The organism is Thermosynechococcus sp. NK55a (assembly GCF_000505665.1).
Taxonomy (GTDB): domain Bacteria; phylum Cyanobacteriota; class Cyanobacteriia; order Thermosynechococcales; family Thermosynechococcaceae; genus Thermosynechococcus.
The window spans coordinates 2,036,795-2,267,480 of record NC_023033.1; the positions used below are offsets into that span (position 1 = coordinate 2,036,795).

At 53.8% G+C, this 230,686-nt stretch carries 210 protein-coding genes, 3 tRNA genes and 10 pseudogenes (2 of these 223 cut by a window edge); 122 read left to right on the top strand and 101 right to left on the bottom strand.

The genetic code is table 11. The annotated features are described in order from the left end of the window. Positions 1–530, top strand: partial view of an N-carbamoylputrescine amidase gene (aguB, locus tag NK55_RS09955; RefSeq protein WP_024125587.1) — the 3' portion only. Its footprint begins 328 nt before the window's first position; only the last 530 of its 858 coding nucleotides appear in the window; the start codon falls outside the window, past its left edge; the stop codon is at positions 528–530. A gap of 441 nt (positions 531–971) precedes the next feature. Here the strand turns inward: aguB and NK55_RS09960 are convergent, their stop codons facing one another. Together NK55_RS09960 and NK55_RS09965 are read right to left on the bottom strand one after the other, a co-directional pair. After that, positions 972–1,343, bottom strand: a complete 372-nt coding sequence (locus tag NK55_RS09960; protein WP_024125588.1) for a ferredoxin-thioredoxin reductase catalytic domain-containing protein — start codon at positions 1,341–1,343, stop codon at positions 972–974. 77 nt (positions 1,344–1,420) lie between these two features. Continuing rightward, positions 1,421–1,493, bottom strand: a tRNA-Ile gene (locus tag NK55_RS09965). 111 nt (positions 1,494–1,604) lie between these two features. Here NK55_RS09965 and NK55_RS09970 point away from each other — a divergent pair. Both NK55_RS09970 and NK55_RS09975 read left to right on the top strand, forming a co-directional pair. Next, positions 1,605–2,762, top strand: a complete 1,158-nt coding sequence (locus NK55_RS09970; RefSeq protein ID WP_024125589.1) for a cysteine desulfurase family protein — start codon at positions 1,605–1,607, stop codon at positions 2,760–2,762. Between the two features lie 266 nt (positions 2,763–3,028). Then, the gene (locus NK55_RS09975; protein WP_024125590.1) at positions 3,029–3,382 is read left to right on the top strand and encodes a hypothetical protein; all 354 of its coding nucleotides are present in this window, start codon (positions 3,029–3,031) and stop codon (positions 3,380–3,382) included. Here NK55_RS09975 and NK55_RS09980 read toward each other — a convergent pair. From NK55_RS09980 to NK55_RS10000, 5 genes are all read right to left on the bottom strand, one after another. After that, entirely contained in the window at positions 3,379–3,651 is a 273-nt protein-coding gene (locus NK55_RS09980; RefSeq protein WP_024125591.1) for a DUF3143 domain-containing protein, read from the bottom strand. The two genes, NK55_RS09975 and NK55_RS09980, sit on opposite strands and share 4 nt — an antisense overlap. Continuing rightward, on the bottom strand, positions 3,648–4,127 hold the full coding sequence (locus NK55_RS09985; protein ID WP_024125592.1) for a J domain-containing protein: 480 nt from the start codon (positions 4,125–4,127) through the stop codon (positions 3,648–3,650). Before NK55_RS09985 ends, NK55_RS09980 begins: the two co-directional genes overlap by 4 nt. An 8-nt stretch (positions 4,128–4,135) precedes the next feature. After that, a complete protein-coding gene (locus tag NK55_RS09990) occupies positions 4,136–5,356 on the bottom strand; it encodes a type II secretion system F family protein (RefSeq protein ID WP_024125593.1) in 1,221 nt (406 codons plus the stop codon). Between the two features lie 53 nt (positions 5,357–5,409). Next, entirely contained in the window at positions 5,410–6,507 is a 1,098-nt protein-coding gene (locus NK55_RS09995) for a type IV pilus twitching motility protein PilT (protein WP_024125594.1), read from the bottom strand. Between the two features lie 66 nt (positions 6,508–6,573). Beyond that, positions 6,574–8,598: a GspE/PulE family protein gene (locus NK55_RS10000; protein WP_024125595.1), complete on the bottom strand. Its 2,025-nt coding sequence runs from the start codon at positions 8,596–8,598 to the stop codon at positions 6,574–6,576. 267 nt (positions 8,599–8,865) lie between these two features. Here NK55_RS10000 and NK55_RS10005 point away from each other — a divergent pair, with 267 nt between their 5' ends. From NK55_RS10005 to NK55_RS10015, 3 genes are read left to right on the top strand one after another with little or no spacing between them, the layout of a single operon-like run. Beyond that, positions 8,866–9,090, top strand: coding sequence for a hypothetical protein (locus tag NK55_RS10005; RefSeq protein ID WP_024125596.1), 225 nt, complete (start codon positions 8,866–8,868; stop codon positions 9,088–9,090). Next, positions 9,091–9,288, top strand: coding sequence for a lipopolysaccharide assembly protein LapA domain-containing protein (locus NK55_RS10010; RefSeq protein WP_024125597.1), 198 nt, complete (start codon positions 9,091–9,093; stop codon positions 9,286–9,288). Further along, positions 9,252–10,826, top strand: a complete 1,575-nt coding sequence (locus NK55_RS10015) for a right-handed parallel beta-helix repeat-containing protein (RefSeq protein WP_162147186.1) — start codon at positions 9,252–9,254, stop codon at positions 10,824–10,826. The genes NK55_RS10010 and NK55_RS10015 overlap by 37 nt, the downstream gene beginning before the upstream one ends. On the opposite strand, the gene NK55_RS13575 is transcribed toward NK55_RS10015, so the two are convergent. Together NK55_RS13575 and NK55_RS13580 are read right to left on the bottom strand one after the other, a co-directional pair. Next, positions 10,823–11,134, bottom strand: coding sequence for an SPOR domain-containing protein (locus NK55_RS13575; protein WP_041429237.1), 312 nt, complete (start codon positions 11,132–11,134; stop codon positions 10,823–10,825). The two genes, NK55_RS10015 and NK55_RS13575, sit on opposite strands and share 4 nt — an antisense overlap. 432 nt (positions 11,135–11,566) lie before the next feature. Continuing rightward, the gene (locus NK55_RS13580) at positions 11,567–11,797 is read right to left on the bottom strand and encodes a hypothetical protein (RefSeq protein WP_041429238.1); all 231 of its coding nucleotides are present in this window, start codon (positions 11,795–11,797) and stop codon (positions 11,567–11,569) included. 109 nt (positions 11,798–11,906) lie between these two features. Between NK55_RS13580 and NK55_RS10030 the strand changes: the two genes are divergently transcribed. The 3 genes from NK55_RS10030 to NK55_RS13715 all read left to right on the top strand — a co-directional run bounded on the left by NK55_RS10030 (position 11,907) and on the right by NK55_RS13715 (position 13,164). Then, a complete protein-coding gene (locus NK55_RS10030) occupies positions 11,907–12,566 on the top strand; it encodes a glycosyltransferase (RefSeq protein WP_162147187.1) in 660 nt (219 codons plus the stop codon). Between the two features lie 9 nt (positions 12,567–12,575). Next, entirely contained in the window at positions 12,576–12,848 is a 273-nt protein-coding gene (locus NK55_RS13585; protein ID WP_051372845.1) for a hypothetical protein, read from the top strand. A gap of 178 nt (positions 12,849–13,026) precedes the next feature. Further along, positions 13,027–13,164, top strand: coding sequence for a hypothetical protein (locus tag NK55_RS13715; protein WP_024125599.1), 138 nt, complete (start codon positions 13,027–13,029; stop codon positions 13,162–13,164). On the opposite strand, the gene NK55_RS10040 is transcribed toward NK55_RS13715, so the two are convergent. Then, positions 13,161–15,923 (bottom strand): AAA family ATPase, encoded by a 2,763-nt coding sequence (locus NK55_RS10040; protein WP_024125600.1) that lies wholly within the window; start codon positions 15,921–15,923, stop codon positions 13,161–13,163. The two genes, NK55_RS13715 and NK55_RS10040, sit on opposite strands and share 4 nt — an antisense overlap. Before the next feature lie 354 nt (positions 15,924–16,277). On the opposite strand from NK55_RS10040, the gene NK55_RS10045 reads away from it, so the two are divergent. After that, positions 16,278–16,637, top strand: a complete 360-nt coding sequence (locus tag NK55_RS10045; RefSeq protein ID WP_024125601.1) for a hypothetical protein — start codon at positions 16,278–16,280, stop codon at positions 16,635–16,637. A gap of 22 nt (positions 16,638–16,659) precedes the next feature. Here NK55_RS10045 and menD read toward each other — a convergent pair. The 3 genes and pseudogenes from menD to ftsH3 all read right to left on the bottom strand — a co-directional run bounded on the left by menD (position 16,660) and on the right by ftsH3 (position 20,465). After that, a pseudogene (menD, locus tag NK55_RS14245) lies at positions 16,660–18,347 on the bottom strand (2-succinyl-5-enolpyruvyl-6-hydroxy-3-cyclohexene-1-carboxylic-acid synthase). Between the two features lie 153 nt (positions 18,348–18,500). Then, a tRNA-Gly gene (locus NK55_RS10055) sits at positions 18,501–18,571 on the bottom strand. A gap of 55 nt (positions 18,572–18,626) precedes the next feature. Continuing rightward, positions 18,627–20,465 carry an ATP-dependent zinc metalloprotease FtsH3 gene (gene ftsH3, locus NK55_RS10060; protein WP_024125602.1) on the bottom strand — a complete coding sequence of 613 codons (1,839 nt, stop codon included), beginning with the start codon at positions 20,463–20,465 and terminating at the stop codon, positions 18,627–18,629. 110 nt (positions 20,466–20,575) lie between these two features. On the opposite strand from ftsH3, the gene NK55_RS10065 reads away from it, so the two are divergent. Next, positions 20,576–21,415 (top strand): pentapeptide repeat-containing protein, encoded by an 840-nt coding sequence (locus NK55_RS10065; RefSeq protein WP_157869717.1) that lies wholly within the window; start codon positions 20,576–20,578, stop codon positions 21,413–21,415. Here the strand turns inward: NK55_RS10065 and hisB are convergent. Beyond that, entirely contained in the window at positions 21,412–22,044 is a 633-nt protein-coding gene (hisB, locus tag NK55_RS10070) for an imidazoleglycerol-phosphate dehydratase HisB (RefSeq protein WP_024125604.1), read from the bottom strand. The genes NK55_RS10065 and hisB overlap by 4 nt on opposite strands. Positions 22,045–22,050: 6 nt before the next feature. Then, complete coding sequence (locus NK55_RS10075; RefSeq protein WP_024125605.1) at positions 22,051–22,659, bottom strand: hypothetical protein; 609 nt, start codon at positions 22,657–22,659, stop codon at positions 22,051–22,053. A gap of 127 nt (positions 22,660–22,786) precedes the next feature. Between NK55_RS10075 and NK55_RS10080 the strand changes: the two genes are divergently transcribed. Continuing rightward, on the top strand, positions 22,787–23,701 hold the full coding sequence (locus NK55_RS10080) for a cell division protein FtsQ/DivIB (RefSeq protein WP_024125606.1): 915 nt from the start codon (positions 22,787–22,789) through the stop codon (positions 23,699–23,701). A gap of 49 nt (positions 23,702–23,750) precedes the next feature. Next, positions 23,751–24,482 (top strand): peptidylprolyl isomerase, encoded by a 732-nt coding sequence (locus NK55_RS10085; RefSeq protein WP_024125607.1) that lies wholly within the window; start codon positions 23,751–23,753, stop codon positions 24,480–24,482. Here NK55_RS10085 and NK55_RS10090 read toward each other — a convergent pair. Further along, positions 24,442–24,978, bottom strand: coding sequence for a DUF2062 domain-containing protein (locus tag NK55_RS10090; protein WP_024125608.1), 537 nt, complete (start codon positions 24,976–24,978; stop codon positions 24,442–24,444). The genes NK55_RS10085 and NK55_RS10090 overlap by 41 nt on opposite strands. Before the next feature lie 78 nt (positions 24,979–25,056). Next, positions 25,057–26,268: a tetracycline resistance MFS efflux pump gene (locus tag NK55_RS10095; RefSeq protein WP_024125609.1), complete on the bottom strand. Its 1,212-nt coding sequence runs from the start codon at positions 26,266–26,268 to the stop codon at positions 25,057–25,059. 326 nt (positions 26,269–26,594) lie between these two features. Here NK55_RS10095 and NK55_RS14250 point away from each other — a divergent pair. Continuing rightward, positions 26,595–27,997 (top strand): annotated as a pseudogene (locus tag NK55_RS14250) (BCD family MFS transporter). Between the two features lie 6 nt (positions 27,998–28,003). On the opposite strand, the gene NK55_RS10105 reads toward NK55_RS14250, so the two are convergent. Both NK55_RS10105 and NK55_RS10110 read right to left on the bottom strand, forming a co-directional pair. Beyond that, the gene (locus NK55_RS10105; protein WP_024125610.1) at positions 28,004–29,254 is read right to left on the bottom strand and encodes a hypothetical protein; all 1,251 of its coding nucleotides are present in this window, start codon (positions 29,252–29,254) and stop codon (positions 28,004–28,006) included. Between the two features lie 309 nt (positions 29,255–29,563). Further along, positions 29,564–29,968 carry a hypothetical protein gene (locus NK55_RS10110; protein ID WP_024125611.1) on the bottom strand — a complete coding sequence of 135 codons (405 nt, stop codon included), beginning with the start codon at positions 29,966–29,968 and terminating at the stop codon, positions 29,564–29,566. 427 nt (positions 29,969–30,395) lie between these two features. Between NK55_RS10110 and NK55_RS10115 the strand changes: the two genes are divergently transcribed. Further along, complete coding sequence (locus tag NK55_RS10115; RefSeq protein ID WP_024125612.1) at positions 30,396–31,037, top strand: L-threonylcarbamoyladenylate synthase; 642 nt, start codon at positions 30,396–30,398, stop codon at positions 31,035–31,037. A gap of 53 nt (positions 31,038–31,090) precedes the next feature. Further along, positions 31,091–31,859: pseudogene (gene cobA / locus NK55_RS10120) on the top strand (uroporphyrinogen-III C-methyltransferase). On the opposite strand, the gene NK55_RS10125 reads toward cobA, so the two are convergent. After that, on the bottom strand, positions 31,833–33,722 hold the full coding sequence (locus tag NK55_RS10125) for a chloride channel protein (RefSeq protein ID WP_024125613.1): 1,890 nt from the start codon (positions 33,720–33,722) through the stop codon (positions 31,833–31,835). The pseudogene cobA and the gene NK55_RS10125 overlap by 27 nt on opposite strands. A 67-nt stretch (positions 33,723–33,789) precedes the next feature. After that, on the bottom strand, positions 33,790–34,515 hold the full coding sequence (locus NK55_RS10130) for an NnrU family protein (RefSeq protein WP_024125614.1): 726 nt from the start codon (positions 34,513–34,515) through the stop codon (positions 33,790–33,792). Between the two features lie 141 nt (positions 34,516–34,656). Between NK55_RS10130 and NK55_RS10135 the strand changes: the two genes are divergently transcribed. The 4 genes from NK55_RS10135 (at position 34,657) to NK55_RS10150 (ending at position 37,829) form a co-directional block, all read left to right on the top strand. Beyond that, positions 34,657–35,625, top strand: a complete 969-nt coding sequence (locus NK55_RS10135; protein WP_024125615.1) for an AI-2E family transporter — start codon at positions 34,657–34,659, stop codon at positions 35,623–35,625. A 203-nt stretch (positions 35,626–35,828) separates the two neighbouring features. Then, complete coding sequence (gene rpsD, locus NK55_RS10140) at positions 35,829–36,437, top strand: 30S ribosomal protein S4 (RefSeq protein WP_024125616.1); 609 nt, start codon at positions 35,829–35,831, stop codon at positions 36,435–36,437. A gap of 18 nt (positions 36,438–36,455) precedes the next feature. After that, positions 36,456–37,550, top strand: a complete 1,095-nt coding sequence (prfA, locus tag NK55_RS10145; RefSeq protein WP_024125617.1) for a peptide chain release factor 1 — start codon at positions 36,456–36,458, stop codon at positions 37,548–37,550. Positions 37,551–37,559: 9 nt separating this feature from the next. Further along, on the top strand, positions 37,560–37,829 hold the full coding sequence (locus NK55_RS10150) for a YciI family protein (RefSeq protein ID WP_024125618.1): 270 nt from the start codon (positions 37,560–37,562) through the stop codon (positions 37,827–37,829). Between the two features lie 25 nt (positions 37,830–37,854). Here the strand turns inward: NK55_RS10150 and chlP are convergent, their stop codons facing one another. Next, positions 37,855–39,063, bottom strand: a complete 1,209-nt coding sequence (chlP, locus tag NK55_RS10155) for a geranylgeranyl reductase (protein WP_024125619.1) — start codon at positions 39,061–39,063, stop codon at positions 37,855–37,857. A gap of 285 nt (positions 39,064–39,348) precedes the next feature. Between chlP and gpmI the strand changes: the two genes are divergently transcribed. After that, positions 39,349–40,944, top strand: coding sequence for a 2,3-bisphosphoglycerate-independent phosphoglycerate mutase (gene gpmI / locus NK55_RS10160; protein ID WP_024125620.1), 1,596 nt, complete (start codon positions 39,349–39,351; stop codon positions 40,942–40,944). A gap of 70 nt (positions 40,945–41,014) precedes the next feature. Next, positions 41,015–42,835: an ABC transporter ATP-binding protein gene (locus NK55_RS10165; protein WP_024125621.1), complete on the top strand. Its 1,821-nt coding sequence runs from the start codon at positions 41,015–41,017 to the stop codon at positions 42,833–42,835. Here the strand turns inward: NK55_RS10165 and NK55_RS10170 are convergent. Together NK55_RS10170 and NK55_RS10175 are read right to left on the bottom strand one after the other, a co-directional pair. Further along, a complete protein-coding gene (locus NK55_RS10170; RefSeq protein WP_024125622.1) occupies positions 42,828–45,308 on the bottom strand; it encodes an HAD-IC family P-type ATPase in 2,481 nt (826 codons plus the stop codon). The two genes, NK55_RS10165 and NK55_RS10170, sit on opposite strands and share 8 nt — an antisense overlap. A gap of 3 nt (positions 45,309–45,311) precedes the next feature. After that, complete coding sequence (locus NK55_RS10175; RefSeq protein WP_024125623.1) at positions 45,312–45,743, bottom strand: universal stress protein; 432 nt, start codon at positions 45,741–45,743, stop codon at positions 45,312–45,314. 919 nt (positions 45,744–46,662) lie between these two features. Between NK55_RS10175 and NK55_RS10180 the strand changes: the two genes are divergently transcribed. Genes NK55_RS10180 through NK55_RS10190 form a run of 3 tightly spaced genes read left to right on the top strand, consistent with a single transcriptional unit; the run spans position 46,663 to position 49,526 of the window. Beyond that, on the top strand, positions 46,663–47,817 hold the full coding sequence (locus NK55_RS10180; RefSeq protein ID WP_024125624.1) for a Re/Si-specific NAD(P)(+) transhydrogenase subunit alpha: 1,155 nt from the start codon (positions 46,663–46,665) through the stop codon (positions 47,815–47,817). A 24-nt stretch (positions 47,818–47,841) separates the two neighbouring features. Further along, positions 47,842–48,120, top strand: a complete 279-nt coding sequence (locus tag NK55_RS10185) for an NAD(P) transhydrogenase subunit alpha (protein ID WP_024125625.1) — start codon at positions 47,842–47,844, stop codon at positions 48,118–48,120. Positions 48,121–48,125: 5 nt separating this feature from the next. Then, positions 48,126–49,526: an NAD(P)(+) transhydrogenase (Re/Si-specific) subunit beta gene (locus NK55_RS10190; protein WP_024125626.1), complete on the top strand. Its 1,401-nt coding sequence runs from the start codon at positions 48,126–48,128 to the stop codon at positions 49,524–49,526. On the opposite strand, the gene NK55_RS10195 is transcribed toward NK55_RS10190, so the two are convergent. After that, complete coding sequence (locus tag NK55_RS10195) at positions 49,523–50,236, bottom strand: HAD family phosphatase (protein ID WP_024125627.1); 714 nt, start codon at positions 50,234–50,236, stop codon at positions 49,523–49,525. The two genes, NK55_RS10190 and NK55_RS10195, sit on opposite strands and share 4 nt — an antisense overlap. 2 nt (positions 50,237–50,238) lie before the next feature. After that, a complete protein-coding gene (gene trpC / locus NK55_RS10200) occupies positions 50,239–51,162 on the bottom strand; it encodes an indole-3-glycerol phosphate synthase TrpC (RefSeq protein ID WP_024125628.1) in 924 nt (307 codons plus the stop codon). Between the two features lie 117 nt (positions 51,163–51,279). Between trpC and NK55_RS10205 the strand changes: the two are divergent. The 7 genes and pseudogenes from NK55_RS10205 to malQ all read left to right on the top strand — a co-directional run bounded on the left by NK55_RS10205 (position 51,280) and on the right by malQ (position 58,469). Continuing rightward, positions 51,280–52,778: pseudogene (locus NK55_RS10205) on the top strand (cryptochrome/photolyase family protein). Between the two features lie 488 nt (positions 52,779–53,266). Further along, positions 53,267–54,439 (top strand): chemotaxis signal transduction system methyl-accepting receptor, encoded by a 1,173-nt coding sequence (locus tag NK55_RS10210; protein ID WP_024125629.1) that lies wholly within the window; start codon positions 53,267–53,269, stop codon positions 54,437–54,439. Positions 54,440–54,521: 82 nt separating this feature from the next. Then, entirely contained in the window at positions 54,522–55,448 is a 927-nt protein-coding gene (locus NK55_RS10215; protein WP_024125630.1) for an isoaspartyl peptidase/L-asparaginase, read from the top strand. Between the two features lie 119 nt (positions 55,449–55,567). Further along, the gene (ndhK, locus tag NK55_RS10220) at positions 55,568–56,281 is read left to right on the top strand and encodes a photosynthetic/respiratory NAD(P)H-quinone oxidoreductase subunit K (RefSeq protein WP_024125631.1); all 714 of its coding nucleotides are present in this window, start codon (positions 55,568–55,570) and stop codon (positions 56,279–56,281) included. Positions 56,282–56,319: 38 nt separating this feature from the next. Continuing rightward, positions 56,320–56,549, top strand: a pseudogene (gene ndhL, locus NK55_RS10225) (photosynthetic/respiratory NAD(P)H-quinone oxidoreductase subunit L). Between the two features lie 5 nt (positions 56,550–56,554). Beyond that, positions 56,555–56,887, top strand: a complete 333-nt coding sequence (locus NK55_RS10230; protein ID WP_024125633.1) for a DUF3007 family protein — start codon at positions 56,555–56,557, stop codon at positions 56,885–56,887. 25 nt (positions 56,888–56,912) lie between these two features. Beyond that, positions 56,913–58,469: a 4-alpha-glucanotransferase gene (gene malQ, locus NK55_RS10235; RefSeq protein WP_024125634.1), complete on the top strand. Its 1,557-nt coding sequence runs from the start codon at positions 56,913–56,915 to the stop codon at positions 58,467–58,469. Here the strand turns inward: malQ and NK55_RS10240 are convergent. Then, on the bottom strand, positions 58,466–59,815 hold the full coding sequence (locus NK55_RS10240; RefSeq protein WP_024125635.1) for a pentapeptide repeat-containing protein: 1,350 nt from the start codon (positions 59,813–59,815) through the stop codon (positions 58,466–58,468). The genes malQ and NK55_RS10240 overlap by 4 nt on opposite strands. 140 nt (positions 59,816–59,955) lie before the next feature. On the opposite strand from NK55_RS10240, the gene NK55_RS10245 reads away from it, so the two are divergent. From NK55_RS10245 to NK55_RS10255, 3 genes are all read left to right on the top strand, one after another. Continuing rightward, positions 59,956–61,110 carry a DegT/DnrJ/EryC1/StrS aminotransferase family protein gene (locus tag NK55_RS10245; protein ID WP_024125636.1) on the top strand — a complete coding sequence of 385 codons (1,155 nt, stop codon included), beginning with the start codon at positions 59,956–59,958 and terminating at the stop codon, positions 61,108–61,110. Positions 61,111–61,339: 229 nt separating this feature from the next. Beyond that, positions 61,340–62,344, top strand: coding sequence for a 2-hydroxyacid dehydrogenase (locus NK55_RS10250; protein ID WP_024125637.1), 1,005 nt, complete (start codon positions 61,340–61,342; stop codon positions 62,342–62,344). 97 nt (positions 62,345–62,441) lie between these two features. Beyond that, positions 62,442–63,647 carry an argininosuccinate synthase gene (locus NK55_RS10255; protein ID WP_024125638.1) on the top strand — a complete coding sequence of 402 codons (1,206 nt, stop codon included), beginning with the start codon at positions 62,442–62,444 and terminating at the stop codon, positions 63,645–63,647. On the opposite strand, the gene NK55_RS10260 is transcribed toward NK55_RS10255, so the two are convergent. Beyond that, the gene (locus NK55_RS10260; RefSeq protein WP_024125639.1) at positions 63,644–63,916 is read right to left on the bottom strand and encodes a YciI family protein; all 273 of its coding nucleotides are present in this window, start codon (positions 63,914–63,916) and stop codon (positions 63,644–63,646) included. The genes NK55_RS10255 and NK55_RS10260 overlap by 4 nt on opposite strands. Before the next feature lie 93 nt (positions 63,917–64,009). On the opposite strand from NK55_RS10260, the gene NK55_RS12525 reads away from it, so the two are divergent. After that, entirely contained in the window at positions 64,010–65,329 is a 1,320-nt protein-coding gene (locus NK55_RS12525; protein WP_157869719.1) for a pentapeptide repeat-containing protein, read from the top strand. Further along, positions 65,329–66,609, top strand: coding sequence for a CCA tRNA nucleotidyltransferase (locus tag NK55_RS10270; protein ID WP_024125641.1), 1,281 nt, complete (start codon positions 65,329–65,331; stop codon positions 66,607–66,609). The genes NK55_RS12525 and NK55_RS10270 overlap by 1 nt, the downstream gene beginning before the upstream one ends. Here NK55_RS10270 and NK55_RS10275 read toward each other — a convergent pair. Both NK55_RS10275 and NK55_RS10280 read right to left on the bottom strand, forming a co-directional pair. Continuing rightward, complete coding sequence (locus NK55_RS10275) at positions 66,606–67,652, bottom strand: extracellular solute-binding protein (RefSeq protein ID WP_024125642.1); 1,047 nt, start codon at positions 67,650–67,652, stop codon at positions 66,606–66,608. The two genes, NK55_RS10270 and NK55_RS10275, sit on opposite strands and share 4 nt — an antisense overlap. After that, positions 67,652–69,241, bottom strand: coding sequence for a glucose-6-phosphate isomerase (locus NK55_RS10280; RefSeq protein WP_024125643.1), 1,590 nt, complete (start codon positions 69,239–69,241; stop codon positions 67,652–67,654). The genes NK55_RS10275 and NK55_RS10280 overlap by 1 nt, the downstream gene beginning before the upstream one ends. A 157-nt stretch (positions 69,242–69,398) precedes the next feature. Between NK55_RS10280 and NK55_RS10285 the strand changes: the two genes are divergently transcribed. From NK55_RS10285 to NK55_RS13285, 3 genes are all read left to right on the top strand, one after another. Continuing rightward, positions 69,399–72,884: a helicase-related protein gene (locus tag NK55_RS10285; protein ID WP_041429246.1), complete on the top strand. Its 3,486-nt coding sequence runs from the start codon at positions 69,399–69,401 to the stop codon at positions 72,882–72,884. Next, complete coding sequence (locus NK55_RS12530) at positions 72,881–76,417, top strand: Eco57I restriction-modification methylase domain-containing protein (RefSeq protein ID WP_024125645.1); 3,537 nt, start codon at positions 72,881–72,883, stop codon at positions 76,415–76,417. The genes NK55_RS10285 and NK55_RS12530 overlap by 4 nt, the downstream gene beginning before the upstream one ends. Positions 76,418–76,545: 128 nt before the next feature. Continuing rightward, on the top strand, positions 76,546–76,683 hold the full coding sequence (locus NK55_RS13285; RefSeq protein WP_157869721.1) for a hypothetical protein: 138 nt from the start codon (positions 76,546–76,548) through the stop codon (positions 76,681–76,683). A gap of 231 nt (positions 76,684–76,914) precedes the next feature. Here NK55_RS13285 and NK55_RS14315 read toward each other — a convergent pair whose 3' ends face one another. Further along, positions 76,915–77,325: a hypothetical protein gene (locus tag NK55_RS14315; RefSeq protein WP_157869722.1), complete on the bottom strand. Its 411-nt coding sequence runs from the start codon at positions 77,323–77,325 to the stop codon at positions 76,915–76,917. Between the two features lie 23 nt (positions 77,326–77,348). Between NK55_RS14315 and NK55_RS14320 the strand changes: the two are divergent. After that, positions 77,349–77,621 (top strand): annotated as a pseudogene (locus tag NK55_RS14320) (transposase); the annotation flags it as partial. Between the two features lie 289 nt (positions 77,622–77,910). On the opposite strand, the gene ndhD1 reads toward NK55_RS14320, so the two are convergent. Both ndhD1 and NK55_RS10310 read right to left on the bottom strand, forming a co-directional pair. Then, positions 77,911–79,512 (bottom strand): photosynthetic/respiratory NAD(P)H-quinone oxidoreductase subunit D1, encoded by a 1,602-nt coding sequence (gene ndhD1, locus NK55_RS10305; protein WP_024125646.1) that lies wholly within the window; start codon positions 79,510–79,512, stop codon positions 77,911–77,913. Positions 79,513–79,561: 49 nt separating this feature from the next. Then, the gene (locus NK55_RS10310) at positions 79,562–81,541 is read right to left on the bottom strand and encodes an NAD(P)H-quinone oxidoreductase subunit 5 (RefSeq protein ID WP_024125647.1); all 1,980 of its coding nucleotides are present in this window, start codon (positions 81,539–81,541) and stop codon (positions 79,562–79,564) included. Positions 81,542–81,901: 360 nt separating this feature from the next. Between NK55_RS10310 and NK55_RS10315 the strand changes: the two genes are divergently transcribed. The 4 genes from NK55_RS10315 to NK55_RS10330 all read left to right on the top strand — a co-directional run bounded on the left by NK55_RS10315 (position 81,902) and on the right by NK55_RS10330 (position 84,440). After that, positions 81,902–82,621: a lipid-binding SYLF domain-containing protein gene (locus tag NK55_RS10315; RefSeq protein ID WP_024125648.1), complete on the top strand. Its 720-nt coding sequence runs from the start codon at positions 81,902–81,904 to the stop codon at positions 82,619–82,621. A 61-nt stretch (positions 82,622–82,682) separates the two neighbouring features. Then, entirely contained in the window at positions 82,683–83,030 is a 348-nt protein-coding gene (locus NK55_RS10320) for a YbaB/EbfC family nucleoid-associated protein (protein WP_024125649.1), read from the top strand. 18 nt (positions 83,031–83,048) lie between these two features. Continuing rightward, complete coding sequence (locus NK55_RS10325; protein WP_024125650.1) at positions 83,049–83,678, top strand: response regulator transcription factor; 630 nt, start codon at positions 83,049–83,051, stop codon at positions 83,676–83,678. A gap of 243 nt (positions 83,679–83,921) precedes the next feature. Then, positions 83,922–84,440, top strand: coding sequence for a DUF4330 domain-containing protein (locus tag NK55_RS10330; RefSeq protein ID WP_024125651.1), 519 nt, complete (start codon positions 83,922–83,924; stop codon positions 84,438–84,440). Here NK55_RS10330 and NK55_RS10335 read toward each other — a convergent pair. Beyond that, positions 84,427–84,825 (bottom strand): RidA family protein, encoded by a 399-nt coding sequence (locus NK55_RS10335; RefSeq protein WP_041429250.1) that lies wholly within the window; start codon positions 84,823–84,825, stop codon positions 84,427–84,429. The two genes, NK55_RS10330 and NK55_RS10335, sit on opposite strands and share 14 nt — an antisense overlap. 414 nt (positions 84,826–85,239) lie before the next feature. On the opposite strand from NK55_RS10335, the gene psaA reads away from it, so the two are divergent. The 4 genes and pseudogenes from psaA to NK55_RS14095 all read left to right on the top strand — a co-directional run bounded on the left by psaA (position 85,240) and on the right by NK55_RS14095 (position 91,808). After that, positions 85,240–87,447: a photosystem I core protein PsaA gene (psaA, locus tag NK55_RS10340; RefSeq protein ID WP_398508331.1), complete on the top strand. Its 2,208-nt coding sequence runs from the start codon at positions 85,240–85,242 to the stop codon at positions 87,445–87,447. Between the two features lie 23 nt (positions 87,448–87,470). Then, positions 87,471–89,696 carry a photosystem I core protein PsaB gene (psaB, locus tag NK55_RS10345; RefSeq protein ID WP_024125654.1) on the top strand — a complete coding sequence of 742 codons (2,226 nt, stop codon included), beginning with the start codon at positions 87,471–87,473 and terminating at the stop codon, positions 89,694–89,696. A 450-nt stretch (positions 89,697–90,146) separates the two neighbouring features. Next, positions 90,147–90,638 (top strand): annotated as a pseudogene (locus tag NK55_RS14090) (hypothetical protein); the annotation flags it as partial. 111 nt (positions 90,639–90,749) lie between these two features. Continuing rightward, positions 90,750–91,808 carry a mechanosensitive ion channel gene (locus NK55_RS14095; RefSeq protein WP_255325349.1) on the top strand — a complete coding sequence of 353 codons (1,059 nt, stop codon included), beginning with the start codon at positions 90,750–90,752 and terminating at the stop codon, positions 91,806–91,808. 93 nt (positions 91,809–91,901) lie between these two features. On the opposite strand, the pseudogene ftsH2 reads toward NK55_RS14095, so the two are convergent. The 3 genes and pseudogenes from ftsH2 to NK55_RS10365 form a co-directional block, all read right to left on the bottom strand. Next, positions 91,902–93,796, bottom strand: a pseudogene (gene ftsH2, locus NK55_RS10355) (ATP-dependent zinc metalloprotease FtsH2). A gap of 61 nt (positions 93,797–93,857) precedes the next feature. Beyond that, positions 93,858–96,272, bottom strand: a complete 2,415-nt coding sequence (gene recG / locus NK55_RS10360) for an ATP-dependent DNA helicase RecG (protein WP_024125656.1) — start codon at positions 96,270–96,272, stop codon at positions 93,858–93,860. A 15-nt stretch (positions 96,273–96,287) separates the two neighbouring features. Then, positions 96,288–97,133, bottom strand: coding sequence for a hypothetical protein (locus tag NK55_RS10365; RefSeq protein WP_024125657.1), 846 nt, complete (start codon positions 97,131–97,133; stop codon positions 96,288–96,290). Between the two features lie 143 nt (positions 97,134–97,276). On the opposite strand from NK55_RS10365, the gene NK55_RS10370 reads away from it, so the two are divergent. The 4 genes from NK55_RS10370 (at position 97,277) to NK55_RS10385 (ending at position 101,832) form a co-directional block, all read left to right on the top strand. Further along, positions 97,277–98,098, top strand: a complete 822-nt coding sequence (locus tag NK55_RS10370; RefSeq protein WP_024125658.1) for an undecaprenyl-diphosphate phosphatase — start codon at positions 97,277–97,279, stop codon at positions 98,096–98,098. Positions 98,099–98,302: 204 nt separating this feature from the next. After that, a complete protein-coding gene (locus NK55_RS10375) occupies positions 98,303–99,088 on the top strand; it encodes an RNA polymerase sigma factor SigF (RefSeq protein WP_041429251.1) in 786 nt (261 codons plus the stop codon). A 19-nt stretch (positions 99,089–99,107) separates the two neighbouring features. Then, positions 99,108–100,136, top strand: a complete 1,029-nt coding sequence (gene ldpA / locus NK55_RS10380) for a circadian clock protein LdpA (protein WP_024125660.1) — start codon at positions 99,108–99,110, stop codon at positions 100,134–100,136. After that, the gene (locus NK55_RS10385) at positions 100,129–101,832 is read left to right on the top strand and encodes a R3H domain-containing nucleic acid-binding protein (RefSeq protein ID WP_024125661.1); all 1,704 of its coding nucleotides are present in this window, start codon (positions 100,129–100,131) and stop codon (positions 101,830–101,832) included. Before ldpA ends, NK55_RS10385 begins: the two co-directional genes overlap by 8 nt. Here NK55_RS10385 and cheB read toward each other — a convergent pair whose 3' ends face one another. The 8 genes from cheB to NK55_RS12535 all read right to left on the bottom strand — a co-directional run bounded on the left by cheB (position 101,833) and on the right by NK55_RS12535 (position 111,265). Continuing rightward, on the bottom strand, positions 101,833–102,867 hold the full coding sequence (gene cheB / locus NK55_RS10390) for a chemotaxis-specific protein-glutamate methyltransferase CheB (protein WP_024125662.1): 1,035 nt from the start codon (positions 102,865–102,867) through the stop codon (positions 101,833–101,835). Between the two features lie 493 nt (positions 102,868–103,360). After that, complete coding sequence (locus NK55_RS10395) at positions 103,361–103,783, bottom strand: response regulator (RefSeq protein WP_024125663.1); 423 nt, start codon at positions 103,781–103,783, stop codon at positions 103,361–103,363. Further along, complete coding sequence (locus tag NK55_RS10400) at positions 103,770–106,043, bottom strand: response regulator (protein WP_024125664.1); 2,274 nt, start codon at positions 106,041–106,043, stop codon at positions 103,770–103,772. Before NK55_RS10400 ends, NK55_RS10395 begins: the two co-directional genes overlap by 14 nt. 15 nt (positions 106,044–106,058) lie before the next feature. Then, positions 106,059–107,408 carry a methyl-accepting chemotaxis protein gene (locus tag NK55_RS10405; RefSeq protein ID WP_024125665.1) on the bottom strand — a complete coding sequence of 450 codons (1,350 nt, stop codon included), beginning with the start codon at positions 107,406–107,408 and terminating at the stop codon, positions 106,059–106,061. 59 nt (positions 107,409–107,467) lie between these two features. After that, positions 107,468–108,520, bottom strand: coding sequence for a chemotaxis protein CheW (locus NK55_RS10410; RefSeq protein ID WP_162147188.1), 1,053 nt, complete (start codon positions 108,518–108,520; stop codon positions 107,468–107,470). Then, entirely contained in the window at positions 108,504–109,265 is a 762-nt protein-coding gene (locus NK55_RS12795; RefSeq protein WP_071823309.1) for a response regulator, read from the bottom strand. The genes NK55_RS10410 and NK55_RS12795 overlap by 17 nt, the downstream gene beginning before the upstream one ends. Continuing rightward, the gene (locus tag NK55_RS10420; protein WP_041429254.1) at positions 109,262–109,639 is read right to left on the bottom strand and encodes a hypothetical protein; all 378 of its coding nucleotides are present in this window, start codon (positions 109,637–109,639) and stop codon (positions 109,262–109,264) included. Before NK55_RS10420 ends, NK55_RS12795 begins: the two co-directional genes overlap by 4 nt. A gap of 243 nt (positions 109,640–109,882) precedes the next feature. Then, positions 109,883–111,265: a CheR family methyltransferase gene (locus NK55_RS12535; RefSeq protein ID WP_024125667.1), complete on the bottom strand. Its 1,383-nt coding sequence runs from the start codon at positions 111,263–111,265 to the stop codon at positions 109,883–109,885. Between the two features lie 159 nt (positions 111,266–111,424). Here NK55_RS12535 and hemE point away from each other — a divergent pair, with 159 nt between their 5' ends. From hemE to NK55_RS10440, 3 genes are read left to right on the top strand one after another with little or no spacing between them, the layout of a single operon-like run. Further along, positions 111,425–112,456 (top strand): uroporphyrinogen decarboxylase, encoded by a 1,032-nt coding sequence (gene hemE / locus NK55_RS10430; protein ID WP_041429255.1) that lies wholly within the window; start codon positions 111,425–111,427, stop codon positions 112,454–112,456. Further along, positions 112,456–113,403 (top strand): NAD(P)-dependent oxidoreductase, encoded by a 948-nt coding sequence (locus tag NK55_RS10435; RefSeq protein ID WP_024125669.1) that lies wholly within the window; start codon positions 112,456–112,458, stop codon positions 113,401–113,403. The genes hemE and NK55_RS10435 overlap by 1 nt, the downstream gene beginning before the upstream one ends. Positions 113,404–113,425: 22 nt before the next feature. Further along, a complete protein-coding gene (locus tag NK55_RS10440; protein WP_024125670.1) occupies positions 113,426–113,893 on the top strand; it encodes an EVE domain-containing protein in 468 nt (155 codons plus the stop codon). Here the strand turns inward: NK55_RS10440 and NK55_RS10445 are convergent. The 5 genes from NK55_RS10445 to NK55_RS10465 all read right to left on the bottom strand — a co-directional run bounded on the left by NK55_RS10445 (position 113,890) and on the right by NK55_RS10465 (position 118,252). Beyond that, a complete protein-coding gene (locus NK55_RS10445; protein WP_024125671.1) occupies positions 113,890–114,432 on the bottom strand; it encodes a hypothetical protein in 543 nt (180 codons plus the stop codon). The genes NK55_RS10440 and NK55_RS10445 overlap by 4 nt on opposite strands. 35 nt (positions 114,433–114,467) lie before the next feature. After that, positions 114,468–115,559 (bottom strand): glycine cleavage system aminomethyltransferase GcvT, encoded by a 1,092-nt coding sequence (gene gcvT, locus NK55_RS10450; protein WP_024125672.1) that lies wholly within the window; start codon positions 115,557–115,559, stop codon positions 114,468–114,470. Next, complete coding sequence (locus NK55_RS10455; protein WP_024125673.1) at positions 115,552–117,603, bottom strand: thioredoxin domain-containing protein; 2,052 nt, start codon at positions 117,601–117,603, stop codon at positions 115,552–115,554. Before NK55_RS10455 ends, gcvT begins: the two co-directional genes overlap by 8 nt. Beyond that, a complete protein-coding gene (gene folB, locus NK55_RS10460; RefSeq protein ID WP_024125674.1) occupies positions 117,587–117,976 on the bottom strand; it encodes a dihydroneopterin aldolase in 390 nt (129 codons plus the stop codon). The genes NK55_RS10455 and folB overlap by 17 nt, the downstream gene beginning before the upstream one ends. A 195-nt stretch (positions 117,977–118,171) precedes the next feature. Then, positions 118,172–118,252 (bottom strand) — tRNA-Leu (locus NK55_RS10465). Between the two features lie 280 nt (positions 118,253–118,532). Between NK55_RS10465 and NK55_RS14325 the strand changes: the two genes are divergently transcribed. Further along, the gene (locus NK55_RS14325; protein ID WP_255325350.1) at positions 118,533–118,685 is read left to right on the top strand and encodes a hypothetical protein; all 153 of its coding nucleotides are present in this window, start codon (positions 118,533–118,535) and stop codon (positions 118,683–118,685) included. Between the two features lie 44 nt (positions 118,686–118,729). On the opposite strand, the gene pxcA is transcribed toward NK55_RS14325, so the two are convergent. Further along, positions 118,730–120,115, bottom strand: coding sequence for a proton extrusion protein PcxA (gene pxcA, locus NK55_RS10470; protein ID WP_024125675.1), 1,386 nt, complete (start codon positions 120,113–120,115; stop codon positions 118,730–118,732). An 83-nt stretch (positions 120,116–120,198) separates the two neighbouring features. Here pxcA and NK55_RS10475 point away from each other — a divergent pair, with 83 nt between their 5' ends. From NK55_RS10475 to NK55_RS10510, 8 genes are all read left to right on the top strand, one after another. Then, complete coding sequence (locus tag NK55_RS10475) at positions 120,199–122,214, top strand: recombinase family protein (RefSeq protein ID WP_162147189.1); 2,016 nt, start codon at positions 120,199–120,201, stop codon at positions 122,212–122,214. A gap of 64 nt (positions 122,215–122,278) precedes the next feature. Then, positions 122,279–123,868: a methionine--tRNA ligase gene (metG, locus tag NK55_RS10480; RefSeq protein WP_024125677.1), complete on the top strand. Its 1,590-nt coding sequence runs from the start codon at positions 122,279–122,281 to the stop codon at positions 123,866–123,868. A 65-nt stretch (positions 123,869–123,933) separates the two neighbouring features. Then, complete coding sequence (locus NK55_RS10485) at positions 123,934–124,629, top strand: NYN domain-containing protein (protein WP_081711789.1); 696 nt, start codon at positions 123,934–123,936, stop codon at positions 124,627–124,629. Beyond that, complete coding sequence (gene lptC, locus NK55_RS10490; RefSeq protein ID WP_024125679.1) at positions 124,616–125,842, top strand: LPS export ABC transporter periplasmic protein LptC; 1,227 nt, start codon at positions 124,616–124,618, stop codon at positions 125,840–125,842. The genes NK55_RS10485 and lptC overlap by 14 nt, the downstream gene beginning before the upstream one ends. Before the next feature lie 27 nt (positions 125,843–125,869). Next, positions 125,870–126,463, top strand: coding sequence for a 2OG-Fe(II) oxygenase (locus tag NK55_RS10495; protein WP_024125680.1), 594 nt, complete (start codon positions 125,870–125,872; stop codon positions 126,461–126,463). Positions 126,464–126,505: 42 nt separating this feature from the next. Further along, positions 126,506–127,036 carry a hypothetical protein gene (locus tag NK55_RS10500; protein WP_024125681.1) on the top strand — a complete coding sequence of 177 codons (531 nt, stop codon included), beginning with the start codon at positions 126,506–126,508 and terminating at the stop codon, positions 127,034–127,036. A gap of 25 nt (positions 127,037–127,061) precedes the next feature. Then, positions 127,062–127,520, top strand: coding sequence for a hypothetical protein (locus NK55_RS10505; protein ID WP_024125682.1), 459 nt, complete (start codon positions 127,062–127,064; stop codon positions 127,518–127,520). Positions 127,521–127,732: 212 nt separating this feature from the next. Continuing rightward, positions 127,733–129,751, top strand: coding sequence for an IMS domain-containing protein (locus NK55_RS10510; protein WP_024125683.1), 2,019 nt, complete (start codon positions 127,733–127,735; stop codon positions 129,749–129,751). Here NK55_RS10510 and NK55_RS10515 read toward each other — a convergent pair. The 5 genes from NK55_RS10515 to glgA all read right to left on the bottom strand — a co-directional run bounded on the left by NK55_RS10515 (position 129,744) and on the right by glgA (position 135,964). After that, a complete protein-coding gene (locus NK55_RS10515; RefSeq protein WP_024125684.1) occupies positions 129,744–130,622 on the bottom strand; it encodes a carbohydrate ABC transporter permease in 879 nt (292 codons plus the stop codon). The two genes, NK55_RS10510 and NK55_RS10515, sit on opposite strands and share 8 nt — an antisense overlap. Then, the gene (carA, locus tag NK55_RS10520; RefSeq protein WP_024125685.1) at positions 130,619–131,767 is read right to left on the bottom strand and encodes a glutamine-hydrolyzing carbamoyl-phosphate synthase small subunit; all 1,149 of its coding nucleotides are present in this window, start codon (positions 131,765–131,767) and stop codon (positions 130,619–130,621) included. Before carA ends, NK55_RS10515 begins: the two co-directional genes overlap by 4 nt. Before the next feature lie 264 nt (positions 131,768–132,031). Beyond that, the gene (gene hrcA / locus NK55_RS10525; protein WP_024125686.1) at positions 132,032–133,090 is read right to left on the bottom strand and encodes a heat-inducible transcriptional repressor HrcA; all 1,059 of its coding nucleotides are present in this window, start codon (positions 133,088–133,090) and stop codon (positions 132,032–132,034) included. A gap of 113 nt (positions 133,091–133,203) precedes the next feature. Next, positions 133,204–134,502 (bottom strand): recombinase family protein, encoded by a 1,299-nt coding sequence (locus tag NK55_RS10530; protein ID WP_024125687.1) that lies wholly within the window; start codon positions 134,500–134,502, stop codon positions 133,204–133,206. Between the two features lie 37 nt (positions 134,503–134,539). Then, positions 134,540–135,964 carry a glycogen synthase GlgA gene (gene glgA / locus NK55_RS10535; protein WP_024125688.1) on the bottom strand — a complete coding sequence of 475 codons (1,425 nt, stop codon included), beginning with the start codon at positions 135,962–135,964 and terminating at the stop codon, positions 134,540–134,542. Between the two features lie 147 nt (positions 135,965–136,111). Between glgA and NK55_RS10540 the strand changes: the two genes are divergently transcribed. From NK55_RS10540 to cbiD, 4 genes are all read left to right on the top strand, one after another. Further along, on the top strand, positions 136,112–137,407 hold the full coding sequence (locus NK55_RS10540; RefSeq protein ID WP_041429257.1) for a glutamate-5-semialdehyde dehydrogenase: 1,296 nt from the start codon (positions 136,112–136,114) through the stop codon (positions 137,405–137,407). 348 nt (positions 137,408–137,755) lie between these two features. Continuing rightward, positions 137,756–140,194: a phosphoenolpyruvate synthase gene (ppsA, locus tag NK55_RS10545; protein ID WP_024125690.1), complete on the top strand. Its 2,439-nt coding sequence runs from the start codon at positions 137,756–137,758 to the stop codon at positions 140,192–140,194. Positions 140,195–140,297: 103 nt separating this feature from the next. After that, a complete protein-coding gene (locus NK55_RS10550) occupies positions 140,298–140,984 on the top strand; it encodes a HEAT repeat domain-containing protein (protein ID WP_024125691.1) in 687 nt (228 codons plus the stop codon). 13 nt (positions 140,985–140,997) lie between these two features. Further along, entirely contained in the window at positions 140,998–142,125 is a 1,128-nt protein-coding gene (cbiD, locus tag NK55_RS10555) for a cobalt-precorrin-5B (C(1))-methyltransferase CbiD (protein ID WP_024125692.1), read from the top strand. Positions 142,126–142,807: 682 nt separating this feature from the next. On the opposite strand, the gene NK55_RS10560 is transcribed toward cbiD, so the two are convergent. From NK55_RS10560 to NK55_RS10580, 5 genes are all read right to left on the bottom strand, one after another. Beyond that, complete coding sequence (locus NK55_RS10560) at positions 142,808–144,439, bottom strand: CTP synthase (RefSeq protein WP_024125693.1); 1,632 nt, start codon at positions 144,437–144,439, stop codon at positions 142,808–142,810. 80 nt (positions 144,440–144,519) lie between these two features. Beyond that, positions 144,520–144,864, bottom strand: a complete 345-nt coding sequence (locus NK55_RS10565) for a helix-turn-helix transcriptional regulator (protein ID WP_024125694.1) — start codon at positions 144,862–144,864, stop codon at positions 144,520–144,522. Positions 144,865–144,983: 119 nt separating this feature from the next. Beyond that, the gene (locus NK55_RS10570; protein WP_024125695.1) at positions 144,984–146,669 is read right to left on the bottom strand and encodes a B12-binding domain-containing radical SAM protein; all 1,686 of its coding nucleotides are present in this window, start codon (positions 146,667–146,669) and stop codon (positions 144,984–144,986) included. 69 nt (positions 146,670–146,738) lie between these two features. Next, on the bottom strand, positions 146,739–147,524 hold the full coding sequence (cpdA, locus tag NK55_RS10575; protein WP_024125696.1) for a 3',5'-cyclic-AMP phosphodiesterase: 786 nt from the start codon (positions 147,522–147,524) through the stop codon (positions 146,739–146,741). A gap of 43 nt (positions 147,525–147,567) precedes the next feature. Next, entirely contained in the window at positions 147,568–148,509 is a 942-nt protein-coding gene (locus NK55_RS10580) for a DMT family transporter (protein WP_398508334.1), read from the bottom strand. A 244-nt stretch (positions 148,510–148,753) separates the two neighbouring features. On the opposite strand from NK55_RS10580, the gene NK55_RS13295 reads away from it, so the two are divergent. From NK55_RS13295 to NK55_RS10605, 6 genes are read left to right on the top strand one after another with little or no spacing between them, the layout of a single operon-like run. Next, positions 148,754–149,005: a hypothetical protein gene (locus NK55_RS13295; RefSeq protein WP_162147190.1), complete on the top strand. Its 252-nt coding sequence runs from the start codon at positions 148,754–148,756 to the stop codon at positions 149,003–149,005. Next, positions 148,942–149,277, top strand: a complete 336-nt coding sequence (locus tag NK55_RS13590; RefSeq protein WP_162147191.1) for a hypothetical protein — start codon at positions 148,942–148,944, stop codon at positions 149,275–149,277. Before NK55_RS13295 ends, NK55_RS13590 begins: the two co-directional genes overlap by 64 nt. A 32-nt stretch (positions 149,278–149,309) precedes the next feature. After that, on the top strand, positions 149,310–150,626 hold the full coding sequence (locus NK55_RS14105; protein WP_162147192.1) for a hypothetical protein: 1,317 nt from the start codon (positions 149,310–149,312) through the stop codon (positions 150,624–150,626). 53 nt (positions 150,627–150,679) lie between these two features. Further along, positions 150,680–152,488, top strand: coding sequence for a proline--tRNA ligase (locus NK55_RS10595; RefSeq protein ID WP_024125698.1), 1,809 nt, complete (start codon positions 150,680–150,682; stop codon positions 152,486–152,488). Then, positions 152,485–153,114, top strand: coding sequence for a class I SAM-dependent methyltransferase (locus NK55_RS10600; protein WP_024125699.1), 630 nt, complete (start codon positions 152,485–152,487; stop codon positions 153,112–153,114). The genes NK55_RS10595 and NK55_RS10600 overlap by 4 nt, the downstream gene beginning before the upstream one ends. After that, the gene (locus NK55_RS10605) at positions 153,114–153,686 is read left to right on the top strand and encodes a hypothetical protein (protein ID WP_024125700.1); all 573 of its coding nucleotides are present in this window, start codon (positions 153,114–153,116) and stop codon (positions 153,684–153,686) included. The genes NK55_RS10600 and NK55_RS10605 overlap by 1 nt, the downstream gene beginning before the upstream one ends. On the opposite strand, the gene murA is transcribed toward NK55_RS10605, so the two are convergent. Next, positions 153,642–154,961 carry a UDP-N-acetylglucosamine 1-carboxyvinyltransferase gene (murA, locus tag NK55_RS10610; RefSeq protein WP_024125701.1) on the bottom strand — a complete coding sequence of 440 codons (1,320 nt, stop codon included), beginning with the start codon at positions 154,959–154,961 and terminating at the stop codon, positions 153,642–153,644. The two genes, NK55_RS10605 and murA, sit on opposite strands and share 45 nt — an antisense overlap. 112 nt (positions 154,962–155,073) lie before the next feature. Here murA and NK55_RS10615 point away from each other — a divergent pair, with 112 nt between their 5' ends. From NK55_RS10615 to aroB, 4 genes are all read left to right on the top strand, one after another. After that, positions 155,074–155,505 carry a hypothetical protein gene (locus NK55_RS10615; protein WP_024125702.1) on the top strand — a complete coding sequence of 144 codons (432 nt, stop codon included), beginning with the start codon at positions 155,074–155,076 and terminating at the stop codon, positions 155,503–155,505. A 162-nt stretch (positions 155,506–155,667) separates the two neighbouring features. Continuing rightward, positions 155,668–158,253 (top strand): glycogen/starch/alpha-glucan phosphorylase, encoded by a 2,586-nt coding sequence (locus tag NK55_RS10620; protein ID WP_024125703.1) that lies wholly within the window; start codon positions 155,668–155,670, stop codon positions 158,251–158,253. Between the two features lie 71 nt (positions 158,254–158,324). After that, a complete protein-coding gene (locus tag NK55_RS10625) occupies positions 158,325–159,590 on the top strand; it encodes an AmpG family muropeptide MFS transporter (RefSeq protein WP_024125704.1) in 1,266 nt (421 codons plus the stop codon). A gap of 47 nt (positions 159,591–159,637) precedes the next feature. Continuing rightward, positions 159,638–160,744: a 3-dehydroquinate synthase gene (gene aroB / locus NK55_RS10630; RefSeq protein ID WP_024125705.1), complete on the top strand. Its 1,107-nt coding sequence runs from the start codon at positions 159,638–159,640 to the stop codon at positions 160,742–160,744. On the opposite strand, the gene NK55_RS10635 is transcribed toward aroB, so the two are convergent. After that, complete coding sequence (locus tag NK55_RS10635; RefSeq protein WP_024125706.1) at positions 160,741–160,983, bottom strand: hypothetical protein; 243 nt, start codon at positions 160,981–160,983, stop codon at positions 160,741–160,743. The genes aroB and NK55_RS10635 overlap by 4 nt on opposite strands. Before the next feature lie 260 nt (positions 160,984–161,243). Between NK55_RS10635 and NK55_RS10640 the strand changes: the two genes are divergently transcribed. Continuing rightward, positions 161,244–161,678, top strand: a complete 435-nt coding sequence (locus NK55_RS10640; RefSeq protein WP_024125707.1) for a hypothetical protein — start codon at positions 161,244–161,246, stop codon at positions 161,676–161,678. Here NK55_RS10640 and nusB read toward each other — a convergent pair. The 9 genes and pseudogenes from nusB to NK55_RS10685 form a co-directional block, all read right to left on the bottom strand. Further along, a complete protein-coding gene (gene nusB / locus NK55_RS10645) occupies positions 161,657–162,295 on the bottom strand; it encodes a transcription antitermination factor NusB (RefSeq protein ID WP_024125708.1) in 639 nt (212 codons plus the stop codon). The genes NK55_RS10640 and nusB overlap by 22 nt on opposite strands. A gap of 23 nt (positions 162,296–162,318) precedes the next feature. Next, positions 162,319–162,990: a DUF502 domain-containing protein gene (locus tag NK55_RS10650; protein WP_041429265.1), complete on the bottom strand. Its 672-nt coding sequence runs from the start codon at positions 162,988–162,990 to the stop codon at positions 162,319–162,321. A 33-nt stretch (positions 162,991–163,023) separates the two neighbouring features. After that, a complete protein-coding gene (locus tag NK55_RS10655) occupies positions 163,024–164,133 on the bottom strand; it encodes a tetratricopeptide repeat protein (RefSeq protein ID WP_024125710.1) in 1,110 nt (369 codons plus the stop codon). A gap of 42 nt (positions 164,134–164,175) precedes the next feature. After that, complete coding sequence (gene dnaJ, locus NK55_RS10660; protein WP_024125711.1) at positions 164,176–165,297, bottom strand: molecular chaperone DnaJ; 1,122 nt, start codon at positions 165,295–165,297, stop codon at positions 164,176–164,178. Positions 165,298–165,314: 17 nt separating this feature from the next. Continuing rightward, positions 165,315–167,270 (bottom strand): molecular chaperone DnaK, encoded by a 1,956-nt coding sequence (dnaK, locus tag NK55_RS10665; protein ID WP_041429267.1) that lies wholly within the window; start codon positions 167,268–167,270, stop codon positions 165,315–165,317. 167 nt (positions 167,271–167,437) lie between these two features. After that, complete coding sequence (locus tag NK55_RS10670; RefSeq protein WP_024125713.1) at positions 167,438–167,977, bottom strand: DUF2854 domain-containing protein; 540 nt, start codon at positions 167,975–167,977, stop codon at positions 167,438–167,440. A gap of 13 nt (positions 167,978–167,990) precedes the next feature. Further along, positions 167,991–168,482 carry a YajQ family cyclic di-GMP-binding protein gene (locus NK55_RS10675; protein WP_024125714.1) on the bottom strand — a complete coding sequence of 164 codons (492 nt, stop codon included), beginning with the start codon at positions 168,480–168,482 and terminating at the stop codon, positions 167,991–167,993. A 2-nt stretch (positions 168,483–168,484) separates the two neighbouring features. After that, positions 168,485–169,770, bottom strand: a pseudogene (locus tag NK55_RS10680) (ABC transporter substrate-binding protein). Positions 169,771–169,911: 141 nt separating this feature from the next. Beyond that, complete coding sequence (locus NK55_RS10685) at positions 169,912–170,262, bottom strand: hypothetical protein (protein ID WP_024125715.1); 351 nt, start codon at positions 170,260–170,262, stop codon at positions 169,912–169,914. Positions 170,263–170,561: 299 nt separating this feature from the next. Here NK55_RS10685 and petB point away from each other — a divergent pair, with 299 nt between their 5' ends. Both petB and petD read left to right on the top strand, forming a co-directional pair. After that, entirely contained in the window at positions 170,562–171,209 is a 648-nt protein-coding gene (petB, locus tag NK55_RS10690) for a cytochrome b6 (protein ID WP_011056639.1), read from the top strand. A 105-nt stretch (positions 171,210–171,314) separates the two neighbouring features. Next, a complete protein-coding gene (petD, locus tag NK55_RS10695) occupies positions 171,315–171,800 on the top strand; it encodes a cytochrome b6-f complex subunit IV (protein WP_024125716.1) in 486 nt (161 codons plus the stop codon). Between the two features lie 54 nt (positions 171,801–171,854). On the opposite strand, the gene NK55_RS10700 is transcribed toward petD, so the two are convergent. Both NK55_RS10700 and NK55_RS10705 read right to left on the bottom strand, forming a co-directional pair. Continuing rightward, the gene (locus NK55_RS10700; protein WP_041429269.1) at positions 171,855–172,394 is read right to left on the bottom strand and encodes an NYN domain-containing protein; all 540 of its coding nucleotides are present in this window, start codon (positions 172,392–172,394) and stop codon (positions 171,855–171,857) included. 389 nt (positions 172,395–172,783) lie between these two features. After that, positions 172,784–173,257 carry a hypothetical protein gene (locus tag NK55_RS10705; protein ID WP_024125718.1) on the bottom strand — a complete coding sequence of 158 codons (474 nt, stop codon included), beginning with the start codon at positions 173,255–173,257 and terminating at the stop codon, positions 172,784–172,786. Positions 173,258–173,439: 182 nt separating this feature from the next. On the opposite strand from NK55_RS10705, the gene NK55_RS10710 reads away from it, so the two are divergent. The 6 genes from NK55_RS10710 to NK55_RS13600 all read left to right on the top strand — a co-directional run bounded on the left by NK55_RS10710 (position 173,440) and on the right by NK55_RS13600 (position 178,078). After that, a complete protein-coding gene (locus tag NK55_RS10710; RefSeq protein ID WP_024125719.1) occupies positions 173,440–174,891 on the top strand; it encodes an ATP-dependent DNA helicase RecQ in 1,452 nt (483 codons plus the stop codon). 120 nt (positions 174,892–175,011) lie between these two features. Further along, on the top strand, positions 175,012–175,710 hold the full coding sequence (locus tag NK55_RS13595; protein ID WP_024125720.1) for an FxLYD domain-containing protein: 699 nt from the start codon (positions 175,012–175,014) through the stop codon (positions 175,708–175,710). Between the two features lie 49 nt (positions 175,711–175,759). Next, a complete protein-coding gene (locus NK55_RS10720; protein ID WP_041429271.1) occupies positions 175,760–176,545 on the top strand; it encodes an HAD family hydrolase in 786 nt (261 codons plus the stop codon). A 62-nt stretch (positions 176,546–176,607) separates the two neighbouring features. Further along, on the top strand, positions 176,608–176,889 hold the full coding sequence (locus NK55_RS10725) for a hypothetical protein (RefSeq protein ID WP_024125722.1): 282 nt from the start codon (positions 176,608–176,610) through the stop codon (positions 176,887–176,889). 150 nt (positions 176,890–177,039) lie between these two features. Further along, entirely contained in the window at positions 177,040–177,606 is a 567-nt protein-coding gene (locus tag NK55_RS10730; RefSeq protein ID WP_024125723.1) for a DUF2808 domain-containing protein, read from the top strand. A gap of 124 nt (positions 177,607–177,730) precedes the next feature. Beyond that, complete coding sequence (locus NK55_RS13600; protein ID WP_051372848.1) at positions 177,731–178,078, top strand: 1-acyl-sn-glycerol-3-phosphate acyltransferase; 348 nt, start codon at positions 177,731–177,733, stop codon at positions 178,076–178,078. 149 nt (positions 178,079–178,227) lie between these two features. Here the strand turns inward: NK55_RS13600 and NK55_RS13875 are convergent, their stop codons facing one another. From NK55_RS13875 to hslO, 3 genes are read right to left on the bottom strand one after another with little or no spacing between them, the layout of a single operon-like run. Continuing rightward, the gene (locus tag NK55_RS13875; RefSeq protein WP_225871754.1) at positions 178,228–178,407 is read right to left on the bottom strand and encodes a hypothetical protein; all 180 of its coding nucleotides are present in this window, start codon (positions 178,405–178,407) and stop codon (positions 178,228–178,230) included. Between the two features lie 12 nt (positions 178,408–178,419). Continuing rightward, positions 178,420–179,793 carry a 1-acyl-sn-glycerol-3-phosphate acyltransferase gene (locus tag NK55_RS10740; RefSeq protein ID WP_024125724.1) on the bottom strand — a complete coding sequence of 458 codons (1,374 nt, stop codon included), beginning with the start codon at positions 179,791–179,793 and terminating at the stop codon, positions 178,420–178,422. Positions 179,794–179,817: 24 nt separating this feature from the next. Then, on the bottom strand, positions 179,818–180,717 hold the full coding sequence (hslO, locus tag NK55_RS10745) for an Hsp33 family molecular chaperone HslO (RefSeq protein ID WP_024125725.1): 900 nt from the start codon (positions 180,715–180,717) through the stop codon (positions 179,818–179,820). 189 nt (positions 180,718–180,906) lie between these two features. Between hslO and mazG the strand changes: the two genes are divergently transcribed. Beyond that, positions 180,907–182,025, top strand: a complete 1,119-nt coding sequence (mazG, locus tag NK55_RS10750) for a nucleoside triphosphate pyrophosphohydrolase (RefSeq protein ID WP_024125726.1) — start codon at positions 180,907–180,909, stop codon at positions 182,023–182,025. Here mazG and NK55_RS10755 read toward each other — a convergent pair. Genes NK55_RS10755 through trxA form a run of 3 tightly spaced genes read right to left on the bottom strand, consistent with a single transcriptional unit; the run spans position 182,022 to position 184,346 of the window. Further along, positions 182,022–183,770, bottom strand: coding sequence for an ABC transporter substrate-binding protein (locus NK55_RS10755; RefSeq protein ID WP_024125727.1), 1,749 nt, complete (start codon positions 183,768–183,770; stop codon positions 182,022–182,024). The genes mazG and NK55_RS10755 overlap by 4 nt on opposite strands. Continuing rightward, positions 183,770–183,991 carry a sulfur carrier protein ThiS gene (gene thiS / locus NK55_RS10760; RefSeq protein ID WP_024125728.1) on the bottom strand — a complete coding sequence of 74 codons (222 nt, stop codon included), beginning with the start codon at positions 183,989–183,991 and terminating at the stop codon, positions 183,770–183,772. The genes NK55_RS10755 and thiS overlap by 1 nt, the downstream gene beginning before the upstream one ends. A 31-nt stretch (positions 183,992–184,022) precedes the next feature. Then, a complete protein-coding gene (trxA, locus tag NK55_RS10765; protein WP_024125729.1) occupies positions 184,023–184,346 on the bottom strand; it encodes a thioredoxin in 324 nt (107 codons plus the stop codon). Positions 184,347–184,559: 213 nt separating this feature from the next. Between trxA and psaX the strand changes: the two genes are divergently transcribed. Continuing rightward, positions 184,560–184,670, top strand: a complete 111-nt coding sequence (gene psaX, locus NK55_RS10770) for a photosystem I protein PsaX (protein ID WP_081711791.1) — start codon at positions 184,560–184,562, stop codon at positions 184,668–184,670. A gap of 50 nt (positions 184,671–184,720) precedes the next feature. On the opposite strand, the gene NK55_RS10775 is transcribed toward psaX, so the two are convergent. From NK55_RS10775 to NK55_RS10785, 3 genes are all read right to left on the bottom strand, one after another. Further along, the gene (locus tag NK55_RS10775; RefSeq protein WP_024125730.1) at positions 184,721–185,089 is read right to left on the bottom strand and encodes a YccF domain-containing protein; all 369 of its coding nucleotides are present in this window, start codon (positions 185,087–185,089) and stop codon (positions 184,721–184,723) included. 50 nt (positions 185,090–185,139) lie between these two features. Next, positions 185,140–186,801, bottom strand: coding sequence for a mechanosensitive ion channel family protein (locus NK55_RS13605; protein WP_051372849.1), 1,662 nt, complete (start codon positions 186,799–186,801; stop codon positions 185,140–185,142). Between the two features lie 75 nt (positions 186,802–186,876). Further along, positions 186,877–187,611, bottom strand: coding sequence for a glutathione peroxidase (locus NK55_RS10785; RefSeq protein WP_024125732.1), 735 nt, complete (start codon positions 187,609–187,611; stop codon positions 186,877–186,879). Between the two features lie 44 nt (positions 187,612–187,655). Here NK55_RS10785 and NK55_RS10790 point away from each other — a divergent pair, with 44 nt between their 5' ends. Continuing rightward, on the top strand, positions 187,656–189,497 hold the full coding sequence (locus NK55_RS10790) for an HMA2 domain-containing protein (protein ID WP_024125733.1): 1,842 nt from the start codon (positions 187,656–187,658) through the stop codon (positions 189,495–189,497). 18 nt (positions 189,498–189,515) lie between these two features. Here NK55_RS10790 and NK55_RS13315 read toward each other — a convergent pair whose 3' ends face one another. Next, a complete protein-coding gene (locus tag NK55_RS13315; protein WP_024125734.1) occupies positions 189,516–189,692 on the bottom strand; it encodes a hypothetical protein in 177 nt (58 codons plus the stop codon). A 398-nt stretch (positions 189,693–190,090) separates the two neighbouring features. On the opposite strand from NK55_RS13315, the gene speY reads away from it, so the two are divergent. Continuing rightward, the gene (gene speY / locus NK55_RS10795; protein WP_024125735.1) at positions 190,091–191,254 is read left to right on the top strand and encodes a homospermidine biosynthesis protein; all 1,164 of its coding nucleotides are present in this window, start codon (positions 190,091–190,093) and stop codon (positions 191,252–191,254) included. Here the strand turns inward: speY and NK55_RS10800 are convergent. Then, entirely contained in the window at positions 191,251–191,997 is a 747-nt protein-coding gene (locus tag NK55_RS10800; RefSeq protein ID WP_024125736.1) for a metal ABC transporter ATP-binding protein, read from the bottom strand. The genes speY and NK55_RS10800 overlap by 4 nt on opposite strands. Continuing rightward, positions 191,994–192,932: a metal ABC transporter substrate-binding protein gene (locus NK55_RS10805; protein ID WP_024125737.1), complete on the bottom strand. Its 939-nt coding sequence runs from the start codon at positions 192,930–192,932 to the stop codon at positions 191,994–191,996. The genes NK55_RS10800 and NK55_RS10805 overlap by 4 nt, the downstream gene beginning before the upstream one ends. Before the next feature lie 71 nt (positions 192,933–193,003). On the opposite strand from NK55_RS10805, the gene NK55_RS10810 reads away from it, so the two are divergent. From NK55_RS10810 to NK55_RS10880, 16 genes and pseudogenes are all read left to right on the top strand, one after another. Beyond that, positions 193,004–194,182: a peptidylprolyl isomerase gene (locus tag NK55_RS10810; RefSeq protein ID WP_041429273.1), complete on the top strand. Its 1,179-nt coding sequence runs from the start codon at positions 193,004–193,006 to the stop codon at positions 194,180–194,182. Positions 194,183–194,234: 52 nt separating this feature from the next. After that, the gene (locus NK55_RS12545) at positions 194,235–195,122 is read left to right on the top strand and encodes a glycosyltransferase family 2 protein (RefSeq protein WP_024125739.1); all 888 of its coding nucleotides are present in this window, start codon (positions 194,235–194,237) and stop codon (positions 195,120–195,122) included. 408 nt (positions 195,123–195,530) lie between these two features. Beyond that, positions 195,531–196,304 carry a glucose-1-phosphate cytidylyltransferase gene (gene rfbF, locus NK55_RS10820; RefSeq protein ID WP_024125741.1) on the top strand — a complete coding sequence of 258 codons (774 nt, stop codon included), beginning with the start codon at positions 195,531–195,533 and terminating at the stop codon, positions 196,302–196,304. After that, positions 196,301–197,376, top strand: a pseudogene (gene rfbG, locus NK55_RS10825) (CDP-glucose 4,6-dehydratase). Before rfbF ends, rfbG begins: the two are co-directional and overlap by 4 nt. Continuing rightward, positions 197,373–197,933, top strand: a complete 561-nt coding sequence (rfbC, locus tag NK55_RS10830; RefSeq protein WP_024125743.1) for a dTDP-4-dehydrorhamnose 3,5-epimerase — start codon at positions 197,373–197,375, stop codon at positions 197,931–197,933. Before rfbG ends, rfbC begins: the two are co-directional and overlap by 4 nt. Continuing rightward, positions 197,930–199,171: a class I SAM-dependent methyltransferase gene (locus tag NK55_RS10835; RefSeq protein WP_024125744.1), complete on the top strand. Its 1,242-nt coding sequence runs from the start codon at positions 197,930–197,932 to the stop codon at positions 199,169–199,171. The genes rfbC and NK55_RS10835 overlap by 4 nt, the downstream gene beginning before the upstream one ends. Beyond that, positions 199,168–200,049: an NAD(P)-dependent oxidoreductase gene (locus NK55_RS10840; RefSeq protein WP_024125745.1), complete on the top strand. Its 882-nt coding sequence runs from the start codon at positions 199,168–199,170 to the stop codon at positions 200,047–200,049. The genes NK55_RS10835 and NK55_RS10840 overlap by 4 nt, the downstream gene beginning before the upstream one ends. Continuing rightward, a complete protein-coding gene (locus NK55_RS10845; RefSeq protein ID WP_024125746.1) occupies positions 200,046–201,215 on the top strand; it encodes a class I SAM-dependent methyltransferase in 1,170 nt (389 codons plus the stop codon). The genes NK55_RS10840 and NK55_RS10845 overlap by 4 nt, the downstream gene beginning before the upstream one ends. 102 nt (positions 201,216–201,317) lie before the next feature. After that, positions 201,318–202,103, top strand: a complete 786-nt coding sequence (locus NK55_RS10850; protein WP_024125747.1) for a cephalosporin hydroxylase family protein — start codon at positions 201,318–201,320, stop codon at positions 202,101–202,103. A 10-nt stretch (positions 202,104–202,113) separates the two neighbouring features. Continuing rightward, complete coding sequence (locus tag NK55_RS10855) at positions 202,114–203,616, top strand: MATE family efflux transporter (RefSeq protein WP_041429274.1); 1,503 nt, start codon at positions 202,114–202,116, stop codon at positions 203,614–203,616. Positions 203,617–203,821: 205 nt separating this feature from the next. Then, a complete protein-coding gene (locus tag NK55_RS10860; RefSeq protein WP_024125749.1) occupies positions 203,822–204,982 on the top strand; it encodes a glycosyltransferase family 2 protein in 1,161 nt (386 codons plus the stop codon). 9 nt (positions 204,983–204,991) lie between these two features. Further along, positions 204,992–206,125 carry a glycosyltransferase gene (locus NK55_RS10865; protein ID WP_024125750.1) on the top strand — a complete coding sequence of 378 codons (1,134 nt, stop codon included), beginning with the start codon at positions 204,992–204,994 and terminating at the stop codon, positions 206,123–206,125. A gap of 154 nt (positions 206,126–206,279) precedes the next feature. Continuing rightward, positions 206,280–206,966, top strand: a complete 687-nt coding sequence (locus tag NK55_RS10870) for a class I SAM-dependent methyltransferase (RefSeq protein ID WP_398508337.1) — start codon at positions 206,280–206,282, stop codon at positions 206,964–206,966. A 260-nt stretch (positions 206,967–207,226) separates the two neighbouring features. Beyond that, on the top strand, positions 207,227–207,688 hold the full coding sequence (locus NK55_RS10875; protein WP_024125751.1) for a pentapeptide repeat-containing protein: 462 nt from the start codon (positions 207,227–207,229) through the stop codon (positions 207,686–207,688). 3 nt (positions 207,689–207,691) lie between these two features. Then, positions 207,692–207,844, top strand: coding sequence for a hypothetical protein (locus NK55_RS13320; RefSeq protein WP_157869728.1), 153 nt, complete (start codon positions 207,692–207,694; stop codon positions 207,842–207,844). Continuing rightward, complete coding sequence (locus NK55_RS10880; protein WP_024125752.1) at positions 207,837–208,913, top strand: Era-like GTP-binding protein; 1,077 nt, start codon at positions 207,837–207,839, stop codon at positions 208,911–208,913. The genes NK55_RS13320 and NK55_RS10880 overlap by 8 nt, the downstream gene beginning before the upstream one ends. On the opposite strand, the gene dcd is transcribed toward NK55_RS10880, so the two are convergent. From dcd to petN, 5 genes are all read right to left on the bottom strand, one after another. Then, a complete protein-coding gene (gene dcd / locus NK55_RS10885; RefSeq protein ID WP_041429276.1) occupies positions 208,880–209,461 on the bottom strand; it encodes a dCTP deaminase in 582 nt (193 codons plus the stop codon). The two genes, NK55_RS10880 and dcd, sit on opposite strands and share 34 nt — an antisense overlap. Positions 209,462–209,530: 69 nt before the next feature. Then, entirely contained in the window at positions 209,531–209,872 is a 342-nt protein-coding gene (locus tag NK55_RS10890; protein WP_041429277.1) for a hypothetical protein, read from the bottom strand. A 67-nt stretch (positions 209,873–209,939) separates the two neighbouring features. After that, on the bottom strand, positions 209,940–211,694 hold the full coding sequence (gene argS / locus NK55_RS10895; protein ID WP_024125755.1) for an arginine--tRNA ligase: 1,755 nt from the start codon (positions 211,692–211,694) through the stop codon (positions 209,940–209,942). Continuing rightward, positions 211,694–211,849 carry a hypothetical protein gene (locus NK55_RS13720; RefSeq protein ID WP_024125756.1) on the bottom strand — a complete coding sequence of 52 codons (156 nt, stop codon included), beginning with the start codon at positions 211,847–211,849 and terminating at the stop codon, positions 211,694–211,696. The genes argS and NK55_RS13720 overlap by 1 nt, the downstream gene beginning before the upstream one ends. A gap of 17 nt (positions 211,850–211,866) precedes the next feature. Further along, on the bottom strand, positions 211,867–211,956 hold the full coding sequence (gene petN / locus NK55_RS10905; protein ID WP_011056671.1) for a cytochrome b6-f complex subunit PetN: 90 nt from the start codon (positions 211,954–211,956) through the stop codon (positions 211,867–211,869). Positions 211,957–212,038: 82 nt separating this feature from the next. On the opposite strand from petN, the gene NK55_RS10910 reads away from it, so the two are divergent. Both NK55_RS10910 and NK55_RS10915 read left to right on the top strand, forming a co-directional pair. Beyond that, positions 212,039–212,518, top strand: coding sequence for an ankyrin repeat domain-containing protein (locus NK55_RS10910; protein ID WP_024125758.1), 480 nt, complete (start codon positions 212,039–212,041; stop codon positions 212,516–212,518). Beyond that, on the top strand, positions 212,515–214,296 hold the full coding sequence (locus NK55_RS10915; protein ID WP_024125759.1) for a mechanosensitive ion channel domain-containing protein: 1,782 nt from the start codon (positions 212,515–212,517) through the stop codon (positions 214,294–214,296). Before NK55_RS10910 ends, NK55_RS10915 begins: the two co-directional genes overlap by 4 nt. A 6-nt stretch (positions 214,297–214,302) precedes the next feature. Here NK55_RS10915 and NK55_RS10920 read toward each other — a convergent pair whose 3' ends face one another. From NK55_RS10920 to lipB, 3 genes are all read right to left on the bottom strand, one after another. After that, complete coding sequence (locus NK55_RS10920; RefSeq protein ID WP_024125760.1) at positions 214,303–214,812, bottom strand: cupin domain-containing protein; 510 nt, start codon at positions 214,810–214,812, stop codon at positions 214,303–214,305. Continuing rightward, the gene (locus NK55_RS10925) at positions 214,793–215,770 is read right to left on the bottom strand and encodes an RNA polymerase sigma factor, RpoD/SigA family (protein ID WP_157869729.1); all 978 of its coding nucleotides are present in this window, start codon (positions 215,768–215,770) and stop codon (positions 214,793–214,795) included. The genes NK55_RS10920 and NK55_RS10925 overlap by 20 nt, the downstream gene beginning before the upstream one ends. Positions 215,771–215,990: 220 nt before the next feature. Then, positions 215,991–216,671, bottom strand: coding sequence for a lipoyl(octanoyl) transferase LipB (gene lipB, locus NK55_RS10930; RefSeq protein ID WP_024125762.1), 681 nt, complete (start codon positions 216,669–216,671; stop codon positions 215,991–215,993). A 148-nt stretch (positions 216,672–216,819) separates the two neighbouring features. Between lipB and hpf the strand changes: the two genes are divergently transcribed. After that, on the top strand, positions 216,820–217,449 hold the full coding sequence (gene hpf / locus NK55_RS10935; RefSeq protein ID WP_024125763.1) for a ribosome hibernation-promoting factor, HPF/YfiA family: 630 nt from the start codon (positions 216,820–216,822) through the stop codon (positions 217,447–217,449). Positions 217,450–217,513: 64 nt separating this feature from the next. Here hpf and NK55_RS10940 read toward each other — a convergent pair whose 3' ends face one another. From NK55_RS10940 to NK55_RS10950, 3 genes are all read right to left on the bottom strand, one after another. Next, the gene (locus NK55_RS10940) at positions 217,514–218,020 is read right to left on the bottom strand and encodes a hypothetical protein (protein ID WP_024125764.1); all 507 of its coding nucleotides are present in this window, start codon (positions 218,018–218,020) and stop codon (positions 217,514–217,516) included. 93 nt (positions 218,021–218,113) lie between these two features. After that, complete coding sequence (locus NK55_RS10945; protein ID WP_024125765.1) at positions 218,114–218,806, bottom strand: HEAT repeat domain-containing protein; 693 nt, start codon at positions 218,804–218,806, stop codon at positions 218,114–218,116. 141 nt (positions 218,807–218,947) lie between these two features. Continuing rightward, positions 218,948–219,079 (bottom strand): photosystem II protein Y, encoded by a 132-nt coding sequence (locus NK55_RS10950; protein WP_081711794.1) that lies wholly within the window; start codon positions 219,077–219,079, stop codon positions 218,948–218,950. A gap of 239 nt (positions 219,080–219,318) precedes the next feature. On the opposite strand from NK55_RS10950, the gene NK55_RS10955 reads away from it, so the two are divergent. Beyond that, on the top strand, positions 219,319–220,500 hold the full coding sequence (locus NK55_RS10955; RefSeq protein ID WP_225871755.1) for a pentapeptide repeat-containing protein: 1,182 nt from the start codon (positions 219,319–219,321) through the stop codon (positions 220,498–220,500). An 84-nt stretch (positions 220,501–220,584) separates the two neighbouring features. Next, a complete protein-coding gene (locus NK55_RS10960; RefSeq protein ID WP_024125768.1) occupies positions 220,585–221,301 on the top strand; it encodes a pyridoxine 5'-phosphate synthase in 717 nt (238 codons plus the stop codon). On the opposite strand, the gene NK55_RS10965 is transcribed toward NK55_RS10960, so the two are convergent. Next, a complete protein-coding gene (locus NK55_RS10965; protein ID WP_041429281.1) occupies positions 221,291–221,752 on the bottom strand; it encodes a YbjN domain-containing protein in 462 nt (153 codons plus the stop codon). The genes NK55_RS10960 and NK55_RS10965 overlap by 11 nt on opposite strands. 26 nt (positions 221,753–221,778) lie before the next feature. Beyond that, positions 221,779–222,216: a hypothetical protein gene (locus NK55_RS10970; RefSeq protein ID WP_024125770.1), complete on the bottom strand. Its 438-nt coding sequence runs from the start codon at positions 222,214–222,216 to the stop codon at positions 221,779–221,781. 196 nt (positions 222,217–222,412) lie between these two features. Between NK55_RS10970 and NK55_RS10975 the strand changes: the two genes are divergently transcribed. From NK55_RS10975 to scpB, 6 genes are all read left to right on the top strand, one after another. After that, positions 222,413–223,021 (top strand): DUF3038 domain-containing protein, encoded by a 609-nt coding sequence (locus NK55_RS10975; RefSeq protein ID WP_024125771.1) that lies wholly within the window; start codon positions 222,413–222,415, stop codon positions 223,019–223,021. After that, positions 223,021–223,680 carry a DUF4335 domain-containing protein gene (locus NK55_RS10980; RefSeq protein ID WP_024125772.1) on the top strand — a complete coding sequence of 220 codons (660 nt, stop codon included), beginning with the start codon at positions 223,021–223,023 and terminating at the stop codon, positions 223,678–223,680. Before NK55_RS10975 ends, NK55_RS10980 begins: the two co-directional genes overlap by 1 nt. Positions 223,681–223,724: 44 nt before the next feature. Further along, positions 223,725–224,258, top strand: a complete 534-nt coding sequence (locus NK55_RS10985) for a gamma carbonic anhydrase family protein (protein WP_024125773.1) — start codon at positions 223,725–223,727, stop codon at positions 224,256–224,258. Between the two features lie 183 nt (positions 224,259–224,441). Further along, positions 224,442–225,467, top strand: a complete 1,026-nt coding sequence (gene plsX, locus NK55_RS10990) for a phosphate acyltransferase PlsX (protein WP_024125774.1) — start codon at positions 224,442–224,444, stop codon at positions 225,465–225,467. After that, positions 225,467–226,456 (top strand): beta-ketoacyl-ACP synthase III, encoded by a 990-nt coding sequence (locus NK55_RS10995; protein ID WP_024125775.1) that lies wholly within the window; start codon positions 225,467–225,469, stop codon positions 226,454–226,456. The genes plsX and NK55_RS10995 overlap by 1 nt, the downstream gene beginning before the upstream one ends. Before the next feature lie 3 nt (positions 226,457–226,459). After that, positions 226,460–226,981, top strand: coding sequence for an SMC-Scp complex subunit ScpB (gene scpB / locus NK55_RS11000; protein ID WP_024125776.1), 522 nt, complete (start codon positions 226,460–226,462; stop codon positions 226,979–226,981). On the opposite strand, the gene NK55_RS11005 is transcribed toward scpB, so the two are convergent. Together NK55_RS11005 and NK55_RS11010 are read right to left on the bottom strand one after the other, a co-directional pair. After that, positions 226,941–227,819: an FHA domain-containing protein gene (locus NK55_RS11005; RefSeq protein ID WP_024125777.1), complete on the bottom strand. Its 879-nt coding sequence runs from the start codon at positions 227,817–227,819 to the stop codon at positions 226,941–226,943. The genes scpB and NK55_RS11005 overlap by 41 nt on opposite strands. A gap of 51 nt (positions 227,820–227,870) precedes the next feature. Next, positions 227,871–228,092 (bottom strand): hypothetical protein, encoded by a 222-nt coding sequence (locus tag NK55_RS11010; protein WP_255325261.1) that lies wholly within the window; start codon positions 228,090–228,092, stop codon positions 227,871–227,873. A gap of 209 nt (positions 228,093–228,301) precedes the next feature. On the opposite strand from NK55_RS11010, the gene NK55_RS11015 reads away from it, so the two are divergent. The 3 genes from NK55_RS11015 to cysE form a co-directional block, all read left to right on the top strand. Further along, the gene (locus NK55_RS11015) at positions 228,302–228,856 is read left to right on the top strand and encodes a late competence development ComFB family protein (RefSeq protein WP_024125779.1); all 555 of its coding nucleotides are present in this window, start codon (positions 228,302–228,304) and stop codon (positions 228,854–228,856) included. Next, a complete protein-coding gene (gene cimA / locus NK55_RS11020; RefSeq protein WP_024125780.1) occupies positions 228,853–230,463 on the top strand; it encodes a citramalate synthase in 1,611 nt (536 codons plus the stop codon). Before NK55_RS11015 ends, cimA begins: the two co-directional genes overlap by 4 nt. A gap of 75 nt (positions 230,464–230,538) precedes the next feature. Further along, positions 230,539–230,686: the beginning of a serine O-acetyltransferase gene (gene cysE / locus NK55_RS11025; protein ID WP_024125781.1), read on the top strand. 593 nt of this gene lie beyond the right edge of the window; only the first 148 of its 741 coding nucleotides appear in the window; it begins with the start codon at positions 230,539–230,541; its stop codon lies beyond the right edge, outside the window.

A 230,686-nucleotide genomic window follows, 5' to 3' on the forward strand; every position in this document is an offset into this window, starting at 1 on the left:
ATCTGGGTGTCTATCGCAAAAGTCATATTCCCGATGGCCCCGGCTATGAGGAAAAGTTCTACTTTCGACCGGGAAATACAGGCTTTCGGGTCTGGCGCACCCGCTACGGCAGAATCGGTGTCGGCATCTGCTGGGATCAGTGGTTCCCCGAGGCAGCACGGGTGATGACCCTCATGGGGGCAGAGGTGCTAGTGTATCCCACCGCCATTGGCAGTGAACCCCATGATCCCACACTGGACACCAAAGACCCTTGGCAACGGGTGATGGTTGGCCATGCAGTGGCAAATGTAATTCCAGTGGTGGCAGCGAACCGTGTTGGTGATGAAGGGGGGCAAGTATTTTATGGCAGTTCCTTTATTGCCAATCCAAGGGGAGATCTGGTGGCTACAGCCGATCGCTCCCAAGAAGCCGTGCTTGTTCATCAATTTGATTTAGAGGAAATTGAGCGCCTGCGGGCGGCCTATGGCTTCTTTCGCGATCGCCGACCCGGACTCTACAAAGCCTTGTTGACTGCCGATGGGGTTATTTAATCTACGGCGCGATGATCATCGGCGTGGGTTATTCTTAAAGATCTTAAAGATTTGTGAAGGGGCCAGCTACATTTCAGTGTCCTGGTCGCGATCGCCAGCGGCCTAACTCCACCGATAGCTGCGTTTGCTAACGATGCCACAGGTCAAATTATCTTCCTCTGCAGGAATGTCCAAGATGCAATTACGGTTTGCCTCAGCATTGGCAATGCCGGTGTTTTATCCCTGATTGATAAATAAGCTCCCGCAGGGGGCGCCTTGACTACGATCTTTGCAATACAATCTTCACAGTGACGCCGCTTGCAGCTACCTCTGGGGAGAGGGAACCAGCGAGAGCAGCTTACCTACCCTCGTGCCTGTGAATCATGCCCCTAGCTGATATTTTTGGCCGCCTTCCCACCCGTCAGTTTGTGTCTGCGGGCATCCACAGCGATAGGATGAAGACTAAGCAACTGTAAAGCGATTGGTTTCCTCCCGAATTTGCTCGAAGGTAATCTCTTGAGCCGTACCCGCAAAGGGATGATCTGGGGCTAGAAAGAGGAGACAGTGACACTCCCGCCGTTCCCGCATGGGCACACAGGGACAGTTCCAGTAGGCGGCTGCCACCTCTGCTTCTTTGTCTTCATAGTGGCGACAGGGACACAAGGGGGAGCCGTAGTCGTCCTTATGTTTAGCTAATCCTTCGAGAACAACTGCTGTTGTCCCTAGATCTGAGCAAAAGTAGGTTCCAGTGCGCTTGGCATAGGTTTCCGCAAACTTGCGCATGGCTTCAAGGTTTTTGTCGGAGGCCTGTTGGGGTTTGTAGCTGCTACTCATGGCAAAATTTGCGACACGAAACTTCTTTCAGTGTAGCGGAAGGCGATCGCTCAATTGGCCTCCCGGGGATTAAAAGATCCAGGGTGCTGGAGTTGAACCAGCCTATGGCGAATTATGAGTTCGCTGCCTCATCCGCTCGGCCAACCCTGGGAAAATCCCTATCATTTCCAATATAGTCCCCCTTGGTGCCTTCTACTGCTCGGTTGCTTGAATAGCCATTGAGTGGGGGATTCCTTGCTAGAGTTTTTGGGAAGATTGGGAATGAAGCCAATTTACTTAGATGGACTGGCCACTACACCGGTGGACCCCCAAGTGTTAGCAGCAATGTTGCCCTATTTTAGCGATCGCCCTGGCAATCCCAGTAATCGTGGCCATGCCTACGGTTGGGAGGCCGCCGCCGCCATTGAGGTTGCCCGCGCAACCATTGCCGCAGCCATCCATGCCCGTCCAGAGGAGATTATTTTTACCAGTGGTGCGACCGAGGCCAACAATCTGGCCATTAAGGGGGTGGCGGAAGCCTACTACAGTCGCGGTCGCCATATCATTACCGTACAGACGGAACACAAGGCGGTGCTTGCTCCCTGCCGCTATTTGGAGTCCCTGGGCTTTCGGGTGACCTATCTGAGGGTGAATGAAAAAGGGTTGATTGATCTCGCTGAGTTAGAGCAAGCCTTTACGCCCGAGACCCTCCTGGTGTCCGTGATGGCTGCCAACAATGAAATTGGCGTGCTACAACCCTTGGCTGAGATTGGTCGCTGCTGTCGCGATCGCGGGGTACTCTTCCACACCGATGCCGCCCAGGCTCTAGGCAAAATTCCCTTGGATGTTCAGGCGCTTCAGGTGGATCTCATGTCCCTGACTGCCCACAAACTCTATGGACCCAAAGGTATTGGTGCCCTCTATGTGCGGCGCGATCGCCCCCGGGTGCAACTGGCGCCTCAACTCCACGGCGGTCCTCAAGAACAGGGCTGGCGATCGGGAACCCTAGCCACTCCCCTCATTGTCGGCTTTGGAGTAGCGGTGCAGCTGGCTCAGGAACGTCAAGCAACGGATATTCCCTATTTGTGGCATCTCAAGGAACGACTGTGGCAGGGGTTGGTTTCCTTGGGGGATATCTATCTCAATGGTGATTGGCAGCAAAGTTTGCCCAACTGTCTCAATATCAGTATTGCTGGGGTTGACGGCAATGCCCTTCTGCGCTCCATTTATCCCTATGTCGCCCTCTCGACGGGGGCAGCCTGTAGTAGTGAAAAACCTACCCCCTCTCATGTTCTCCTTGCCTTGGGGCGATCGCCCACCCTGGCCCGCGCTTCCTTGCGCTTTGGCCTATTGCGCACCACGACAGAGGCTGAGATTGATTTGGCTCTTCAGTGTATTCGTGACAGCATTCAGCAGTTGCGCCAAGTGTCCAAGGTCTAGCAAACAACTTTTGTTACATTTATTAACAAAATCCAATTGTTTATATAACTTTACAATATCCGCAAATGCCCATAATTCCATGGTTTTTGTGGGCTAAATCACAACAAATTCAGTAGAGTTACGGATGATCCCCAAGTTCTAAAGTCTATAGAATAATAACGTATGGTAATTCAAACTTTACAAATTAGTTATATACCCTTTTGATGTCTAAAAAAATCGCTGATAGGCGGAAATACAGAAGGGAAAGTGATTTGGGGGTAACGTAAATGACGAAATTACTGCCTATTACTGCCTACACTATTCGCCGTCTGTTGCGGCAGTATCAAGGCCAGCTCAAATCCGTGGTCGCAGAGGGTGCTTCCTTGACTGCCAATCCGGAAGTGGACTTGAATGCAGTGCTGGAAAGTCTCTATTTAGATGAGGAAGAAATCCGCACCCAAGTGGCCGAAATTGAAAGGCTGATGCTGACCTATCAGCTCCTCTTGAAAGTGGGCACGAAAGAACAAGCTGCAGCCATTGAGGAGCGAATTCTCTGGATTTTCGGTCTGAAACGGATCGGCAAGCCATCCAGTGAAACAACACCAGAAATACCCACTATGGCCCCACTATATAGCGTTTAAGGGGCAGCAAAAATCGCTTCTTCCACATCCGCGCGCGGGCAGGAGTACTTAAAAGAACGCTGACTCACACTGCCCGCAAGGCGATCGCGATAGACCACCTGTAACTCCTCAATATCCAAGCAAATCCGAACTGACCACTGGGGATACTCTAACTCCCAACAGTGGATATCTGTTTCGTCCCGCACACAGCCCTTTTGCTGTAGCCATGCTTCAATTTGGGGCAGGGCATGGTTGTAGAGAGGAGTTTGGGGGTTAGGCAGGTTATTCATCCGACTTCTGAGATGCGACTGACAATTTGCAAGATCCATTCTTGCCCCTGTTGGGACAAACCGACAATCACCGCCAGAACCAGACAGCTAACAAAGGTGAGCCCCAAGATAAACAGGGCAAAAAGCTCCCCCGGCGAGAGGGGGCGATCCTCTGGGGGAATGCTGGTAGAACGCCCAGAGCTTTGGGAGCGAGAGCCCCCCCCTCCCCCTGTCCTATGGGGTGGCTTCAACTGAGACTGGCCACGCAAGCGCAATTGCAAGTCATACCACTGCCGTTGCTCTGGGTTGGTCAGCACTGCGTAGGCTTCATTGAGGCGATGAAACTCCTCGCGGGCGATCGCCAGCGGCAATGTCGTCGTATCAGGGTGGTAGAGCTTACTCTTTTCCCGATAAGCACGGCGAATCTCTGCCAACGAGGCCGTGGGCGCCACCTCGAGAATGTCGTAGTGGGTTCGCGACGGGGATAGATGTGCCATGGCAAGGTTTACTTGACCAGATCGAAGATCTTGAACATGGGCAGGTACATCGCCACCAGAATTGACCCTACCATACCCCCTAACACCGCAATCATCAAGGGTTCCATCACACTGGTCAGAGCCTTCACTGCCTGCTCCACTTCATCTTCGTAGAAGTCGGCCACCTTCATAAGCATCTTATCCAATTCCCCTGTCTCCTCGCCCACGTTAATCATCTGGGTGGCTAGAACCGGAAAGACCCGTTCCTGTTGCAGTGCAAGGCTCAACATCCCCCCTGTCTGGACTTGCTTCGCAGCGCGATCAATGGCATTGGAGATGACTTGGTTACCCGCTGTGGCACTTACAATCTCAAGGGAGCGCAAAATCGGCACCCCAGAACGGGACAATGAGCCAAAGGTGCGGCAAAACCGTGCCACCGCCGTTTTTTGGATCAAATCTCCAAAGAGGGGCAACTTTAGCAGCAGACCGTCAATCGTTAGGCGGCCGTTAGGTGTTTTGTAATAGAAACGAATCCCTAAGACCAAACCAATGATAGCAACAATGAGCAACGCCATATACTGGGGCGTGCGCAGGAATTGACTAAGAGCCACCATCATGGCCGTAAAGGGAGGCAGCTCACCTCCCAACTGTTTGAAAATCCCCTCAAACACAGGAATCAGAAAAATCACCATCCCTAGGAAGATGCCCACAGCCAACAGACCCACCACCACAGGATAGGTCAAAGCCGACTTAATCTGGTTGTTAAGGCGAGCCTGATCCTCCAGCAACTTTGAGAGACGGTTGAGCACTTCGTCGAGAACCCCCCCTGTTTCCCCCGCTTGGATCATGGCCACAAATAGGTTATCAAAGGCCTCTGAATGGGGGCGCATGGCATCGGCTAGAGTACTCCCCTGTTGAATATCATTGTTAACTGCCATGAGGATTTTTTTCAGTTTGGGGTTGGTACATTGGTCAGCCAAAACAGCGATCCCGCGCACTAAGGCCACACCAGCATTCACCAGTGCCGCAAACTGACGAGCAAAGATTGCCCGATCCTTCACTGTAATTTTGGAGAGGAAGCTCAGGTCGAGATCCGACTTGAGAGTAAATTTCTGAGCCTCTTTGACCTCTAGAACCTGTACCCCTTGCAACTGCAAAGCCATGCGGGCTTCTCGAGGTGTTGATGCTTCCTCGCGTACCGTTCTGTATTTGCCTTGGGCATCTCGTATCCGCACCTCATAGGTTGCCATGACTCAATACCTCTTTGCTCTCAGATTCATCTGGTGTGCTCGCTGACGGTTCCCTAGCGCACTGCCGCCGCAGGTGCACCTGCCCCAATAAGACGTTGCAGCTCATCTGGACGTGAAGATTTAGCCATTGCTGCCTCATAGGTAATCACCCCCGCCCGATAGTAATCGGCCAAGACTTTTTCGAGGGTTTGCATCCCCAGCTTACCGCCCGTTTGAATTGCCGAATAAATCTGCGATGTCTTGCCTTCGCGAATCAGGTTGGAGATAGCAGGGGTCACTACCATGATCTCTTGGGCCATAACCCGCCCGAATTCACCGGGCTTGGGATTTTTCTTAGGAACCAGTGTTTGGCTGAAGACCGCCACCAACGAGTTGGACAACTGGACGCGAATTTGCTGTTGCTGCTCAGGGGGAAACACATCCACCATGCGGTCAACGGTTTGAGCTGCTGAACTGGTATGCAAAGTGCCCATGACCAAGTGACCCGTTTCCGCTGCTGAGATGGCAAGCTGAATCGTTTCCAGGTCACGCATCTCACCCACAAGGATAATGTCGGGGTCTTCCCGCAGCGCTGCCCGTAGGGCATTGGCAAAACTCTTGGTGTCTTCCCCCACCTGCCGCTGGTGGATCAGGCTCTTGATTGGTTCATAGACAAACTCAATGGGGTCTTCAATCGTCAGAATATGCTCAGCGCGGGTTTTGTTGATCAGGTCAATCATTGCCGCCAAGGTTGTGGTTTTGCCTGATCCCGTCGGCCCAGTCACCAGAATCAAGCCCCGGGGCCGCTCACTCATTTCGCGAACAATGTTGGGCAATCCCAACTGCTCAAACGTGGGAATTTTGGAACTTAAGGCCCGCAAGCAAGCAGCATAGGTACCCCGATCTTTATACACATTGACGCGGAACCGCGCCAAACCCCGCACACCATAGGAGCAGTCCAACTCCCAGTTTTGCTCTAGGTGCTTGCGTTGGGTATTGTTGAGCATGCTGAAGATCAGGCGCTGGCATTGCTCTGGGGTGAGGGGCTCGTAATCCATAGGGGTTAATTTACCGCTGATGCGCACGTAGGGGGGGATACCTGCTGAAATGTGCAAGTCTGAACCACCGTTGGCCACGACCTGCTCCATGAGATCCTCAATCATCAACTCCATAGGGTGCTCCTCGTTTGGTCGTTAAAAGGTTGTCTAGCTTTAGTTTCCTGCTACTTCACTGCTGGTTTAATCCACAAAGCGGGGAGTCATGCAATAGGGACAATCCAGCCACTCAGGCGCCAGTTCAGCGCCACAACCGCGACAGGTCAGCGAGCTCTTCCGCTTGGCTTTCAGCTCTGCCTCTAGCCCGGTGTCTGTAAAGGTAACCCGCTCCACCTCCTCAAGGGTCGTCAGTCCCTGTTTAACAAGCTCCAAGCTGTAGGCCAATAGGGTTTTCATCCCCTCTTCGACGGCAGCTTCTTTAATTTGCTCGGTGGGGGCACCTTGTGTAATCAGGCCTTGTAGCCGTTCGGTCACCCGCATGATTTCGTATACACCAACACGGCCTTTGTAGCCTACACCACCACATTTACTACAGATGGGCTGGCCACTGGCTTTGGCCGCTTGAATCTGCTCGGGTGTGAGTTTATTGGCTTTGTAGAGGGTGAGGTTGACATCCTTGGAGGCGGACAAGCCAAAGCGTGCCAGTTCCTCGCGGGTGGGCGTATAGGGAATGCGACACTCACTACATACCCGTCGCATGAGGCGCTGGGCAACAACACCGATTAAGGAAGCGGAGACCATGAAGGGTTCCACCCCCATTTCCGAGAGACGAGCAACCGCACTGGCTGCGTCGTTGGTGTGCAGGGTGGTTAACACCAAGTGACCGGTCAAGGCAGCCTCAATAGCGGTTTTTGCTGTTTCTTTATCGCGGGTTTCCCCCACCAGAATCACATCCGGGTCTTGGCGGAGAAAGGCGCGCAGAATTGAGGCAAAGTCCATCCCTTTTTCCCGAATAACCTGCACCTGCGTCAAGCCGGGTAGGGTGTATTCAATCGGGTCTTCCGCAGTACTGATATTGACGCCGGGGCTATTGCACTCGGCAAGGGCAGAGTAGAGGGTTGTCGTTTTCCCTGAACCCGTGGGACCGGTCACTAGGATCAAGCCAAAGGGGCGCTTCGTCATTTCCCGGACAATGGCCAGACTCTCTGGGTCGGTGATGAGTTTATCGAGGCCTAACTGGGTAGCGGAATTATCAAGGATCCGCAAACAGACTTTTTCGCCCCAGCGGCTGGGTAGGGTGTTCACCCGGAAGTCTACACGTCGCCCCTGGAACATTTTGCGAATGCGGCCATCTTGGGGGGCACGCCGCTCGGCAATGTCGAGGTCAGCCAGGATTTTGAAGCGAGAAACCACTGCTGGCACGATTTTCTTCGGCAGGGGGTCAAAGGCTTGGTGCAGCACCCCATCTTTGCGGAAACGAATCCGTAGGTATTCTTCCTGGGGTTCTACGTGGATGTCAGACACCCCTTCGGTGAGGGCTTTGGCTAGGATTTTGTTCACAAGGGCAATAATCGGCGCGTCCTCTGCCCCCCTTAGGGCTTCGGCTAGGTCAACCTCCTGCTCCCCTTCAATCTCTTCAAGGCCACCCATGGCTTCAATGTCTTCTTCGATGTTGATTTCACCGATCGCCGCGGGGGCATTTCTGCTGGCGGTGGTTTCTGCTACCTGTTTATTGAGAATCGGATCAATGAGGCGCTGGTAGTCCTCTAGGGTGATCACCATCCGCTTGAGCGTGAGGTTGTGACTCCGCAGCAGACGGGTGAGGTTGTCAATAGCTTGGAGGTTGTCGGGATCTACCATCGCCACCAATAGATAGGGGGGGTCGGCATCAAGGTGCTTGGCAATGGGGATGACTTGGTAGGTGCGGCAGGTATCAATCGGTACAATCGTGTTGATCAATTCCTCGATTTGCTCGGTGGGGAAACGATTCAGTTCGGGATCGAGGCAATCAACCCCATAGATCACTTTCAGCTCAAAAAGCTGTTGTTTGTGGTACTGGCGTAACACATCGGGGGGCATGGTGTTGCCTGTAATCTCCTGCAACACGGCTACTAGGGACTTGCCGGTTTTGCGGGCGGTGTTCATGGCTTCCCGCACTTGATCGATACTGGCGTAACCGGAGGCAACAATGGCACGTTCTGTGGGGCTAGCGGCTCTACCCCGCACGGTAAGGGCTTTGCGAGAGGAAGAGGGGGATGTGTTGACCATAGGGCGTCTTGGGGTCTGGATGACTTGCCTACTATAGTAGCAACAACCTTCCCAAAGATTTAATGGGTATTTTCACGATTTATTTTATTGATATTTTTATTGACAATTCTTGTTATGAACGTTTCCCAACCGCGATCGCCAGGTTTTGCATAGGCTGAAAATGATTGCCAGTCCTGCGGCACATTAGGAACTACTAGAACTACTAGTTATCTTTTTCCCTGTTAGCGCGTCCTCGCAATTCCCTCATGACCTGTGGAGGTTTGCCCTATGCGTGTCAAAGACGTGATTTTGCCCCTACTGGTGGTTGGTTTGGTCTTTGTTGGTTTTGGCGATCGCTTTTTGCCAGCACCTTTGAGCACAGCGAGTGCCAGTACCCGCGAGCAATTGAATGGCTTTCTCAAGGGAATCTTTACGGGGTTTTCCACCTATAACCGCTACCATAAGACGGAGGAGATGATTCGCCAAGCAGAACAAGCTGAGAGAAAAAAATAAATGCGTCGCTTTTTGCTCTTTTTACTCTGGATGATCAGCAGTGGGGCGATCGCCCTCTTTTCAGTACAGAACGCAAAAGCGGTGTCCCTAAAATTTTTATTTTGGCAATCCATTGAGATGCCCCTTGGCTTGCTGCTGATCTTTGTGGCAGCGATCGCCCTGTGGGTGCCCTATTTAGCCCGTCCGCTGCGGCGATGAAGGGGCAATCTCTGCTGTGCATTGTGCTGGTGATGGTCTTATTCTTGATTGGGCAACCCAAAATTGCGGCAATTTCGGCCGCAGCCCTAACCCTAGAAGTCAATCCAGCCGATCCCCAAGCCAGTGATGCTGGCACGGGAATGCCAACAACTCCTTTTCGCACCATTGGTGCTGCCTTGGCGTGGGCCCAGGCCCACGATCGCCCCACAGAGATTTACATTCATGGCGGGATTTATCGGGAGGCCCTAGGAACAATTCGTCATCGGCAGACGCCCCTTCGACTGCTGGCTAAGGCGGGCGATCGCGTGATTTTGCGCGGCAGTCAACGATGGTCAGATTGGCAAGTGGTCTCTAGTACTCCGAACTTCACCATTTACCGTCACCCTTGGACCTTGGCTTGGGGCTTTTCGGGTAATCCATGGACGGCATTTCACATTGAGTTACCCCCTGTGGCGCAGCGGGGCGAGCTGGTGTGGTGGCAAGATACTCCCCTGCGGCAGCGGCTCTCCTTCCTAGAGTTGCAGGGCAATGATTTCTACGTGGATGATCCAGAGCAGCAACTGTATGTGGCATTGCCTGCGGGCGTCTCACCCAGTGAATTAGAAGTAGCTGTTCACCGTGAGGCTTTACGAATTTTAGACAGTGGTTTGATCAGTTTGGTGGGGCTACGCTTTGAACACTATGGCGGCACATTTACCCAGGCGGTGCGCATTGAACGCAGCCATGACATCGAGGTCAAAGACTGTACTTTTTGGGCAAATAATTGGGGCGGCCTCGAAAGTCATCGGAGCGATCGCCTGCGGGTGGAGCGAACGCAGTTTCTGCAAAATGGCTGGCGGGGCATGGCGGGGGTTCGCTTGCGGGACTTCACAGCCCAACAGGTGCTTGTCCACGGGAATAATTGGCGGGGGGGATGGGCAGGCTTTTACGATTGGGATGCGGGGGAGAAGTACTTTCATCTGCGCGGCGCCGTCTTTGATCGCTACCGCGCCATTGGGAATCAAGCAGCCGGTCTGTGGCTTGACACCGATAATCAAAACGTCGAGATTCGGCGATCGCAATTTGTCGGTAATGCCGTGGTTGGTCTTTTCCTAGAGGCGGGCACGGGGCCCGTCACAATTGAAGATTCCTTAATTGCCTATAACTACAGCATCGCCCCCAACTATCTGCAAACTCCCGGCATTTTTGGCTGGGCGGCTGCCCATGTGACCCTGCGCCGCAACTGGATTTGGGAAAACCAAGGGGCACAAATTGGCGTCCGCGATCCTTCGCCCCGAACCGTCACCCTACCCGAAACTGGTGAGGAGGTCACGATTACGTCTCAAGATTGGCACCTAGAAGGGAATTGGATTGGCAGCCACCAAGAGCTGCTCCTGACAACCCTCAAGGGGGAAGCCTTCCTGCAGACACTAAGACTGGAGGATAACCACTGGTGGACTGACGCTCCCTACCCCTTTCGCCTAGAGGGGGAAAATGTCACTTGGTTACAGTGGCAGGAACGATATGGCCATCCCAGCGATCGCTGGCTTCTTCCCTAGAGGCGATCGCGCAACTGGTTGACCATTGCTTGGGCCGAGGCCTCCTCCACAAACATCCCCAGTTGAATCTTGGTTTGATCGCCATTCCCCACTAAAAAGGCATCGGGTACGACGGCTTGGGCCTTTTCTAAATCCGCCGGTGCCTTGTAGGGAGCCAGCACATAGTAGCGACCATTGGTTTTTTTCGATAAAGAGCTGTGTCCTCTGTTCAGGTTCAGATGAGGTTGGGCTGGTCGCAGGAGTGGGTAATGCACTCGGAGCTGGAGTGGCCGCAGGTTCCAATTGAGCAAGGGTGCTGCGGTTGACATCGGGAAATTCCCGTGCAGTCATATCAGGACCGACGGGGGGCGTGGGTGATTCTGCTTTTGGGGTTGAAGGTATGGAGACAGGTGATTCAGTGGCAACGGGAGCGAATTGGCGGTTGAACCACCACAGGGCTGCGCCACCTAACCCGGCAAGAATGCCAACAACAACTAACCAGCGTTGCACAAGATGTTGACTATTGCTTTCGCGCCGCTGCAACCAAGGACGCTGTTGATTTTTGCGTGCCTGCTTGAGCAGCTCACGGGTGGAGGCAAAGGGGCGCTTTGTTGGGGTTGGCGTTTGGGGGGCAGGGGGATCACTCGAATAAGACTGGGGTAACAGTTTTGCTAAATCTGTGGGATCAAACTCAAAAAATGGATCCGCAAGTCCCTCATTGGTGTGTTCATCGGTGGCGGGTGCTGTTTCAGGAGTCGGAGCTAAAGAACCGATGACGGGAGGAGCGGTTGGGGCAACAGGTTCTGGGGCAGCGGTCGGGGGAACACTCGGTTGGGGGGGATCGCAGATGGGTCAACAGGCAGCGCCTCAAAGGGGGAATGGGCTTGCACCATGCGATGGCAGCGATATTGGGTGAGTTCTGCCTCTAAACTAAGGTGAAGGCAAGCCAAAGCCGCTTGCAAACGCTGGCGATCGACGGTGGCAGAAGTCATAGCAATCGCTCCGAAAACAGTGCCCTAGAGTTGTTTGAGTTAACGCACTCTCCCGATGGATTATGCAACAGACGGTGCAAGTTCGCCAAAATGGCGCAAACTCCCACTCTTGAGTGTTTGCATTCCCGCCTATAACCGCCCCCAAGGACTGGTGGAAGGGGTGCGCTCAGTGGTGGCAGCGCTGCCCCGTGAGTACCACGATCAAGTGGAAATCATCATTACCGATGATTCTGCCACGCCAACAGCAGTACACGACTTGCTCGCTCCCTGGTTAGGCCACTGGCACTACCAGCACAATGCCCAACGCCTAGGAATGGTGGCCAACTGGAATGCGAGTTTAGCCAAGGCCGCTGGGGAGTTTATCCTGCTGTTGCACGATGATGATTACCTACTACCCCAAGGAATTACGACGATTCTAGCAACCCTCAGGAAGTACGGTAGCCAGTTTGATGTCTTTCTCTTTGGGGTGCATCTGGTAGATTCCCATCAGCGCTGTTGGCGACGGCAGATACCCCGCCGGCAAGGATGGCTCCCTCCGGCTCAAGCCCTCAGGCAATTGCTGCGTCATTCCTCATTTGTGCGGTTTCCAGCCTTGATCTGGCGGCGATCGCTCCTAGACGAGGTCGGCGATTTTGATCCCGCCTACGGCGAAGCCACAGACCTCTACCAGTGGCTACGATTCTTTGCCCAAAAGGGTGTTTACACCGTTCCTTGCGCCACCGCCGCCTACACGATCCACGATCAAGCCCTGACGATGGGAATGTTCTAGGCCCAGACCTTGGCCACTTTAGGGCGTATTTTTGCCGCCGCCGCTGATTTATCCATTCTCTCACCAGCGGAACTACGGCAGTGCCAGTGTGACTTTTTTCACCAGTTTATCTTGGCCGGAACATGGCGATTTTTGCGCCGACGGCAGTGGCAACGGGCACAGGCGGTGTACCAGCTTTTGAATCTACCAGAGGTGGTTGCCTTGGGGCGATCGCGCCGCTGGCAAGGCTTGCGTTGGCTCTTGGGGACTTGGCTGTGGCTACTGCAACAGGTTAGCTCCTAGGCGGGAGCCCCACCCTCTACCGTTGCACAGCCGGCCCATCGGGCAGCGGTGAGCGTTGGGAGTCTGTCGCGGACTGCCATCAATCGTAACAACTCGTTATCCTGAGGCCCACTCCCAGAAAAGCAGCCTAAAATTAATTTGGTTACTGTGGATTCAATGGTGCTTGGAGTTTATTCCTATGGCCACGGATTTTAATCGCGGCATTATGAAGTTTGATGGTGCCGACAGCCCGGCGATGATCGCGATTTCTGCTGTTTTGATTCTTGGCTTTATTGCAGCACTGATTTGGTGGGCACTCCACACCGCTTACGCCTAAAGGCGCGATCGCTCCAGGTGGATCGTGTGCTCGGTGAGGGCTTCAAAGGTTTCATCGTGGCTAATGACAAAAAGTTGATGAAAACTTTTGAGGTTGCTGAGGTTCTCCGCCAGTTGTTGGCGGCGCACTTGATCCATATTGGTGGTTGGCTCATCAAAAAAGGCAATGTCGGTGTTCACGAGTACCCGTAGCAGGGCAAGGCGCACCGCAAGGGCAGCACACATTTGCTCACCCCCCGAGAGGCTTTTGAAGGGTCGCCAGTAGCCGCCTTCATTCACTTGAATTTCGTAGTCCGATGTCCATTGGAGCGCTACATCAGGGCGGTTAAGAAGCTCCCGCAGTAGGCGATCGGCTTCGGCAGAAACGGTGTGCAGATAGGCTGCACTGACCCGAGGACCGCTCCTTCTGAAAATGTCGCGGGCGGTCTCAATTAGATGGTGGTGGTTGCGCGCCGCTGCCAGATGCTGCAGCGTTTTTTCCTTTGCGGCGGCAACTTCATCAAGATGCTTGAGGGTTGCAAGGCAGTTTTGGTACTGCTTTTCCTTTTCGGGAATGGCACCAAGGTGCCGTTGATACTCACGGTGTAGGGTCTCGTAGCGATCGCGGACGGCCTCGAAAGCAGCTAAATCCAGCTTCTGCTCTTGGGCCTTGTACGCTGCTTGAGCTTTGGCAAGGTCGGCGTTTAACTGATTGGCTTCTTGGGTCGCTGTTCTCAGGGCAGCTTCATAGGTCTCTACTTGGGCAGCCTGCTGTTGATGTTGGAGATAGGTATCATAGCTGGAACGTAGTCTGGCTAGTTCATCGCTAAGCTGTTGCCGCTGTTCTTCGAGGGCGGCGTAGCGTTGGCGTTCTCCGTAGAGGGGAATGAGGCGGGCTTGCAGGCTGGCCTGTTGGCTGCACAAACGCTCGTAGTCCGCTTCCAGTTGGGGGGCTGCTGCCTGCTGCTCCAGTAACAGTTGCCGCTGGGCATGGGGTTGACCAAGCTTGGCTCGTTCTTGACGTAATTTGTGCAGGCGGCGCTCGAGATCAGCCAGTTCTTGGCTGAGGGGTTCTAGGGCCTGCTGGCGATCGCCCAACTGTCTAAGCTCTGTTTCCAAACGGCTGCGTTCCTCCTCAAGGGCTTGGGCTTGCAAGAGCGATCGCTCTGCTGCGGCAGCCAGGGCAATGTCAGCTTCTAACTGTTTTAACCTCTGGTTGAGGGCAGGAATAGCTGCGGGATCGGTGAGGGTTTGTCGCAGGGCCATGAGTTGATCCAAAAGCCAGTGATAGTTCTGCTGAAGCTGTTGGAGTGCCCCTAGCCCCTCTTGAATAGCGGCGGCAACGAGGGAAAATCCCTGAGCTGCCGTGAGGCCTGCAATGGCTGCCGTCACAAGGGCATCGCTTACCGCAGCTTGGCTTTGAGCTGTATTGAGAATGGGATCCAGGGTGGCGGCAAAGGCATGGGCGGCGCTGGCATGGTTGAGTTGGGCCTGGAGTTGCTCCCGTTGTGCTTGTTTAGCGCTCAGGGTGGCGGCTAAGGGACGCTGTTGCTCTAGGGCTTGCACCTGTTGGTCAATTTCCGCAAGGCGCCTTTGCAGCGTTGCCGCTTGTTGCTTGAGGTGGCGCAGTTGTTGGTCCGCCTGTTGGGCTTGCTGGTAGCGTGCCTCAAGGGGAGCAATTTCGGCATCGAGGGCGTCGGCGGCGGCAATTTGGGGTTCTAGGGCGGCGAGTTGGCTGGCAATGGTGGCGATTGCTTGGCGTTGGCTTTCAATACTGGCCAATTGGGTGGCTAGCTTTTGTTGCTGCTGCTCCAGTTTGCGAATGTTTTGCTCAAGGGCAGCCCGTTCCCGCAGTTGCTGGTCGAGCTCTTGGTAGTAAGCCTCCTGCTGACGATAGCGATCGTAGTCGGATTGCAATTGCTGGCACTGGGCTTGACTTTCGCGGGCAGCGGTCAACTGGCGCTGGCGATCGCGACACAATTCCTCCTGCTGACGCAGTTGGGCTTCCAGGCGTTCGCAGGTTTGCTGAAGACGGTTCAGCGTTTCAACGGCAGCTTCGTATTCCTGTTTTTCAGCGGCCAAGGCCTGGCATTCCTGTTGTAATTCCTCGCACCGCTGGCGATCGCGCTCTAGCTCCGCGGCTAAGGCTGTTGCCTGTTGTTCGTACTGCGATTGCGTGGCCAATTCCTGGTTCTGGACAGCCAACTGACGCTCTAGGGATGCCACCTGCTCTTGAGAAAAATTCACAAGGGCAAGGGCATTGTCAAAGGCTTGGCGATAATCACTCACCTGCAAAATGGGTTCAAAAATTTGACGCCGCTGCGCTGGCGGTTTGAGAAAATCCGCTGTCATCATTCCTTGGGGAATGCCAATGATCTGCTCAAAGAGATCTTTGAGGGGAAAGGCACTGCGGATACCGAGGTGTTCCTGCAGCCAAGCGTGGACATCTTCACGCAAAGACAGACCCAGTTCCCCCACTTGCGGATCAACAATTGAGTAGCCCGTCTGCGTATTGCGGCGCACGATGTAGGAGCGACCATCGGCTGCGGAGATAAACTGGACGATGGCTTCGGCACGCTGAGTGCCCCTGCGAATAATGGCCTTATTAAAGCCACTGCCATAGCCCGATGTTGCATCAAAGAGGACCCAAGCGATCGCTTCAAAAATACTGGTTTTGCCTGCACCATTCTCACCACAGATGACATTTACACCGGGCATAAACTCAAAGGTGCGCTCGCGGTGGGTCTTAAAGTTTTTTAGGGTCAGGCACTGAATTTCCACCGGATATCTCCATTAGCAGGGATTTGACATGTAGAAAACGATCCATACTTTTACAAAAGTTTACTAGGGCTTAAGTCTTCTTGAAAAAGTTGCCATTGTCTGATGATTTTCCTTAGGCTGGATCCCAGTCATCTATGGTAGTGATTGATATTCCTAACTTCCTAGGAAAGCTTCCTAGGAAAGCTAAGTCTCCGCACCCTATGCCCCCCATCCTAGGTAGCTGCTGCGCACGGATAATGTTTGCTTTATCAAGCGTATTTCTAGTGCCTAGGGTTAAGGAATCCCACTTCCCTATTTTCCCAAGAGGCAGTTGAGTTGACAACTACAGCATTCCACCGTGAGAGGATTTGAACCGTGGATTTATTACATAAGCAGATTCTGGTTCTGAGTAACAAAATTGATGCTTTGTACCAGATCGTTGAACAACTCAACCAAAAGGTTTCTAAGGCCTTAGAGGAGGGGCGGCTCAAGCCGCTGCCGACCACCCCTGCGGAGCAGACCCCCCTGCCAAAACCTCGCCCCTTGGTGAGTACCCTAGAGCACAAGGATATTCTTGTGGATGATGACTATGGCCAGGTGCGTCACCTCAGTGGCGATCGCCCCCTGAGTCCTGAGATTCAAATTCAACGGCTCACGGCACAACTCACAGCCGCCTATAACCAAATTGCTGCCCTTGAGGAGCAGTTGCTTTCCCACCACAGTCACAGTCACTAAAGGGGCACTAAAGGAGCAAAACTCAGCCCCCAAGATGGGCGAGTACCTGCTGTCGCCATTGGGCGTTCTGGTGGCGATCGCTCCTAAATTCCAAAAGCCGTATCTTTGGCCAAGGGGTCTGGCGAAGCTGTACCGCCACATCAGCCCAGTCCTTCAGACAGTGGTAGGGAATGCCGTAGGCAGCGGCAAGGCAACTAAAATCCACCTGCTGTGGTGTGGCAAAAAAGGCTTCGAAGGGCGGATCAAACTGGCGAATCGGCAAATGCTCAAAAATACCGCCCCCCCTATTGTTGATCAGCAGCACGGTCAGACATCCTTGAAACTGAGGTGTGATCAGCCAGCCATTGGTATCGTGCAAGCAGGCCAAGTCCCCAGTGATCAAGAGAGTTGGTTGACCGCGATGGGCAACCCCCAAGGCACTGGACAATGTGCCATCAATGCCGTTGGCCCCCCGATTAAAGTAAAAGCGATGGCGGCGATTGCTCCCATGCCAGACACTCTCAACATCGCGCACGGGCATACTACTGGCAACAAAGATCGCCGTTTGCGATGGCAACCACTGGGGCAGATGGTAAATTAGCTTGGCCTCCGAGAACCAATCAATGGCCTCAAATGTCCGCTTCAGCTGCTCCCGTACTCGTTGATCCTGGTCTTGCCAGTCCTTGAGGTAGGGGTTAGGGGGCAGGGGGCCGGGGGGCAGTCCACCGCTTGGGGGGCGATCGCCAACATCTGACAGCGGCCATGGAGGGGATTGTTGTTGTCGCCCGTGGGGTCAAGGCACCAAATCAGGGGATCGCAGGCACTCAGCCATTCCCGCAGGGCTTTACTGGTGGGCAGCGGTCCCAGTTGAATCACCCCTTCAGGACGCAGATATTCCCGAAGGTGGGCATCTCGCAGCAGCAGATCGTAATGGCTAATCCCGTGGGGCAGTCCCCGCGCCGAAGAGAGGGCATCGGCAAGCACCGGCCACTGAAGAAAGCGACTCAGGCGATCAATCGCGGCAGCTTCCGCCAGAGGATCCACCCCATGACTGGGCCCCGCAATAATCAACCCCCGCTGTATCTGTTGCCATGTTTGCCAAGGGAGAGAGGTGACAACCCGAGGCGGTACAAAGGGCTGCACCTGATCAAAGAAGCCTTTTGGAAGTACCCCATGAAAATTGGCCTCAGAGCGCAGGTCAAGGGGATCCCGTAGAGGAATATTCAAATGTACTGGCCCCGGATCCGGCCAGAGGGCAGTTTGCCAGCTATGGCAGAGGGTTTGCCGTAGGTAGGGCAGCAGGGGGAGTTCCGGCAGACTCACTTCGCGATAGTGACGTACTGCATGACCATAGAGATGCACCTGATCAATGGCTTGCCCCGCTTGGCAAAAGCGCAATTCGGGGGGGCGATCGGCAGTCAGCACAATTAGCGGTAAATGACTGAGGCTTGCTTCAATAATGGCCGGGTAGAAATTGGCAGCGGCAGTGCCTGAAGTGCAGACAAGGGCAACCGGTCGCCCCTGCTGTTGAACAAGGCCAAGGGCAAAAAAAGCCGCCGAGCGTTCATCAAGAATCGGCACAGCCTCAAGATGGGGATGGGCAGCCGCCGCGATCGCCAACGGTCCAGAACGCGATCCCGGCGAGAGAACCACTGTCCGCAGTCCCAAACGGTAGAGGGTTTCAAAGAGGACACTGGCCCAGAGGACATTCAGATTTTCAGTGAGAATCATCCATCCATCCATCCAGAAGTACTGTCCTAGCCTACGGGGCTGAGCCCTAGGCCATAGAGTTCTAAATCCAGTTTGAAATTTGAGACCCTCAGAGAGCCTCTCAGAATCTCTGAAATGCCCTCAATAGCTTGGTTTTGGGGGTTTTGAGTCCTAAGCGGGCAGCGGGAATCGAACCCGCGTCTCTAGCTTGGAAGGCTAGGGTTTTACCATTAAACCATGCCCGCAGCCCCAGGGAATACTACATTAGCACGACCCTTGGGGCGATCGCAAAGGACCATCCTAGGGAATCGTTGCCATCTTGACGTCGTTGCGATCCAAGATGCTTTGGAGTTCCTCAGCATCGATCGTCTCTTTTTCAATGAGCACTTGGGCAATTTGGTCAAGGACGTGGCGGTTGTTCACCAGTACCTCTTTGGCACGGCGATAGGCCTGCTCCACTAGGTTGCGCACTTCGTCATCAATGGTGGCAGCGGTTTCCTCAGAGAAGTCCCGTTCCGCCATAATGTCGCGGCCCAGGAAGACATTCCCCGTTTGCCGTCCCAAAGCCACAGGCCCTAGGCGATCGCTCATCCCAAAGCGGGTAACCATTTGCCGTGCCACCCGCGCCACCTGTTGCAGATCGTTTGAAGCACCCGTTGTCACCTCATCCTCGCCAAAGACAATTTCCTCAGCAATGCGACCCCCAAGGGCAACGGCCATTTGGTTTTGTAGGTAGGCACGGCTATAGAGACCCGAATCCATCTGATCTTCGTTGGGGGTAAACCAAGTTAGCCCCCCTGCCCGCCCCCGCGGAATGATGCTCACTTTTTGCACAGGATCGTAGTCCGGCATCAGGGCACCCACAAGGGCATGACCCGCCTCATGGTAGGCGACTAACTTCTTGCGGCGATCGCTCATGACGCGGTCTTTTTTCTCAGGCCCTGCGAGGACGCGATCAATGGCATCGTTAATCTCATCCATTGAGATCTCGGTGAGGTTACGGCGAGCCGCAAGAATGGCGGCTTCATTGAGCAGGTTCGAGAGATCCGCACCCGTAAAGCCGGGCGTACGGCGTGCAATTTTATCGAGATCCACATCCTTAGCGAGGGTTTTGCCGCGGGCATGGACTTTGAGAATATCAAGCCGACCTTTGTAATCGGGGCGATCCACCACCACTTGACGGTCAAAACGACCGGGACGCAACAGCGCTGCATCCAAAACATCTGGACGGTTGGTCGCGGCAATAATAATAATGCCCGTATTCCCCTCAAAGCCATCCATTTCCGTCAGCAGTTGGTTGAGGGTTTGCTCCCGTTCATCATTGCCACCCCCTAGGCCGGCACCGCGCTGGCGACCAACGGCATCAATCTCATCAATAAAAACGATACAGGGGGCATTGGCTTTGGCTTGTTCAAAGAGGTCGCGCACCCGTGAGGCACCCACCCCAACAAACATTTCCACAAACTCAGAACCCGAAATTGAGAAGAAGGGAACACCTGCCTCACCGGCAACGGCACGGGCAAGGAGGGTTTTACCTGTTCCTGGCGGCCCCACCAGCAAGACACCCTTGGGAATTTTGGCACCGACTTCCGTAAAGCGATCGGCATACTTAAGGAATTCCACCACTTCCCCCAGTTCCAGCTTGGCCTGATCAATCCCGGCCACATCATTAAATGTCACTTGGGTTTGGGGCTCCATCTGTACCCGGGCCCGCGACTTACCGAAATTCATCGCTTGGTTGCCAGGACCCGCTTGGGCACGCCGCAACAGGAAAAAGAGCAGTACCAAGAGGCCAATGGGAACGAACAAGCTGCTGAGGGCGCGGAACCAGAAGCCATCATTGCTTTGCGGCAAAACAGCAATGTCCACATTGTTGCTTGTGAGAATGTCGAGGAGTTCGGGGTCATTGGGAAGATTCACCAGAACTCGCGTGCCATCTTGGGTAATCGCTTGAGCTTGAGAGCGATCAGGGGTGATACTGACTTTGGTGATTTGCTTACTTTCGACCTGTTGAATGAACTCACTGTAGGGCCATGTTTGTTTGGTCGTGGGTTGGCGATCAAAGAAGGCCGTGGCCAAGGCCAGCACCACGATTGCCAGAAGCACGTATAAACCTGCGTTTCGCCATTGTTTATTCACCGATCGCCATCCTCCGCTAGGAAAACTGAAAAGTCTTTACATAAGTTCATACTAACGCATTCTTTCGCAACCCTAGGTGAGCAGTCCCGTGGTTAAGATCATCAATATCCATGATAAGCCGTCAGAAAATGCTCGATTTAGACACCTGCTACCGGGTACTGGAGTTGGAGCCGGGGGCAACCCTAGAGGAGGTCAACCGAGCTTATCGGGATTTGGTGTTTATTTGGCATCCCGATCGTATCCCCAAGGACAACACACGGCTAATCGAGAAGGCACAGGAGAAGATTAAGCAGTTTAATGAAGCACGGGATCAACTGCGACAGCATATTGCCCGACAGGGGAGGCAAAGCTCCCAGCGAGCTGCTAGCCAGCGGCAGGCCTATCGCGCTTCGCCTCCCCCCCACTCACCGCCGCCGCACTATCAGTCAAATCCCTACACCTATCGCAGCTATCATGGAACCCATGGGCCGCAGCAAGCTACACAGCACAGCTATGCTCAACACCACAACCCCACCTACAGCACCTATCAACGCCAACGGACTGCTGCCCCGCCGCCCCCAGAGCCACCCCGCACGACGCCACCCCATAAGGATATGTCGGGGGTCAATTTACAGGGGGCCAACCTCAGTGAAAAGGACTTTGAAGGCCGTAACCTCAGCCATGCCAATCTCAGCCATGCCGATCTCAGTGATGCCTTTTTGCATCGGGTGATTCTCCACCGCGCCAACCTGCGCCATGCCAATCTCTTCCGCGCCAATTTGCTGCAGGCGGATCTCAGCTATGCTGACCTCCAAGGGGCCAATCTCATTGGTGCTGACTTGAGTGGTGCCGATCTGCGGGGTGCCGATCTGCGGGGAGCAAAGATGAGTCAAGGCAATCGTCTACTCGTCAAACTAACCGGGGCACGCCTCACAGGAGCCATTATGCCCGACGGACACGTCCACACCTAGGCTTGGATCACACCCTTAGAACTGGGAATTTGCTGAGTGCGGCGCGGGTCAAGGGCGATCGCCATCCGCAGGGCACGGGCAAAGGCTTTGAATGTCGCTTCAATAATGTGGTGGGAGTTAATGCCGTCCAATTGGCGGATATGCAGCGTCATGCGGCTGTGATTCACCAAGGCCACAAAAAATTCCCGCACCAGTTGCGTATCATAGGTGCCAACCCGCTGCGTCGGAATCTGTAACCCATAGTTAAGGTGGGGACGTCCCGAAAAGTCTAGGGCAACTTCCACTAAGCTTTCATCAAGGGGCGCCACAAAGTGGCCAAAACGATGAATTCCGCGGCGATCGCCCAAGGCTTGATCCAAAGCCATCCCCAAGGTAATGCCCACATCCTCATTGGTGTGGTGGTCGTCAATATGGGTATCTCCACTGGCCTGCACCCGCAAATCCACAAGGCCGTGGGTGCAAAGCTGATCCAGCATGTGATCCAAGAAGGGAATCCCCGTGTGATTGTCCGCTAGACCATGGCCATCAAGGGTAAGTTCAATGTGAACCTTGGTTTCTTTAGTCTGGCGATCGACCGTGGCTTGGCGCAACGGAGGTGCGTGGCCATTACTGAGGAGAGAATCATTCATGAAGAATTACTGACGCGGTTGGGGATTAGTAGGGGTGGCTGGTGGCGAGGTTGCCGAAGGAATTGCCCCCGTACGCGGAAAGGGCACATCCACAAAACCTAATTCTAGCAATTGCTGATAGGCTTTTTGTCCCAGTTCACGGGTGGGGTTTTGGCTCCGGATAATTTCCACTAAAAGGGGCACTGCAAGCTCGGGTTGGTTATTGGCGCGATAGACCAACGCCAGTTGAAAAGTCGCTTGATCGCGCAGTTGTGCTGCTTCTAGGGCACGGCGACGGTTACTGTCTGCCGCAGTATTATCAATTCCCAAAAAGCTAGAGTTGAGGGACTGATAAAAGTTCGAAAGTTGGTTCATCGCCGTACGCGCCTCCAGTAGCTTGCGAGCGGCGACGGCATAATTTTGGTTATTGACTGCGGCGGCAGCCTCATCTATCAAGCGCTTGCCCCCTTCAAGGGTATAGATTGAAAGGCTGGGTGGGGGTGTGGGATTCACAATCTGGACATCGGGGCGATTAGACTGATTCTGGGCAAATACCGCCCGAGGCAGTCCCCCTAGCAGTAGCACCCCAAGGAGCAGGGATGGTCTTGACCAACGAGGAAGTGTATTCAGAGGCATGGTGTAAAGCCTTTACTAAGATAGAGGCAGTTCAGCGGACAATCAACATGGCGTATCTTATCACCAAGTAATGACAGCCCGTGCAGGATCATAGGTTCCAATTTTCCTCAACACTAGGGCCGTGGCCATGGTAAATCCCACCCCTCAGGGGACAACTGCCCATGATGCTATTCGTGAACGGCGCCGCCAGCTGCAAAGTAAACGCCGCTGGCGCCAACTGGCAGGGCTTTGGCGTACCAGTGTTCTTTTGACCCTAACGGGAGGGCTAGTCTGGGGACTGACGCTGCCGTACTGGATCATCCGCGGCCCTGAGCAAGTGGTGATTCGTGGCAATCAACTGCTGAAGAGGGAAGCGTTGCAGGCACAATTGCCCCTTCAGTATCCTGAGTCGCTGCTCCGTTTGCGGCCACAGGAGATCATTCATGTCCTAGAGACCACGCTGCCTCTGCAACGAGTGACGATCGCCCGCCAACTCTTTCCGCCCACCCTGATTGTTGAAGTTCAAGAACGCAAGCCTGTCGCCGTTGCCACCTGTAATCAATGCTGGGTGATGAGTGAAACGGGTCGGCTTCAAGGGCCTGCCAGTCGCTGGTTGGTGGATGGCCTCGGATTTGTTGCGCCGCTGAGTAGTTATCAAGCCAGTGCCGTAAAGCCAATGCCGACCCTCCAGTTGCAGGGGTATTTTGTACCAGTTAAGGAGGCGCCGCGTCCGCAAACATTGGCGGTGGATAGCGATCGCCAGCAGCAGTGGCAGCAGATTCACCGGATTCTCCAGCAGCAGGATTTACCCATTACGGGCTTAGATTGGCGCAATGAACAGAATCTTGTGGTCCAAACTCCCCTCGCGCCGGTTCACCTTGGGGTCGTGCAGTGGAATAGTCCCACCTTCAATAAACAACTCAGTGCCTTGGCCCGTCTCAAGGAGTTGCCCCAGTATTTGGATCCTCGGCAAATGGCCTTTATTGATCTGGTGAACCCCGATGAACCCTTGGTACAACTGCGGCAACAACCAACACAGCAGCCGCTTCCCCGCAGCAATTAAGGGTCAACAGTACAGCATAATAGAGAGGTTAGCTTGGAGTGGCTGGTCAATGAAACCCCTGAAGTGCGGCACAGGATTGCCACGATTTCTGCAACGGTTGGTGATGGTGCTCAGTGTGCTTCTGCTGGTGAGTTGTGCGTCACTCTCTTCAGTGGCTGACACGAGTTCAATTCCAGGAGCACAAAGCCCAACCCCTATGGCCAACTTACCTCGACTCAATGGCGATGCAACGGTTGTGCTGACGGTCAACGATCGCCCGATTACGATTCAAGTGAAGGGGGATGCTGCCCCAATTACTGCTGGCAACTTTGTGGATTTAGTGAATCGGGGGGTCTATGATGGCACGATTTTTCACCGCGTCGTCCGTGAACCCCGACCCTTTGTGGTTCAAGGGGGAGATCCCCAAACTAAAGACCCCAAGGTATCGCCGCAACTTTACGGTACGGGTTCATTTATTGACCCAGCAACCAATCGCCCCCGCTATATTCCCCTAGAAATTCTTGGTCAGGGCAGTGACACCCCCACCTATAGCCAAGCGGGCAAAGTCTCACCCATCCTGAAGCACACGCGCGGTGCGGTGGCCATGGCGCGATCGCAACTACCGGACTCGGCCTCAGCCCAGTTTTACATTGCCCTCGATCAACTGGACTTTCTGGATGGCAATTACGCCGTTTTCGGCTATGTCACCGATGGTATGGACGTAGTGGACAGGATCCAACAGGGCGATCGCCTGCAGTCTGCTAAGGTTGTGGCCGGTTTGGAAAATTTACAGCAGCCCTAGCAGAATGCCGGCGAAAGCGTTGCCGCAGGGGGGGTAGCAGACGCAAACACAGGGCATAGGTGAAGAGTCCAGCTATGATGCCCACCCAAACGCTGCCAAAAATGAGAATCATTGCCATTTGCCCCCCTTGTTCTAGGAGCTTTTCCCAAGATTGCCATTCACCAAAAGATAGGGCAGGCTGCCCCATCAGCCACCAACCCACCTGAAAGTTAAACCAAAACAAGGGCACATAGGTGAAAGGGTTGCTCACCCAAGTGGCAAGGGCGGCCAAGGGCTTATTTCCCCGCACTAGGAGCGCTAGGGTAACGGCAATGAGCATCTGACCACCAAACAGAGGCAGCATGCCAGCAAAGACCCCTGCCCCGAGACCACGGGCAATACTCTCGATGCTGCTGTGGGAGCGCATCAGGCGCAAATAGTGATAGCGGAGCGATCGTCGCCAACAGTAGAGCCAACGGGGCTGTCGAGAAGGCTGAGGAAAAGACAACCGCATCATAGGTGAGCTGCGAGAGGGTGCAAAGGTTGGAAAAATAAGGGAATGATAGTCTTTGCTTAGCAGTTTGACATATTTTGCTTAGAGAGTGCTAGGGGTCGCATCCTTGGGCTTGCCCAACCCCAGCGCTAAAAAGCCAAGGGCGATCGCCATCATCACACTGCTTTGCCAAGCGGGTGCCACGCCACCCCAGCGATCGAAGGCCCATCCTGCCCATGCAGGGCCAGCAATTCCCGCCACACTTTGGAGGGATTGGCTAGCGCCAAGAATTTTTCCCTGATCTTGATCCCGCACCCGATTGGAGATCACTCCCCGCAGCGAGGGCAACATGATGCCCACACCAAAGGCCAAACCGATCACACACGTGTAGAGTAAAGGCACACTCAAGCTGCCCACAGTGGGAATGGCGGCAATCCCCAACAGGGCCAAGGCCACCAGTAGCAGTCCCCCCAAGCTCAAGCGCTGCTCACCAAACCGAGGAATCAAGGATCGAATCAAGCCCGCCTGCACAATCGTACTGACAACGCCAATGATCACAAAAATGATCCCAGCTTGGGCGGGTCCCCAATTCAATTGTCGCTTCAAAAAGAGGACGAAAATACTGGTAAAGCCCGCAAAGGCAAAGTTGAAGATAAAAAAGGCCATTAGTAAGGCTTGCAGTGTGCGTTGATTGAATAGCGCCAACCACTGCTGCTGCAAGGCAAAACTCTTTAGGGTCAGGGGCGATCGCTGGGCTGCGGGCAATGACTCCGGCAAGATAAAGTAAGCCAAAACCACATTGACCAGTGCCAAAACAGCGGCAAACCAAATCGGCCACTTGAGATCAATGGCTGCTAGGCTGCCGCCAAGGGCCGGCCCAAAAATGAAGCCAATCCCAAAAGCCGCCCCCGTTAAACCAAAATTCTTAGCCCGATTTGCCGGAGCTGAGGTATCGGCAATATAGGCCTGAGCCGTTGAAACCACGCCCCCAGTAAGGCCATCAATAATCCGCGAGACAAAGAGCAACCATGGCGCTGTGGCCACAGCAAAGAGAATGTAGGACGCAGCAGTGCCGGCAATACAAATCAGCAACACCGGACGACGTCCCCAGTGATCCGAGAGGGCACCTAGTAGCGGAGCAGCAATAAATTGAGCAGCAGCGAAAGCAGAGAATAGCAGTGTCAGGCTCAACGCATCAAAGTTAAATCGCTCTACGAGGAAGGGCAAAATGGGGAGAATCAGACTCTCACCCAAGCGGTCGATGACAATTGTGAGCAAAACAATAAATAATGGTGAGCGTAGGTTTATCCCCATTGATTCTGATCCGTCCTCAACTGTGATGGATGCCTGCCCTGTAGAGTTTTGGCCCTGAGAAAAAGGCAGTACAATAAAAGACTACAAGTTAACACAATACCGCCCTTTTTCCATCGATCGAAGACTGCACAAACCATCCTACTGATGAGGTGATGCAACCCATGTCCGCTTATATAGAATCTTTGAAGCGATCGCTCTTTTTGACCCTGATTGCCCTAATTGTATCATTGACGATTTCGTTCTTGATGGCAATCTAAGTTTGCTCTGAAAATCATTTATCATCTTCTATTATTGATGTGAGTTTAGTGATGTGAGTTGAGTGAGGTATGGCCACTCCTTCTGCCGCTGCACCCCCGCCGCTGCCCCTCTGGGTCATGTTTCGCTTGGGTCTCTTTCAGATGGGACTGGGCATGATGTCGATTCTGGTGTTGGGGGTTCTCAACCGCATCTTGATCAAGGAATTGGCGGTGCCAGCGACATTGGTGACCCTCACGATCGCCATGCATCAACTTGTCGCACCGGTGCGAGTGTGGTTTGGTCAGCTCTCTGATGCCCATCCCATTGGTGGCTATCATCGCACGGGGTATGTCTGGGGTGGGGCTTTGGCCTTTACCTTGGTCACCTATGCCATTGTTCAAGTGATCTGGCAGGTGGGACAAAGTTTAGATCAAACGGGCTGGAGTCTGTTCACTCAAGGATGGATTGCCCTGTTGGGATTACTCTTTGCCGCCTATGGCATTTGTGTTAGCAGTAGCTCGACTCCCTTTGCTGCCCTGCTAGTGGATGTCTCTGAAGAAGAGGATCGAGGCAAATTGGTGGGCATTGTCTGGTCCATGTTGACCGTGGGCATTGTTGTCGGTGCCATTCTCACTAGCGTGCTGCTGCGGCAATTGGAGCTAGATGCCCCCATTGAACTTCTGCAACAAAGTGTCAATCGTCTTTTTTGGTGGTTTTGACGGTGGTCTTTGCTCTCGCGATCGCCAGCACCTGGGGAGTTGAGGCCAAGTATTCCCGCTACCATGTGCGCAGTTACACCTGTAACAACCCTGAAAACATTACCCTTGGTCGCGCCCTAAAAATTCTTACTGCTAACTCCCAAACATGGCGCTTTTTTCTCTTTCTTGTCCTGATGACCCTGAGTTTATTTATTCAGGAGCCGATTCTTGAACCCTTTGGCGGTGAAGTCTTTGGTATGACGATCGCCGAAACCACCCGCTTGAATGCCTATTGGGGCATGGGCACCCTTGTTGGTTTGAGTTTCACAGGATTTTTGATTGTGCCGCGCCTTGGCAAGATTCGAACCACCACCTATGGCTGTTGGGGGGTGGCCTTGATGTTTTTACTACTCATCATCTCAGGGGTCACGCACCAGGTGTGGCTCTTTCAGTTGCAACTCTTTCTCTTTGGCATTGCCGCGGGAGTAACAACAACAGGAGCCCTGAGTCTGATGCTGGATTTAACGGCGGCAGAAACGGCAGGGACATTCATTGGGGCTTGGGGCTTGGCCCAGGCCATTGCCCGGGGATCAGCTACCATTGTCGGCGGGACGGCCCTCGATATTGGTCGTCAACTGTTTGGCGTGCCGATCCTCGCCTACGGCTTTGTCTTTTGTCTGCCGATGCTAGGAATGCTGGCCGCTGTTTTGCTGCTCAAACGAGTGGATGTGAGTCAATTTCGGCAACAATCTCAGGTGGCGATCGCCAAGATTTTGGCTGAGGACTTGGAATAGAGGAGCCTACCAGCGGGCAAAAAAGGAGAAATCCAATTTGCCAAAGTGGGTGGCATGGGCAATATTAAAATGCTCTAGGCAATTCACCAGCCAGCGCACCTTGCCCCGACTAAAAGATTGATAGTGGTTAAACAAGATGGCAAAGCGTTTTTCAAGGTAGGGTTTCACTTTCCGGCTGAGGAGAACAATCTTGAGCAATAGGCCAATGGTTGCCGCCGTGCCGATGTTATTGAGCAAGTCAACAAAAACCAGATGGTTGGGGTTCTGGGCGCTCTCGACAACCAGGTAGTTGAGGGTCTGGCTACAGGTGCGCACAATGGTAAATTCATTTAGAGGCTGTGGCTGCTGAAAGAGGGGCAGCGTTTCCAAATACTGGTAAAAGCGCTGGCGAAACCGACCCCGACCCACATTCGCCGTGGTGTCCGTCAAGTAGTGGAAGAAGGCATCCCGAAAGTCGCGGGTGGATTTCATCCGTTGCAGCCGCTGCTCAAATTGACTGGCCAAGTCGCGATAGGTGTGGCGGCCATCCACCTTACCGACAAAATGCTGAATTGAGGTTCTGACTTCCTCTGTAGAGAGCAAGGTGGGATTTTTGATAGGGGGGATATTTTGATGTCCCTGGGCACGGCGAAACTCACTGGTGAGGTAGTGACTCAGGTTCATTTCAAATTCCTGTGTGGCTTTTTGCTGAACCTCTTGAATGTAGCGCAGCTCTTCCGGTGGGGTGTCATCCCCCACTAGGCAGTGGTTGTAAAGATAGGGGTAGCGGCGAATGAGGGTGGCAAGGGGGCGATCGCCATTTCGTTGAATCTGTACAGTATCCTGGGCATCTTCTTGAAAGAATTGCACTATGCGCTGCAGCTTTTGAAAGGCTTCACTCTCTAAATAATCCTTGACGAGTAGCCGCAGCTTACGCACCACTGGTGCCCGGCTCAGACCGCCTGCGGGCATTCCCACAGGGGTTTGCAACATGGCCAGAAATTCCGGAACAGCCCCTTGCAGCAAAGGACGCGACTGCCAGCGGTTAATTAAAATGTGGCAGCAGCGGTTCATGAAGGGACGGAAACGGTCTGCCACCTGTGCTTCAGTCACAATCCGATCCATCGCCCCTTGAATCTGGCGATCGGGATAGGTATAGCCCATAAGAAAAAGGGCACGAAACCGCTCAATGACTTGCTGCGGGCTCTCATGTTGCACGCATTCCAGCAAGTGATCGTAAATCAGTTGGTAGTCGTTGCCCTTGATCCAAGTATTCATAGGGAGGAATGCGCTCCTAAGCCACGCCGCTACCGACAGTGCTGGAATTCGGGGGCACAACTGAAAGGTCCTAACATATCTGCATGATAGAAGGCAACATTTCGTTAGCCTGTGATCGAAACTACGTTTTTGTCGTGATCCTAATCACAAGAATGCCCTGGGTTCTTTCGATTGCCCAATAGTGCAAACGCTCTACTCCCTTGTGAGGATAAGCAACAGAGCAATCAATTGACAATTGACTATAAAAGTTTGACTATAAAAGTTAGTGCTAAATTCTCTCCCCAAAAGAGTTTTTAGGCCTCGAGAGCATCAGCGCCCCTGATACCCCGAGAGCTGAGCTAGACCCTCTAGGGGATAGACGCCCTCATAGCGTTTACCGTTGATTTCCCATGTGGGATAAGCACGGATATTGGCCTCTTTGCACAGTTCTGGTTGGCCATTGGTACCGCGTGCATCGCACTCAATGTAGTTAATTCTCTTAAAGGCGCTGCCAAAGAGCTCCTTTTGCTTCATACAGGCAGGACACCAGTAGGCACCGTACATTTTGGCATTGATTTTCTTCAGGTGGTTTGCCAGCCCTTGGGGAGAAATAGTCCGACTAGTTCCCTGTGCCATAACCATGTCGGCAGGTTGAAAAACAGGTAACCGCGGTACAAGGGCGATCGCCAGCCCCACACCCAAGGCAAACAGGAGATAGTGCAAGGAGTGTTTCATCGAGAACCATCCACTAACCCGATACAGTGTACTGCATTCTACACAGTGCTAGAGCTAGAGACCGCGAGCAACGTCCGGTGGTTCCGCAGCACCGCTTTAATAGTTAGGTGGGATGCGATCATGGATGCCCCCACTCAAATTGAGCGATGATAGCTGATAGTCCTCCCTTGCGGGATGACCCAGCTCGCTAAGCTTGCTACAGGCTATGGACATGCTCACCGCCAAGCAGCAGAGCAAACGGGTTGACCACTAAGCCCCTTTCCTGACACCTTGCCATAGCTCCTAGAGGGGTTTTGACCCAGAATTGGCTCCCCCAAACGTAGTCAGCCGAAGATTCGCTGGAAAGACTGTATGGGCTACATTCGCGCATGCTGTTGCCGTTAAACTAAAACTACACTATAGCGGTAGTGCCTTTGCGAATTGTTTAATGGCAGCAATTTTTGAGCTTCATCCTGTCAACCCCCAGCCCCGCACCATCGCCCAAATTGTTGAGGCGCTCAAAGAAGGGGCAGTCATGCTCTACCCCACGGACACGGTCTATGCCATTGGCTGCGACATGAACCACAAGGGAGCGGTGCAACGGGTACGCCAACTCAAGCAACTCTCTAACGATAAACCCGTCACCTTTTTGTGCTCTTCTCTCTCCAACATTGCCCAGTATGCCTATGTCAGTGATTCCGCTTATCGCCTCATGCGTCGCCTGATTCCGGGACCCTACACCTTTTTGCTGCCCGCTACCAAACTGGTGCCCCGCCTTGTCCAAAATCCCAAACGCAAAACTACGGGGATCCGTGTGCCTGACCACGTAGTGAGCCAAGCGCTGTTGACCGCCCTGGGGAATCCAATTATTTCCACCTCAGCACGACTACCCGAGGACGAGACCTATTATGTGAATACTGCAGATCTCTTCGATGCCTTTGACAAACGGGTGGATTTGATTATTGATACGGGGGAAGGGCCGGGACAACAAATGTCGAGTATTCTTGATCTCACCGTCGAACCACCGCTGCTGGTGCGCAAGGGACAAGGGTGGGAAGCACTACCGGCAGAAATGGTGACTGTTGAGTGAGCCACTCTAGCTCTTCGGTAGGTAGAAATCGCTATGCAAGGTTGAATTCAAGAATGAGTTCATCACAATTGATTGGCAAAGTATATTTGGTGGGCGCAGGCCCCCGGAGATGTCGGGCTGCTCACGCTTCGCGCCAAAATGCTTCTGGAATGTGCCGATGTGGTGCTCTACGATGCCCTGATTAGTCCGGAGATCCTAGGACTAATTAATCCCCAAGCGGAAAAAATTCATGTGGGCAAGCGGCGGGGTAACCATACCCTTTGTCAGGCTGAGATTTGCCGCCTATTGATTGAGTTGGCAGGGCGCCATGCCGTCATTGTGCGCCTCAAAGGTGGTGATCCCTTTGTCTTTGGCCGTGGCGGCGAAGAGTGTCTTGCCTTGGTTGAGGCAGGTATTGCTGTGGAAGTAGTCCCCGGGGTTACCAGTGGCGTAGCTGCACCTGCCTATGCCCGAATTCCCTTAACCCATCGGGACTTTAGCTCTTCGGTAGTCTTTGTTACGGGCCATGAGGCGGCTGGCCGCTATCAACCGCGCGTCAATTGGTCAGCTTTGGCAACTGCGGTGGATACGCTTGTGATTTACATGGGACTTCACCATCTGGGGGAAATTGTGCCGCAATTGCTGGCAGGGGGGCGATCGCCCCAGACTCCCTTAGCCTTTATTGAATCCGGAACAACACCGCAACAACGGGTGGTGGTGACAACCCTAGAGCGAGCGATCGCCACCTATGACGAGGCAAAGATTCAAACACCTGCCTTGATTGTCATTGGTGAGGTCATTCACCTGCGCTCCCAGTTAGGGGGAAGTCTCCACGAGGTCTGAAGCAACCGGTTCAGGTTCTAGGGGCAATGACAGCATCGCCCGCTCCAAATAGGGCAGTAGCTTACGTCGGGTTTGATCCAGAGAATAGGCAAGGCGGATATTCTCTCTGGTGAGTAGTCCTAACACCCGTTGGGGGTAATTGCGATCCACCACAGGCAACTGCCTTAAATCCCGCGCCGCCATGCGATCGATAGCATCCTTCAGGGGTTCATCACTATAGGCCAGCAACAGCTCCCGCGTACAGACACTCCCTACCGTTTGGGTTTGATAGGCGGTTGTTTCCTGATCCGCTTCCCAACGGGTCAGCACCCGATTAATATCCCCAAGGGTGATCAACCCCAGCAAGTTCTGCTGACTATCGGTCACAAAGGCACAGTAGACTTTTTTTTGAATGAGTTGTAAGCCCGCTTCGACCACAGGCGTCGCTTCGCTGAGAAACAGCACCTGCGATTGCATGGCCTCTGCCACAAAAAGGTTGGGGAGACTTTCCTCCTGCTCCTCCTTGTGGGGCTCAATGCTGCTGGGTGCCAAGGCGGGCAGCTCACCCGGTTTTTGCACACTAAAACTATTCACTAACCAGACACTTAAGCCCACCGCTGCCATCAGGGGCAAAATAATGCGATAGTCCCGCGTCATTTCAAAAAGCAGCAAAATAGCGGTTAAGGGTGCATTGACACTAGCAGCAAGGACGGCGGCCATTCCCACGGTTGCATAAGCGGCAGGAGCAGCAATACTGTTGGCAAACATCGGTAAGAGAATAGGTAACACCTTACCGTAGGCAGCCCCAAGGGAGGCTCCCAAAAAGAGTGCCGGCGCAAAGATGCCCCCCACGAGACCACTGCCTAGACTCACTGCCGTTAAGAGCATCTTGGTAACGAGCAACACCAACAGCAAGCCAAGGGAAAAATTCACATCCCTGAGGATTGCTTCCACTGTTTCATAGCCAATGCCCAGCACTTGCGGCAAATACAGGGCAACCAAGCCAACGCAGAGGCCCCCCATCAAGGGACGCACTGGTAGGGGAATGCAACCTAAAAACTGCAGAGGTGGAATCCTCCCCTGAAAGGCTTGCGGGAGCCACTGAAGTAACTGGGTATAGACAATGGCAACGCCGTAGGCCAACAGTCCCAAGCCCAAATACAAGGGCAACTCAAGGGAACTGCGTACCTCATAGGCGGGCAGCTCAAAGGCGGGTTGTGACCCCAAGCCAATTTGGGTAATTAGGGCAGAAATCACAGCGGCCAAAAGCACCACACTCACAGCCGTTGTTTCAAAGGTGGTTCCTAAGACCACCTCTAGGGCAAAGAACACGCCAGCGATCGGAGCATTGAAGCCTGCTGCTAAACCTGCCGCTGCCCCTGCCCCAAGGAGCAGCTTTTGCCGTTCTCGCGAGACCTTCAACCCTTGACCAAGGAGAATGCCGATGTTGGCGCCCACTTCCACACTGGGTCCTTCTGGACCAAGGGACGCACCTGTACCCAGGGAAATTGCCGCCGCAAGGGTTTTGGCAATGGGGCGAATAAGGGGAATTTCCTTACCAGCTTCGACAGCACCCATCAATGACATCAGGTTGGGACTAAACTCTTGGACAAGCCAACGGACAATCCCCACCAGCAAGCCCCCAAGGGTGGGAACACAGGCAAGTGTCCACCTCCCCCAGCGACCAATGATCCCCATCAAGTTTTCAAGGGCAAGGTAATGAATTGTTTCAATCAGGTAACGAAACAGCAGCACACTGAGGCCAGCGCTGCCGCCAATGAGCACTGCCAAGACCAGTACGACTGTTTCCGGAGGGGGGTGCAATTGATTGAAAAGACGAGTGAGGCGAGATTCAGCAGTAGAAAGGGGGAAGAGGGAGGACACTGGTGGAAAAATTTTTCCTGAAACGGGATAGCTCTAACTCAATTATGCGCAATTTCCAGGGGAGAGGCTAAAAGGGCAAGAGTTGCTGTGTCACATGGTAAAAGGAGGGATGCAGCCACCACAGCAGGGCGACAAAAATAACCACTCCCCCATAGGCGGGGCGCAAAAATTCCTGCCATACCAGTTGTTGCTTACCCTCCCAAATGGCTTTGAAGGGAATGATGGAAGTGCGGTTTTTCAGGGCAGCAAATGCTTCTCCATGCCGTGCGTACCAGCGGCGATCGCCATGCCAAACCCCAAAGCAGTGATGGGCAATCAGACCAAGGGAGGTCAGCAGGCTAAAGGACGTGCCCAACCATAGGGTATGAGCCACACACCAGATCACCTGTCCCCACAACTGTGGGTGGCGGGTAATGCGAATAATGCCCGTCTCGTAGAGGTGCACCTCTGGCTTTTGCACAGCGGCAATTTCCAGCAGGTTAAATGTGGCTGGATAAAGAAAGAGAAACGAGAGCGCCGATAGTCCCCACACTAGCGCCCCCATTCCCGGCACCCCTTGAAGTTGCCACAGTTGGACGCCGTCGTAGCGATGCGCTAGAAAGTAGAGAATCAAGATTGTGGCCAAAGGCAGACTCACTAAGGCGAAAAAAATGCGATAGGCGCGGGCACCCACCTGCTTTTCTGCCCAAGGACGTAAGCTGGCCAAGCCACTGTGGGCGATCGCAAACAGGAGCAATAGCCCCACCATGATCCACTGCGAACTGGTTTGCCAACTGTGGTGATCCACGCTCATCTACTCCCGACGATTGAGATCCCTTCCCATGATCCCAAAGGGGCAGACCATTTGTAAAGCAATGTAACTGGACAGAAAAACCAAGCCTATGAGCTATAGTCAAAGCGTTGGGGGCATCCGGCATGAATTTTAATCAATTTTATGTTTAATTGGCTCGATCGCCTCGAAAACCGCCGCCTACTGCGCTTGCTCCTGCTCTTTGCTTTGGGCTGGATTGGCGTGCAACTTTTGCACTACTTTGCCTACGTCTTACTCATCTTTCTTTCTTCGTCTATTTTGGCGTTTTTACTCAACTATCCTGTGCGCTGGCTCAAACGTTACTTGCCCCATGGTTTTGCGGTTACCATTGTGTTTCTGGGGACATTGGCACTGCTCATCGGCTTGGGGATTACTCTTGGGTTGGCGATCATTGGCCAGTTGCAGGACTTAATCACCCATTTGCCCAGCCAAGTTGATCTGTGGATTGACTCCCTTGAGAGAATGCAGCAGTTTCTGGCGCAATGGAATCTAGACATCAATTTTCAGCAACTGGAGTCAGAATTACGCAACTTTGCCCTTGCTGGGATTCAGTTTGGGTTTGGTAAGCTCCAGTCTATCTTTGCCCTCTTGCTGGGGGGCATGATTGTTGCTGTGATTACTTTCTTTATGCTGTTGGAAGGGGAACAGCTATGGCAGTACCTGTTGAGTTTTTTGCCCGACCCGTGGCGCGATCGCCTGCCCCAAGCCTTAAAGCGGAACTTTTTGGGCTTCTTGAGTGGCCGTTTCCTTCTATCTCTATTCTTTGGTACCGCTACATTTATTGTCTTGCTGGTGTTAGGTGCCCCCTACGCCCTTGCCCTTGGGGCGATCGCCGGCGGCTTGGATCTCATTCCAGGGATTGGCTCAACGATGGGCATTTCCCTACTCTGTTTGATCCTGTTGCCCAAGAGCATTGCCCTGAGTGTACAAGTTCTGATCAGCTGTATTCTGCTCCAACAGGTAGAGGAAAATATCCTCATGCCCCGTGTGATGCGCAACTCCGTCAACCTCAATCCGGTGGTTCTATTTTTTCCCTCCTGGTGGGGGCAACGGTCGCAGGAATTGTTGGTATCTTCCTGGCCATTCCCATGACGGGGACGATCGTCAGTTTGCTGGATCTCAAAGCCTTGCAGGCAAGCCGTGAGGCTGCTCCAAAATCCTCGTCCTAGGGTTGCGATCGCCCCCATCCCGTTGATATACTAGACAAGCTGATTAAGGTGCCCTCGGCACATCAGTGTATTTTTTGCGCATTTCTTGGTTGGACACCATCATCACTGTAGGTTGGGTATAGTTGCATGGCTCGATATCGTGGCCCTCGTTTGAGAATTGTCCGTCGTCTGGGTGAACTGGCTGGTCTCACCCGCAAAGTCCCCAAGCGGAGCTATCCCCCCGGTCAACATGGCCAAGCCCGCAAAAAGCGTTCGGAATACGCCCTGCGCCTTGACGAAAAGCAAAAACTACGCTTCAACTACGGGGTCTCGGAGCGACAACTCGTGCGCTATGTGCGCAAAGCCCGCCGCGTGAGTGGTTCCACCGGACAAACCCTCCTGCAGTTGTTGGAAATGCGGCTAGACAACACCGTTTTCCGCCTTGGAATGGCACCCACGATTCCAGCAGCTCGCCAATTGGTGAATCATGGCCATATTCTGGTCAATGGTCGCACTGTTTCTATTCCTAGCTATCAGTGCCGTCCCGGGGATGTGATTACTGTCCGCGATAACGAGCGATCGCGCCGTCTGGTGGAAACCAACCTTCAAAATCCCGGGCTTGCCAATCTCCCCAGCCACTTGGAACTCGATAAAAGTACCCTCACCGGCAGAGTCACCGGTATCGTTGAGCGCCAATGGGTTGCTCTCGAAGTGAATGAACTCCTCGTGGTTGAGTACTACTCCCGCAAAGTTTAGAGTATCGCCGCCTTTCCTATGGCAGAAGCCTATCTTCTGGAAAAACTCCGCACTGTCGAGCAAACCTTTACGGAACTTACCCGTCGCTTGGCGGATCCGGATGTGGCAGTCAATCCAACCGAATTTCAGAAGATAGCCCGCTCCCGTGCTGCCCTAGAGGAGACGGTAAACGCCTACCAGGAATGGCAAAGGTTGAATCAGCAACTGCTGGACGCACGTCAGCTTCTCAAGGAAGCCATCAATGAGCCTGAGCTGCGGCAAATGGCTGAGGAAGAAGTGGCGGATCTCAGTCACCGCATTGCCAAACTCGAGGAACGCCTGAAAATTCTGCTGCTGCCCCGTGATCCCAATGATGAGAAAAACATTATGCTGGAAATTCGGGCAGGTGCAGGGGGTGATGAAGCAGGGATTTGGGCCGGCGATTTGGTACGGATGTACTCCCGCTATGCCAAAACCCAAGGTTGGCAAGTGACCCTCGTGAGTGAATCCCTCGCTGAAATGGGCGGCTTCAAAGAAGCCATCCTTGAAATCAAGGGCGATCGCGTCTATAGCAAGCTGAAGTATGAATCGGGTGTCCACCGGGTACAGCGGGTACCAGCAACAGAAGCTGGCGGCAGAATTCATACCTCCACTGCCACCGTCGCTGTAATGCCTGAGGTGGATGAGGTGGAGGTCGAAATTGATCCAAAGGACATTGAACTCACCACCGCCCGATCTGGCGGAGCCGGCGGCCAAAACGTCAATAAGGTGGAAACCGCTGTTGATTTATACCACAAGCCAACGGGAATTCGTATTTTCTGCACCGAAGAGCGGAGTCAACTGAAAAACAAAGAGCGAGCGTTCCAGATTCTCCGTGCCAAACTCTACGAAATAAAGCTGCGGGAACAACAGGAAGCCATTACTTCCATGCGCCGCTCTCAGGTGGGCACTGGCGATCGCTCCGAAAAAATCCGTACCTACAACTACAAAGATGACCGCGTGACCGATCACCGTCTGGGACAAAACTTTAGCCTCAGCAGTGTCCTAGAGGGGGATTTGGAACCGATTATCCAAGCCTGCATCAGCCGTGATCAGCAGGAACAACTGGCGCAACTTGCTGCCGAACAAGCCTAGGAGGATCAAATGACCAAATTTGTGGCTTGGGGATGCTACTGTGAAGATGTCCGCGAACGGCGTGCCCCCCATCGCCAGGCACACCTCGATGGCCTTGCAGCTCAAAAAGACCAAGGGCTGCTCATCACCATTGGCCCTACCAAAGACCTGCGCTACTTTTTTGCTATTTATGAGGCGGATAGTGAAGAGACCGTGCGCCAACTAATTGAAAACGACCCCTACTGGCAGCATCAGGTGTGGACAGACTACAGTATTCATGAGTGGATCCAAGCCCTCTAAGGGCGAGGGCGGATCCGAAACTCACCTAGGGCGCAAGGGCATTGCCCCGCATCAGGCTCCCAATCGTTTTTGCCGTAATTTTCAACTGCACTAAGGGATTAGCGGGCACAACAGTCTTGTAGAGGTAGCTATCGAAGGTGAGCTTTTGCACATCAAGATCACTACACATCTCCACAAAAGCCTCACGGGTGGCATCGGAGCGATAAAAGACCCGCTGCAGCAGATCCAAAACAAGATAGGTCATGCCGTAGGCTTTGTCCCAGCGCTTCAGGTAGAGCTTGAGATCGGCTTCGGTAGGGATACGGCGACCGCCGTTGGAGGTCTCGACAATCGTTTCAGCACACAGGCGGGCTGACTTGGCGGCAAAGTAAATGCCTTCTCCGGAGGACTTGGTCACGGTACCCGCCGCATCGCCCACAAGGGCCACGCGGCCGACCACTCGCCGAGGTCGAGGATGCTCAGGAATGGGGTGGGCTTCCACTTTAATAATTTGCCCCCCCTCCAGTTTGGCGGCAGCGCGGTGGCGGATTCCTGCTTGCAATTCCCGAATACGGTCTTTATTGACCTTCATGGTGCCCGTACCCACGGCTACATGGTCATATTTCGGGAAAACCCACGCATAAAAGTCAGGGGACACGTCATCCCCCACGTACATTTCTGCTAACTCGTTGTAGTAGGCCATTTTGTCCTCAGGCAGGCGAATCCGCTCCTGGTAGGCAATGGCGTAGTTGTAATCGCCGGCATCAATTTCCTTGGCAATGCGAGAATTTGCGCCATCGGCACCAATCACCACATCCACTTCGAGGGTCTGAACTGCGCCATCCTCTTGGACATAGTGGAGGGTGTAGGGCTGATCGCTGGTGATGGGCTGCTCTAGCTTAAAGACAGTGCCATTGATCAAGTTGGCGCCCAAAGCCGCTGCCCGATTGCGCATAAAGCTATCGAGGACTTCGCGGCGGCACATACCGATATACTCGTGCTCCTTGAGGGTATGGCCAATGTTCACCTCAATGTTGGAGGGGGATATCATTTTCATTTTGCGCACGCGGCGGTCAATGATTTCCGGGGGTAAGTCAAATTCACTGACCATGCACAGGGGGATCGCACCGCCACAGGGCTTGGCATTGTCTAATTTACGTTCAAAGAGATAGGTTTGGATTCCGGCTTTGGCTAAGGTTTCGGCGGCTGAGGAACCCGCTGGACCACCACCGACTACTGCTACCCGAAGTGACAACGGACGACTCCCAAATTTTGGCTAACAAACAACAGTTTGGATACTATCACGGGAATTTTTTGTCTTCAAGGATTTAATCCCGAAAAGCCGTATCTGTAACAGTTTTCAACATTTGGTTATCCTTAGTGATCTGCTAGGATAGATCCATCTATTAGCTAATAATTGATCCAACCTGGGGACTGGAGCGGAAGTGACCCAATTTGTCTCTCGCGGTCGAGAATGGTATCATTTGCGAGGTTGTAAAATTTACGCCATTTCCCAGAGAGGTTAAGGTAGGGCATTCACATGGCATCGTCTCCTGTTGCGCCCGTTGTTTTGGTGATTTTGGATGGCTGGGGCTATCGCGAAGACACCTACGGTAATGCGATCGCCAGCGCCAGTACCCCTGTGATGGACAGTTTGTGGGAAGCCTATCCCCACACATTGATTTACACGTCTGGGAAGGCGGTGGGACTCCCCAAGGGACAAATGGGTAACTCCGAGGTGGGGCACTTAAATATCGGTGCCGGTCGCATTGTTCCCCAAGAATTGGTACGCATTTCCGATGCTGTCGAAGATGGCAGCTTCTTTAGCAATCCGGTCCTTGTGCATCTGTGTCAAACCGTGAAGGAACGCAACGGTAAGCTGCATTTTATCGGTCTGTGTTCTGCTGGGGGGGTGCATTCCCACATTGAGCATCTTTACGGCTTGGTGGAACTAGCCAAACGCCACGGGTTGCCCGCCTGTATCCATGCTATTACCGATGGTCGTGATACGCCCCCCCGTGATGCCGCAGGGGTCCTTGAGGAATTGGAGCAGCGCCTGAAAACCGCCGGCTGCGGACGAATTGTGACGGTAAGTGGTCGCTACTATGCCATGGATCGCGATCGCCGCTGGGACCGCACCGAGGCGGCCTACCGCGTTATGACCAGCAATGAGCATATTCAACCCCTCCGGGCAGTGGATGTGGCCCGTAGGGCCTACGCGCAGGATATTGGCGATGAATTCATTGGGCCCACACGCATTGCTGAAGGAGCCGTTGAACCTGGCGATGGGGTGGTGTTTTTCAACTTCCGTCCCGATCGCGCTCGCCAGCTGACCCAAGCCTTTATTGATCCTGACTTCAGCGGTTTTGAACGGACGCTGATTACGCCCCTTGAGTTTGTCACCTTTACCCAGTACGACGCTAGCTTTAACTGTGGGGTTGCTTTCCCGCCGCAAAATCTCAGCCACATCCTCGGAGAAGTTATTGCTGAGCACGGCCTGAAGCAACTGCGGGCAGCCGAAACAGAAAAATATGCCCACGTCACTTACTTCTTCAACGGTGGCCTTGAGGAACCCTTTCCCGGCGAAGATCGCATTCTCATCCCCAGTCCCCTGGTGGCCACCTATGATCAAGCCCCAGCCATGTCTGCCCTGGCTGTAACCGAATCCGTCAAGAAGGCCATTGAGAAGCAGGAGTATGCCCTAATTGTAGTTAACTTTGCCAACCCCGATATGGTGGGGCACACGGGGCAGTTGGCGGCGACGATTCAAGCCATTGAAACCGTGGATCGCTGTGTGGGGATCTTGGTGGAAGCGGCCACAAAAGTGGGGGGAACTCTGCTCATCACTGCAGATCACGGCAACGCCGAATACATGATTGATGAGGACGGCAACCCCTGGACGGCTCACACCACCAACCCGGTTCCCTTCATTTTAGTGGAAGGGGAGAAACGCAAAGTTCCTGGCCATGGTGGCAATGTGATCCTTCGGGAAGATGGCTGTCTGGCGGATATTGCCCCTACGATTCTTGAAATTCTGGAGCTGCCCCAACCCCCCGAAATGACGGGGCGATCGCTAATTGTCAGTGCACCCTATGAAACGCGCCTAAATCGCACCCCTGTTTCCCTCAAGATCTAAAGCCTTCTCAAGGGCGACGGCACAAAATTTTAAGAAATCTTAAAATGGGAATAGTGCTTGTCGTATTTTTATGGCCTCATTTCGCTCCATTCTGGGTTACTATCGCGCCTATCGGGGGATAGCGATCGCCAGCATTACCGCAGCCAGTCTGTGCGAGATGGTGGATTTGCTGGTGCCCTATGCCATTGGTCAAATTCTCAACCTGCTCTCCCAACAACCCCTTGACCCGCCAGTGGTGGCGATCGCCCATAGACTCCAAACATGGACAGGCTGGAGCGATACCTTTAGTGCTCATCTCGCCGTTCTCGGCAGTATTGTTTTTTTGGCCACTGTGGTGCGTGCCCCGATTCAACCGTGGCTAGGGGTATGGTTCCACTGGTGGATTGCCTTGGCTGCCCGTCGCGACCACGCTCGCAAAGCAATCGAGAAAATCCTGACCCTTCCCCTAGAATTCTTTGAGGAAAATAATCCTGGCCGCATTGCCAACCGTGTTAGTAAAGGGATTTCCAACCATACGTGGAGCTACCCGGAAATTGCCGGTCAACTCATTCCCAAACTTGTACGGGTCCTGGGGATTGGTGTTATTGTTTGGTGGTTGGATTGGCCAATCGCCCTTGGGCTCTTGATCTCCTTTACAGTCATCTTGTTGCTGACCCTGCGCACCCTAAGGCGCATTATTCAAAAGGAAGAAATCCTCGACAGCCACATCGAAAGCACGGAAAGCCGCACCTCAGAGATCATCACCAATATCAAAACCGTCAAGGCCTTTGCCACTGAAGCCCGTGAACTGGCTCGCCAGAAGCAGCGGCTGGATCGCGAGTTCAAGATGGTGATTGACCGCATCCATCGCGGCTACATGCATCTAATCACTTGGCAGGGAGCGGTGGTGCAGTTTTGCCTTTTTAGTGTGTTGGGGTTTTCCCTAGCAGCGACCATCGCTGGACGGGTCTCCATTGGCCACTTTATTACGATTTACACCCTTGCCAGTATGGCCTATGCCGAAATTACGCCCCTCTCGCAGGTGTCTGAGGTGTTTGCGCGGCGCTATGCCTCAATTTTACGCTTCCATGAATTTATGGAATTGCCCGCCGGTCGCGATGCCATTGATCTTGAGCAACAGGAAATTCCTAGCCTGCAGTTTTCTGGCAAGGTGGATTTTCAGCATGTTTGGTTTGGCTACACACCAGGGCGTCCCATTCTGCGGGATATTAACTTACTCATTGAACCCTGCCAAACGGTGGCCCTAGTGGGGCGATCGGGGTCGGGGAAATCCACCCTAATCAAGCTCCTCTTTCGTTACTTCCAGCCGGATCAGGGGCAAATTCTCATTGATGGCCAAGATATTCAAACCCTCGATGTGCGCGCCTATCGCCGCCGGCTGGCTATTGTCCACCAAGAAGTCGATGTCTTTAATGGCACCCTCTGGGATAACCTGACCTATGCTAACCCCGAGGTCAGTGCCGACGCGGTCTATGAGGCCTGTGCCATTGCGCGGGTGGATGAATTTGTGCAGCAGTTGCCCTTGGGCTATCGCACGATTGTTGGTGAACGGGGGTTGCGGCTTTCGGGGGGACAGCGGCAGCGCTTAGGGATTGCCCGTGCCCTCTTGGCGGATCCTGATGTGCTGATTTTTGATGAGGCAACCTCAAGTTTGGATTACGAATCAGAGCGGGAAATTCAGCTAGCCCTACGCGCCATTACGGGTACTCGCACCATGATTGTGATTGCCCACCGCCTGAGTACAGTGCGGGATGCCCATCAGATTGTGGTGCTGGATCAGGGCACGATCCGTGAGCAGGGCGATCATGACACCCTCCTTGCCCAAGGGGGATTGTATGCCCATCTCTATTCGATTCAGCGCGATCGCCCCCCCGTTGCTGCAACTAACTGAGATTTATCCCCAAGAAGCGATCCAAGAGCCGATACCGCCAAAAGCTGCGCAAAAGAATCACCCAGAGTAGGACAATTAGCACAATGAGTGCCCACAATGACCAGGAGAGGGGTTCTAGCTCCGCCACCGATCGCAGGGTGGGCGATGTGCTAATGATGACAAAGCCAGCCAGTAGGATAACTACAACTGCAACATACCGCCAGTTGCCCACTAAGGGAGCACCGCCGACCCATACGGGATGGGGAGGTTTTAGGAAAAGCACTAAACAGAGGGAGGCCAAGATCAGGCTCGTCACCAAGGCCGTGCGCGCGATCGCCACACTGTGGCCCAATTCCGAGAGCACCTCGCGATCATTCACCAGGGCTGGATCAAACCGTCCTTGGAGCAATTCCACAAGGGGTGTCAGTTCCCGTGCTAAAACCCCTAAGTACATGAAAATGGCTAACAGCGCCAGGCTCAGGGTGGCGGGGATGACAAAGTGCAGCAATGAACGAATCAAGGAGCGATGGGGACGGGGCCCCGGCACTGCCCAAAAAGCCACCGCCAGTGTGGGTAAACCCACTCCCCACAGCGTTAGCAGGCTGTTGTGCTTAATCAGCAGCGGAAAGGCGCGCCCTGCCATAACAGTGACAAGGCACAGTAAACTAAAGCTAAAGACCCGTACCAAAAAGAGCTTGCTGACATCTTGAATACCGTTGTAGATGCGCTGCCCTTCGCGAAAGGCTGCTGGTAAGGCTGCAAAGGAATCCGCAAGCAGCACAATATCAGCCACATTGCGGGTAATGGCACTGCCACTTTCCATAGCGATTCCCACATTAGCTTGCTTCAGGGATAGGACATCATTCACACCATCACCAATCATTGCCACCTGATGCCCGAGGGCACGCAAGCGAGTGACGAGTTTAGCCTTTTGCTCTGGTGTAATGCGACCAAAAACCGTGGCTTTCTCAGCCATTTGATCAAAGCTGGAATCATCCATAGCGGCCAGTTCTGCCCCGGAGATGGCGATCGCCCCCCCATCGAGGCCAACTTGCTTGCCAAGGGCAACAACGGTTTCCGGATGATCCCCGGAGATAATTTTGACTTGAATTCCAGCTTGCTGAAAACGCGCTAGAACCTCACGGCATTGGGGTCGCAGGCGATCGCCCACCCAAATCACTGCCAAGGGTTCCAACTCTGAGGGCAACAGAGGCGTTTCCTGCCGCTCATCCCAAGTGGGATCACTGCCACTGCGGGCAAAGAGGAGCACCCGCAATCCCTGCTGTCGCCCTCGCTGGAGCAGCTCAACCACCCTAGGGGAGAGGTCCTCACTTTTGAAGAGGACATCCGGTGCCCCCAAAATAAACGTTTCCGAGTCGTGCCAGGCCACTGCACTCCACTTGTAGGTGGAGGAAAAGGGAATTTCGAGGCGCATCGGTTGGGGCGTTCCCGCAAAAGCCTCCGTTAGGGCAACAATGGTACGGTTGGGACTGCTGACACTGGCCGCAAACTTCCCCAGGGTTGCTGCCGTTTGCTCCTTCGCTTCGCTGAGAGGGTACCAGCTATGGAGTTCAAGGGCATTGGCCGTTAGGGTTCCCGTTTTATCAAGGCAGAGAATATCCACCCCACTGAGGGACTCAATGGCATTCACCTGCTGCACCAAGACGTTGGCACGGGAAATGCGCAGCGCCCCCAGGGCATAGGTGAGGGTAATCGTAAGGTACAGGCCCACAGGGACAAGGCCCGCAATTACGGCTGCGGTTTGCACGCTCATTTGTAGAGTGGTCAGGCGCACCAAGAGCGAGAATAGAACCAATAGCCACAGGAAAACCGCCAGGGCAAGAATCACGCGGATAATCAGGTTAATTTCCTGCTGAAGGGGTGTGAGTTTATGGTGGTGGGTTTTGGCGGCAGCAGTCAGTTGATGGGCAGTGCTCTTTTCCCCCACCTGCTCGGCAACATAGGCAGCGGCACCGCGCACACAAAAGCTGCCGGAATAGAGGCGATCGCCCGCCCGCTTGGGAACGAGATCCGACTCCCCTGTGAGCAATGACTCATCTACTTGAATCTGTCCATCGCCAACCACCCTACCATCAGCAACGATTTGATCCCCAGGCGTCAACAGGAGAATATCCCCTTCTACGACCTCTGCAGGATCGATAATCACCTCTTGGCGATCGCGCAGCACCTTAACGCGGGGTCGGCTTAAAAGGCTAATGGCATCCAGTTGGCGTTTGGCGCGAATTTCTTGAATGATACTGATGATGGCATTGAGAAACACAACAACGACGATCGCCACCACATCCCCTGGGCGACCTAAAAAGATCAAGATAAGGCTAATAAAAGCAAAAACCCCATTGATAAACGTGAAGAGGTTTTCCCGCAAAATCTCGCCATAGGTGCGATTGCTTTCACTCACCTGACGGTTAATGCGGCCCCTGGCTTGCCGCTCCGCTACTTCCGCTGTAGTAAGACCGATTAATGGGGTTGTCATATTTCAGGTTTCCGCTGACTTCACCACCAATACCGAACAGGGGGCATCGGCAAGGACGGCACTACTGACGGAGCCCTGCACCACGCGCTCCACGCCGGTGAGGCCACGATTGCCCAGCACAATCAAGTCAGCACGGTAGATATTTGCAAGGCGTAAAATTTCCTCTACGGGGTCACCGCTAACAATTTCAATTTCTGAATCACAGGAAAGCTGGCGTTGAAACCGTTGTAAATGCTGCTCAATACTGCGGTAGGTTCCCATTTGGGGATGCAAGGAGGGGCGATCAGCGCTGACCCCAAACCCCGACTCCACCGGTGAAATCACATGACTGAGAATCACTTGGGCATCTGGGTCTAAGTTTAACTGTGCCACCGCCGCCATCACCCGTGCCGATAACTCACTGGTATCGAGGGCAACTAAAATTGTTTTGAACATGCCTGTGACTCTGTACTTGCAATCTCCTAGTCTGCCACAAGAGCGTGAGTAGCAGTCAAACTCCCCTTCTGGCTACTTTCTTGCGCTGATGATTAACCACACCTATCGATTCATTTTCCTGAAAACTCGTAAAACTGCTGGCGTCAGTAAATTGCCCTCTGCCAGTTTTGTGGTAGTGAGGTATCATTACACCGATTTGCTGCCAGGATGAGTACATTCATCCTCAATTGGGTTATCCGTGGCCGCGCAATTTTTCTGCTCCTTTGGTTAACTGTTCGCTATCAGGCTGGCTCGCTCTCTTTTATCAAGGGGTTAAGGCAAGCTTAATAGCCACTTCACGGCTGCCCAAGTTAGGTTTTGCTTTGAATGTAATCCCCTTGATAAGGCAATTCGTCAGTCTGGGGCATTGATACCATCGGCGATGAAATCCCTGTGGACTTTGTTGACCGGTATGAGGGCTTGAATGAAAACTTGGCACTCATCTGTGAAAAACTGGGACTGCTAGCCCCCTGAAAGTTGCCAAAGGGGGGATAGCGTAAAAACTACGACCACCATAGTCAAGTGCTCAATCAAAGCGCCTGCAAACAGGGGAAGGAATTGCAAAGGAATTGAAGCAGTATGCCCGGAAGGAGATTGCTGCTTTTGGCTACTATTGGGAAAGCATTAGCTAAGTAAAAGTACTCAATAATAGTGTCAAGATTTGTTACAAAGGTTACTGGAGATCATAAGACTTGTAGAGAATCCCCATGAAATGCTGACATTTTCTCGCATTCCCGAGGGGATCGCAGTAGCGTGAGGATCAGTACAGAACAGTATGTGCATGGGTTGTGATGGTGTCGGGCTGTTATAAAACAGAAGTCCTGATGACTACACCAAGGAAGTGTTCTGTAAAGCGTGCAAACCCTATCCAAGAGTGCCTATGAAAGTTGGGGTCGTTAAGGAACGCGAAGTGGGGGAACAACGGGTTGCCCTGATTCCCGAAGTTGTTGCCAAGCTAGTGCAGCAGGGGTATCACCTCTGTGTGGAGTCCGGTGCAGGGGATATGGCTCACTTTAGCGATGATGACTACCGTGCCGCAGGTGCAGAAATTGGTTACTCCATTGAAGAGATTTGGGGCGGTGTCGATGTCCTGCTTAAGGTTGCGCCGCTGCGCGATCGCGAGGTGGAGTGGATTCGCCCCGGCACCACCCTCATTAGTTTTCTCAATCCCCTAGGGAATCCGTGGCAGATGCAACACTTGGCAGAGCGGCACATTACTGCCTTTGCCCTCGAGTGTATTCCCCGCACCAGTCGGGCCCAAACTATGGATGCCCTCTCTTCCCAAGCGGCAGTGGCGGGCTATGGGGCGGTGTTATTGGCGGCTTCCCATTTGCCGCGCTTTTTCCCCATGCTGACGACAGCCGCGGGTACGATTCCCCCCGCCAAGGTGTTTGTGATTGGGGCAGGGGTGGCTGGCTTGCAGGCGATCGCGACCGCCCGACGTTTAGGCGCGGTTGTTGAAGCCTTTGATATTCGCCCTGCGGTCAAGGAAGAGGTGCAAAGTCTCGGTGCCAAATTTGTTGAAGTCAACCTTGAGGAGGACACGGGGGCGGCCGGCGGCTATGCCAAAGAGGTTTCTGAGGCCGCAAAGCACAAAACCCAAGAGGCGATCGCTGCCCATGTCCACAGGGCCGATGTGGTCATTACCACGGCCCAAGTTCCCGGTAAACCGGCTCCCCTGTTAGTTACAGAACGTATGGTGGCCAGCATGAAACCGGGTTCAGTCATTGTGGATTTAGCCGCTGAACAGGGGGGCAACTGTGCCTGCACAGAACCGGGGCGCTCCATTTGTCATCAGCGGGTTACCATTATTGGCCCGATTAATCTGCCCGCCACCATGGCGGTGCATGCCAGTCAAATGTATGCCAAAAACATTTCAACGCTCCTGAAGTACCTTGCTCCCCAGGGGGAATTGGTGTTGAACTTTGGCGATGACATTGTGGATGCCGCCTGTGTTACCCATGAAGGGCAGGTCCGCAACCCACGGGTGCTGCAACTGCTGCATCCTGCCCAAACCTTGGCACCAATGCTTTAGTTCTTTTCTCAGGGGGTTAGTTCAATGACAGAACCTGTACTTGTGGGTCTAATGATTTTTGTCCTGGCCAGTTTCATTGGCTTTGAGGTGATTAACAAAGTCCCACCCACGCTGCATACTCCCCTCATGTCTGGCTCCAATGCCATTTCTGGGATTGCTGTGATTGGTGCCCTGCTGATGGCGGGGAGTGGACACACCACTTTAACAGTGGTCTTGGGATTCATTGCGACGGTGCTAGCCACAATTAATGTGGTGGGCGGTTTTTTGGTTACGGATCGCATGTTGCAGATGTTTAAGCGGTAGGAACCATGGATTGGCTAACACGCATTGAAGAATTGAGCTATTTGGGGGCTGCGGCGCTCTTTATCTTTGGTTTAAAAAAGTTGGGCTCGCCAGCGACGGCACGTCAAGGAAATCGCCTTGCCGCCTTGGGGATGTTGATTGCGATTGTGGTCACGCTCCTCGATCGCCAGATTATGAGCTACACGGGTGTCCTAGCGGCCATTGGCCTCGGCAGTGTCATTGGCGCGATCGCTGCCTACAAAGTGGAAATGACGGCCATGCCCCAGATGGTGGGGTTACTCAATGGCTTAGGAGGGGCGGCCTCTGCCCTGGTGGGCATTGGTGAATTTTGCCGCACTGTGGCCATGGGTGAACCACTGACCCCCAGCACACTTATCACCATTATTTTGGGGGTGCTCATTGGCGGGGTCACCCTCACTGGTAGCCTTGTTGCCTTTGGTAAACTTCAGGGACTGATTTCAGGAACCCCGATCATTTTTCCGATGCAGCAGGTCATTAACCTCGGCTTGCTGGTGGCTTTCTTGGTTGCCAGTGGCTGGGTGGGGTTGCATCCGAGTCAGCTGCCGATGTTCTGGGGCTTGGTGGCGATCGCCAGCATTTTGGGGGTGCTCTTTGTCCTGCCCATTGGTGGTGCCGATATGCCAGTGGTGATTTCCCTCTTGAACTCTCTCTCAGGGCTGGCTGCCAGTGCCGCTGGCTTTATCGTTGGCAACAGTATGTTGATTATTGCGGGTGCCTTGGTGGGGGCTTCAGGGCTGATTTTAACGCAGATTATGTGCAAAGCCATGAATCGCTCCTTGGCCAATGTCCTCTTCGGTGGTTTTGGCAGTACGACGACCGGTAACGCGGCGGTGGCGGCTCACGCCACGGCGAAGTCAGTGCGCACCATTGACCCTGAAGAAAGTGCAATGATGCTCGGCTATGCCAAGTCGGTGGTCATTGTCCCCGGCTATGGAATGGCGGTGGCTCAAGCGCAGCACAGCGTCAAAGAACTAGCGGATCAATTGGAGCGGCTCGGTGTTGATGTCAAATACGCGATTCACCCCGTTGCCGGTCGCATGCCGGGACACATGAATGTGCTGCTGGCCGAGGCAAATGTCCCCTACCCCCAACTCAAGGACATGGAGGACATCAATCCAGAATTTGAGAATGTGGATGTGGCACTGGTGATTGGTGCCAATGATGTTGTCAATCCCGCTGCCCGCACCAACCCCGGCAGCCCCGTGTATGGAATGCCCATTCTCGATGTGGATCGGGCACGGCACACAATTGTGATCAAGCGCAGCCTCAATCCGGGCTTTGCTGGCATTGACAATGAGTTATTCTACAAAGATAAAACCCTGATGCTTTTTGGCAATGCCAAGGAAGTACTCAATCAACTCATTGCCGAGGTGAAACACCTCTAGGAGGGGGTGGAGGCCACCCTGCGCTCAAACACTGGGGCAATTTCCGCAAGGTCAAACTGATCCAGGCGATCAAGTACCCAATGACAGCGACGCTGAAGCATATGGAAGGGATAGGTGTGGGCTACCCCCAAGACTTTGACACCAGCTTCGCGGGCGGATTGAATCCCCACCAAGGTGTCCTCGATCGCCAGACAATCAGCGGCTGTGAGATCACTCCCTAGGGCTTGCAAGGCCTCAACGGCACGTAGATAGGGGTCAGGATAAGGTTTGCTGCGCTCCCCGCTTTCGGCACTGATAATGCAGTCCACAATCGAGTGGAGCTGGCCACGCTCAAGGGCTAAGTCCACATCGGATCGCACAGCACCGGTGACAATGGCGATTTTCAATTGCGCAGCATGGAGTTTCTGCAGTAGGGCGATCGCCCCCGGAAAAAAGGGAAACGGTTCGATACTAGCCAAGCGGGTACGGTAGGCGGCTGCCTTTTGAGCCACCAGTTTATCCAAATAGGCCGGGGTCACTGCCCGTCCACGGCGGCTGAGGAGGTTATCCAAACAGGCGCGATCGCTCCGTCCCAAGCAAAAAAGGTCGTACTCCCCCCGCTGTGGCCGCAGGTTCTCTTGCAAGAGGATCTCATCAATGAGGGCAGCATGAATGGCCTCATCATCGAGAATCACACCATTGAAGTCAAACAAAACCGCCGTCAGGGGCATACCTAGGGGGCTAACTCTGGGAATAACTGCTGAATCCGCGCTTGGAGTTGCTCCGCCTCACTGAAGTGCGCCATCTCCGCTGGGGGGCGCATGAGGGATTCTCCGACTAAAATGGCTTGGGCGCCGGCTTGTGCCACCCGTTCGACATCGGCACGCTGATGAATGCCCGATTCGCTGACCACAAGAATGTTGCGATCGCGCAGCTGCGCCCCATACTTGGTCAAAAGTTTTTCAGTAGTGGCCAGATCAACACTAAAATCCGTCAGGTTGCGATTGTTGATTCCCACAAGCTGTACCTCCTCCAGTGCCAGCACTCGTTCCATCTCCTCGGCGGTGTGTACCTCCAGGAGAGCCGTTAGACCCAACCCACGGGCAATCCGCAGAAAATAGCGCAAATCCTTGTCCGAGAGGATAGCCGCGATCAGTAGCACCGCATCGGCACCCCGCAGCCTTGCCAGAAACATCTGGTAGGGATAGAGGATAAAGTCCTTGCACAGCAGCGGCACCTCCACCACTTGGCGAATTTGGGCGAGGTATTCAAAGCTGCCCTGGAAAAACTCACTGTCCGTTAGGACGGAAAGGCAGGTGGCACCCGCGGCAACGTAGCCTTGGGCGATCGCCACCGGGTTAAAATTGGGCCGAATCATGCCTTTACTGGGGGAGGCCTTCTTGACCTCAGCAATCAGCGCTGGCTGGGTAACAGGATTCTGGAGAGCCGCCAAAAAAGAACGCACCGGCGGCGCATCCAGTACCTGGCGCTGTAAATCAGCCAAGGGCAGGACTTCCCGCAGTTGCTCCACCTCCTGTTCTTTGTGCCAAACAATCTTCTCAAGAATGTTGCGAGGGGCATCATCGGCCACCGGCACTTGGTAGTGGAGGTTGTGAACAGTAACAGCGGGATTGGGAGGACGGCGGCGAATTTGCATAGTCAGCTTCGTAGGGAGTTGCAATCGTTGACCATAAGAATAAACCACAAAGACAACCCTTAACCACCCTGTCTAACCCTGCTATGGTGTCAAAGGAGCAGTAGGAAACCACCGTTGATGGCCATTGGCGTTTGGGTTTTAGGGGATCAACTGTCGCTACAGCAGGCCGCGCTGCAAAGTTGCGCCCATCCTGTCCCCGTCATCCTCATTGAGTCCCACCAGTGGGTCAAACAACGCCGCTACCATGCCCAAAAACTGGTGCTGGTGTGGTCGGCCATGCGGCACTTTGCCCAAGACCTCGAAGCGGCCGGTTGGCCAGTGACCTACGCGATCGCCCCCGACTTTGCCACCCCGCTGCGGCAGTGGATCAGTGCCCACAACATCCACGAAGTGCGGATCATGCAACCTAGCGATCGCCCCTTTCGTGACTGCATTGCCACCTTTGACCTGCCCTGTGCCATTAAATTGCTGCCGAACAATCACTTTCTCTGGTCAGAAGCGGACTTTCAGCAGTGGGCAGCCGGTCGCAAAACCCTTGTCCTGGAGCACTTTTACCGTGCAGGGCGGCAGCGGTTTCAAATCCTGATGGAGGGCAAATCTCCTGCCGGCGGCAAATGGAACTACGATGCTGAGAACCGCCAAGGGCCCGCTGCTAACCTCAAACCCCCACCACCACTGCGCTTTTGTCCCGATAGGATTACCCAAGAAGTCATTGAAACAGTGCGCCAAGGAAACTTTGACACCTATGGCCACATCGAACCCTTTTACTGGGGGGTTAGCCGCGCCCAAGCCCTGCAAGTCTTGGAAAACTTTATTGAATACCGCTTGCCCCAGTTTGGCCCCTACCAAGATGCCATGGTGGTAGGAGAAGAGACCCTGTGGCACAGCCTCCTTTCCCCCTATTTGAATTTAGGCCTACTGTCTCCCCAAGAAGTGATTGATGCGGCCTTAGTGGCCTACGGTGAACGGCAACTCCCCCTAAATAGCGTTGAGGGGTTTATTCGCCAAATTCTTGGCTGGCGCGAGTATATGTATGGCCTTTATCACTACCTCGGTGCCGACTACTGTCAGCGAAACTTCTTTCAGCACCACCAATCTCTGCCGGCTTTCTTTTGGCAGAGCGATCGCGCTACAATGAGCTGTCTGCGCTACGTTCTTAAGCAAATTGAGTGCACTGGCTATGCCCACCACATTCAGCGGCTGATGATCCTGGCCAACTTTGCTCTCATTACTGGCTTAGCTCCTCAGGAAGTGGAAAACTGGTTCCACAGTGTCTTTATTGACGCCTATGATTGGGTGATGCAAACCAATGTCTTGGGAATGGGCTTATTTGCCGATGGCGGACTCTTGGCCTCCAAACCCTATGCCGCCTCCGCTAACTACATTCAGCGCATGAGTAATTATTGCCAAGGATGTGCCTATAACCCAAAGCAACGCGTGGGCGATCGCGCTTGCCCCTTTAACTTTTTTATTGGCATTTCCTAGCACGCCATCGAACAGTCCTGAGTCGGCAAGGACGCATGGCCATTGCCCTTAAAAATCTGGAAAAATTGAGCGCCTTGGAAATGGCCGCAATTCAACAGGAGGTAGAGCGGTGGTATTTTGAAAATTCATAGATCGAGAAGATATCAATTGTATTTCAGATTACATTTACTTGTAAAACTTGAACCCACCTTTTCTGAGTCATCCACTCATCTATTGATGATCTATACTCCATAGCTGTTTCGAAAGGGAGTGATATATTACAAAGAGAGATAAATTACCCTTGAAGAATCCGCTGGCATCCTTAAAAAACATGAGCGATAGCTTAGACTACAAGAGCCGGTTATCTCCTATGCTAAGCAAGGTAGCGAATGATGATGAGGTGATTTGCAATTATTCTGCCTATTCTGCTGCCTAATGTCTCATTCTTTGTTGGAATAGCTATAATTCAAACCTAAGGCATTTTTCAAATCCATTAGGGAAAAGCTTAACCAAAAGATAACCGAAAAATAATGTTCTCCTATGCTGAATTCGACATAATTTAGACAGGTGGCATCAAGTGTAAGTACAGTTGCCGCTTTCAAGCAATTCAATTCGATGCTCATTCCGGGGGGATACGCAAATGAATGAGACACTAAAGGGCACATCCAAAGTTCACCTTGCCGCCGCCACCACCTTAGCAGACCTGCCCTATTTTTCCTATCAGGTTTCCCCCGAGACCATTGCCGAAGAGGTGGCTGAGCAATTTCAACGTGATCCTGAGCTACCAGGGGTCTTGGTGGTGGCGGGCGATCGCGTCATCGGCATGATCTCCAAGGTCAAGTTTTTTGAGCGCATGAGTCAGCAATTTGGCCGGGATCTATACTTGCCGCGCCCCATTAAGTTAATGCCGGAAATTGCCAATCCCAAAGTTCCTCCGCTTGTCTTGATGGCACGCACCCCCGTTGAAGAAGCTGTGGAGCAGGCCTTGAATCGCCCCCCTGCCTTTGTCTATGAACCCATTGTCGTGCGCACGGGCAAGCAACTGGTCTTGGTGGATATGCGGGTCGTCCTAATTGCCCAGGCTCAAGTCCTGAGTAGGAAAAATCTTTTTATTCAGCAGCAGCACCTCCACACCCAGCAAATCCTTGAGAGCCTAAGAGTGGAAAAAGAGCGCAACCAGGACTACGCCAAGCGCCTTGAAAGCGAGCTCACCCGCACTCAACAGATGAATGAAGCCCTAGAGCAGCAGGAGCGCTCTGTCCGTGAGCAAGCAGAGCGGATTGCTCAACTGAACCAACGGTTTATTTCCATCAGCCAAGTGCTCTCAGAGCGCGGCCAAAAGGCCTTTCAGGAAACCTTCACAGGGGTTAACCAAATTACCCGCCACACCGCGGAGGTCTATCGTCTCAGTGAAAGGCTGAAGCGGGACGTGGAAATTATTGACCAAGCCACCCATCAAATTGCCGAGATTACCCGTCAGGTGAAGCACCTTGCGGTGCAAGCGGGGTTGATTGCCAATCGCAGCGGCCAGCGGACGGTGGGCTTTGATTTTATTACTGAGGCAATTAACAAACTGGCCAACCAAGTGGTTGTTGCCAACCAGCAGGTGGAGGAAATGGCCAATCATTTTCGCCATCACATCCGCGAAGTGGTGCAGTCCACCGCCTCTGGCGAAAAAATCGCGCGATCGCTCCTCAGTCAAGTAGAAACGACTCAGCAAGCCATCCAAGAACTGCAAACCCTCCTGGATGCTGAGGGTACAGCCGCCGCCGAAACCGAGAAGGAAGTTCTGCCAACCGCTGTGGTTGCTTAAGGCGGTAGATTTAGGCCATGGCCACAGGCTATCTTGGAGCTAGAACACTTTTAATTTCTAGGCTTAATTTTTAGGATTGAGGATGCCCCGACCCACTGTTATTCTCCATGGCGGCGCCGGCAGGTCGCTCCAAGATAAAGGTGGTCTCATTCCTGTCCGCCAATCCCTCCATGGCATTGTCACCCAAGTAGTTCAGGCCCTCAAAGAAGGAGCAACGGCGATTGAGGCAGTGGTTTTGGGGTGTCGGCTCCTAGAAGATGAACCGCGCTTCAATGCCGGCACAGGCTCGGTGCTGCAGTCCGATGGGCAGATTCGCATGAGCGCCTCTTTAATGGATGGGCAGCGGCAGCGCCTTAGTGGTGTCATCAACGTCTCGCGAGTAAAAAATCCCATTGATCTTGCCCACTGGCTACAACAGTGCCCCGATCGCGTTCTGTCCGATGTGGGGGCAGCAGAATTGGCTCGTGAATTGCAGCTTCCTGTGTATCAACCCCTAACGGATCAGCGACTCTACGAATGGCTGGAGGAACGCAAGGGGAATTTCTCAAAATCAATGGCGAGGGTGGTGGCCGAAGAGGCAGGACGGGGCACGATTGGTGTCGTGGTTTTAGATCAGCAGGGACACTTGGCTGTGGGGACTTCCACTGGCGGCAAGGGTTTTGAGCGTATTGGGCGGGTGAGTGACTCCGCAACCCCAGCTGGAAACTATGCCAACAGCTTAGCAGCGGTCAGTTGTACAGGCATTGGTGAAGACATTCTCGATGAGGCGCTGGCCACGCGGATTGTGGTGCGAGTAACCGATGGCCTGTCCCTCGGGGCGGCCTTTGAAAAATCCTTCCGGGAAGCCGCCAGTCGGCAACGGGATTTTGGCGCCATTGGCTTGGATCATCAGGGGGCGATCGCCTGGGGTAAGACCTGTGATGTTCTTCTTGCGGCCTACTGGGATGGCACGACCATTGGCGATACCTTGGAATTACCACCGGGGCTACAGGTGGGCAGTCAAAAATAATTTATCCTTGATGTCAAGTTTTTTATTGCTTGCTGGAGCGGATTGGGTGCATCCGTTGGGGCAAACCCCTATAATCTTAAGTGTTTTTACATTTGGCCGATGTCCCTTGAGGGAACCCTATGACCAATACGACCTCGCCTGCTATTCTCAATCCGATTGCCCGTCCTGAAGTTCCCCAAGAACTTGCTGAAAATATCATCCTCACATCCCTCAATGATGTCTATGACTGGGCACGGCTATCGAGCCTCTGGCCGCTCATGTATGGCACCGCCTGCTGCTTCATTGAGTTTGCTGCCATGATTGGCTCGCGCTTCGATTTTGATCGCTTTGGCTTGGTGCCCCGCAACAGCCCCCGTCAGGCAGATTTGATCATCACCTCCGGCACAATCACGATGAAGATGGCACCGGCTTTGGTACGCCTTTACGAGCAAATGCCCAACCCCAAATACGTGATTGCCATGGGTGCCTGCACGATCACAGGGGGCATGTTTAGCTCTGATTCTTATTCCGCTGTGCGTGGTGTGGACAAGCTGATTCCCGTAGATGTCTATTTGCCTGGCTGCCCACCCCGTCCAGAGGCAATCATGGATGCCATTATCAAGCTGCGCAAGAAAATTGCCAACGAACATATCAACGAGCGGGGTAACCTTGCCCAAACCCATCGCCTCTTTACCGCCAAGCACAAAATGAAACCCGTGCCGCCCATTCTGACGGGCCAATATCTCAATGCTCCTACTCGTCAAGCGCCTCCCCCTGCCCTTGCGGCAGCGATGGGAATAGCCGTTCCTGCCCTTGGAGAAGCCGTGAGCGAAACCAGCAGCACTGGAGAATAATTCAAATTCAATCCTTCTTGGCAAAGAGGTAGCAAGCAATGGCAGTTTCAACAGAGCTTTTAGTTCTTGGTGTGTATGTGGCCTTGGCGGGGCTGTATCTGCTGGTGGTGCCGGCGATTGTCTATGCCTATTTGAAAGCGCGCTGGTATGTGGCTAGCTCCTTTGAGCGGGCGTTTATGTACTTTCTAGTTACTTTTTCTTTCCGGGATTACTCCTGCTCGCACCCTTTATTAACTTTCGCCCACAACCGCGCTCTCTCAATTCCTAGGTGCTATGCGCCGCATTGATGTTCTAGGAATTGGTGTTGGTCTTTTCTTTGGCGGTGGTTTGGTCTATCTCCTGTTGCGGATGGCCGGGGTTGAGCCACTTCAGGCGGGTGTTTGGAGTCAGGCTATTTTTGTCTTGGGAATTCTTGGCTGGCTCTCCACTTACCTACTGCGGGTTGTTACGGGGCGGATGACCTACCACCAACAACTCAAAGACTATGAAGAGGCACTTCTTAGCGATCGCCTAGCACGGCTGTCGCCAGAGGAGCGAGCGGCCCTCGAAGCTGAGATTCTCGCAGAAACCAACCCTACAGCTGATCCTGAATTGGGAGATAATTAGCTCAAGTTTCCCCTATGGCTTGGCAATGCACTTTCCCCGCTCCTGTGGTTTACTGCTCCATCCCACCTCCCTTCCCGGTGGTCACGGCATTGGTGAGTTGGGTGCCGCTGCCCGTGAGTTCTTGGAATTTTTAGTGGCCAGTGATCAGCAGTACTGGCAAGTGCTGCCCCTAGGCCCCACCGGCTTTGGGAATTCTCCCTATATGTGCTATTCCGCTATGGCGGGTAACCCGCTGCTGATTAGCTTGGAGGAGGTCGCAAAAGCCGGTTGGTTAACGGAGGCTGATCTAGCGCAGATTAACCTTGAGAATCGCGATCGCGTGGATTTCGACGCTGTGATCAACCAGAAACTGCCGCTCCTACGCCTTGCGGCGCAACGTTTTCAGAGTCAAGCTACCCCAGGAGACTGGCAGGCCTTCCGCGACTTCCAAGCCCTTGCTCACTACTGGCTGCCCACCTATGCCCTCTTTATGGCAATTAAGGAGCACCATGAGGGACAGCCGTGGTATGAATGGCCCGCTCCTTTGCGCGATCGCGAACCAACCGCCCTTGCCGCTATCCAAGTTGTTCTCAAAGACCGCATTTTTGAGTACGAGTTTCAGCAATTTCTCTTTTACCAACAGTGGCACGCCCTCAAGGAAGCCGCCAATCAACGGGGGATTCAAATTATCGGTGATATTCCCATTTACGTTGCCCACGACAGTGCCGATGTCTGGGCCTTTCCTCAATTTTTTGAACTCAATCCAGAAACAGGTGCGGCTGCCCTCATGGCCGGTGTGCCCCCCGACTACTTTAGCGCCACAGGACAACTGTGGGGCAATCCCATTTACAACTGGAAAGCCCTTGCTGCCGATGGCTACTCTTGGTGGATTGAGCGCTTCCGTGCTCTCCTTTCCTATGTGGACATTATCCGTGTCGATCACTTTCGCGGCTTTCAGGCCTACTGGCAAGTACCGGAAGGGGAGAAAACAGCTGTCAACGGCGAGTGGCAACCAGGTCCTGGTGCTGCCTTCTTTGAAGCTTTGCAAGCGGCCTTGGGACGACTGCCTATTCTAGCGGAGGATTTAGGGGATATTACCCCCGATGTCATTGCCCTGCGGGATCAGTTTCAGTTTCCGGGGATGAAAATTCTCCAGTTTGCCTTTGGCGGTGGTTCAGATAATCCGTTTTTGCCCTTTAATCAAGAGCGCAACTGCGTGGTGTATACCGGCACTCACGACAATGACACAACTGTGGGCTGGTATCGCAACCTGAGTGACTGGGAACGGCAGCGTTTTATTGACTATTTGGGCTATACCCCCAGCGAACCCCACTGGGCATTGATTCGCATGGCCTTGGGAACCGTGGCTAACCAAGCCATTATTCCCGTTCAAGATTTGCTCGGCCTCGATAGCCATGCCCGCATGAATTTTCCTGGGACTGGCGAAGGCAACTGGGCATGGCGACTGACTGCTGGTCAACTCACCCCTGAACTTGCCGCTCATTTGAAGCACCTGGTACATCTCTTTGGCCGCCAAGCGCCCCCCAGGCCTCAACCTAGTGAAGCCGAGGCAGGATCCCTCGGAATTGAGACGCAGCCCTAAGCTCGCCGTCGGCCATCGGGCATAATCGTGCCCCGCAAATCCACTTCACTGAGATTGGCACCACTCATATCTGCAGCAGTCAGGTTGGCCCGCGTCAAATCGGCCCGCGACAGGTTCGAGCCTGAGAGGTTGGCATCTCCTAAGTCTGCGCCACTCAAGTTAACACCGCTGAGGTCTACGGTTCCCAGCAAGCTGCCGCTAAAGGTTGCCCGGCTTAGGGTGGCTCCACTCAGGGTGGCGCGGCTCAGGTTTGCTTCGGAGAGGGTAGCACGACTCAGGTTGGCTCCCACCAAGCGGGCGCGGCTGAGATTGGCTTCTACTAAGTCGGCACGGCTAAAGTTAGCTTCCGTTAAGTCCACCTCGCGGAGATTGGCACCGCTCAGATTAGCCCCCCGCAGCTTCACCCCATTAAAGACTAGGCCACTGAGATTGGCACTGCGTAGATCCGTTTGACTCAAATCCGCATTATCCAGCAATGCACCCTGCAGATTTGCCCCTTGGAGATTCGCTCCCCGCAGATTGGTGCCCACCAGTTTAGCATGGCTGAGGTTGGCGCCCTGCAAATTTGCGCCACTGAGATTCGCACGGCTCAGGTTGGTATGACTCAGGTTCGCGCCACTGAGATTGGCACCACCAAGGTTGACCTCTGATAGCTCTAGGGACGATAGATCCGCCTTTGCCAGTTCGGCGCCGACAAGTTTGGCCTTGGTAAGGTTGGCTTCACTGAGCTTGACTTCCGTGAGATCAACGCGACTCAGATTGGCACCTGTAAGATTTGCCGCCGTTAAATTAGCACCCCTCAGGTTGGCACCGCTGAGGTTTGTGCCACTGAGATTGGCATTGCTGACATCCGCCTGAATTAAATCCACACGGGTCAGGTTTGCCTGCTTTAGCTCTGTTCCATGCAAATTGGCGCCCTGTAAATTTGCTCCCGAAAGGTTCACGCCGTCGAGGGTCAATCCCCGCAGATCTGCATTGGCCAAATCCACACGGGAGAGGTTTGCACCCTGAAGCACTGTTCCCCGCAGTGTGGTTTCACTCAGTTCAGCGCGGCTGAGATTAGCTCGTGTCAGGTTTGCCCAACTGAGATCACTACGACTCAAGTTTGCGCCAGCGAGGTTGGCATCCACCAATTCTGCTTTGATGAGCATCGCATTGACAATTTCTGCACCACATAGCACGGCGCCACTGAGATTTGCCCCGCTCAGGTTGACCCACTCCATGTCGGCACGGGAGAGAATAATCCCCCGTAGATCAGCGTTAATAAACTCGCCATTTGTCAAACTGGCGCGATTAAAGTCCCGTTCACCGCTGGCGTAGCGTTTTAACAACTCTTGGGGATTCATCAAAAAAAATTGGCTCTGGAACTCCGCCCCTGAGAGCGGCTCTACACTCTAAGCCTAGCTTAATTCGCTAAAACCACACTACGCTCGTGAGAGGATGACTCGTGAGAGGATGATAATAAAGACTTGCGCTCGATGCTCTCATGGATACCATTCCTATTCTTGATCTCAAAGCCCAATATCAGTCCCTCCAACCAGAGATCGATCGCGCAGTTGCCCGGGTACTCGCATCAGGTCAGTTCATTCTAGGGCCAGAGGTACAGGCCTTTGAGGAAGAGGTGGCCGCCTATTTAGGGGTGCGCCAGGCGGTAGCCGTTAATTCAGGAACAGATGCATTGGTGATTTCCCTGCGCAGTTTGGGGGTGGGTGCTGGGGATGAGGTGATTACAACCCCTTTTTCGTTTTTTGCCACGGCAGAGGCGATTAGTTTGGTGGGTGCCCGCCCAGTTTTTGTGGATGTGGAATTGGACTCCTTTAACCTTGATCCCAGTAAAGTTGCTGCAGCGATTACCCCTCGCACCAAGGTGATTTTGCCTGTGCATTTATTTGGCCGACCGGCAGCGATGGGGGCAATTATGGAACTTGCTCAGGCTCATGGGTTAGCGATCCTTGAGGATTGTGCCCAGTCTTTTGGGGCCCGCTATTGCCCGCCCTGTGAAAATTGCCAATGTGAAGCGGCAACTCAAGAAGCCTTGGCCCATCGGTTCACGGGCGCGATCGGTACGATGGGTGCCTTTTCCTTTTTCCCCACCAAGAATTTGGGTGCCTATGGTGATGGCGGTCTGATTACTACCAATGATGAGGATTTAGCAGAGCGATCGCGCATGCTGCGGGTTCACGGCGCCCGTCAACGCTACCACCACGAAATAATTGGCTACAATTCCCGCTTGGATAGCCTCCAGGCAGCAATTCTACGGGTGAAGCTGCCCCATATCGATCGCTGGAATCAACAGCGACGGCGAGTCGCCCAAACCTATAACCAAGCCTTGGCTGGTCTTGAGGCAGTAGTGACCCCAGCCGTGTCTGCGGGGCATGTGTTTCATCAATATACGATTCGGGTGCTGAATGGCCAGCGGGATGCGCTTGTGGCTTACCTAAAGGAGGCTGGCATTAGTTCAATGATTTACTACCCCATTCCCCAAGATCACTTTCCGATGTACAAGGGGCAATCTCCTCCCAATCCTGTGAGCGATCGCCTTGCTAGCGAGGTTCTTAGCTTGCCCATTTGGCCTGAATTAAGCGATGCCACCATTGAGTATATTGCGGCAACCATTCGGCAGTTTTTTCACCCGTCCTGAGGCGTTTCTGTGAGTATCTCTTCAGGTGTTGCCTTAGCATCTGCACTAAGGCAGTCTTTGCCGCAACTTAACAGAACCTTAAACTGAGACTCGCTAGGCTAGCTACAGCTCTTTGCCAAGATGGGGCGTTACAAACACAACACGGGACATGGTTTCCTAATTATGGGTATTGGCTGTGTTTACCCCCTCTGGAAAGGGCTGTCCTGTTGCTTACCCGAGGAGATCCCCCATGAAGGTTGCGGTTTTTAGTGCGAAATCCTACGATCGCCAGTTTTTGGATGCTGCCAATGCGGCTCAAGGCTATCCCCATATTCTAACCTATTACGATTTGCTGCTGCGGCCTCAAACAGTGTCCCTGGCTGAGGGGCACAATGCAATCTGTGCCTTTGTCAATGACGATCTTGGGGCACAGACCCTAGAGCGACTCGCACAGTTGGGGGTGCGTCTAGTCACCCTGCGCTGTACGGGCTTTAACAATGTGGATTTAGCTACGGCGGCCAACGTGGGCATAACGGTTACCCGCGTGAGTACTTATTCCCCCTATTCGGTGGCAGAGCATACGGTGGGGCTGATCCTGATGCTCAACCGCAAACTCCACCGTGCCTACAACCGGGTGCGCGATGATAACTTTTCCCTAGAGGGACTGATGGGCTTTGACCTCCATGGTTGTACCGTTGGCATCATTGGCACGGGTAAAATTGGCCGAGTTGTTGCTCAGATTCTGCATGGTTTTGGCTGCCACCTTTACGGTTACGATCCCTACCCTAGTGAAGCTTTTAGGGAGATTGGTACCTACACAACCTTAGAAACATTGCTGGCGGCATCCGACATTATTACCCTCCATTGCCCCCTGCTTCCCGAAAATGAACACCTGATCAACGCCACCACGATCGCCCAAATGAAGCGGGGCGTCATGCTAATCAATACCAGTCGCGGCAAACTGGTGGACACCAAAGCCGTCATTGAGGGCATTAAAAGCGGCCAAATTGGTTATCTGGGCATTGATGTCTATGAAGAGGAAGACTCCCTCTTTTTCCAAGACCTCTCGGACACCATCATCCAGGACGACACCTTCCAACTCCTGCAATCCTTCCCCAATGTGGTGATTACTGCCCACCAGGCCTTCTTTACCCGCAATGCTCTCACGGATATTGCCCGTACCACGATTGAAAATTTGACCTGTTTTGAGCAAGGCCTGCCCCTAGCAAACGAAGTGAAACAGCCCTCACCCTGAGGCTCAACCAACTCAACAGGGGGACTAATGACTTTTCGGGCAAACAGATCCGCTATAGTAGCGATCGCGTTTGTTTCAGACAAGTCAGGAAAGACTCATGGGGTGTGCAGAAAAAGTCATTTTGGCCTATTCGGGGGGGGTGGATACCTCCGTATGTATTCCCTATCTCAAGCACGAGTGGGGAGTGAAGGAAGTTATTACCCTCGCAGTGGATTTAGGACAGGGGGATGAACTGGAGCCCATTCGCCAAAAGGCCCTTGATGCAGGTGCCAGCGCCTCGTTAGTGGCTGATGCCAAAGCTGAGTTCATCCGCAACTATGCTTTTCCAGCCATTCAAGCCAACGCCCTCTACGAAAATCGCTATCCCCTCTCGACGGCCCTTGCTCGCCCCTTGATTGCCAAGCTCTTGGTGGAGGCGGCTACCCAATACGGTGCTGACGCTGTTGCCCACGGCTGTACTGGGAAAGGGAATGATCAAGTCCGCTTTGATGTGGCGATCGCTGCCCTCAATCCCCATCTCAAGGTCTTGGCACCCGCGCGTGAATGGGGCATGAGCCGTGAAGAAACCATTGCCTACGGCGAACGCTTTGGCATTCCTGCGCCTGTCAAGAAATCTTCCCCCTACAGCATTGACCGCAATCTTTTGGGACGCAGTATTGAAGCTGGCCCCCTTGAGGATCCGTGGATTGAACCCCTTGAGGAGGTCTATTTGATGACCCAAGCCATTGAACACACCCCCAACTCCCCGGAGTATGTGGATATTGGCTTTGAAGCAGGGGTTCCTACCAGCCTCGATGGTCGCCCCCTTGATCCTGTGACATTGGTCAGTGAACTCAATGAGCGAGTGGGTCGCCACGGCTTTGGCCGCATTGACATGATTGAAAATCGCCTGGTTGGCATTAAATCCCGTGAAATTTACGAAGCCCCTGGTCTACTGGTGCTCATTGACGCCCACCGCGATTTGGAAAGTTTGACTCTGACTGCTGATGTGACGCAGTATAAGCGGGGCATTGAGGAAACCTACAGCCGCTTGGTCTATAACGGCCTCTGGTACAGCCCCCTCAAGGAAGCCCTCGATGCCTTTATTCAACAGACTCAGCAGCGGGTCACAGGTACCGTGCGCGTCAAGCTCTTTAAGGGGACTGCACGGGTGGTGGGGCGGCAATCTCCCTACTCCCTTTATACGCCTGATTTGGCCACCTATGGCAGGGAGGATCAATTCGACCACAGGGCAGCTGAGGGCTTTATCTATGTGTGGGGGCTACCCACCCGTGTCTGGGCAGAAAAACTGCGCCAAGGCTAGTCGGGGGCTTCGACAATACACCACTCATGGAGTTCGTAGTGGACGCACTGGTGTTGGACGAGGGGATCACGGGCAACAATTTCCTCAGCCGCCTTGCGGGAATCGGCCTGAAACAACAGCATGCCACCCCCTCGCTCAGCCCAGTATCCCGTGCGGGCTTGATGGCCGGCGGCAATGAGGGAGCGTACATAGGCCCGATGGGCAGGAACATAGCGATCAAAGGTTGCTTTGTCCACAATGCCGCGCTCAATTTTGACAAACCATGGCATTGGTGATTGGCTCCTGTGGATTCGAATCAAGACCTAGAATAGCTATAAGCAGTGTGCCTGAGTGACGCTGTTGTGCCCTGATTGTGAGCGGCTATGAGCAAAGCCATGACCCTTGAAACCTTGTTAAGTGAATTTGCCCGTGGAGTGCGGAATTTCCGTGGTGTTAATTTGGCAGGCAGTGTGTTTCCTTTAGTACAACTCAGCCATGTTGATCTGGCGGGAGCCAATCTGCAGGGCATTAATTGGAGTGGGGCGGATTTGATCAAGGCTAACCTGGCCAATGCCAATCTGCGGGGAGCTAACCTGATTGGTGCAGATCTCAGTGGGGCTAACCTCACCGATGCAAACTTGCAGGACGCAATCCTAAGTGGTGCTGTTTTGGTGGGAGCCTACCTCTCCCGAGCCAATTTGCAGCGAGCAGTCCTCAGCGGTGCCATCCTCAAGGGGGCAGTTCTCCACGACAGTAATCTCAAGGATACGAATGTGGTGGGCGCAGATTTATCGGAGGCGGATTTGACTGGGGCGATCGCCCGCCGCCAAGACCTGGAGGAGGCCAAGCTCGCAGGCACCATCCTACCCAACGGCGAAGTGGTTTTGGAGGATGGAGACATTCAAGAGATACCGTTGCCACCCCCAACCACCACTCCCCAGCCAATGGCGGTTGCTAACGAAACTACTCTCATTGAGTGGACAAATGAGCAGGTGATTCAAATGCTGATCCTGCAACAGCACCCCTTGCCCAGTACCTATCAAAGTGCCGATTTGAAGGTGGTGGATTTGGGCAATCACAGTTATCAACTGCGCACTGTCACTGACACGGTCGTTGCGGTGGTGGAGGGAGCCAGTGTGGCCGATGAAAAAGTAACCCTTTTTACCGAGGCACCCTTTGCAGATTTAGTGGCCAGTGTACTCCAAGCCCATTCATTTTTGCCCACCCAATACGTCAGTGAACCGCTGCCGGCATGGCGGTACGAGCAGGTACCGATTCCCCAGGGGGGCGAGGTGCGTTTAGGAACGGCACGGCAACTCTGGAAGACCTGGTGGCTGCTGCTGAAGTCGGCTGCTGCTGCGCAAGAGCCGTCGCAATTGCAACTTTTGGTGGGTAAGGAGTGGCAACCCATTCGGGAGATTGCCTTTTCAGCCGCGGCAGCGGGGGGGCTGATCATTAAGACATCTGGGGGCGATCGCCACTATCCTGGGGATGCCTCACTGATTTGGCTAGAAAAGATATCCCCGGCATCCCTAGCAACGGGTACCCCAGCGCCAACTCTGACCGTCCCTCCTTGGAAGGGGCTACTGAGATTTGATAATAACCGCTTGACTATTCAAACTGCGGCTGGACCCGTCTGTGTTGAGGGGGAAAATCTGAGGGTTATCATTGGTGGGCAAGCGATCGATCTCAACCAGCTCTGATGGTCGTTGTTCAACCCTTTGATTTTAGCCGCTGGCCCATTGCTGTCAGTGATTTACCCGCCGATACTTACCTCGTGGGGGGGGCGGTGCGGGATGCTCTCCTCGGTCGGACAACGTTGTACCCCGACTGGGATTTTATTGTGCCGAGGGATGCCATTGCCCTGAGCAAAAAACTGGCGGATCAGTACAAGGCTGGATGGGTTCTTTTGGATCGCGATCGCGGGGTTGCCCGCTTAGTCTTTTCCCATACGACGGTGGACATTGCCCAGCGGCATGGTGAGACGCTCTTAACCGATTTGAGCGATCGCGATTTTCGGATCAATGCCATTGCCTACGACATTCATCACCACCACATTGTCGATCCCCTCGGTGGCCTCTTAGATTTGCAACGCCGCCAAATTCACTATGTAGCGCCAGAAAATCTTGCTGCTGATCCATTGCGACTCCTACGCGCCTATCGCCAAGCCGCTCAACTCCAATTTACGATTACGCCCGAAACACGGCAGGTAATCCAAGCCCTTGCCCCCCAACTGCGGCGAGTGGCAGCAGAACGGGTACGGGTAGAACTCAGTTATCTCCTGAGTGCTGTTGAGGGTGCGGCTCAAGTGACCCTCGCCTTTCGCGATGGGGTATTGGCGGTGTGGTTGCCTTCGGTAACCGAGGAGCGGATGACCCACTACCATGCCCTTGAATCTACCCTAGCGAATTTCCCTTTCCCTGCCCTGTGGCCGGCGCTGACGAAATCCATTGCCGCAACGAATGCCCCCGGTGAGCCCCAACGGCGAACCCTAGCGGCTTTGGCCAAGCTCACCTGCCTCGTGAATGCCAGCGATCGCCAAGCTGCCGAGGAATTGACTGCACTCACCTACACCACCGATGAAATTCGCATTGTCCAAGTTCTATGCCGCCTCCTCAGCCACTGGCTAGTCCCCCTCCAACAGCCCCTGAACCGTGAGCAAGCCTTTTATCTATTCCGCGCAGCAGGCAGCTATTTTCCAGCCTTTGTTGCTCTGGCCCTTAGCCGTGGCATCCCCAAAGCGCATCTGGTACCCCTGGTCAGAGGGTGGTTAGACCCTAAGGATGCCATTGCCCATCCCCCCCAGTTGGTGCGAGGTGCTGATCTGGTGGAAGCGTTTCAGGTCTTGCCAGGGCCGCGTGTGGGTGAATTGTTGCGAGCGGTGGAAGCAGCCCAAGCGCGGGGGGAAATTAGCGATCGCCCCCAAGCCCTAGCCTATGTGGCCCAACTCCTCAAGGGGTCAACGGAACCAAGGCCGAGTTAGGAACTCCTTAGAAAAATCTCTTGCCAAAGGGTGTCATAGGCCTTTTGGGTCGCCCCATCGAGGGGAAGCAGGACTTCACTCTTGGCAAAGGCCGTTGGCGTTGCAAAGGGAATATAGCGGCTGAACAGGGTTTCCCTGAGATTCCTGACAAGGGGTGAAGGAGCATGGCTAAACTGACTCAGTTGTTCAGCAACCTGGGGTTGCCACCAGTAGTTCAACCAAGCCAGTGCTGCGGCATTGGGCTCCTGAGGACAGACCCACAGGTCCACCCAAAGGGCTGTGCCACTGGCTGGAAACACTGCCCCGTAGGTCCGGGGATCTTGCTGCAGGAGCGGCAGTAGATCCGTTGACCAACCCACTGCCAATTGCGTGCTGCCGAGCATTAGGGGCTGCAAGTAGGCGTCAGAACTAAAGAAACGACAGCCTTGGCGCAGCTGCTGCAAGCGTTCCCGCAATTTGGGGTGGGTGGTTGGGCCGTTGTAGGATAGCCCCAAGGATTTCAGGGTTAAGCCAATCACTTCGCGGGGGGTATTCAAGAGGCTGTAGTGTCCCTGCACTGCGGGGTGCCATAGAACGTCCCAATCGGTGGGCTGCCAGCCTAAATCCGCAAAGAAATCGCGGCGATAAATGAGGGCGGTTGCCCCCCAGCGATAGGGAAGACCCCAAAAGGCGTCCCCTTGGCTGATGGCTTGGAGAAGTGGCTGCCACGGTTCAGCCCAGTCAAGCCGGTTTTGAATTCGGGTTTTGGAAATAGGGGCGATCTGGTGTTGGCTCATCGCCTGATTTAGCCAAGCGTCCCCGAGACTGAGAACGGCTGACCCTAGGTTGCCGGCTGCAAGGGTATGGGCTAAAGCTTGGGGGGTTTCCTGAAGGCGCAGATGAATACGGACGTCCGCTTGTTGACGAAATCGCTGAATCAGTTGAGGTGGTAAGGATTTGCGCAGCAGATGAACGGTTAGCCCGCTATTGGCACTTGCTTGGCCACCACTGAGGGCGATCGCCCCCAGGGCAAACAACCCCTGACAAAATTGCCGCCGCTGCATTAGCGTTGCCACCGAAAGTGTAATTGACTCGGCTGAGCGGGATCCCCCAGTTGCTCAATGCCGCGATCGTTGGCCACCAAGTGCCGCAGAATCAGGTAAATTCGCTCCAGTTGATCGGGAGCATTGACGGCGCGGGCGATCGCCCCCAAGTCGAGGGGCTCGTCACTTTGTTCTAAAACTTTGACAATCTGGCGTTGCAGTGCCAAGTTTGCCGCCGCTGCTTTTTTCCCAGCTTCCACCCCCGGCTGATGGTAGGCATTGATATTCACCAAGAAGCCATAGAGACCCACCGCTCGCTCGTAGAGGGCAATCAGGGCACCCACTGTTTTGGGGGTCACCTCTGGAATAGTGACCGTCAGAGAGGGGCGATTCTTTTCATAGAGAGCTTGGCGCGTGCCCAGGAGCAGGCCACTGAGGTAATCCCCCGCGGTAATCCCTGGCTCCACATCAATGCTGGGTTCTTGACCATCCCGCAACACTTCAATAAAGGTAACAAAAAAGTTAGGTAGGCCATCCCGCAACTGCTGCACATAGGCGTGTTGATCGGTGGTTCCCTTGTTGCCATAGACGGCAATCCCTTGGTGGACTATGTTGCCGTCGAGATCTTTTTCCTTGCCGAGGGACTCCATGACCAACTGCTGCAAGTAGCGGCTAAACAGCAGCAGACTGTCTTTGTAAGGTAGGACAACCATATCTTTTTCCCCCCGACCCTTGCCTACATGGTGCCAAGCTAAGGCGAGTAGGGCGGCGGGATTTTGGCGGATATTCGGCACACGAGTTGCCTGATCCATTAATTTCGCTCCCGTGAGGAGGTCATCAATGTCAATCCCTTGGAGGGCAGCGGGCAAGAGGCCCACCGTTGAGAGTTCGGAGGTGCGTCCCCCCACCCAGTCAAACATCGGGAAAATGGCGAGCCAACCGTTTGACTCCGCCACTTGGGCAAGGCCACTGCCGGGCATGGTGATGGCCACGGTGTGATCGGCAAAGGCCAGACCGGCGCGTTGGAAGCGGGCTTGGGCTTCTAGCATGCCGTTGCGGGTTTCCGGTGTCCCCCCCGATTTGGAAATGACCAGCACGAGCGTGGTGCGCAGGCGATCGCCCAACTGCGCAAAAACCCGTTCAAAGCCTGCCGGATCGGTGTTGTCCAAAAAATGAATGTTCAAGGGAGGATTCACGGGCGCGAGGGCGGCGGCCACAAACTGCGGACCTAGGGCAGAACCCCCAATGCCAATCGAGAGAATATCCGTAAAGTGACCCCCTTGGGGTGGGGCAATGGCGCCGCTGTGGACTTGCTGGCTAAACTGCTTTACTTGGGCGATCGCAGCGCGGATTTGTGAGCGTAACTCCGGACTAGGGGCTAAGTCTGGATCCCGCAGCCAGTAGTGACCCACCATGCGTCCTTCATCGGGGTTGGCGATCGCCCCCCCTTCCAATTCCGCCATTTGCTGAAAGGCGCGTTCAAAGGCTGGCTCTAGGCGACGAACCCCTTCCGGAGTCAGCCCCATGCGACTGACATCCACATAAAATTCCAGTTCGGGGTGATAGTACAACCACTCTTGGTAATGCTGCCACAGAGCCAACGCATCCATAAAAACATTCCTGCCCTACGATCTCAGCGTACCTCAACAACCGTCCCTTGCTGATTCTAAGTAAGATAGTCCTACTGAGGTCAAAGGTGTGCCCCTTGTAGTTACCGGTCCTCCTCTACCTCAGCAGCTCTCCCTTTGGCCGCACAAAGAGATAGCAATGCCCCAGATTTACGACAACACCAGCCAAGTACTTGCCGATGGGCTGCGCCAGTTCATCGGCAGCGCCCAGTCCTGCGCCTTCTGCGTTGGCTACCTCAACCTACGGGGTTGGGACCAATTGGCCGACCTCGTGGACAAGTTGCCGGGAAGAACAGAAAACGCCGCCTGCCGCGTGCTGGTTGGTATGCACCGTCCCCCCGAAGAAGAAATGAAAGTGCTCGCCAGCCTCAGGCGCGGCGATGAGATAGTGGACGGTCCCACGCTCGCCCGACTCAAGCGCCACATGACCGAAAGCTTCAAGCAGCAACTGGAGTTTGGTGTACCATCGGCCCAAGCCGAACGCACGCTCCGCCAGTTGGCTGCCCAGCTTCGCGCGCGCAAGGTCTTCCTGAAAGCGTTTCTCCGCTATCCGTTGCATGCCAAGCTGTACCTCGTGCGGCGCAACGATCCCGTCACACCCCTCATCGGCTTTGTCGGCAGCAGCAACCTTACCCTGGCCGGCCTGTCGCACCAGGGCGAGTTGAATGTGGATGTCGTCGAACAAGATGCTGCCACGAAATTGCAAGCCTGGTTTGATGAGCGGTGGCAGGATGGATTAGCGATCGACCTGAGTGATACGCTCGCTGAACTCATTGAGAGAAGTTGGGCGCGTACCGATTTGGTTCGCCCGTATCTGCTCTATCTCAAGATCGCCTACCACCTCTCCGAGGAGGCGCGCCAAGGTGAGCGCGAGTTCCGCCTCCCTCGCATTTTCACTGAGAAAGGCACACCGTTGCTCGATTTTCAGGAGCGGGCCGTTTCCCTGGCGGCCCATTATCTCTACCGCCGGGGTGGTGTGTTGCTTGGCGATGTGGTAGGGCTGGGCAAGACGTTGATGGCGACGGCCATTGCCCGCATCTTTCAGGAGGATGACCAGAGCAACACGCTAGTCGTTTGCCCGCCGAAGCTCGCGCCCATGTGGGAGCAGTATCTGCAGACCTACGAAATCCACGGCCGCGTGCTCTCACTCGGCAAAGTCGAAACGTTGGGGCGCGACGACGGGCCGCGCTACCGCCTCCTCATCATTGACGAAAGCCACAACCTGCGGAACCGTAAAAGCAAGCGCTACCGCGCCTTGCGCGACTACATCGAGCGCAACGAGCCACGGGTGCTCTTGCTTACCGCCACACCTTACAACAAACACTTTACCGACCTGGGCAACCAACTGCGGCTTTTTCTGGACGAAAACCAAGACCTGCACGTACGACCCGAACGGTTCTTCCAAGCATGGGCAGCGGATGGAAAAAGCGAAATGGACTTCATCGCGCGCTTCCAAACCTCACCGCACTCATTGCGTGCCTTTGAGCAAAGCCCCTACGCGGAGGACTGGCGCGACCTGATGCGCCTCTTTCTAGTACGACGCACGCGCCAGTTCATCATGAGCCACTACGCGACGTTCGACGAGGAAAAGCAGCGTTACTACGTCCTACTGAACGACAGGCCTGCATACTTTCCGCTGCGCGTGCCCAAGCGTCTCGAGTTCCCCATCCGAGAAAACGATCCCACCGACCAGTACGCACGGCTCTTCCGCGATGATGTCGTGGAGGTCATCGAGCGGCTCACCATCCCTCGCTATGGCCTGGCGCAGTACCTCGTCGATCATGCCGATCGCGATGCGAAAGGCGATGAAAAGCGCATCCTCGATAACCTCAACCGTGCGGGCCGCCGCCTCATCGGCTTTTGCCGGACCAACCTCTTCAAGCGGCTCGAATCGAGTGGCCACAGTTTTCTGCTCTCCGTGCGCCGGCACATCCTGCGCAATCTTGTCACGTTGTATGCGCTCGAACACGGTCTGCACATTCCCATCGGCACGCAGGATGCCGCCATGCTCGATACGGCGGTAAGCGACAGCGACGCCGATGAAGAGTTCGCGGTAACCCAAGAAAACCTCGCAGCAACAGCCAACGACAGCATTCCAGAAGAGGCAGCCCTTGAGAGTACATCCAGACCTTTTGAGGCGTTTCGGAATCGTGCTCGTTCGATCTACTATACCTATGCGACGCAATTCCGAAATCGCCGAAATCGCCGAAATCGCTTCGATTGGCTTGACCTGAAGTTCTTCCGCCCTGAACTCCGGCAGGCGCTCGAAGAGGACACCACTGCGCTGCTGGGCATCCTCGCACGTATCCGTACGTGGAACCCCAACCGCGATGCCAAGCTTGAAGAACTTACCAGGCTGCTGACCACACAGCACAGCAATGATAAAGTGCTGATCTTTACCCAGTTTGCCGATACTGCGCAGTACTTGAAACGCGAGCTGAGCAGAAGAGGCCTCCGCGATCTCGAGGTCGTGACCAATCAGGCCAACGATCCGGTGGCACTGGCACGGCAGTTTAGCCCGTCCTCGAACGGCGGCCTGCGTCCGGGCGAACAGGAGCTGCGCATCTTGATTGCCACCGATGTGCTGGCTGAGGGGCAGAACCTGCAAGACGCCCACATCATCGTCAATTACGACCTCCCCTGGGCAATCATTCGCCTTATCCAGCGTGCCGGCCGCGTGGATCGTATCGGTCAGCAACATGACACGATCCTGGTGTACTCGTTCCTGCCTGCCGAGGGGGTTGAGCGGCTCATCCGGCTGCGTCAGCGACTTTTCCTTCGGCTTCAGCAAAACCGGGAAGTCATCGGCACCGACGAAACCTTCTTCGGCGAGGAAGCGGCTAACAAACTGCGCGATCTCTACACCGAAAAAGCCGGCACACTCGACGACGACCAAGCCGACGAAGACATTGACCTGGCCAGTCTGGCATTCCAAGTTTGGAAGAGCGCTTCCGAGCCCGATCAAAAGGAAGCCATCGCCCTGCCGTCTATTGTCTCTGCCACACGCGCACTCCCAGAGACCGCCGATCCAGCGCAGCATCCGCCTGGTGTGATTACCTACCTCCGCTACCCCGATGGCACCGACGTCCTTGTGCGTGTGGATGAACGCGGTGAACTGGTGTCCCAGTCCATCTCAGCCATCTTTAGCGCGGCTGCCTGCGCACCAGACGAGCCAGCGCTGCCGCGGGCAGTAAACCATCACGAACTCGTTGCCCGTTGCGTGGGCATTGCCACTGAGGAGCAAACCGCCCTCGGCGGTCAACTCGGTTCGCTGCGCAGCGTGCGCCACAAGCTCTACGAACGGCTCAAGCGCTATCGCCAGCAGCTTCAGGCCAAGCCCACCCCCTCCTCTTCAGCCATCCTGCCAAAGCTCGATAGCGTGCTCGATCGGATCTGGCGATACCCGCTCAAGCAGGCCGCTAAGGAAGCCCTCAGCCGGCAGATGCACCTGGACATCACCGATGAAGCACTGCTCGAGCTGGTGCTGCGCCGCGCAGCGGACGAGAACCTCTGTGAAGTCACCACCGAGGACGATCACGTGCCAGCCGAACCGCGCATCATCTGCTCGATGGGACTGGCGCTTGCTTCAACCATGCCAGCAAACACGGGAGATGACAAGCAATGAACACCCTTCTCCAACGCATCGAATCGTGTTTGAATGCCGCTGGCTCACCGCAGAAGCTCGGCGAGCTCTTCTGCCAAACCCTCCACTGGAGCGCACCGCGAGGCTTGACGCCGCGCACGCTCGATCTCGGCGCGCCCATCAGAGCGAGCATCACGCTCCATCCGGTCGCGCAGCTTTCGGGCCTGCCGGTCTATCGCGTCGTCTGGCCTGAGGATCGGCTGCCGGGCATCACCGCCCGCCGCGCCGTGCAGCGTGCGCTCAAGCCGATGCACGCCGAGCACCTCCTCTGCTACGTCACCTCTGACCAGCGGCAAGTGGCCTTCACCTGGACGCGCGAGCGACCCGACGGCAAAATCGAACTCCGCACCCTGCCGTACGAGCTCGGCTCCCCTGCCCGCACTACCGTCGAGCGCCTGGCCGAACTCGCCTTCACCCTGGAGGAACTCCAACACGGCGAACCTCCCCTCCCCACCCTCACCGACAAACTCAACCGCGCCTTCGATGTGGAAGCGGTCACGAAAAGGTTTTATCAGGAACTCGCCAACTGGTTCTTCTGGGCGCGCGGGCACGTGCGGTTCCCGATGCCGCCGACCGAAAAGAACCGCGACGCCTACATCTCCCAGAGCCTCATCCGTCTCATCACGCGCCTCATCTTCTGCTGGTTTGTGAAAGAAATGGGGCTGATTCCCCGCGAACTCTTCGATCTAGGTACACTCTCGAAGCTTCTCAAAAACGGCGACAAGCTACCGCAAAGCAAGCAGACTACCTTCTACAAGGCGATCCTGCAAAATCTTTTCTTCGCCACGCTCAATCAGGAAATCGGAAAGCGGCAGTTCCGCAAACGCAATAAAGACCCGCGCGGGCGCGACCCGCATTGGGGAATTACCAATCTCTACCGGTACGAGGACCAATTCACCGATCCAAACGAGTTCCTGCGACTGGTCGAGCGCATCCCCTTTCTCAACGGTGGCCTGTTTGAGTGCCTGGACCAGGTCTTTCGCGCCGAGGAAAACCGCCCCGACATCCGCATTGACGGCTTCTCCGATCATCCGAAAAACCCGCTCTCCGTGCCCGATTTCCTGTTCTTCGGCGACGAACGCACGGTGGACCTTTCCGAGGCCTATGGGCAAGCCAAATACAAACGCGCCACCGTGCGCGGTTTGATCCACATCTTCAACCGGTACAACTTTACGGTCACCGAATCCACACCCCTCGACCAGGAAGTGGCGCTCGATCCCGAACTGGCTGGCAAGGTCTTCGAGAACCTGCTGGCGGCCTACAACCCGGAAACCGCCACGACCGCGCGGAAAGCCACAGGCTCCTACTACACCCCGCGCCCCATCGTCGAATACATGGTGGATGAGGCGCTGCTGGCGTATCTCAAGACGAAGCTCGATGAGGCCCACCCGTCAGACACCAACGAAGCCCGCCTTCGCCACCTGCTGGCTTACAATGACGATTCGCATCAGTTCAGTCAGGCGGAGGTCGAGAAGCTCATCGCCGCCATTGACAACCTCAAGGCGCTCGACCCGGCCTGCGGCTCCGGCGCGTTCCTGATGGGACTCCTGCACAAGCTGGTCTTCATCCTCGGCAAACTCGACCCGCACAACGAACGCTGGAAACAACGGCAGATTGCCAAAGCCAGCGAAATCCCCGACGCTACCGTCCGCGAAAAGACACTGGCTGACATTGAAAAATCGTTCGCCGCTGGCGAACTCGACTACGGACGCAAACTCTACCTCATCGAGAACTGCATTTACGGCGTGGACATTCAGCCCATCGCCGTCCAGATCGCCAAGATGCGCTTCTTCATCTCGCTGACGATTGACCAAAAAATTGATCCGTCCGCGCCCAACCTCGGCATCCGCCCGCTGCCGAACCTCGAAACCAAATTCGTCGCCGCCAACACCCTCATCGGCCTCGAGCGACCGGCCCAAAAGATGCTGCGCAACCCGCAGATTGACGCCAAGGAAGCCGAGCTGCGGCAGGTGCGCGAACGCCACTTCACCGCCCGCACCCCGGCCACGAAGGCCGAGTGCCGGGAACTCGACGCCAAACTCCGCGCCGAAATCAGAGACCTGCTTCGCGCCGACGGTTTCCCACGCGAAACCACCGAGAAACTCGCCAACTGGAATCCCTACGACCAGAACGCCTCCGCCGACTTCTTCGACCCGGAGTGGATGTTTGGGATACGGGATGGGTTCGACATTGTGATCGGGAATCCGCCGTATCTCGAGTCCCGTAGCCGTGCGTTTCCGAGCGAATTCAAGGAGAGCCTCTTGGCTGCCGTAGAACGACGATGGCCAGACATCGACGTTTCCTCTTACGTCACACGCGGCGCTGACCTACTTGTGTACTTCCTTGAGACGAGCCTTGCGCTGATTCAGCAACATGGGAATGTCGTACTCATCACGCAAAACGCTTGGTTGGATACTGAGTATGGCAAACGTTTTCAGGAATTCTTGCTTCGGGTAACACACGTCAGTTTGGTAGTGGACAGCGATTTTAAGCACTTTGACAGCAGCGCTGGGCCGAATGTCAATACCGTGATTACGTTTTTTCGCGGTCGCAACCCGGAAGCGCAAAAGGCAATCACGTTTGCCAGATTCACAGGCCACCTTGAAGCTGGTGTGATTCCTTCTTCTGGTGAGATGGTTGCTGAGACAACCGCCAATGTTCGGTTTCGCCAATACCGATACGATTCAGGGACACTCCGAACAACGAAATGGGGCATATTGCTCTCCTTGGATGACGCAGCTTTGGATTTGCTTTCAATTTTGGAAAAACAGGGCACGCTTATAGAGCGTATTCCAAAAGCACAACTGTCAGTCGGTCAGGGGCTGAACTTGACGAAGGAATTCTTTTTGGGACATGCTGAGGTGGAAAAGTTGTCATTCGTGCGCAAGGCATTAATTCCTATCCTAACGGCGGCAGATGGAGCCCCGTTCGAAATCAGCGGCACGCACCACCATCTAGCCGACGCGCGGCGGCTAAGCAAAAGTGAAATTGCAGAACTCCGCAAGAATGGCATCGAAGCTTTTGATCCGACCGCAACGACCAAAATTCCACCTGTGCTGATACTGCCGCGTGGAATTGGAAGGCATTTTTGCGCCTTTAACCCAGTAAAAGCATACTCTGCGAGTGCAGTCGATATCTATCCAACGACAGGCGGTGTTCCTGAGGTCGTGCTGCTAAACCTCTGGGTAATTTTGAATTCGTCCGCGACTTGGTTGCTGCGGGAAGTGGCTGGCCGAAAAAATCTTGGTGGTGGCATGTTAAAAGCAGAAGCCACAGACCTTGCGACTCTGCCCTTGTACATCGAGATTGGGGAAACTCGCCGAATCCTAAAAATAGCCGACGCTCTCCGTAGGCGTCAATCTTACGAGCCACTTGCTGAACTAGAAACCGAAGAACATCAGGCAATAGACGCACTGGTTTTCGAAGCCCTCGGCTTAACCGTCGCCAAGCGCAGCCAAATCGTCGACAGTCTGAAGAGGAGCCTTTATGAACGTGCAAGGAAGGCCCGGACTTGAACCCTGGCGGCGAAGCGTGCCGACCCGGCGGCGGACACCAGCGCCTGGGAGCGGGAGATAGACCAAATCGTCTATCGCCTCTACGGCCTGACGCCGGAAGAGATCAAGATCGTTGAGGAGGGCACCTAATGAGCCGACACGATCGTCGCGCCTTGGACGAGGTGGTGTTTGATGTGTTGGGTTTGACGGCTGGGGAGCGGGAGGCGGTGTATGAGGCGGTGGTGGCGCTGGTGCGGGCGCGGCTGGAAAAGGCCAAAAGCGTATAGCCATGCCCTACGATCCGGAAAGGCACCATCGGCGCAGCATCCGGCTGAAGGGGTACGATTACACCCAGCCGGGGGCGTATTTCATCACCATTTGCACCCACGATCGGGCATGCCTGTTTGGCGAGGTGGTGGAGGGCCAGATGCGGTTGAATGAGGCGGGACACATCGCACAACAATGTTGGACGGACATACCGAACCATTTCCCGCATATCCAATTGGATGAATTCATCATCATGCCGAACCATGTTCATGGCATTCTGGTGATTGTCCATCATGTTCATCATGTGGGGGCACGGCATGCCGTGCCCCCACATGGTATGCCCCCACATGGTATGCCCCCACATGGTATGCCCCCACATGGTATGCCCCCACATGGTATGCCCCCACATGGTATGCCCCCACATGGTATGCCCCCACATGGTATGCCCCCACATGGTATGCCCCCACATGGTATGCCCCCACATGGTATGCCCCCACATGGTATGCCCCCACATGGTATGCCCCCACATGGTATGCCCCCACATGGTATGCCCCCACATGGTATGCCCCCACATGGTATGCCCCCACATGGTATGCCCCCACATGGTATGCCCCCACATGGTATGCCCCCACATGGTATGCCCCCACATGGTATGCCCCCACCCCCAATGGCCTCCCCTAACCCCACCGTGGAACAGTTCGGCAAACCCGTTCACGGTTCCCTACCCACCATCGTGCGGTCGTTCAAATCCGCCACCACCCGCCACATCAACATCCTGCGTGGCACGCCCGGCGCCCCCGTCTGGCAACGCAATTATTACGAACACATCATCCGCAACGAAGACGCCCTGCATCGCATCCGCCAGTACATCGCCACCAATCCCCTGCGCTGGCATCTGGACCGGGAGAACGCCGACCGCACGGGCAGAAACCCCGACGAGAAAATGTGGTTTGGCTAGTGCGGGCGCAGCTGGAAAAGGCCAAAAGCGTATAGCCATGCCCTACAACCCGGAAAGGCGCCATGCATGTAGGGACGACGCGCTGCGTCGTTCCCCCTACGATCCGGAAAAGCACCATCGGCGCAGCATCCGCCTGAAGGGGTACGATTACACCCAGCCGGGGGCGTATTTTGTGATCCTTAGTTACGAATGATCAGGCCCGTCTTTTTGGGAAGGTGGTGGCAGCGGAAATGTAAACCGATGCTGGCAAGAAATTGCTATTTTTTCTATGGCGCAGTGGATGCGTTTGTTACAACTTGCTCCAATCACTCACAGCGTCCAAGCTGGGCGCCACCATTGGCAGGATTCCCAGGGGCTGCTCTCTCTGCTGGGCCAGTGTCGGTACCACCTCCCGCACGCGCGCAATCACCTGACCGGTTGTGGCATCGTAAATTTGCGTCAATAGCTTCGGATAGAGGCCAATGCCAATAATCGGCACCAACAGGCAGGCAATGATAAATACTTCACGGGGTTCAGCATCCACAAGGGCTTCATGTTCGACCAGTTCCTTATTTTCGGGGCCGTAGAAAATTTCCCGCAGCATCGAGAGCAGGTAAATCGGCGTCAAAATCACCCCCACTGCCGCCAAAAAGACCACAATCACACGGAAGGGCAAAGAATAGGCATCGCTGGTGGCAAAACCAATAAAGACCATCAGTTCAGCCACAAAGCCACTCATCCCCGGCAAAGCAAGGGAAGCCAACGAGCAGGCTGTAAACATAGCAAAGATCTTCTTCATTTTCTGACCAACGCCGCCCATTTCCTCCAAAATCAGGGTATGGGTACGGTCATAGGTAGCCCCTACCAAGAAGAAAAGGCTGGCCCCAATTAGGCCGTGGGAGACCATTTGCAGCACCGCCCCACTCATGCCCAAATTGGTAAAAGAGGCAATACCAATCAGCACAAAGCCCATGTGGGAAATCGAGGAGTAGGCAATTTTGCGCTTGAGATTTCGCTGGGCATAGGAGGTCAGCGCCGCATAGATGATGTTGACGACACCCAAAATCACCAAAACGGGGGCAAACTTGGCATGGGCGGCTGGCAGCATATCCACGTTCATACGAATAAGGGCATAGCCTCCCATCTTCAGGAGAATCCCCGCCAGGAGCATGTGCACTGGCGCTGTTGCTTCACCGTGGGCATCCGGCAGCCAGGTATGTAGGGGGACAATCGGCAGCTTGACGCCATAGGCCACCAAAAAGCCTGCATAGACCAGCAGTTGAAAACCAATGGCATAGTCCTTGGCCGCCAAGGTTTGCATATCAAAGCTGACGGTGTCGCCATAGAAGGCCATGGCCAAGCCCGCCACCAAAATAAAGAGGGAGCTACCAGCGGTGTAGAGAATGAACTTTGTTGCCGCGTATTGACGCTTGTGGCCGCTCCAAATTGCCAAGAGCAGGTATACCGGGATGAGTTCCAGTTCCCACGCCAGGAAAAACACCAGCATATCCTGCACGGCAAAAACAGCAATCTGGCCACCGTACATCGCCAGCATCAAAAAGTAAAACAGTCGCGGTTTCAGGGTCACTGGCCAAGCCGCCAAAATCGCCAGTGTGGTAATAAAGCCCGTGAGTAAAATCAGCGGCATTGAGAGCCCATCTGCCCCCACTGACCAGCGCAGGCCAATTTCGGGAATCCAATCATAGCTTTCCCACAGTTGTATGCCGGGGATGTTCAGGTCATAGAAATTGGTGAAGGCATAGACAATCAAGGCAAAGTCAATCAACCCCACCGTCAGGGCATACCAGCGGATTGGGCGTCCTTTGCCCGTGGGATCTGGAATGAAAGGAATCGCCAGGGCAGCCACAATGGGAAACAGGATAATTGTTGTCAGCCAAGGAAACGTACTCATGGCAATCGTGTTTACTCCTCCAGCAGTTGGGAAAGAACGATGACCGGGGCTAGGCTTGCACTGAGAAGATGACAAATCCCAACACCGCCAGTAGCACAATTAGGGCATAGAATTGGGCACGGCCATTTTGGAAGTATTTCAGCCCTTCACCGGTGACCATCGTGACAAAACCCGTGAGGTTAACCACGCCATCCACAACGTTGTAGTCCACTTCCAAAACCTGACGCGCTAAGCGCCGACAGCCTTTGATAAAGACCGCTTCATAGAGTTCGTCGAAATACCATTTATGCAGTGAGAACTGGTACAGCGGTTGAATGGCTTTGGCGATCGCCTGCGGACGGGGGGTGCCCTTGACATACATCAGGTAGGCCACAGTGATGCCAATCAGGCCAATCCCCACAGAGCTACCCCCAAGGATGAGGAACTCCGTCAAATCCACTGCGTGCTCCGCCACCCTCTCCTCACCGGGGGCATAAATAAAGACCTCAAAGAGGTTATTGAAGGGAGTGCCCACAAAGCCAATCAAAGTCGAGGGAATTGCTAGCACCACCAAAGGCAGCGTCATTGTCCAAGGAGATTCATGGGGTTCAGCAGCGTGGTGATCCGGGTGGGCAGCGTGATCATGGTGCTCCTGTAGCTCTGGGGGCGCATTGCGGAACTTGCCCTCAAAGGTCATGAAGTACATGCGGAACATGTAAAAGGCGGTTAAGCCAGCCGTGAGCCACGTCAGCAGCCACATTGCCGGGTTGGCATGAAAGACGGCACCTAAAATCTCATCCTTTGACCAAAAGCCGGCAAAGGGAGGCACGCCAGAGATGGCCAAGCACCCCACTAGAAACGTTGCCCCCGTAATGGGCATATACTTGCGGAGCCCCCCCATGTAGCGCATATCTTGAGCTAAGTCTGGGTTATGGCCAACCACCCCTTCCATGCTGTGAATCACTGACCCCGATCCCAGGAAGAGCATCGCTTTGAAGTAGGCGTGGGTCATCAGGTGGAAGAGGCCGGCGCTGTAGGCACCTACCCCCATCCCCATGACCATGTACCCCAGTTGGGAAATGGTGGAATAGGCCAAGCTCTTTTTGATGTCGTTTTGAGTGATGGCAATAGTTGCCCCCATAAACGCCGTAAAGGCGCCCGTCCAAGCAATGATCCCCATGACTTGGGGCAATTGCTCAAACACAGGGAACATCCGCGCAATCAGGAAGACCCCGGCGGCCACCATGGTTGCGGCGTGAATCAGGGCAGAAATCGGTGTCGGACCCTCCATGGCATCCGGTAGCCACACGTGCAGGGGAAATTGGGCAGATTTGGCCACCGGCCCTAGAAAGACCAAAATAGCAAGAAGGGCGGCAAGACTAGGAGAGAGTAGCCCGCTGTTCACCAGGTCTGTCAGGCGATCGCCCATGCCGGCAAAGTCAAATGTGCCCGTTGCCCAAAAGAGGCCCACCATCCCCAACAGCAGGCCAAAATCCCCAACTCGGTTGGTGACAAAGGCCTTTTGTGCCGCTTCTGCAGCGCTTTTGCGGTCATACCAGAAGCCAATTAGCAGGTAGGAACACATCCCCACCAGTTCCCAAAAGATATAAACCTGCACCAAGTTGGGACTGACCACCAACCCCAGCATTGAGGAACCAAACAGGCTCAAGTAGGCAAAAAAGCGCACGTAGCCGGGATCATGAGCCATGTAACCATCGCTGTAGAGCATGACTAAAAAGGCCACCGTTGTGACGATGACCAACATCAAGGCCGCTAAGGGATCAATCACGTATCCCATGGCAATGTGGAGAGTGCCCGCCGCAGCCCACTCAATCATTTGGGTATAGGGGACGTGGCCTTGGACTTGGCTCCAGAAGAGACTCAGGGAATGCGCCATGGCGATCGCCATCAACGCCATGATGAAAATGGCACTGGGACGCCGCAGTTTCGAAGTGGTCTCTGAGAAGGCAATCAAACCAAAGCCAACAATCAGCGCTCCCAACAGAGGTAAAACGGGAATCAGCCAAGCGTACTGATACAGGGGTTCCATGCGTGCCACCTAACTTTTCATGAGAGCTGCCTGCCTAGACAACCAAATAGGTATGAATCGCTAGTGTAGGCAAAGCCCTTTACATTCTGCCATATCCCTTTTAGTAAGCAACGAGGGGTACCAGTTACAGAAAATTAAAAATATGGATTTTCTTTAGCTTTGCCGCCAGACCTGATGACACCCCTCCCTGAAAGCCGGCGTACATCTAACAAAAATGAGATGATCGGTTGATGAGCTTTGACAGTCACTTTGACAGCGTTGTGTCCCTTGCAGCCTTGGGAAAAGGGCTGTAGGGATGGAACAAGTAAGAAAGGCTCACCTGTCTAAGGATACATTGAGGCAGCGATGAGGGAGACCGCGATGGAATTGCATTTTGTAATGGGACGCTTGCACTGGCTAGGGTCTGTCATTGGGGGGGCGATCGCCCTGATTTTCATCCCCCCTACTGCCCTTGCCCAAAATGCCCCCGATTCGCGCATGGTGCAGCGGGTCGAAAACGCCACATTTGTCCTCGGCGAGTTTACATTCAATAGCAGCAATCGCATTCCCCCAACAATTATCCAGCGTGCCCAAGGGATTGCCATTATTCCCAATGTGGTTCAAGCTGGCTTTATCTTTGGTGGTCGGCGTGGTGCCGGCGTTCTGCTTGTACGCAATGAAAAGAACCAATGGACTAAGCCTGCCTTTATTACAATGACCGGTGGGAGCTTTGGCCTGCAAATCGGCGCCCAATCCACCGATGTCGTGCTGGCCTTCATGGATAAATCCGTCATCATGCGCAGCTTGGCGCGGTCCTTTCGCTTAGGGGGCAATGTCTCCGTTGCCGCAGGCCCTGTGGGTGGAGAAGTCATCAGTCCTACCGACCCTAGTCCCCAAGTCTTTTCCTACACGCGCAGTGCAGGTCTTTTTGCCGGCGTTGCCCTTGAGGGCGCCAACATTAGTTTTGACCGTGGCGCCAGTACCCGCTTCTATGGCCGCTCCAACCTGACCCCGACGCAAATTTTCGAGAACTCGCCACCCCTCCCTTCCCCTCCCGTCCTCAATGGTCTCTACAATGCCCTTGCCCGTGCCGCTCGCTGATCCCTCATCAAGACAGTGATAAGATAGCAGTCAATAGTCCGCACTGTATAGAGAGAACACTATGGGACAGGGACAGGGTTTTGGCTTCGGCCTTGGCAAAATGAAGGAGCTGGCCGCCGCTATCCAAAAAGCGCAGCAAGTTCAAGAGGGCGCCAAGAAGCTTCAAGAAGACCTTGAAAAAATGGACATTGAGGGTCAAGCCGCCGGTGGTGCCGTGAAAGTGATTATGAGTGGTACCCAAGAGCCGCGGCGGGTAGAAATCAGCCCCGATCTGCTGAGTGAAGGGGCTGAAGTGCTCTCCGATTTGGTGACAGCTGCCATGCGCGATGCGTACCAAAAATCCACCGCCACTATGCGGGAACGGATGGAAGAGTTGACGGGTAATTTGAACGTTCCGGGTCTTGGTTAATGCACTTTTGCGCCCACCATGGCACCCAAGCTGCAGCTCCTGATTGTTGAGGATGACCCAATGATGCAACTGGGGCTAGGACAAGCCCTAGGGGAACAGTTTGCTGTGGTGGGTTATGCCGAAGATGGCTATAGCGCCATTGATTTGACACGGCAGTTACAGCCGCAAGTGGTTCTTATGGACATTGGCCTACCAAGGTTAGATGGGATTGCAGCTACCCAGCGGCTGAAGCGAGAGTTTCCTGACATTCATGTGGTGATGCTCACCTCTCACCAATCTGCCCTTGAAGCTGTTGCTGCCCTGTCTAGTGGTGCCGACGCCTACTGTATCAAGGGGGAAAGGGTTGAGCGATTACTGATGGCGATCGCGGCTGCCCAAGAGGGAGCCACCTACCTTGATCCCCAGATTGCTCGCCATGTCATCCAGCACCTGCATTCTCCCCAGCCGACAATGGACTATCACCTTTCACAGCGGGAACTGGATGTCCTGAAGCTAATGGTGGAAGGTTACAGTAATCCTGAAATTGCCGGCAAGCTATTTTTGAGTCCGAATACCGTCAAGACCCATGTGCGCGGTATTTTGAACAAGTTGGCGGTGGATGACCGGGTGCAGGCGGCAGTTGTTGCCCTCCGTAACGGTTTAGTCTAGGTCTTTCACAAGACTGAAGCACACTTGTTATGGTGAAGGGGAACCGTCGGTGTGTAGAGCCTGTGTCCTATGGCATCCCAGAGTCATGAGGCAACGGCTTTAGCCTCCGATGACTTCACCACCATTGCCTGGCACCCCAAGGGAGCGTAGCAAGGGGTACCCAGGGGGAACTCTGGGTTGGGCAAGCCAGTTAGGGAGAACCTGTGTGATAAAATCTTGCTGCGGGTTTAAGCGAGAGTGCCGATGAAACTCATTGATCGCTATGGCCGCCTTTTTGGCAAGGTGAGTCTTTTAGACCTTGGGGCAGGGCTTATTCTCCTGTGTGTTTTGGCGGGGTTATTCCTCCTGCCGGGGCGATCGGGCACCTCCTTGGCACAAATGACCGCTGCACAACCGATTGAGGTGGATATTCTAGTCCTAGGCCTAAGCACCCCTACCCCCCAAGATCTGATCCCGAAGGGCAGTACCGCCAACTTTATTATTCGTAACCAGCCCTACGGCCAAGTCACCGTGAAAAATGTCCAGGTTCTACCGCGCACGGTTACCGTTTCCCAGCCCGATGGGTCGGTTAAAGCCCTGCCAGATCCCCGTCCAGAGATGGCCTTTAGCAGCAACCTGCTCTTGACTCTCGAAGGCCGCGGCCAAATTACGAACAATGGTCCTGTACTGGGGAATACTGCCATCAAGGTAGGGACGCCCGTAGAACTAGAGGGCAAAGAATATAATTTCCGTGCCTCAGTGGTTGCTGTTAGGCCGTTGTAGGACAGTAGGCAATGCAGTCAATTTCAACCTTGACCCCCTTCGGCAGCCGCGATACCTCCACACAGGCACGGGCAGGTGCCGCCTCAGTATCCATGTACTGAGCATAGATTTCATTCATGGCTGCGAAGTCATTGAGGTCGGCAAGATATACAGTTGTTTTCACTACCTGTGACCAATCGCTGCCAGCGGCCTTGAGGACAGCACTGAGGTTCTCCATCACTTGGCGGGTTTGCTCCCTGATATCTTCGCCACCAACAATCTCACCCGTTTTTGGATCAAGGGCAATTTGCCCCGCAAGAAAGATCCAGTCCCCTTGCCGCACGCCTTGACTGTAGGGACCAACGGGCATAGGCGCATCAGTAGTATAAATAATCACTTTCGTCATAAAACTTAAAACAATTACTATCGAGGGCGCGATCGCCCCAACTGCTCATTCTACAGGGGATTGAGCCACATCTACCCGTATCAAATCAATGGATATGATAGCCCATATATTATGCATTTATACCCCCACAATCATGTCAAGAATTCAAGCATCTTAAATAATGTTAATTATCGGCAAAGTCTGTACTCCCCTTCTATAATGCTGAATTGAGCATTCGCCTCCTGAACGGGCTTTATTGTTCCATTGTGGGTCTTTAGATTCACGATTCTTCACAATCACTGATCTAAAGATCTTTGTATATTCTCGAGGTGAATGCCCTCGTTCCTTCCTTGCCTAAGAGAGAGGAGAGACTCGATGACCATCAGTCCACCGGAGCGAGAGCCAAAGGTCAGAGTCGTGGTTGATAATGACCCGGTGCCCACATCTTTTGAAAAATGGGCAAAACCTGGGCATTTTGACCGCACCTTGGCCCGAGGACCCCAAACCACCACCTGGATTTGGAACCTCCACGCTCTTGCCCACGATTTTGATACACACACGAGCGACCTTGAAGATATTTCCCGCAAAATCTTCAGTGCACACTTCGGCCATCTGGCTGTGGTGTTCATCTGGCTGAGTGGGATGTACTTCCACGGTGCAAAATTCTCAAACTATGAGGCTTGGCTGGCCGATCCCACCGGTATCAAGCCCAGTGCTCAAGTGGTCTGGCCCATTGTGGGTCAAGGCATTCTCAATGGTGATGTCGGCGGTGGTTTCCACGGCATCCAAATCACCTCGGGGCTATTCCAACTGTGGCGTGCCTCTGGGATCACCAATGAGTTCCAGCTTTACTGCACCGCAATCGGTGGCTTGGTCATGGCTGGCTTAATGCTCTTTGCAGGCTGGTTCCACTATCACAAGCGCGCTCCTAAGCTGGAATGGTTCCAAAACGTGGAATCCATGCTCAACCACCACCTTGCCGGCTTACTTGGGTTGGGATCTTTGGCATGGGCAGGTCACCAGATCCACGTCTCACTACCCATCAACAAACTCTTGGATGCAGGGGTTGCTGCTAAGGATATTCCCTTGCCCCACGAGTTTATTCTTAACCCCAGCTTGATGGCCGAGTTATATCCCAAAGTGGATTGGGGTTTCTTTAGTGGCGTTATTCCCTTTTTCACCTTGAATTGGGCTGCCTACTCGGATTTCCTGACCTTTAACGGTGGCTTGAATCCTGTTACCGGTGGCCTTTGGCTGTCGGATACGGCTCACCACCATCTGGCGATCGCCGTCCTCTTTATCATTGCTGGTCATATGTACCGCACCAATTGGGGGATCGGCCACAGCCTGAAAGAAATCCTCGAAGCCCACAAAGGCCCCTTCACAGGTGCTGGCCATAAAGGTCTCTATGAAGTGCTAACCACCTCTTGGCATGCCCAACTGGCGATCAACCTTGCCATGATGGGTTCCCTGAGCATTATTGTGGCACAGCACATGTATGCAATGCCCCCCTATCCCTACTTGGCCACCGACTATCCAACTCAACTGTCGCTGTTTACCCACCACATGTGGATTGGTGGCTTCCTGGTCGTGGGGGGTGCTGCCCACGGTGCCATCTTCATGGTGCGTGACTACGATCCGGCCATGAATCAGAACAACGTTCTGGATCGCGTTCTGCGCCATCGCGATGCCATCATTTCTCACCTGAACTGGGTGTGCATCTTCTTGGGCTTCCACAGCTTCGGTCTGTACGTCCACAACGACACGATGCGGGCCTTTGGTCGTCCCCAAGATATGTTCTCCGATACGGGGATTCAGCTTCGGCCCGTGTTTGCCCAATGGGTGCAAAATTTACATACCCTAGCCCCCGGCGGCACTGCTCCCAATGCAGCAGCGACGGCTAGTGTCGCCTTTGGTGGTGATGTGGTTGCTGTCGGTGGCAAAGTGGCCATGATGCCCATTGTCTTGGGAACTGCCGACTTCATGGTGCATCATATTCACGCTTTCACCATTCACGTGACAGTGCTGATTCTGCTGAAGGGCGTACTCTTTGCCCGCAGCTCTCGCCTGATTCCCGATAAAGCCAACTTAGGCTTCCGCTTCCCCTGCGATGGTCCCGGTCGTGGCGGCACCTGCCAAGTCTCTGGTTGGGATCACGTCTTCTTGGGTCTGTTCTGGATGTACAACTGCATCTCCGTTGTGATTTTCCACTTTAGTTGGAAGATGCAGTCGGATGTCTGGGGTACTGTTGCCCCCGATGGTACGGTATCTCACATCACGGGCGGTAACTTTGCCCAAAGTGCCATCACCATCAATGGCTGGCTACGGGATTTCCTGTGGGCACAAGCTTCTCAGGTGATTGGCTCCTATGGTTCAGCCCTATCCGCCTATGGTTTGTTGTTCTTGGGTGCTCACTTCATTTGGGCCTTCAGCCTCATGTTCCTCTTCAGTGGCCGCGGCTACTGGCAAGAGCTGATTGAGTCCATTGTTTGGGCCCACAACAAACTGAAAGTTGCACCGGCCATTCAGCCCCGTGCCCTGAGCATCATTCAAGGCCGTGCCGTCGGTGTAGCCCATTACCTCCTAGGGGGGATTGCCACCACTTGGGCATTCTTCCTAGCTCGAATTATTTCTGTAGGATAGGGGCGAGGAGGAGATAACCAACTATGGCAACTAAATTTCCGAAGTTTAGCCAAGACCTCGCACAGGATCCGACCACACGCCGGATTTGGTACGCCATCGCCATGGCTCACGACTTTGAAAGCCACGATGGCATGACTGAGGAGAATCTTTACCAAAAGATTTTTGCCTCCCACTTTGGACATCTGGCCATCATCTTCCTGTGGGTGTCTGGTAGCTTATTCCACGTTGCGTGGCAGGGGAACTTTGAGCAATGGGTTCAAGACCCTGTTAACACCCGTCCCATCGCCCATGCGATCTGGGATCCCCAATTTGGCAAAGCCGCAGTGGACGCTTTCACCCAAGCTGGGGCTTCTAACCCTGTGGACATTGCCTACTCTGGTGTCTATCACTGGTGGTACACCATCGGTATGCGCACCAACGGTGACCTGTACCAAGGTGCCATCTTCCTGCTGATTCTGGCTTCGCTGGCTCTCTTTGCTGGCTGGCTGCACTTGCAACCCAAATTCCGTCCTAGCCTCTCTTGGTTCAAAAATGCTGAATCGCGGTTGAACCACCACTTGGCAGGTCTATTTGGGGTTAGCTCCTTAGCTTGGGCAGGCCACCTGATTCACGTAGCCATTCCTGAGTCCCGTGGTCAGCACGTGGGCTGGGATAACTTCCTTAGCACCATGCCCCACCCCGCCGGTCTAGCACCTTTCTTTACGGGGAACTGGGGCGTCTATGCCCAAAACCCTGACACGGCTAACCACCTCTTTGGCACGGCACAGGGTGCTGGCACCGCGATTCTCACCTTCTTGGGTGGTTTCCATCCTCAAACGGAGTCCCTGTGGCTCACGGATATGGCTCACCACCACCTTGCCATTGCGGTGCTCTTTATTGTGGCGGGTCACATGTACCGCACCCAATTTGGGATTGGCCACAGTATTAAAGAGATGATGGATGCCAAGGACTTCTTTGGCACTAAGGTGGAAGGCCCCTTCAATATGCCTCACCAAGGCATCTATGAAACCTATAACAACTCACTGCACTTCCAGTTGGGTTGGCACTTAGCCTGCTTGGGTGTGATCACCTCCTTGGTGGCACAACACATGTACTCACTGCCACCCTATGCCTTCATTGCCCAGGACCACACAACCATGGCTGCCCTTTATACCCATCACCAGTACATTGCTGGCTTCTTGATGGTGGGTGCCTTTGCCCATGGTGCTATCTTCCTAGTGCGGGACTATGATCCCGCCCAAAATAAGGGCAATGTGTTGGATCGGGTGCTGCAACACAAAGAGGCGATCATTTCGCACCTGAGCTGGGTGTCCCTCTTCTTGGGCTTCCACACCTTGGGGCTCTATGTCCACAACGATGTGGTGGTGGCCTTTGGTACCCCTGAGAAGCAGATCTTGATTGAGCCGGTCTTTGCCCAGTTCATTCAAGCAGCTCATGGAAAACTACTCTATGGGTTTGATACATTGCTGTCGAATCCCGATAGCATTGCCAGCACTGCTTGGCCGAACTATGGCAACGTCTGGCTACCCGGCTGGCTCGATGCCATCAATAGTGGTACCAACTCCTTGTTCCTAACGATTGGCCCTGGGGACTTCTTGGTGCACCATGCCATTGCCCTAGGCTTGCACACTACCACTCTGATTTTGGTCAAAGGTGCGTTGGATGCCCGTGGCTCCAAACTGATGCCAGATAAGAAAGACTTCGGCTATGCCTTCCCCTGCGATGGGCCTGGCCGTGGTGGTACCTGCGATATTTCCGCATGGGATGCCTTCTATCTGGCGATGTTCTGGATGCTGAACACCATTGGCTGGGTAACCTTCTATTGGCACTGGAAACACTTGGGTGTTTGGGAAGGCAATGTGGCCCAGTTCAATGAAAACTCTACCTACCTCATGGGTTGGCTGCGAGACTACCTGTGGCTGAACTCGTCCCAGCTCATCAATGGCTACAATCCCTTCGGCACCAATAACCTGTCGGTGTGGGCATGGATGTTCCTGTTTGGTCACTTGGTGTGGGCTACGGGCTTCATGTTCCTGATTAGCTGGCGTGGTTATTGGCAAGAGCTGATTGAGACCTTGGTATGGGCGCACGAGCGCACTCCCTTGGCCAATCTTGTGCGTTGGAAAGATAAGCCTGTGGCGCTGTCGATTGTTCAAGCCCGGTTGGTGGGTCTGGCACACTTCAGCGTTGGCTATGTCTTGACCTATGCGGCCTTCCTAATTGCTTCAACCGCAGCCAAGTTTGGTTGATCCACTCACTAGTTAGCTTTTGTTAGTCCCCTGCCTCTGTGGTGGGGGATTTTTGTTTCCTATGGAGAAGGTGACCGAGTGACTGGAGGCACAAATCCCTTGAGAGATTGACAATAACTTGACAAAAGTCTAGTTTTATGGGCAGGGCAAAGGACACGGTTCAGTCATTATTGATTGTTGAATGCCCAAGGGAACGGTGGGTGAGGCGATTCAATGGGCTGCTGCGTTGGACATGTCAACACGGTTAACTGTAGTTTGCTTTTAGTTTCTTATCTTTTTGTATCTCCTTCTATGGAATAGAGCTTTATTGCACTAAAGGTTAGCAACTTGTAATGTATCTCAGTATCCTAAAGATTTACTTAAAATCTGTTTTCAGAAACTTGACTTCATTGTTATTATAGGACTGAATTTCTCGGTTAGTTTTTGCTGCTCTCACTGGAGATACGAGTAATGCAGGGTAGACTCACATTCTTTATTATTTCTACATTTCCGTACAGAAACTATATTGAACAGTTATTGGCACAAGTCGATCTTGCAGAACCTTCTCAGATAGTTGGTGAAAATTCAGCTGGCCTTACCTTAGGTCTGGATAATTGGTGGGGGCTTTTAGTGCGGGTGATCATCGCACTTGCTTTGTTATTCATTGGTTGGATTGTTGCAATTGTTTTGGCAAGGGTAACAAGATCAATTTTGAAGCGGCTGCGTCTTGATGAATGGTTGAGCCAGTTCTTGGGTGAGAATGAATCGCTGCGAAACCTATCACTAACAGCAATTCTCTCAGGAGTTGTTTTTTGGATCATCTTTTTGCTGGGAGTGGTGGCCTTCTTGGATGCGCTGCGACTCACAATAGTTTCCCAGCCTCTCAATGCTTTTCTGAATCAAATTTTTACTTTCCTGCCAAAACTAGGGGTTGCTATTCTGCTTTTGGATTTGGCTTGGGTCGTGGCAACCATATCGAAAATGCTCGTGACTCAATCTGCCCGTTCTCTCAATTTGGATCGTTCATTACCGCTGGAATCTGGAAAAGAGGACACTCCAGAGGGGACTCCCACAATGTCTGTGGCTGAGATGTTGGGAAATACTCTCTACTGGTTTGTGTTTCTCTTCTTTCTGCCCTTGATTTTAGGGGTGCTTAATCTAGAAGGCTCGCTGCAGCCTGTGCAAAATCTCTTAAACGATATCCTAGGGACACTGCCCTTTATATTGAAGGCAGTAATCATTGCTATTGTTGGCTGGTTTATTGCGCGAATTGTGCGCAGCTTAGTCATTAACTTAATGACATCTATGGGAATTCAACGCATTGGCCAGCGTTTGGGCCTAGGGCAGGCTAGTCTGGGTGAATCCCTGGCAACGGTTATCGGTACAATCATCTATGTCCTAATTTTGATTCCGACGGCGATCGCTAGCCTTGAGGCGCTGCAAATTCAAGCCATTACGGCACCGGCAACGGCAATGCTCAATGAAGTGCTGACGGCCTTGCCAAGAATTTTTACGGCCGCAATTATTCTCATTTTGGCCTATGTCATCGGTCGCTTTGTGGCTGAGATGGTGCAAAACTTCCTGCAAACAATTGGGTTTGATCAGGTTCTTGTCTGGTTGGGCATTGAATCTCTGCCTGCCACGGCTGTAGAACCTGCGGAGCGTCCTGCCCATTGGCGCCAACCGTCTGAAGTGGTTGGCATTGTTACTTTGGTGGGAACAATGTTTTTTGGGGCGATCGCGGCTGTGGATGTGCTGGATATCCCTGCCCTGACTGCCTTTGTCAGCGCCTTGATGATCATCCTCGGTCGGGTACTGGTGGGTATCCTCATCTTGGCCGTGGGCCTATACTTTGCCAATTTGGCGTTTCGGATTCTCGCCGCTTCTGGAACCTCCCAGGCCCGCTTTCTAGGCCAAGCGGCCCGAATTGCCATCATGACGTTTGTGGGGGCAATGGCACTCCAGCACATGGGCGTTGCTACCAGTATTGTGAACCTTGCCTTTGGCCTTCTTTTTGGTTCAATTGCGGTGGCGATCGCCCTGGCTTTTGGATTGGGATGTCGCGGGATTGCCGCAGCCCAAGTGGAAGAGTGGATTGCCTTGCTCAAGGGTAGAAACTCGAATCCAGAGTGAGCCATTGGGGGCTTCCCTGAGATTAGGTGTCCTAGTCATAAAAAATCCCCCAGGGTAAATTGGGGGAGCAGGGATGGGGATAATGTTTGTGCCCTACAGTTGGGGCACAAATCGCTCTTTATCGGGAACTACGGTGTACTCAGCAACAATCTGGCGGAATTCTTCACCATCAATGGTTTCTTTTTCCACCAGTAGATCCACCAGGCGGTCAATGACGACCCGGTTTTCGCGAATGATCTTAATGGCCAGTTCGTAGCTGTGCTGCACTAATTCCCGCACTTGGGCATCAATGCGAGCGGCAATTTCCTCAGAGTATTCGGTTCGAGACACCAAATCGCGCCCGAGAAACACTTCGCCATTTTGGGTTTCTAAAGACAGCGGCCCAAGGTCAGACATCCCGAAGCGAGTCACCATCTGCCGCGCCATTGCCGTTACCTGTTGTAGATCATTGCCTGCGCCGGTGGTGACTTCAGCATCGCCAAAGACAACGTATTCAGCTGCCCGGCCGCCCAGGGCACCAGCCATCCGCGCCATGAGTTGCGATCGCGAGATCAGCCCTGAATCCTCTGAGGGCATGAACCAAGTAAGACCACGGGCTTGACCACGGGGCACCAAGGTTACCTTTTGCACCGGATCGTGATCCTTGAGCAGCGTACCGACAATGGCATGACCCACTTCATGGTAGGCAATGAGACGTTTGCTCTTGCCATCAATCAGTGGTGTGCCCTCCATACCAGCAACAACCCGATCCACGGCATCGTCAATTTCCAGCATCGTGATTGCCGGCTTGCGACGACGGGCCGTGAGAATCGCTGCTTCATTGAGGAGGTTGGCCAAATCGGCACCGGTAAAGCCGGGCGTACGGCGAGCAATGGCTTCTAAGGACACTTCAGGCGCCAGTTTTTTGTTGCGGGCGTGTACCTTGAGAATTGCCAAACGACCTTTAATGTCAGGGGTATCGACAATGACTTGCCGGTCAAAGCGACCGGGACGCAGCAGCGCTGCATCAAGGACGTCGGGACGGTTTGTGGCAGCAATAACAATGATGCCCGTGTTGCCCTCAAAGCCATCCATTTCTGTGAGGAGTTGGTTGAGGGTTTGCTCCCGCTCATCGTTGCCACCGCCAATCCCCGCACCCCGCTGGCGACCCACGGCATCAATCTCATCAATAAAGATCAAGCAGGGGGCATTTTCTTTCGCTTTGCGGAAGAGATCCCGGACGCGGGAAGCACCGACGCCAACAAACATCTCGACAAATTCTGAGCCCGAAATGGAGAAGAAAGGGACGCCTGCCTCACCCGCGATCGCCTTGGCCAGCATCGTTTTGCCAGTGCCCGGCGGCCCCACCAGCAGCACCCCCTTGGGAATGCGAGCACCGACTGCTGTAAATTTCTCCGGCTTCTTCAGGAAGGTAACCACTTCTTGCAGTTCTTCCTTGGCTTCATCAACACCAGCGACATCATCAAACATCACGCCGGTTTTGGCCTCCATTTGAAAGCGGGCGCGAGATTTGCCGAAGTTCATCGCTTGGCCCGGTCCCCCTGGCACATTGCTGGAGCGGCGGAAAAGAAAAAGAGTCCGCCCAAAAGCAAGATGGGGAAGAGTAAATTACCCAACAGACCCAACAGGGCACCATCATTGCGAGCTGGATGCACATCAATTTCTACGTGCTGCTCGCGCAGTTTACTAATGACTTCTGGCGCTGTCCCCGGCATATCTACCCGTACCCGCAGGGGGCGGCCGTTAATCAATTCCGGATCAGAGACATCCACAATGGCGGTGCGACCATTATCGAAAATGTCGACTTTACTAATGCGACCCGCATCTAGATAGGTGAGGAATCGCCCATAGCTCATGCGCGTACTGGCAGTATTCAGGGGAGGCTGACTTTGATTGAGCATAAAGTTGCTCACCCCTTGCCATAGGAGAATCCCAATGAGCAGTAGGGGTATTGACCAAAGGAGAGCAGTTTTCCAAGAGACTTTCATTGGCGGCGCTTTTTATCAGGTTCTTAACTAAATTTAACATATCCCTCCTGAAGGCGGGAGTTTAGTTCATCATAGTCTCGCGGAGGCGATCGCGCCGTTGCTGGAGAGCGGCTTGCAGCAGAGGATAGCTCCGTAACTCAGGATCCTCTGCGATCAGTTCAGTCGCTGCCAATCGTGCCGCTTCTAGGCAATCTTGATCCTCAACAAGGCTAGCTAGAGCAAAGTCTGGTAATCCCGATTGCCGCGTCCCTAACACCTCCCCTGGCCCCCGCAGCCGCAGATCCATCTCCGCAATAAAGAATCCATCCTGAGACTGGGCCAGCACATTCAGCCGTTGCCTGGCAGCATCATTGCGAGCACTATTGAGCAGCAGAAGACAATAGGACTGTTGGGCACCCCGCCCCACCCGCCCCCGCAGTTGATGGAGTTGTGATAGGCCAAAGCGTTCAGCATCTTCAATGAGCATCACTGTAGCATTAGGGACATCCACTCCCACCTCAATCACCGTGGTAGCCACAAGAATATCCAGTTGTCCCTGGGCAAAGGCTTGAATCGTTGCATCCTTCTCACTAGATGCCATGCGACCGTGGAGGAGTCCTACCCGAAAATTGGGAAAAATCTCCGTTTGTAATCGCTTGTGCTCGGCAATGGCGGATTTCAAATCCACTTTTTCCGATTCCTCAACCAAAGGCAGGACAATGTAGGCCTGACGCCCTTGGGCGACTTCACGGCGGATTAAATCGTAGGCACAGGAGCGATCGCCCCGTCCCAAGATGGTTGTTTGAATTGGCTGCCGACCGGGGGGCAATTCATCAATTTGACTAACATCTAAATCTCCATGGAGAGTCAACGCAAGAGTGCGGGGAATCGGTGTCGCCGTCATGGTCAGCACATGGGGCAGGACTCCCTTGGCTTGTAGCTTTGCCCGTTGGGCTACCCCAAAGCGGTGCTGTTCATCAATCACCACTAGACCGAGCCGCTGAAACCTCACCCCCTCTTGGATAAGAGCATGGGTACCCACCAGCACCGGCAATTCCCCCGTTGCCAATTGATCGAGAATCCGGCGTCGCTTGGTTGTGCGTACGGAGCCCGTGAGCAGTTCCACCGGCACATGGAGGGGGGTAAGCCACTCAAAGAGCTTGCGATAGTGCTGCTCTGCCAGAACCTCCGTGGGCGCCATCAGTGCCCCTTGGTAGCCAGACTGCACTGCCGCCAATAGGGCAATCACGGCAACAACGGTTTTCCCTGACCCCACATCCCCTTGGAGAAGGCGATTCATGGGAATCGGCTGCTCTAAATCCGCCAAAATTTCCGCCACTACCCGCTGCTGTGCCCCTGTGAGTTGAAAGGGCAACCGTTGGTAAAACTGCTCAATGAGTTCCCCTTGGGGCTTGAGGGGGGCACTGGCCTGCTGTTGCTGCTGTCGCCGCCGTTGGAGTAGCCCCAATTGCAGATAAAAGAATTCATCAAAAATCAGCCGCCGCCGTGCCAGACTCAGTTGGGTTTGATCTGGCGGAAAGTGTATGTGACGCAGCGCCATGTCTAGGGGCATGAGTTGGTGACGTTGGCGTAGCGCTTGCGGTAGGGGATCAGGATAGCCTTGCACCAAGGGCAGAATGCGAGCGACCGCACGGCGAATCACCTCGGGCGATATCCCCTCCGTCAGTGGATAGACGGGCACAATCCGGCCAATGGTGAGGGAGTCTATTTCTGCCCCAGCATGATCCAGCACTTCCAACTCTGGATCCTCAAGGGTGAGGCCGTACTTCGTCCGCTTCACGAGGCCAGAGGCGGCCACAAGGGTCTGGGGGGCGTAGAGGCGCTTTTGCTGCTCTTGCCATCCCCGTTGGGCATAGCGAGCCCCGGCATAGAAACGACTCAGGCGAATTTCTCCGGTGCGATCTTGAAGAATAATTTCTAGGATGGTCAGCTTGGCATTGCGCGGACTGGTAAAACAGTTGCAGCGGCGGACTTTACCCACAAGGGTGACGGTCTCCCCAGCTTGGAGTTGCCGAATCGGGACTTGGCGCGCATAGTCAATGTGATCGCGGGGGAAGTAGTAAATGAGATCCGCAACCGTATAAAGCCCGAGTTTTGCCAATTTCGCCGCAGGGCGATCGCCTACGACGCAGCGGAGCTGTTCGCCAATCCCATGCACTGTTTTGAGGGCTTGATCGAGGGGACGGGATCTTGGGGGTGAACTGGCCAGTTGTTTGTGGACATCGTGGAGCAGTTGGCGGGTTTTCACCACCAGGTGTTGTCGTTGGCTGGGGGACAGATCGTTGTAGTGGGCATAGGCTGCCGCTGTTTTCTGCCAGCGATCGCGCACCTGAGGAGGCAGTTGTTGCAGAGGGGCCTGCGTTAACGCTTCGTGTAAATACTCATTGAACCGATAGGTATTGCCCTGAAGGTTACAAAAACCCCGCTCCGTTTCAATGGCAAGGGCGCGTTGTAGGCGTGGCCAGTCAAGGGACACAGGAGGCCTCCTTACCTAAGGTTCACCATCCATGACCTCGGGAACACGCGCGGTCGCATCTGCGGCGTCATTGGCTTTCCACGTTTGCCACCATGCGCGACTGGCCTTGAGAACCAAATATTGCCGCTGTTTTTGTGGAGTTGTTTTGCAGGGTGGCCAGACGCGCTTCCAGTTGGCGAATTTGACTGCGCTGATTGGCGAGGGGGGGTGCTGAAACTCCAATTCCTCAAGTTGCAGATAAATAGCTGCGATGGGGTGATGGCTCGAGGATTCCCTGGAGGACTCACTTGTGTCTTGCTTCTCTTCGCCTTCCTCTTGCGGCTTCTGCTCATCCAGCATCATGGTCAACAGATGGGGAATCCGCCCTAGGGGACGATTTTCCGCCTGACTGGCAATCTCTAAAATCACCGCGATTGGGGCAGGCGGTAAGATAGCTGCCCGTTGCAGCAGATGGTTAATCTTGAGCGAACTTTGATAAAGGACTTGGCTCAATTGCTGCGGTAGGGAGGTAGGGTCCTGTGAGCTTGTTGAGTCTTCCTCCCCATTCGTCGCCTCTTGGGCTGGAGTTTGGTCTGCTTGGCCGCGGGGTTGTAGGCCTAAGATAGTACTCTCCAAGGCGATCGCCAGTTCAGCAATCTGACGCTGAAGTTCCTGCCGCTCGGCATCCTCAAGGCTCAAAAATTGCTCTGGAAAGACTTGGGTGCACACCTGATAACTCACGGTGATCAACTGCTGACGGGCAATGGGGGCGAGCATCTCCAAATAAACATCATAAAGCTGACGCATTTCCGCCAACGCGGTCAATAGCATCCCCTGCAACCCTAAAATTTCCCGCTCAACGGCTTCTAAGTTACCGGACATACAGGCCTAAACTGGCATAACGGCAAAACAGTGCTGCTGCGTTTAAGAAGACTGTTTCTACAATCTATTACAAAATCTTGGTGAGCATAGACTATTTGCCGACTCATGGCAAGATAGTGGGGTTGCAAAGGTAAGGCAGAAACGTGGATATTATTCTTTGTCTACAAGCAGTCATCCTCGGCTTGGTGCAAGGCATTACAGAGTTTTTACCCATTAGCAGTACCGCTCACCTGATTCTCTTTAGTGATCTGTTGGGGTGGAAGAGTGTCTGGCACAAAACGGCCCTAGATGCGATGCAGTTTGGAAGTGTGATCGCAGTTTTTGGGTATTTTTGGCAGGATATTCGTCAAATTGTCCAAGGGGCTTGGCAGGCATGGCAGCGGCGGGATTGGCAGCGAGAGGAATGGAAGTTATTGGTTGGTATTGCGGTAGGCACCATCCCTGCATTAGCGGCAGGACTGCTTCTGAAATTGGCCAAAGTGGAGTTGGATCAGCCTCAGGTCATTGCCACGATGGCGATCGCCATGGCGATTCTCCTGGGCCTAGCGGAAAAGTGGGGTTCCCGTAAACGCACGTATCAGGACATTGGCATTTTGGATGGCTTTTTAGTGGGGTGCGGCCAGATGATTGCCCTGTTACCGGGGGCTTCACGCTCAGGCTCCACGTTGACTGCGGCTTTAGCTTTGGGACTAGAGCGGCAGACGGCGGCGCGCTTTTCCTTTCTGTTGGGCATTCCCACTCTGACGATCGCCACACTGGTGCAAGCCAAAGATGTTTTTGATCAAGGCACCCTCTTCATTCCCCTTGTGATTGCCATGCTATCGAGTATGGTGTTTTCCTATCTGGCGATCGCTTGGCTGCTACGGTTCCTGCAACGCCATTCCACTTGGATCTTTATCTGGTATCGGATTGGCTTGGGAGCTGCGTTGTGGGGTGCGATCGCCCTCGGTAGTCTGCAAACCTAAAGAACAACATTTAGCAAAATTTAACCTTATCTGTGGTTGAGATCACAGGGAAATGAGGGATATCTGAGCATAGTAGGTATGGGATAGTGAAATCAAGGAAGCTGTACAGAGGCGCGATTGCTATCCAACCCCATCAAGCCAGTAAGGCACACCTGGATCTGCTTATTTTTTTGGCCACAGTAGGAAACCCCAAGCGTGTGTTCTATGTTCAGCACGACAGGCAACACCGACCTAAAGCATTCCACCCTTTCGCTGTTGCAGGCATACCAAGATAACCCTGCACCGGAATTGCGGAATCGCCTTGTTGAGTTGAACATAGGATTGGTACGCAAGGAAGTCCATCGCTGGGTACAGTGCACCCAAGAAAGCTTTGACGATCTCATGCAAGTGGGCACCCTTGGTCTCATTCACGCCATTGAACGCTTTGACCCAACTAAGGGGGTGGCCTTTAGTTCCTTCGCGATTCCCTATATTCGCGGTGAAATTCAACACTACCTGCGGGACAAAAGTCCCCAAATTCGCGTGCCCCGACGTTGGCAAACATTGCAAAGCCAAGGAAAGCGAGTCATTCGGGAATTACGCCAACAACTGGAGCGCCCCCCCACCGATAGCGAAATTGCCCAGGCCCTCAATGTCCCCCTTGAGGAATGGCAGGAGGCAAAATTTGCCAGCTACTACACCACCCCTGTTAGCCTCGATGCCCCTACCTTTGAGGGTGAGGAAGAGGCCGTTGCCCTCGGTGACGTCGTGCCCGATCAACGGTACCAAAGTTTTCAGCTGGCCGAGGAAGATCGGATTCGTCTGCAGCAGTGTCTGCGTAAACTGGAAGCCCGCACCTGTCAAATTCTGGAATTTGTCTTTTTGCATGATTTGAGTCAAAAAGAAACCGCTGAACTTTTGGGCCTCAGTGCGGTCACAGTCTCTCGGCAGATTAAAAAAGGCCTCCAAGCCCTACAACAGATGATGCGTCACGATGACGCTGAATCTTGAAAATGCATAAAATATACTCATGGTTGATTTTGCTGCCCCCCTAGCGGCTTTAGCGGCACATCGTTGGTTCAAACTCATCAACGGTGCCAGTTTCCAAGATGTTGCCCAAATTTATAACCTGACGTTGGCCTATGCACTTGCAGGGGCTGATTGTATCGATGTGGCCGCCGACCCTGCCGTGATTTACGCAGCCAATGAGGCCTTGGCCGTTGCCGCCAGCCTTGGTGCAACCCGCCCCCTACTGATGGTGAGTATTAACGATGGGACTGACCCCCATTTTCGGAAGGCCACATTTGATCCAAGTCGCTGCCCGCCAGGGTGCGATCGCCCCTGTGAACGCATTTGTCCTGCTGAGGCGATTCGTTTTAATGAACAGGTGCAAGGGGTGGTGCGCGATCGCTGCTATGGGTGTGGTCGCTGTTTACCCCTGTGCCCGCTGGGCCTGATTACCACCGATGAGCAACCCGCAGTCTTTGAGGACATCACGTCCCTGATTAGGGCTGGCACGATCCAAGCCCTCGAAATCCACACCCAACCCCAACGTTACAGTGCCTTTAGCGAGCTTTGGCAGCAAGTGCGCCCGTGGGTACGGTATGTGCAGGTACTGGCCATCAGTTGTCCCCAAGGGGAGGGGATAATTGACTATTTGCATTGGATCAATAGGCAGATTCAACCTTTGGAGTGTGCTCTCATTTGGCAGGCCGATGGCCGCCCTATGAGTGGCGATATTGGCGATGGCACAACGCGAGCCACCATTCAATTGGGTCAGGCGATTTTAGGGGCAAATTTACCCGGATTTGTACAGTTGGCGGGCGGCACAAATGGCCATACGGTTGCTAAACTCAGGGCAATGGGACTATTAGCTCCAGGGGGAATTGCTGGTGTTGCCTATGGTAGTTATGCCCGCAAACGCCTTGCCCCTTTCCACGCGATCGCCGACCAACCCTGGCAAACTGTTCCTGACGTCCTTGCAGCGGCTGTCGCTGAAGCAGCTACCCTTGTTTCTCCGTTGAAATCTGTCCCGTCACTCTCTGTGCCCTATGGTTGAATTGACTGCTGGACAACGCCAAGTCACTGACGATCTCGATCAATTATTAGCCATCCTACCGCCGCCCCTTGGACAGTCCCTCACCGATCATCCGCAGCGGGAAGAACTCCTAGAAATTGTTCTAGATTTGGGGCGACTGCCGGAAGCGCGGTTTATCCACAGCACCCAATATCTTGCCGCGACGCCCGTCAGCCGTGAGATGTTGCAATATGCCGTGGATCGGGTGGGCGAGTTTAGTGGTGACAATCGCGCTGGGATTGAGCGTACGCTGCACCGTATTAGTGCCCTGCGCAATCGCCAAGGAACGATTATTGGCTTGACCTGCCGGGTGGGGCGAGCCGTCTTTGGCACGATTGGCATGATTCGCGACTTGGTTGAAAGTGGCCAGTCCATTTTGCTCCTGGGGCGGCCGGGGGTCGGTAAAACCACCGCTCTACGGGAAATTGCCCGCGTTTTGGCGGATGAGTTGCACAAGCGGGTGGTGATTATTGACACCTCCAATGAAATTGCTGGCGACGGTGATATTCCCCATCCGGCCATTGGCAAGGCACGGCGGATGCAGGTGGCACGCCCAGAACTTCAGCATCAGGTGATGATTGAGGCGGTGGAAAACCACATGCCCCAAGTGATTGTTATTGATGAGATTGGCACAGAACTAGAGGCGCTAGCGGCACGCACAATTGCTGAGCGAGGCGTACAACTGATTGGTACGGCCCACGGCAACCAAATTGAGAACCTGATGAAAAACCCGACCCTCGCGGATTTAGTGGGGGGCATTCAATCGGTCACCCTTGGGGATGAGGAAGCGCGCCGCCGGGGCACCCAAAAGAGTGTTCTTGAACGCAAAGCTCCACCCACCTTTCAAATAGCTGTGGAAATGCTAGAGCGCGATCGCTGGGCCATTCATCTCGATGTGGCTGCCAGTGTGGATCTCCTGTTGCGGGGGCGCCAACCAGTTCCGGAAATTCGCAGCGTTGCTGCCGATGGCTCAGTGGTGATTAGTCGCCCTGAACCTGCCCCCCAGCGATCGGAGGTCAAATCTGCGCCTCAGCGTCCCTCCTGGCGGGACAGTGGCCAGATGCTACCGGTCACTGATGGCAGTAAAGAACCTCTGCGAGCGAATTTTGCCCGGTTGCTGGAAGCGACATTGGATGCCCCCACGGTCGGTCCGAATGGGGAAGAGCTCCCCCTCCACGTTTTTCCCTACGCCGTCAGCCGCCACCATTTAGAGCAAGCAATTCAGACCCTAAACCTGCCCATTGTGGTCACGAAGGACATTGATCAGGCGGATGTGATTTTGACGCTGCGCTCCCACCTCAAGGGGGAAAGCAAGCTGCGGCACTTGGCCCATATTCACCATCTACCCATCCATGCCATCAAAACCAACAGTATGGCGCAAATTGTCCGAGGGCTACGGCATTTGCTTGGCATTGAAGACCCCAGCCCAGCAGAGTCAGCGGATCTCTCCCTCTTTAGTCCAACGGGCAGTGATGATGAATTGGAAGCCCTTGAGGAGGCGCGCTTAGCCGTGGAAGAAATTGTTATTCCCAAGGGGCAAGTCGTGGAGCTACTCCCGCGATCGGCGAATATTCGACGGATGCAGCATGAGCTGGTTGAGCACTACCACTTGACTTCCTGTAGCTTTGGTGAGGAGCCAAACCGACGACTGCGGATTTATCCCAACTTCTTGCGCTAATTAGGGATTTACCAGCGCCTGTAAAAAGGCGCCTATGCGGTCAATGGGCAAAACATGCTGCACACTCCCAAGGGCAATAGCCTCCTTGGGCATACCAAAAATCACACTGGTGGCTTCATCTTGGGCAATGGTGATTCCGCCAACCTTGGCAATTGCTTGCATCCCCGCTGCGCCATCATCTCCCATTCCCGTGAGCAACACCCCAATAACAGCATCGCCATAGTAAGCTGCTAGGGAGCGAAACATTACATTGACAGAGGGACAATATCTTTCGTTGGCAGAAGCGGGTATCAGGCAAAACTTGCCTCGGCAATCAATTTCTAAACTCAAATGATCTGGTGCAAAATACACGGTTCCAGGTTGGGGCGTTTCACCGGCAGTTGCCACAGTAACCTGCAGTTTGGTTTCTTGGGATAGCCAACATATCAGACGGCTGAGAAAGCCAGGACTAATGTGCTGGGTACAGACAATGGGTAGAGGGAAGGTTGCAGGCAACGACTGCAAGACCTTGGCGATCGCTTGAGGGCCCCCTGTCGAAGCACCAATTCCAACAATAGCTAGGTTTAATGATGAGTGCCCCTTTGGCAGGGGTGGCGCTGCAACACTTGGAGAACTAAGGGTAGGACGTAGGGAGCGGGTAAACACTTTCACTCCTGCAAGTACTCGAATCTTATTCAGCAGTTGGGCGCGATCGTAATCGGCTAGCAGACCGCTACTCGGCTTGGGAAACACATCAATTGCACCTGCTTGCAGCAGCTCAAAGACCGTTTCTTCCTCGGCTGTAGCTACGGTGATCACTAAAATAGGACGCGGGTAACGCGCCATAAGTTGACGGGTTAGCTCTAACCCATCTATTTCTTTCATGTACAGATCCGTGCAGACAACATCCGGTTGGCAGGATGGAATTGCAATGAGGGCCTCTTTGCCGTTGGTGGCTACCCCAACAACCTGAATATCCGATGCAGATTGCAACAGTTGCTTAAGAGTACTCAGGGCAATTGGTGAGTCTTCAACTAAAAACACCCGAATAGTCATTGAAGTAGACTTTACACATTCTCATGGGGTCGCAATCTTGGGAGCTTTGCTGCGGGTGAGCATCTGAGTGTCTCCAGTCTCGGAAGAAATCCAGAACAGTTGGAGAACTGCTAACACTGATCATAAGAATTGGATGCGAAAACCACTATTGGATTATTGGATGGCCTCAATAAATTTAAAGCCCTGTCTTCCTGCCATTTCTAAATCCGCAAAAGTGACATCGGGTTGACTTCGCCCAATTTGAAGACAATAGGAGAGTTCTCGCTAGGAAGAACAGTGGCTCTAGCCATTCCACAGCACCCTACTTTTGAGCGAGTCACCCTCACCCCTCTGGCGGTAATCAAGAAACAGTGGGAAGGGAAGGCTATTGAGTGGCTCTTTTAGCCTGGTTTGAGTGTCTATTGTTAACTCCACTACTTTTGAGCAACTAAATCACACTCAATCCTAACACAGTTTAATAGCTAGCATGGCTATTCTTAAAACCCCTCTTGGATTAGCCTACTTTTTTGCTGGCGAGAACCCGAATCTTAGTAATTAAAGTACTCTTGAGGCGCTCATAATCTTCTGCTGAACCAGCAGTGGGCTTGGGAAAGAAATCAAGGGCACCCGCCTGCATCAGGTTATAGATATTATCCACATCCGTGGGTTGTACGGCGTTACTAATCACTAGTACGGGACGAGGAAATCGCTTCATGACTTCTCTGGTAAATTCTAGGCCGTCCATGCCCGGCATTTGCAGATCAGTACAGATGACATCGGGCTGGGTACGTTCAATAACTTCGAGTCCTGCAGCGCCATCCATAGCGGTTCCCACGACCTCTATTTGTTCCGAGGAGCTGATGAGTCGTTGCAAAATCTCGAGGGCAACTGCCGAGTCTTCAATCAAAACCACTTTAATTTTTTCAATTTTGCTCATGAATCAGTTCCTTAAGGGTATCGAGTAGTAGACTTTGGTCAAAATTACCTTTGGTCAGGTAAGCATTGGCACCCGCGGCAAGAGCACGCTGGCGATCGCTCGCTCCTGCTAAGGTTGTAACAAGGATAATCGGCAGGGTTTTATACTCAGGGAGTTGGCGAATTCGCCGGGTCATTTCAATACCGTTTTGCTGCGGCATTTCTACATCCGAGACCACCGCCTGAAAGTGACCTGTGCGCAATTGTTGAAAACCATCGGCACCATCAACGGCGGTGGCGACCTCATAGCCCGCCCGCTCTAAAATGCGCCGCAGTTGGGTACGAATAGGTAAGGAGTCTTCAACCAAGAGGATGCGAGGCTTGGTAACCGGCTGGAAAACCCGACTCGTCTGGGCATCAGCAAAGGTGTGCACCAAGGCAATGGGGCGCAATAGGTGACAAAGTTCACCGTTGTCAAGAAGGGTGACGCCCAAGAGGTGGGGGAGCTGTTGCAGCAGAGGATGGTGGGGTTTAAGCTGCACATTTTGAAAATCCACAATTTCGTCAACAATGAGGCCGCGATAGCGATTGCCCTGCTGCAAAATCACACAGGGATAGGGAGGACGTTGGGGTGGTGTCTGTTGTCCCAAGAGAGCCGCCAACCAAGCAATGGGCACAGGATGATTTTCCCACAGCAGGGTAGGTTCACTGACCTCTGACAAGAACTCCTCTTGTCGTACGAGTAAGCTGGTGACGATCGCGTCAATGGGTAAGCCATAGAAATACTTCTGCAACCGTACCACCAAGATGGTCATTGTCCCCCGATTGGCTTGCAGTGTTATTTGGAAACGGCAACCTTGTCCCGGTGTCGATTGAACTTCAAGGCTACCATTGAGTTCCTCCACATTGGTGCGCACCACATCTAGACCGACCCCGCGTCCCGAGAGAGTACTGACCTGCTGTCGGGTGGAAAAACCCGGAGTAAAAATTAGTGCCTCAATCTCAGCGGGGCTCATCGCTGCTAATTCTGCTTCTGTATAAAGTCCCCGTTTTAGCGCTGCTTCCCGGATAGCCGATCGATCAAGGCCACGACCATCATCAATGACTTCAATGACCACTTCATTGCCCTGGCTACGGCCACGAATCCTTAGGGTTCCTTCGGCAGGTTTCCCCCGTTGCTGCCGTTCAGCGGGAGACTCAATTCCGTGATCAAGGGCATTGCGCACCAAGTGGGTCAAGGGGTCTTTCATCCCCTCAAGAATCCGCCGATCTACTGTGATTTCGGCACCCTCAATAATTAACCGCACCTGCTTGTTTTGTTCCTTGGCAATATCCCGCACGGCGCGGGGGAGTAGATTAAAAATTGTGCTCAAGGGTAAAAATTGGAGGTTTTGAATCTCATGTTTGAGGCCACCCACCACAGCAGTGAGGTGAGCATCATCAACGTTAGCACGAGCTTGCAATTGTTGCAGGCATTTGCCTAGGGTATCTAGTTGTTGCCGCAAGTGATCGTAGCGCTGCCGCAAAGCAAAGAGTTCCGGATAGGGCTGCAGCAGGCGTTGACTGTCAAGGGCATGTGCCTGAACTTGCTCCCAGTAACTGAGGGCTTCAGCAATGAGTTCCCGTTGGCGAGCAATCCGCTGCTGGGTGAGACTCAAGTCACCAATAGTCGTCATTAGGGCATCTAGCTTGTGACTTGCTACCCGCACGCTTTCAATCTGATAGCGATCGTCAGCGGTAGCAGGAGTTTTGGGGTCAACAGCTTCTTCCTCTAGAGTGGAAGGAAGTGGAACCTCTTGGAACGTTTCATAGGCGGCCAGCAGTGCATCGAGATCGTCGTCACTTCTTGAGGGGCTTAGTGAGGAAGCACTGGGCTCTGGGGTTCCTAGGGTAGTGTCACTATGTAAAACTTGCATCAGGTCAGCCGCAATATGAAAAGTACTGACATTGGCTGGCTCTCCAGTGACTGCTTCATGGGCAATTTTTTTGACTGCATCCAGACCACGGTAGAGAACTTCAAACAGATGCGGGCTAGGTTCCAAATTGCCCTGCCGCCAGTGGCTAAAAATCTCCTCTAGATGGTGAACCAGGGTTTCGGCCTCAGTGACCCCTAGCATTCGCGAGTCGCCCTTGAGGGAGTGGGCTTCCCGCATGAGAGTTTCAAGGAGAGAGCGATCGTGGGGATTGGTTTCAAGGGCAAGAATTGCAGACTCAATAGCTTGCAGATGGTCGGCACTGGCGATTTGATAGAGCGATCGCAACTCACTATCTTCAATGTACATGGATGTACACAACCCCTAGACTGAGTTTTGCAAAGTTTGTGCAGCTTCCAATAGCTGGTGGGTTGCTGTCTTAATTTGGGACATACTCGCAGAGGTTTCCTGCGCAGCTAGATTGATGGCATTCATCGCCGAAATTACCTGTTGCACTCCCACAGCCTGCTGTTTGGAACTGAGGGCAATTTGTTGGCTGTTTAAATGCACTGCCTCAACGGCACTGGTAATTGTCGTGAAGGTTTCCGAAGTGCTCTGTGCCAATTTAGCACACTCATTACTGGCCTTCATGCCTTCATCGGTGACCATGACTGTACTGTTCATGGCTGCTTGCACTTCACGAATCAGGTTGGTGATTTTCTCGGCTGATTTTTTGCTTTGATCCGCCAGTTTGCGAACTTCTTGAGCTACCACAGAAAACCCCTTGCCCTGTTCACCCGCTCGTGCTGCTTCCACTGCTGCATTCAAAGCAAGAATATTGGTCTGGTTGGCAAGGTCGCTAACCAGTTCAGAAATGGCAGTGACTTGAGTCATTTGCTCACTCAGTTGCATGATCTTCTCAGCGATCATCAGGACATTATCCCTAAGGGTATTAATCCCATTGACTGTTTGCTGAACCGTTTCTTTGCCATAGTTAGCCAGCTCCATTGCCTGCTTGGCGCCTGCTGCTGAGGCCTGAGCTTGCTCTGTCGATTGGCGAGAGGAAGCGCCCAATTCTTCCATGGTAGTGGTGGTCTGATTCACTGAAGCAGCCTGTTGGGCAAGCACCTTTTCCTGTTCGTCAACTGCCGCAGCAGTTTGACTGGAAGAGGTCGCAATTTGGGTGGATATCCGTGAAAGCAGAGCAAGGGTACCCTTGACAGTGAAAATAACAATAACAATGAACAGAATTTGCACAATAAAAAAGATAATCTCAGCAACTTGAACGAAATTACTTGATCTTTTAGCAGCCATTTCGGCGGCCTTAACAGTGTCATCGCTCAGCTTAAAGAAATCCTCACTGTCTTTAACCAAGCGATCAACATTCACTTTGGGCTGCTGGAGCTGCTCTTTGAGCTTTTGCCACTGCGATTGCAATTGCAGCATTAAGTTGCGGAATTCTGGATCTTTGGCAGGGGGAATTCCCATTTCCACATCACCATTGATCAAAGCATTAATTCGGCGATCATTGGAAGCAATAAGTTCATTGATATTACTGTCTCCAAGGCGCAGTTTCACAATTCGTTGGGTGCCACCACGTACGCGACCTGCCTCGTTAATAATAAGGAAATCGTCCTTAGCACGGTTAAAGGTAAAGACATAGGCGCCCAAGGCGGATAAGCTCAACAGGGCAATGCCGCCAATCAGGAAATAAAATCGATAGCGAATACGCATGATTAACCCTCATAAAAACTAGGAAGAGATCAAGTATGACTATAGGTCCATTTTACTTTCTAAGCCACCTTGGTTGGGACAATTAATTTGTTTACTAATTGATTGATATTGAGCAATTTGATAACTCGCCCCTCTTCAATGATAGAACCAACATAGCCGCTGTCATGAACTGCCAAAAAAGAGCTTAACTTAACCTCCTGGGAGAGATAGCTGATGATTCCCTGTACATCATTCACTAAAACCCCTAGCAACATAGAATTCACTTTGAGGACTACTGCTTTCTTGAGGGGGGCGGGTGATTGGGGTAGCCGCAGTAGCTCTCGCAGATCGAGTAGGGAAATAACTTCATTCTGAAGAGAGACATGGCCGGCAATGAAGCTTGGTGCTTTTGGGGCTGGAACAAGATGGTTAACTTCAATAAATTGCTGAATCTCCCCCAGTGGAATGGCAAACTGTTCTCCCTCCAGTGCAAAGACCACTGCCGTCAATGTTCCCCCTAGAGGCTCTTGGAATGCTACCTGGTGACATAGAGCCTGTTGCCGTTGCCGCAGGAGTGCTCGCTGAACCAAGGTTGCCGTTGGCCAATAGCGGTCGTAGAAGTCGTAGCTGGGATAGTGTTCTAGTTCTGCTGAAATTCCTTCGGATGTGAGTCTTGCCACCTCCACTGGTGCGCGAATGAGGGTGTCAACATTGATTAAAATCAACACCTCCTCAGCCACTTGAGCGAGGCCTGCTACAAACGCAGTATTGAGGAGACCAGGATGACCGTAGTCAGGCTCTTGGCGCAGTTCAACAGTGCTCCCTAAAATTACATCTTCCACTTGATGAACAACCACCCCCACGCGTAACCCCGTTGCTCTCAGCACAATTACAACGTCAGTCTCTCGACACTGAGGTGGCGTGATCCCTAGGCGACAGCTTAGATGCATGATGGGAATGAGATCCCCCCGCAGGTTGAGGACTCCAAGAATATCGTTAGGTGCCTCTGGGATAACCGTAAGTTCTGGGAGACTAAAAATTTCCTCAACTGTGGATAAGGGGAGCAGGCACTTTAACCCAGCAGTTGTTAGTTGCAAATAGTCCATGGCATGGTAGTTAAATAAGTTTCTCAATTGTACTGAGGAGCAATTCGCGGTCTACAGGCTTCGTGAGATAGGCATTGGTACCAGCCATGTGCCCCCTGGCGCGGTCAATGAGGCCATCCTTAGCTGTCAGCATGATAACTGGAATGTGCTTAAACTTCTCAATTTTGCGAATTGTGCGGCAAAAATCAAAGCCATCCATTTCTGGCATGGTCACATCTAAGATAATCAGGGAAACATCGTGATCATCTAATAAAGAGAGGGCATCTAGCGCATTTGTAGCACTGATGACTTCATAGCGATCGCTAAGGGCACGGCGAATCATGGCCTGTACAATCGGACTGTCGTCCACCGTTAAAACAACAGGCGACTTGACACAAGTGGCCGCTGTGGTCACAAATCCTAGCAGACCATCCTTAACCCAGTGCATATAGAGGGATGCTAAAGCTAAAGAGTCTTTGTAAGTTCCCTCAGCAATGTCAGCAATAGTTCTGTCACCCGTGACCCAAGTCTTGAGATGATGCAGGGTAGCTTCGTGGTGGATTGCATCTAAGGCCCCTGCATGCACGCAAGGGATGGCTTCTAGGGAAGGAATGGTCGGATAAAACTGTTGCCAAAGATATTTGCGACTCTCAATCTGCTGTAAAATGACTTCTGGGTCAATTCCATGACCATCATCGCCGTAGCATAGATCACAACTGGCGTCCGTTTGCAACTGGACAGAGCAACTGTAGGGAGCCAAGCGTTCTAAAAGCACCGTTGAGCGTTGAATCATTTTTTTTCAATACTCTCCCAACTCAGTGCTTGTATCCTGATGACTGCTTCTAAATGAGAGCGATGGGAGGCATTTTTTGTGCGACTACGGGCATACTCAATCAGGGTGTCCATAAAGGCCACCTTGAGCATTTTCCCTAACAGGTGTAGGAGGTCGGCAGGGCTAGGAAGATGAGCCTCTACAAAGGTCAATCCGCCCTGGTAGCAGCCAAGATAATACACTAATTGACGTTGTATTTCTGGGATCGTTGCTGCTACCTTCAAAATACCAGTAAATTCCTGGAATTTAATTGTTTCTAGCAGCTTTGGTAAGGGTAGGACAGCCTCTAAAGACTCACTAGGCCGGTAGACAGTCATATTTTCAAAAGCCTGCATGGCCCCTCCTTGTGAACACAATGGATACTTGTCAGAAGTAAAAATTTAGTCCCCCACCCTGCTGCTCAGAATAGCTGATTAGCAGATTGATTTGGCTAGGTCAATCTTAAGGCAAGTATTCATGAGGTGAGTGTATTGAAAGTTACATTCATCATTACTTTGTACTTCTTGTCTTTACTGAGTTTTTCTGACTTCCGCTCTTGAGATTAAAACTAGGTTAATGCGAGGAATTTCACCACACTCCTAGGCTCGTGGGATAGATATGGCGGTAATCTGTCTCAGGTAATGACGCAGCAGTGCTACCGTAACCCCTTGGCGAAAAGGAACGATCTGATCCTCTGGCTGCTTCTGAAGCAGCGTTTCCACTGTTGCTAGGAGAGGGGCAACAGGATCAAGCTCTTGCTCACTAAGGTGGAGTTCAATGAGTTCAACATAGGCCTCTACTGTATTTGGACTCAGGAAGAGAATCCGCCGTAGATACTCTTTGGCGGCTGTTTTATCCTGTTGCTCCTGGGCAATATGAGCAAGGAGAAAGAGCGCAGGAATGTTTTGGGGGTTGAGGGAGAGGAGTTGTTGCCCAAGGGCGATCGCCTTGGTGTAACGGCCTTGATCGGCGTGGATTTGCGCCATCAATAACAGACACTCTTCATTGTTGGGCTGAGACTGCTGCCACTGTTGTGCCAAAATCAGAGCATGGTTGTAGTTGCGTTCCCTGAGGGCAATCCTTGTTTGCTCCTCAAGGGATAGGACGGGAATAGGGGGTGGCATGGATGGAGTGTTAGGGTGACTCAGTGGATGGCGACTTAATTGATAAACGACTGACTCTGGAAAACTCAGGACTTGCAGCGGGCCGAGGTCCTGTCCTTGCAGTTCTGTGTGTCCGGTGAGCAAATAGCCATCAGCGCGCAATAGTGAGACAAAAGCCCCCAGGATCTGCTGAATAGCAGCACTGTCCAAGTAGATAAGGACATTGCGGCAGACAATCAGATCCACGCTGCCAGGGGGTAGATCATACTCTGCAACATTCAGCAGGTTAAGGCAGCGGAAACGTACCCATTGACGTAGGGAAGGTATCACTTTCCACCCTCGACCAGTCTCCCGAAAGTACCGAGCTTGCAGGCTCGGATCTATTCCCCGAAAAGACCAATGACCATAGATGCCTGCCTGCGCTTTGGAGATTGCCGCTTGACTGAGGTCATATCCGACAATGCTTAATTGCCAGTCAGTGGGATTTGGCAGGAGTTCCTTAAGTAAAATAGCTAAGGAATAAACCTCCTCCCCTGTGGAACAGCCAGCACTGACAAGCCGCAATGTCCGATCCTGCTGATGACGGGCAATTAGATCGGGCAGTAAACGTTCCCGCAAGAGTTTGATCTGACCTTGATCTCGAAAAAAATAGCTCTCACCGGTGGTAATGAGATCTGCTAATTGTTTCCATTCCTGTTGACTATGGGTGAACTGGGGCTTGGCTAAGAGGGCGAGATACTCGCTGGGATGCTGATAATTGAGAGCACGACAGCGATTCAGGAGCTTACGGCTTAGGTAGGGTTTGTCTTGGGGGCGAATGCTGATGCCAGTTTGGCAACGAATCAGCTCTACAAACTGTTCAAGTAATTGATCGTTCATAGGATCAATTTAACAACAAGGAGGTAGCACTGGTGTGCGATCGCCCCCTAGGGTATGATTGTAAGGTTAAACTCTGACAATCGCCGGCAAGTCTTCATGGGCGTTGCTGAGCGATCCCGGCAGAGGGATTGAAAACCCTTGGATATTCTCAGTTTTAGGATGACCACCCCTTTACTTTTGCGTGCTGCCCGTGGTGAAAGCGTTGAGCGTCCTCCCATTTGGTTGATGCGGCAAGCTGGGCGCTACATGAAGGTCTATCGTGACCTGCGCGATCGCTATCCCTCGTTTCGCGAGCGATCGGAAATTCCGGAACTCGCCATTGAGATATCGCTCCAGCCTTTCCGCGCCTTTGCGCCTGATGGTGTGATTCTCTTTTCGGATATTCTCACGCCCTTACCCGGCATCGGCATTCCCTTTGACATTGTTGAAAGTAAAGGGCCAATGATTGACCCGCCCATCCGCACCCTAGAGCAGGTGCAACAACTCCATCCCTTGGAGCCGGAGGCGGCCTGTCCTTTTATTCGTCCAATTCTGGCCACACTGCGCCAAGAAGTTGGCGATCGCGCCGCAGTACTGGGGTTTGCCGGTGCCCCCTGGACCCTTGCGGCCTATGCCATTGAGGGCAAAAGCTCCAAGGACTACATCCAAATTAAAGCCATGGCCTACCACGAGCCAGACCTGCTCCACAAATTTCTGAACCATTTGGCCACGGCCATTGCTGACTACCTCTGCTATCAAATTGACTGCGGCGCCCAAGTGGTGCAACTTTTTGATTCCTGGGCAGGTCAACTCAGCCGTCAGGACTACAACACCTTTGCGTTTCCCTACCAAAAGCGGGTGATCCAGCAGGTCAAAGCGGTCTACCCCGATGTGCCCATCATCCTCTACATCAATGGCAGTGCCGCAATTGTGGATCGCATGGCAGCAACGGGAGTAGACATTGTCAGCCTCGACTGGACTGTTGATATTGGCACCATTCGTCAGCAGTTCCCCCCTCGTGTTGGTCTGCAGGGAAATTTAGACCCTGTGATCCTCTTTGCCCCGCAGCCAGTACTCAAAGAGCGGTCTTTGGCCATAATTGAGGCGGGTCGCAAGGGAAAATATATCTTTAACCTTGGCCACGGCGTTCTTCAAGGTACCCCTGAGGAAAATGTGGCCTTTCTCTTTGACTTGGTGAAGTCCCTCGCCTAATGCGAATTCTAATCACAGGTGCCACTGGCTGCATTGGTCAATACATTTCTGAGGCCCTGATCCAACAGACGGATCATGAATTGTTTTTGCTGGTGCGGGATTCTTCACGCCTACATATTGATCCTTGCCAGCGATCGGGGGTGAATCTGGTTCAGGCAGATCTGATGGATCTAACGCCATTGGAACCGCTGCTACCCACCTTTGATGTGGCCATCCTGACGGCAACCGCCTGGGGGGGGAGCAATGTCTTTGCCATTAACTACGAGCAAACCTGCCAGCTTCTCAGGCAACTGGATCCACAGCGCTGCCAGCGGGTATTTTATTTTTCAACAGCCAGTATTCTCAATCATCAGATGCAACCGCTGCCGGAGGCAGGTACCCTAGGCACTGACTATATTCGCTCAAAGTATGCCTGTCTTCATGCCATTGAGGAGTTGCCTGTGGCCGATCGCCTGATTGAACTTTTTCCAACGATGGTTTTTGGCGGTGGCCCCGATGGCAAGCGTCCTTCCTTTATCACCGCAGGCATGGGGGAAGTCCTCAAGTGGTTGTGGCTGGCTCGCTTTTTCCGCGCCGATGCCAGTTTTCACTTTATCCATGCCCGCGATATTGCCCAAGTGGTTCTTTACCTATTGCAGCATCCGGAGTATCCAGTACCCCGCCGCGTGGCTCTGGGTAACCCGCCAATGACCGTCAATGAGATGCTGGCGCAGTTGTGTGCCGCTGCCAAGCTCCGCATCTATGGCCAAATCCCCTTGACCTTGCCAGTGATCAACTTCCTTGTGCGGGTCTTTCGGGTGCAGATGTCCCCTTGGGATTATTTCTGCTTGAACTACCGCAACTTTACCTACGAAACGGTGCTCAATCCTCAAGCCTTGGGGCTAACTCCCTACTGTGGGACGGTAGCGGATTTGCTACGCTGTAGTTTGGGCACAACAGACCGCTAAACCTCCAGTTAGAGACTCTTTGATGGCAGGCATTTGGTTACTGAAGTCGGAACCAAGCGTTTTTTCCTGGGAGGATTTGAAGGCGGCTCCACAACAAACCACCTGTTGGGAAGGGGTACGCAACTACCAAGCTCGCAATTTGATGCGCGATTGTATGCAAGTGGGCGATCGCGTGCTTTTCTACCACAGTAATGCCAACCCACCGGCAATCATGGGCATTGCTGAAGTTGTCAGGCCCGCCTATCCCGATCACTTTGCTTGGAACCCTGACAGTCGCTACTTTGACCCCAAAAGCACCCCTGACAATCCCCGCTGGTTTATGGTGGATATCCAATATCGCCGTGACTTTTTGCCCCCAATTACGCTGCCGGAACTGCGGCAAACCCGTGGCCTTGAAGGGATGCTGCTGCTGCAAAAGGGCTGCCGTCTTTCGGTCCAACCGGTTACTGAATCGGAGTGGCAAATCATTCTCAGCTTGCGATCGCCCTAGGGTTGACGAGACAGAGGGCGTAGATAGGGTAAATTTTTGACGTGGCGATCGCTGGAATACTGGAAACCAAAATCCGCATACTCGGCAGTATTCACCAGTCGCCGAAAAGCAGATAAGCCAATCCGCCGTTTGCCATCGAGGCTGCTCACCTTGGAGTGGGGATTGTTTAGGTCTCCCCCTAGGAGTTGAAATGCCTCTTCGGGAGTCAGCCACTCTATGTTGGGATCACCGCTGGGAATTTTCTCTTCAAGGTGTTGCAGTTTTCTCACCAAGCTCTCCCATAGATTCCGGCGAGGTTGTTGCTGCTGAGAACGGCAGGTCAGCGATCGCCACCATAGCTGCAGTTGCACCCCCAAATACTGGAAAAAACGCTTGATCAACCGCCCCATCTGATTCAACAGCAGCGGTAATCCCGTTGGCGGTGCTGGAGACGATCGCTCAACCACAACCGTACTCCAGCCGCAGGCGCTACACACTTGGCGGCCAGAGGATAAGGGTTTCCCTAAACGGGCGCCACAGCGTGGGCAAGTTTCCAGCATGATTCCAGTATGAATGACGTTTCAGCATGGATAGATTAAATTTTAGCGGTTGACCGCGACCGGCGATAAAAGGGGCGAGGCACCACCACTGCTGGCACCCAGCGATCGCGCACCTGCACCGCCAGTTCACGACCTATGTGGGCAAACTCTGGAAAGACATAGCCAAGGGCGATCGCCTTCCCCAACGTGGGCGATAGGGTGCCACTGGTAACCTCCCCCACAGCCTGGGCTCCTGCATAGATTGGGTAGCTGTGGCGAGCAATGCCTTTGCCCAGTAGTTCTAACCCCACCAATTGCCGCTCAATGCCCCGCTGCTTTTGCGCTAAAAGGGCAGCACGACCCACAAAATCGGGCTTTTGCCAATCAATTAACCCATCGAGACCCGCCTCTAGGGGGGTGGTTTGCTCATCCATATCCTGGCCGTAGAGGAGCATGGCTGCCTCCAGCCGCAGCGTATCCCGCGCCCCCAACCCACAGGGAGTAACACCTGCCGCCAACAGGGTTTGCCACAACTGTTGTCCCACTTCGGCCGGGACAAGCATTTCCCAACCATCTTCGCCCGTGTAGCCGGTGCGTGCGATCCAAGCGGGCTGTCCCAGTAGGTTGACTTGAGTATGGCGATAGGCCTTGATTGCCCCTAGGGGGCGATCGCACAGGGGAGACAGCGTTGCCGTTGCCGCCGGCCCTTGAAGAGCAATCAGCACCTGGGTCGCCGACTCATCGATTAGCTCAATACCGGCCGGTAAATGCGTTTGAAACCAATCCCAATCCTTAGAGGTTGTGGCTGCATTGACAATACAGCGCACTTGACCCTCGTCAATGTAGAGAATGAGATCATCCACAATCCCCCCGGCGGCATTGAGAAGAACCGTATACTTGGCTTGACCGGGCTGGACCTGGCTCAGATTTGTGGGCACCAAGTTTTGCAGCGCGGCTACCACCCCATCGCCCCGCAACACAAACTTGCCCATATGGGAAATATCAAACATCCCTACCTGCTGCCGCACCGCTTGGTGTTCCTGCAAAATGCTACTGTAGTGCAGGGGCATTTCCCAGTTGCCAAAGGTGGTAAACCGTGCTTCCTGATGCAGGGGATAGAGAGGGGTGTGCCGTAAGGATTCACTCATCGGTGACTACCGGAAATAGACTATCTAGTTGTTGTTCGAGTTGAGCGGCGGTCAGCGCCGGTTCACGGCAGCGCCAGCCTTCACAGACCAAGGCCATAGGCTCTAGGTCATCGCGAACTTTGAGCACGGCGGTTGGTAAATAGCGATCCCAGAGGGAGGCTGCCTGATCAGAACGAAGTTGGACACAGACAGGGTGAAGATACCACTGTAATGCTGCCAATAAGCTGGGACAGCTTTGGGGGGCCTCCCGCATGAATTGGCTAAAAAAGCGCAGTCCCTTTTCTGCCTGTTCGAGGTAGGTAGGATTTTCTGTGAGCAAAAAGAGTTGAACCAAGTTGGCGATCGCCACCCCATTGGCAGAAGGTGTGGCATTATCTAGACCTTCCCGCTGGCGCACAATCAAATCAGCTCGCTCTGGGGCATTGTAGTAGCCCCCATCCTTTGCCCCCAATTCCTGATCAAACAGGGTTTGATACTGGGTGGCCAACGCCAACCACGGCTGCGCCGCCTCCCCCACGGCTAAACTGGCTTGATGCAGGGCAAGGAGAGCTTGGATCCAGTAGGCATAATCCTCGGCCTGAGCTACCTCCGCCACGGTGCCCCCATAATTGAGGCGATAGAGTTTGCTCTGTTGATACTGATGATCGTGGAGCCATTGAGCCGCTTTAGCTGCTCGCTGCCAGTAGGTGTGCTCTCTCCAGACTTGGGCTGCCGTCGCTAAGCCAGTAATCATCAGGCTATTCCAAGCCAAAATCATTTTTGTATCGGTGACAGGGGGAATTCGTCCTGGCCAAGCCCGCCCTTTGGCAGTTGCGTTATCAGTGGCCACGGGAAAGGGCTGATCCATGGGCGTATCGGCACCATAGCGGCGGGCAAAGAGTTTGCGCAGAATCGGCCCCAGCGCCTGAGGATCCTCTGGAGGGCGCACTTGCTTGAGCACAATCTTGCCCTCGAAGTTGCCACTGGCAGAGAGGTCAAAGTGGGCTTGCAGTTGTCTCAATTCCGTTGGGGTGAGGGTCTGCTCTAGCTCCGCGTACTGCCAGCAATAAAAGGCGCCCTCCTCGGGTTCGGGGTCATTGGCATTGACAAAGCTATCAGCATCCTGAGCTGCATAGAAGTACCCCTCAGGGGCGGTCATTTCGCGATCCAGCCATTGAATTGTTTGGGCAATTGCAGCGGGAATCTGGGGAAAGCGATCGCCCTGCTGCCACAGCCGCGCTAAGTAGGTCACAATCTGGCCATTGTCGTAGAGCATTTTTTCAAAGTGGGGCACTGTCCACTGGGGATCCACGGTGTAGCGATGCCAACCACCGCCAACGTGGTCATAGATGCCCCCCTGCAAGAGGTGGTGTCCCCGCCGCCGACACAGGTGCAACAGTTCTGGGGGATTCGGACTTAAAGCCAGCCCCTGTAGGAGCATTTGGGCATAGGGCATCATGGGGAAGCAGGTGCCTTGGGGGCGATCGCGCAAAATCGGCGTCACTTGATCAATCCCTGCCCTTAGCAGTTCTTCAGTCAGGGGGACGGCCTTTCCCGTCTCGGTGGGGGGTGCCAGATACTGCCACAGGGTGGCCTGGTGAGCAGTGAGCTTCTCTTTTTCTTGGTCATAGAAGCGACGCACCGCCTGCAACACCTGCAAAAACCCCGGGCGGCCATAGCGCGGCTGCACCGGAAAGTAGGTTCCCCCATAAAAGGGACGGCGATCCTGAGGGGTAAGAAAGATATTCAGCGGCCAGCCCCCTTGACCCGTCATCAGTTGCAACGCCTGCATATAGATGCTGTCAATATCGGGCCGCTCCTCGCGATCCACCTTAATCGGCAGGAAATAGGCATTGAGATAGGCGGCAATCTCCAGATCCGAGAAGGCTTCCCCCTCCATCACAGTGCACCAGTGGCAACTGGAATAGCCAATCGAGAGAAAAATCACCCGATCCTCCGCAGCGGCTTTGGCCAGGGCTTCATCACACCACGGCCACCAGTCAATGGGGTTTTCGGCGTGCTTGCGCAGATAGAGACTTTGGCACTGGCTAAGGCGATTCGGCATGGGGGCGTACCATTTCGACGCTAATTTGACCCGTAAAGTTGGGCACGGGCGGGGCGAGCTTTGTCACACGCACAGCAGCCCGCTGCACTTGGGGCGGTGCAAGGCAAAGGCTGATAATGGCTGCCGCTAGGGTCTCGATTAACTGAAAGCGCTGCTGCTGCATTAACTGCTCAATGGCTTGCAAAAGAGGGCGATAGTCAAGGGTGTCCTCCAAGCGATCGCTGGCGGCGGCGGGTGCCATATCAAACCAAAGTCTAATATCAATCTCAAACCACTGGCCAAGAATTTGTTCCTCTGGGAGAGCGCCCGTATAGCCGTAGTAACGCATTCCCGAAAGGTGCAGACAGTCAGTGGTGGACTCGCTCAAGGACATGCATCCATAACCAGGCAGGAAAAAGTCTTCTGGGCGGATTGATTTTTTTGTCTCCTGCTCTTTGATCACTGTATCGCCAAAATGCTGCCGATGGCGAGCTTTCCCTTTAGAGACCTTGCCTTCACTGTGGCCTGGATTGGCAATGCCACGGGGGCGATCGCCCCCCTCCTAGATGCTCTTTTGGGGAAAACCCAATGCGGATGGCGAGACTCGAACTCGCAAGGCAAAGCCACACGCCCCTCAAACGTGCGCGTATACCAATTCCGCCACATCCGCGTAGCTTTGTCATTATAGCGCAGATTCCTAAATTTCTGAAAGTAGTCTCTGGCCTCTCGATAGCAGAAAATTCGGGAGAGAAGCTCCTCCTTTCTAAAATCTCTTACTCGCTGATCTTGGCAGAACTGCCATGAATACAGCAGCAGTGTCACCGTCAAGAGGATTCGCTACTATGAGGAGTTAGAGCTGTTGCCGTTGGCAGAACCCGTGGTGGCTATCGTTTCTTTGCTCGCCTGAGCTTTATTAAACTGTCCAGTCCCTTGGTTTTACTCTGAGGGAGATCAAGGCCTTTCTTGAGGTAGACGATCGCGGTGAGATTCCCTGTGACCCCATCAAGGAAAAGTTAGAGGAGAAATTGGCTACCAGTTACACATTCTTAAACAGGAATTACAAGGCCTCCTATCCGACTGGCGATCGCCCCCACAACCCCTAAAGGGCGCGATCTGTCCCATTCCCCCGCCAGTGATGCGCTCCTAACTACTCGTTCATATTCTTGTAGGTGGCCACTGCCGAAGGGGAAATCTGGTTGAGATAACGGAAAATCCAATACTTAAACACTGTATCCAGCATCACTGGAAAGGTGGCGATGAACATATTGATAAAGTCCTCATTGCGAGGAAAGCCAAAGTGCTCGAGGGTATTATTCACCAGCACCTCCCAGCCGTGGGGAGAGTGGAATCCGACAAAGACATCCGTAAATAGAATAATCACAAAGGCCTTGGCGCTGTCACTGAGGCCATAGACCACCTCATCCAAAAAGGCCTTGACAATGGCCAGTTGCCGTTGACCTGTAAACACCAGTCCCAAGAAGACCGCAAAACCCAAGGCGTCGGAGAGGATGTTTTTCAGGGGTTCAATCAGTTCCTTTTGATATTCTGTGGAGAGCTCGATCGCCTTTTCGCGGATGCGGTTTTGGATCTCCTCTGAGGAAATCGGCACATTACTCACAAGGCTTTCAAAGCGAATTTTGTTCTCAAAGCGGGCTAGTTCATCAAGGATGTTGTCCTCCAGTTGGGAGTTAATAATCCGTTCAATTTGCCCCACCGCCTTAAAGTGGTTAACAAGGGGGCTGACGATGAGCGCCTTGGAAATTTGCTGAGTCAACAGGGGCAAAATCACGAGCAACAGCATAAAACGAACCGCCAGGCGGGTACGCAACTTTGAGGTGCGAAAATCACGAACGACTTCAGCTTCAGTGGCTTCATCGGAATTGAGTTCGCGGCGAAAGCGATCGGCGGTGCGCAAAATCGAGCGGGGAATAAAGCTGCTGCTATCCAGCTTGGAATCACTGGTGAGATCATCACTAATATATTCCGAGAGATAAAGAGAATCCTCCTCAATTTTGTCGAGGGCGGCTGCCTGCTGGCGTTGTTGGGGGTCTTGGCGACTGAGGCTAGGACGGGCTAGGGCATTGAGTTCCTTTTCCCGCTGCCGTTTATAGCGATTGAGGGTGGCATCAATGACCCGCAGCTTTTCATAAACGCTGGGTTCCGCCGTCGTGTCACTGACGGTAGCCGTCACTGTATAGGTTTCCGTTGCACCATTGACCCTATCGTTGACAGGAGTGGGGGGGCTTTGGGGGGGAGCAAGGGGCAAAATTTGACGGCTTGCCCGAAACTCTGCCATCCGCATACGAATGGTTTTCAGCAGTTGTTTTAGCTCTGTCTCGAAATAGCTAGAGACTTCGCCCACGGGCAGATTGAGGGGACTAATGGGTTGACCGTCAAAGTGTTCCAGTTCAATGGCGCGAATTTTCAGAGCGGCTTCATAGGCTTCCTGTAGGGCCCGGTTAGGAGTTGTGAGATACCACTGTTGTGCATGCTTGATCCAGTTTCTAAGGCGAACAAAGGGATTGCTGGACATTCCTGTTCTTCTCAATGGCTGCCGCAAAAGCAGTAAATCGATAGGATAGATAAAATCGTAGCAAATTAACTTTGCAGACTTTGTTGGCAGTGTTACACTGGATCAGTGGCGGTAGTCGCAGCGGCAAAACCTATGCACTGGTGAGGGAATTTGCCCAGTGGGTTCAACAGGACAGCCCAGTGATTCCCCGCGAGCGATCGCTCCTCTTTTTGACGGATACAATGGAAGGCCGCCAAGCCATCGAAACGGAAATTCAGGCGCAGTTGGGCAGTGGCTATAGGCCCTATATCGCCACGCCAATGGGCTTCATGCAGGAGGAGGTGGAACTTTTTTGGCCGCTGCTGGTCGAGGCCAATGCCGTTGCTCCTCACCTCCCTTTACATCTCAAACCCGAAACAGAGTTGATGTGGGCACAGCGGCTGTGGCAGCCTTGGCTGCAGAACAACACCTTTGCTGTTCTGGGTGACAATCGTGAACAGCTCCGCGGCGCCGATCGCGCCACTCGCCACCTTCTCGATATTTTTCAACTCTGTGCCTTTGCCCGCCTGAGTCTGGATGATCTACCCCAACTCATTTGGGATCATCAGCTTGAAATTCCTTCAGAAACCGTGGGGGCGATCGTCACCGCCCTAAAACAGTGGCAAAGGTGGTGTACTGCCCACAGCCTTCTCACCTATGGCATTACCACCGATTTATTTGGCCGCGTTCTCCTTGACCATCCCCGCTACCAAGCCTCCTTGAAGCAGCGGTTTCAGTGTCTTCTTGCCGACAACACCCATAACTATCCCGCAGTGATGGCAGATTTGATCACCCGCTTGAACCAACCGGGGATCAAGATTGTCCTTAGCCACCAACCCATTAGCGCTGTCCGTCTTGGTCTTGGCGCCGATCCTGATGCCTTTCTCCCGCTGCAAAACCAAGCCACGGTGACGGAGTTAAGCCACTTTCCAGAAACGATTTTCGGTAAAACTGATTTACGAGTTGCCATTCAAGAACGCCTGAGCACTCCCCAATTGACGCTGCCGGAAAACATCACTGCGATTCAAACCACCTCGCGGATGCAATTGTTACAGGAAGTTGTAGAGACAATTGCTACTGCCGTGCAGCAGGGGGTAGTGCAGCCAACAGAGATTGCCATTCTCGCCCCCGGCTTAGATAGTATTGCCCGCTATGTCCTCAGGAGTGAACTTGAAAAACGACGGGTTCCCCTTGTCATCCTGAATGAGCAACGCCCCTTGATTCAATCCCCCCACGTACGTGCCCTTTTGACGCTGTTGTTATTCGTTTATCCACGAACAGGAATCATCCCAGAGGCAACGGCGGTTGCGGAGATGCTAACGGTTTTGCTGCCGCGAGAGATTGACGTCGTGCGGGCAGGCCTGCTCTCTTACTATTGTTTTCAGCCGGGGCTGGAGCAAGCTGAACTGCTACCGTACACCCACTATAGCCACTGGGATCGCTTTGGCTATCGTGCCACGGAAGCCTATGAGAAGTTGCGACATTGGCTGAGTACACTAGATTCTAGCCAGCCGCCGGTGTATCTCCTAGAGGCGGCAATTCAGCGCTATCTCTGGCCGCAAAACCTAACAGCCGGTGAATTGGCCCCCCTGCGATCGCTCCTTGAGGGCACGGCCGCCTACTGGCAAATTTATGATCATCTCCCAGAACAGCAAGCCACACCAACAGCTGAGCGGCTGCGGGAATGGATTTACCTGCTGCGGCGGGGAACTCTGACCGCAGATCCTGCCCCTCCCCTGCGGCAGCCCCAAGGGGTCTTACTGGCGACGACGTTTCAATATCGCAGCGCCCAACTCGCCCATCGCTGGCATTTTTGGTTAGATGCTGGTAGTCCACGGTGGCAGGATGGCGGCTTGCAATGTCTCTGGCAGGCACCAATGTTTCTGCGGCAGGGGTTGGCGAGCCCCAGTGCGCGGGTGTGGCAATTGGAGTCCGAACGTTTGGAGCATTTACTGGTGGATTTGTGTTCGCGGGTGAGCGATCGCCTATTCCTTTGCCACAGTGACTTGACAGCCAATGGCCGGGAGCAGGAAGGCCCCCTGAGTCCTTGGGTGGATCTGGCGGTGGGCGATCGCCCGTAAGCTGTTACTAGTGGCACTATGATAAATAACGCCATTTGCTCGACCTCCTAGGGAGAAACACTGCTTGTTACCGCACTTTTCACTGACCACCCCCCTGTACTACGTCAATGCTCTTCCCCACATTGGCAGTGCCTACACGACTATTGCTGCCGATGTTCTCGCTCGCTTTTATCGTTTGCAGGGCTATCAGGTGCGGTTCATTACCGGTACCGATGAGCATGGCCAGAAAATTGAGCGCACAGCACAACAGCGGGGTTTGAGTCCCCAAGCCCACTGCGATGAGATTGCCGCTGGTTTCCAAGCCCTCTGGCAACAACTGAATATCCGCTACGATCGCTTTAGCCGCACCACCAGTCCTCGCCACCATGCCATTGTCAAGGAGTTTTTTCAGCGGGTTTGGGACAACGGCGACATTTATCTAGGTCAGCAGCAGGGTTGGTACTGTGTCGAGTGTGAAGAATTCAAGGAAGAACGCGAACTGCTTGAGGGTCGGCGCTGCCCGATCCATGTGAATCGGACGGTGGAATGGCGAGACGAGCGCAACTATTTTTTCCGCCTCTCGAAATATCAGCAGGCGCTCCTAGACCACTACGCTGAACATCCTGACTTTGTCCAGCCCCCCAGCCGTCGCAATGAGGTGCTGAGTTTTATTGAGCGAGGGCTGCAGGACTTTTCCATTTCGCGGGTGAATCTGGCTTGGGGGTTTCCCGTGCCCACGGATCCGGAGCAAACCCTCTACGTCTGGTTTGATGCCCTCTTGGGCTATGTCACCGCCCTCTTGGAACCAGAAGATGAGCCGACCTTGGCCAATGCCCTCAAAACCTGGTGGCCAATTAACCTGCACATTATTGGTAAGGATATTCTCCGCTTCCATGGGATCTCTTGGCCAGCAATGTTGATGTCGGCGGGCTTACCACTACCAGAGCAAATTTTTGTCCATGGCTTTCTGACCAAGGATGGTCAAAAAATGGGTAAAAGTTTGGGGAATACCCTAGATCCCTTTGCCTTGGTGGCGCAATACGGTGCCGATGCAGTGCGCTACTACTTCATGAAAGAAGTGGAGTTTGGCCGCGATGGTGACTTTAGTGAGATCCGCTTTGTGAGTATTCTCAATGCGGATCTGGCCAATGATCTGGGGAATTTGCTCAATCGCACGCTAAAAATGGCTTGGAAATATACCGATGGGAAGGTGCCCAATGTCCAAGGAGCAGCAATTCCGCGAGAGCATCCCCTGCGGCAACTGGCAGAGCACCTCAGCCAAACCTATGGCCAAGGGTATCGGCAATTAGCCTTCCATGAGGTCTGCCAACAGGCCCTGACCCTGGCCCGGGCGGGGAATAAGTTCCTTGATGAGGAGGCACCGTGGAAACGCTATAGGGCAGGAGAAACCGCAGCGGTGGCGGAGGTTCTGTACTGTGTATTGGAGTCGGTGCGCCTTGTGGCCTATGTGCTTGCCCCGATTATCCCCCAACTGAGTGAGGCCATCTATGGGCAGTTGGGCTATAGTATTAAATTTAATGGATCAGTTGCCCCAGACCTTTTGGGCGATCGCCAAGCCCAGTGGGGTGTTTTACCTGCGTCACAACCTCTGGCCCATCCAGAGCCGATTTTCCAAAAACTGTTGCTGCCTGCAACTGTCGCCGATTCCCCCTGACGCGCGATACCCTAGAGGTATGACTTCATATTTCGATAACACACTTTTTTTGAGATGATTTCTGCATGGTTACATCTTCGTCTTCAGTTATTTACACGCCAGAACAGGTGTTACAAAACCGTGGGCGCGTTGCCATCTTTATTGATGGCTCCAACCTCTTCTATGCAGCGCTGCAACTGGGCATCGAAATTGACTATTCAAAACTCCTCTGCCACTTGACCCAAGGCTCCCGTCTCTTTCGCTCCTTCTTCTACACGGGGGTTGACCCCACCAATGAAAAACAGCAGGGGTTTCTGCTGTGGATGCGCCGCAATGGCTATCGTGTCGTCTCCAAGGAACTCGTCCAACTGCCGGATGGCTCTAAAAAGGCGAACCTTGACGTCGAAATTGCCGTGGATATGATGGCACTGGTAGGTTGCTATGATACTGCCATCTTGGTCAGCGGTGATGGGGATTTGGCCTATGCCGTGGATGCAGTGAGTTACCGAGGGGCAAGGGTCGAGGTGGTGAGTCTGCGATCGATGACTAGCGATAGCCTAATTAACGTTGCCGATCGCTACATTGATCTTGAGAGCATTCGCGAAGAAATCCAAAAGGCGCCCCGATCAACCTACACCTACCGTCCTATCACTGGTAACCTGACGCAATCCCCTATTGTTAACCCCCATTGGGAGCAAGATACCGCCGAAAGGAAAGATAAAGCTGCTGACAATGACTCACCCGAGACCCTAGGGAACTTAGACAACAATGCTTCTGCCTAGACCCCTCCTCCTTTGCCTTGTACTCGCCTTGACAGGCTGTGGCTGGGTGGATCAATGGGTGGGGGAGGAGCCATCCCCAGAACCAGAAATCACGGGTGATGTCAAGCTGCAAAATCTGACCCTGCGGCAAACCAACGCTAAAGGCCAACTCCTCTGGGTATTGCAGGCGGCGGGCGCGCGCTATCGCGATGACAATCGCCAGCAATTGGAGATTCAAAATCTAACGGGGGAATTAAAGGCAGAGGGTAAAACCACTTACAAGGTGCAGGCCAAGGCGGTCAATGTGCGGCAGCGGCATGGTCAACTTTGGGTTGAAGGTCGCACCACGGTCACTGATCTCCAGCAAAAGGGGACGATTATTGCCGATCAATTGGTTTGGCAGGGCGATCGCGGCGTACTCATTGCCCAGAAAAACCTGCAAGCCCGCTATCCCCAAGTGACAGTGACCGCTAAGCGCCTCGAAGCCGATAGCCGACGCCAAGAACTGCGTGCCCTCAATGCCGTTCAGGTGACCTCCGCCGCCAAGGACGTCAAGGATTTACGGCTCAATACGGAGAGTCTAGTGTGGCAGCAGGAGCCCAATCGGCTGTTGGCAGGGGTCATCGGTCAAGGGGGGGTCACAGTCGTCGGTGGGGCGGGCGATCGCCGAGGGCAGCGGCTACAAGCCCAAAGGGCAATCTGGTCAATTAGCGATCAACGGGTCACCCTTGAGGGGGATGTCCGAGTGCAGCTTCCCAACCCTGCTCTGCGCGTTGAGGGAGAAACGGTGCGCTGGTTAATTCCCCAACGGCAATTGGTGAGCGATCGCCCCCTGCGGGTCAGCTATCCCAGCCAAGGCATTGAAGGGCAGGCCAATCGCGGTGTCTTCCTGATTGCTGAAAACCGCGCCATCTTTGACAAGGTCCAAATCAATAGCCAACCTCAACAGTCGCAACTGCGTGCCCAACGCCTCAATTGGTGGATTCCCCAAGAGCGGCTAGAAGCTAGCGGTCAGGTGGAAATCCAGCGCCCCAATGCCCAACTACGCACAGCTCAACTGATTTGGCGGATTCCCCAGCAGGAAGTTGAAGCCCAAGGGGGAGTCTTTTACCGCCAGAGCAATCCCCGCATTCAAGTTCAGGGACAGCGGGCAAAAGGGTGGCTTGATCGCCAAGAGGTGATTGTCAGTGGCAATGTTCAGAGCAAAGTGCCGTTGCGAGTGCGCCTTCCCTAGACTGAATCATAGAAACAATCAGTCCCTATGAGTACCGCACCACTGCAAATTCTTGACTTGGGGGGTGAAATTCTCCTTTTCCAGCGTTTGATTCCGGTTCACCAGTGTCAGCAGGTGATTGCTACAGCTGAGAAGGTGGGGTTTGAGGATGCGCAAATTCTCATGGGAACGGTCGATCGCTCCGTGCGCGGCGGCAGTTTGCTCCGCTTTGATCCCCAAGACCCCCAACAGGCGATGATGCGGCAGATTCTTCTCCAGGCCACGCAAACAATTCAAATCGTCCTCTACCAACACTATGGGATTCGCTTCCCTGAAATTGAAAACTTCTCCATCCTGCGCTATCGGGTGGGCGAGGGCTATCGCCGCCATGTGGACAACCTATTGCTGGCCAGTCGGCAAATGGAACTGGCCCAAGGTATCCCGACGCGGGATGTCAGTCTGGTGGGCTATCTCAATGAGGACTTTGAGGGGGGAGAAACCTATTTCGATCGCCAAGGGGTAAAGGTTACCCCACGGACGGGAGATATTGTTGTCTTTCCCGCCTACTACACCCATCCCCATGCCGCCTTGCCCGTGATCCAGGGCACTAAATATGCCTTTGCCACTTGGTTATTCTATTGATGAATGATGATTGAATGATGATGAACCCTTGAGGTAATACCAATGACTGAACCCCTGCGCTTCAAAACCTCGCCCCTGGTTTCTGGAACACTCCTTGCCCTCTACGGCGCACTCACGCTGCCCCTCCCGTTTTTGGCGGTACAGACGGCGGCTCCCATTTCGCCCCTGCTTCTTTGGGGGGCGATCGCCCTCGGGGGTGTGTTCCTCTGGGGGGCGCTGAGTCAACGGGTAGAACTGGATGCTGTGGGAATTCGCCTCACCTATCCCCATTGGGTTCCCCCCTTCCTGCGGCAGCAGTGGCAACTGATTTGGTCAGATATTCAAGGGCTTCAGCCCCGTAGTACCAGCCAAGGGGGCTGGGTCTATTATCTGGTGACTGCCACAGGTCAAGGGTATCTTCTGCCGATGCGAGTGGCGGGTTTTGCCCAAATGATGCGTGCCATTGAAGCCCATACGGGATTGCCCACAGATGTAATTAAGCCCCTCGCTCAACCTTGGATGTATGGTATTTTGGCTGTTTTTACGCTGCTGTTGGGCGCTGTTGATCTATGGGTTTTAACCACTGTGGGATAATGGGGACGTATTTGGGTGCTGAGCGATGACCATGAGTGCGAATCGGTTTGTGGGATATCTGCGTCGAGGAGTGGTGTGCCTGCTCCTGAGTGTCCTGTGTTGGTCAAGTATCGCCACGCTGCCGGCGATCGCTGCTATTCCAGTGCGGCTCTTTGACCTGAATTACCACGAATGTCCGCCAGAAATTGGTGAGGGTTCGGTCACACCCGGGGGTACCACCCTCAAGGCCAACTGCTACCTGATTACTGGTAAAGCAGAGAATAAATCCGGCAAAACCGTGGTAGATGCCGATGTCTTTGGCCGTATCTACGATGCCAATGGTAATCCAGTGTTGCAAAACCGCACCCGGGTCGGTGCAATTGATGTGATTCCACCCGGCATCAGCGAGTTTGAAATTCGCATTAGTGTGCCCTACGACCAACCAGAGCCTTTGCAGTTAGAGCAATTTAAGGCCTCTGGCTTTACAGCAAAAGTACGCGGTTAAGCCCCCCGTCTCTCCTCAGTCTCCCACTGAGGGACAGAAATTGTGATACTTTAGAATCCCTGTCACTCCATTTTTCGGGAACACTAGCACTATGCCGTTTCATTTCTAAACGTTGAGCAACTGCCGGCAAAGGTTCTCTGTTGGTATTGGGCGTGCATGAATGTGCTGTCATCGTTGATAGACGAGTTCATCCTATAGAGGTTTGGGTTCAGGTGCGCATTCCTCTCGACTATTACCAAGTGCTGGGTGTGCCAATTCAGGCAACGCCGGAGCAAATTGAGCAAGCGTTTCAGGATCGGCTGCTGCAACTGCCTACCCAGCAGCACTCCCCCACCACAGTTGCCACCCGTCGGGAACTCATTGAGCAGGCCTATGCAGTTTTGCGAGAACCGGAGCAGCGCCATGCCTACGATCGCCACTGCCGTGCGGTTGATGCCGAGGATTTGATTGTCCAGTTGGATCCCGATGCCACCGCTCCCTACATTGAAATTAGTGATGAGCAATTCTCGGGGGCACTCCTACTGCTCTATGAACTGGGAAATTATGCCCAAGTTGTCAAGTTGGGAGAAGTATTTCTCAAAAAGGATGTTCTTGATCTCAATCGCCCCTACACTTCTTCTGCCGCCGTTGCCGACATTACCCTCACTGTGGCTTTGGCCTATCTGGAATTGGGACGCGAGGAATGGCAGCGGCAGTCCTACCAAGCAGCCGCCTCTCAGCTAGAAGCCGGTCTAGCGGTACTTCAGCAGCGGTCAAACTTGTTTCCCGAACTCCAGGAACAGTTTCAGACGGAACTGAATCGGTTACGTCCTTACCTTATTCTAGAGTTACTGGCACTGCCTCTGGCCGATAGTGTGAATCGGCAGCGGGGTATTTTGTTGCTGCGGCAAATGCTGAGTGAGCGCGGGGGTGTTGAGGGGCGCCGTGATGATCACTCGGGACTTGCAGTTGAGGATTTTCTGAAATTTATTTTGCAACTGCGCAGCCATCTTACCGTGGCAGAGCAACAGGAACTCTTTGAACGGGAATCGCGGCGTCCCTCAGCGGTGGCGACCTACCTTGCGGTACATGCCTTGGTGGCACGGGGCGTGCATGAACTTCAGCCGAGCTATATTCGTCGGGCCAGGGATTTATTGGAGCAGCTGCTCCCCAATCAAGATGTCTATCTTGAACTCGCCAGTTGCTTGCTGCTTTTGGGACAGCCCACCGAGGCATTGGCAGCTCTTGACAACAGCCAAGATCAACCGACTCTGGACTTTATCCGCCGTCATGCCGGTGAGGCTGGCGATCTACTGCCGGGGCTCTATTACTACACCACACAATGGCTCAGAGAAGAAATTTATCCTGCATTTCGGGACTTGGGGGAAACACCCGTGGCCTTGGATGCTTACTTTGCTGATCCCAATGTCCAAACCTACCTAGAGGCTCTCAGTGACGACTCTATTGCCTCTGAACCCCCTGCGACCACTGCCTCTGCGCTCCCTGAAGTGATGAGACCAACGGTGGCTGTGCCCCCTCCCGTCTCCTTCACAGCGGAAACGTTACCTTTGCAGGATCAGACTCGGCTAGGTCAGGGCTTTTCGGCATTGGCTTCGACCACTTCTTCAACTGCAACGGGGACAGCCACGCCCCAACCATCCACTCGCAAACGGCGCCGCCCTGGAAACAGTTGCTCCCAAAAACGTCAGACTGGGTTTTGGATGGGTGCAGGAGTTGTTCTTGTTGGTTTAGGAGCGTTGGCAAAAGTCTATTGGCCAGCCAAAACGGCTGAAGCCCCGATCTCGCCAGTGACACCGACTCCTGTGGCAACGCCGACCCCGACGCCACAACCGACGACCTTAGGGATCACTTTAACGCCAGAGATGGCGCGCGATCGCCTCCACACCTGGCAGCGAATGAAAGCCCAAGCCCTTGGGCCAGCATTTGAGATGGACAAACTAGCAACGATTTTGACGGAGCCAGAACTGAGCCGCTGGCGATCGCGGGCACGGGGCCTACAGTCCGAGGGCAGCCATTGGGTTTATACCCTAAAGAACTTAGAGGTGAAGGAAGTCCGTCTCCAAAGGAGCGATCGTGTCGATGTGTTGGCGGAAGTCAATGAGGATGCCCGTTTCTATGAACAGGGAACCCTGCGCAATGATATTTCCTATAGCAATCCCTACCGGGTCATTTATACCTTTATCCGTCGCGGCAATCAATGGTTGATTCAACGCATGCAGGTGGTTAGTTAAGGGGCATTTCCACTTGTCGGCCAAGCTTGAGATTTAAGAGGGACAAAGACAGGATAAACAGGAATAAAATCAGTCCCATCGTACAGGCGTAGTTTATCTCTAAGCGCTGAAAGGCATTCTCGTAGATGTAATAAACAATGGTCTTGGAGCTATTGAGGGGACCCCCTTGGGTCATGACATAGACTTCTTCAAAGACCTTGGTGGCAGAAATTGCTGAGATAATGCTTACCAAAAGAAGATAGGGGCGCATCAGTGGCAATGTAATATCCCAATGCTGTTGCCAGCCGTCACTGCCATCGATCGCTGCCGCTTCGTACAGTTCACCGCTAATCCCCTGAAGGCCCGCCAGATAGATCACCATGTAGTAGCCCAAGCCTTTCCAGATGGTAACGGCCATGACACTAAAGAGGGCGAGTCGGGGACTCGTCAGCCAAGGAATGGGAGTGTCCCGCAGATGCAGACCCTGTACTAGTTGATTTAAGAGGCCATTGGGGGCATAGAGCCAGCGCCAAGCAATCCCCGCCACCACCATTGAGATAATCACGGGGCTGTAGTAGGCAGCACGAAACCAGTGGATGCCCCGCAGGGGTTGGTTGACAAGAATCGCCAGCAGCAGAGGCGCGATCGCCAGAATTGGCACCACCACCACTAAATAGAGGAAAGTATTGCCCAAGGTTTTCCAGAAGACGCCATCGCCCCACAACTGGGCAAAATTGGCCCACCCTACCCACACGGGGGGGCTCAGGAGATCGGTTTCATAGCGGGTGAAACTGAGGAAAAAGGCCTGTAGGGCTGGCCAAAAGACCGTCAGTGTTAGCAACCCTAAGGCAGGGGCAAGAAAGAGGTAGGGGGTGAGGGATTGCCCTTTCATTGGCTGCGGGGATGTTGTTGACGATAGGCACGCATTTGCGCTACAAACTCGCCAAAGAGATAATCGGCATCGTGGGGGCCGGGGCTGGCTTCCGGGTGGTACTGCACTGAGAAAATTGGCAATGTTTGGTGCTTCAAACCCGCAACGGTTTTGTCATTGAGGTTAAAGTGAGTAATCTCTACGGGAGTTTGGGCAAGGGATTCTTCGGTGATAGCAAAGCCGTGGTTTTGGCTGGTAATTTCCACTTCCTGGGTCAGCCCAGCGGGCTGGTTCACCCCCCGGTGACCGAACTTCAGCTTGAAGGTTTCTGCCCCCAAGGAGAGTCCCAACAACTGATGCCCCAGACAAATGCCAAACATGGGACGCTGCGCCCCTAGTAATTTGCGCGCGGTTTCAATGCCTTCCTGAACCGCCGCAGGGTCACCCGGGCCATTAGAGAGGAAAATGCCATCGGGGTCATAGCTGAGAATCGTTTCCGCTGGCGTATCCGCCGGCACGACAATCACACGGCAGCCATAGCTGGCCAAGCGACGGAGAATGTTGCGCTTCACGCCAAAATCAATGGCCACAACTGTCAAGGGTGGTTCCTCGGGAGCAGTTTGGGGACGAAATTCCCAAGCGGGGGGCGTTGGCTCTGTCCATTCATAGGGGGTGCGGGTGGTCACGACTTTGGCTAGATTTTGTCCCTGCATACTGGGAGCGGCAAGGACTTTTTGCAGCAGTTCAACGGGGTCAAGGATTTCTGTGGAGATGCCGCCATTCATGGCACCCACGGTACGAATTTTGCGGGTGAGGGCGCGGGTGTCAATCCCATAAATTGCGGGAATTCGATGGGCTTTGAGGTAATCAGGTAACGATTGTTGCGATCGCCAGTTACTGGGAATATCACAGATATTGCGAGCAATAGCACCCCGCACTTGGGGGCGATCGGATTCATCGTCTTCGGGGGTGGTTCCTGTATTGCCCAACTCGGGGTAGGTGAATGTCACGATTTGACCATAATAACTAGGGTCGGTGAGCACCTCTTGATAACCCGTCATGCCGGTATTAAAGACCACCTCTCCAATAGCTGTCCCCGGTGCCCCAAAGGAAAAACCACGAAAGACTGAACCATCGGCGAGAACCAGCAAGGCGGGTGTAGGCATTTCAATATTCTCCAAGTGTCCCTAGGAAAGGCCAATAACTTATTGTGCCCGATCCAGCCAATGGTTGACCGCACAGGGTTTGCCCTTGTGTTTTCGGGAATGCCCATCCTCTTTAGGGCATGGGAGGGCAGCGGTGGCTGCTTTCCTCCTCGGTTGAGGAATTTGGCTTTAACCAGTATAGGGCTACCGGTTTTTTTGAGACTGGGCTGGCTCTCTGCCTACCTCATCCCCAAAAGCTCAGCCCCTTGCGGAGCTGAGGAGCACTCACCTATAGCGACTGACTTGCTCTGTTAAATAATCTGCCGCTGTGGCCACTAAGGGAATAATCTGGGCATAGGGCATCCGCGTCGGCCCTAGAATGCCAACGCTGCCTACGGGAGAGTCCCCATAGCAGTAGCAGGAATAGACCAAGGTACAGGACTGCATCGGCGCTAGGGTATTTTCACTGCCAATGCGGATTTGCACTTGGGACGGAGCTTGGCTATTGCTACTGATCAGGGGAGCCAGTTGATCCTGTTGGTCTTCGAGAAGATGCAGTAGCATTTGTACCTGCTCCACTTGGGAAAATTCTGGCTGCTGGAGGACATCTGCAAGACCACTGATGACAAAGGAGGTCCTCTGGTGGCTGCAGCGATCGCTCAACTGCCGCAGTAGGGTCTGAAGCTGCTGGCTGTAGGCCTGAAACTCCAAATCCAGTTTTTGCCAGTCAATGGCACTGAATTCCACCAGCGATCGCCCCTGCAACTGATGATTGAGGAAGTTGGTCAGTACCTGTAGGGTGCGCTCCCGTAGTTCGGGATCTTCTTCCTCCTGGCCCAGTTGAATGAGCGCTGATTGGGTTTCGTAGGTATCCAGAACAAGAATTACCATCACCTGCTGCGCATCCAAAGCGACCAGTTGAATCACCCGAATTTGTCGCTCCAAAGAATTGGGCAGCGTGATTAGCGTAATGTAGCCACTGAGATCCGAAAGCAACTGCGCTGCTTGCCGCAAGATCACCTCAAGACGTTGTTGTCCCCAAATAAACCGCTCACTCAAGAGACTCTCGGCTTTGCGAGCTATATCGGGAATAGGCTGGATCAGTTCATCCACATAAACGCGATAGCCAGAATCGGAGGGCACCCGCCCGGCGGAGGTGTGGGGCTGGTAAAGCAGGCCGCTTTTCTCGAGGAGTAGCATCGTATTGCGCACGGTGGCTGGGCTGACGTTCAGGTTATATTCGGTGGCGATCGCCTTTGAGCCGACGGGTTCTGCCGTAGCAATGTAATGGTTAATCGTAGCGCCCAGAATTTGCTTTTGGCGATCGCTGAGTTCAATCGTCATAACTTCTTACACCTGCAATTTCTTATTGGTGTTTTTTATTTATCTATATCTATAAACTAATCTATATACCCTTCCCCTTTCAGCTCTCCAGCTAAGGGGGGCACTGGAAGTGGTTAAGGCCCACTGCCAATAGTGGGTTCCCAAATAAATTGTAAATGGACAGACCAAGGCTGTGGGGGGCGGCTGCTGACCTGTATGGCCTGTAAAAACTCCCGTAGATAAAAGCGTTGCTCTGCGGCTGAGAGTTGGTACCAAAATTGAGGCTGACCCAGGGTCACCGCCAGTTGCAAGAGATTGCTAGGGGGCAGTTGTGCCTGCTGTGCCTCAATGCGTGCCCGCTCCCCAGCCAGTTTATAACGGCGCAGTTGAGCCGTTTCCGCATCCAAGAGACCTTGGCCTTCTAGTTCCGTGAGTTGTTGCAGCTGCCTGTCAATGACTGCAATTTCGGTGGTGAGGGGTGACGATGGTAGGCAAAGTTCAGCGATCGCCGGCGGCAGGCGTTCGGCAATTTGATCAATCACAGCAGCCAGGGCAGCGTTGTAGGGAATGCTGCGACACTTCGGGGAAAGCGGACAGTGGAGGGGACGCAAATAGGCATATTGGCTGGGTTGGCGATAGGGCTGCACCTGAGTCCGGCCAAAGCGTTGCTGACATTCGCGGCAAATCACCAATCCCGCCAGAGGATGGGGAGCACTGGCACTGCGACGGGGTAGAGAGCGTTGGCGCCGCAACAGCCGATCCACCTGAGCCGCTTCATCGGGCCCAATCAGGGGGGCATGGGTCTGGGGAATCACGGTTTTTCCTTGGTAGTAAAGGTGGCCGCGATAGACGGGGTGGGTCAGCCAGCGCCGACCTGTGGCTACGCTAATCCGCTTGTGGTGAGTGTGGGCAATAAAGCGCACCGCCGCACTGAGGGAGCCATAGAGGAGAAAATGCTCAACAAAATCCTTGACGACACCAGCTGCCGCTCGATCAATCACATAGTGCTCTTTGCCTCGGCGATAGCCATAGGGGGCACGACCCGGCGGGGGACGGTGCTTGAGACGATTACGAGCGTGGTTGTGGCAGCGGGTTTGCTGGTGGAGTTGCTGCTTAACCTGATCCCAGAGGGACAAGAATTGATCTCCAGCGGGGGGGCGATCGCTCACGTAGCCTTCAGCGAGGGCAATCACGGTCATCCCTGCTGTCTCCAGTTGCCGCAGGCGATCGCTCACTTCCATCACCGTTTGGCCAAGGGCACTTAATTGCTGCAAGAGCCAATACCCAGGCACTAGCCGCTGCAACCAGTACCGCAACTGCGGCCGGGCGGCCTCCACATCCAGTACCCAGTGGTCAATCTCCTGTCCCCACACTTGGGGATCGGGTAGGGGCTGCCAGAGGGGGTCAATGTATTCGTAGGCAATAATAACCACACATTACATAGCCACGATATGGCCACGATATCAATGACTAGGTCATTGCCGGTACCAGCGTTGGACTAGGATTGGGCATGGTCTCCGGGGGCAATCCATAAATGGAATTATAGAGAGCATTGTAGGCGAGTGCCGATTTTCTCCAGCTAAAGTCCTCGCGCATACCCCGCTGCTGGAGGGCGTGCCACTCCCGTTTGTAGCGATACCCTTCCCATGCCCGCACTAGACAGGTGTAAAAGTCAAGGGGCTCATAGCGGTCAAAGCAGTAGCCCGTTCCGGTTTGCTGCTCAGGGTTGTGGTGGGAAACGGTATCCACAAGGCCACCGGTGCGGCGAACAATCGGCACGCAGCCATAGCGCAACGCAATCATCTGGGAAATGCCACAGGGTTCAAAGCGACTCGGCATAATGAAGGCGTCGGCACCGCCATAGATGCGCCGCGACAGGACATCACTGTAGAGCAACTGCACACTACAGCGCCCCGGAAACCGGGAGGCAATTTGCCACATCTGGGTTTCGTAGTAGCGATCGCCCGTCCCTAAAAGGACAAACTGGCTATCGGTATAGGCAAGAAAGCGATCTAAAATTTGAATCAATAGATCCAGCCCCTTTTGCTCCACTAGGCGGCTGACCATCCCCACCAAAAAAGCACCGGAGTTCACCTCTAGTCCCAGTTCCTCCTGGAGGGCAATTTTGTTAGCCTTACGCCGCTCTAGGGTGTCTGCGGTGTAGTTTTGGGCAAGGGCGCGATCGGTACTGGGGTCAAAAAGCTCAGTATCAATACCATTGAGAATGCCAGAGAGCTTGCCGCTAATAAACGATAGCAACCCCTCCAATTTTTCGCCATATTCGGGGGTTTTAATTTGCTCGGCGTAGGTGGGCGAAACGGTATTGACACGATCGGCATACTGCACTGCTGCTGCCATTGTATTGTGCCCCTGCATGTACCACGGACACCAAGTAATTTGCTCTAGCCGCCACCGCCAAGGTCCTTGATAGGCCAAGTTATGGATTGTAAACACCGTGGTAATGTCGGGATCCTGATGCATCCAGACGGGGATCATGCCCGTGTGCCAATCGTGGCAATGGATAATCTGGGGCTTCCAGTAGTTCCAAGCAAATTCTGCTGCCCCATTGGCAAAGAAGGTGAACCGCCAGTCCTCATCTTCCCCATAGTAGATGCGGCGGGGATTAAAGCAGGGATGGCCAAAAAGGTAAAGGGGCACCTCCGACCCCGGCAACACGGTTTCATAGACATGGAACGTCTGGAACATGGCATGGCCAATCCAGATGGGCTCCTTGGGAATTTCTACCTTATCGGGCAAGAAGCCATAGTAGGGCATAAAAATGCGCACATCATGTCCCATGCGGCGTAACACCTTGGGCAGAGCGCCAACCACATCCCCCATGCCCCCCACTTTCGCCAGTGGTGCCGCCTCAGCAGCAACAAATAGAATTCGCATGATCCTCCTAAACCTGTTTTTTGGCCAATTCTAGGGCAACGCAATTGCCGTTAACCTACCACAAGTGCGGGACAATTTGGCGTACGATCGCCCTTAAGTATCTCTGCTGATGTGTTTTTTGATGTGTCTTTGGAATTGACAACCCCTATGACCGATTCTCCGCTCCTGCAACGGGTCAAAGAAGTTCATGAGCAGGCGCGCCGGTTGGCCACGCTGGATGCCGCTGCCCGCAATGGGGCCCTAGAACAGGTGGCCTGTGCCCTTGAGGAGGCGCGGGAGGAGATTCTGGCGGCCAATGCTGCCGATTGTGAGCAGGCCAAGGCCAATCAGCTCAATTCTTCTCTCTATGCTCGCTTGGAACTGAGTCCCAGTAAACTAGCGGCGGCGATCGCGAGCGTACGTCAAGTTGCTGCCCTCCCGGATCCCCTTGGCCAGCGTCAACTCTATCGAGAATTGGATAGGGGGCTAATTCTCAGTCGCGTCACCTGTCCCCTTGGGGTGCTAGGGGTGATTTTTGAGGCGCGTCCTGATGCAGTAGTGCAGATCGCTTCCTTGGCGATTAAATCGGGGAATGGCGCCATTCTCAAAGGAGGACAGGAGGCCAGTCGCTCTTGCCAAACGATTATGCAGATTATTCATAGGGGGCTAGAGAAGTCGGCAGTGCCCGCGGGGGCGATCGCCCTCCTCACCCAGCGATCGGAGATCAGCGAACTACTGCAACTGGATCAGTGGGTTGATCTAATCATTCCGCGAGGTTCCAATGAATTTGTGCGTTATATCCAGAACAACACGCGGATTCCGGTGCTGGGTCACGCCGATGGTCTTTGTCATCTCTATGTGGATCGGGCAGCGGATCTTGAGAAGGCGATCGCCATTACCCTCGACGCCAAAACCCAGTATCCTGCCGCCTGTAACGCTATTGAGACCCTCCTTGTTCACTGCGACATTGCCGAGGCGTTTTTACCCAAAGTGGCCGCTGCCTTGCAAGAGGCAGGCGTTGAGCTCCGGGGAGATGCGATCGCCTGCGACCTCGTACCCATGACCCCTGCCACTGAAGCCGACTGGGCCACAGAATACTGCGATTTGATCCTCGCCATCAAAGTCGTGCCCGATCTCGATGCCGCCCTGGATCACATTGCCACCTACGGCTCCGGTCACACGGAAGCCATTGTGACTGAGGATGCCGCCACCGCCGCTCGTTTTCTCCAAGAAGTGGATGCTGCTGGTGTCTTTCACAATTGTTCCACCCGCTTTGCCGATGGCTTCCGCTACGGCTTTGGTGCCGAAGTCGGTATCAGTACCCACAAATTACCGCCGCGAGGACCTGTGGGGCTAGAGGGATTAGTGACCTACAAATATCAACTAGTGGGGAATGGCCACATTGTGGCAACCTATAGCGGTGCCAATGCCAAGCCCTTTAGCCATCGCGATTTGGACTCCTGACGAATTTAAGGGATTGTTAAGCCACAGACAAAGCCAATTTTTCTGTTTCAGAATAGAGGTATAGGGCAAGAGTGATTTAGCTACCGTGCAGATGGCAACCTCTGCAAATGTTCTCTACCAAGTCGCTGTTAGCCATGTAGTGCGTACTTTACTCAGTGTCTGAGCAGCCTCTCTTTGCCAACGGCTGATTAAGACTTGGGAATTGCGTGCCGCTAGGTAACTGACAGATTCGTGATAACAAAGGGAGCCAAAAACCGCAAGATGTTCATGGCTCAAACACTGCTGTTGCATCCCCACAGGGACAGCAAACGGCAAAGTCAATAAAACTGAATGTTTAGGAGCATAACAATGACTCAATCCATTCCTAGACCAACCCGTGAAATAACAAATCGGGAAACAGCATTTGTTTTAGAACTGAACTCCTTGAGCTGCAAAGACCTACCACTGGTGGGGGGCAAAAACTCTTCCTTGGGGGAAATGCTCCAACAACTCACTCCCAAAGGTATTAATGTCCCCGATGGTTTTGCCACAACCGCCTATGCCTATCGTTACTTTATTCAAGCGGGGAATCTTGAGACACAACTGCGGCGGCTCCTTGAAGGCCTGGATGTCGAAGATGTCACAGAACTCCACCGCGTGGGTCAGGCGATTCGCTCACTGATTTTGCATACTCCGTTTCCCCCAGAATTGACGGATGCGATTGCTGCCGCCTACCAAAAAATGTGCGATCGCTATGGTCCGAATACGGATGTGGCGGTTCGCTCCAGTGCTACCGCTGAAGATTTGCCCGATGCTAGCTTTGCAGGTCAGCAGGAAACCTACCTCAATGTCCATGGCCTCAAGGGGGTTCTCGATGCCTGTCATCGCTGCTTTGCGTCGCTCTTTACGGATCGGGCAATCTCCTACCGCCAGATCAAGGGCTTTGACCACTTCAATGTGGCGTTGTCAGTGGGAGTGCAAAAAATGGTGCGCTCCGACTTGGCCTGCTCTGGCGTGATGTTCTCGATTGATACAGAAACGGGCTTTAAGGACACGGCTCTCATTACTGCCGCCTATGGCCTGGGTGAAAATGTTGTTCAAGGTGCCGTCAACCCCGATGAATACTTAGTTTTCAAGCCAACTTTGAAGGCGGGCTATAAACCCATCTTGAAAAAAGCCCTCGGCACCAAAGAAATTCGCATGGTCTATGACCTCGGTGGAACGAAGCTGACCCGCAATGAACCGGTACCTGAGACGCTGCGGAAACAATTTGCCCTGACCGATGAGGAAATCCTCACCCTAGGTCGCTGGGCCTGCCTCATTGAGGAGCACTACTCTGCCCTGCGGGGTACTTATACACCCATGGACATTGAGTGGGCAAAAGATGGCATTACGGGTGAACTCTTTATTGTCCAAGCCCGCCCCGAAACCGTCCAATCCCAAAAAGCCAGGAATATCCTGCGCACCTATCATCTCGAAGAAAAAGGGACGCTCCTCGCTACAGGGCGGGCGATCGGTGAAATGATTGGCCAAGGCCGGGCCCGTGTCATTTTGAACGTCAGGAATATCGATCAGTTCCAGGCGGGGGAAGTGCTGGTGACCCACCGCACAGATCCCGACTGGGAGCCAATTATGAAAAAAGCCAGTGCCATTGTCACTGATCAGGGGGGACGCACTTGCCATGCGGCAATCATTGCCCGCGAGCTGGGGATTCCTGCCATTGTTGGTTGTGGTGATGCCACAGAAACAATCCCCAATGGTGCAGCAGTGACGGTCTCCTGTGCAGAAGGGGAAGAGGGGCATGTCTATCAGGGACTGCTGCCCTTCCACGTGCAGGAAGTGGCTCTCGAAAATCTGCCGCGTACCCGCACCCAAATCCTGATGAACGTGGGCAACCCTGAGGAGGCCTTTAGTTTGGCGGCGATTCCCAATGATGGCGTTGGCCTGGCACGCATGGAGTTTATCATTGCCAACCACATTCAGGCTCATCCTTTGGCGCTGCTGCACTACGATGAACTGAAGGATGAGGCAGCAAAGCGGCAAATTGCTGAGCTAACCCAAAACTACAGCGATAAGGCGGAATACTTCGTTGATAAGTTAGCCCAGGGCATTGGGGCGATCGCCGCCGCCTTTTATCCCAAGCCCGTCGTGGTGCGCATGTCCGACTTCAAGAGTAATGAGTATGCCAACCTCTTGGGTGGTCGCCAGTTTGAACCCCATGAAGAAAACCCGATGATTGGTTGGCGGGGAGCTTCCCGTTACTACGACCCCAACTATGCCGAAGGCTTTGCCCTGGAATGCCGCGCCATGAAGAAAGTCCGCGATGAAATGGGTCTGACGAACGTCATCCTGATGATTCCCTTCTGTCGCACCCCAGATGAAGGGCGGCGGGTGCTGGCAGAGATGGCTAAACAGGGGCTGAAGCAGGGGGAAAATGGTCTGCAAGTCTATGTGATGTGTGAACTCCCCAGTAACGTGGTGTTGGCGGATGCCTTTGCTGAGGTCTTTGATGGCTTCTCCATTGGCTCAAATGACCTCACTCAACTCACCCTTGGCTTGGATCGCGATTCGGCCTTGGTGGCGCACTTGTTTGATGAACGCAATGAGGCGGTCAAACGCATGGTGGCGCAAGCCATTCAAACCGCGAAGGCCAAGGGACGCAAAATTGGCATCTGTGGTCAAGCCCCCAGTGACTATCCTGAGTTCGCTCGATTCTTGGTGGCGCAAGGGATTGACTCCATTAGCCTCAACCCTGATTCCGTCCTGAAGACCATGTTGCAAATTGCGGAGGCTGAAAAGGAAGCCTAGAACGCACAACCCAGTAGCAACTCCTCAGTTGAGGGCAGGGAATCGAAGCCGCGATCGCTCTGCCCTTTTCTGCGGCTAAGCGAGTAGGATAATAAGGAATTGGGTGGAGAATCTCGGCGTGGACACAGGGGCAATTCACGAACTCATTACCTCAGCGGATGTGGGCGATCGCCTGCGGGGCATCAATCAACTGCGCAGCCTTGATCCCAAGGACGCCTTTGCACTCATTCAACCCCTGAGTAAGGATGACAATGCCCGTGTCCGCTACGCGGCAGTCAGTCAGATTGCTAGCCTTGGGCACATCAACCTCAATCAAGCCCATGACCTGTTGCGCGATCGCCTGCTCCACGACAGCGAAACCGATGTCCGTGCTGCCGCAGCGGATGCCATGGCTGCTTTGCAAGTTCCCTTTGCCCTCGAAGATTTAGAAACCGCCTACCACAGTACTAACGATTGGCTGTTGCAGTTTAGTATCATTGCCGCCCTGGGTGCCCTCGGAAACCCCGCTGCTGTTGGCCTGCTCACGGAAGCCCTCAATAGTCCCCAAGAGTTGGTGAAATTGGCAGCGATTGGTTCGTTGGGTGAACTCAAACAACCAGAAAGCATTGAGCACTTGCGGCCGTTTGTGGCCTATCCTGATTGGCAAGTCCGCCATCGGCTGGCGATCGCCCTTGGCCAAATTGGCACCCTAGAGGTTCGCCCCCTTCTTGAACAATTGGCCACCGATTCTGCGGCAGCGGTTGCCGAAGCGGCGCGCAGTAGCTTGGCTCAGTTAACTACTCAGCACTAACTACTTAGCACCAATGGGTTATACGCTACCGGTTTTTGCAGCGGCTGCGGCTGTTGCTGCATTGCGTTGCCTCACGGAAGGCACCTGCCCTCAGGAAGTCACCCTTGCCCTGCTGCGCCCCAATCGCTGTGAAACGCTACCCATTGCCCAAGGGGCACCCTTAGATGACCAGCAGGCCTTGGCCATTACCTACAGTGAACCCAGTGACGCCCTTGATCTTACCCGCCATACCCCTATCTGGGCTTGGGTGCGCTGGCAAGACCCTGCAACTTCTCCCAAAATTCACATTGAGGGGGGCTTTGGGGTTGGGCGCGATCGCGCCACGGGCGAGGCAGCTATCTATCGTTATGCCCGTTTGTTGTTGACCACCAATCTATTGCTCTACTGCCCGAAAGAGCGGGCGATCGCCGTTACTCTTCTTTTGCCCCAAGGGCGAGACTTGGCAGAGCGCACCTCGAATGCCGCTTTTGGGATTGTTGAGGGCCTTTCCCTACTGGGGACAACTGCCTTGGCGCAACCCCTCACAGCCCCGGAGCAACTGGATCGCTATCGCGAGGACTTAGCCCAGAAAGCCGCCCAATCGCCAACCCTTGTCTTTTGCATTGGGGAGAATGGCCTGCAGGTGGCGCAACACCTCCGGATTCCCCCCTCCCTTTGCGTGAAAACTGCCAATTGGCTTGGTCCAATGCTGGTGGCAGCAGCGCAGTACAAGGTTCAACAGGTGCTGCTTTTGGGTTACCACGGCAAATTAATTAAACTTGCGGCGGGCATTTTCCATACCCACCACCACCTTGCAGATGCTCGCCAAGAAATTCTCACGGCCTTTTGTGCCCTTGCAGGCCTAGACCCAAAGATTCTGCATCAGGTGTGGCAAGCGCCAACGGTTGAGGCTGCCCTCAAACTTTTAGAAAGAATGTCTCCCCAACTCTTGCCTGAGATTCTGAGCCACATTGCCCACCGCATTGATCAACGTACCACTGCCTATATCCATGCCCATTGTGCCGCTCCCCTCGGACGGTCATTGCAAGTAGGCTGTGCCTTGTTTGGGCGCGATCGCCAAATTGTCACCACCAGTGAGACAGGAAACATCATTTTGAGGCGAATCAGCATCTCGATAGAGCCAGTCGGTTCTTTAGATTAGAGGCAAAGTAGAATACTTTATACTTTTCTATCACTTTTCTATGCAATATGATTTCCGATACCATCTCTTACATTAAGCAATAGATTAAGCAATAGGCAATAAATTAGATCTTAAACGAGGGGATTGCCTATCCTAAAACTGAAGTCATCTCAGCAGGCGACCTTCATGGCTTGCCGACTCCCTCTCACAATCACAGAAAGCTCTAAAGAACTGCAACACTATTTACCGCTTTCTATTTATTTAGGTCAATATCTTGTTAGGTCAATATCTTGACGCAACGTAACCGTGTAGCATAGCCAAACTACTGTTGTGCCCGTCATCCTTGTGAAAACGGCTGTACAGCACAAAACCGATGTCTGACCGCAGGAGCCCCTGCCGATGCTCTACTGGCTCCAGCAAGCACTTGTCTACAGCCGTCCCCCTCTATCGCAACGAGTCCACCATCACTTGCTAGCTGGACACCTATTGCCAAGGAGGACTCAAGCAGTGATTGGCCGTCAAGACACCCCCTGGTACTGCAGGAATCATCCCGCCAGCCGCTTTGACAACTACAGGAGCATCAGCTTGAGGTAGCCTACCCGCCGTGAACAACTGCAGTCAAGGCCATCGGTGTGGTGGCCAGGTCACTCTTCCTGCCTGGATTCTATCTGTTGCGATCATCCGTACTCAGTGCTGGCAACGTCTAGAGGCTTGGGACAACCTGCGGATTATCACGATTGGAATTCTTAGCTGCTGCCGCCAGCAATCCATAAAAGAGAGGATGGGGCGCATTGGGACGGGAGCGAAACTCAGGATGAAACTGCACTGCAATAAAAAAGGGGTGAGCTGGATACTCAATAATCTCTACTAAGCGGCCATCGGGAGATGTACCCGTAACTTGATAGCCCGTTTCCAAAAAGAGGCTGCGATAGGCATTATTAAACTCGTAGCGATGGCGGTGTCGCTCGTAGATGACTGTTTCACCGTAGAGCTTTTCCGCCAATGAATTGGGGGCTAGGCGGCAGGCATACAAACCCAGGCGCATCGTTCCCCCCAAATCGACAATATCCTGCTGTTCGGGTAATAGGTGAATCACCGGGTGGGGAGTATTGGCATCGAACTCAGCACTGTTGGCATTTTCTAAACCCGCAATATGGCGTGCCCACTCAATCACCGCGCACTGCATCCCCAGGCACAGTCCCAAAAAGGGAATTCCCTGCTCCCGGGCATACTGAATGGCAGCAATTTTGCCTTCGACCCCCCGAATGCCAAAGCCCCCCGGCACAACAATGGCTGTGACATTGCTAAGGGCATTTTCCACGCCATTTTCAACGATTTCTTCGGAGTTGACCCAGCGGATGCGCAGTTCGTGGTCTAAGGCGATCGCCGAGTGCCGCAGGGCTTCTACCACCGAAAGATAGGCATCACTAAGGCGTACGTATTTACCCACGATTGCCACCTCCAGGGGGCTGTGGGAACGGTAAAGTCGCTCCACAAGGGCTTGCCACTGACTGAGATCTGGCTGCCGTTGTTCCAGGTTCAACAGGTTGAGAACTTGGGTGGCAAGGCCCTCGCGCTCCAGCAGCAGGGGCACTTCATAGATGCTTTTTGCATCCGGCGAGGGAATGACGCATTCCACAGGGACATCACAGAATTGGGAGAGCTTTTCCTTAATGCCCGGTACAAGGGGGCGATCGCAACGGCAGATGAGAATATCCGGCTGAATACCAATGGAGCGCAACTCCTTCACCGAGTGCTGGGTGGGTTTTGTTTTCATTTCCCCTGCCGAGGGAATCCAAGGCACCAAAGTCACGTGCATAAACAGCACATGGTGCCGCCCCACCTCCGTGCGAAACTGGCGGATGGCCTCCAGAAAGGGCAGCGACTCAATATCGCCAACGGTTCCCCCAATTTCAATAATCACCACATCGGGATTTTTGTCCTTCGCCACCCGTAAAATACGTTCTTTAATCTCATTCGTAATGTGGGGGATGACCTGCACCGTTCCCCCCATATAGTCACCGCGTCGCTCTTTGTTAATGACTGCTTGGTAAATGGATCCCGTCGTGACGCTATTGAGGCGGGACATGGGTGTATCGGTAAACCGCTCGTAGTGCCCTAAGTCCAAATCCGTTTCCGCCCCATCGTCGGTCACAAACACTTCCCCGTGCTGGAAGGGACTCATCGTGCCCGGATCGACATTGATGTAGGGATCAAGCTTGAGAATGGACACAGAATACTGCCGCGATTTCAGCAGCCGTCCCAGACTGGCGGCAACAATTCCTTTACCAATGCTGGAGACAACACCGCCGGTCACAAAAACATATTTCGTCATTGTTGAATACTAGGGCTGAGCCGCAGAGGGCATACTCATCAAAACCTACGCAACTATTCTCGCATATTGCGGCATGGCGCCTAGGAGAAATTATTCATCAATTCCTTGACGACTTGGGATTGCTCCTCAATGCGCCGCCTCAGCCGCTGACAGACCAAATCACACAGAGGAAAAATTGTCGGGTCAGCAATTTCGTAATAGACAGTAACTCCTTGGGGCTGTCGGCGCACCAGACCAGCCTGGGCAAGGGTTTTCAAGTGCTTTGAGACATTGGCCTGCCCCAATCCGGTTTCTTGAATAATCTCCGAGACATTGCGCCGTCCTTGTTTTAGGGCACAGAGCACTTGCAGGCGACTCGGTTCCGACAGCACTTTGAAATACTCGGCAACGTGGGTGAGCAACTCAGGGGAAGGGAGGTCAACCATAGGGGGTATTGTACTTTAGGGACATAGATTAATATAATCTAGGTTAGACATTCTATCATATAGCTGCACAGTAAATAATAGTGCTTCACCCCAGGGAGAGGGAATCCCGCCAAGAAGCTTTAACGCAGTTTTACTGGTAACTTGATAGCAGGTTTGAGCGAGGTAGATGTTGTGTTTTTTGGGCGTAGCCGTTGGGCATAGAAGGAGGCCGCTTCATCACCGCGAGCACATTCTTGGGCAAAGTGAATCAGATGATGCCCCACCACACCCACGTGGATCAATTGTTCAATTTGGCCTTTTTTCAGGGCAGGCCATGCCAGTTTCCAGAACGTCTTGCGGTAGCTCCCCCAAAGCCCCACGTGCCAGAGGAGATTTTTCATAATCCGCAGTCCCCGCAGAATATTTTTACGGCTAAGGCGAGCTGGACTATTGGGCACTGCAATGCGGTTGGGATAGGTGTGGGCCATTTGATAGGCAAACCGCTGGTAGAGAAACTCCGGTTCATAGGCAGTCGTGATAGTGCGGCGCCACATTTCCACCACTTCTTCATAGGGCATGAGGAACTCAACATTGGACTCGCGGTTTTCGTCGTGGTTGAGGCGGCCTTCCGCTTCCAAGCGACGCCAGAGGGGGGTACGGGGTAGGGCGTGCAGCAGGTTAATCGTTAATGTGGGGATGTGGGAGGCACGAATAAACTCAAGAATGCGATCGCCCGTTTGGGGAGTATCTGTATCAAAGCCAATAATAATGCCGGAGACAACTTCCATGCCATAGCGATTCAAAGTTTGCACAGCCTCCAAAATTGGCATACTCAGGTTTTGATCCTTGTGGATAGCGTGGAGGGCTTCAGGTTCTGGGGTTTCAATGCCACAGAAAATCGTACAGAAATAGGCTTCCCGCATCATCTCTAGAAGTTTTGGGCTTTGGGCAATGTTCAGTGTGGCTTCGCAGGCAAATTGCAGCGGGTAGCCATTGGCTTTTTGCCAGTCAATGAGGTGGGGCAGCAGTTCCATCACTGCGCGGCGATTGCCAATGAAGTTATCATCCACAAAATAGACTGCCCCCGGATTCCCTGAGGCCAGCATTGTGTCCAATTCCTTGAGGATCTGCTGCGGCGTTTTCAAACGCGGATTGCGGCCATAGAGTTCGGGAATATCGCAAAACTCACAGCGAAAGGGACAGCCACTGGAAAACTGAACACTGCCGAGGAAATAGTTTTCCATGCGCACATGCTGGTAGGCCGGCACAGGAAATTCACTGAGGGGTAGGCGAGCAGTGGTTTCAAAAATCAGTTGTTGGGGTGGACGCTGGCTACCGTATTCATCAAAGTAGGCAATCATCTTGTCCGTGGCATCCCCCAGTTCCCCCAGGTGGAGAATATCCACATCGGGATAGTATTCCGGACAACTGGAGACCGAGGGCCCGCCAAGGGCAGTGAGTTTACCGTGACGATGGGCAATTGCGTTGATTTCTAAAATTTGTGGCCGCTGAATGTGCATGCCACTGGTAATGACAATATCAGCCCAAGCATAGTCAGCATCGGTTGCTGGGTGTACATTTTCATCAATCAGGCGCACCTCCCACGATTCTGGAAGATAGGCGGCCACTAGCAAAATCCCTTGGGGTGGCATAAAGGCGCGTACCGTGCCCATGAGGGGGTAGGCGTGGTGAAATGTACCAAAGGAGCGGCTGTAGCGGGGAAAAATGCAGAGGATGCGGCGATGGTTACGGGGGGTATAGGGGACTCGACCACTGGTCATCTCGGGAACCAGTTTTATCTCATCGGTGCTCCGACTGAGGTTCATAGCCCACCACTCCTACCTACACGCACTTTTCAATAGGTATAGCCTACAAATGCGGCTATCGCCTAGGTTTTAGTACCCTTTGGCACTAAAGTCCAGCGTGAGGGGAATCTCTACCCGCTCAATGTAGGTTTTAAAAGTGCCATCGGGGTATAGCGATAGATGACGAAAACCAGGACCAACGGGTTCAAGGGAAAATTCAGGGGCACGGGGCAAAAACTGGATACAGGTGGAGGGACAGCCGAGATACGTCACCCCTTGCCGCTCAGTAATAAATTCCTGATGGATGTGACCAAAGAGAACGAGCTTCACCTGCGGATGGGAATCTAACACGGCAAAAAGGTGCTCAGGGTTTTGTAGGCGGCTACTATCGAGCCAAGGGGCACCGGTCTCAAAGGGGGGATGGTGCAGGGCAATGAAGGTGGGGCGATCGCCCGTGTGACTCAAGGTTGCATCTAGCCAACTGAGGGTCTCAGGACTCAATTCACCATGAACTTTGCCATCGGCTTGGGAACTGAGGAGCAGGCCTTGCCAAGTCCCAAGATTGATTTGGCGATCGCCCCGTAGCGGCGGACGCTCTAGCGCCGGCACCATTGCCCTTGGCTCATCATGGTTGCCAGGAATCCAATATACAGGACAGCTAAAGTCCCTGAAAGCAGTGGCTAAACGTTCGTAGGTAGTAGTAACGGGTTCCTGTGCTAAGTCTCCCGTCAGGAGCAGGGCATTGGGACGATGATGACGAGTTGCCTCTAAAACAGCCGCTAGGGATTGAGCCGTAGGCAGGCCAAGGAGTCTGCCTTCATCTGTGGCAAATAAATGCAGATCTGATAACTGGATCAGGTAAACGGGTTCATTCATAAACTTGCTGCGGTCTGGGAATGCTGTAGCTCAAATGCTCAGGCTACTTCATCTGATCAACCACCTTAACGCTGATAGACGTTGCCGACTCCCGCAAGCGGGTGGGTAAGGGGAGTTGTTGCCACCACTGCCCAAGCACTTGGCGCTGATTAATGATGTAAATGCTAATGAGCGTCAGACCCACGCCTAGTAACTGAACTTGACTCAGGGTTTCCCCCAAGAACCAATGCCCAAAGGTGAGAGCAAATACTGGGGTGAGAAACGTTAGGGCACTGAGACTGGTGAGATTCCCCTTGGCAGCGAAATAGAAAAAGACACCGTAGGACAGCGCACTACCAAAGAAAGTCGCATAGCCAAGGTTGAGGACATCCGACCAGTGTAGGGCTGCCCAAGGCGCTGGGCTATTTAAGCTCGGCCAGATCAACAGCGGCAACCCGCCCAAGACCATGTGCCAGCCTGTAGCCACAATTGGATCCGCATAGCGTGCTAAGGGACGCATGAGAATCGTCCCCACTGCCATCGAGAGGGCAGCCAATAGCATCCACAGTTCGCCCCGCTGCCACCACTGTCCCCAAGAAATACTGTGCCATGCGCTGGGTTGATGGAGCAGGGTCAATAGATCATCACCTAGACCAATGCCACTAATGCCCACTAAGCCAAGAAAGAGCCCCAGCCAACCCCAGCCGCCAACTCGCTCTTGATACAACCAGCGGGACAACAGCGCCACCGCCAGGGGTTGGGAGTCAATCATCACAGAGCCAAGACCTGCGCCCGTTTTGGATAGGCCAGTGGCCAGAAGCCCCTGAAATAAAAAGCCATCCACAAGGGCAAAAAGACTAATCCATCCCCATGCCCGCAAGTGATGGGGTTGGGGCTTACCGAGGGCGATCGCCACCGCTAAAACTAGAAGACCTGCCGGCACAAGGCGCACACCGGCAACCCACAGCGGCGAGGTATGGGGCATGACCTCCTTCATGGCCACCATGGCAGTTCCCCAAAAGAAAAAGGGGGAGATTAAAATCAAGCGTTGCCAGAGTGCGGTCACGGGCGTTGCCAAACCAGGAGAATGTTAAGGATTATTGCGATTCGTATCCTTAAATTATAATCCTGCCGTGGGCAACGGCAACTTCAGGAGGGAATTGTCAAGTTGATTTGCTATAACAAGTTCTAATGACCTCCCTGGCATCCTAGGGAAATTTCAGGCAGTGGGTGAGGAGCCGCAGCAGGAGATGAAAGCACTAGAGGTTTGGCAACGGTGGTTCCGGCGGGTTCCTAAGTCAGCGGAGCTAGCGATCGCCCCTGTGGGGACAACGGCCACCGAATCTATGCCCGCCCGCTGGCAAGTCTATCGTCAACGGCTCATGGCATATGAGGGGTGGCCTTGGCTCATCCCTTTTTTATCTCCGGGGCAACGCTCATGGCAGCCAGCACTTGGCTATTGCTGTTACCCCCCTTGCCCGATTGTCGTCACCCATTCTTGACCATGAGGGATGGCGATCGCCTCTACTGCGCCGATCAAGCAGTCCTCCACGGCAACTTACCCTCTCTTGCGCAAGCCATTGAAACCGTCAGTCAGTGGCCAGAAGATCACCCCCTGTTTCCTCAAGCTAAGCGGCGCCTGGATGAATGGTCAGCTGCCCTATTGGTCATTGCTCGCCAACAGTTGAGCCAAGGCAATATCAAACTGGCAACGCTGCTCCTGAAAAAATCCCCACCACCGCAGCGAGCTACTCCCAAGCCCAGGAGCTACTAACCGCAACCAATGGGGGAGAAGGTGGAAACTTGTTGGCAACGGCTGAGGCGGCACTGCGCCAGCAGGATTGGGGATTGGCTTTGCTGCAAGTGAAACTCATGAACCAGCTCGGTACTGACTACTGGCGCGAACAGGCACAAAAGCTCTCGGTGCGCATCTCCCAAGAACAGGATGCGTGGGTACAACTGGTGCAGGCGCGGGATTTGGCGGCTTGGTTAACGGCCAATGAACTGGCGGCGGCAGTGATGCTGGCTCTGAAAATTCCCCCAGAGGCGGTTGTCTATTCCCAAGCCCAGGCGGATATTCGCCGTTGGATTCCTGAAGTGTTTGCCTATGCTGAGGAACGCTTAGCGGCCGGCGATCGCGAGGGTGCCTTAGCCCTCATTGAAAAAATTGCCCCAGCTCTCGATGTTTCCTACCACGATCGCCCAATCGTCATCCTTGGTCAAGCCAAAGCCCTTGCGGCGAAGGGAACGGTTCTCGGTTACTGGGAGGCGATCGCCCGGGTGCAGCAGATTCCGATCACGGATCCCTTCTATGAATCGGCTCAAGCCTACCTCAACAGATGGCAGCAACAGTTGCGTAACCAGCAGCACCTCCAGTGGGCAACATGGCTTGCCAATACCCGTCTGCGCTGGGGGTATGCCTTGGCCATTGCTCAAGCTCGGCAGGTGCCCCTTGGTCAGCCAGAACGGGGTCAAGCCCAAGGTTTGATTGCCCTTTGGCAGCGCGATCTAGGCACGATTGACGAGCGGCCTCTGCTCCATGCAGCAATCGCCCTTGCAAAACAGAAACAGTACCAAGCTGCCCTGGGGGTTTTACGATCTTTCCCCCGCGATGCAGTGCTCGCTGCCGTGATAGCTAACTATCGCGACCAGTGGCAAGCAAAACTCGAAGAAATTCAGGATCGTCCCATTCTGGATCGAGCGATTCGCTTGGCGCGGGAAGGCAAACTGGCGGAAGCCATTCAAACCGCTGAGCAAATTGGTCGAGATCGCGCCCTCTACCGTGAAGCCCTCAATCGCATTTGGCAATGGGACTATGAACTCAGCCTGCGTCAACGTCAACAGGCGGCACCCACGACGCCCGCTTGGTGGGAAAGCCCCCCCAGTACCCCTGAAGGGACTTCTGAACCAGTCGCCGAGCCACAATCAGCTTCCCCAGCAACACCCACGCCAGAGGCCACCACCCCTGCACCTACCCCTGGGGTATCTCCCACACCCACCCCTGAAACCCCCGTTGCCCCTGCCCCTGCCAGTCCTTCACCAACACCTGGCGCTACCGTTGTCCCTACGCCCACACCTGTTCAACCTCCACCAGCGGAACCTGAACCAACGCCTACCCCCTAGGGATCGCTGGTCATCGTAAAATAGAGGCTCTGTGCAGTATCGATAGCCCAGGTATGCGCCTCTCCCAAATGCTCTTTGTTACCCTCCGCGATGATCCAGCGGAAGCAGAAATTCCCAGCCACAAATTATTGCTGCGGGCGGGATATATTCGGCGGATTGCCAGTGGCATCTATAGCTATCTGCCTTTGATGTGGCGAGTGTTGCAAAAAGTGAGTGCAATTGTTCGTGAAGAAATGAACCGCAGTGGCGCCTTGGAATGTTTGCTGCCGCAATTGCAACCTGCTGAACTGTGGCAAGAATCGGGTCGTTGGGACACCTATACCAAAGCCGAAGGGATTATGTTTTCCCTCACCGATCGCGCTGAGCGGCAGTTGGGACTGGGGCCTACCCATGAGGAGGTGATCACTGCCCTCGCCAAGGACTTGATTCGCTCCTATCGTCAGTTGCCCGTGCACCTGTACCAAATTCAAACGAAATTTCGCGATGAGATTCGCCCGCGATTTGGCCTAATGCGGGGACGGGAATTCATTATGAAGGACGGCTACTCCTTCCATGCCGATGTGGCTAGTCTCAAGGAAACCTACCAGGTGATGTACGACACCTATAGTCGTATTCTGCAGCGCTGTGGCCTGAGGTTTCGAGCCGTGGAGGCCGATTCGGGTGCGATTGGCGGATCGGGTTCCCATGAGTTTATGGTACTGGCTGCCGCCGGCGAAGATGAGGTGCTCTATACGGCTGACGGCCAATATGCCGCCAATGTGGAAAAGGCCGTCTCGCTCCCCCCTGACGCAGTGCCGACAACCTACAAAAAGGTGGCGACGCTGGATACCCCCAATGCAGCGACGATTGATGCCCTGGTTGAGCAGTTGCAGTGCCATCCTACGCAAATTGTGAAAAATGTCCTCTATCGAGCAGTCTTCGATAATGGGCGAGTGGGTCTTGTGCTGGTGAGTATTCGCGGCGATCAAGAGGTGAACAGCGTCAAGCTGCACAACACCCTCACTTCCCTTGCGCCCAACTACGGGGCAACAAAACTGCTGGATCTGCGGCTGGCAGATGCCAATACAGCCCAAGAGTGGGCAGCCACCCCCATTCCCTTTGGTTACATTGGCCCTGATTTAGAAGATGCCGTTATTAAGGCCGATTCCCAAATTATTCCCCAGTGGATTCGCATTGCCGATCGCACCGTGGTGGAGTTAAAGCGATTTATTACGGGAGCCAATCGCGATCAACAGCATCGGGTGGGGGTGAACTGGGGCAAATCCTGTCCCTTGCCAGCAATTATTGCCGATGTTCGCAAAGCCCAGGCGGGCGATCGCGCCTGCCATGATCCAACGCAGCACCTAGAAACGGCACGGGGCATTGAAATTGGCCATATTTTCCAGTTGGGCACCAAGTATTCTGAGGCAATGAAGGCCACCTACACCAATGAGCAGGGGGAAGAGGTGCCTCTGGTGATGGGTTGTTACGGCATCGGCATTTCCCGCTTGGCACAGGCGGCGGTGGAGCAGCACCACGACGCCCAAGGGATTATCTGGCCGCTGGCGATCGCCCCCTATCAGGTGATTATTGTTGTGCCCAACATTGAGGATGCGCAGCAAATGCAGGCGGCCACTGATCTTTACGAGCAGCTTCAGGCGGCAGGGATTGAGGTGCTCCTCGACGATCGCGATGAGCGGGCAGGGGTGAAATTCAAAGATGCGGATTTGATTGGCATTCCCTATCGACTGGTGACAGGACGGGCGATCGCCCATGGGGAAGTGGAACTCATCATCCGGGCAACAGGGGCGAAATCCACCCTCCCTTTAACCGAGGTTGTTCGTTATCTTCAAAAGGAGATTGCTCAGCAGTTAGCCCCATGATTCTCAATCCCCACCAGCGGACGAAATTGGACAGCCGTAGTGATGACCTCTTTTATGCAGCACCGCGCTTTGTCACCCATGTGGATGATTTCTTTCTGGCCCGCCTTACGGATCTCTACCGTCAATACTTGCAGCCGCAGATGCGAGTCTTGGACCTAATGAGTAGTTGGGTCTCCCATCTGCCGCCAGAGCTATCCTTTCAGGAAGTGGTGGGGCATGGGATGAATGGGGCGGAGCTAGCCCGCAACCCCCGGCTGGATCGTTATTTTGTTCAGAATCTCAATGAAGAGTTGGCCTTACCCCTAGAGGATGCCAGTTTTAATGCCGTGTTGATGGCGGTGTCGGTGCAGTACCTCCAATATCCTGAGGCAACTTTTACGGAAATTGCCCGCATCCTTAAGCCCCAAGGGGTAGTTATTGTCAGCTTCTCGAATCGCATGTTTTTTGAAAAAGCGATTCAGGCGTGGCGTGAGGGTAACGAGGGCGATCGCGTGCAGTTGGTGCAAACCTATATCAACAGCATTCCTGCCCTCAAGGTGATCGAAACGCATCTGCCCCGCCCTTGGTCTTGTCTGGGATTTACCGATCCCTTCTATGCTGTCGTTGGTCAAAAACAACCTGTGTAATGGTCAGAGGTGGGGTCTATGAGCAGTTTCGCGGCGCCCTCCTTGGACTCCTATGGGGGCTCGCTAAAGAGAAGGGCAATTTAGCGCAGGCATTGCCCCACCAATGGTTAGCCCCTGACCAAGGGGAGTGGCCAGTTCAGCTGCCACAGTTGTTGGCATCATGGGATCAACCTTTGGTTTCAGTCCCCGAAGGGGTGCAGGAGATTCAGACCCTGCTCCATGAGTACCTAGAAGCAGCTTGGGCACCTGAGCCTTTGCCTGTCCCCCCCCAGAGAGGAGACATGCTCCGCTATGCCTTGGCGATCGCCCCTTGGGACTTAGAACTGGCCCATCAAATTGTCAGCAAACACCAACCCAGTGCTGCTTTGCTCTTAAGCTGTCTTTTTGGTGCCTATTGGGGGGCATTGGCCCTACCCCTAGGTGCTTGGGAGTATTGGACGCCCACCGTGGCTGAAGTGCTCAGGAAGGTGATGGCGCAATGGACAGGGGGGATGGGAAACGAGATCGTGATTGCCCCCAAGGCCGGCCTACAAAACTGGAGAAGGAACTGTACTGGGAACATAGCGCTCTAGCTGTGCGCCCAAACCCCGCAATTTGGCTTCGATTTGCCAGTAGCCCCGATCTAAGTGCTGCAAGCCATAGACGTGGGTTTCGCCGTGGGCAGCCAGTCCAGCAACAACTAAAGCCGCTGTGGCGCGCAAATCCGTACCTGTTACCGGTGCACCGGAAAGATGGGGCACCCCGCGAATGGCAGCGTGATTCCCCTTGACGCGAATATCGGCACCCATGCGATTCAGTTCAGCCACATGGCCAAAGCGATTTTCAAACACGGTTTCACTGACTAAACTATTGCCCTCACTGATCGCCAGCAACGTCATCATCAGCGCCTGCATATCCGTGGGAAAGCCGGGGTAGGGGAGCGTTTCAATGTCGGTGGCACGATAGCACTGGGCAGGGGTGAAGCAGGCACGGGTGGCATCGGGAAATTCAATCTTCGCTCCCATCTCTTCGAGTTTGGCAACCACAGGCGTCAGGTGGCTGGGAATCACAGGTGCAAGAGTAATGGCCGAGCGGGTGACAGCAGCTGCCAACAGAAATGTACCCGCTTCAATGCGATCGGGGATGATTTCGTATTCAGTGCCGTGGAGGCGATCCACCCCAACAATCGTGATCGAATTGGTGCCGGCGCCATAGATTTTGGCCCCCATCGTGATACAGAAGTTGGCCAAATCCACCACTTCGGGTTCTTGGGCAGCATTTTCAATCGTGGTTTCCCCCTCGGCAAGGGTGGCGGCCATCATTAATGTTTCGGTGGCACCGACGCTGGGATAGTCCAAGTAAATCCGTGTTCCTTTAAGTTTGGCCGCACTGGCGGTGACAACCCCATGATCGATCGTAACTTCGGCACCCATTGCTTGCAGACCACGCACATGCAGTTCCACCGGACGGGCACCAATGGCGCACCCCCCTGGCAAGGGGACGCGGGCAACACCCAACCGCGCCACCAAAGGACCAATGACAAAAAAACTTGCCCGCAGTTGGCTGACTAGGGTATAGGGGGGATCGTTGGTATTTAGTGCTGTGGCATCAATGGCGATCGCCTCACTCCCAAAGCGTTGTACCTTGACCCCCAATGATTGTAGAATTTCCCCCAGGCGGCGAATATCTGCTAGATCAGGCACGGCACGGAGAATCGTTGTATCCGCTGCTAGGAGTGCCCCCGCCATCAAGACTAATGCTGAATTCTTGGCTCCGCTAATCCTCACCTCACCCGCTAACCGATAGCCCCCCTGAATCTTGAGATGTGCCTGCTCTGTGGTCAGCGGCGTTGTGGTCAAGGCTAGCATATTTCACTCTCACAGCCAAAAGAATTCCAAGCGATTATATCCTATCAGTGCGAATTTTATGCAAAAATCAGTAGGGGAAAGACGGTTGTTGTGCCAGTAATTTCATCCTTTGATGGAACCCCAAAATCTCAGCGATTTACTGCGGCAAGAGGTCGCTAAGCAGCGTCCAGCCTCCAGCAAGCGGAGTCGTCATCAGCCCACCAAGGCAGAACTAGAGCAAGAACTGGCCACCCTCAAAGCAGCCTTAGCAGCCGTAGAAGCTGAGAAAACTGCTCACAGCGCCCAGATAGAACAACTGCAACAGGAATTACAAAGGTGGCGCGATCGCGCCCAAGCGCTCGACACCGCGCTTCAGGAACTCCAAACCCGCCATCAAGCCCTAGAAGCCAAATTTGAAGAGGCCAAGGCAGTCATTCGCCAACTCACCGCCCCTCAGCCCTACCGTTTTGAGGAGGTGGGATTTAAGCCCCTTGTCAATGAAATTCCTACCCCCAATCCCAATGCCTCTTCCCTTGGGGATGCGGAAATTGGTTGGTTTGACTAGGGATTGTCCAAGCCCTTCGGGGACCCTTTGAGAAGATTAAAAAATGTAAAGGCGGATAAATCAATTATTAAAATTCCCGCAGTGGTAATCTAATGTACATTTCACAAATCTGTATTAGCCTTAAGTTAAGTTATTTCCGATTCCTGCAGAGCCACAGTTTTCATGAATAATCCCGACACTCCTAACGGTTATCCTGTTCATTCGGTTTCCCACACCCACCCTACTGCCAACGACGAACACTGCGATTTGTATATCGAGAGCGATCGCACAGGGATGACAGTGCAAACCCTGAAGCGCGCCTTTGTTGATAATCTCCACTACATCCAGGGCAAGGATGCCATGTTTGCCACGCCCTACGATTACTTCATGGCCCTGGCCTACACGGTGCGCGATCGCCTGCTGCATCGGCGGATTAAAACCGCCCAAACCTATTTTGAGCAGGATGCCAAGGTGGTCTATTACCTGTCGGCAGAGTTTCTCATTGGTCGCTTGCTCCTGAACAACCTGATTAACGTCGGCCTCTACGAGCAAACGAAACAGGCAATGGCCGATTTTGGCCTTGACCTCAATGAACTGATGGAGCGCGAACCGGAACCGGGGCTAGGCAATGGCGGTTTAGGACGCTTGGCGGCTTGTTTCCTCGACTCTCTCGCGACCCTTGAAATTCCCGCTGTTGGCTACGGCATTCGCTACGAGTTTGGCATTTTCGAGCAAATTATCACCAATGGCTGGCAGCACGAAGTCCCCGACAACTGGTTGCGCTTTGGCAACCCTTGGGAGATTGCCCGTCCGGATTACAACGTTGAAGTTAAGTTTGGCGGTCACACTGAAGCCTACACCGATGCCCAAGGGCACTACCGTGTCCGTTGGATCCCCAGCACTACCGTTTTTGGCACGCCCTACGATACGCCAATTCCCGGCTATGGCAAAAATACGGTGAATACGCTCCGTCTGTGGAGTGCCCGTGCAGCCCAAGACTTCAACCTTCAGGTGTTTAACGCGGGGGACTACACCCAAGCAGTCTCTGAAAAAACCTTTAGTGAGAACATCTCGAAGGTCCTCTACCCCAACGACAACACCCCCCAGGGGAAAGAATTGCGGCTGCGGCAACAGTATTTCTTTGTCGCCTGTTCGTTGCAGGACATTATCCGCCTCTACTTGCGTCGGCACACTAGCTTTGATGCCTTCCCCGACAAGGTGGCCATTCAGCTCAATGATACCCACCCCGCCATTGCTGTGGCTGAACTGATGCGATTGCTGGTGGATGAGTACCAACTGACGTGGGAAAAAGCGTGGCACATCACCCAGCGCACTTTTGCCTATACCAACCACACGCTGCTGGCGGAAGCCCTTGAACGCTGGTCGGTGGATCTCTTTGGTCAACTGCTACCACGCCACTTGGAAATCATTTATGAGATTAACTATCGCTTTCTAAATGAGGTTCGCCTGCGCTACCCTGGCAATACCGCGCGGTTGGCACGGATGTCCCTGATTGAGGAAGGTTATCCCAAGCAGGTGCGCATGGCACATCTGGCCTGTGTTGGCAGCCATACGGTCAATGGAGTGGCAGAACTGCACACAGAGCTGATCAAACAGGAGCTGATGCGGGACTTCTATGAGATGTACCCAAACAAGTTCCAGAACAAAACCAATGGCATTACCCCCCGCCGTTGGCTCCTGATGAGTAATCCCCGCTTGGCCAGTCTGATTACCGAAACGCTGCAGAGCGATCGCTGGATTACCCACCTTGACGACCTGCGCGGCCTAGAACCCTACGCCACCGATCCTGCTTTTCAGGCGAAGTGGCAACAAATCAAACAAGCCAACAAAGAGCGCTTGGCGGAGTACATCTGGCGCAACAACCAAATCGAGGTGGATCCCTACTCCCTCTTTGACATTCAAATTAAGCGCATCCACGAGTACAAACGTCAACATTTGGCTGTCCTCCACATCATTACGCTCTACGAACAAATTAAGGCCAACCCCAGCATTGACATTCAACCGCGCACATTTATTTTTGGCGGCAAGGCAGCTCCCGGCTACTTCATGGCCAAGATGATCATCAAGCTGATCAATTCTGTGGCCGATATGGTCAACCACGACAGCGATGTGAATGGTCGCCTCAAAGTGGTGTTCCTCAGCAACTACTCCGTCTCCCTGGGTGAAATGGTCTATCCCGCTGCCGATCTTTCGGAGCAGATCTCTACCGCTGGGAAAGAGGCCTCTGGCACTGGGAATATGAAGTTTGCTCTCAATGGCGCCCTGACAATTGGGACGCTGGATGGTGCAAATGTGGAAATCCGCCAAGAGGTGGGGGCAGAGAACTTTTTCCTTTTTGGTCTGACAGCGCAAGAGGTGATGAGCCTGAAAGCGGAAGGCTACAATCCCCGCGAGTACTACAACAGCAACCCAATGCTCAAGAAGGTAATTGACAGCCTGATTTCCAACTACTTCAATCCACGTGAGCCGGGGCTATTTGAACCGATTGTCAGTTCCCTGCTCAATGAGGATCCATATATGCTCTTGGCGGACTACCAATCCTATGTGGACTGTCAACAGCGGGCAGCCCAAGCCTTCCGCAATAAGAGCCACTGGACACAGATGTCTATTCTCAATGTGGCGCGCATGGGCAAATTCTCCAGCGATCGCACGATTGCCGAGTACTGCAAGGAGATTTGGCACGTTGAACCTGTTCCTGTTTCCCTGGACACGTGCCGGCCTGCTTTTCGCCCTAGCCGCATCAGTTAGGTCAGTGGTCTTTAGGTCACTGCCGCTTTTGCTCTACACTAGGGCAAGTCTCAAGCAGTGGAACGAAATGAATGGCGGGAATCGGCGCAGTCCTACGGGTTTTTCAAAGTCGCAAAATGGCGGCACTGCTCTTGTTAGGTTTTTCGTCAGGGTTGCCGCTGTTTCTCACCAGCCGAACGCTGCAAGCATGGATGACCGTTGAGGGCATTGACTTGACGGCCATTGGCCTCTTTAGCCTTGTGGGGTTGCCCTACTCCCTGAAGTTTCTCTGGTCCCCCTTGCTGGATCGCTATAGGGTTCCCTTTTTGGGACGGCGGCGGGGCTGGTTACTACTGATTCAGGTGCTCCTGTTGGGGGCGATCGCCCTGATGGCGGTGCAGGATCCCAGGGGGAGCCTGCAGCTGTTGGCGATAAATGCCTTCGCCATTGCCTTCTTGAGCGCCAGTCAAGATATTGCTGTGGATGCCTACCGTGCCGATGTCCTCGAACCCCTTGAAATGGGAGCAGGTGCGGGTATTTATGTCCTTGGCTATCGCATTGCGCTTTTGGTCACCGGTTCCCTAGCCTTGATCCTTGCGGATCAACTGCCCTGGCCAGTGGTTTACGCCCTGATGGCGCTGCTAATGGTGGTGGGCATGGTCACTACTTTTTGGGCACCGGAACCAGAGGTGCATCCCCCGGCTCCGCCGTCATTGGCACAGGCAGTCACTCGACCCTTCCTTGATTTTTTCCAGCGCTACGGCTGGGGAACGGGGCTGATTATTTTGCTCTTTATCTGCCTCTATCGCTTGGGGGATGCCCTCACGGGCAATATGATGACCCCTTTCCTGTTGCAGCAGGGCTTTAGCCAAACCCAAATTGGCGCCGTACAAGGGGGGGTGGGGCTGATTGCCACCATCGTTGGCGCCCTTGTCGGGGGAGCGGCCATCAGTCAAATTGGTATTCACCGTGCCCTGTGGATTATGGGGGGATTGCAAGCTTCTAGCAATATCTCCTACTTTATTTTGGCCAATGCCGGTGCCAATCCAACAGTGATGGTGGCTGCCATTAGTGTTGATAACTTCTGTGCAGGGCTGGCGATCGCTGCTCTAACGGCTCTTTTAATGAGTCTTTGCAACCCCCAATTTAGTGCAACACAGTATGCGCTGCTCTCCAGTCTCTTTGCTTTTAGTCGGGATATCCTGGCGGCCCCTGCGGGTAAAGCGGCGGAAATGATGGGGTGGCCACTCTTTTTTCTCTTTACAATTGGCGCTGCCCTACCAGCCCTGCTGCTTTTGCCATTTTTTGCGCCTTGGCAAGCGAGGCCAGCCTTTCCCCGCCCCGGCAGTGACGATTGAAAATACATTGAAAATACTCAGTGTCGATGTCCCCCGCAAATCCTACAATGACAAGACTGATTCCCGTTCCCCTTGGTGAGCACTCCTACTGGATTGCCATTGGTGCCAACACCCGGCGGCAGTTGCCTGCCCTTTTGGCCGCATATACGCCCTTGACCCCGAAAGCACCTGCCCTCATCGTTTCTAATCCACAAATTTGGCGGCACTACGGCACGGATGTGCAAGAGGCATTAACGCAAGGGGGCTGGCAGGTTACCCCCTGTATCCTACCGGCGGGGGAACGCTACAAAACCCTCAGAACTGTTGAAAAGATTTATGATGCTGCCCTGAGTCAGCGTTTAGAGCGGGGTTCCACCCTCTTTGCCCTTGGCGGTGGCGTCATTGGCGACATGACTGGTTTTGCGGCAGCGACATGGCTGCGGGGAATTGCTGTGGTTCAGATTCCCACCAGTCTGTTGGCGATGGTGGATGCGGCCATTGGCGGCAAAACAGGGGTAAACCATCCCCAAGGCAAAAATCTCATTGGTGCCTTTCATCAACCCCGTCTTGTGGTCATTGATCCCGATGTTTTGGCAACCCTGCCCCCGCGAGAATTTCGTGCGGGTATGGCAGAGGTGATTAAGTACGGCGTCATTTGGGATGCTGAGCTATTTCATTTGCTGAGTCAGTTGCCGCGCTTGGATCGCATGGGTGCTCTGCCCTCTGAGCAGTTGCTCCAAGTCCTGCAGCGTTCCTGCCAAGCGAAGGTGGATGTGGTTAGCAAGGATGAGCGGGAAGCGGGGCTGCGTGCCATTTTGAATTATGGGCATACGATTGGCCATGCCCTTGAAAGTATGGGCAACTATCGTCTTTTGAACCACGGCGAGGCGGTGGCCATTGGTATGATTGCCGCTGGGGAACTGGCTGTGGCGTTGGGGTATTGGTCCGCAGAAGCCGCCGCTGCCCAACGGGCACTGATTCTCAAAGCAAAGCTGCCAACAACGATCCCCGCCCACTTTGATGTGGAGGGACTACTGGCACTCCTACAGCACGACAAGAAGGTGCAGGCGCAAAATGTACGGTTTATTCTCCCCACCGCCATTGGCCATGGGGAAATTTGCGATCGGGTACCGGCAGAACTGATTCGAGAGACGCTCCATCGCCTGCAAGCTTAGCTAGCGGGTGGGGTATCTAGCAAACATTTTTTGCTGGCTTTTAATTCTTTCCAGAGATTTTTAATTTGCTTATAGGCTTCCTGAGGGGAGAGTTTGCCGCTGTTTTCGAGGCTGGCAATGTAGCTCACGCGGGTCGCAAATTCCTGCAAGTTGGCATCAAATAAAAAGTTTTCAGGTGTAAACTCACCGCGGTAACGGCTGTGGGGATATAAAAATTCGTATTTTTCGTATTTATCCATTGCTCATCTATCCTTTGCCCGCAGGCGTTAACCTATTTTTAACCTTATTTTAACCAATTTTCCCTGGAGTCACTGTAACTGCCGTAACAAAACTGTGATCTCCCTGAGGGTAAGACGGGGTTTTGTTAACAAGTATTAGCAGAAAATTAAGCATTATTAACTTTGATTGATTAAATAAAGAAGACTTATCACACTACATAAGGGAGGCGTGATCCCTAGCGATCGCCAGATATAGATGCTGTGATTGAGGAAATAGATAGATGATGCACGGACTCTCCTTGGCGCCCCGTTATCGCTTAGATGATGTTGATCCTTGGCTTTTGGGAATTGATCCCAGCCGTCATTATTGGCTGCAAGTCAATGGAGATCCCCAGCGGCGGGTGGCCATTCCAGGAGTCTGCGTCCAGAGCATCTCTGAGCTGCGGGAGATCATGGCGGCGGTGCGATCGCTCCAACCGGGGCAGCAGTTGCAAATTCAGCGGGCGGCCACCTGCTTAGAAATTCACTGTGTCGCTGAAAATCTGCTGGCGATCGCTCACCCTGTTGACGGTGCCCCCGTTTGGCATCTTTTTGATCGCGAAACCCTCGAAAGTTTAGTGATGAGTGCCCATCCCCACTGGCAATGCCGGCCTGAGGACGTGGAGTTGGGGCGGCAGCAATTGTGGCAGTCCTTTCAGTTACCGGTGGCTGCCTGAGCCGTGTTAAGGGCTTCGCTAATCCGCCGCAGCACGCCATTGATAAAGCGGTGGCTGCCCTCATCGCTATAGCGTTTGGCCAGTTCGATGGCCTCGTTAATTGCCACCTGCTTAGCGACTTCAAGGTAACGCATTTCGACGACAGCAATTTCAATAATGGCACGATCTAGCTGCGTCAGCCGCTCCAATTGCCAATCCACCATTGAGCGATTTACCAGTTCTTCAATCTCTGTTTGGTATCGCTGTAAACAGCGGAGGATGGCGATCGCGTAGGCCTGAACTTCCTCCTGATGGGCAAAGTAGAGGATCTCAGGTAAATCCAAAGCAGTGCCTATTTTGTTCAAGCCCTTTTCCGCCCGCTGAAGGGCATCCTGAAGCACCATCTGTGCCTTTTCGAGGTGGGGCAACAGGAGTTCACTGTGGCGGAGCAGTCGTTGACTTTCACTCAGTTCGGTGCCCGCCTGTTCGAGGGTATCGCGCACATCACTCGCCAGCGTACGTACGGCCATCAAGATCAAACTGCGGCAGTCGCTTTCATCCAGCAGTTTTGGTTGGCGTAACACTTGAGCCCCACTCAGCAAAGCCAATTCACGAGCAACACGACGAGCAGTAATCATGGGTTAATCCTCAAAACAAGTTCTTAGGGTACTAGAGCAGTGGTGGGGGGCAACGTCGAAGTTGGAACCGTTCCCGGTGTAACAATCCCTCCAGAAATAATTAGCTTAAAGGCGTCCTCGATCGAAATATCCAAATCTCGCACCTCCCGCTCACTGGCAATCACATACCAACCGGTGGTGGGGTTAGGGGAGGAGGGGATAAATAGACTCAACATTGGCTCGGAAAAGACCGTTTGCAATGAACCATTAACTGTGCCAGTGACAAAGGCCACGGCCCACAAGCCCGGACGTGGGTATTCTACGAGCACCACACGGCGAAAGCGATCGCGCGAGTCCCGCAGAATCGTCTCTAGGAGTTGTTGCAGCACTTTATAGGTTGTGCCCGCCAAGGGAATGCGCTGGAGAATGCTCTCACCGGTGTTCAACAGCCACTGGCCAAAGATATTGCGCGCCATCAAGCCAATGAGCAAGATGCCTGTTAAGGGCACAACAATCCCCACGGCTACATTGAGCAAATCCACCAGCAGGGGGTGCCAGGTTTTGAAAGGGTTCACTCGCTTGGGAATACGGGTGAGGAGATCCAGGACCCAACTGGAAACAGAAATCGATAGCCAAATCGTCGTTGCTAGCGGGATCACCACCAGCAGACCGGCAATGAGATCGTTTTTAATTGCTTGTTGGAGTCGGTGCAGCACAAATACTCGCACGAGCAGACTTCTGTTTCTAGCTTAGCGGTTGCTGCCACTGCGGGCACGGTGAAAGGCTAGACTGCTGTAGAGCATGAAGGCGGCATCCCAAGGACTGTCCTCACGGCGAAAGAGGTTAAGGTGGGGGGGAATTTTACTCAGGAGTTCTGTAAAGTCCAAGGCGGTTTCTGCAAAGCTGGTGAAGTCTTGCCAGACGGGGCGATCGCCACAGTGCTGCTGCCAAAGACTCGATAACTGCCGCCACTTTGCCCATGAGGTATTTTGATCCAAATCCAACTCACGCTGGATCACCTCGGCCCCGTGACTCAGGGGAATCCCTTGGTGAAACTGGTAACCGCCGCGATAAAAGCGCAGGATTTGATTTTGCTGCAACAGGTGGAGATCACAGCACTGGGCATGATCCTGAATTTGTTCTTTGCGCGTGACTTTCCCTTGGCGATCGCGATCGAACACCTGCTCAAAAATCGGCAGCAACCCCTCCACTCGCTGGCTCACCTGTGACCAAGTAAACGTAAACTCCACTGGCGCGGATGATAGGGAAGTGGTACACACCACACGCGGCTGTGGCTCTAAGGCCGCAAAATAACGCACCTGCAAGACGGGGGTGGCTGTCAGCGCCTCAAAGGGGACACAAAAGAGGGTAAACCCCTGCTGCTTTAGTTCTTGGCAATAAACGGTGAGTTCCGCAAAGTTGCCCGTGCGGATCAAACGCCAGCCCCGCGACGGGATCAAAAGACGCGCCGTATAGGCATCAATCTTAAACATGGTGGCCAAAAGGCGGGCAAGAATTACCCGCTGCTCCGGGGCAGCCACCCCTTCGAGAATCAGAACACCCTGCTGCTCTACCCCCACCACAGCATGGGTTTCTAAAATGGCCTGCTGCCGCTGCTGTTGGCGAATTTGCTCAATTTTTTCGAGGCCGCGCCGTGCCATTTGCATCAGCTTGGGGCCACAGTTTAGCCGCAGTAATTGGCAAAAGTCTGACTCAGCCTCCTCTAGCCGGTTTGTCTTGAGATAGAGTTGGCCTCGGCATAGAAGTAGACGCGCATCCCCCGGCGGCAAAGTGGCCAGCAATTTTTCTGCTTGCTGGAAATTTCCTTGATCCAAGGCTGTCAAAACCTCAGTCAGCATGGCCAGCGCCCCCAAATTTTTTTCTATTTTAGGCAATACTGCCTAACCACCAAATAGACTGCCGAGGAAGCCCTCTAAGCCGCCTTTGCCCAGGCGCTCGCCGCGAATTTTCGCCAACTTCTCCAGCAGTTCTCGCTCCTCATGGGTGATATGGGTGGGAATTTCGACATCAACGGTAATTAGGTGATCGCCCCGCGCCACGGGATTGCCCACCCGGGGAACACCGCGACCTTCTAGGACTAACACCGTGCCGGGTTGGGTACCTGCGGGAATTTTCAGTTCTGCCTCCCCATCCACGGTGCTGACGGGAATCCGACAGCCCAGAATCGCTTGCAGGTAGCTAATTTTAATCCGCGACAGGATGTTGTTACCTTCGCGCTGAAACTCAGGATCAGGTTGAACAAAAAGGTAGACGTAAAGATCGCCGGGGGGCCCTCCCCGCAAACCGGCATCCCCTTCACCTGAGACCCGCAACCGTGTGCCGTTGTCCACCCCAGCGGGAATGGTAATTTTTAGCTTTTTGCTGACTTGGATATGGCCTTGGCCGCCACAGGACTCACAGCGATCTTCAATCACCACACCGGAACCGCCACAGGTTGGACAGGTGGTTAGCTGGGTAAAACTGCCAAAGGGGGTTCGTGCCGATCGCCGCACTTGACCAATCCCACCACAGGTACTACAGGTAACTGGTCGTGTGCCGGGCTTTGCCCCTGTGCCTTGACAGGTTTTACAGGTTTCCAAATGGTTAATGCGAATTTCCTTTTCACCCCCAAAAACGGCTTCGCGAAATTCCAGTTTCAGGTCATAGCGTAGATCATCACCTCGAGTGGGTCCTTGCTGCCGCCGACTGCCAGTGGCAAACCCCCCAAAGAAGGTTTCAAAAATATCGGCGAAGCCACCCATATCGCCAATACCAAAGTCACTAAAGCCAGCAGCTCCGACACCACTCACGCCGGCTTCGCCAAAGCGATCGTAGTTGGCTCGCGCTTGGGGATCCGAGAGCACCTCGTAGGCGCGGTTGATTTCCTTGAATTTTTCTTCAGCGCCCGGTTCTTTGTTGACATCGGGGTGATACTTGCGAGCCAAGCGCCGATAGGCTCGTTTTAATTCTTCAGCATCCGCAGACCGTGAGACACCTAAGATCTCATAGAAATCACGAGCCATAGCCACCGTTACCTAAATTAATCAACCGCTTCATAATCTGAAACAACTGTTTCTTCATTATCGCTGATTATTGTGGCCTCGCTATCTAAAACTTGAGTCGCTTGGGAACTCATCGTAGCTCCCCCCATTGTTGGGATTGAGGTCATCATTGAACCGCCTGCTGTCTGTTGATATACCACGCTCCCCAAGGTCACCAAGGCCTGCTGCAGGGCTTCCATGCGCTTGCGAATTTCATCGGGGGTAATGTTGTCATCCACCATTGCGGCCTGCATACTCTGAACCACTGGCTCAATGCGTGCCCGCAGATCTGGGGTCAGGGTAATGCCATGGTTTTTGATTGTTGATTCATAGCTGTAGAGCAGGGCATCAGCTTGGTTGCGCAGTTCGGCAATCTCTTTCTTGAGTTGGTCTGCTTGGGCATAAATTTGTGCTTCTTGGCGCATGCGCTCGATTTCCATGCTGCTGAGGCCACCGCGATTGGTGATGCGCACACTTTGCTGGCGACCCGTGGCGCGATCAACGGCCGACACACTCAGGATACCGTTGGCATCAATATCAAACGTAACATCAATTTGCGGCACTCCCCGAGGGGCGGGGGCAATCCCCGTGAGTTCAAAGCAGGCCAGTTGTTTATTGTCCTTAGCAATGGGGCGCTCCCCTTGGTAGACGGCAATTTCAACTACAGTTTGGCCATCGCTAGCGGTGGAAAAGGTTTGAGTTTTGCTTGTGGGGAGGGTAGTGTTACGTTCGATAATTTTTGTAAAGACACCGCCTAGGGTTTCCAGCCCCAAAGAGAGGGGCGTGACATCCAGCAGCAGAAGATCTTTAACGGTCGTTTCTTTGCCAAGAATCCCCCCTTGAATGGCTGCACCTATGGCAACTGCTTCATCGGGATTAACAGAGCGATCGGGATTTTTGCCACAGAATTGCTTCACCAACTCCTGAATAGCGGGAATACGGGTAGAACCACCGACGAGTAATACGCGGTCAATGTCTTTAACTGTAAGGCCGGCATCGGCGATCGCCTGCTCCATGGGTTCAAGGGTTGCCTGCACCAAGTGGGCGCAGAGTTCCTCAAATTTACTGCGGGTAAGTTCCATTTCAAGGTGCTTAGGCCCCGTTTCATCAGCAGTAATGAAGGGCAGGTTAATGGAAGTGCTCAGGGTGCCCGATAGCTCCACTTTTGCTTTTTCGGCAGCTTCGCGGAGGCGTTGCAGTGCCATTTTGTCTTTGGAGAGATCGATTCCCTCCTGCTCCTTGAAGCAGGCCAAGAGCCAATCAAGAATACATTCGTCAAAGTTGTCGCCCCCGAGGTGATTGTTGCCAGCTGTGGAGCGCACCTCAAAGACCCCATCCCCCAGTTGTAGAATCGAGACATCAAAGGTGCCACCGCCCAAGTCAAAAACCAGAATGGTTTGATCTTGATCCTGCTTGTCAATGCCGTAGGCCAAGGAGGCGGCGGTGGGTTCGTTGATAATTCGCAGCACCTCAAGGCCGGCGATCGCCCCCGCATCTTTAGTCGCTTGGCGCTGCGCATCACTAAAGTAGGCTGGCACAGTAATTACGGCCTGGGTCACGGCTTCCCCTAGATAGGCTTCCGCGTCCTGCTTCAGCTTTTGCAGAATCATGGCGGAAATTTCTTGGGGGGTATAGGTGCGATCGCGAATCTGCACATCCACCATGCCATCGCGGCCCGGCACACAGGTATAAGGGACACGGGCACGTTCCTCGGCGGTTTCCTCCCAGCGACGACCAATAAACCGCTTGATACTAAAAATGGTGTTTTCGGCATTGGTGACGGCTTGCCGCTTAGCCAGTTGACCCACCAGCCGTTCGCCCGACTTGCCAAAGGCAACAATACTGGGGGTGGTGCGCCCACCCTCTGCACTGGGGATCACGACGGGATTCCCCCCTTCTAAGACTGCCACACAACTATTTGTGGTTCCCAGGTCGATGCCAATGATTTTACCCATAGCCGTAATCGCCGTTTCCAAAAATGCGCTTCAGCGGGAGACTTCTTGTAAAAAGTCTTGCTCTTTAGATTAGGGTGCCGCAATGATGATGCTATCGTAACATCTGAATTCAGGGCAAAACTATTTACCAGTAATCTTAGTCAACTGGAACAGGATTGACCACGGCCTTACTGGCGAATCAGGGCCACTGCCACACGGTCATTGCCCTCATTGGTAATGGTTACCCGAATATTGGGGCCAAAGAAGGTCTGCATCTTGGCTTGCTTCGATTGCCACACCTCAAAGGGGACCGCCGGGGAGTCAAATTCCAAGATTAATGTATAGGCACCATCGGTTAGCGTCTCGGCGATCGCTACCAAGACAGGACGCTCCGCATTCGAAGGACTCAGGCCTAAACTAGCCAATGTGCTATCGAGGTGGGCTTCTTGACCATAACGATAGCGAGTGACATCCCTACGGATTTGGGTTTGGGTAGGTGTTGCTTGGCTACGGCCCGCGATCGCCTCCGGGGTTGGGGCTTCACGATAGGGCACCGGCTTGAGTTCTGCCGCCTTTAAGGCCAATCCTCCCAACAGTAGGGGCACACCATAGAAAAAGCCAGCCAGATTCAAGGTGGCATTCCCCGCAGCATAGGCCACCACCCCCACCCCTGTCAGCAGTGCACCAACAATTAACCCCAAAGTTCCCAGCGATACAGACCCCAACATGCCCCTTCAACCACTAGCGGTAATTTGTAAATTGTAATGGCACAGGATAATCTTCCGTTTTCAGGCGTTGGATCACCGCTTGTAGGTCATCCTTTGACTTGGCACTGACCCGCACCACATCCCCTTGGATGGAGGCCTGCACTTTCTTAAATTCATTGCGGATGAGCTTGCTAATTTCCTTGGCTAGCTCTGAATGGATACCACGCCGCAACTTAATCAACTGTTTGACCCGTTGGCCCCCCGCTGGCTCCACAGGCCCATAGTCAAAAATTTTCAGAGACAACTGCCGCTTCGCTGCCTTCTGCTGCAGAATCGTTTGCACTGAATTGAGGGTAAACTCACTATCGGTGTGAATCGTCAGTCCCTCTTTTGTCAGTTCAAGGGTAGTCTGGGTATCCTTAAGGTCATAGCGGGCCTTGATCTCTCGCTCAGTCTGATCCACCGCATTGACCAGCTCCTGCCAGTCAAAATCACTCACAATATCAAAGGAAAACGTGCTTGCCATGCCTAGGGTTTTTGGGGATTGACTTGACCAATTACCTTTAATTTACCGTCATCGGTGACCTCCCAAATGTCATAAACTCCCACAACATCCCCATTTTCATCAATATCCACATTGCCACTGGCGCCTTGATAGTTAATTTCTTTGCCTTCCCGCAGTAAAGCTAGCCCGGCACACACATCATCCACTTCTTCCCCCGGTGGATTGGCCACATCGCGCAATTTGTTGCGAATTCCTTCACCGGTATTTTGTCCGGAGGCCTGTGCAGCCAATACAAGAAGCGCAGCGGCATCCCAAGCCTGAGCGCCAAAGGCAGGGAGATCACCACCTTTTTTGTTTTCCAGAGTTTTTGGAGTTTAGCCAGAGCTTTACCATCGGCACCCGGAACGGTGCCCTTGGCGCCGGCAATAATATATTTGCCATCGGGGGTGCGTCCCACTTGGTCTGGAAAACTTTCAGACTTCACACCATCAGTGAGGAGAATAGCCACATTTTGAGTCAGGCCTTGCTCAAAAGCAGATTTTAGGAGCAAGCTGCCAGTTTCCGGATACAGGATCGCCACCACCGCATCAGGTTTGCCGCCAAAGGCAGCAGCGGCCTCTGTTGTGAAGGTGGTTGCCCGCTCATCATAACGGGTTGGGCGGTCTTCATTGATCACTGTGCCCCCTAGGGCTTTGAAGGCACGGGTAAATTCCTGCTCAAAGCTGCGGCCATAGTCGTTGTTGATGACAACTGTAGAAACCCTTTGATAGCCTTGCTGTTTGGCCAGTTGAGCGAGGGCTTGGGCTTGGTAGTTATCAGGGGGAGCAGTGCGTGCCCAATAGCCGTTAAAGTCCCCTTTCTTGGCCCGTTCTGTGAGCAGTGTACTAGTACTGCCCGGAGAAATCAACATCACCTGACCGCGGGTGGCAATATCGGCTGCGGCGTTCGAGACACTGCTGCCAAAGGAGCCAACCACCCCTGCAACTCGGTCAATCTCGACCAACTTCGTCATCGCTTCTGCCCCAGAGGCGGGATTAGATTGATCATCGGCAGCAATGAGCGTGACGGGCTGGCCATTAGCACCACCACAGGCATTTACCGTTTCCACCAGCAGGGGTACCACCTCAGCAATGGGGGTTCCCACGGAGGCTAAGTCACCGGTTGAGGGCAATAATGAACCAATGCGTAGCCCTTCTGCTGTTGGAGCGGTGGTAGTAGTATCCGCCTCGCAGGCACCAACGGTAAAGAGGAGGAGTAACCCTGCAACAATTTTGGCGGCTGCCCATCCGCTTGACGGCTGTTGACCCATAGCTGTGATTCTCACAATTTGCCAGAATCCTACTGCAACTAGGGAGATATTGCAATGCGCGGAGACGATGCCTTGGACAAAAAAGGGGCATTCCGACATCAAACAGCCCCTTTGCATCGAATGCTCTGTGAATGAGTTTTCCTAGGTCGAGGGACGAACTTGCCGCGCCATGTTCAAGAATGCAGCCATATTGGCTCCCGGACGACGACGGGTAAAACGGGTGTAAGGAACAGGGGTCGGTGTGGGTTCTGCTGGAGCTGGAGCAACGGGGGTGGGTGCTGCGGCAACGGCTTGAGCGGGTTGAGGTGCAGCAGCAGGTTCAGAGGTCGGGGCAGGTTCTGTCGCTTTCGTAGGGGTTGGCGGTGCAGCAGGGGCAGCCCTGTTGTCATCTAATTCAATGTAAAATTCGCTCTTTTTGCCCAAGCCAAAGAGCTTAGCGATCGCCCCAAATAGGCCAAAGATAGCACCAAACAGTTTCTTCAACAGATTCATCTCAAAGCCTCCCAAGCGGTCGTTATGCTGCAGGTAGTAGAGGATACAGCTCCAAGGCGTCCTGAAGCTGTTGAGACTTTATTATCGGACGGTAGGTGGCACCAATCAACCTGAAAGCGCCTGGGCATCCCTTTTCTATGAAGGGGGATACATCAAGGGGAGGCCAATCTCTAGGTTTTCACAGTTTTCAGGGTGTTCTACCCCTGGGAAAAGGGCTGTAACTGAATGTGGAAAGTCTGAGAGGGCTTATGTTACATTTTTCAAAGTAAAGCAGCGGTTTCGCAGGACTAATCACTGTTATGAACAAAGTTTACGACTGGTTTGAGGAACGCCTCGAAATTCAGGCGATCGCTGACGATATCACCAGCAAGTATGTGCCGCCCCACGTAAACATTTTTTACTGTCTTGGTGGCATTACCCTCACCTGTTTTCTCATCCAATTTGCCACAGGCTTTGCCATGACGTTTTACTACAAACCTACGGTGGCTGAAGCCTTTGCTTCTGTGCAGTACATCATGAATGAGGTCAATTTTGGCTGGTTGATCCGCTCCATTCACAAGTGGTCCGCCAGCATGATGGTCTTGATGATGATTTTGCACGTCTTTCGGGTCTATCTTACCGGCGGCTTCAAGAAACCCCGCGAACTCACTTGGGTGACGGGTGTGGTCTTGGCGGTGATTACCGTCAGCTTTGGTGTCACGGGCTACTCCCTGCCTTGGGACCAAGTGGGCTATTGGGCGGTCAAAATCGTTTCCGGTATCCCTGCAGCGATTCCCGTGGTGGGTGACCAACTGGTGGAACTGATGCGTGGGGGTGAAAGTGTCGGTCAAGCGACCCTCACTCGCTTCTATAGTTTGCACACCTTTGTGCTCCCTTGGTCGATCGCCGTCTTTATGCTGATGCACTTCCTGATGATTCGTAAGCAGGGCATTTCGGGTCCCCTGTAAGCCAAGCATCAAGAAATGTAACAGAGCCTGCTATTTTCGGCGGTTCCCCTTGTTATGCTCCAAGTAATCTCCCCCTTGCTGACCCTCTAGGAGAACGATTGATTTATGGCAAAAGTTTTGAAAAAGCCTGATTTAACGAATCCGGCTCTGCGGGCAAAACTGAAAAAAGGCATGGGCCACAACTACTATGGCGAACCTGCTTGGCCCAATGACCTGCTCTATATCTTCCCTGTGGTGATTATGGGCACGATCGCTCTGGTGATCGGTCTGGCGGTGATGGATCCTGCTATGGTGGGTGAACCGGCGGATCCCTTTGCCACCCCCTTGGAAATTTTGCCGGAGTGGTACCTCTATCCCACCTTCCAGATTTTCCGGGTGGTACCCAACAAGCTGTTAGGTGTGCTCATCAATGCCTCCATTCCCTTGGGCTTGATGCTGATTCCTTTTATTGAAAGTGTCAACAAGTTCCAAAATCCTTTCCGTCGTCCTGTGGCGATGACGGTCTTCCTCTTTGGCACACTGGTGACGCTGTGGCTGGGTATTGGTGCTGCTTTCCCCTTGGATAAGTCCCTCACCCTTGGCCTGTTCTAGGCACCTAAGAAAATACGCTAGGATTTGCGCATCTGGCAATGCTGGGTGCGCTTTTTAATTTGAATTTTGTGAATTTTGCGGGTCAATTTTTTCAATAAACGGGCGAATTTCATTGAGATCAATGTAGCGATCAGTGGCGTTGCGCAGTTCCCGCGCAATCATCCCTTCGGTGGAAACAACTGTGATATGGGTGTTTTTGGAACGCAGCAATTCGATCGCTCGCTCAAAATCACCATCCCCGCTAAAGAGAACTACGCGATCGTACTGACCAACGGTGTTGAACATATCAATCACAATTTCAATGTCTAAATTGGCTTTTTGGTAGTACTTGCCAAGGGCTTCGTCGTAGTATTCTTTCAACAGCTTTGTGCGCACGGTATAGCCAAGGTTAATGAGCGCATCGCGAAACGAACGCTGATCTTGCATATCCTTGAGGCCGGTATACCAAAAGGCATTCACCAATACAATGTTGGGATCACGGGTGAAGAATTCGAGAACACGACGGGGATCGAAAAACCAGCCGTTTTTCTGCTGGGCATAGAACATATTATTTCCATCGATAAAAATTGAGAGGCGTTCTTGAAGGGGAAGCATAATTAGGGAGGACCTATGGATCAGTGAGGTATGTGTAATAGGAGAACAATTGATAGAAGCTTGAATAGGGGATGGGTTTTATAGATTCTCTTGGGAGAGAGCTTAACAGGATTCAAGAGGGGAGGAGCCAGCCCTTCAACGGGCAACAGGATAAAAAGAAATATACGATAAGTTCTGCGATTGCTAGTAATCAGACAAATAAAAGCTAGCTAACGGTTCAGTGGGAACACTTTTAAGAAAGAGAAAATATTTATTAATGCTTTTTTAATCACTGCAATCTATTTTAACGGAACTCCATAGGAGATGCTACAGTTTTTCCTTGGCGATCGCCCCTTACAAGCCCAAAAAGGGGGCAGGGCCCCCCAATCGTTAACGCTTTCCAGAAACTGTCAATACAGGGCGCGTACTGGCGGAGCTGGCATAGCTCTTGGGCGGGGTGGGGGGGCAAAGAAGGGCGGCTGCGAGGGTGGCAGCGGCGACTCCACCATCAAATTACAGGGAAAGGGCGTACCGTACATCGAGGTACAGAAGGGGCTATCGAGATCACGGGTGCGGACAGGAGGTTGATTGCTTTGCTGATACCACCCATCCTTAGAAACATAGTTGATTCGCTCTGCCCGCTTGATGATGTCGTTATCGCGATAGCTAGGAGCACCAAATGTAAAAGCGGCATCGCCAGCGATGGATTCATCCTGCCAGTACCTTTGGCTGTCATCAATGCGTTCAAAGGCTTGGGGCAAGGTGGGCTGAGTAACCGGGAATTGTTGCGGATTAATGGGTTGGCGGCGGCTTTGGGCAGTTGCCGGAGCGACCACCGCTGCCAACATTGCCACGCATACCAGCGGCACAAATTTCATGCCCATAGGTTCATCTCCATAAGCGTTTTACACTTCGGCAACAGTGATAGGTCTAAAGGGTGTTAGGTATCCTAGGATTTTTGCTTAAAATTATTCTAGATTGATTCTAAATTGACTGCTCTTGCTGCCGCCAGAAGACTGTGCCGCTTTTTGCAGCGCTGAATGATCTCAGGGTTTAGGCCAGTGGAATGCCAGAGGCCGATTTGAAGCCGATACAGGCTGCCCTACAGCAATACTGGGGCTATTCTGAGTTGCGATCGCCCCAAGCAGAGGTGATGATAGCACTCTTGCAACGACGGGACGCCCTAGTTGTGCTGCCCACAGGAGCGGGCAAAAGTCTCTGTTTTCAGTTGCCAGCAGTGCTTCAACGGGGATTGACGCTGGTGGTTTCGCCGCTGCTTGCCCTCATGGAAAATCAGATCACTGAATTGCGGCAACGGGGTCTTGCGGCCGCAGCCTATCACAGTGAACTGCCCAGCAGCCAACGCCGCCAGATTCTCTCGCACCTAAGGGACTACCGTTTGCTGTATCTTTCGCCGGAGTCCTTATTTTCTAGCCCTCTTTGGCAGCGCCTCTGTTCAGCAGAAGTGGAACTCAATGGCTTGATTGTGGATGAAGCCCATTGCCTTGTGCAGTGGGGCGATCGCTTTCGACCCGCTTATCGTCGCTTGGGAACGGTGCGCCCTGCCCTTCGCCAATGTAAACCTCAGCAGCCACCCCTGGCGATCGCTGCCTTTACCGCCACTGCCGATCCCCATGCCCAACGCACCCTGATTGAGGTTTTAGGTCTAGAACAGCCTGTACAGATCATTCACAGCCCCTATCGGGCCAATCTCTATTTGGCCGTACGTTCTGTGTGGAGTCGGGGGTATCGCCGCCATTGTCTCCAGCAATTTCTCAAGCAGCAGGGGAGAACCTGCGGATTGATCTATGCCCGCACCCGCCACGATTGTGAAACCCTTGCCACTTGGCTTCAGGAGCAGGGACACCGCAGCAGCGCTTACCATGGCGGACTACCGGCAGTACAGCGACGCCAAATTGAGAGCGATTGGTTGCAGGACAAACTGCCTTTTGTGGTCTGTACCAATGCCTTTGGTATGGGAGTCAATAAACCCAATGTGCGTTGGATTTGTCACTACCAGCCGCCCCTGCAACTCAGTGAATATCTCCAAGAGGTGGGACGGGCTGGGCGGGATGGTCAGCCGGCACAGGCACTGGTTTTGGTGAGCGATCGCTGGGGTTTGGATCGCGAAGATCAACAGCGTTGGTATTTTTTTCAGCGCCAAAGTCAAGACACTTACAATCGCGCCATGGCACTGCAGGCGCAGCTGCCCCTGCGGGGCAATCTTCAGCAACTGCGGCAACACTTTCCTGAGGTGGAATTGACCCTGGCATTACTGCATCAACAGGGGGCACTCCGCTGGCAAGACCCCTTTCACTATTGCCGTCAACCCTTGGCACAGGTGCCACCCCCGCCCAAAGACCCTCAAGAACAGTTGATGCAAGAGTTCCTCTATCAGCGGGGCTGCCGCTGGCAGTTTCTCCTCCAAGCCTTTGGTTTTGCCACTGAGGCAAGGGGATTCCACTGTGGCCATTGCGATCGCTGTCGGCCTGCGCACCGCTCCCGCAAAACACTGTAAATTGACAGAGCTGTATCACTGGCACATTGTGTACACTGGCACATAGAAGGGTAGCTTGACCATTGGTAGGCAAAAGTTTCCCAGCAGTCATTCTGTTGCCACAAAGTAGGGGTTGCGGGCATGGGGCTACTACAAGTTGAGGAAATTCGCGAAGCACTTCAAGAGGTGCTTTCAGAACACGCCCTTGTTGTGCAAGTCAATCAGTTTCGCAACCAATTAAACATTATTTTGAACAAACCCCCCGGCACCGTTGCCCATTATTCTGCCCTAGCGGATCTTCTCAAGTCTCGCTTGGGACAGTTTCACCTCGATGATATTGACCGCATTAAAATTATTGGCCGCATACAGGGTTCGCCTAAACCCGATTGGGAAGAGGTTATTGATCTGCGCCCTCTCAACCCAGCCCTAGCTGCCCCTGTGTATGCTTCCTCTGCCCCGTGGGTGGTGGCGATCGCTGCTGGCTTTGTTAGTTTACTGGTGATCTTTAGCTATCACCTTGGTCAGTGGCAGCAACAGCAACGGCTGCAGCAGTTGATCGAGGGTTCCCTTGGTCAAAAAGGGGTAGTGATGACGGACTTTAAGTGGCACATTGAGGGTGGTACACCGTTTATTGTCGGGGTTCTTAAAAACTACAGTAAAGACTATTTTCGCCTAGTTCAGGGGGACTTTGAACTCTTTGATCAACGCGGTCAGCAAGTTGGGACCGTGGCGGTACGGGTTTATGGTCTTGGCCCTGAGGAAACATGGCAATTTCGTGAACCAATAGCCAATCGTCAGGCAATGGGAGTACGGCTAGTAAAATTACAGTCATTCAATTAATGTTTTCCTAATGTTTAGGTTTCCCCAGCAGGGAGCAATACCGCTTGCTATGGCACACCTTAAAGCCCTGATCTTTGATGTTGATGGCACCTTAGCAGATACGGAGCGGGATGGCCATCGTGTAGCCTTCAACAAGGCCTTTGCCGCCGCTGGTCTAGATTGGGAATGGGATGTTTCCCTCTATGGTCAACTCCTGGCGGTGGCTGGGGGCAAGGAGCGGATAAGGTATTACCTTGAGTGCTTTCGTTCCGATTGGCCACGTCCCCAAAATTTGGATGCTCTGATTGCCGATTTACACAAGGCCAAGACCCGCTATTATACCGAGCTATTGGCGGAAGGGGCTATTCCCCTGCGGCCGGGGGTGAAACGGCTCCTCACTGAAGCCCGTGAAGCAGGATTACGTTTGGCGATCGCCACCACGACCACCCCTGCCAATGTTACTGCACTCCTTGAAAATACGCTCGCTCCTGATGGCGTCAGGTGGTTTGAGATAATCGCTGCTGGGGATGTGGTTCCAGCCAAGAAACCTGCGCCCGACATTTACTTCTACACACTTGAAAAGATGCGTCTCTCACCCCAAGAGTGCCTTGCCTTTGAGGATTCGGCCAATGGAATTCAGGCCGCCACCGCCAGTCGCCTAGCGACCATTATCACGATTACCGACTACACCAAGGATCATGATTTTCGTGATGCAGCACTTGTCTTGGATTGCCTAGGGGAACCGGACTATCCCTTTCAGGTTCTGCGTGGTGAGGTGGGTTGGACAACCTATGTGGATGTGCCCCTATTGCGATCGCTGCACCAGCAGTGGACAAGCACGTTGAGTCAGCGATAATTTTCTGGCCACAGCGTTTTACATTGAATATTACCCCCTTAGTCTGAGGAGGAAGGAACATAATGTACACAATTGATTTAGTTCTGCGTCATGTCCCCATGCCCGTCAGTATTGAACGCAAGGAAAGTGCAGCAGCGACGGCGGCCTATCAGCAAATTCAGCAGGCCATGGCCAGTGGTACCCCAACTGTCCTCGAACTGACGTGCGATCGCCAAGTGGGCAAAAAGTTAACGGTGCTCACCTCAGAAATTGTGGCCGTGCAAATGGCTGATAAGGATGCTCCCTCCAGTGTCACTAGTCGTGGCGGATTCTTTGCTCAATTGGTGCAGCAAACCAGCAACTAAGGGAAAGTCTCTCAATAAAGCTGAGTTTTTCTTGGCCATGGTGATTCTTTGCCGTTAGGATACTAAGCAGACTGATCCGTAGGGGAACGTGAAGCGAATCCTCCCCGTCTGAAAGTCAGGTATCTGTGGTGTCGTGTAATAGGGTTGTCTATGGTGAAGCGTTTCCTACCGGTTCTGATTCTGTTGGGGTGTAGTCTGGGTCCTGTGACCCCTGCCCTTGTGCGTGCCCAAGCCAATCAGGGCTTTACGTTTACCTGGGGTGACGGGCCCAGTGGCCGACAGCAGTTGCAATACCACTTAGATAACGGCACCCCCGGTTTTATGGGCGATCGCTATTGGCTGCGTCTGGGTCAGCAAAAAGTGGCCATCAACCGCATTAATATCACCTATCCTGACTATTACACCGGCATCATTGATCCTAAAGGCATTGAAGTGCGCATCGGGGGTAATCGCGGCAACAGCTTCTTCCAGTTTCGCCGTGACCTGGGTCAGAAAATCCCACTTGCTGAAGTGTCCGTTGATCCCGATAATCGCGTCATTGACATTGTGCCTGCGGAAGTAATTCCGGCCGGAACCCCCGTACAGGTGATCCTCAACAATGTCCGCAACCCCAACAATGGCGGCATGTACTATTTCAATGCCCGCATTGGTTCCCCCGGTGATATTCCCTTGATGCGCTACGTTGGCACTTGGATTCTCAGTATTGCCAACAACTGATAACCCCCCTTGGTTTGCCAATTGACTTGCCAATTTGCGAACTGCTTAGCCCTCCCTGGCAAGAGGGGGGCGATCGCCCTAGGTTAGTCTTTGTGTGTTACAGCCGGGTCACGCTTCAGGCCAGATGCAAGATTCTGTCAAGTCTGCTCTCCTCACTCCTCTGATGGACCGTCTGGTGGGGGATTTTGGCCTGCGGCGCTATATTCGTACCCTTCGGGTGCAAGGGCAGGAGCAGGTGCCCAAAAGTGGTCCAGTGATCTTGATCCCCAACCATCGTTCCCGCTGGGATGCGCTGATTATTCCCTATGTTACTGGGCGGCGGGTGAGTGGGCGCGACCTCTACTCCATGGTCTCCCACGATGAGATGTTGGGACTGCAGGGCAGGGTGATTGGTCAGTGTGGCGGTTTTCCCGTCAATGCCCAAGCGCCTTCGCTGAGTGCGTTGCGTAGGGGTGTGGAACTTCTGCGGTAGAGGCAAGCCTGGGCGGTGTTCCCTGAGGGGAATATCTTTTGGGATTGCTAGACCCTCAAGCCGGGGTTGGCTCGCTTGGCCCTTCAAGCGGCCCAGCACTGTGAACAAGCAATCCAGATTCTGCCAATTTTACTCGATGATGCTCAGCCCTACCCGCAGTGGGGAAGTGAGGTCAAGGTATCATTGGTGCTCCCTTGAGTACTGGCAATGACGATGCCAGCTGCCCAAAAAGTGCTGCCTAACAACTGACCAGTGATCTCTTTAGAAGACTGCAGCAGCTCCAAAGCTCCAACAGGGGCGATCGCTCCTGTGTTTTGCTGAGACCTCAAACTTGAATCCCCCTAAGCTTCCGTAGGCACAATTAAGGCTTCAAATTGCTGGCGAATCTGATCAGTCACTTCCTTCACGGCTTGCCGTGCCCCCTGGCGATCGCGCCGATACAGAGGCCAATAGCTCTCTAAATCGAGAGGCTCTCCGACACTCAGGCGCACCTGCCGCAAACCCACCAAGCGATTCAGATTCGGGCTTTTTCCCTCTAGCCAATCCAACGTGCGCCAGAGAATCAGCACTACATCTGCAAAGCGATTAATCGTGAATTTCTCGCGGATATAGCTACCCGTAATTGAGGTAAATCGCTCCGCAAGACGCATATGACGCAATCGCACATTGGCTTCCTCGGCCAACCAATCGGCTAAGCAGCGCTCTACACTAGAAAGTTGTGCCAAATCACTGCGAAACATCCGTTCCCAAGCAGCCTGCTCAATGCGTCGGCAGCGACTGACAAAATCTGCACTGGGCTTAAGACCAAAGTAGGACTCCGCCACCACAAGGGCACTGTTGAGGAGTCGCTGAATTCGTGCTGCCAATTTAGCATTGGGGGAGTCAAAGGGGGGCAGTTCGGGAAAATCTTGACCATAGGAGGTAGCATAAAAGGCCTCTAGGCGGTCCAAAAGGTGCATTGCTAAATTCAGCAGGCGGCGGTAGAGGTCGTCTGGCTGGGTATGCTGAGAATCTGTAGGGCACCCAAGGCGGTTCTCCAGTTGTGCCATTAGCTTTGCCATGCGCTCCCAAGAGGGCTGACTGAGGCTGTACTGAATGCCGATGGGCAGAATGACCACAGGCAGCGATCGCCCCGCCTTAGCCAAATCTTCCAGACACCAAAATCCCAATTGTGCCACCCCCGGCTCTAAAGGTGCGACCAGTTCGTTGTGTTCATTCGTTGCTCCCTCCGGCGCTGCCGCTAGGGGAAATCGTCCCCCTACAAGTAACTCCCGCGCCGATCGCAGGGCTTGGCTGTCGAGCTTACCGCGCATGATTGAAATCCCCCCCAACCGTGAAAAGAGCCAACCAATCTGGGCCCCTGCCCAGAGGGGAATCCCGCGATCGTAGAGAAAATACCCATTTGTGGGGGGACGCAAGCGAATGCCCAGCCGCCGTGCTGTTTGCGGCAGGAGATGCCACATCAAATAGCCCATGACCAACGGATCATCCGTACAGGGATGGCGAAAGGCAATGAGGAGCCGTACCTGTCCCTGCTGAAACTGCTGGTAATAACGGGCAAGGGTCTCCACATTTACCCCTTCAACCCGCTGGAGCCCAAGACCATACCGAATATAGAGGGGCAGGAGTCTTGCCACTGTCCACCAGACGGGGTAGCTAAACCGCTGGGGGAGAAAATGCAACGGAGGTTGGGCAGTTGTAACTACACTGGACATCCGGCAAGCTCCTCAGGGCAACGGCTAAACTGAGGCAGTGGCCAACTCGGCAATTAACTGCTCTAACATCGGCTGATCCGCCCAATAGACAGCGTTACAGAACTGACAGGTGGCTTCTGCCTTTGCCTCTGTGGCTAGGATATCTCTTAATTCTGCCTCCCCTAGGAGCTTGAGTGCCCCTAACATCCGTTCGTGGGAACAGCCACAGTGAAAGCGCACCATTTGCCGTTGGGGCAAGATGTGCAAATCCATATCCCCTAAGAGTTCCTGAAAGATCTCTGGCAGTGTCCGCCCTGCCTGTAGCAGTGGGGTAAAGCCCTTAAGATTGGCCACCCGTTGTTCGAGGGTCGCGATCAGGTGTTCATCATTGGCGGCTTTGGGTAGCACCTGTAACATCAACCCACCGGCGGCAGTTACCCCCGCCTCTTCGACAAAAACACCCAATATCAGGGCGGAGGGGGTTTGCTCTGAGGTGGCGAGGTAGTAGGTGATATCTTCAGCAATTTCGCCGGAGACTAGCTCCACTGTGCTGGAATAGGGGTAGCCGTAGCCAAGATCGTGGATGACGTAGAGATATCCCCGATGGCCCACCGCCGCCCCCACATCCAATTTGCCCTTGGCATTGGGGGGCAGTTCAACACTAGGGTACTGCACATAGCCGCGAACTGTGCCATCGGCACCGGCATCGGCAAAAATGGTTCCTAGGGGACCGTTGCCCTGAATGCGCACGTTCACCCGTGCTTGGGGCTGCTTGAAACTGGAGGCAAGGATTAAGCCTGCGGCCATGGTTCGTCCCAGCGCCGCTGTGGCCACGTAGGACAGTTGGTGACGTTTGCGGGCTTCATCAGTGAGTTGAGTGGTAATGACACCGACGGCACGGATGCCTTCGGCCGCAGCAGTTGCTCGCAAGAGAAAATCGGCCATGTTCAACCTACGAAATGTTTTGTTACATTTAGTGTGACATACTCCCACCGCTGACCAGAGCAAAATGGGGCAAAAAACCTTCAATCCTGCCTTTGGTGATCGATCCAGTCCAGCTAGCCATGTGGTTAAGACGGGGGAGACCCCTAGCACTGGGGCCAGAAAATTGGCGATGATAGGCAAGCAATAGTCATGCAGCGTCCAGTCATTCCGCCTATGGCCATGCCCCTCACTGTCTTGCCTGCCACAACTGTTTTGACAGAAGCGATTCAATTGCCTCAGGGCGGCTTGATTACGGAGATTCCGACGCTGGCGATCGCCCACCGTTTGGCACAGCAGTTGCGCCGCCATTGGCCCTTGGAGACGCCCTTAACGCTGATTGATGCCCAACACCAGAGTATCCCCCTGACCCTTGGGGAATTGGCGGAGCTCACCGATGCCAACTGTCCTTTACAGCTCTATGTGCCACCCCCCTTGCCAGAGGCCTTGACGCAATTTCAACGCCTGATTGATGTGGTTCGAGAGCTGCGCCATCCAGAGCGAGGCTGTCCTTGGGATTTGCAGCAAACCCCAACCAGTCTCGTTCCCTATGTTCTTGAGGAAGCCTATGAAGTGGTACATGCCCTGCAGGAGGGAAATGCGGCGGCGATCGCCGAAGAATTGGGAGACCTGTTGCTTCAAGTTGTTCTCCAGAGCCAACTTGCCCAAGAAGCCGGCCAATTTACCCTTGCTCAAGTCCTTCAAGGAATTACCGAGAAACTGATCCGTCGCCATCCCCATGTCTTTGGTGAAGTAGCACTCACCACTGCTCAAGAGGTGCGTGACCAATGGGAGCAAATCAAAGCGGCTGAAAAAGGTAGCGAAGATCCCCTCCCCCTGAGTCAAAAGCTGCAACACTATGCCCGTACCCTCCCACCCCTGATGGCAGGGATGAAAATTGGTGAGCGAGCGAGTCGCGCTGGCCTAGACTGGCCGACTATTAGCGGTGCATGGGAGAAATTTTACGAGGAACTGGCGGAGTTTCAGGAGGCGCTTTTGCAAGGGAATGCTGAGCAACAGACTGCGGAATTGGGAGACCTCCTCTTTAGTGTGATTAACCTCGCCCGCTGGTGCCAACTGGATCCTGTTAATGCCCTGCAACAAACCTATCAACGCTTTATTCAACGCTTGGCGTGCATTGAGGCGGCTATTGATCGCCCCCTGGAGACTTACACCCTAGAAGAACTAGAAGTCCTCTGGCAACAGGCCAAAGTACAGTTAGCCACAGACAGCGAGGCAAGCCCTAGAGAACCTGACTCTGAAGGGGCCTAATCCGCTGCCGCCATTGCCACTTTCAGTTCATCGAGATTCCACAGGGCACCCCCCAGGGCGGTGGGATTCGCGCCAATGACATGATTGCGAAAAGCGGTGAGGGAGAGGGGATTCACCAGGTAGATAAAGGGGAGATATTCCTGAGCCAGGCGTTGGGCTTCAGCATAGATTTGCTTGCGTCGTTCTAGATTTAGCTCCTGGGCGCCTTGGACATACAGATCACTGATGCGCCGCTCCCAGTCAGCGACGACTCGCCCCGTAATGGGTGGTTGATTCGGTGACGGTTGCTGATTGAATGTATGCAAAAGGCCATCCACGCGCCAGATATTGGCCCCGCTATTGGGTTCATTGCCCCCCCCGGTAAAGCCGAGGATATGGGCTTCCCACTCTAGGGAATTGGAGAGGCGATCTACGAGGGTACCAAAGGCCAAAAATTGCAGATCCACCTGCATGCCGATCGCCCCTAAGTCCTGCTGAATTTGCGTTGCTATTGCCTCACGGATTTTGTTGCCCGCATTAGTTATCAGGGAAAAGCGGACGCGGTTCCCCTTGGCGTCAAAGAGGCGACCTTGATCGTCGTAGCGGAAGCCTGCCGCTTGGAGTAATGCCTTGGCTTTGGCCACATCGTAACTGTAGGTGGGCAGCCCCTGTGCCGGCGAGAAGTAAAAGGGACTTTGGACGGGAATCGTTGAATGTTGGGGCGCCCCTAGACCTTGGTAGATGTTGTTAATCATCCGCTGGCGATCGAGGGCATAGGCCACTGCCTGACGGAACCGCACATCATTAAACCACTCGGACTTCACGGGATCCACCAGCGGCTTGCCGTTGCGCCGACCGCGATTGAGATTAAAGCAAAGGAAGAGGGTGTTGGGACTTGGCCCACTATTGTAGATGGTGAACTGGCCGCGCTTTTCCTCGCGTTTCAAAAGGGCAAACATCTCAGGGGTGACGGCAAATAAATCCAGGCCGCCTGAGCGAAACTGCAGCATGGCGGTGTCGGTGGATTCCACAATTTGCCAAATAAAGCGTTCCAGATGGGGCAGCGGCGATCGCCAATAGAAGGGATTGCGGCGAAAAATCAACCGCTGGCCATTCACATAGCGATCCATGACAAAAGGGCCATTGCCGACAATTTGCCGCGGGTCGGTGTCTGTGCCCCACATAGACAGGAACTTCAACCGCCCTTGGCTATCCCGCTGTCGTACCGCTTCCCGCAGCAGATGGGCGGGCAAAATCGGCAATCCAGCATTGCGTAAAAAAGGAGCAAAGGGTTCCGGGAGCTTAAAGGTGACTTGGCGATCGCCTTGGGCGGTCACTGCCGGCAGCAGCCCCTTCTGGCCAATGCGGAGAATATCGCGGCTACTGGTGGGAATCTCAGGATTGAAGTAGATTTTATTGTAGGTAAAAACCACATCCTCACTGGTGAGGGGCACACCATCCGACCATTTCAGATTCGGCCTGAGTCGAAAGACAATCTCGAGGGTTTCCGGCTTAATTTCCCAAGACTCAGCAAGGGCAGGCTCTAGTTCACCCGTGAAGCCATTTTCTTGAATTAACCCTGTGTAGAGATAGCCAAAGACATTGGGGGATTCTTGGCTCAGGGCATAGTTAAAGGTTTTCGGGTCTGAGGTGACGGCGGTCACCAATTGGTTGCCACGGGGCGTAATCAGCCCAGCACAGCTTCCAAGGCTAAGGGTGCACAGATAAACCAGCAGCGCAATCAGAGGCCATCGCCACCAGCGCATCAGCCGCCACCGACAATTGTGACAATTTCCAAGCGATCGCCCGCCTGTACATAGGTCGTTTCCCAAAACTGCCGATGTAAAATCTCACCATTGTATTCAATGGCAACCAGGCGGGGGTGAATATTCAGTAGGTTGCAGAGTTCTGGAATCGAGAGCGATCGCCTCAAGGTGTGAGGAGTGCCATTGACATGAATGAGGATCGCTGGCTCAGCAGGAACCATAGCTGTAGGGGTAAATTCAACCTAATTCAACCTACAGGAACTGGGCAAGAGTCGCCTCAATTTTGGTTTTTGGCACCGCGCCTACTAAAATATCCACCTTTTGGCCACCCTTAAAAATCATCAGCGTCGGGATACTGCGAATGCCAAAGTCAGTCGCCACCTTAGAGTTTTCGTCAGTATTGACCTTGACGACCTTGACTCTGCCCTGATACTCATTGGCGATTTCATCAACGACGGGTGCCACCATGCGGCACGGCCCACACCAAGGTGCCCAGAAATCCACTAACACAGGAATATCGCTATTTAATACTTCTTGTTCAAAGGTGGCATCTGTAACGGACAATGCACTAGACATAAGCAGAACCCTTATCGCGAATCAGCAACCTTAAAAATATACTCTAGCAACTTTTAGGCTGACCTTGGGCTTTGGATTGTTTTTAACTTTCCAGACCCTGGGCAGTCTAGCTCGTAACTAGGTTTGATTGGCAGTATATCACGTCTCCCTCCGCGGACAGGAGACTATCGGCATATAATAAAGTTACTGTTTTCTATCACGAGGATGTCAACTATGGCAACAAAATCTGCAAAACCCACCTACGCTTTCCGCACCTTCTGGGCTGTGCTACTGTTAGCCATTAATTTCTTGGTTGCCGCCTACTACTTTGGCATCCTCAAGTAGGACTTTAGACTAAGTATCGAGGGGGCACCCTAGCCCCCAACGATTCACACTCACCTCAACTCGCGGCCAAAGGGCAGTAATCCTAAAATCATGAGTTTGAAGTGCTGCCGCGCAAAGGGTAGGCCAATAATGGTCACCGCCAAGAGCAACCCCCAAAAGAGGTGATTCAGGGCAATGCCCCAGCCCACGACCAAAAGCCACAGAATATTAAAGATCATCGTTAGAGTGCTATTGGCATCAGGCGCCTCAACAATGTGCTTGCCAAAGGGGAGGAGCGTACTCCAACCCAGTTGAATGGCTTTAATCCCAAAGGGGATGCCAATGATCGTCAGGCACAGCGTCACACCGCCAAGCATATAGCCAATGCCCGTGAGGAAGCCGCCAAAGATCAACCAAATGAGATTGCCAAGAAGACTCATGAGCCGCTGCTCCAAACATTGCTTAGGCCCACTCTAGCAGCCACCTGGTGCTATTTGGGTAGCCTAATGCGGAATCCGGGGGGAAGATAGTCGTCCCCTAAGTAGGTGCTGGGAATCGTGCTGGTGTTGCCATCCCGCAGTGCTAAATAGCTCGGTGACATGATTTCAATACCTGCTTCATTGCAGGCATCTTGGAGGTTTTGATGCAATTCAGAAAGGGTATAGCGCAGCTCCTGCCAGTTACGGGTGTAAACATTCAGCTCATAGGCGATGTGGTAGTCATTTAGGGCAGTTTGCAGGACAAAGGGGGGAGGATCGTCAAGGATGTTGGCGGTGCGGCGGCCCGCCTCAATCATGACCTTATAAACATCGCGCCAAGGGACATCATAGCCAAGGGTAATCGTGGTTTGCACAATCAGGGGCTGACCCATTTCCCGAATGGCCACAGCATAATTGATGACCGTGTTGTTGAGCAGTGATGAGTTGGGGACTGTAATCACTTGATTGTTGAAGGCACAAATGCGGGTGACAAGGAGTGTTTTTTGTACCACAATCCCCTTGACATCGCCGATTTGGATGAGGTCGCCCACCTGAAAGGAGCGAGTATAGATGAGAATGACGCCGCCCACCACGTTGGCGATCGCCGAGGTGGAACCCAAGGAAAAGAGAATCCCCAAAAACACAGAAATACCTCGGAAGGCTGGGGAATCAAAGCCGGGTAAGTAGGGAAAGACAACGACTGCCGCCAAGGCAATAATTAAAATTTGCAGTAAGTTATAGGTGGGTTTTGCCCAATCGGTATAGAAACCGGGGATGACGAGGCGTTCACTTTCAATCGCGCTAAAAATTGCCCGCACCCCTTTCAAGAGGTAATAGGTGATGGCAACAATGATGGCGATCGCCACCAAATTAGGGAGATAGTTCCCAATACTCGTGAGAATAAATTCAAGGGAACCCAAGAAGTGATTGAGAAAATTCTTGCCAAAGGTGCGCGTCCAAGGAAAGAGATTAAAAACAAACGTCAGGTACAGATAGAGAATAAACAACAGCAGCGCTAGTCGGCTCAACTGCAATATCCGCAATAGCCAACGCTCAACCTTTTCCTGAGAAATAATCTCAAAATTTTGCAGGCGCAAGGGGGGAATCCGCTCCCCACCCCAGCGGCTCACCGGTGGGAAAATCTTACCAGAGATGCGAACCACCACCGAATAGAGCATCAGCGTAAGAATCGTTGCTAAAACCGCAAAAATAGTATTTTTGAGCAGGTTTTGGGGAACCCGATCTTGGCGATAACGGGTAATGGCCTCACGAATGTGCTGGGCCAGTTCAATCGCTACTTCTTCTTGACTTTCTAGGCGATTGTCAACATCCGCTTTTGTAATGGTAATGAGGGGGCGGTTTCCTTGAACAACCGTAACATTATCGCGATCGCCCCCTCTTTTGATGGTAATGCTGTCAACGGGGATATCTTCATCCTCTGCCACTTGTCGGATACGGTGTTGAATCGCTGCTGCCCGCTCCTCGGGGGTAAAGGAACCAACCCCTTCGCGCACCTCAAACAAAACTTCGCCATCGAGGGTAACTGCGTATTCCTGAATCTCAGCCGGGGCTGGGGGGGCTTGGGCATCTTGCGCCATTAGAGGCCACGGTGTCTGCCCCGCCACTAGCAAAAAAGTAAACAGCAGGCAGAGGAAAAAGCGGGGCTTTGTCATAGATGGCGGAGATGCAGGCAGTTCATTCTCCATTTTGGGTAAAATCCTTGCCTGCCGCTGCTTTAGCCAAAATCCTTAACAATCGGTGGCCAAGTATTCCGCCAGCGCCTCAGAACCGCCAATATATTTGCCATCAATAAAGACTTGGGGAACTGTTGTTGCGCCGGTAATGGCTTGGAGCGATCGCAGGCTAGCCCCCTCACCGATGACAATCTCATCGTAGTGAATGCCCTTTGCCGCAAGCATCGTTTTGGCGTTGGCGCAGTGGGGACAGCCCCGCTTCGTAAACAGGGAGACCCATTGCCGCTTGTAGCTGGGGTTGAGGTAGCAGAGCATCGTTTCCGCATCCGAGACCTTAAAGGGGTCGCCGGGTTCTTCCGGTTCAATGAACATTTTCTCAATGATGCCATCCTTCACCAGCATTGAATAACGCCAAGAGCGTTGACCAAAACCAAGGTCTTCCTTATCCACGAGCATTCCCATGCCGGCGGTAAATTCACCATTCCCATCGGGAATCAGACGCACATTCTCTGCCTGCTGGGTTTTGCCCCACTCATTCATGACAAAAGCATCATTGACAGAAATGCAGAGGATATCATCCACGCCACATTCACGAAACAGAGGTGCCAATTCGTTGTAGCCGGGGAGATGGGTTGAAGAACAGGTGGGCGTGAAGGCACCCGGCAAAGCAAACACGACAACTGTTTTGCCATTGAACAGATCATTGGTGGTTACATTGACCCATTGATCGCCTTTGCGGGTGCGAAAGGTAACTTCAGGAACACGTTGGCCTTCACGGTTGGGTAGCATGGTGGAATCCTCTACATAACGTTGCTTTCTAAAGCGTAGTCGTTATGACTCTGTTTTGTCAAGTTGTTATGGAGCAGCAAATTGTTCATGCCACAACAGGGCGGGTGCGCTTTCGAGTGCCGCGTGTGCAACGGGATCCTGCCTATGGAAAGTTATTGGTGCAGTTGCTGGAGTCTTTGGCCATTGTTGAGCAGGTGCGTCTCAATCCGCAGGCGGCGACAGTGGTGGTGCAGTATCAGCCCCATTTGCTCGATGAGGCAGCAGTCTATGAACGTTTGAAGCAGTGTTTTGAACAGGCAATGGTGGCCGTGCCGCAGCCCTTTCCGGACAGTGCGGCTCCTGCGGAGGCGATCGCCCTTGAAGACTACGAAGCACAGGTAGAGGCGGATGCTCGCCTTGAAACCGATTGGGAACGCTTGGGGCTGCCCTTGGTGGCCTTAGGGGTCTCCCTCCTCAGTGCGCCCTTGGAATTGCCCTTCGCGGTTGTTGGGGCTACGGTCTTGGCCAGTGCTTGGCCTTGGTTTCAGCGGGTGGGGCATCAGATGAGTCAGGGGCATCCCCCCAATGTAGATCTGCTCGATAGCCTTTGGATGGTACTGCATACCGTCAATGGCCAGTTCTTAGCGCCTGCATTGAAGACCACGTTGGCCGGGGCACGGGCAGATGTGCGCGATCGCCAGCGACGGCAACAGATGGATCGATATCCCAGTGTCTTGATGGCTCACTATGAACACCTGACGGTGGAACGTCAAGGTCACTGCCTCAGGATTGAAACTCAGGAGTTGCAAGCTGGGGATCTGCTGTGGTTGCAGCCCGGGGATGTTGTGCCTGCGGATGGCCGCGTTGTGGCTGGATTGGCGGAGGTGGAGCCTGCCCATTTTGAACCCTCCCGACAGGTGTGGATCTGCCGCCCCGGCGATGCCCTCTATGCAGGCTGTCAAATTCTCACGGGACAGGTTCAACTGTGGGTGATCCGCAGCGGTTGGCAAACGCGCCTTGGTTTGATGACAGATCTGCTGCACACTGAACCGGTCTATGACAGTGCCCTTGCCCACCAACAGGGAGAATTTGCCCGCCATGCGGTGCTGCCAACGCTTGCCCTGAGTGGTGCCCTCTGGCTGACGACAGGTGCCTATGGACCAGCGATCGCCCCCCTACAGTTTGACTTTGGCAGCGGTGTGCAGCTGTCACTGCGGACGGTGATGCTCTCGGCACAGGTATTCGCGGTGCAACAGGGGGTGTATCTACCCACTGCCGGTACTTTAGAACAACTGGCGCAACTGGAGAGCTTGGTGATTGATGCTCGCGCCGGTCTTCCCCAGCCTCAACAGGCCCACATCCTGATTCAGCAATTGCGACAGCTTGGCCTTGATATCTATCTGCTTCAAGATCAAGGTAGGCCCCTTGAGGGGACCACAGAGGTCACGGGCGATCGCCTCCCTGATCTTCAGGCCTATCTGGTGGGTAAGCGGCGGCGGGTCGGCTGGATCAGCTTTGGTGAAACCTGTTCCTGTCCTGAACCCACATGGTTACCGATTCGCTGGCGGCCCCCTACCTTTGACCCCAATGCCAAAGTGGTTGTTCTTTTGGACGGCGACTGGTCTGCCCTTGGCCGTGGCATTGCCCTTGCCCGCGATGCCCTAGAGCGAACCTATCAAAATGTGGCCTTGATTGCTCTGCCAAATTTAGCGGTTACCTTTGGCGGCCTGTTTTTGGGCTTGCATCCTGTGGTCAATGTCGTCACCAACAACGCTACTGCCTTTATTGCTGAGTTTTGGCATGGAAACTCAACCCAGTTTCGTACCGCCCTATTGCCAAGCGTGTCAACGACCGTCCCCCTGCGACCGCTGCCCCTAGAATCCCCTCAACTGGCGGTGGCCCCATAGAGGGAAGGCCTCCAGGGGCTAATAGCGCTGCTTCAAAAATGTGAGAACCGACCAAAGCCCCGTAAACCAACTGCCAAGGGCGAGGGTTAGGAAAATTCCCCCCGGCAGCATCGTCAGCCAACCGATTCCTCTTAACGCGTAGAGAATGAGGAAGATGCTAAAACAAGCCGCAAAAGCATAATAGGCGGGGCGCACGGCAAATTCGGTAATGAAGTGTTATAGTGATCTCGTAATGTAAGGGCATGGGACTTGTCAACAGTGAAACAATTGACGTTGATGGGCTATCCCAACATCGCAACTTGGTATCTCGAAATGGGGTTGCGCCAACGGCGAGCAGCCATCCCTGCACTGTCGGTTGTGGATAATTGCGAAGGACCGAGTATGAACTGATCGGCCTGCAACTGGAGGTTCACACCCTTGTGAACTGGGTCGATCAGAAGTGTTGAGCGTGTTCATCACTGTTATTGCACTTCAAGTTTTTAACAACTTCAACCAATTAGACACCCCTCAGCGGGCTCAATGGTGCTGCGGTTAGGAATGTTCCTGCCTAAGTGGCTATGCCTGCTGTGGAATTAGTTTGCGAGGAACGACCGATGTCTGCATTTGCTACCCCCATTACCCCCGCACCCATTCCCGACAACATCACCTTAACAGAACTTATTGACAAATACTTCACCGCCTATAACTCAGCACGGCTACGGGAAATTTGCCAACTCCTGAGTCAACGGGTGTTTCAGCCAGAGGTGACGGTTGGCCTGAGCCTCTCAGGGGCGATGACCCCCACGGGGTTGGGCATCTCAGCCTTAGCGCCTTTAGTGCGGGCTGGCTTTGTCGATTACATTATTAGCACTGGGGCAAACCTCTACCACGATATTCACTATGCCCTAGGCATGGATCTCTATGCGGCCCATCCTTTTGTCGATGATGTGCAACTGCGCAAGGAAAGCAAAATCCGCATTTATGACATTATCTTTGACTACGATGTGCTCCTGGAAACCGATGCCTTTTTGCGGCAGGTGCTGCGCAGTGAAACGTTCCAACGCCGCATGGGTACAGCTGAGTTTCACTATCACTTGGGGCGCTATGTGTGCGAACTGGAGGTGCAGCGGGGACAGCCCCATTCCTGTTTGTTGGCCACGGCCTATGAGTGCGGTGTGCCCATCTACACCTCCTCCCCGGGGGATAGCTCCATTGGCATGAATGTGGCGGCGATCGCCCTCGAAGGGTCGAAACTGATGATTGACCCCGCCATTGATGTCAATGAAACCGCAGCCATTGCCTACTTTGCCCGTGAAGCCGCTGAGGGCAAAGGCAAAAGTGCCGCCTTGATTATTGGTGGTGGGAGCCCGAAAAACTTCCTGCTGCAAACCCAGCCGCAAATCCACGAAGTGTTGGGGCTCGAGGAACGGGGGCACGATTACTTTATCCAGATTACCGATGCCCGTCCGGATACCGGTGGCCTGTCGGGTGCTGTGCCCAGTGAAGCTGTCAGTTGGGGTAAAGTGGATCCCCAAGGGTTGCGGGATACCGTCGTTTGCTACACCGATAGCACGATCGCCCTCCCCATTCTCACCGCCTACTGCCTCAATCGCTGTCAACCCCGTCCTCTGAAGCGGCTCTACGATCGCCGCGGCGAAATGGTCGAGCGCCTCCAGCAGCTCTACCTGCAAGCCCAACTTCAGCACAAGGTGAAGGAGCTGCCCACTGAAGCGCCTGTAGCCACCTATCCCTGTGGTACGCCGATTCGTCGCCGTTAGTCCCAGCGCCGGGGGATCCTCAGGGATCCCTCGAAGGCGCGCGCTAGATTTTCTGGCGTAAATACTTCACTGGTGCGGCCATAGGCTAGGATACTACGGTTCACCAGCACCACCTGATCACAGAAGGTAGTCATCGAGGAGAGATCGTGGGTAGAGATGAGAATTGTGTGCCCTTTCTCCCGCTCTGCCATGAGGAGAGCAATCATCAGTTTCTCCGTTTTCACATCCACACCTGCAAAGGGTTCATCCAAGAGCAACACCTGTGCTTCTTGGGCAAAGGCCCGAGCAAGAAACATCCGTTTCTTTTGACCGCCGGAGAGTTCGCCAATTTGGCGCTGCCGCAAGGGCCAGAGTTCCACCTGCTCTAGGCTTTCCTGTACCCGTTGGCGATCGCGCCCCCTCGGTTGGCGCAGCCAGTTCATCTTGCCGTAGCGTCCCATCATCACCACATCCCAGACCCGCAGCGGAAATTGCCAATCCACATCTTCACTTTGGGGCACATAGGCCACAAGGGACTGCCGTTGTACCTGCTGGCGGGGTAATCCATGAATGCGCACCTGACCTCGGATGGGCTTGACAAATCCCATGATGGCCTTGAAAAGGGTGGATTTACCGGCACCATTCATGCCCACAACCCCACAGATCGTGCCGGCGGGCAGTTGCAGCGTTGCCCCATGGAGGGCAAGATGGCGATGATAGGCCACCGTTACATCTTGTAAATCAATGGCAGGGCTAGAAATCATGGGGTTGTCCTCCCGCTGAGACCACGGATAAGGGTGTTGATGTTGTACTTGAGTAGGTCAAGGTAGGTCGGGGCATTCCCCTCAGGGGGTGATAGGGAATCCACATAGAAAATGCCAGCAAATGTAGCGCCAGACTCCCGTGCCACCTGTTGTTGGGGATTTGCATTGACGGTACTTTCGCAAAAGACAGCGGGAATCTGTTGCTGTCGCACAATGTCAATCACCCGCGTAATTTGGCGGGGTGTCCCCTCCTGATCGGCATTCACTGGCCAGAGATACACTTCCGTCAGGTCATAGTCTCGCGCCAGGTAGGAGAAGGCACCTTCACAGGTGACAATGTAGCGTTTGTGGGCAGGAAGGGTAGCAAGGGCCTGACGTAGCTCCTGATCAAGGGCGCGAATTTGGGCTTTGTAGGCTTTGGCATTGGCGGCATAGATCTCGGCGCCAGCAGGATCGAGGTCTGTGAGAGCCTTGCGAATGTTTTCAACGTAAATCAGGGCATTTTGGGGGGACATCCAGGCATGGGGGTTGGGTTGTCCTCGGTAGGCATCCTCTTGAATGGGAATGGGGCTAATTCCCTTTGTGAGCGTGACACGGGGCACATTCGGTAGGCTGTTGTAGAAGCGATCGCCCCACCGCTCGAGGCCAAGGCCATTTTCTAAAATGAGGGCGGCTTCCTGTCCCCGCACCAGGTCACTGGGGGTAAATTCATAGCCGTGAACTTCCGCTCCCGGTTTAATCAGTGACTCTACCCGCAGGCGATCGCCCGCCACCTGCTGCGCCATATCGGCAAGAACTGTAAATGTGGTCAGCACTAAGGGGCGTTCATCCCTATGGGTTTGGGTGGGGCGGGTTTCTTGGCGATTCTCCGGGGCTGGGACTCCACACCCACCCAGCAAGAGAATTCCTATCAGCAACCAACTCAGACCCCGCATGGTGGGCAATCTTTCATAATCCTTTCATAATTCTCAGCCTAACACAGGATGCTGCGGAAAATGAAGGAAAAATGAAAAGCTCCCCCTTGGAGGGCGATCGCCCCGTCCGATACACTGAGGGGAGACAGTCATGGGAAGAAATGGTGAAACGACGCAAACGCTGGTTCGCTCTTTTGGTGATACTCCTCCTCTGGTTGGGGACCTTCCTGTTGCCGCCGCTGGCGATCGCGCTGCCTGTTGAACCTCCACTAATTGCTGCCCTGCCCCAAGGGAATGCCATTACTGATCCCAAAGCCCTGCTCCGTTGGGCCTTACCTATTGACAATCCAACGGTGCGAGAACTGCAAAAGGACCTGGAACAAATCTCTTTTTGGGTGCGGGGCAAACAGTGGTCAAAAATTGCCAGCAACATCAGCAAGGCGAAAACTATTATCCGCGATCGCGCCGATGAACTCCTCCAGAGGATCCCTGCCGAGAAACAGGAAGCGGCCAAAACCCTCTTAGCAGAGTTAGAGACTTCCCTCGATACACTTCAGGAAGCCGCCAAAGCCAAAGATCGCAGCCAACTCTTACCCGCTAAAGCCGCCGCCCTCGACAAAGTGGGGGAGTTGGAGGCCATGATGGTGCAAAACTTTAGCTACACCCCTCCCAAAGGCTATGAGCACTTGCCGCGATTGTTGGGTCGCGCCACTGTAGAGATGGAAACTAGCAAAGGCAAGCTCACAATAGTTGTCGATGGCTACAGTGCCCCCCTGACCGCTGGCAACTTTGTGGACTTGGTACAACGCCACTTCTACGATGGCCTACCCTTTACCCGTGCTGAGGAATCCTATGTGCTGCAGGCAGGGGATCCACCGGGACCAGAGGTTGGCTTTATCGATCCCAAGACCAATCAATACCGCGCCATTCCCTTAGAAATTCTTGTGGAGGGAGATAAGTATCCCCTCTATGGCATTACCCTTGAGGATGCGGGTCGTTACCTAGACCACCCCGTGTTGCCCTTTTCCGCCTATGGTACGGTTGCCCTAGCGCGTCCCAACGATGATCCCAATGGTGGTTCGTCGCAATTTTTCTTTTTGCTCTTTGAACCTGAACTGACCCCAGCAGGATTAAATCTCTTGGACGGCCGTTATGCTGTCTTTGGCTATGTTGTCGAAGGAGAAGAAACTCTGCGGCAACTGCGCCAAGGGGATAAAATTCTCTCAGCCAAGGTTGTAGATGGACTTGAACATCTGGTGCAGCCCACCTAGGCTCCCTACTAATTAAAACAGCGTGAAAAGTTATTCAGTGACTAGGGGTATTGTGAACAATCAGCCAAAATTACTTGATCCCTTAAGCATTGCTCCCACCCGACCAAAACCACGACTAAGCATCGGCATGCCAGTATATAATGGTGCCAAATTTATTCGTGACGCTCTCAATTCATTGTTAGGGCAAAGCTTTACCGATTTTGAACTGATCATCTCAGATAATGCCTCAACGGACGAGACCGAGGCCATCTGCCGAGAATACGCAGCAAAAGACAGCCGGATAAGGTATATCCGCCAAACGCACAACATGGGTGCAGCTGCCAACTTTAAGTATGTTCTAGATCAAGCAGTTGCCGAATACTTCATGTGGGCCACTGCAGACGATGTATGGGATAGGGATTGGATTGCTGCACTCTTGCCTATAGCCGTTGAAAATTCTTGCCTTGCATTCGGCAGTATCCGAACGATAGATGAAGTCGGTAACTTAATTAGCCACCCTGCAAGCAACGGCACTTTCACTTATTCTGGAAGTAAACTATTGCGTCGCCTAAAGTACGCACTAGAGCCTAATTTTTTGGGAAAAGCCAATCCAATCTACGGGATTTTTCCAAAAAAAGTTATAAGCGATGACGCAATGAACATCCTTTCCTCGGGACTCTATGCTGCCGATACGCATTTCTTGTACTATATCCTAGGGAAGTGCAACATTAAGTCAACTAAAGAGGTGTTTCTCTATAAGAGAATTCACAATCTATGTTCTGGCAACCAAGAATATTCAGATCTTGACCGTGCTGTCGCTAACTTGAGAGGTTACGGAGTGCAGAGTAGCATCCTCGAGCGTATTCTTTTGGTGTCTCTTCTGCCAGTTGCTCCACGACTTTACGGTATGTTCGTCCAGGTGAAGCGCTATATTGCTATATTGAAGACGCGATGTTTTTGAACTCTAAGGTATGATCATTATCATTGCTCAGTTGTACTGCAGAATTGGCACCCAGATGTTTCAGTACGCAGCAAGTATTGACCTTAGCGCTCCAGAAAATGTGCCATTGCGCTTCGAGACTTGAATGGCTTGACCGACTGTGTTTGAACTGGGGATTGAATTTGGGCTGCGTATTCAGCCTTGATTTCCACACTTAAACCCATTGAGACGCAGCAGTTGCTTGATCTCTCTGTGCGCCCACTGGTACACCCTCTGTTCGATACGACCAAGCCCAACGGCATGCCCAGAAAGTCTTGGATATAAGTCGGTCATAAATCTCGTCGTATTCTTGTGCTGATGTCCTTTGCTTGCCTTTACTAACGGGCTTATTCTATCATATTGATGCTACAGCGATTAAGCAAATCAATAATGAAAGCTGTTATTCTTGCCGGCGGCTTAGGCACCCGCATCTCCGAGGAAACTCATCTTAAACCAAAGCCGATGATTGAAATTGGCGGTAGGCCCATTCTGTGGCATATCATGAAAATCTACGCCGCCCACGGTGTAAACGATTTTGTAATCTGCTGTGGCTACAAGGGATACCTGATCAAGGAATACTTCGCCAATTATTTCCTTCACATGTCGGACGTCACCTTCGACATGACGCACAACACCATGGAAGTCCACAAGCGCCAGGCCGAACCGTGGCGGGTGACGCTCGTCGATACGGGTGAGCAGACGCTGACCGGCGGTCGCTTGAAACGTGTTGCGGCTTACGTCGAAAATGAAAAAGCGTTTTGCTTTACCTATGGCGATGGCTTGGCTGACATCGACCTGACGCAGGAGATCGCTTTCCATCTGCGGCATGGAAAACTTGCCACAGTGGCGGCGGTCCAGCCACCGGGCCGCTACGGCGCGCTTCAGATGGAGGGGAACAGGGTCTGTGGGTTTACGGAAAAGCCGCGGGGGGACGGCGGCTACATCAATGGAGGCTTTTTCATCCTATCGCCAAAGTGTTTGGACCTCATCGCCGGGGATCAAACCAGTTTTGAAGGTGAACCGCTCGCTCAGCTTGCCCAGATGGGCGAATTGGTGGCATTTGTTCACGAGGGCTTTTGGCAGCCCATGGATACCTTGCGCGACAAAAACCATCTGGAGGAGCTGTGGAATTCGGGCAAGGCGCCTTGGAAGATTTGGGAATGAACATGGGGTTTTGGCAAGGCAGGCGGGTGTTGGTCACCGGCCACACTGGCTTTAAGGGCAGCTGGCTCTCCCTATGGCTGCGCGAGCTGGGTGCCACACTATGCGGTCTGGCCTTGCCGCCTGCCACGCAGCCATCCCTCTTCGAACTGACCGGCATCGGCGAAGATATCGAAGGCCATATGGTCGATATCCGGGACGCAAATGCTGTAGCGACTCGGATTCGGTGCTTTGCACCCGAGATCGTTTTCCATTTGGCTGCCCAGCCGCTGGTGCGGGCCAGTTACATTGACCCCTTGGGCACCTTCTCCAGCAATATCATGGGCACCGCCCATGTGCTGGATGCCCTGCGTGGTCTGGATTCGGTGCGTGTTGCCGTCATGGTGACCACCGATAAGGTTTATGAAAATCGCGAGTGGCCCTACCCCTACCGTGAAACGGATCCCCTGGGCGGCCATGACCCCTACAGTGCGAGCAAGGCCGCCAGCGAGATCGTGGTCGCCAGTTATCGCGATGCCTTTTTGCGCGCCCAAGGTGTGGCCATTGCCACGGCCCGCGCCGGCAACGTCATCGGCGGTGGTGACTGGTCTGAGGATCGGCTCATTCCGGACGCGATGCGCGCGTGGTTTTCTGGAAAGCCCCTTCTGGTACGTCGGCCCAATGCCATCCGCCCGTGGCAGCATGTGCTCGAGCCCCTGTATGGCTATCTCGTCCTGGCCGAAAAGCTCTGGGCGCAGCCGGAACTGGCCGGGGCCTACAATTTCGGTCCGGATCCCATCGAGGCGGCGACGGTCCGGGAAGTGGTCGAGCAGGCTAGGCAGGTTTTCGGTGCGGCAGAAGTGCAATACGCCAGCTCGCCGGAAGGGCCCCATGAGGCCCACTGGCTGGCGCTGGAGACCGCCAAGGCGCGCACGCTCCTCAAGGTCAAGCCCAGGTGGAACCTCACTCAGGCCATCGAGCGGACCGTGTCGTGGTACAAGGCCGTGAGTCGGGGGGCGATGCGCGTGCCTTGTGCCTTGCCGCCATCGCCGACTATCAGCATGACGCCAGTCAAGCCGGCGAGGGCGCGCCATGAACCACTTGACCATCACGTCCACGCCCCTGGCAGGGCTTGCGATCCTTGAGCGTCATACCCTTGGGGATGCGCGCGGCTACTTTGAGCGGCTTTTCTGCAGCGATGAGCTGCAAGCCTTGCTGGCCGGCCGAACCATCGTGCAAATCAACCACAGCTTCACAGCCCAGGCAGGGACCGTGCGCGGGCTTCACTTCCAGTATCCCCCCCATGCCGAGATGAAATTTGTGCACTGCCTGCGCGGGGAAGTCTTTGATGTGGCCGTGGACCTTCGGAAAGGCTCGCCCACGCTTCTTCAGTGGCATGCAGAGGTGCTCAGCGCCGATAACCACAAAACCCTCGTGATCCCCGAAGGGTTTGCCCACGGCTTTCAGACCCTGACCAATGATTGTGAAATGCTCTACCTCCATACCGCGCCCTACCATCCCGAGGCTGAAGGCGGTCTTCATCCGCTTGACCCTCGCCTGAATGTCGGCTGGCCGCTACCGGTTTCGCAGCTCTCCGAGCGCGATGCCAGCCACCCATGGATCAATGACGCCTTCGAGGGGCTTGTCCTATGAACTGCCGTCACTGTAACGCACCCCTTGAGCTTGTACTCATCGACCTGGGGACGCAGCCCCCATCCAATGCTTATCTTGGCGCCGAAGCCCTGCGCATGCCGGAGCGCTGGTATCCGCTGCGTGTACTCGTCTGCGAGCAATGCTGGCTTGTGCAGACAGAAGACTTTGCGCAACCTCAAGAGCTCTTCAGCCCCGATTACGCCTATTTCAGCGGCTACTCCTCCTCATGGCTTGCCCATTGCGCGCGCTTCGTGGGGGAGGCCGTCCAGCGTTTCGGGCTGGGCCCCGACAGCCATGTGGTGGAAGTGGCCGCCAATGATGGCTACCTGCTCCAGTTCGTTCAGGCGCGGGGCATTCCCTGCCTGGGCATCGAACCCACTGCCAGCACTGCAGCCGCCGCACGGGCCAAGGGCATTGCCATCGTCCAGGATTTCTTCGGCGTCCGGCTGGCGCAGCTGCTCGCCAGTGAGGGCAGACAGGCCGATCTCATGATTGCCAACAATGTGCTGGCCCACGTGCCCGACATCAACGATTTTGTTGCCGGCTTTACCATTTTGCTCAAGCCCCAGGGTGTCGCCACCTTCGAGTTTCCACACCTTCTGCGGCTCTTGGCCGAAGTGCAATTCGACACGATCTATCATGAACATTTCTCCTACCTCTCGCTGACCGCGGTGGAGCATATTTTCACTCGCGCCGGCCTGACGATATTCGATGTCGAAGCCCTGCCCACCCACGGCGGCAGTCTGCGCATCTATGCCCAGCGCGCCGATACAGGTAAACAGCCCATCAGTGACCGTGTCGATGCCCTGCTTGAGGAAGAGCGCGCCGCCGGGCTGACCCAGCGTGCGACCTACAGCGGCTTTCAGGAACGTGCGGAGCGCATCAAGGACGACTTCCTTGAGTTCTTGCTCACCGCCAAACGGGAAGGTAAACGCGTCGCTGCCTATGGCGCGGCGGCCAAGGGCAACACGCTTCTCAACTTTGCTGGCGTCAAGCCCGATCTCCTGCCGTTTGTGGTGGACAAAAACCCGGCCAAACAGGGCAAATATCTCCCGGGAAGCCGCATTCCCATCGTCAGTGAAGAAAAACTCAAGGAAACCCAACCCGACTATATCGTGATCCTGCCCTGGAACTTGCGCGAGGAGATCATGGCGCAGCTGGCTTATGTGCAGGCATGGGGGGGACAATTCGTCATCGCTGTGCCAGCGCTTGAAGTGTCAAAGGGTAAGATGACATGAGGGTGTTGCTGACCGGAGCCAGTGGATTTATCGGCCGCTATGCGCTTAAGGCCTTGCAACGACAGGGGCTCGAGGTGGTTGCGATCGGTCGTACCCGACCGCAAGCTCCCGTGCGGTTTATCGAAGCCAATCTCTTAAGCATCACCGATTTTGGTCCGCTGATGCAGCAAGCTCAGGCGACTCATCTATTGCATCTGGCCTGGTACGCCGAGCACGGCAAATACTGGACGTCGCCTCTGAATTTACGCTGGGTTGAAGCGACGACACGGTTGGTAGAGGCTTTTTGCGCTGCTGCCGGGCAGCAGGTGGTGGTCGCCGGTACCTGTGCTGAATACGATTGGGCGCATGGCTACTGTAGGGAGGACAGCACGCCGCTGAACCCGGCAACACTCTACGGTACGGCTAAGGATGCAACCCGTCGCTTGGTCATGGCGGTTTGCGCGCAGCATCAAGTGCCTTGTGCCTGGGGGCGGATTTTTCTGCCGTACGGCTATGGTGAATCCGCTAGGCGACTGATTCCCTCGCTGATCGACGTGTTCCGCGGTGAGCGTGCGCCTTTTGGAGTAAATGCAGCCTCGTACCGTGACTTTCTGCACGTAACCGATGTGGTAGAGGGGCTCGTCCGGTTACTCACCACCGGGGTCAGTGGCGCATTCAACATTTGCTCGAGCGAGCCCGTGCGTGTGGCTGAGGTCGTGACGACTTTGGCATCCTTGCTGGGGGCAGATCCAGAGCCCGTTCTCGCCTTGGCCACGGAGGGGCCCGGGGAGCCTTCTTTGCTCATCGGTGAGAACCTGAAACTCAAGGCGCTCGGATGGCGACCCACACTCACGCTGGCGCAAGGCCTTGAACGCACGCTCCACGGGGAAAAATCATGAAGACACATCGCTGCCCAGTGTGCGAGCACGCGCAACTCAAACCTTTCTTACAGCGCTCCCAGGTTCCCGTTCACCAGAATCTGGTAATGACCAGTCAGGATGCCGCCCGCACGGTGACGCGCGGTGAGCTCGACTTGGTCATTTGCGAGGCATGCGGCTTTGTCTTCAACCAGGCTTTTGACTTGTCGCGCTTGAGTTACGGCGAGGCCTATGACAATACCCAGTCTTGCTCTGCCTATTTCGACGCCTATCTGGATGGCCTGGTGCAGGACATGGTGGAGCGACAGGGCGTACGCAACTGCACGATTGTGGAGGTCGGTTGCGGCAAGGGGCACTTTCTCAAGAAGCTGGTCAGGTACCCGGGCGCCAACAACACAGGCTTTGGATTCGATCCCAGCTATGTGGGGCCGCTGACTGACTTGGACGGGCGACTGCAATTTCGTACTTGTTACTACAACCACAGCTGTACTGACATAGCCGCAGACGTGGTGGTCTGTCGCCATGTGATCGAGCACGTTCCTGAGCCCTTGGAAATACTCCGCTCGGTGCGTGCAGCCCTGGCGTCGTCGCCGAAGGCCAGAGTGTTTTTCGAGACACCCTGTGTCGAGTGGATTTTGCGCCACCGGGTAATCTGGGATTTTTTCTACGAGCACTGCTCGCTTTTTACCGCAGACTCTCTGGGACTGGCCTTCCGGCGCACCGGCTTTGCTGTAGAGCGCGTTGAGCACATCTTTGGTGGGCAGTATCTGTGGCTAGAAGCCCGAGTAGCGGACATCGATGAAACCTTGCCGATCGCTAGTGAAACCATCCGACTGGCAATGACCTACGCAGCCGATGAACAGAAGCTCAGAGAAGTCTGGTTGGCACGCCTGCATAACTTGCGTCAGAACGGGAAAGTAGCCTTGTGGGGCGCTGGCGCCAAAGGCGCGACCTTTGCCAATCTGGTCGATCCTGACTGCACTCTGATCGATTGTGTCATCGATCTGAATCCCAACAAACAGGGCTGCTTCATTCCGGGCACAGGCCATCCGATTGTTGCGCCTGCCGATCTGCCTGCTCGTGGAGTGCGCAACGCCCTGCTGATGAACCCAAACTACCGACAAGAAAACCTACAACTGCTAGCCAAGGCTGGCATTGAACTAAATTTGATTGACTGGAACGAATGATTAAGCTGATTCTACCCTTTGGTTCGTCCTCATTTCATCGCAAGCCGAAACAAGAGTCGGCGGACAAAATAAATCTTAATCAAGAATGCGAGGTAGAGACATATGGAAGGTGATATGTATCGCAAATTCAAAGCAGAAGGCAACACAGAAATTGCGGCAATGGGGCAGCTCCCAGCTTTGGCAAAATTGACAAATAGTTGGATTAAATCGGTTACGCAATTCAAGTATTCCTACCATTTCGAGTGGCTTGGCCGCCCCATTATCCAATACCCCCAAGACATGGTGGCGATGCAGGAGCTCATCTGGCAAATCAAGCCGGATCTCATCATCGAGACCGGCATTGCCCATGGGGGCTCCTTGATTCTCTATGCCTCAATGCTCGCGCTGCTCGATGTGTGCGAGGCCATCGAAGCGGGTACCGTGATCGATCCAAGGCAATCCCGTCGGAAGGTGCTGGGCATCGATATCGAGATTCGACCGCATAATCGAGCCGCCATCGATGCCCACCCAATGAGGAGCCGCATCCAGATGCTCGAGGGCTCCAGCATCGCGCCGGAAATCATCGAGCAGGTGCGGCAGATCGCTCAAGGGTACCAGCGCGTTCTCGTGTGCCTCGACTCCAACCACACCCACGACCACGTGTTGGCAGAGCTCAACGCGTATGCACCTCTGGTGAGTGTTGGTAGCTATTGCGTGGTGTTCGACACCATCGTCGAGGATATGCCCAAAGAACTTTTCCCCGATCGCCCTTGGGGGCCGGGCAACAACCCCAAGACCGCGGTGTGGGAGTACCTCAGGACCCACCCAGAGTTCGAGATCGACAAGAGCATTCAGCACAAGCTTCTCATCACGGTCGCGCCGGATGGCTATTTGAAGCGTGTCAGTTAACGGTGTGCCCGTGGTCAAGCGCAATCTCATTGCCAACTATCTAGGCCAGGGCTGGATGGCGCTGATGGGGATGGCGTTCATCCCCCTCTACATCGAGTACCTGGGGATTGGCGCTTGGGGTGTGGTGGCGTTCGTGAGTTCTCTGCAGGCCTGGCTTCTGTTGGTGGACATGGGGTTGACACCAGCAGTGAGCAGGGAGATGGCGCGCTTCACAGGAGGCATCTATACGGCGGAGTCCATTGGCGGCCTGCTGCGGGCTTTTGAGCTGGTCTGTTTGAGTGCCGGGGCGCTCGTCGTGGCGGTAGGCGTGCTGGGCGCGCAGTGGATCACCGCAAACTGGCTTGCGAGCCCTGGTGGCCAGGCAGATCGCTTCGCGACTGCCTTGCAAATCAGCAGTGTTGTGCTCGCAGGACGTGTGCTGGAACAGGGTTACCGTGGCGCGCTTCGAGGTCTACAACATCAGGTTTGGCTGAACGCGGCGGATTCCGTGCTGGCGACGCTCCGCTGGGGCGGCGCTGCCGTCGTGATAATGCGCTGGCCGACGCTTGAGGCGTTTTTTGGGTGGCAGGCTTTTGTGTCTCTACTGTCTGTGGTTGCGCTGCGGTGGAAAACGCACCATGTCCTCGGGTCGCCAGTCAAGGAAGCTCGAGCGGATTTCAGGATGCTATGGGCCATCCGGCACGTGAGCGGCGGGATAGGGTTGATCACGTTTCTTGCGCTGTTGCTGACCCAGATAGACAAGTTATTGCTCAGCAGGCTGCTCACGCTGGAGCAATATGGGGCCTATATGCTAGCGGCAACCGTCGCCGGTGGGCTGTCGTTTCTGGTCATGCCCCTTACGTTGGCCGTCGCCCCAAGGCTGGCCGAGTTGGTCGCGCGGGGAGATGAAGCCGGGGTGGTTCAGCTCTATCGCCAAGCCTCCCAGTCGGTGGCGGCGGCCATCGTACCTGTTGCGATGACGCTGGCAGTGTTCGCTCATGAAATCCTCGCCTTGTGGACAGGCAACCCCACCCTCGCCCATGAGGCTGCTCCCATGCTCTCCTTGCTGGCGCTTGGCACGATGTTCAATGCATTCATGCATGTGCCATATCAAACCCAGCTCGCCTACGGATGGACCAGTCTGGCGGTAAAGATCAACCTGGCCGCGGTGACGCTTCTTGTGCCGGCGATCGCTATCTTCGTGCCGATCTATGGCGCCATTGCTGCGGCGTGGATCTGGCTTGTGCTCAATGTGGGCTATGTGGCCGTCGGGATTCGCTTCATGTACAAAAAGCTGCTGCAACATGAGAAGAACGATTGGTACCGCTACGGAGTGGTGATCCCTGTTGCCATATCCGCTGCTTGCCTGATCGGAATTAAAATGACTATGCCCAGTTATTCGCCTAACCCCTTGGCTATCGTTGCTACCCTATTTGTTGGGCTGTCTTGTAGCATGGTTCTCACCATGACTGCGCTGCCGATATTGAGGCAGCGGGTATTTGATACGTTTCGAACCATTCGGAGGTTAAGATGAATCCAAGAATCTCACAAGAACAGGAAAAGCCTAACACGCAAGCTTCCCATTCGCGCCAGGCCGCCATGGTCAGCATTGGCATGCCGGTGTATAACGGGGCGTCAATCGTCTGGCCAAAGATGGAATAAAACTTCGTACACTGAGATGTAAGTTTGTCAAATTGACAAATAGCATAAATTTGCTTCTAGGTTAGGGGAAAAACATTATGAACTTCCGGAATGCGTCACGTAGCACGAGTCTTCTTTCCATAGTGGTCCCGACAAAAGGGCGTACCTCAACTCTTACGTGGGCGTTAAAAACAGCACTATGCCAGCATGGCGATGACGTAGAGATCCTTGTGTCTGACAATGACACGTCTTCTGCTACCAAAAACCTAATTGACCACCTGGGCGACACCAAAATTCGCTACGTTAAGACGCCCCGACGCCTGTCTATGACTGACCACTGGAATTTTGCCATATCGGCGTCGCGTGGCGACTACGTTCTGGTCCTAGGAGACGATGACGGGCTTCTGCCTGACGCCGTGGAGCGAGTGCGACGTACTATTGAAATACACCGCCCAGACGTGATCTATGGACCGATGGACTTTTACCGCTGGCCAGTGGGCGATGAGCCGGGCATGGTTACGTGGATCGCAAGGAGCGGCTCCGATCACGAAGTGGACTTGCTTGCATTGAGAAGACGCATACTTCGCATGGGCGGCGCACGCTGGGAAACATTGCCATCTGTCTATAGAGCATTTGTACACCGGCGCGTTCTTGACGAGCTTTATGTAAAAACGGGTAAGTACTGCGATAGCCTGATTCCAGATGTGTATACAGGGTTCGCAATTGCTGGATTGCAACCGTTGCGCGCCTTCTGCCTTTCGTATCCTATCGCGATTTGTGCTATGTCTTACGCTCCAAACCAAAAGCCGATGCCAAAAATTAACGAGACAGAGCAGCAACTAGCTTTATCGCATATAGCGGAATACGACGATCTGGGCTATCTTGTGTCGCTACCACCTTTTTTTCCCAGGACTTTCAACAGCTTCGCTGAAAGTATGTTGCTTGCGGTCTCACGCTTTCCTGAAGAGAGAAGAGGGAGCGATCTCAACTACAGTGCCCATTTGGCATGGATGCTAAGCTGGTCGCGGGCCGCGGATCCCTTCGAAATCTATCGCCTGAGAAATGATCTGCAGCCGTTCGGATTTAATTTTATCGAGTTCGCGTTTTGGTATTCTGCATACAAGGTGCGTCACTGGTACTCACATATGTTAAGCAGACGTATAGCTAAACGATCATCCAATAATGTAGATCTGGCTGATGTTGTTTCAGCAGCGCACTATCTTATGGAGTGGCATCGGAAGACTGTCCGCTCAAGATGAGGCGACCACGTGTTTCGTGTTTTGTTTGTCCCCACCGGCCTTTCCACCGGCGGCGCGGAAAGACAGCTCGCGCAGCTGCTTGCACATCTGCATGGTACGAAGCTCGAGGCTGCCGTGGTGTCGCTGGGGCCGCGTGGGGCGGTGTCTGGGCAGATCGAAGCCCTCGGCGTTCCCGTGTGGCATCTGGGGCTCAGCTACAATCCCCTCAATTTGCCTTATGCGGCGGCCCGTTTGGCGATGATCGCCCGCCGCTTCCGGCCCCATGTCATCCAGGGCTGGATGTATCACGGCAATCTTGCCGCAAGCCTGGTCGGCCGCGTGCTGGGCCGGCCGGTGATCTGGGGCGTGCGGCAATCCCTCTACGATCTCGCCAGGGAAAAACCGCTCACCAGGCAGGTCATTCGGCTGTTGGCGCGCTGGTCGCAGAGTCCGGCGGCCATCGTATATAACGCCCACCTCGCCCGCGCTCAGCACGAGCACTTTGGTTTTGCGCAGGAGCGCGGGTGTGTGATCGGTAACGCTTTCGATGGGCGGCAGTATCGGCCAGACCCGCAAGCGCGCCGCAGCGTGCGGGCAGAACTTGGCATTTCTCAGGATGCACCGCTCATCGGGCTCATTGCCCGCTACCACCCCATGAAGGGGCACGACATCTTTCTCTCCGCGGCACAACACCTTGCCGTTCGCCGCCCGGACGTGCATTTTCTACTCGCCGGGCGAGACGTGACGCCGGCCCACCCGCTCTTTGCTCCGCATGGGCGGAGCGGGCCGCTGGCCGGACGGCTGCATCTTCTGGGCGAACGCGCCGATATCCCGCGGCTAACCGCCGCACTGGACATCGCTTCTTCTTCTTCTTCTTGGGGGGAGGCATTTTCCAACGCGCTCGCCGAGGCGCTGCTGTGTGGCGTGCCGGTGGTGGCGACGGATGTGGGGGACGCCAGAATCATCGTCGGAGATGCCGGGATCGTGGTGCCGCCCGGCGACGCCCGTGCGCTGGCCAGCGGGTGGCAGGCCCTGCTGGATCGGGGGCCCGAAGCGCGCCAAGCCATGGGATGGGCCGGACGGGAACGGTTGCTGGCGCAGCACTCGGTTGAGGCAGTGGCCCAAGCGTATGTTCAACTCTACGAAAGGATCCAGGACCGATGAACCAAGACTTGACACGGGCTGAGACGCACTTCGCCTTCGGGCGCAACTGGGCGGAGTATGCGGCGAAGATCACCGAGGCCGAAGTGCGGTAGGCTGTAGCTGGCCTTCGCGGCTTCTTGGCGGCGAGCGGCTCGATGGCAAGCGCTTTCTCGATATCGGAAGCGGCTCGGGTCTGCACAGTCTCGCGGCCCTTCGCCTCGGGGCGCGGCAGGTGGTGGCGATAGACATCGACGCCGATTCCGTGGCGACCACGCAGGCGGTGTTACAGCGCTTCGCGCCGGATGGGCCGTGGAAAGTGGAAGCCAAAAGTGTCTTCGAGCTGGATCCGAGGGAATCCGGTGTTTTTGAGATCGTGTATTCCTGGGGTGTGCTGCATCATACCGGCGACATGTTCTTTGCCTTGCGTTCGGCGGCAGCCATGGTCGCGCCGGAAGGCTTCTTCGTGTTCGCCCTTTACCGGCGCATATGGATGGACTGGTTCTGGCGCTGGGAGAAGCGCTGGTATGCGCAGGCATCGCATTCAGCCCAGGCGCGGGCGCGATGGGTGTATGTGACCCTTTATCGCCTGGGCCTACGGCTGACCGGCCGACGGTTCGAGGATTATGTGACTAACTATCGCAGCAAGCGTGGCATGAGTTTCGAGCACGATGTGCACGACTGGCTGGGCGGCTGGCCTTATGAGTCGATCTCGTCTCGAGAGGTGCAAGACGCGATGAAAGCGCTTGGCTTCTCAGCGGTCAAGCAATTCGCACGCAAAGGGCGCTTTTTGGGGAAAGACCCTGGGTTCTTCGGTTCTGGCTGCGATGAATATGTGTACCGGAAAGAAGCATGTGCGGACTGACAGGCTTCTGGTGCGCGGCGCGTCTGCCCCGTCCCCTCGCCGACACCGCCCGCCGCATGGCGGACACCCTCATCCACCGCGGCCCGGACGATGCCGGGGTGTGGGTGGATAGAGTTGGAAAGCTAGTGAAGAGGGTTGCACCAGTAACTAGTGCTCTCTTGCTTCATCCTGTAAAATAAGTGGGCAAGAAGACTGCAGAGAAGTATTGTGAAGTCTATCTGACTTGTAACCTATAGATTAGATGCTCTTGGGAAGTTGTAATGGCCGCTAAGGGTGCTTTGGTCTTTTTATTGCTCCTTTTAGGTGCTCCGGCTTGGGCTACCAATCCCGCTGATTTAGAACAACTGCGGCGCACGGGTAGCTGCCCCAAGTGCGATCTGAGCTATGCCCGCTTACGGGGATGGAATCTTCAAGGGGCCGATCTGCGGGGAGCTAATCTCAACGCTGCCAATCTGCGCAGTGCCAACCTGATGGGGGCTGATCTGAGTGGCGCTATCCTTAACAATGCTGATTTAACGAAAGCCAATCTCACAAATGCCAAGCTCACAGGCGCCAGTCTCCTCATCACGCGCTTGGATCGAGCAATTCTCGTGGGGGCACACTTGGTAGATGCGATTCTAGGGGGGCGCGATCGCTTGGCACAGGTGAAAACATTCCGCGATGCCATGTTGCCCAACGGTCAAAAAGCATTCTTTTTGGAAGGACCAACCCGCCGTCGCTAGTCTATGGAAATTGCCCTTGTTAGTTTTATTGTCCTGTTTGTGCTCACAGAAATGGTGCTGCACCTGCGGCAGTGGGTGATGCCCTTGCCAGTCGTCTTAATTGCTGCGGCTGCCCTTGTGGTGGCTTCCAATTGGCCCCTGTTTCGCCGTGAGTAGCTCAGCCATTCTGGACCTGGCTGCTAAATGCTTAGGGGAACTCTTAGGGTGGCATCAGGTGCATCATCCGCACCTAGCTGCCCACTGGCAGGCTCTCTATGGGTTGCGCGATCGCCTGCACCAGCCTGCATGGCACATTGTTGTCCTTGGCCAAGTGGGGCGGGGCAAGTCTGCACTTTTGAATGCCCTCTATGGCGAAGCTATTTTTCCCGTGGGCGCTATCCATGGCACCACCCAATGGCCGCGCACCGTTCGCTGGCACTGTCAAGATCAAATCGTTGATCTCACAGATACTCCCGGGCTGGATGAAGTGGCGGGTAGTGACCGCGAAAGCATGACATGGAGTGCCGTTGAGACTGCTGATCTTGTCCTTTTTGTGACCCAAGACAGCTTCACCCCCGTTGAATGCCAAGCCCGCGATCGCCTGCGCACCCTTAGGATTCCCCACAAGCTCATTCTCGCCAAGGCGGATCTCTACCCACCAATGGCTGAAGGTATTGCCGTGAGCAGCACAACGGGTCAGGGAATTCCAGAACTGCGACAGCTACTTCAACAGTGGCTACAACAGGAGGCTCCTCAAGCCCGTGCTCTACGAATTCTCCACCAAGCCAGTCAAGTTGAACAGAGCCTCGGGGCAGCTCTTGGCCCCCAAGACACGTCGGCATGGTCTTGGTTAACCGCACAGATGGTGGCTAGCCTACTGCTGCCGGGGGGATTTTTCGATGTGGTGCTGGCCATGATCAGTACCCTTGCTTATATCCGCAAAGCGTGCCAAGCCTACGGCGTGCCTTTTCCCCTGCCGGCTTTTGGGAGTCTGAGTCAGTTTGTCTTGCTGTGGTATGCGGCGATTTATCTCACCAGTTGGCCAGGCTTAACCTTCGGCACTGACCTCTGGGGAGTCAATACCAATGTTGTTCTACAGGGGGGAGTGATCTTCTGGGGTTACCAACAGATTCGCCGCCGGCTCGACCCCTATCTTCAGCAGGGCTATCAGTGGGGACACCATGGACCCCAACGACTGTTGCAGCAACTCACTCAAACCCGCGCCAATGTAACGGCCTCCGGCTGATCTTGGTATTTGCCCCGCCGTGTTTCATAACTCACATCACAGGGTTCACCTTCAAAAAAGAGCAACTGCACAACTCCCTCATTGGCATAGATACGGCAATCGGCACTGGAGGAATTCGAAAATTCTAAGGTCAGATGGCCTCGCCAGCCCGCTTCTGCCGGTGTCAAGTTGGCGATAATTCCCGCCCGTGCATAGGAACTTTTACCAATACACAGAACCGTGACATTTTCGGGTACCTGTAGCCGTTCTAGGGCGACCCCAAGGCCGTAGGAATGGGCGGGCAAAATAAAAAACATGCCATTGGCATCCTCATGGAGGGGGGCAAATTCTAAATTGGCAGGGTTAAAGTTCTTTGGATCCACCACTGTCCCGGGCACATGGCGAAAGATACGAAACTCCTTGGGGCTGAGGCGAATATCGTAACCGTAGGAAGAAAGACCAAAACTAATCACGGGCTGCTCAGCCACCCGCCGCACTAATGTTGGCTCAAACGGCTGAATCATGCCTTGGACAGCCATGGCCCGAATCCAAACGTCATTTTTAATCATTCCGCTGCCGCAACCGCACAAACCACCCATGATGTATATTACAGCCCTTTTCCCATGAATAGAACCCACTCAAGACTCGAGGCGCTTTGCTTGGCGCTGACCCCAGCGATAGCCTAATTCAAACCAAATGAGGGAATTGACGAAGTAGATCGCAGCTACAGTGAACCATTGCCCTATCTCATCCACCTCTGGCCAAAGCCACGGCAATAGAACAAACCCAAGGGCGAGACTCACTAGGAAGCCAAGACCCGTACCCCCTGCGATCGCCCACACGATGAACAAGCCACCCAGTTCTAGGCTGTTGGGCAACTGGCGGCGAAATAGCCAAAAATAAAACTGGATGAGGTAGAGATGGGGCCATGTCAGCAGGACAATAACCGCCAGCAAGAGACTGGAGAATAGGCCTGCCATCCTTTCCATCCTTTAGAAAATCCCTTCCCGGAAATGGCCTGATGTGCCCCAGTGTAACCAGTAGGCCCTAAATCCGATCCAAAACTGGAATCCCCAGAAGAGATAGCCCTAGTTTCAGCGTTTGAGCAGTGAGATAGGCAAGAGTTAGACGGGATTGCTTCGTTGGCTCAGTAGCCGAGAGGATAGGGCAGCGATCGTAGAACTGGTTGAAAAGCTGGCTTAGTTCAAAGAGGTATTGGCAGAGGCGGTTGGGCAATAGCTCCGTGCTAACAAGGTCAAGGGTTTCCTCGAGTTGCACAAGGTGTTTGGCAAGGTTTTGCTCGGTCTCATCCTCTAGAAATAGGGGGGTATCTGGTGAGAGGGTACACCAATCAATGTCGCCGCGCCGTGTTAGGCCTTGGACACGCACATAGGCATAGAGGAGGTAGGGCGCAGTGTTGCCTTGTAAAGAGAGCATCTTGTCGTAGCTAAAGACGTAGTTGCTGTTGCGGTTTTGGCTGAGATCGGCATACTTGACAGCACCGATGCCGATCGCCCGTGCCACGGTATCAATAAATTCAGAGGACTCGGTGCGACCTTCGGCAGCAAGACGCTGCTCTAAATCTGCTCGACTACGGGCGATCGCCTCCGTCAGTAAATCGATGAGGCGAATTGTTTCCCCTGAGCGGGTTTTCAAGCGTTTGCCATCCTCCCCCAGGACCAAGCCAAAGGGGACATGGGTTAACGTTACATGGGGCGGCACCCAACCAGCGCGCTGCGCCACCTGAAACACCTGGGCAAAGTGGGTGGACTGCCCAACATCAGTGACGTAAATAATCCAATCGGCTTGGTCTTTGTCAATGCGATAGCGGAGGGCAGCTAAATCCGTGGTTGCGTAGTTGTAGCCCCCATCGGACTTCTGAATAATCAAGGGTTGGGGTTGCCCTTCTTTATTGGTGAAGCCCTCGAGGAAGACCACCTTTGCCCCCTGATCTTCCACCAGTAGGCCGCAAGCAGCCAAGTCCTCAATCACCGCCGGTAAAAAGGGATTGTAGAAGGACTCCCCTCGCTCTGTGAGTTGAATATCCAGCAGATCATAGATCTTTTGAAACTCGCGGCGGGATTGCTCACACAGGAGCTGCCAAGCACGGCGACTCTGCTCTTCCCCTTGCTGAAGTGCGACCACCTTTGCCCGTGCTTTTTGCTGAAATTCAGGATCGCTGTCAAAGCGTTGCTTGGCCTTTTTGTAAAATGTTACTAAGTCCCCCAAGTCAAGGACATTAGCGGTAGTCAGGGCGTCAGGATAAACCTCATCCAAGTAGGCAATCAGCATGCCAAATTGGGTACCCCAGTCCCCCACATGGTTGAGCCGCAGAACATTATGGCCTTGAAATTCAAGAATGCGGGCAATGCAGTCACCAATAATTGTGGAGCGCAGATGACCCACGTGCATTTCCTTGGCAATGTTGGGGCTGGAAAAATCAACCACCACCCGTTGTGGCTCTCGTGCTGGCGGAATGCCCAAGCGATCGCTCCCAAGAGCAGCTTGCAGAGTGGAGGCCAAAAACGCTGGTTTTAGGCGAAAGTTCAGGAAGCCAGGCCCCGCAATTTCAACGGGTTGACAGAGATCCTCAACTTCCAGATGTGCCACAACCTCTTGGGCTAGCTCACGGGGCGCTTTGCCCAGTTGCTTGGCGAGGCTGAGGCAAACATTGGATTGATAGTCGCCAAACTTTGCTTGACTGGCTGGCACTAACAGGGGTTGGGGAAAGGTATCTAGGGGAAGGGCCGCTTGCAGAGCACTGCGGAGGCGATCGCCCAAAACCTTTAGAGGAGCAACCATTAACGTTTGCGCCCCCGTCGTTGTTCTTTTTGCTCCGCCTGCAGACGCCGGCGATCGCGCCACTCAGCAAAGGTCAGATAGCCAATGCCACCAGTCACGACAATCAGTAGCAGCAGAGCCACCAGAATCAAAAGATCGGCCAATGAAGTGGTCATACCCCCAGCCCGATGCGCTACATGCCGTGACGCCCCCAGACCACAAAGGCGATCGAAAGCGTAAAGACACTGAGAACACCCACCCAACCGAGCGTGATAATATCCATAGCATGCAATCCCGAACTCAATGCAGACCCCATTTTAACTCAGATAGATTATCTTTTCCTTATTAGAGGCAGGCCACAGGCAATGATGCAGCGGATGACAGCCATTGAAACCGCGATTGAGCAAGGAAACCTGGCCGCTATTCAGGAGGCGATCGCCAGCGGCCTTGAAATCCCAGCAGAGGCCTTGGCACTGGCAGCGGAACTGGGTCGCATCCAGATTGTGGAGGCATTGATTGCCGCAGGGGTAGAGGTCAACCAAGGAGACAGTGAGGGTTGGACACCATTGATGGCTGCAGCCGGTGGAGGACATACCGCCATTGTTGAGAAACTCCTAGCAGCCGGTGCCAATGTCAATGCTCAAACGGTCTTTGGTCTGACCCCCTTAATGGCCGCAGCGGCAAAGGGCCAAACGGCTACAGTTAAACAACTGATTGCAGCCGGTGCAGATCTCAACGCCAAGGATCAGAATTCTTGGACGGCTTTGGTGTGGGCGCTAGACGGGAAACATGCCGACGTGGTGGCAGTCATTAAAGCCGCTCGCGCACACTCTTTGGGACCATGATTAGGTATCTAAATCTCTTTTTAGCGGCAGTGCCTGCAGGGCTGCTCATTGCCCAACTCACACGCACCCAGCGCCTACGGGTGGCATTGATTGAGGCTAGTCAAATCGTTGCCCTTGTGGCGATCGCCGTTGTCACCGACTGGCTACTGCTAAAGGGCATTGATCAACTGCAACAGCGGCTCCATAGCAAAGTTAGTCAACACTCCCAACCCTGGTTTTCGCTAGTGGCCAGTCTATTGCGCCTGACGTTGCGGGTTTTACTTTGGGCATTAATTTTGTCTTGGGTGCTGCAATCGGTTGAAAGTTTAGCCCCTTGGCAGGGGCACATTGAGAATGCAATTCAGTTCCTCCTGCAGCGAGTCGGAGTTGTCTTTAATACCCCCCTTATAGAGTTGGGGCGAACAAAAATCACACTGAACTTTCTCTTTTTAGTTGTCTTTCTCTTTGTTCTGGTGATTTTTACCTCCCGCTGGATCAGTGAGTGGCTCAAAGACCGAATTCTCGCACAGTTGCGGGTGGATCGGGGCAGTCAAGAAACCGTTACCCGTGTTGTCAGCTATAGCCTCAGTTTTATTGGTTTTATTGTTGTCCTGCAAACAGCAGGCATTGATCTCAGTTCCCTCACGGTGTTGGCGGGGGTTTTGGGGATTGGTTTTGGGTTTGGTTTACAAACCCTCGCCAGTAACTTCATTAGTGGCCTAGCGCTTCTACTGGAGCGCCCCATTAAAGTGGGTGACTTTATCGAGGTAGATGGTCTCTTGGGCACCGTTGAGAAGATCTCTATTCGGGCTACGATTATCCGCACCAACGACAGCCAGTACGTCATTGTCCCCAACAACCGCTTTATTGAAAAGAACGTCGTCAACTGGAGTTACGGTAGCCCCGATAGCCGCATCCATATCCCCGTAAGTGTTGCCTACGGCAGTGATACGGTTCTGGTCACTGAAGCGCTCCTGAGTGCTGCCCGTCAGGATCCGCGCGTCCTACTAACCCCACCCCCTAGCGTTTGGTTTCGCGGTTTTGGGCAGAGTGCCTATCTCTTTGAATTGCTGGTCTGGATTAACCGCCCCCAAGATTCTGAACCCATTAAAAGTGCTCTCAATTTCCTCATTGAGCAAGAGCTACGGCAGCGGCATATTGAGGTTCCCTTTCCCCAGTTGGATCTACGGTTGCGAGATTTGGGGGAACTGCGTTCTTTGACCCAGTATTACCAGCATTCAGAGGCAAAGGACGCCGAGCCCCCGACGGCTGCTGAACCCACTGTTGAAAAAACCCCTCAGGCGAAACTCTCCCTGGCGGATATGCTGCGCAATATCAGTTATTTCTCCCACTGTTCCAATGCCCAGTTGCAAATGCTGATTGAGTTGGGTACTCGCCAGTTTTATGGTAGAGGGGAAGCGATTTGTCGCGAAGGGAGCCCGGGAGATGCCTTTTACATTGTCCTTGAGGGATCAGTGGAAGTGTACTCAGAGCAGTTGGATCAAATCTTAGCCACGCTCTATGGGGGGAGTTTCTTTGGGGAAATTTCAGTGCTGACGGGAATGCCACGATCTGCCACCGTGCGGGCACTAGAGGCAACTTCATTATTCGTTGTCCCTCGCTCAGCGGTACAGCGACTGCTGCAAGCTCACCCCCAATTGGCAGAGGAGATTGCCCATGAACTGGCGGCACGACAGCAGGTGCTTCAAGAACTTGGCCTAGTGAACTCCCAAGAAATCAAAAGCCTGCCCCCCTTGCAGTGGATTCGTCACCGTTTGCAAACCCTCTTTAATGTTTAGAAATGTTTAGAGCGTCAAGCGTTCAATTAATCTCTGGTGTTGGGGAAACTGCTGCTGTAACTGCTGGCGATCGCCCAATTCAAAATCGCGAAAGTCAAATCCCGGTGCCACCGTACAGCCCACCAGACTAAAACTGTCTGGCGTATCCACCGTTGCTCCAAACCATGCCCCCGCCGGTACCACCTGTTGCAATTGCTCCCCCTGATCCAGGTTGATCCCCAACCGTAGGGGCTGGTACTCACCCGTCGGTAGAATCACATGGAGCGTTAGGCTACTGCCTGTGTAAAAGTGCCACAGTTCATCACTGGCAATGCGGTGGAGTCGCGAGCAGGCCGTGGAGGGGAGCAAGAAATAGATGCTCGTACAGTAGGCGCGATCGCCCCCCTGAAAGCCTGAGGGCAAAACTGCTCTGGGAATGCTCCCTGCTGAGCGATAAACCTCGCGGAAATAGCCCCCCTCCGGATGGGGTTGCAGGTCAAGTGCCTCAATCCACGCCTTAGCTGGCCAAGTATTCATACATTTGCCGGCGCCGCCGCCGCAGGTGATCAAGGGCTTGCCGCTCCAGTTGCCGCACCCGTTCACGGCTGAGGTTGAGTTGCTCACCCACCTTGGCGAGGGACCGTTCTTGGCCATCCCCCAACCCGTAGCGCAGGGTGAGGACTTGCCGTTGTTGGGGGGTGAGTTCCGCCAGCCACAGGTTGACCTCATCCCGCAGGGACTCCACTGTGGTAAATTGCTCTGGCGAAAGACTGTCATCCTCGAGCAGTTCACCGAGTTCAGTGTCCTGATTGTCTCCCACACGTAGATCAAGGGAAACGGGTTGGCGAGCAAGGGTCAGGTATTCCCGAATTTGCTCGGGTTCGAGTTCTAGAGCCTCAGCCACCTCAGCAGGCGTCGCACTCCGTCCCAGTTTTTGCGCCAGTTCCCGTTGGGTGCGTTTGATCTTGTTGAGCTTTTCAGTGATATGGATGGGCAGCCGAATTGTCCGCGCCTGTTGGGCGATCGCCCGTGTAATTGCCTGACGAATCCACCAATAGGCATAGGTAGAGAACTTGTAGCCCCGCGTGGGATCAAACTTCTCCACACCGCGTTCGAGACCCAGGGTGCCCTCTTGCACCAAGTCCAGCAATTCAAGATTACGTTTTTGATACTTCTTGGCCACCGAAACCACAAGCCGTAGGTTGGCTTCAATCATTTTTTGCTTGGCGCGTTCGCCGCGCTTGAGGATATTGCGCAATTCCGTAGGCGTCAGATTACAGGCCGCCGCCCATTCTTCAAAAGTGGCTTCGCGTCCGAGTTCTTTGGTCAAGGCATCGCGTTTTTCCCGCAGTGCCATCATTTGCTGCACCTGTTTACCCAGAATAATTTCCTGCTCATGGGTCAGCAGCGGCACGCGCCCAATTTCCTGGAGGTAGGTGCGCACCATGTCGGTGCTAGCGGTGGGGGTTGGCGTTTTAGAAGCGGAGTTCATCATAGCAGCACAGGTTCTAAACACTATTTGGCAAGGAAGAATGTAGATAAAAGATTTATCGAGATGAAGATGACGACTCGTACTGATAAAGCGGAGGTTTGTATAGGGTTAGCCTAGCAAAGCAGAGGGAGTTGGCCTGTATCCTAATCTACTTAGACTTAAATTGTGCCCTGAAAGTTGCCAATTCATAACAGCCAATTCCTGAAATAAAGATTAAACTTTGTCAACTAGAGATGGGGATCAGGAGATCAGCAAGGGCTTTGGGGGCAAATTCGAGCCCAAAAACCCGGCTAAAGGCAGCAACAAACTGCTGCCGGACATCCTCCAGTTGAATGTCGGCACAAAATTGCCGCAGGTTGCCCACCGGGCGATCACCAATGCCACAGGGGACAATGCGACCAAAACCCTTTAGATCGTTCACCACATTGAGGGCAATGCCGTGGAAGCTAATCCAACGGGTCACCTTGATCCCAATTGCGGCCACCTTGTATCCCTCTACCCAAACACCCGTCAGGCCGGCAACGCGCTCCCCTTTAATGCCATAGTGTCCTAGGGTTTGAATTACGACTTCCTCCAACTGGTGGAGATACCAATGCAAATCGCAGCAGTGGCGGCGTAAATTCAAAATCGGGTAGGCCACCAATTGGCCAGGGCAGTGGTAGGTGACATCGCCTCCCCGCTCAATACGCAATACCTCAATGCCTGTAGCTACGGGATCAAAGTGAATGTGGGTGGTGGTTGCCCCTTGGCCAAGGGTGTAGATGGCGGGATGCTCAAGGGTGAGGAGAACATCTGGGGCTGCGGGATTTTGACGGCGCTCAGCCACCAGTTGTTGTTGCCAGCGCCAAGCATCGCGGTAGGGGATGATTCCCAAGGCACAATGCCAACCGAGGGCACTTTTCATAGGGGTGCCAAATTGTCAAGAGCTAGATGATAAGAATTATCACAGAACACGAATAAAGGTGAAGAGCCTCAGGATGCCCTGTAATCCCCGATACGAAGATGTTAGGGTGGAAGTAGATCAGCCTGTTTTGCTCAGGGGAGGCAACCCTATGAGGCTAGTGATTCACGGTAAAAACATTGACATTACGGATGGCATTCGCAGCTATGTGAACCAAAAAATTGAGCGAGCCACCAGTCATTTCCAGAATGTGATTAACGAAGTTGATGTGCATCTTTCCGTGGCTCGTAACCGCAGCACAGCCCCCAAACAAACCGCGGAAGTGACCCTATTTGCTAATGGCTCAGTGATTCGCGCCGAAGAAAGCAGTGAAAATCTCTACGCCAGTATTGATCTCGTTGCTGACAAAATTGCGCGCAAACTTCGCAAGCTCAAAGAAAAACGCCAAGATAAGTCCCGCGCTAAGGACACCAATAGTGTTGTTGAACCTGAAGTGGTGACTGATCTAGTGGGCGATCGCACACCACAACTGCCCGAACAAGTGGTGCGGATGAAATACTTTGCCATGCCGCCGATGACCATCCAAGAAGCCCTTGAGCACCTAGAAATGGTGGATCACGACTTCTATGTCTTCCGCAATCGCGATACGGGAGAAATCAACGTGGTCTATGAACGCAATCATGGGGGCTATGGTGTCATTCAACCCCGGCCCACTTCCAATAACCACCATCACGATACTGCTGATGCCGCTGCCAAAGCCACGGCCAAGGCTAGCCATTAACACAAGAGAGAGGCCATTGGTAGGCCATTGGTGTAAAAGTCCCTCTGCCAACCTAGGAAGTCCCCTAGGGGCGGAGGACCAACTGCCACTCTTGGCTCTGGCGATCGCGCTGCAGTTCGCTATTTTCACCAATCACATAGGGTCCCCAGTAGCGTTTGGAACCATCGAGGGTAAAGGCCAAGACAATATCCCCCGACTGGAGGGTGAGCTTACCTTCGGGCAGTGTTAACAGTAATCCCCTAAGGTTACCTTCCATAGGAGCAAAATCCCAGTGAACTGCCCCGGTGTTGGGATGGGCGCGATCGCGGGCAGCAAGCAAGACCACGCGCACAGGAAAGGCCGTCTGATTACTGACGCGCAGACCATTCGGTTGCGGGTTGCTTGGCACCTGGGGAGTCGGTAAGGGTTCAACAGCAGCGGTTTCTGGTTCTGCCTCCACAATGGGTGGCGGTTGTGTCAGTAGGTCGGGCTCCCACCACAGTGTAAAGTGCAGTTGTGAAAGAATAATCGCACCAATCACCCCGATCAGCACTGCCACGAGGTAAGGCAGAAATTTAATGCGGATAGACATAGGGATAGGTTACTGCGGATGCCGCGCCTTTCTTTCCAGTTTAGAGAGTTGTGGCAGAAGCCGCAGTAACCAAAGGGTTTGATCTCATTGATCTCAATTGCCGGTGCCCTGAACTTCAGAGGAAAGCCGCTCCTGCAAGCGTTGCAAAGAAATCTGAGCTGCTAATGCCACATGGGGATGCTCGTCTTTGGCGAGGTATTCCAGAGCGGCTTGGGTTTTGGGGCTAGGCAGGTTGCCCAGAGCTTCAGCCAGCCGTTGCCGTAGCAACCAATCCTCTGCGGTGACAAAGGGCAAAATATCTTCCACAACCCTGGGGTCGCCAATTTCTCCTAGGGCGGCGATCGCTCCTTGAAGCATCACCACTTCCTCGCTTTTCAGCGCCGATCGCAACACATCTACTGCCCGCGGATCCTTGAGGTTGCCCAGGGCCACAGCCGCACTAAAGCGCACTAACCAGTCGGTGTCTTCATAAAAGGCGCGCACCAGAGGTTCAAAGGCACGTCCATCTTCGAGATAGCCCAAGGCACCCGCAGCATCGGCACGAATGCCATAGTCAGGCTCACTCTCAAGCAACTGCACCAGAATTTCAAAGCACTCCGGTGTGGATTTGACACCAAGGGCAAAGACAGCCATTGAGCGAATTTGGAGATTTTCGTCCCAAAGGACTTTTTTAATCAGGGGTACGGCATCCGCAGAAGGGACATCCCGTAGTGCCGCTAGCGCCAGTAGGCGATCGCGGGAGTTGGGACTCTCCAGTTGATGGGCAAGCTGTTCGAGGGAAGGCATGGCAGTAACCTAAAAACTAATTTACAAAAATTAACAATACACTTCCCATTATAGAAAAGTCTCCCCAAAGTCAAACCAGTGGCAACACGCCTGCTGATGTCTTGGGGAGAACTTGCCCACCAACCCGCTCAAATGCAAGTCCTAGGCTGCTTTTGCTTTTTGCAGGAGCTTTTCAACTTGCTTCACTGCATAGGGCAAAATATTGCGAACTGCCCAGCCTGCAGCCAGTAGGACAGGTAACAGGACAATCAGGACACGCCAATCCATACCCATAACCTCCCAAAATGTTTTCTGAAAACTTTATGAATTATTGTACAACCTTCTCTCAGGAGAGAAAGGGGGAGCGCCATGTCCCCAAGAAAAATGCTGACACAGACCTTTTCTAAACCCCCGACAGGCTATCCCTTCTCTAATGCTGAGTTTCCCGCGTTTAAGCATGTTTTGTCCTTGGGAAAGGGTTTGTATGATTGGGTTAATTCCTTTAAGGACAAATCTTGATGGGCGAAGATAAAATGACTCTCCGTGAAAACCAAACAGCGGCTGCTTTGCGTCTCAGTAAAGTGTTGGCAGCTCGCAATCGTTGGCGCACGGGTTGGCAGTCGCTGCGTTCGGTATTGATGCCAATCGCCATGGTCACTGTTGTGGTGGCTTGGGGACTGGATTGGGATGCGCTGGGTGTGGTGGCTGCTCTAGTGCTGGGGGGACTGAGTTTCCCCTTGGTCTGGACTTCGACCTACCACTGGTTTACGGAGGATTTGACGGAACAACAACGGCAGTTCATTTTGGCCGCATTGGGTCTGAGTTTGACAGTGGTGGCACTCATTGCCATGACTGGGGCGATGGACTGGATTCGGGCACGGTTTCAAGGTACAAATTGGGATGCAGTAGGGGCACTGGCTGAAGGCTTCGGTGCCTTGGGGCAAATTTTGGTGGCCCTCTTGGCGGCCTATGTGGCTTGGCGACAGTATGTCATCTCTCGGGATTTGACAATTCAACAGAACCGCATTACCCAACAGCAAACGATTGACAGTTATTTCCAAGGGATTGCCGACCTCATCCTTGACGATGAGGGCCTATTGGAGGACTGGCCGCCGGAGCGGGCGATCGCCGAAGGACGCACTGCTGCTATCTTGGCGGGACTAGATGCCGAAGGCAAGGCCAAGATTATTCGCTTTTTGTCAGGCGCAAAGCTACTATCGCCGCTGAAGCGCGATCGCCGGCTGGGACGGGCGATTTTTGATGGGTTGGGTGGCTATGAGGAAGACATTGAATACGGTGTGCGGGTGATTAATCTCGGCAGTATGCTAGCGGGTGCTGATCTGAGTGGTACCGACTTGCGCTGGACCGAATTGAGTGATGCCAATCTAACGGGAACACTCTTTCGCAACTGTAATTTGACACGAGCCAATCTCGCAGGTGCGATTTTACAGGGGGCGGATTTCACGAATGCCGATCTCAGTCGTGTTCGCCTATTTTACGGTACAGTCGAGCAGGCTAGTCCCCGCGATCGCTTGAATCCCCCTAACTTTCGCACAGGGGCACAAACCGGTGCAGTGGTCGAGGATGTCAACTTTACCAATGTCAAGAACCTCTCCGAAGAACAACGCTACTATTGCTGTGCTTGGAGTGGCAGCCGTTCCCGCGAAACGATTCCCGGTGGCTGTGAGGGAGTTCCCAATAAGTTGGGACGCTAGCGGCTGCTGGGGTGCGCAATCGGGGGATGCCCTTGGTGTATTATCCAAAAGGTTGAGCTTCTATCCCAACGAAGGAGCAATTCAGTGGCAACCCTAGGGGTCAACATTGATCATGTGGCAACAATTCGCCAAGCCCGGCGCACGGTCGAACCCGATCCCATAGCCGCAGCCGTTTTGGCAGAACTGGGGGGAGCTGATGGCATTACCGTACATCTGCGCGAAGATCGTCGCCATATTCAAGAGCGAGATGTGCGGCTCCTGCGGCAGACGGTATCCACCCATTTGAACCTAGAGATGGCTGCCACCCCCGAAATGGTGGCGATCGCCCTTGATATTTGCCCAGATTACGTGACATTGGTGCCTGAGCGGCGCGAAGAAGTCACCACTGAAGGGGGTCTAGATGTGGTGAGTCAGCAGGAACCCTTGACCCAAGTGGTGCAAACCCTGCAAAGAGCGGGAATTCCCGTGAGCCTGTTTATTGATGCCGATCCAGCTCAACTGGAGGCAGCTGCCAAAACCACCGCTCAGTTTATTGAACTGCACACCGGCCGCTATGCTGAAGCCAAGGGGGAAGCGGCGCAACAGCAGGAATTGGCGATTTTAGCTCACGGTGTCCAACAGGCAAAATCCTTGGGCCTGCGGGTGAATGCGGGCCATGGATTGACCTACACCAATGTCGGAGCGATCGCCCGCCTTGAAGGCATTGAAGAACTCAATATTGGCCACACCATTATCAGCCGCGCCGTTCTTGTGGGCATGGTACAAGCGGTACGGGATATGAAAGCCCTGATTAGCCCTTAAACTCAGCCCTAAGGGCGTCGTCATAGTCATCGGCTAGGGTTGCCACAATCGTAATTAAGCGAGCAATTTCACCCGCAGTGATGCCGCCTAAGGTACGGGTAGCCACTACCTGTACTTGTTCCTCGGCAATAGCAAAATGCGCTTCCAAGGTAGTCAGCCAGTTCAACGTCAGCAGCTTACGATACAGTCCCAATTCATCGGTTACAGGCAGGGGCAGCACCGGTGACCAAATGGTGAGAAAGTCCTCCTCCGTCTGGCCACTCAGTTGTACGAAAACATCCGCACTGCCGTAGCGAAACATCCAAATTTTGCCACTGTCCGTTTGGCCAACGCGGGGAGCGTCCCCTTGGTGAAGACCGGAAATGACAGTTTCAATCGTCTCAACCCAATTTTCAGGGGCAAGATCAAGGGAGGTTGAGGACGCCGGCTGTACTTCACTGACCATGGTCATTTCCCTCTAGTGCATCTAAGAATAGGTTAAAGGACTTGGTGGGTATAGGCGTGTTGTTTGACATTGTCGGCAGCGGTCACGATGCGCTCGGAATTGAGCACCCGTTGACGTTCTGTGGAAGTATTGAAGTTGCGGTAGGTTTCGCCAAGGGGAATATGACGGGTACTTTGGGGACGGGCAATGTAGGTGCGGGCAGCGGCTGCAAGGCGATCGCCATAGTCATCACACAGATGGGCAGTGGGGGGAAACTGCGGTCGCACCTGCTGTGGGTCTTGGGCAGCACCGTAGGTGAGGGCATGGGCTTCACTGTAAGAAGTGGGCAAGCCATGGAGCAGGGCTTCCAAGGCCGCTGAGGGAATCGGCTCAATAATCTCTACGGGCTGGAGTTTTCCCTCTACTTGCACAAAACAATGAGCCAGTCCAAGCACCACATAGGCTTCTGGGGGAGGAATTTCTTGACTCATTGCAACCTCACAATCATCTGGTTCCCCTCAAGTCTAGCCTGATTTTTCGAAGAATCAGCCTCGTGGGCAACATTAAGGACTAGGCGGCAGTCGTCATCGGTGAAACGGGTAAGATCATTTAGACCTACTTCACCATGCGTCCTGTCATCATTGCTGTATAGTGAGCACTCTAGAGAGTATGGAAACGGCAAACTCAATGCCAGAAACAATCCAATCCCCTGAGGTGGAGCTATTACCCCCGATGTTGGCGGCACTGCCCGACCCCCAAGGGGTGAGTCTGTGTCCTCGGCGGGCCCGTTGGCAATTAGACTTATTGTTGCTTGCCCTAGAGTGCGTTGATTTGAATGCCTCTGAGTTGATGCTCCAAGTGCTGCGGGATCTGCAACTGCAAGTGATGATCCCCAATCGGGTTGTATTTTGGCAAATTCGCTGCACCAATCCCTTTCGCCAAATTACCCAGCGTACCCCCTTACCCTTGGCGGAAACAAAGGCCCTCACCGCCGTAGTTGTGCAAGTGGCGCGGCGGCAGACGGCAATCCTGCGGCATTTACTTTTGGTGTTGGATCAGTTGCAGGCGCAAAATTTGCCCCCGGAAACCTATGCCCCCTTGGCGGAATATTTAGATCGCTTCCGCCGTCACTTCCGCAAACGCATGAACCTCCAGCGATCGGGTCTCTTTCTCTACAAAAATAACCAAGCCCTCAATGAGTTGGGTCTAAAGCTTTTGGCACAACTTCTGCTCTGCGCAGGCACAAAGGGCATGGAACGCCTTTGGTTGAGTTTATTTGACGGGGAAGTGAGTTAATGCTGCTGCAACGCCAGTATTCATTGCCCAACTGCACACTGCGAATTGAAGGACTCAGCAGTCAAGCGGGCGCAGAACAGTTGGATATTGTCACCCTCTGTGAGTGGGAAATCGTTGGCCAGAATCAGCGGCTCAAGGGGGGCAAAGAATTCCTTGTGGCCTTGCTCAATAGCGTGCCAGCCGCTGCCCAAACCTGGTTGAGTGGTGTCAAGTTGCGGCGATCGCCCCAGTACCCGATTCAGGTCAACATTCAGGGCTTTAATCAAGTGTCCCTCCACATTCCGCGAAAGTTGCTGCAAACGTCTCCCCAAGAGAATGCAGAGCCATCCCCTGAACCCCTAGAAGTGCAGCTCACTTGGCTGCAACTGGCGGATCTGGTGGAGGCCCTAGATCAACTCTGTAGTGATAGCCAGACACTGCCTACCCTAAGACCAACATTCCATTCCCTCCCTCGGCGGGCGATCGCCCCTGCTGTGCCCTTGCGCAAACAACTCATGCCCTTGGGTATTGGCGCCGCCAGCTTAGCCGTCATGGCTGCGATCTTTTTCCACCTACCCGTGCCTGAACGCCGTCCTTCCCGAGAGGAGGCCCTCCCTCCCACCCCGGAAGCCGTCACGCCCTCACCGGCACCTACGACACCAGCAGTTCCGAATCCTTAGGTTGAGTTTGCAAACAGTCGTTTAGGTTTTTGTTGGGATAAACCATGGTAATCACTGCCCCTAGTGCTTTTTGGCCACCCGTTGTCAGCGATCGCGCTGCCTTTATTGCCCCCAATGCCACCCTTGTTGGCGATGTTCGCTTGGCTGAAGGCTGTAGCATTTGGTACGGCGCTGTTTTACGCGGTGACGTGGCCTACATCGAGATTGGTGCCCACACCAATGTTCAAGATGGTGCCATCCTCCATGGCGATCCGGGGCAGCCTACGATTCTTGGTGAAGAGGTCACTGTTGGGCATCGCGCAGTCATTCATGGGGCAACGGTGGAAGACGGCTGCTTAATTGGCATTGGCGCGGTGGTTCTCAATGGCGTTCGGGTGGGAGCTGGCAGCATTGTCGGTGCTGGGGCAGTGGTCAGCAAAGATGTTCCTCCCCGCTCGTTGGTTCTGGGCATTCCCGCCAAAGTCGTGCGTGAAGTGAGCGACACTGAGGCCGCCGATCTACGTCAGCATGCCCGCAAGTACGAACAACTGGCCCATGTCCACAATGGTACAGGCCTCAATTTAGGTTTCTCTGCCTAGATGGGCTTCCCGCTTGGCAAGTGAAGGGTTCAGGAGGACTTTAGCCCCTTTTTTGCAAATTGGGCTAGGGATTGGGGGATCGAAGACCCTCTCCCCCTGGCCGCCCCTGGGGATTGGCCATCCACCGGAAAAGGCCTGCCATCTGCTAAAATTCTGAAGGATTTTGTCGTAAGAGTTCAGCCAATGACTCGTGCACGGATTGCTGTGGATGCCATGGGGGGTGACTATGCTCCCGATGAGATTGTTGCTGGCGCCCTCAGAGCCAGTGAAGAATTAGATGCCGATATTCTCCTTGTGGGTGATCCGGTGCCCATTCAGCGCTACCTCGATGAACATGCCCCCACAGCCAAGCCCCAAATTATTGAAGCCAGTGATGCTGTTGACATGGGGGAAGAACCCCTCAGCGCCCTCAAACGCAAGCCCAAGGCCTCGATTAACGTGGCGATGGATCTGGTCAAAGCAGGTGCGGCTGATGCAGTTGTTTCCGCTGGTCACTCAGGGGCAGCGATGGCCGCGGCACTATTGCGCTTAGGCCGACTCCCTGGGATCGATCGCCCCGCCATTGGTGCAGTCTTACCCACCCTCATCCCCGGCAAATCCGTCCTCGTGCTTGATGTGGGCGCCAATGTGGACTGCCGCCCCAAATACCTTGAGCAATTTGCACTCATGGGATCCATCTATAGCCGGTATGTCTTAGATGTGTCCGATCCGAAGGTGGGCTTGCTCAACATTGGCGAAGAGGACTGTAAAGGCAACGATCTGGCCCTAAAGGCGCATCAACTCCTGCGGCAAAATCGCCAAATCTCCTTCTTGGGCAATGCAGAAGGCCGCGATGTCCTGTCGGGACAATTTGATGTTGTGGTCTGCGATGGGTTTGTCGGCAACGTTCTGCTCAAATTTGCTGAATCCTTGGGGAGTGTCCTCATACAAATTCTCCGTGAAGAGTTACCTCGGGGCTGGCGGGGTCAACTGGGTACGGCGCTGCTGCGTCCCAATCTCCGCAAAATTAAGCAGCGCATTGATCATGCAGAACATGGCGGTGGCCTCCTTTTGGGGGTGGATGGCATCTGTATCATTAGCCACGGCAGTTCCCAAGCCCCCTCGATTTTTAATGCCATTCGCTTGGCCAAGGAAGCAGTGGATCATCGTGTTTCAGAGCGGATTCAGGCCTGTTACCAGCATGCCGTTGCCGTTGAGGATCAGGCTTAGTGACTGTGCAGGGCGTTAAATTTAGCGGCGTGGGTGCGGCAACCCCCCGTCAATGCTTGACCAATGCCCACCTCAGTGCCCTTGTGGACACCTCAGATGAGTGGATTCAGTCCCGTACGGGTATTCAAGAACGGCACGTGGCGGCTCCTGAGCAGTGCCTTGTGGATCTGGCCAGCGAAGCAGCAGGGGCAGCCCTACAGATGGCAGGACTAGAACCCACAGCGGTAGATTTGATCATCTTGGCTACCTCGACGCCCGATGATCTCTTTGGTACGGCCTGCTTGGTGCAAACTCGCATTGGGGCAGTGAATGCCGTGGCCTTCGACTTGACAGCGGCCTGTTCTGGCTTTCTCTTTGCCTTGGTCACGGCGGCTCAGTATTTGCGCACCGGTGCCTACCGCAGTGCCCTTGTCGTGGGGGGGGATCTTCTCTCCCGTTGGGTGGATTGGGGCGATCGCCGTACCTGCATTCTCTTTGGCGATGGCGCCGGCGCGATGGTCTTGCAAGCCAGCGATGTCGATCAGCTCTTGAGCTTTGAACTGCGCAGTGATGGTCGCCTCAATGAGCACCTTACCCTTGCCTTTGTGGGTACTCCCCAGACCTTAGGGGAAAATCTCGCGATCGCCCAAGGCGGATTTGCTCCCATTGCTATGAATGGCCGTGAAGTGTATCGCTTTGCCGTCACCCAAGTTCCCGAGGTGATTGAGAAAGCCCTGCACCGCGCTGGGTGTACCGTTGAGGAAATTGACTGGCTGGTGTTGCATCAGGCAAACCAACGCATCCTTGACGCGGTGGCTGAGCGTTTAGGCATTCCTCAGGAGAAAGTGATTAGCAATGTGGCTCAGTGTGGCAATACCTCCGCCGCCTCGATTCCCCTCGCCCTTAGCAAGCCGATTCAACAGGGGCATATTCAACCTGGAGATTTAATTGCCACCGCTGGCTTTGGTGCCGGTTTAACTTGGGGAGCTGCCCTGTTCCGCTGGCAATAGCCTATGCAAGGGGACACCGACCTGCGTACATTAACGATGCGGGTAGAGGCAATTCTATATCTGAAGGCACAGCCCCTTACGCTGACTGAACTGGCAGCCCTTGCCGGCACTGACCCTGAGGCCATTGAACTAGCGCTGATTGAGCTCCTCAACGACTATGCCCATCGCCAGACGGCCCTCGAAGTTGTCCAAATTGACGATAAATATAGCCTGCAACTAAAGTCCGCCTTTCAAGAACTAGTTCAGTCCCTTGTCCCCGTTGAATTGGGGGTTGCGGCACAACGCACATTAGCCCTAATTGCCCTTCGTGGACCCATTCGCCAACCAGAGGTGATTGCACTGCGGGGTTCTAGCGCCTACCAACACATTCAAGAACTCCTTACCCTGGGGTTTATTCAGCGGCGGCGGGATAACCGAAGTCGCTCCTATATCCTCCAAGTCACTGAGCGCTTTCACCAGTATTTTCAGGTGGATCAACTGCCAACTATTGCAGAGGAAAGGGCGGACGATTCACATACTCACTGAGCAACTGGGAGGGCAAATCATCAGTTATCGCCAATTGCAGATTCAAAAGGGTAACTGCGAGCTTCTCTTGCTCTAGTGTGTTGCGCCCCAAGGCCTTGAGAATGCGCCGCAATTGAGCCGCAATTTCCGCCCCAAACATTGTGAGATTTTCATCGGGCAGTGCCGGCAACCAATCCATTGCCCCATGTTCTACTGCCCATTGTCGCTGCACGGGGGAAATATGGTTGTCGTAACGATCAATGATGAAACTGCGCAGCTGGGGATACGTTGCCTTGATCCAATTCAAGAGGTTGCCAATATCCGGTTTTTCCAGTTGCGAATCAAGGAGCAACAGGTCAGGGTTGCGCTGCATCACGGTCACAAAATCACTAATGATGCGGCGGCTGTTGATTTGCCCCGATTCAACGACAACTTCTAGACCCTGACTGCGCAGGAGTTCTTGCCAAATTTGTACCTGAATGCCGGGGGGTTGAATGATCAGAATGGTGGGTTGAAGGGTAACAGGGGCATCTGGCGGTGTGGTGGAGACAGCTTCATCAGTGCGAAATTCAAGGGTTGTTTTGCCGATAATGAAGCGATCGCCCGTTTTAAGAAGTGTTGGCACCTGAATCATTTGGCCATTGAGAATAGAGCCATTGCGACTCCCCAAATCAATAAGGTAGTAATCATCATTATCCAGACGCTGAATCATCGCATGGCGACGGGAGGACCAGCGATCCGCCAAAACAATCGTGCAGTCTTTGCCCCGGCCAATCACCCATGAATTTCCTTCGATAAGAGGGACGACATAGGTGCTCGCCTCTGTGGAGATGACCAATTGTGGATACTGTCGTAGCAAGGTGATCCCTCTTCCAACTCCCTTTAGGAATAAATTAGGTTCCTTAGGGCTTTATTCAAAATGATAGTCAGGACATTGAATAGCCGCTTCAGTAGCTGCCCAATCGGGATGCAGTGAACACTTTAACCGATAGTCTCCCGAAAAGAACCGACAGCGGGCACAGGGAATTTGATGCAGGCGGCGAGCGATCGCCAGCCCCTCCTGGGTCAGCTGCCACAGATCCCAAGCCAAGATTGCCAGCAGTAACCAAGCAAAACAAAAACAAATTGGCACTAGAACTGGCCCTACTGCCTGGAAAAAAGAGACTAACCAAACAACCATAGGCCACCCCGGCAAGCCCTAAAAGGGAAGGCTGCTAGCAATTATTATTTTATCTTGTGATCTGACCTTGATAGTTTTTCAGGATATACCACATATACTAACCACATATACTAAATTTGAGTGGGGTAAATCTCCCCAGAGAAATTACATTGGAAACACCTATGGGCATTCAAGAGATTGTTGAGCAAGCACTGCGCAACGGTTATTTGACACCAACGCAGGAAGCAGAAGTAGGACGCATTTGCGATAAAGCCACAGAACTTTCCGTGGAAGATTACATGGCGTTAGATCGCCTCATGGGTGCCCTATTGACGGGTCAAGTGGTCGCTGTCCCCCGCAAGCAATTTATCAACGTCATGGAAGAACTGGTGCTCACGGAGGCCATGACCCGCATCGCCGCCGTTGAAGCAGAGCAAAAGTGCGCCCTTGATTTAGGAGATATTGCTGCCTATGCCCTCAACCGTCTGCCGCCCCTTTATGCCACCACCGAAGAGGGAGCGCAGTACCAGCGCCAGCGGGCCCAAGAAGAACTAATGGACATAATTCGCACCCAAGTTCAAGAGGCCATTAACCACAACATGGCGCGACCACAATTTCATCCGGAGCGATCGGCCATTGGCAAAACCTCCGGTAAAGAGGTCTTTAGCCAGGTCAGTTCTCTGCTCCAAGCCTACGCCAATGACTATGAGGGTCCCAAGGGAGAGTCGGCACAGTGAAAATTTGGCTGTACGATACTACCCTGCGCGATGGCGCCCAGCGAGAAGGTCTCTCCCTCTCTCTGGAAGATAAACTGCGGATTGCCCGCCAACTGGATCGCCTTGGGATTCCCTTTATTGAGGGGGGGTGGCCGGGAGCCAATCCCAAGGACGTACAGTTTTTTTGGCAGTTGCAGGAGACACCCCTACAACAGGCAGAAATCGTTGCTTTTTGTGCCACTCGTCGCCCCGGTCGCAAGGCGGCAGAGGAGCCAATGTTTGAGCCGATCCTAGCAGCCGGTACTCGCTGGGTGACCCTCTTTGGCAAGTCTTGGGATCTCCATGTCACTGACGGTCTTAAGACCAGCTTGGCGGAAAACTGCGCCATGATTGCCGATTCCATTCAGTTTCTGAAATCCCACGGACGACGGGTGATCTACGATGCTGAGCATTGGTTTGATGGTTACTTTGCCAATCCCGAATATGCACTCCAAACCCTTGAAACGGCTCTAGCAGCCGGTGCCGATTGGTTAGTTCTCTGTGATACCAATGGCGGTTGCCTCCCCCATCAAATTCAGGCAGTGGTGGCAGAGGTGATGGCGCACTTGGGTGGTCTTGATTGTTTGGGGATTCACACCCACAATGATGCGGGGACGGCAGTGGCCAATGCCCTTGCGGCGGTACAAAGCGGTGTGCGGATGGTGCAGGGAACCATCAACGGCTATGGCGAACGCTGTGGCAATGCCAATCTGTGTACCTTGATTCCCAATCTGCAATTGAAACTCGGCTATGACTGTGTCGCCCCAGAGCAGTTGGCGACGCTGACGGAAGTAAGCCGCCATGTGAGTGAAATTGTCAACCTTGCCCCCGATGATCATGCGCCCTATGTGGGTCTGTCGGCCTTTGCCCACAAGGGGGGAGTCCATGTCAGTGCTGTGCAGCGCAACCCCCGTACCTACGAGCATATTGAGCCGCATGTGGTGGGCAATCAACGGCGCATTATTATTTCTGAGCAGGCAGGCATCAGCAATATTTTGGCGAAAACCAGTGAACTCGGCTTTGAGTTGGATCGGCAGCATCCCCTGAGTCGGACGATTTTGGAGCGCATTAAGCACCTAGAAAGCGAAGGCTATCAATTTGAAGCGGCGGAGGCTAGCTTTGAACTGCTGATTCAGGAGGTACTAGGGCAACGCCAGCGACCCTTTACCCTTAAGGGCTTTGATGTCTTTTGCCGCACTGATTCACGCCAACTGGAGGCCACGATTCGCAGCCAGTCTTTGGCCACGGTCAAAGTTGAAGTCAATGGTGAGGAGATGCTCACGGCGGCGGAGGGCAATGGCCCTGTCTCGGCATTGGATCAAGCACTGCGCAAGGCCTTGATGTCCTTTTATCCAGAGATTGCCGAGTTTCACCTGACGGACTACAAGGTGCGGATTTTAGATGGTCATGCGGGCACGGCGGCTAAAACTCGGGTGCTGGTGGAATCCAGTAATGGGCGCGATCGCTGGGCAACGGTGGGGGTCTCTGCCAATATCATTGAAGCTTCTTACCAAGCGGTTGCTGAAGCCCTCGAATATGGCCTACAGTGCACTCGGCGATCGCAGGCTTCTCCTTTGATGGTCTCCTGAAGCCTCTGAGAACTTGACAAAATCCGCTAAGATCAAAACTGGTGTTTAGGTTGCATCACTGCCAAGGAGCCCCGTGTGCTCAGCACCCTCAAAGCAGATTTTCAAATTATCTTTGAGCGGGATCCTGCTGCCCGCAACTGGTTAGAGGTTGTTTTTTGCTATCCCGGACTGCAGGCCATTGTTCTCCATCGGTTGAGCCACTGGCTTTGGCGGCGGGGTATTC

What these genes read in the sequence shown, in the direction of transcription:
- NK55_RS09960 (WP_024125588.1), bottom strand. Translation starts at nt 1,343, where the DNA reads ATGAGTAGCAGCTACAAACCCCAACAGGCCTCCGACAAAAACCTTGAA.
- NK55_RS09970 (WP_024125589.1), top strand. Translation starts at nt 1,605, where the DNA reads ATGAAGCCAATTTACTTAGATGGACTGGCCACTACACCGGTGGACCCC.
- NK55_RS09975 (WP_024125590.1), top strand. Translation starts at nt 3,029, where the DNA reads ATGACGAAATTACTGCCTATTACTGCCTACACTATTCGCCGTCTGTTG.
- NK55_RS09980 (WP_024125591.1), bottom strand. Translation starts at nt 3,651, where the DNA reads ATGAATAACCTGCCTAACCCCCAAACTCCTCTCTACAACCATGCCCTG.
- NK55_RS09985 (WP_024125592.1), bottom strand. Translation starts at nt 4,127, where the DNA reads ATGGCACATCTATCCCCGTCGCGAACCCACTACGACATTCTCGAGGTG.
- NK55_RS09990 (WP_024125593.1), bottom strand. Translation starts at nt 5,356, where the DNA reads ATGGCAACCTATGAGGTGCGGATACGAGATGCCCAAGGCAAATACAGA.
- NK55_RS09995 (WP_024125594.1), bottom strand. Translation starts at nt 6,507, where the DNA reads ATGGAGTTGATGATTGAGGATCTCATGGAGCAGGTCGTGGCCAACGGT.
- NK55_RS10000 (WP_024125595.1), bottom strand. Translation starts at nt 8,598, where the DNA reads ATGGTCAACACATCCCCCTCTTCCTCTCGCAAAGCCCTTACCGTGCGG.
- NK55_RS10005 (WP_024125596.1), top strand. Translation starts at nt 8,866, where the DNA reads ATGCGTGTCAAAGACGTGATTTTGCCCCTACTGGTGGTTGGTTTGGTC.
- NK55_RS10010 (WP_024125597.1), top strand. Translation starts at nt 9,091, where the DNA reads ATGCGTCGCTTTTTGCTCTTTTTACTCTGGATGATCAGCAGTGGGGCG.
- NK55_RS13575 (WP_041429237.1), bottom strand. Translation starts at nt 11,134, where the DNA reads ATGTCAACCGCAGCACCCTTGCTCAATTGGAACCTGCGGCCACTCCAG.
- NK55_RS13580 (WP_041429238.1), bottom strand. Translation starts at nt 11,797, where the DNA reads ATGACTTCTGCCACCGTCGATCGCCAGCGTTTGCAAGCGGCTTTGGCT.
- NK55_RS13715 (WP_024125599.1), top strand. Translation starts at nt 13,027, where the DNA reads ATGGCCACGGATTTTAATCGCGGCATTATGAAGTTTGATGGTGCCGAC.
- NK55_RS10065 (WP_157869717.1), top strand. Translation starts at nt 20,576, where the DNA reads ATGATAAGCCGTCAGAAAATGCTCGATTTAGACACCTGCTACCGGGTA.
- hisB (WP_024125604.1), bottom strand. Translation starts at nt 22,044, where the DNA reads ATGAATGATTCTCTCCTCAGTAATGGCCACGCACCTCCGTTGCGCCAA.
- NK55_RS10075 (WP_024125605.1), bottom strand. Translation starts at nt 22,659, where the DNA reads ATGCCTCTGAATACACTTCCTCGTTGGTCAAGACCATCCCTGCTCCTT.
- NK55_RS10080 (WP_024125606.1), top strand. Translation starts at nt 22,787, where the DNA reads ATGGTAAATCCCACCCCTCAGGGGACAACTGCCCATGATGCTATTCGT.
- NK55_RS10085 (WP_024125607.1), top strand. Translation starts at nt 23,751, where the DNA reads ATGAAACCCCTGAAGTGCGGCACAGGATTGCCACGATTTCTGCAACGG.
- NK55_RS10090 (WP_024125608.1), bottom strand. Translation starts at nt 24,978, where the DNA reads ATGATGCGGTTGTCTTTTCCTCAGCCTTCTCGACAGCCCCGTTGGCTC.
- NK55_RS10095 (WP_024125609.1), bottom strand. Translation starts at nt 26,268, where the DNA reads ATGGGGATAAACCTACGCTCACCATTATTTATTGTTTTGCTCACAATT.
- NK55_RS10105 (WP_024125610.1), bottom strand. Translation starts at nt 29,254, where the DNA reads ATGAATACTTGGATCAAGGGCAACGACTACCAACTGATTTACGATCAC.
- NK55_RS10110 (WP_024125611.1), bottom strand. Translation starts at nt 29,968, where the DNA reads ATGAAACACTCCTTGCACTATCTCCTGTTTGCCTTGGGTGTGGGGCTG.
- NK55_RS10115 (WP_024125612.1), top strand. Translation starts at nt 30,396, where the DNA reads ATGGCAGCAATTTTTGAGCTTCATCCTGTCAACCCCCAGCCCCGCACC.
- NK55_RS10130 (WP_024125614.1), bottom strand. Translation starts at nt 34,515, where the DNA reads ATGAGCGTGGATCACCACAGTTGGCAAACCAGTTCGCAGTGGATCATG.
- NK55_RS10135 (WP_024125615.1), top strand. Translation starts at nt 34,657, where the DNA reads ATGTTTAATTGGCTCGATCGCCTCGAAAACCGCCGCCTACTGCGCTTG.
- rpsD (WP_024125616.1), top strand. Translation starts at nt 35,829, where the DNA reads ATGGCTCGATATCGTGGCCCTCGTTTGAGAATTGTCCGTCGTCTGGGT.
- prfA (WP_024125617.1), top strand. Translation starts at nt 36,456, where the DNA reads ATGGCAGAAGCCTATCTTCTGGAAAAACTCCGCACTGTCGAGCAAACC.
- NK55_RS10150 (WP_024125618.1), top strand. Translation starts at nt 37,560, where the DNA reads ATGACCAAATTTGTGGCTTGGGGATGCTACTGTGAAGATGTCCGCGAA.
- gpmI (WP_024125620.1), top strand. Translation starts at nt 39,349, where the DNA reads ATGGCATCGTCTCCTGTTGCGCCCGTTGTTTTGGTGATTTTGGATGGC.
- NK55_RS10165 (WP_024125621.1), top strand. Translation starts at nt 41,015, where the DNA reads ATGGCCTCATTTCGCTCCATTCTGGGTTACTATCGCGCCTATCGGGGG.
- NK55_RS10170 (WP_024125622.1), bottom strand. Translation starts at nt 45,308, where the DNA reads ATGACAACCCCATTAATCGGTCTTACTACAGCGGAAGTAGCGGAGCGG.
- NK55_RS10175 (WP_024125623.1), bottom strand. Translation starts at nt 45,743, where the DNA reads ATGTTCAAAACAATTTTAGTTGCCCTCGATACCAGTGAGTTATCGGCA.
- NK55_RS10180 (WP_024125624.1), top strand. Translation starts at nt 46,663, where the DNA reads ATGAAAGTTGGGGTCGTTAAGGAACGCGAAGTGGGGGAACAACGGGTT.
- NK55_RS10185 (WP_024125625.1), top strand. Translation starts at nt 47,842, where the DNA reads ATGACAGAACCTGTACTTGTGGGTCTAATGATTTTTGTCCTGGCCAGT.
- NK55_RS10190 (WP_024125626.1), top strand. Translation starts at nt 48,126, where the DNA reads ATGGATTGGCTAACACGCATTGAAGAATTGAGCTATTTGGGGGCTGCG.
- NK55_RS10195 (WP_024125627.1), bottom strand. Translation starts at nt 50,236, where the DNA reads ATGCCCCTGACGGCGGTTTTGTTTGACTTCAATGGTGTGATTCTCGAT.
- trpC (WP_024125628.1), bottom strand. Translation starts at nt 51,162, where the DNA reads ATGCAAATTCGCCGCCGTCCTCCCAATCCCGCTGTTACTGTTCACAAC.
- NK55_RS10210 (WP_024125629.1), top strand. Translation starts at nt 53,267, where the DNA reads ATGAATGAGACACTAAAGGGCACATCCAAAGTTCACCTTGCCGCCGCC.
- NK55_RS10215 (WP_024125630.1), top strand. Translation starts at nt 54,522, where the DNA reads ATGCCCCGACCCACTGTTATTCTCCATGGCGGCGCCGGCAGGTCGCTC.
- ndhK (WP_024125631.1), top strand. Translation starts at nt 55,568, where the DNA reads ATGACCAATACGACCTCGCCTGCTATTCTCAATCCGATTGCCCGTCCT.
- NK55_RS10230 (WP_024125633.1), top strand. Translation starts at nt 56,555, where the DNA reads ATGCGCCGCATTGATGTTCTAGGAATTGGTGTTGGTCTTTTCTTTGGC.
- malQ (WP_024125634.1), top strand. Translation starts at nt 56,913, where the DNA reads ATGCACTTTCCCCGCTCCTGTGGTTTACTGCTCCATCCCACCTCCCTT.
- NK55_RS10240 (WP_024125635.1), bottom strand. Translation starts at nt 59,815, where the DNA reads ATGAATCCCCAAGAGTTGTTAAAACGCTACGCCAGCGGTGAACGGGAC.
- NK55_RS10245 (WP_024125636.1), top strand. Translation starts at nt 59,956, where the DNA reads ATGGATACCATTCCTATTCTTGATCTCAAAGCCCAATATCAGTCCCTC.
- NK55_RS10250 (WP_024125637.1), top strand. Translation starts at nt 61,340, where the DNA reads ATGAAGGTTGCGGTTTTTAGTGCGAAATCCTACGATCGCCAGTTTTTG.
- NK55_RS10255 (WP_024125638.1), top strand. Translation starts at nt 62,442, where the DNA reads ATGGGGTGTGCAGAAAAAGTCATTTTGGCCTATTCGGGGGGGGTGGAT.
- NK55_RS10260 (WP_024125639.1), bottom strand. Translation starts at nt 63,916, where the DNA reads ATGCCATGGTTTGTCAAAATTGAGCGCGGCATTGTGGACAAAGCAACC.
- NK55_RS12525 (WP_157869719.1), top strand. Translation starts at nt 64,010, where the DNA reads ATGAGCAAAGCCATGACCCTTGAAACCTTGTTAAGTGAATTTGCCCGT.
- NK55_RS10270 (WP_024125641.1), top strand. Translation starts at nt 65,329, where the DNA reads ATGGTCGTTGTTCAACCCTTTGATTTTAGCCGCTGGCCCATTGCTGTC.
- NK55_RS10275 (WP_024125642.1), bottom strand. Translation starts at nt 67,652, where the DNA reads ATGCAGCGGCGGCAATTTTGTCAGGGGTTGTTTGCCCTGGGGGCGATC.
- NK55_RS10280 (WP_024125643.1), bottom strand. Translation starts at nt 69,241, where the DNA reads ATGGATGCGTTGGCTCTGTGGCAGCATTACCAAGAGTGGTTGTACTAT.
- NK55_RS10285 (WP_041429246.1), top strand. Translation starts at nt 69,399, where the DNA reads ATGCCCCAGATTTACGACAACACCAGCCAAGTACTTGCCGATGGGCTG.
- NK55_RS12530 (WP_024125645.1), top strand. Translation starts at nt 72,881, where the DNA reads ATGAACACCCTTCTCCAACGCATCGAATCGTGTTTGAATGCCGCTGGC.
- NK55_RS13285 (WP_157869721.1), top strand. Translation starts at nt 76,546, where the DNA reads ATGAGCCGACACGATCGTCGCGCCTTGGACGAGGTGGTGTTTGATGTG.
- ndhD1 (WP_024125646.1), bottom strand. Translation starts at nt 79,512, where the DNA reads ATGAGTACGTTTCCTTGGCTGACAACAATTATCCTGTTTCCCATTGTG.
- NK55_RS10310 (WP_024125647.1), bottom strand. Translation starts at nt 81,541, where the DNA reads ATGGAACCCCTGTATCAGTACGCTTGGCTGATTCCCGTTTTACCTCTG.
- NK55_RS10315 (WP_024125648.1), top strand. Translation starts at nt 81,902, where the DNA reads ATGGAATTGCATTTTGTAATGGGACGCTTGCACTGGCTAGGGTCTGTC.
- NK55_RS10320 (WP_024125649.1), top strand. Translation starts at nt 82,683, where the DNA reads ATGGGACAGGGACAGGGTTTTGGCTTCGGCCTTGGCAAAATGAAGGAG.
- NK55_RS10325 (WP_024125650.1), top strand. Translation starts at nt 83,049, where the DNA reads ATGGCACCCAAGCTGCAGCTCCTGATTGTTGAGGATGACCCAATGATG.
- NK55_RS10330 (WP_024125651.1), top strand. Translation starts at nt 83,922, where the DNA reads ATGAAACTCATTGATCGCTATGGCCGCCTTTTTGGCAAGGTGAGTCTT.
- NK55_RS10335 (WP_041429250.1), bottom strand. Translation starts at nt 84,825, where the DNA reads ATGACGAAAGTGATTATTTATACTACTGATGCGCCTATGCCCGTTGGT.
- psaB (WP_024125654.1), top strand. Translation starts at nt 87,471, where the DNA reads ATGGCAACTAAATTTCCGAAGTTTAGCCAAGACCTCGCACAGGATCCG.
- NK55_RS14095 (WP_255325349.1), top strand. Translation starts at nt 90,750, where the DNA reads ATGTCTGTGGCTGAGATGTTGGGAAATACTCTCTACTGGTTTGTGTTT.
- NK55_RS10365 (WP_024125657.1), bottom strand. Translation starts at nt 97,133, where the DNA reads ATGTCCGGTAACTTAGAAGCCGTTGAGCGGGAAATTTTAGGGTTGCAG.
- NK55_RS10375 (WP_041429251.1), top strand. Translation starts at nt 98,303, where the DNA reads ATGTTCAGCACGACAGGCAACACCGACCTAAAGCATTCCACCCTTTCG.
- ldpA (WP_024125660.1), top strand. Translation starts at nt 99,108, where the DNA reads ATGGTTGATTTTGCTGCCCCCCTAGCGGCTTTAGCGGCACATCGTTGG.
- NK55_RS10385 (WP_024125661.1), top strand. Translation starts at nt 100,129, where the DNA reads ATGGTTGAATTGACTGCTGGACAACGCCAAGTCACTGACGATCTCGAT.
- cheB (WP_024125662.1), bottom strand. Translation starts at nt 102,867, where the DNA reads ATGACTATTCGGGTGTTTTTAGTTGAAGACTCACCAATTGCCCTGAGT.
- NK55_RS10395 (WP_024125663.1), bottom strand. Translation starts at nt 103,783, where the DNA reads ATGAGCAAAATTGAAAAAATTAAAGTGGTTTTGATTGAAGACTCGGCA.
- NK55_RS10400 (WP_024125664.1), bottom strand. Translation starts at nt 106,043, where the DNA reads ATGTACATTGAAGATAGTGAGTTGCGATCGCTCTATCAAATCGCCAGT.
- NK55_RS10405 (WP_024125665.1), bottom strand. Translation starts at nt 107,408, where the DNA reads ATGCGTATTCGCTATCGATTTTATTTCCTGATTGGCGGCATTGCCCTG.
- NK55_RS12795 (WP_071823309.1), bottom strand. Translation starts at nt 109,265, where the DNA reads ATGATTCAACGCTCAACGGTGCTTTTAGAACGCTTGGCTCCCTACAGT.
- NK55_RS10420 (WP_041429254.1), bottom strand. Translation starts at nt 109,639, where the DNA reads ATGCAGGCTTTTGAAAATATGACTGTCTACCGGCCTAGTGAGTCTTTA.
- NK55_RS12535 (WP_024125667.1), bottom strand. Translation starts at nt 111,265, where the DNA reads ATGAACGATCAATTACTTGAACAGTTTGTAGAGCTGATTCGTTGCCAA.
- hemE (WP_041429255.1), top strand. Translation starts at nt 111,425, where the DNA reads ATGACCACCCCTTTACTTTTGCGTGCTGCCCGTGGTGAAAGCGTTGAG.
- NK55_RS10435 (WP_024125669.1), top strand. Translation starts at nt 112,456, where the DNA reads ATGCGAATTCTAATCACAGGTGCCACTGGCTGCATTGGTCAATACATT.
- NK55_RS10440 (WP_024125670.1), top strand. Translation starts at nt 113,426, where the DNA reads ATGGCAGGCATTTGGTTACTGAAGTCGGAACCAAGCGTTTTTTCCTGG.
- NK55_RS10445 (WP_024125671.1), bottom strand. Translation starts at nt 114,432, where the DNA reads ATGCTGGAAACTTGCCCACGCTGTGGCGCCCGTTTAGGGAAACCCTTA.
- gcvT (WP_024125672.1), bottom strand. Translation starts at nt 115,559, where the DNA reads ATGAGTGAATCCTTACGGCACACCCCTCTCTATCCCCTGCATCAGGAA.
- NK55_RS10455 (WP_024125673.1), bottom strand. Translation starts at nt 117,603, where the DNA reads ATGCCGAATCGCCTTAGCCAGTGCCAAAGTCTCTATCTGCGCAAGCAC.
- folB (WP_024125674.1), bottom strand. Translation starts at nt 117,976, where the DNA reads ATGTCCTTGAGCGAGTCCACCACTGACTGTCTGCACCTTTCGGGAATG.
- pxcA (WP_024125675.1), bottom strand. Translation starts at nt 120,115, where the DNA reads ATGTCCAGCAATCCCTTTGTTCGCCTTAGAAACTGGATCAAGCATGCA.
- NK55_RS10485 (WP_081711789.1), top strand. Translation starts at nt 123,934, where the DNA reads ATGGTTACATCTTCGTCTTCAGTTATTTACACGCCAGAACAGGTGTTA.
- lptC (WP_024125679.1), top strand. Translation starts at nt 124,616, where the DNA reads ATGCTTCTGCCTAGACCCCTCCTCCTTTGCCTTGTACTCGCCTTGACA.
- NK55_RS10495 (WP_024125680.1), top strand. Translation starts at nt 125,870, where the DNA reads ATGAGTACCGCACCACTGCAAATTCTTGACTTGGGGGGTGAAATTCTC.
- NK55_RS10500 (WP_024125681.1), top strand. Translation starts at nt 126,506, where the DNA reads ATGACTGAACCCCTGCGCTTCAAAACCTCGCCCCTGGTTTCTGGAACA.
- NK55_RS10505 (WP_024125682.1), top strand. Translation starts at nt 127,062, where the DNA reads ATGACCATGAGTGCGAATCGGTTTGTGGGATATCTGCGTCGAGGAGTG.
- NK55_RS10515 (WP_024125684.1), bottom strand. Translation starts at nt 130,622, where the DNA reads ATGAAAGGGCAATCCCTCACCCCCTACCTCTTTCTTGCCCCTGCCTTA.
- carA (WP_024125685.1), bottom strand. Translation starts at nt 131,767, where the DNA reads ATGCCTACACCCGCCTTGCTGGTTCTCGCCGATGGTTCAGTCTTTCGT.
- hrcA (WP_024125686.1), bottom strand. Translation starts at nt 133,090, where the DNA reads ATGACGATTGAACTCAGCGATCGCCAAAAGCAAATTCTGGGCGCTACG.
- glgA (WP_024125688.1), bottom strand. Translation starts at nt 135,964, where the DNA reads ATGCGAATTCTATTTGTTGCTGCTGAGGCGGCACCACTGGCGAAAGTG.
- NK55_RS10540 (WP_041429257.1), top strand. Translation starts at nt 136,112, where the DNA reads ATGACCGATTCTCCGCTCCTGCAACGGGTCAAAGAAGTTCATGAGCAG.
- ppsA (WP_024125690.1), top strand. Translation starts at nt 137,756, where the DNA reads ATGACTCAATCCATTCCTAGACCAACCCGTGAAATAACAAATCGGGAA.
- cbiD (WP_024125692.1), top strand. Translation starts at nt 140,998, where the DNA reads ATGGGTTATACGCTACCGGTTTTTGCAGCGGCTGCGGCTGTTGCTGCA.
- NK55_RS10560 (WP_024125693.1), bottom strand. Translation starts at nt 144,439, where the DNA reads ATGACGAAATATGTTTTTGTGACCGGCGGTGTTGTCTCCAGCATTGGT.
- NK55_RS10565 (WP_024125694.1), bottom strand. Translation starts at nt 144,864, where the DNA reads ATGGTTGACCTCCCTTCCCCTGAGTTGCTCACCCACGTTGCCGAGTAT.
- NK55_RS10570 (WP_024125695.1), bottom strand. Translation starts at nt 146,669, where the DNA reads ATGAACCTCAGTCGGAGCACCGATGAGATAAAACTGGTTCCCGAGATG.
- cpdA (WP_024125696.1), bottom strand. Translation starts at nt 147,524, where the DNA reads ATGAATGAACCCGTTTACCTGATCCAGTTATCAGATCTGCATTTATTT.
- NK55_RS10580 (WP_398508334.1), bottom strand. Translation starts at nt 148,509, where the DNA reads ATGGTGGCCATGAAGGAGGTCATGCCCCATACCTCGCCGCTGTGGGTT.
- NK55_RS13295 (WP_162147190.1), top strand. Translation starts at nt 148,754, where the DNA reads ATGAAAGCACTAGAGGTTTGGCAACGGTGGTTCCGGCGGGTTCCTAAG.
- NK55_RS13590 (WP_162147191.1), top strand. Translation starts at nt 148,942, where the DNA reads ATGGCAGCCAGCACTTGGCTATTGCTGTTACCCCCCTTGCCCGATTGT.
- NK55_RS10595 (WP_024125698.1), top strand. Translation starts at nt 150,680, where the DNA reads ATGCGCCTCTCCCAAATGCTCTTTGTTACCCTCCGCGATGATCCAGCG.
- NK55_RS10600 (WP_024125699.1), top strand. Translation starts at nt 152,485, where the DNA reads ATGATTCTCAATCCCCACCAGCGGACGAAATTGGACAGCCGTAGTGAT.
- NK55_RS10605 (WP_024125700.1), top strand. Translation starts at nt 153,114, where the DNA reads ATGGTCAGAGGTGGGGTCTATGAGCAGTTTCGCGGCGCCCTCCTTGGA.
- murA (WP_024125701.1), bottom strand. Translation starts at nt 154,961, where the DNA reads ATGCTAGCCTTGACCACAACGCCGCTGACCACAGAGCAGGCACATCTC.
- NK55_RS10615 (WP_024125702.1), top strand. Translation starts at nt 155,074, where the DNA reads ATGGAACCCCAAAATCTCAGCGATTTACTGCGGCAAGAGGTCGCTAAG.
- NK55_RS10620 (WP_024125703.1), top strand. Translation starts at nt 155,668, where the DNA reads ATGAATAATCCCGACACTCCTAACGGTTATCCTGTTCATTCGGTTTCC.
- NK55_RS10625 (WP_024125704.1), top strand. Translation starts at nt 158,325, where the DNA reads ATGGCGGGAATCGGCGCAGTCCTACGGGTTTTTCAAAGTCGCAAAATG.
- aroB (WP_024125705.1), top strand. Translation starts at nt 159,638, where the DNA reads ATGACAAGACTGATTCCCGTTCCCCTTGGTGAGCACTCCTACTGGATT.
- NK55_RS10635 (WP_024125706.1), bottom strand. Translation starts at nt 160,983, where the DNA reads ATGGATAAATACGAAAAATACGAATTTTTATATCCCCACAGCCGTTAC.
- NK55_RS10640 (WP_024125707.1), top strand. Translation starts at nt 161,244, where the DNA reads ATGATGCACGGACTCTCCTTGGCGCCCCGTTATCGCTTAGATGATGTT.
- nusB (WP_024125708.1), bottom strand. Translation starts at nt 162,295, where the DNA reads ATGATTACTGCTCGTCGTGTTGCTCGTGAATTGGCTTTGCTGAGTGGG.
- NK55_RS10655 (WP_024125710.1), bottom strand. Translation starts at nt 164,133, where the DNA reads ATGCTGACTGAGGTTTTGACAGCCTTGGATCAAGGAAATTTCCAGCAA.
- dnaJ (WP_024125711.1), bottom strand. Translation starts at nt 165,297, where the DNA reads ATGGCTCGTGATTTCTATGAGATCTTAGGTGTCTCACGGTCTGCGGAT.
- dnaK (WP_041429267.1), bottom strand. Translation starts at nt 167,270, where the DNA reads ATGGGTAAAATCATTGGCATCGACCTGGGAACCACAAATAGTTGTGTG.
- NK55_RS10670 (WP_024125713.1), bottom strand. Translation starts at nt 167,977, where the DNA reads ATGTTGGGGTCTGTATCGCTGGGAACTTTGGGGTTAATTGTTGGTGCA.
- NK55_RS10675 (WP_024125714.1), bottom strand. Translation starts at nt 168,482, where the DNA reads ATGGCAAGCACGTTTTCCTTTGATATTGTGAGTGATTTTGACTGGCAG.
- NK55_RS10685 (WP_024125715.1), bottom strand. Translation starts at nt 170,262, where the DNA reads ATGAATCTGTTGAAGAAACTGTTTGGTGCTATCTTTGGCCTATTTGGG.
- petB (WP_011056639.1), top strand. Translation starts at nt 170,562, where the DNA reads ATGAACAAAGTTTACGACTGGTTTGAGGAACGCCTCGAAATTCAGGCG.
- petD (WP_024125716.1), top strand. Translation starts at nt 171,315, where the DNA reads ATGGCAAAAGTTTTGAAAAAGCCTGATTTAACGAATCCGGCTCTGCGG.
- NK55_RS10700 (WP_041429269.1), bottom strand. Translation starts at nt 172,394, where the DNA reads ATGCTTCCCCTTCAAGAACGCCTCTCAATTTTTATCGATGGAAATAAT.
- NK55_RS10705 (WP_024125718.1), bottom strand. Translation starts at nt 173,257, where the DNA reads ATGGGCATGAAATTTGTGCCGCTGGTATGCGTGGCAATGTTGGCAGCG.
- NK55_RS10710 (WP_024125719.1), top strand. Translation starts at nt 173,440, where the DNA reads ATGCCAGAGGCCGATTTGAAGCCGATACAGGCTGCCCTACAGCAATAC.
- NK55_RS13595 (WP_024125720.1), top strand. Translation starts at nt 175,012, where the DNA reads ATGGGGCTACTACAAGTTGAGGAAATTCGCGAAGCACTTCAAGAGGTG.
- NK55_RS10720 (WP_041429271.1), top strand. Translation starts at nt 175,760, where the DNA reads ATGGCACACCTTAAAGCCCTGATCTTTGATGTTGATGGCACCTTAGCA.
- NK55_RS10725 (WP_024125722.1), top strand. Translation starts at nt 176,608, where the DNA reads ATGTACACAATTGATTTAGTTCTGCGTCATGTCCCCATGCCCGTCAGT.
- NK55_RS10730 (WP_024125723.1), top strand. Translation starts at nt 177,040, where the DNA reads ATGGTGAAGCGTTTCCTACCGGTTCTGATTCTGTTGGGGTGTAGTCTG.
- NK55_RS13600 (WP_051372848.1), top strand. Translation starts at nt 177,731, where the DNA reads ATGCAAGATTCTGTCAAGTCTGCTCTCCTCACTCCTCTGATGGACCGT.
- NK55_RS10740 (WP_024125724.1), bottom strand. Translation starts at nt 179,793, where the DNA reads ATGTCCAGTGTAGTTACAACTGCCCAACCTCCGTTGCATTTTCTCCCC.
- hslO (WP_024125725.1), bottom strand. Translation starts at nt 180,717, where the DNA reads ATGGCCGATTTTCTCTTGCGAGCAACTGCTGCGGCCGAAGGCATCCGT.
- mazG (WP_024125726.1), top strand. Translation starts at nt 180,907, where the DNA reads ATGCAGCGTCCAGTCATTCCGCCTATGGCCATGCCCCTCACTGTCTTG.
- NK55_RS10755 (WP_024125727.1), bottom strand. Translation starts at nt 183,770, where the DNA reads ATGCGCTGGTGGCGATGGCCTCTGATTGCGCTGCTGGTTTATCTGTGC.
- thiS (WP_024125728.1), bottom strand. Translation starts at nt 183,991, where the DNA reads ATGGTTCCTGCTGAGCCAGCGATCCTCATTCATGTCAATGGCACTCCT.
- trxA (WP_024125729.1), bottom strand. Translation starts at nt 184,346, where the DNA reads ATGTCTAGTGCATTGTCCGTTACAGATGCCACCTTTGAACAAGAAGTA.
- psaX (WP_081711791.1), top strand. Translation starts at nt 184,560, where the DNA reads ATGGCAACAAAATCTGCAAAACCCACCTACGCTTTCCGCACCTTCTGG.
- NK55_RS10775 (WP_024125730.1), bottom strand. Translation starts at nt 185,089, where the DNA reads ATGAGTCTTCTTGGCAATCTCATTTGGTTGATCTTTGGCGGCTTCCTC.
- NK55_RS13605 (WP_051372849.1), bottom strand. Translation starts at nt 186,801, where the DNA reads ATGACAAAGCCCCGCTTTTTCCTCTGCCTGCTGTTTACTTTTTTGCTA.
- NK55_RS10785 (WP_024125732.1), bottom strand. Translation starts at nt 187,611, where the DNA reads ATGCTACCCAACCGTGAAGGCCAACGTGTTCCTGAAGTTACCTTTCGC.
- NK55_RS10790 (WP_024125733.1), top strand. Translation starts at nt 187,656, where the DNA reads ATGACTCTGTTTTGTCAAGTTGTTATGGAGCAGCAAATTGTTCATGCC.
- speY (WP_024125735.1), top strand. Translation starts at nt 190,091, where the DNA reads ATGTCTGCATTTGCTACCCCCATTACCCCCGCACCCATTCCCGACAAC.
- NK55_RS10800 (WP_024125736.1), bottom strand. Translation starts at nt 191,997, where the DNA reads ATGATTTCTAGCCCTGCCATTGATTTACAAGATGTAACGGTGGCCTAT.
- NK55_RS10805 (WP_024125737.1), bottom strand. Translation starts at nt 192,932, where the DNA reads ATGCGGGGTCTGAGTTGGTTGCTGATAGGAATTCTCTTGCTGGGTGGG.
- NK55_RS10810 (WP_041429273.1), top strand. Translation starts at nt 193,004, where the DNA reads ATGAAAAGCTCCCCCTTGGAGGGCGATCGCCCCGTCCGATACACTGAG.
- rfbF (WP_024125741.1), top strand. Translation starts at nt 195,531, where the DNA reads ATGAAAGCTGTTATTCTTGCCGGCGGCTTAGGCACCCGCATCTCCGAG.
- rfbC (WP_024125743.1), top strand. Translation starts at nt 197,373, where the DNA reads ATGAACCACTTGACCATCACGTCCACGCCCCTGGCAGGGCTTGCGATC.
- NK55_RS10835 (WP_024125744.1), top strand. Translation starts at nt 197,930, where the DNA reads ATGAACTGCCGTCACTGTAACGCACCCCTTGAGCTTGTACTCATCGAC.
- NK55_RS10840 (WP_024125745.1), top strand. Translation starts at nt 199,168, where the DNA reads ATGAGGGTGTTGCTGACCGGAGCCAGTGGATTTATCGGCCGCTATGCG.
- NK55_RS10845 (WP_024125746.1), top strand. Translation starts at nt 200,046, where the DNA reads ATGAAGACACATCGCTGCCCAGTGTGCGAGCACGCGCAACTCAAACCT.
- NK55_RS10850 (WP_024125747.1), top strand. Translation starts at nt 201,318, where the DNA reads ATGGAAGGTGATATGTATCGCAAATTCAAAGCAGAAGGCAACACAGAA.
- NK55_RS10860 (WP_024125749.1), top strand. Translation starts at nt 203,822, where the DNA reads ATGAACTTCCGGAATGCGTCACGTAGCACGAGTCTTCTTTCCATAGTG.
- NK55_RS10875 (WP_024125751.1), top strand. Translation starts at nt 207,227, where the DNA reads ATGGCCGCTAAGGGTGCTTTGGTCTTTTTATTGCTCCTTTTAGGTGCT.
- NK55_RS13320 (WP_157869728.1), top strand. Translation starts at nt 207,692, where the DNA reads ATGGAAATTGCCCTTGTTAGTTTTATTGTCCTGTTTGTGCTCACAGAA.
- dcd (WP_041429276.1), bottom strand. Translation starts at nt 209,461, where the DNA reads ATGATTAAAAATGACGTTTGGATTCGGGCCATGGCTGTCCAAGGCATG.
- NK55_RS10890 (WP_041429277.1), bottom strand. Translation starts at nt 209,872, where the DNA reads ATGGCAGGCCTATTCTCCAGTCTCTTGCTGGCGGTTATTGTCCTGCTG.
- argS (WP_024125755.1), bottom strand. Translation starts at nt 211,694, where the DNA reads ATGGTTGCTCCTCTAAAGGTTTTGGGCGATCGCCTCCGCAGTGCTCTG.
- NK55_RS13720 (WP_024125756.1), bottom strand. Translation starts at nt 211,849, where the DNA reads ATGACCACTTCATTGGCCGATCTTTTGATTCTGGTGGCTCTGCTGCTA.
- petN (WP_011056671.1), bottom strand. Translation starts at nt 211,956, where the DNA reads ATGGATATTATCACGCTCGGTTGGGTGGGTGTTCTCAGTGTCTTTACG.
- NK55_RS10910 (WP_024125758.1), top strand. Translation starts at nt 212,039, where the DNA reads ATGATGCAGCGGATGACAGCCATTGAAACCGCGATTGAGCAAGGAAAC.
- NK55_RS10915 (WP_024125759.1), top strand. Translation starts at nt 212,515, where the DNA reads ATGATTAGGTATCTAAATCTCTTTTTAGCGGCAGTGCCTGCAGGGCTG.
- NK55_RS10920 (WP_024125760.1), bottom strand. Translation starts at nt 214,812, where the DNA reads ATGAATACTTGGCCAGCTAAGGCGTGGATTGAGGCACTTGACCTGCAA.
- NK55_RS10925 (WP_157869729.1), bottom strand. Translation starts at nt 215,770, where the DNA reads ATGATGAACTCCGCTTCTAAAACGCCAACCCCCACCGCTAGCACCGAC.
- lipB (WP_024125762.1), bottom strand. Translation starts at nt 216,671, where the DNA reads ATGAAAAGTGCCCTCGGTTGGCATTGTGCCTTGGGAATCATCCCCTAC.
- hpf (WP_024125763.1), top strand. Translation starts at nt 216,820, where the DNA reads ATGAGGCTAGTGATTCACGGTAAAAACATTGACATTACGGATGGCATT.
- NK55_RS10940 (WP_024125764.1), bottom strand. Translation starts at nt 218,020, where the DNA reads ATGTCTATCCGCATTAAATTTCTGCCTTACCTCGTGGCAGTGCTGATC.
- NK55_RS10945 (WP_024125765.1), bottom strand. Translation starts at nt 218,806, where the DNA reads ATGCCTTCCCTCGAACAGCTTGCCCATCAACTGGAGAGTCCCAACTCC.
- NK55_RS10950 (WP_081711794.1), bottom strand. Translation starts at nt 219,079, where the DNA reads ATGGGTATGGATTGGCGTGTCCTGATTGTCCTGTTACCTGTCCTACTG.
- NK55_RS10955 (WP_225871755.1), top strand. Translation starts at nt 219,319, where the DNA reads ATGACTCTCCGTGAAAACCAAACAGCGGCTGCTTTGCGTCTCAGTAAA.
- NK55_RS10965 (WP_041429281.1), bottom strand. Translation starts at nt 221,752, where the DNA reads ATGACCATGGTCAGTGAAGTACAGCCGGCGTCCTCAACCTCCCTTGAT.
- NK55_RS10970 (WP_024125770.1), bottom strand. Translation starts at nt 222,216, where the DNA reads ATGAGTCAAGAAATTCCTCCCCCAGAAGCCTATGTGGTGCTTGGACTG.
- NK55_RS10975 (WP_024125771.1), top strand. Translation starts at nt 222,413, where the DNA reads ATGCCAGAAACAATCCAATCCCCTGAGGTGGAGCTATTACCCCCGATG.
- NK55_RS10980 (WP_024125772.1), top strand. Translation starts at nt 223,021, where the DNA reads ATGCTGCTGCAACGCCAGTATTCATTGCCCAACTGCACACTGCGAATT.
- NK55_RS10985 (WP_024125773.1), top strand. Translation starts at nt 223,725, where the DNA reads ATGGTAATCACTGCCCCTAGTGCTTTTTGGCCACCCGTTGTCAGCGAT.
- plsX (WP_024125774.1), top strand. Translation starts at nt 224,442, where the DNA reads ATGACTCGTGCACGGATTGCTGTGGATGCCATGGGGGGTGACTATGCT.
- scpB (WP_024125776.1), top strand. Translation starts at nt 226,460, where the DNA reads ATGCAAGGGGACACCGACCTGCGTACATTAACGATGCGGGTAGAGGCA.
- NK55_RS11015 (WP_024125779.1), top strand. Translation starts at nt 228,302, where the DNA reads ATGGGCATTCAAGAGATTGTTGAGCAAGCACTGCGCAACGGTTATTTG.